This window comes from Mucilaginibacter sp. 320_HR, from assembly GCF_059691875.1.
On record NZ_JCAWAI010000003.1, the window covers coordinates 576,716 to 807,401 of the forward strand.

At 44.4% G+C, this 230,686-nt stretch carries 212 protein-coding genes and 2 tRNA genes (2 of these 214 cut by a window edge); 99 read left to right on the forward strand and 115 right to left on the reverse strand.

The genetic code is table 11. From position 1 onward, the window contains the following. The 9 genes from tatC to pdxA form a co-directional block, all read right to left on the reverse strand. Nucleotides 1–95: the 5' end (the start) of a twin-arginine translocase subunit TatC gene (gene tatC, locus AC59GT_RS13140; RefSeq protein WP_497238061.1), read on the reverse strand. It extends 772 nt beyond the left edge of the window; only the first 95 of its 867 coding nucleotides appear in the window; its start codon is at nucleotides 93–95; its stop codon lies beyond the left edge, outside the window. Between the two features lie 74 nt (nucleotides 96–169). Then, nucleotides 170–1,504, reverse strand: a complete 1,335-nt coding sequence (gene accC / locus AC59GT_RS13145; protein WP_117383321.1) for an acetyl-CoA carboxylase biotin carboxylase subunit — start codon at nucleotides 1,502–1,504, stop codon at nucleotides 170–172. Nucleotides 1,505–1,588: 84 nt separating this feature from the next. After that, complete coding sequence (gene accB / locus AC59GT_RS13150; RefSeq protein ID WP_497238062.1) at nucleotides 1,589–2,077, reverse strand: acetyl-CoA carboxylase biotin carboxyl carrier protein; 489 nt, start codon at nucleotides 2,075–2,077, stop codon at nucleotides 1,589–1,591. 200 nt (nucleotides 2,078–2,277) lie between these two features. After that, nucleotides 2,278–3,267, reverse strand: a complete 990-nt coding sequence (locus AC59GT_RS13155; protein ID WP_497238063.1) for a beta-ketoacyl-ACP synthase III — start codon at nucleotides 3,265–3,267, stop codon at nucleotides 2,278–2,280. Nucleotides 3,268–3,273: 6 nt separating this feature from the next. Further along, complete coding sequence (gene plsX, locus AC59GT_RS13160; protein WP_117383317.1) at nucleotides 3,274–4,212, reverse strand: phosphate acyltransferase PlsX; 939 nt, start codon at nucleotides 4,210–4,212, stop codon at nucleotides 3,274–3,276. A 14-nt stretch (nucleotides 4,213–4,226) separates the two neighbouring features. Beyond that, nucleotides 4,227–4,418: a 50S ribosomal protein L32 gene (rpmF, locus tag AC59GT_RS13165; RefSeq protein WP_117383315.1), complete on the reverse strand. Its 192-nt coding sequence runs from the start codon at nucleotides 4,416–4,418 to the stop codon at nucleotides 4,227–4,229. 15 nt (nucleotides 4,419–4,433) lie between these two features. Beyond that, nucleotides 4,434–4,955 carry a YceD family protein gene (locus tag AC59GT_RS13170; RefSeq protein WP_497238064.1) on the reverse strand — a complete coding sequence of 174 codons (522 nt, stop codon included), beginning with the start codon at nucleotides 4,953–4,955 and terminating at the stop codon, nucleotides 4,434–4,436. Nucleotides 4,956–5,093: 138 nt separating this feature from the next. Continuing rightward, nucleotides 5,094–6,278, reverse strand: a complete 1,185-nt coding sequence (locus AC59GT_RS13175) for a DUF5009 domain-containing protein (protein WP_117383311.1) — start codon at nucleotides 6,276–6,278, stop codon at nucleotides 5,094–5,096. Between the two features lie 79 nt (nucleotides 6,279–6,357). Next, nucleotides 6,358–7,413, reverse strand: coding sequence for a 4-hydroxythreonine-4-phosphate dehydrogenase PdxA (pdxA, locus tag AC59GT_RS13180; RefSeq protein ID WP_497238065.1), 1,056 nt, complete (start codon nucleotides 7,411–7,413; stop codon nucleotides 6,358–6,360). Between the two features lie 186 nt (nucleotides 7,414–7,599). Here pdxA and rsmA point away from each other — a divergent pair, with 186 nt between their 5' ends. Beyond that, nucleotides 7,600–8,385, forward strand: coding sequence for a 16S rRNA (adenine(1518)-N(6)/adenine(1519)-N(6))-dimethyltransferase RsmA (gene rsmA / locus AC59GT_RS13185; protein ID WP_497238066.1), 786 nt, complete (start codon nucleotides 7,600–7,602; stop codon nucleotides 8,383–8,385). 21 nt (nucleotides 8,386–8,406) lie between these two features. Here the strand turns inward: rsmA and AC59GT_RS13190 are convergent, their stop codons facing one another. After that, a complete protein-coding gene (locus AC59GT_RS13190) occupies nucleotides 8,407–8,970 on the reverse strand; it encodes a hypothetical protein (RefSeq protein WP_497238067.1) in 564 nt (187 codons plus the stop codon). Nucleotides 8,971–9,109: 139 nt separating this feature from the next. On the opposite strand from AC59GT_RS13190, the gene AC59GT_RS13195 reads away from it, so the two are divergent. The 3 genes from AC59GT_RS13195 to AC59GT_RS13205 all read left to right on the forward strand — a co-directional run bounded on the left by AC59GT_RS13195 (nucleotide 9,110) and on the right by AC59GT_RS13205 (nucleotide 11,215). Beyond that, nucleotides 9,110–10,039 (forward strand): 2-hydroxyacid dehydrogenase, encoded by a 930-nt coding sequence (locus tag AC59GT_RS13195; RefSeq protein ID WP_497238068.1) that lies wholly within the window; start codon nucleotides 9,110–9,112, stop codon nucleotides 10,037–10,039. A 226-nt stretch (nucleotides 10,040–10,265) separates the two neighbouring features. After that, the gene (greA, locus tag AC59GT_RS13200; RefSeq protein ID WP_117383301.1) at nucleotides 10,266–10,739 is read left to right on the forward strand and encodes a transcription elongation factor GreA; all 474 of its coding nucleotides are present in this window, start codon (nucleotides 10,266–10,268) and stop codon (nucleotides 10,737–10,739) included. Between the two features lie 65 nt (nucleotides 10,740–10,804). Further along, nucleotides 10,805–11,215 (forward strand): HIT family protein, encoded by a 411-nt coding sequence (locus AC59GT_RS13205; RefSeq protein WP_497238069.1) that lies wholly within the window; start codon nucleotides 10,805–10,807, stop codon nucleotides 11,213–11,215. Between the two features lie 3 nt (nucleotides 11,216–11,218). Here the strand turns inward: AC59GT_RS13205 and AC59GT_RS13210 are convergent, their stop codons facing one another. Next, nucleotides 11,219–12,154 carry a hydrogen peroxide-inducible genes activator gene (locus tag AC59GT_RS13210; RefSeq protein WP_497238070.1) on the reverse strand — a complete coding sequence of 312 codons (936 nt, stop codon included), beginning with the start codon at nucleotides 12,152–12,154 and terminating at the stop codon, nucleotides 11,219–11,221. 90 nt (nucleotides 12,155–12,244) lie between these two features. On the opposite strand from AC59GT_RS13210, the gene AC59GT_RS13215 reads away from it, so the two are divergent. Further along, nucleotides 12,245–13,741: a catalase gene (locus AC59GT_RS13215; RefSeq protein WP_117383295.1), complete on the forward strand. Its 1,497-nt coding sequence runs from the start codon at nucleotides 12,245–12,247 to the stop codon at nucleotides 13,739–13,741. A 238-nt stretch (nucleotides 13,742–13,979) separates the two neighbouring features. Here the strand turns inward: AC59GT_RS13215 and glmS are convergent, their stop codons facing one another. The 3 genes from glmS to AC59GT_RS13230 all read right to left on the reverse strand — a co-directional run bounded on the left by glmS (nucleotide 13,980) and on the right by AC59GT_RS13230 (nucleotide 18,154). After that, entirely contained in the window at nucleotides 13,980–15,815 is a 1,836-nt protein-coding gene (gene glmS, locus AC59GT_RS13220; protein WP_497238071.1) for a glutamine--fructose-6-phosphate transaminase (isomerizing), read from the reverse strand. Nucleotides 15,816–15,925: 110 nt separating this feature from the next. Continuing rightward, nucleotides 15,926–17,263, reverse strand: coding sequence for a DUF4270 domain-containing protein (locus tag AC59GT_RS13225; RefSeq protein ID WP_497238072.1), 1,338 nt, complete (start codon nucleotides 17,261–17,263; stop codon nucleotides 15,926–15,928). Nucleotides 17,264–17,329: 66 nt separating this feature from the next. Further along, a complete protein-coding gene (locus tag AC59GT_RS13230; RefSeq protein WP_117383290.1) occupies nucleotides 17,330–18,154 on the reverse strand; it encodes a glycogen/starch synthase in 825 nt (274 codons plus the stop codon). A gap of 144 nt (nucleotides 18,155–18,298) precedes the next feature. On the opposite strand from AC59GT_RS13230, the gene panC reads away from it, so the two are divergent. The 3 genes from panC (at nucleotide 18,299) to AC59GT_RS13245 (ending at nucleotide 20,629) form a co-directional block, all read left to right on the forward strand. Continuing rightward, nucleotides 18,299–19,129, forward strand: coding sequence for a pantoate--beta-alanine ligase (gene panC, locus AC59GT_RS13235; protein WP_497238073.1), 831 nt, complete (start codon nucleotides 18,299–18,301; stop codon nucleotides 19,127–19,129). Nucleotides 19,130–19,274: 145 nt separating this feature from the next. Then, complete coding sequence (gene panD / locus AC59GT_RS13240) at nucleotides 19,275–19,625, forward strand: aspartate 1-decarboxylase (protein WP_497238074.1); 351 nt, start codon at nucleotides 19,275–19,277, stop codon at nucleotides 19,623–19,625. 29 nt (nucleotides 19,626–19,654) lie between these two features. Next, nucleotides 19,655–20,629 carry a TonB family protein gene (locus tag AC59GT_RS13245; protein ID WP_497238075.1) on the forward strand — a complete coding sequence of 325 codons (975 nt, stop codon included), beginning with the start codon at nucleotides 19,655–19,657 and terminating at the stop codon, nucleotides 20,627–20,629. Here AC59GT_RS13245 and AC59GT_RS13250 read toward each other — a convergent pair. Beyond that, the gene (locus AC59GT_RS13250) at nucleotides 20,626–21,156 is read right to left on the reverse strand and encodes a hypothetical protein (protein ID WP_497238076.1); all 531 of its coding nucleotides are present in this window, start codon (nucleotides 21,154–21,156) and stop codon (nucleotides 20,626–20,628) included. The genes AC59GT_RS13245 and AC59GT_RS13250 overlap by 4 nt on opposite strands. A 242-nt stretch (nucleotides 21,157–21,398) precedes the next feature. On the opposite strand from AC59GT_RS13250, the gene carB reads away from it, so the two are divergent. Together carB and AC59GT_RS13260 are read left to right on the forward strand one after the other, a co-directional pair. Beyond that, nucleotides 21,399–24,218 (forward strand): carbamoyl-phosphate synthase large subunit, encoded by a 2,820-nt coding sequence (gene carB, locus AC59GT_RS13255; protein ID WP_497238292.1) that lies wholly within the window; start codon nucleotides 21,399–21,401, stop codon nucleotides 24,216–24,218. Between the two features lie 95 nt (nucleotides 24,219–24,313). Then, nucleotides 24,314–24,991 carry a hypothetical protein gene (locus AC59GT_RS13260; protein WP_497238077.1) on the forward strand — a complete coding sequence of 226 codons (678 nt, stop codon included), beginning with the start codon at nucleotides 24,314–24,316 and terminating at the stop codon, nucleotides 24,989–24,991. 7 nt (nucleotides 24,992–24,998) lie between these two features. On the opposite strand, the gene AC59GT_RS13265 is transcribed toward AC59GT_RS13260, so the two are convergent. Continuing rightward, nucleotides 24,999–25,472 carry a DUF4920 domain-containing protein gene (locus AC59GT_RS13265; protein ID WP_497238078.1) on the reverse strand — a complete coding sequence of 158 codons (474 nt, stop codon included), beginning with the start codon at nucleotides 25,470–25,472 and terminating at the stop codon, nucleotides 24,999–25,001. Between the two features lie 131 nt (nucleotides 25,473–25,603). Between AC59GT_RS13265 and rnhB the strand changes: the two genes are divergently transcribed. From rnhB to AC59GT_RS13285, 4 genes are all read left to right on the forward strand, one after another. Next, the gene (gene rnhB, locus AC59GT_RS13270) at nucleotides 25,604–26,200 is read left to right on the forward strand and encodes a ribonuclease HII (RefSeq protein ID WP_497238079.1); all 597 of its coding nucleotides are present in this window, start codon (nucleotides 25,604–25,606) and stop codon (nucleotides 26,198–26,200) included. 62 nt (nucleotides 26,201–26,262) lie between these two features. Beyond that, the gene (locus AC59GT_RS13275; RefSeq protein WP_497238080.1) at nucleotides 26,263–27,459 is read left to right on the forward strand and encodes a glycosyltransferase family 4 protein; all 1,197 of its coding nucleotides are present in this window, start codon (nucleotides 26,263–26,265) and stop codon (nucleotides 27,457–27,459) included. A 50-nt stretch (nucleotides 27,460–27,509) separates the two neighbouring features. Beyond that, a complete protein-coding gene (gene gcvT / locus AC59GT_RS13280) occupies nucleotides 27,510–28,589 on the forward strand; it encodes a glycine cleavage system aminomethyltransferase GcvT (protein WP_497238081.1) in 1,080 nt (359 codons plus the stop codon). A gap of 33 nt (nucleotides 28,590–28,622) precedes the next feature. Beyond that, on the forward strand, nucleotides 28,623–29,381 hold the full coding sequence (locus AC59GT_RS13285; RefSeq protein ID WP_497238082.1) for a 2-phosphosulfolactate phosphatase: 759 nt from the start codon (nucleotides 28,623–28,625) through the stop codon (nucleotides 29,379–29,381). Nucleotide 29,382: 1 nt separating this feature from the next. Here AC59GT_RS13285 and AC59GT_RS13290 read toward each other — a convergent pair whose 3' ends face one another. The 9 genes from AC59GT_RS13290 to rsgA all read right to left on the reverse strand — a co-directional run bounded on the left by AC59GT_RS13290 (nucleotide 29,383) and on the right by rsgA (nucleotide 36,627). Beyond that, entirely contained in the window at nucleotides 29,383–30,300 is a 918-nt protein-coding gene (locus tag AC59GT_RS13290) for a DUF4349 domain-containing protein (RefSeq protein ID WP_497238083.1), read from the reverse strand. A gap of 156 nt (nucleotides 30,301–30,456) precedes the next feature. Continuing rightward, entirely contained in the window at nucleotides 30,457–31,380 is a 924-nt protein-coding gene (locus AC59GT_RS13295) for a hypothetical protein (RefSeq protein WP_497238084.1), read from the reverse strand. A 4-nt stretch (nucleotides 31,381–31,384) separates the two neighbouring features. Beyond that, nucleotides 31,385–31,813: a hypothetical protein gene (locus AC59GT_RS13300; RefSeq protein ID WP_497238085.1), complete on the reverse strand. Its 429-nt coding sequence runs from the start codon at nucleotides 31,811–31,813 to the stop codon at nucleotides 31,385–31,387. An 18-nt stretch (nucleotides 31,814–31,831) separates the two neighbouring features. Next, nucleotides 31,832–32,062, reverse strand: coding sequence for a hypothetical protein (locus tag AC59GT_RS13305; protein WP_497238086.1), 231 nt, complete (start codon nucleotides 32,060–32,062; stop codon nucleotides 31,832–31,834). Nucleotides 32,063–32,139: 77 nt separating this feature from the next. Continuing rightward, nucleotides 32,140–32,466 carry a nucleotide pyrophosphohydrolase gene (locus AC59GT_RS13310; protein WP_497238087.1) on the reverse strand — a complete coding sequence of 109 codons (327 nt, stop codon included), beginning with the start codon at nucleotides 32,464–32,466 and terminating at the stop codon, nucleotides 32,140–32,142. Between the two features lie 86 nt (nucleotides 32,467–32,552). Then, nucleotides 32,553–33,011: a D-aminoacyl-tRNA deacylase gene (dtd, locus tag AC59GT_RS13315; protein WP_497238088.1), complete on the reverse strand. Its 459-nt coding sequence runs from the start codon at nucleotides 33,009–33,011 to the stop codon at nucleotides 32,553–32,555. Nucleotides 33,012–33,098: 87 nt separating this feature from the next. Beyond that, nucleotides 33,099–34,019: a nucleotide-diphospho-sugar transferase gene (locus AC59GT_RS13320; RefSeq protein WP_497238089.1), complete on the reverse strand. Its 921-nt coding sequence runs from the start codon at nucleotides 34,017–34,019 to the stop codon at nucleotides 33,099–33,101. A 32-nt stretch (nucleotides 34,020–34,051) separates the two neighbouring features. Then, nucleotides 34,052–35,359: a flippase gene (locus AC59GT_RS13325; RefSeq protein WP_497238090.1), complete on the reverse strand. Its 1,308-nt coding sequence runs from the start codon at nucleotides 35,357–35,359 to the stop codon at nucleotides 34,052–34,054. Between the two features lie 350 nt (nucleotides 35,360–35,709). Next, a complete protein-coding gene (rsgA, locus tag AC59GT_RS13330) occupies nucleotides 35,710–36,627 on the reverse strand; it encodes a ribosome small subunit-dependent GTPase A (protein WP_497238091.1) in 918 nt (305 codons plus the stop codon). A gap of 246 nt (nucleotides 36,628–36,873) precedes the next feature. Between rsgA and thrA the strand changes: the two genes are divergently transcribed. The 5 genes from thrA to AC59GT_RS13355 all read left to right on the forward strand — a co-directional run bounded on the left by thrA (nucleotide 36,874) and on the right by AC59GT_RS13355 (nucleotide 42,781). Further along, complete coding sequence (gene thrA / locus AC59GT_RS13335; protein WP_497238092.1) at nucleotides 36,874–39,324, forward strand: bifunctional aspartate kinase/homoserine dehydrogenase I; 2,451 nt, start codon at nucleotides 36,874–36,876, stop codon at nucleotides 39,322–39,324. A 42-nt stretch (nucleotides 39,325–39,366) separates the two neighbouring features. After that, nucleotides 39,367–40,371: a homoserine kinase gene (locus AC59GT_RS13340; protein ID WP_497238093.1), complete on the forward strand. Its 1,005-nt coding sequence runs from the start codon at nucleotides 39,367–39,369 to the stop codon at nucleotides 40,369–40,371. Between the two features lie 103 nt (nucleotides 40,372–40,474). Then, a complete protein-coding gene (gene thrC / locus AC59GT_RS13345) occupies nucleotides 40,475–41,785 on the forward strand; it encodes a threonine synthase (protein ID WP_497238094.1) in 1,311 nt (436 codons plus the stop codon). A gap of 1 nt (nucleotide 41,786) precedes the next feature. Next, nucleotides 41,787–42,179 carry a hypothetical protein gene (locus AC59GT_RS13350; protein ID WP_497238095.1) on the forward strand — a complete coding sequence of 131 codons (393 nt, stop codon included), beginning with the start codon at nucleotides 41,787–41,789 and terminating at the stop codon, nucleotides 42,177–42,179. Further along, entirely contained in the window at nucleotides 42,176–42,781 is a 606-nt protein-coding gene (locus AC59GT_RS13355) for an HAD family hydrolase (RefSeq protein ID WP_497238096.1), read from the forward strand. The genes AC59GT_RS13350 and AC59GT_RS13355 overlap by 4 nt, the downstream gene beginning before the upstream one ends. A gap of 57 nt (nucleotides 42,782–42,838) precedes the next feature. Here the strand turns inward: AC59GT_RS13355 and AC59GT_RS13360 are convergent, their stop codons facing one another. Beyond that, nucleotides 42,839–45,142: a TonB-dependent receptor gene (locus AC59GT_RS13360; RefSeq protein WP_497238097.1), complete on the reverse strand. Its 2,304-nt coding sequence runs from the start codon at nucleotides 45,140–45,142 to the stop codon at nucleotides 42,839–42,841. Between the two features lie 60 nt (nucleotides 45,143–45,202). Next, a complete protein-coding gene (locus tag AC59GT_RS13365) occupies nucleotides 45,203–45,532 on the reverse strand; it encodes a hypothetical protein (RefSeq protein WP_497238098.1) in 330 nt (109 codons plus the stop codon). A gap of 134 nt (nucleotides 45,533–45,666) precedes the next feature. Here AC59GT_RS13365 and AC59GT_RS13370 point away from each other — a divergent pair, with 134 nt between their 5' ends. Genes AC59GT_RS13370 through AC59GT_RS13380 form a run of 3 tightly spaced genes read left to right on the forward strand, consistent with a single transcriptional unit; the run spans nucleotide 45,667 to nucleotide 47,484 of the window. After that, nucleotides 45,667–46,011: a hypothetical protein gene (locus tag AC59GT_RS13370; protein WP_117383246.1), complete on the forward strand. Its 345-nt coding sequence runs from the start codon at nucleotides 45,667–45,669 to the stop codon at nucleotides 46,009–46,011. A gap of 1 nt (nucleotide 46,012) precedes the next feature. After that, a complete protein-coding gene (locus tag AC59GT_RS13375) occupies nucleotides 46,013–46,720 on the forward strand; it encodes a peptidylprolyl isomerase (RefSeq protein WP_497238099.1) in 708 nt (235 codons plus the stop codon). Next, nucleotides 46,717–47,484 (forward strand): exodeoxyribonuclease III, encoded by a 768-nt coding sequence (locus AC59GT_RS13380; RefSeq protein ID WP_497238100.1) that lies wholly within the window; start codon nucleotides 46,717–46,719, stop codon nucleotides 47,482–47,484. Before AC59GT_RS13375 ends, AC59GT_RS13380 begins: the two co-directional genes overlap by 4 nt. 304 nt (nucleotides 47,485–47,788) lie before the next feature. On the opposite strand, the gene efp is transcribed toward AC59GT_RS13380, so the two are convergent. After that, nucleotides 47,789–48,349 carry an elongation factor P gene (efp, locus tag AC59GT_RS13385; RefSeq protein WP_117383241.1) on the reverse strand — a complete coding sequence of 187 codons (561 nt, stop codon included), beginning with the start codon at nucleotides 48,347–48,349 and terminating at the stop codon, nucleotides 47,789–47,791. 93 nt (nucleotides 48,350–48,442) lie between these two features. On the opposite strand from efp, the gene AC59GT_RS13390 reads away from it, so the two are divergent. Then, nucleotides 48,443–49,285: an NAD-dependent epimerase/dehydratase family protein gene (locus AC59GT_RS13390; protein ID WP_497238101.1), complete on the forward strand. Its 843-nt coding sequence runs from the start codon at nucleotides 48,443–48,445 to the stop codon at nucleotides 49,283–49,285. Nucleotides 49,286–49,294: 9 nt separating this feature from the next. Here the strand turns inward: AC59GT_RS13390 and AC59GT_RS13395 are convergent, their stop codons facing one another. From AC59GT_RS13395 to AC59GT_RS13415, 5 genes are all read right to left on the reverse strand, one after another. Continuing rightward, nucleotides 49,295–49,933 carry an ABC transporter ATP-binding protein gene (locus AC59GT_RS13395; protein ID WP_497238102.1) on the reverse strand — a complete coding sequence of 213 codons (639 nt, stop codon included), beginning with the start codon at nucleotides 49,931–49,933 and terminating at the stop codon, nucleotides 49,295–49,297. 107 nt (nucleotides 49,934–50,040) lie between these two features. Next, nucleotides 50,041–50,826: an acyl-ACP--UDP-N-acetylglucosamine O-acyltransferase gene (gene lpxA / locus AC59GT_RS13400; protein ID WP_117383234.1), complete on the reverse strand. Its 786-nt coding sequence runs from the start codon at nucleotides 50,824–50,826 to the stop codon at nucleotides 50,041–50,043. A gap of 3 nt (nucleotides 50,827–50,829) precedes the next feature. Then, nucleotides 50,830–52,227 (reverse strand): bifunctional UDP-3-O-[3-hydroxymyristoyl] N-acetylglucosamine deacetylase/3-hydroxyacyl-ACP dehydratase, encoded by a 1,398-nt coding sequence (locus AC59GT_RS13405; RefSeq protein ID WP_497238103.1) that lies wholly within the window; start codon nucleotides 52,225–52,227, stop codon nucleotides 50,830–50,832. A gap of 71 nt (nucleotides 52,228–52,298) precedes the next feature. After that, nucleotides 52,299–53,345: a UDP-3-O-(3-hydroxymyristoyl)glucosamine N-acyltransferase gene (gene lpxD, locus AC59GT_RS13410; RefSeq protein ID WP_497238104.1), complete on the reverse strand. Its 1,047-nt coding sequence runs from the start codon at nucleotides 53,343–53,345 to the stop codon at nucleotides 52,299–52,301. 68 nt (nucleotides 53,346–53,413) lie between these two features. Continuing rightward, nucleotides 53,414–54,646, reverse strand: a complete 1,233-nt coding sequence (locus AC59GT_RS13415) for an HD domain-containing protein (RefSeq protein WP_497238105.1) — start codon at nucleotides 54,644–54,646, stop codon at nucleotides 53,414–53,416. 137 nt (nucleotides 54,647–54,783) lie between these two features. Between AC59GT_RS13415 and porX the strand changes: the two genes are divergently transcribed. From porX to AC59GT_RS13430, 3 genes are read left to right on the forward strand one after another with little or no spacing between them, the layout of a single operon-like run. Next, nucleotides 54,784–56,337: a T9SS response regulator signal transducer PorX gene (gene porX / locus AC59GT_RS13420; RefSeq protein ID WP_117383227.1), complete on the forward strand. Its 1,554-nt coding sequence runs from the start codon at nucleotides 54,784–54,786 to the stop codon at nucleotides 56,335–56,337. A gap of 11 nt (nucleotides 56,338–56,348) precedes the next feature. Further along, nucleotides 56,349–56,765 carry a tRNA (adenosine(37)-N6)-threonylcarbamoyltransferase complex ATPase subunit type 1 TsaE gene (tsaE, locus tag AC59GT_RS13425; RefSeq protein ID WP_497238106.1) on the forward strand — a complete coding sequence of 139 codons (417 nt, stop codon included), beginning with the start codon at nucleotides 56,349–56,351 and terminating at the stop codon, nucleotides 56,763–56,765. A 54-nt stretch (nucleotides 56,766–56,819) separates the two neighbouring features. Further along, complete coding sequence (locus tag AC59GT_RS13430; RefSeq protein WP_497238107.1) at nucleotides 56,820–58,046, forward strand: alanine dehydrogenase; 1,227 nt, start codon at nucleotides 56,820–56,822, stop codon at nucleotides 58,044–58,046. Here AC59GT_RS13430 and AC59GT_RS13435 read toward each other — a convergent pair whose 3' ends face one another. Continuing rightward, nucleotides 58,047–58,658: a phosphoglycerate mutase family protein gene (locus AC59GT_RS13435; RefSeq protein ID WP_497238108.1), complete on the reverse strand. Its 612-nt coding sequence runs from the start codon at nucleotides 58,656–58,658 to the stop codon at nucleotides 58,047–58,049. An 85-nt stretch (nucleotides 58,659–58,743) separates the two neighbouring features. On the opposite strand from AC59GT_RS13435, the gene AC59GT_RS13440 reads away from it, so the two are divergent. The 3 genes from AC59GT_RS13440 (at nucleotide 58,744) to AC59GT_RS13450 (ending at nucleotide 63,690) form a co-directional block, all read left to right on the forward strand. Beyond that, nucleotides 58,744–59,688, forward strand: a complete 945-nt coding sequence (locus tag AC59GT_RS13440) for a YihY/virulence factor BrkB family protein (protein WP_497238109.1) — start codon at nucleotides 58,744–58,746, stop codon at nucleotides 59,686–59,688. 98 nt (nucleotides 59,689–59,786) lie between these two features. Continuing rightward, a complete protein-coding gene (locus AC59GT_RS13445; RefSeq protein WP_497238110.1) occupies nucleotides 59,787–61,025 on the forward strand; it encodes an aspartyl protease family protein in 1,239 nt (412 codons plus the stop codon). Between the two features lie 91 nt (nucleotides 61,026–61,116). Beyond that, nucleotides 61,117–63,690 (forward strand): zinc-dependent metalloprotease, encoded by a 2,574-nt coding sequence (locus AC59GT_RS13450; protein ID WP_497238111.1) that lies wholly within the window; start codon nucleotides 61,117–61,119, stop codon nucleotides 63,688–63,690. 85 nt (nucleotides 63,691–63,775) lie between these two features. Here AC59GT_RS13450 and AC59GT_RS13455 read toward each other — a convergent pair whose 3' ends face one another. Further along, on the reverse strand, nucleotides 63,776–64,048 hold the full coding sequence (locus AC59GT_RS13455; RefSeq protein WP_497238112.1) for a hypothetical protein: 273 nt from the start codon (nucleotides 64,046–64,048) through the stop codon (nucleotides 63,776–63,778). Nucleotides 64,049–64,251: 203 nt separating this feature from the next. Here AC59GT_RS13455 and AC59GT_RS13460 point away from each other — a divergent pair, with 203 nt between their 5' ends. Both AC59GT_RS13460 and AC59GT_RS13465 read left to right on the forward strand, forming a co-directional pair. After that, entirely contained in the window at nucleotides 64,252–65,007 is a 756-nt protein-coding gene (locus AC59GT_RS13460; RefSeq protein ID WP_497238113.1) for a collagen-like triple helix repeat-containing protein, read from the forward strand. Nucleotides 65,008–65,219: 212 nt separating this feature from the next. Further along, nucleotides 65,220–68,186, forward strand: coding sequence for an outer membrane beta-barrel protein (locus AC59GT_RS13465; protein WP_497238114.1), 2,967 nt, complete (start codon nucleotides 65,220–65,222; stop codon nucleotides 68,184–68,186). Nucleotides 68,187–68,461: 275 nt separating this feature from the next. Here AC59GT_RS13465 and AC59GT_RS13470 read toward each other — a convergent pair whose 3' ends face one another. From AC59GT_RS13470 to ffh, 7 genes are all read right to left on the reverse strand, one after another. Then, nucleotides 68,462–68,836 (reverse strand): response regulator, encoded by a 375-nt coding sequence (locus AC59GT_RS13470; RefSeq protein WP_497238115.1) that lies wholly within the window; start codon nucleotides 68,834–68,836, stop codon nucleotides 68,462–68,464. A gap of 92 nt (nucleotides 68,837–68,928) precedes the next feature. Continuing rightward, the gene (locus AC59GT_RS13475) at nucleotides 68,929–70,467 is read right to left on the reverse strand and encodes a YifB family Mg chelatase-like AAA ATPase (protein ID WP_117383217.1); all 1,539 of its coding nucleotides are present in this window, start codon (nucleotides 70,465–70,467) and stop codon (nucleotides 68,929–68,931) included. Nucleotides 70,468–70,542: 75 nt separating this feature from the next. Further along, entirely contained in the window at nucleotides 70,543–71,568 is a 1,026-nt protein-coding gene (locus tag AC59GT_RS13480) for an acyltransferase family protein (protein ID WP_497238116.1), read from the reverse strand. A 91-nt stretch (nucleotides 71,569–71,659) separates the two neighbouring features. Continuing rightward, nucleotides 71,660–72,037, reverse strand: coding sequence for a hypothetical protein (locus AC59GT_RS13485; RefSeq protein WP_497238117.1), 378 nt, complete (start codon nucleotides 72,035–72,037; stop codon nucleotides 71,660–71,662). 708 nt (nucleotides 72,038–72,745) lie between these two features. Then, the gene (locus tag AC59GT_RS13490; protein ID WP_497238118.1) at nucleotides 72,746–74,893 is read right to left on the reverse strand and encodes a S9 family peptidase; all 2,148 of its coding nucleotides are present in this window, start codon (nucleotides 74,891–74,893) and stop codon (nucleotides 72,746–72,748) included. A gap of 87 nt (nucleotides 74,894–74,980) precedes the next feature. Beyond that, nucleotides 74,981–75,763, reverse strand: a complete 783-nt coding sequence (locus AC59GT_RS13495; protein ID WP_497238119.1) for an energy transducer TonB — start codon at nucleotides 75,761–75,763, stop codon at nucleotides 74,981–74,983. Nucleotides 75,764–75,842: 79 nt separating this feature from the next. Then, nucleotides 75,843–77,171 carry a signal recognition particle protein gene (gene ffh, locus AC59GT_RS13500; RefSeq protein ID WP_497238120.1) on the reverse strand — a complete coding sequence of 443 codons (1,329 nt, stop codon included), beginning with the start codon at nucleotides 77,169–77,171 and terminating at the stop codon, nucleotides 75,843–75,845. Nucleotides 77,172–77,331: 160 nt separating this feature from the next. Between ffh and AC59GT_RS13505 the strand changes: the two genes are divergently transcribed. Next, complete coding sequence (locus AC59GT_RS13505) at nucleotides 77,332–79,782, forward strand: DUF5916 domain-containing protein (protein ID WP_497238121.1); 2,451 nt, start codon at nucleotides 77,332–77,334, stop codon at nucleotides 79,780–79,782. On the opposite strand, the gene AC59GT_RS13510 is transcribed toward AC59GT_RS13505, so the two are convergent. Continuing rightward, entirely contained in the window at nucleotides 79,783–82,041 is a 2,259-nt protein-coding gene (locus AC59GT_RS13510) for a Tex family protein (RefSeq protein ID WP_497238122.1), read from the reverse strand. A gap of 166 nt (nucleotides 82,042–82,207) precedes the next feature. Here AC59GT_RS13510 and AC59GT_RS13515 point away from each other — a divergent pair, with 166 nt between their 5' ends. After that, entirely contained in the window at nucleotides 82,208–83,044 is an 837-nt protein-coding gene (locus tag AC59GT_RS13515) for a transporter (RefSeq protein WP_497238123.1), read from the forward strand. Nucleotides 83,045–83,054: 10 nt separating this feature from the next. After that, nucleotides 83,055–83,711 carry a metal-dependent transcriptional regulator gene (locus AC59GT_RS13520; protein WP_497238124.1) on the forward strand — a complete coding sequence of 219 codons (657 nt, stop codon included), beginning with the start codon at nucleotides 83,055–83,057 and terminating at the stop codon, nucleotides 83,709–83,711. 2 nt (nucleotides 83,712–83,713) lie between these two features. Here the strand turns inward: AC59GT_RS13520 and AC59GT_RS13525 are convergent, their stop codons facing one another. The 7 genes from AC59GT_RS13525 to AC59GT_RS13555 form a co-directional block, all read right to left on the reverse strand. Then, nucleotides 83,714–83,947, reverse strand: coding sequence for a hypothetical protein (locus AC59GT_RS13525; protein ID WP_497238125.1), 234 nt, complete (start codon nucleotides 83,945–83,947; stop codon nucleotides 83,714–83,716). Between the two features lie 82 nt (nucleotides 83,948–84,029). After that, nucleotides 84,030–84,248 carry a zinc ribbon domain-containing protein YjdM gene (locus AC59GT_RS13530; RefSeq protein ID WP_117383206.1) on the reverse strand — a complete coding sequence of 73 codons (219 nt, stop codon included), beginning with the start codon at nucleotides 84,246–84,248 and terminating at the stop codon, nucleotides 84,030–84,032. 93 nt (nucleotides 84,249–84,341) lie between these two features. Beyond that, complete coding sequence (locus tag AC59GT_RS13535) at nucleotides 84,342–85,325, reverse strand: pyruvate dehydrogenase complex E1 component subunit beta (protein ID WP_497238126.1); 984 nt, start codon at nucleotides 85,323–85,325, stop codon at nucleotides 84,342–84,344. A 101-nt stretch (nucleotides 85,326–85,426) separates the two neighbouring features. Beyond that, on the reverse strand, nucleotides 85,427–86,125 hold the full coding sequence (locus AC59GT_RS13540; protein ID WP_497238127.1) for a peptidoglycan DD-metalloendopeptidase family protein: 699 nt from the start codon (nucleotides 86,123–86,125) through the stop codon (nucleotides 85,427–85,429). A gap of 6 nt (nucleotides 86,126–86,131) precedes the next feature. Further along, nucleotides 86,132–86,512 (reverse strand): 30S ribosome-binding factor RbfA, encoded by a 381-nt coding sequence (gene rbfA / locus AC59GT_RS13545; protein ID WP_497238128.1) that lies wholly within the window; start codon nucleotides 86,510–86,512, stop codon nucleotides 86,132–86,134. Between the two features lie 406 nt (nucleotides 86,513–86,918). Continuing rightward, nucleotides 86,919–88,145, reverse strand: a complete 1,227-nt coding sequence (locus tag AC59GT_RS13550) for an ABC transporter permease (protein ID WP_497238129.1) — start codon at nucleotides 88,143–88,145, stop codon at nucleotides 86,919–86,921. 3 nt (nucleotides 88,146–88,148) lie between these two features. Further along, nucleotides 88,149–88,784: an MBL fold metallo-hydrolase gene (locus AC59GT_RS13555; RefSeq protein WP_497238130.1), complete on the reverse strand. Its 636-nt coding sequence runs from the start codon at nucleotides 88,782–88,784 to the stop codon at nucleotides 88,149–88,151. A 109-nt stretch (nucleotides 88,785–88,893) separates the two neighbouring features. Here AC59GT_RS13555 and AC59GT_RS13560 point away from each other — a divergent pair, with 109 nt between their 5' ends. From AC59GT_RS13560 to AC59GT_RS13570, 3 genes are all read left to right on the forward strand, one after another. Then, nucleotides 88,894–89,949, forward strand: a complete 1,056-nt coding sequence (locus tag AC59GT_RS13560; protein WP_497238131.1) for a ligase-associated DNA damage response exonuclease — start codon at nucleotides 88,894–88,896, stop codon at nucleotides 89,947–89,949. Further along, a complete protein-coding gene (locus AC59GT_RS13565; protein WP_497238132.1) occupies nucleotides 89,946–91,562 on the forward strand; it encodes an ATP-dependent DNA ligase in 1,617 nt (538 codons plus the stop codon). The genes AC59GT_RS13560 and AC59GT_RS13565 overlap by 4 nt, the downstream gene beginning before the upstream one ends. 93 nt (nucleotides 91,563–91,655) lie before the next feature. Then, complete coding sequence (locus AC59GT_RS13570; RefSeq protein ID WP_497238133.1) at nucleotides 91,656–92,453, forward strand: DUF1835 domain-containing protein; 798 nt, start codon at nucleotides 91,656–91,658, stop codon at nucleotides 92,451–92,453. Between the two features lie 9 nt (nucleotides 92,454–92,462). On the opposite strand, the gene AC59GT_RS13575 is transcribed toward AC59GT_RS13570, so the two are convergent. Beyond that, nucleotides 92,463–93,965: a glycoside hydrolase family 10-like protein gene (locus tag AC59GT_RS13575; protein ID WP_497238134.1), complete on the reverse strand. Its 1,503-nt coding sequence runs from the start codon at nucleotides 93,963–93,965 to the stop codon at nucleotides 92,463–92,465. 299 nt (nucleotides 93,966–94,264) lie between these two features. Here AC59GT_RS13575 and AC59GT_RS13580 point away from each other — a divergent pair, with 299 nt between their 5' ends. After that, nucleotides 94,265–95,176, forward strand: coding sequence for a DUF8428 domain-containing protein (locus tag AC59GT_RS13580; protein ID WP_497238135.1), 912 nt, complete (start codon nucleotides 94,265–94,267; stop codon nucleotides 95,174–95,176). Nucleotides 95,177–95,244: 68 nt separating this feature from the next. On the opposite strand, the gene AC59GT_RS13585 is transcribed toward AC59GT_RS13580, so the two are convergent. The 4 genes from AC59GT_RS13585 to AC59GT_RS13600 all read right to left on the reverse strand — a co-directional run bounded on the left by AC59GT_RS13585 (nucleotide 95,245) and on the right by AC59GT_RS13600 (nucleotide 101,068). Beyond that, entirely contained in the window at nucleotides 95,245–98,988 is a 3,744-nt protein-coding gene (locus tag AC59GT_RS13585) for a sensor histidine kinase (RefSeq protein ID WP_497238136.1), read from the reverse strand. A gap of 64 nt (nucleotides 98,989–99,052) precedes the next feature. Next, a complete protein-coding gene (gene fabD / locus AC59GT_RS13590) occupies nucleotides 99,053–99,934 on the reverse strand; it encodes an ACP S-malonyltransferase (RefSeq protein ID WP_497238137.1) in 882 nt (293 codons plus the stop codon). Between the two features lie 69 nt (nucleotides 99,935–100,003). Next, nucleotides 100,004–100,642: a GTP cyclohydrolase I FolE gene (folE, locus tag AC59GT_RS13595; RefSeq protein ID WP_497238138.1), complete on the reverse strand. Its 639-nt coding sequence runs from the start codon at nucleotides 100,640–100,642 to the stop codon at nucleotides 100,004–100,006. Nucleotides 100,643–100,651: 9 nt separating this feature from the next. After that, complete coding sequence (locus AC59GT_RS13600) at nucleotides 100,652–101,068, reverse strand: 6-pyruvoyl trahydropterin synthase family protein (protein ID WP_497238293.1); 417 nt, start codon at nucleotides 101,066–101,068, stop codon at nucleotides 100,652–100,654. Nucleotides 101,069–101,145: 77 nt separating this feature from the next. Here AC59GT_RS13600 and mqnB point away from each other — a divergent pair, with 77 nt between their 5' ends. Both mqnB and AC59GT_RS13610 read left to right on the forward strand, forming a co-directional pair. Beyond that, on the forward strand, nucleotides 101,146–101,856 hold the full coding sequence (mqnB, locus tag AC59GT_RS13605) for a futalosine hydrolase (RefSeq protein ID WP_497238139.1): 711 nt from the start codon (nucleotides 101,146–101,148) through the stop codon (nucleotides 101,854–101,856). A 34-nt stretch (nucleotides 101,857–101,890) separates the two neighbouring features. Continuing rightward, nucleotides 101,891–102,778, forward strand: coding sequence for a menaquinone biosynthesis family protein (locus AC59GT_RS13610; RefSeq protein WP_497238140.1), 888 nt, complete (start codon nucleotides 101,891–101,893; stop codon nucleotides 102,776–102,778). Here AC59GT_RS13610 and AC59GT_RS13615 read toward each other — a convergent pair. Both AC59GT_RS13615 and AC59GT_RS13620 read right to left on the reverse strand, forming a co-directional pair. After that, the gene (locus AC59GT_RS13615; protein ID WP_497238141.1) at nucleotides 102,775–104,010 is read right to left on the reverse strand and encodes a TlpA disulfide reductase family protein; all 1,236 of its coding nucleotides are present in this window, start codon (nucleotides 104,008–104,010) and stop codon (nucleotides 102,775–102,777) included. The two genes, AC59GT_RS13610 and AC59GT_RS13615, sit on opposite strands and share 4 nt — an antisense overlap. 54 nt (nucleotides 104,011–104,064) lie before the next feature. Further along, nucleotides 104,065–105,204, reverse strand: a complete 1,140-nt coding sequence (locus AC59GT_RS13620; protein WP_497238142.1) for an acyl-CoA dehydrogenase — start codon at nucleotides 105,202–105,204, stop codon at nucleotides 104,065–104,067. 568 nt (nucleotides 105,205–105,772) lie between these two features. Here AC59GT_RS13620 and AC59GT_RS13625 point away from each other — a divergent pair. After that, nucleotides 105,773–107,818: a M13 family metallopeptidase gene (locus AC59GT_RS13625; protein ID WP_497238143.1), complete on the forward strand. Its 2,046-nt coding sequence runs from the start codon at nucleotides 105,773–105,775 to the stop codon at nucleotides 107,816–107,818. Nucleotides 107,819–107,890: 72 nt separating this feature from the next. Here the strand turns inward: AC59GT_RS13625 and AC59GT_RS13630 are convergent, their stop codons facing one another. Next, a complete protein-coding gene (locus AC59GT_RS13630; RefSeq protein WP_497238144.1) occupies nucleotides 107,891–110,095 on the reverse strand; it encodes a tetratricopeptide repeat-containing sensor histidine kinase in 2,205 nt (734 codons plus the stop codon). Between the two features lie 292 nt (nucleotides 110,096–110,387). Here AC59GT_RS13630 and AC59GT_RS13635 point away from each other — a divergent pair, with 292 nt between their 5' ends. Continuing rightward, nucleotides 110,388–111,254 (forward strand): OmpA/MotB family protein, encoded by an 867-nt coding sequence (locus tag AC59GT_RS13635; protein ID WP_497238145.1) that lies wholly within the window; start codon nucleotides 110,388–110,390, stop codon nucleotides 111,252–111,254. Between the two features lie 285 nt (nucleotides 111,255–111,539). Here AC59GT_RS13635 and AC59GT_RS13640 read toward each other — a convergent pair whose 3' ends face one another. After that, nucleotides 111,540–112,136, reverse strand: a complete 597-nt coding sequence (locus AC59GT_RS13640; RefSeq protein WP_497238146.1) for a histidine phosphatase family protein — start codon at nucleotides 112,134–112,136, stop codon at nucleotides 111,540–111,542. A 78-nt stretch (nucleotides 112,137–112,214) separates the two neighbouring features. Here AC59GT_RS13640 and AC59GT_RS13645 point away from each other — a divergent pair, with 78 nt between their 5' ends. After that, nucleotides 112,215–113,321 (forward strand): polysaccharide pyruvyl transferase family protein, encoded by a 1,107-nt coding sequence (locus AC59GT_RS13645; RefSeq protein ID WP_497238147.1) that lies wholly within the window; start codon nucleotides 112,215–112,217, stop codon nucleotides 113,319–113,321. Then, nucleotides 113,318–114,709 (forward strand): Coenzyme F420 hydrogenase/dehydrogenase, beta subunit C-terminal domain, encoded by a 1,392-nt coding sequence (locus tag AC59GT_RS13650; protein ID WP_497238148.1) that lies wholly within the window; start codon nucleotides 113,318–113,320, stop codon nucleotides 114,707–114,709. The genes AC59GT_RS13645 and AC59GT_RS13650 overlap by 4 nt, the downstream gene beginning before the upstream one ends. On the opposite strand, the gene AC59GT_RS13655 is transcribed toward AC59GT_RS13650, so the two are convergent. Genes AC59GT_RS13655 through AC59GT_RS13665 form a run of 3 tightly spaced genes read right to left on the reverse strand, consistent with a single transcriptional unit; the run spans nucleotide 114,690 to nucleotide 117,347 of the window. Beyond that, on the reverse strand, nucleotides 114,690–115,658 hold the full coding sequence (locus tag AC59GT_RS13655; protein WP_497238149.1) for a glycosyltransferase family 9 protein: 969 nt from the start codon (nucleotides 115,656–115,658) through the stop codon (nucleotides 114,690–114,692). The two genes, AC59GT_RS13650 and AC59GT_RS13655, sit on opposite strands and share 20 nt — an antisense overlap. Before the next feature lie 12 nt (nucleotides 115,659–115,670). Further along, nucleotides 115,671–116,555, reverse strand: a complete 885-nt coding sequence (locus AC59GT_RS13660) for a glycosyl hydrolase (RefSeq protein WP_497238150.1) — start codon at nucleotides 116,553–116,555, stop codon at nucleotides 115,671–115,673. 9 nt (nucleotides 116,556–116,564) lie between these two features. Continuing rightward, nucleotides 116,565–117,347, reverse strand: coding sequence for a TIGR04290 family methyltransferase (locus tag AC59GT_RS13665; RefSeq protein ID WP_497238151.1), 783 nt, complete (start codon nucleotides 117,345–117,347; stop codon nucleotides 116,565–116,567). A 469-nt stretch (nucleotides 117,348–117,816) separates the two neighbouring features. On the opposite strand from AC59GT_RS13665, the gene AC59GT_RS13670 reads away from it, so the two are divergent. Genes AC59GT_RS13670 through AC59GT_RS13705 form a run of 8 tightly spaced genes read left to right on the forward strand, consistent with a single transcriptional unit; the run spans nucleotide 117,817 to nucleotide 126,608 of the window. After that, the gene (locus tag AC59GT_RS13670; RefSeq protein ID WP_497238152.1) at nucleotides 117,817–118,929 is read left to right on the forward strand and encodes an NAD-dependent epimerase/dehydratase family protein; all 1,113 of its coding nucleotides are present in this window, start codon (nucleotides 117,817–117,819) and stop codon (nucleotides 118,927–118,929) included. Nucleotides 118,930–118,975: 46 nt separating this feature from the next. After that, on the forward strand, nucleotides 118,976–120,073 hold the full coding sequence (locus AC59GT_RS13675) for a GDP-mannose 4,6-dehydratase (protein ID WP_497238153.1): 1,098 nt from the start codon (nucleotides 118,976–118,978) through the stop codon (nucleotides 120,071–120,073). Continuing rightward, on the forward strand, nucleotides 120,073–121,086 hold the full coding sequence (locus tag AC59GT_RS13680) for an MDR/zinc-dependent alcohol dehydrogenase-like family protein (RefSeq protein ID WP_497238154.1): 1,014 nt from the start codon (nucleotides 120,073–120,075) through the stop codon (nucleotides 121,084–121,086). Before AC59GT_RS13675 ends, AC59GT_RS13680 begins: the two co-directional genes overlap by 1 nt. A 5-nt stretch (nucleotides 121,087–121,091) precedes the next feature. Continuing rightward, entirely contained in the window at nucleotides 121,092–122,102 is a 1,011-nt protein-coding gene (locus AC59GT_RS13685) for a Gfo/Idh/MocA family protein (RefSeq protein ID WP_497238155.1), read from the forward strand. Nucleotides 122,103–122,105: 3 nt separating this feature from the next. After that, nucleotides 122,106–123,221 (forward strand): glycosyltransferase family 4 protein, encoded by a 1,116-nt coding sequence (locus AC59GT_RS13690; protein ID WP_497238156.1) that lies wholly within the window; start codon nucleotides 122,106–122,108, stop codon nucleotides 123,219–123,221. A gap of 49 nt (nucleotides 123,222–123,270) precedes the next feature. Further along, a complete protein-coding gene (locus AC59GT_RS13695; protein WP_497238157.1) occupies nucleotides 123,271–124,389 on the forward strand; it encodes a CgeB family protein in 1,119 nt (372 codons plus the stop codon). An 18-nt stretch (nucleotides 124,390–124,407) separates the two neighbouring features. After that, nucleotides 124,408–125,511 carry a CgeB family protein gene (locus AC59GT_RS13700; protein ID WP_497238158.1) on the forward strand — a complete coding sequence of 368 codons (1,104 nt, stop codon included), beginning with the start codon at nucleotides 124,408–124,410 and terminating at the stop codon, nucleotides 125,509–125,511. Then, complete coding sequence (locus AC59GT_RS13705; RefSeq protein WP_497238159.1) at nucleotides 125,508–126,608, forward strand: CgeB family protein; 1,101 nt, start codon at nucleotides 125,508–125,510, stop codon at nucleotides 126,606–126,608. The genes AC59GT_RS13700 and AC59GT_RS13705 overlap by 4 nt, the downstream gene beginning before the upstream one ends. Before the next feature lie 397 nt (nucleotides 126,609–127,005). Here the strand turns inward: AC59GT_RS13705 and AC59GT_RS13710 are convergent, their stop codons facing one another. The 3 genes from AC59GT_RS13710 to AC59GT_RS13720 all read right to left on the reverse strand — a co-directional run bounded on the left by AC59GT_RS13710 (nucleotide 127,006) and on the right by AC59GT_RS13720 (nucleotide 128,831). Beyond that, complete coding sequence (locus tag AC59GT_RS13710) at nucleotides 127,006–127,743, reverse strand: SDR family oxidoreductase (protein ID WP_497238160.1); 738 nt, start codon at nucleotides 127,741–127,743, stop codon at nucleotides 127,006–127,008. A gap of 67 nt (nucleotides 127,744–127,810) precedes the next feature. Then, entirely contained in the window at nucleotides 127,811–128,698 is an 888-nt protein-coding gene (locus AC59GT_RS13715; RefSeq protein WP_497238161.1) for a helix-turn-helix domain-containing protein, read from the reverse strand. 59 nt (nucleotides 128,699–128,757) lie between these two features. Then, nucleotides 128,758–128,831, reverse strand: a tRNA-Pro gene (locus AC59GT_RS13720). Between the two features lie 247 nt (nucleotides 128,832–129,078). On the opposite strand from AC59GT_RS13720, the gene mltG reads away from it, so the two are divergent. The 5 genes from mltG to AC59GT_RS13745 all read left to right on the forward strand — a co-directional run bounded on the left by mltG (nucleotide 129,079) and on the right by AC59GT_RS13745 (nucleotide 135,001). After that, nucleotides 129,079–130,116 carry an endolytic transglycosylase MltG gene (gene mltG / locus AC59GT_RS13725; protein WP_497238162.1) on the forward strand — a complete coding sequence of 346 codons (1,038 nt, stop codon included), beginning with the start codon at nucleotides 129,079–129,081 and terminating at the stop codon, nucleotides 130,114–130,116. 134 nt (nucleotides 130,117–130,250) lie between these two features. Next, nucleotides 130,251–133,586 (forward strand): DUF4175 family protein, encoded by a 3,336-nt coding sequence (locus AC59GT_RS13730; RefSeq protein ID WP_497238163.1) that lies wholly within the window; start codon nucleotides 130,251–130,253, stop codon nucleotides 133,584–133,586. Continuing rightward, the gene (locus AC59GT_RS13735) at nucleotides 133,576–134,010 is read left to right on the forward strand and encodes an ATP-binding protein (RefSeq protein WP_497238164.1); all 435 of its coding nucleotides are present in this window, start codon (nucleotides 133,576–133,578) and stop codon (nucleotides 134,008–134,010) included. Before AC59GT_RS13730 ends, AC59GT_RS13735 begins: the two co-directional genes overlap by 11 nt. After that, nucleotides 134,010–134,441, forward strand: a complete 432-nt coding sequence (ybeY, locus tag AC59GT_RS13740; protein ID WP_497238165.1) for an rRNA maturation RNase YbeY — start codon at nucleotides 134,010–134,012, stop codon at nucleotides 134,439–134,441. Before AC59GT_RS13735 ends, ybeY begins: the two co-directional genes overlap by 1 nt. 44 nt (nucleotides 134,442–134,485) lie before the next feature. Further along, nucleotides 134,486–135,001 carry a glutathione peroxidase gene (locus AC59GT_RS13745; RefSeq protein ID WP_497238166.1) on the forward strand — a complete coding sequence of 172 codons (516 nt, stop codon included), beginning with the start codon at nucleotides 134,486–134,488 and terminating at the stop codon, nucleotides 134,999–135,001. A gap of 75 nt (nucleotides 135,002–135,076) precedes the next feature. On the opposite strand, the gene AC59GT_RS13750 is transcribed toward AC59GT_RS13745, so the two are convergent. The 3 genes from AC59GT_RS13750 to AC59GT_RS13760 are packed head-to-tail and all read right to left on the reverse strand — an operon-like array spanning nucleotide 135,077 to nucleotide 137,410. Then, nucleotides 135,077–135,853, reverse strand: coding sequence for an MlaD family protein (locus tag AC59GT_RS13750; RefSeq protein ID WP_497238167.1), 777 nt, complete (start codon nucleotides 135,851–135,853; stop codon nucleotides 135,077–135,079). Continuing rightward, entirely contained in the window at nucleotides 135,850–136,635 is a 786-nt protein-coding gene (locus AC59GT_RS13755) for an ABC transporter ATP-binding protein (RefSeq protein ID WP_497238168.1), read from the reverse strand. The genes AC59GT_RS13750 and AC59GT_RS13755 overlap by 4 nt, the downstream gene beginning before the upstream one ends. 1 nt (nucleotide 136,636) lies before the next feature. After that, nucleotides 136,637–137,410 (reverse strand): MlaE family ABC transporter permease, encoded by a 774-nt coding sequence (locus AC59GT_RS13760; RefSeq protein WP_497238169.1) that lies wholly within the window; start codon nucleotides 137,408–137,410, stop codon nucleotides 136,637–136,639. Nucleotides 137,411–137,752: 342 nt separating this feature from the next. On the opposite strand from AC59GT_RS13760, the gene AC59GT_RS13765 reads away from it, so the two are divergent. From AC59GT_RS13765 to AC59GT_RS13785, 5 genes are all read left to right on the forward strand, one after another. Further along, nucleotides 137,753–138,412, forward strand: a complete 660-nt coding sequence (locus AC59GT_RS13765) for an NAD(P)H-binding protein (RefSeq protein ID WP_497238170.1) — start codon at nucleotides 137,753–137,755, stop codon at nucleotides 138,410–138,412. After that, entirely contained in the window at nucleotides 138,409–140,274 is a 1,866-nt protein-coding gene (locus AC59GT_RS13770; protein ID WP_497238171.1) for an ABC-F family ATP-binding cassette domain-containing protein, read from the forward strand. Before AC59GT_RS13765 ends, AC59GT_RS13770 begins: the two co-directional genes overlap by 4 nt. Beyond that, a complete protein-coding gene (locus AC59GT_RS13775; protein WP_205771860.1) occupies nucleotides 140,274–140,513 on the forward strand; it encodes a CBU_0592 family membrane protein in 240 nt (79 codons plus the stop codon). Before AC59GT_RS13770 ends, AC59GT_RS13775 begins: the two co-directional genes overlap by 1 nt. A 41-nt stretch (nucleotides 140,514–140,554) precedes the next feature. Next, nucleotides 140,555–142,417 carry a tRNA uridine-5-carboxymethylaminomethyl(34) synthesis enzyme MnmG gene (gene mnmG, locus AC59GT_RS13780; protein ID WP_497238172.1) on the forward strand — a complete coding sequence of 621 codons (1,863 nt, stop codon included), beginning with the start codon at nucleotides 140,555–140,557 and terminating at the stop codon, nucleotides 142,415–142,417. Nucleotides 142,418–142,532: 115 nt separating this feature from the next. Continuing rightward, nucleotides 142,533–144,173 (forward strand): Ig-like domain-containing domain, encoded by a 1,641-nt coding sequence (locus AC59GT_RS13785; protein WP_497238173.1) that lies wholly within the window; start codon nucleotides 142,533–142,535, stop codon nucleotides 144,171–144,173. Here the strand turns inward: AC59GT_RS13785 and AC59GT_RS13790 are convergent. Then, a complete protein-coding gene (locus AC59GT_RS13790) occupies nucleotides 144,163–144,675 on the reverse strand; it encodes a gamma carbonic anhydrase family protein (RefSeq protein ID WP_497238174.1) in 513 nt (170 codons plus the stop codon). The two genes, AC59GT_RS13785 and AC59GT_RS13790, sit on opposite strands and share 11 nt — an antisense overlap. A gap of 76 nt (nucleotides 144,676–144,751) precedes the next feature. On the opposite strand from AC59GT_RS13790, the gene AC59GT_RS13795 reads away from it, so the two are divergent. Next, a tRNA-Gly gene (locus AC59GT_RS13795) sits at nucleotides 144,752–144,824 on the forward strand. Between the two features lie 5 nt (nucleotides 144,825–144,829). On the opposite strand, the gene nadB is transcribed toward AC59GT_RS13795, so the two are convergent. Continuing rightward, on the reverse strand, nucleotides 144,830–146,422 hold the full coding sequence (gene nadB / locus AC59GT_RS13800; RefSeq protein WP_497238175.1) for an L-aspartate oxidase: 1,593 nt from the start codon (nucleotides 146,420–146,422) through the stop codon (nucleotides 144,830–144,832). A 408-nt stretch (nucleotides 146,423–146,830) separates the two neighbouring features. Between nadB and nadA the strand changes: the two genes are divergently transcribed. Then, entirely contained in the window at nucleotides 146,831–147,823 is a 993-nt protein-coding gene (gene nadA / locus AC59GT_RS13805; RefSeq protein ID WP_497238176.1) for a quinolinate synthase NadA, read from the forward strand. A 62-nt stretch (nucleotides 147,824–147,885) separates the two neighbouring features. Here nadA and AC59GT_RS13810 read toward each other — a convergent pair whose 3' ends face one another. Continuing rightward, entirely contained in the window at nucleotides 147,886–149,331 is a 1,446-nt protein-coding gene (locus tag AC59GT_RS13810; RefSeq protein ID WP_497238177.1) for a DNA/RNA non-specific endonuclease, read from the reverse strand. Between the two features lie 147 nt (nucleotides 149,332–149,478). Here AC59GT_RS13810 and thiL point away from each other — a divergent pair, with 147 nt between their 5' ends. Next, nucleotides 149,479–150,531, forward strand: coding sequence for a thiamine-phosphate kinase (gene thiL / locus AC59GT_RS13815; protein ID WP_497238178.1), 1,053 nt, complete (start codon nucleotides 149,479–149,481; stop codon nucleotides 150,529–150,531). A 23-nt stretch (nucleotides 150,532–150,554) separates the two neighbouring features. Here the strand turns inward: thiL and AC59GT_RS13820 are convergent, their stop codons facing one another. Genes AC59GT_RS13820 through AC59GT_RS13830 form a run of 3 tightly spaced genes read right to left on the reverse strand, consistent with a single transcriptional unit; the run spans nucleotide 150,555 to nucleotide 152,492 of the window. Beyond that, entirely contained in the window at nucleotides 150,555–151,922 is a 1,368-nt protein-coding gene (locus AC59GT_RS13820; protein ID WP_497238179.1) for a DNA recombination protein RmuC, read from the reverse strand. 59 nt (nucleotides 151,923–151,981) lie between these two features. Next, a complete protein-coding gene (locus AC59GT_RS13825) occupies nucleotides 151,982–152,212 on the reverse strand; it encodes a hypothetical protein (protein ID WP_497238180.1) in 231 nt (76 codons plus the stop codon). A 10-nt stretch (nucleotides 152,213–152,222) separates the two neighbouring features. Next, complete coding sequence (locus tag AC59GT_RS13830; protein WP_497238181.1) at nucleotides 152,223–152,492, reverse strand: hypothetical protein; 270 nt, start codon at nucleotides 152,490–152,492, stop codon at nucleotides 152,223–152,225. A gap of 76 nt (nucleotides 152,493–152,568) precedes the next feature. Here AC59GT_RS13830 and AC59GT_RS13835 point away from each other — a divergent pair, with 76 nt between their 5' ends. Both AC59GT_RS13835 and AC59GT_RS13840 read left to right on the forward strand, forming a co-directional pair. Then, nucleotides 152,569–152,946 carry a hypothetical protein gene (locus AC59GT_RS13835; RefSeq protein WP_497238182.1) on the forward strand — a complete coding sequence of 126 codons (378 nt, stop codon included), beginning with the start codon at nucleotides 152,569–152,571 and terminating at the stop codon, nucleotides 152,944–152,946. Between the two features lie 14 nt (nucleotides 152,947–152,960). Next, nucleotides 152,961–153,344 (forward strand): hypothetical protein, encoded by a 384-nt coding sequence (locus AC59GT_RS13840; RefSeq protein WP_497238183.1) that lies wholly within the window; start codon nucleotides 152,961–152,963, stop codon nucleotides 153,342–153,344. Here AC59GT_RS13840 and AC59GT_RS13845 read toward each other — a convergent pair whose 3' ends face one another. From AC59GT_RS13845 to AC59GT_RS13855, 3 genes are read right to left on the reverse strand one after another with little or no spacing between them, the layout of a single operon-like run. Continuing rightward, nucleotides 153,345–153,818: a gliding motility lipoprotein GldH gene (locus AC59GT_RS13845; RefSeq protein WP_497238184.1), complete on the reverse strand. Its 474-nt coding sequence runs from the start codon at nucleotides 153,816–153,818 to the stop codon at nucleotides 153,345–153,347. Then, on the reverse strand, nucleotides 153,818–155,254 hold the full coding sequence (gene ricT, locus AC59GT_RS13850) for a regulatory iron-sulfur-containing complex subunit RicT (protein WP_497238185.1): 1,437 nt from the start codon (nucleotides 155,252–155,254) through the stop codon (nucleotides 153,818–153,820). Before ricT ends, AC59GT_RS13845 begins: the two co-directional genes overlap by 1 nt. A 2-nt stretch (nucleotides 155,255–155,256) precedes the next feature. Further along, nucleotides 155,257–156,402, reverse strand: coding sequence for a DNA polymerase III subunit (locus tag AC59GT_RS13855; protein ID WP_497238186.1), 1,146 nt, complete (start codon nucleotides 156,400–156,402; stop codon nucleotides 155,257–155,259). A gap of 152 nt (nucleotides 156,403–156,554) precedes the next feature. Between AC59GT_RS13855 and ruvX the strand changes: the two genes are divergently transcribed. The 7 genes from ruvX to AC59GT_RS13890 all read left to right on the forward strand — a co-directional run bounded on the left by ruvX (nucleotide 156,555) and on the right by AC59GT_RS13890 (nucleotide 161,239). After that, nucleotides 156,555–156,959: a Holliday junction resolvase RuvX gene (ruvX, locus tag AC59GT_RS13860; RefSeq protein WP_497238187.1), complete on the forward strand. Its 405-nt coding sequence runs from the start codon at nucleotides 156,555–156,557 to the stop codon at nucleotides 156,957–156,959. 6 nt (nucleotides 156,960–156,965) lie between these two features. Further along, nucleotides 156,966–157,604, forward strand: coding sequence for an O-methyltransferase (locus AC59GT_RS13865; protein WP_497238188.1), 639 nt, complete (start codon nucleotides 156,966–156,968; stop codon nucleotides 157,602–157,604). A gap of 3 nt (nucleotides 157,605–157,607) precedes the next feature. Beyond that, nucleotides 157,608–158,150 carry a glucosaminidase domain-containing protein gene (locus AC59GT_RS13870; protein ID WP_117383144.1) on the forward strand — a complete coding sequence of 181 codons (543 nt, stop codon included), beginning with the start codon at nucleotides 157,608–157,610 and terminating at the stop codon, nucleotides 158,148–158,150. A 43-nt stretch (nucleotides 158,151–158,193) separates the two neighbouring features. Further along, nucleotides 158,194–159,024: a glucosaminidase domain-containing protein gene (locus AC59GT_RS13875; RefSeq protein WP_497238189.1), complete on the forward strand. Its 831-nt coding sequence runs from the start codon at nucleotides 158,194–158,196 to the stop codon at nucleotides 159,022–159,024. A 61-nt stretch (nucleotides 159,025–159,085) separates the two neighbouring features. Further along, nucleotides 159,086–159,838 carry a peptidase associated/transthyretin-like domain-containing protein gene (locus AC59GT_RS13880; protein ID WP_497238190.1) on the forward strand — a complete coding sequence of 251 codons (753 nt, stop codon included), beginning with the start codon at nucleotides 159,086–159,088 and terminating at the stop codon, nucleotides 159,836–159,838. After that, entirely contained in the window at nucleotides 159,835–160,158 is a 324-nt protein-coding gene (locus AC59GT_RS13885) for a hypothetical protein (protein ID WP_497238191.1), read from the forward strand. Before AC59GT_RS13880 ends, AC59GT_RS13885 begins: the two co-directional genes overlap by 4 nt. 64 nt (nucleotides 160,159–160,222) lie before the next feature. Then, a complete protein-coding gene (locus tag AC59GT_RS13890) occupies nucleotides 160,223–161,239 on the forward strand; it encodes a DUF3078 domain-containing protein (RefSeq protein WP_497238192.1) in 1,017 nt (338 codons plus the stop codon). A 5-nt stretch (nucleotides 161,240–161,244) separates the two neighbouring features. Here AC59GT_RS13890 and AC59GT_RS13895 read toward each other — a convergent pair whose 3' ends face one another. The 6 genes from AC59GT_RS13895 to pnuC all read right to left on the reverse strand — a co-directional run bounded on the left by AC59GT_RS13895 (nucleotide 161,245) and on the right by pnuC (nucleotide 165,828). Further along, nucleotides 161,245–162,030, reverse strand: a complete 786-nt coding sequence (locus AC59GT_RS13895; RefSeq protein WP_497238193.1) for a TerC family protein — start codon at nucleotides 162,028–162,030, stop codon at nucleotides 161,245–161,247. An 80-nt stretch (nucleotides 162,031–162,110) separates the two neighbouring features. Beyond that, complete coding sequence (locus AC59GT_RS13900) at nucleotides 162,111–163,421, reverse strand: hypothetical protein (RefSeq protein ID WP_497238194.1); 1,311 nt, start codon at nucleotides 163,419–163,421, stop codon at nucleotides 162,111–162,113. Further along, nucleotides 163,402–163,977: a hypothetical protein gene (locus AC59GT_RS13905; protein ID WP_497238195.1), complete on the reverse strand. Its 576-nt coding sequence runs from the start codon at nucleotides 163,975–163,977 to the stop codon at nucleotides 163,402–163,404. The genes AC59GT_RS13900 and AC59GT_RS13905 overlap by 20 nt, the downstream gene beginning before the upstream one ends. Then, nucleotides 163,974–164,534, reverse strand: a complete 561-nt coding sequence (locus tag AC59GT_RS13910; protein WP_117383136.1) for an RNA polymerase sigma factor — start codon at nucleotides 164,532–164,534, stop codon at nucleotides 163,974–163,976. The genes AC59GT_RS13905 and AC59GT_RS13910 overlap by 4 nt, the downstream gene beginning before the upstream one ends. A 125-nt stretch (nucleotides 164,535–164,659) precedes the next feature. After that, on the reverse strand, nucleotides 164,660–165,205 hold the full coding sequence (locus AC59GT_RS13915) for an AAA family ATPase (RefSeq protein ID WP_497238196.1): 546 nt from the start codon (nucleotides 165,203–165,205) through the stop codon (nucleotides 164,660–164,662). Then, nucleotides 165,202–165,828, reverse strand: a complete 627-nt coding sequence (pnuC, locus tag AC59GT_RS13920; protein ID WP_497238197.1) for a nicotinamide riboside transporter PnuC — start codon at nucleotides 165,826–165,828, stop codon at nucleotides 165,202–165,204. Before pnuC ends, AC59GT_RS13915 begins: the two co-directional genes overlap by 4 nt. 44 nt (nucleotides 165,829–165,872) lie before the next feature. Here pnuC and AC59GT_RS13925 point away from each other — a divergent pair, with 44 nt between their 5' ends. The 3 genes from AC59GT_RS13925 to ligD all read left to right on the forward strand — a co-directional run bounded on the left by AC59GT_RS13925 (nucleotide 165,873) and on the right by ligD (nucleotide 169,339). After that, nucleotides 165,873–166,319: a VOC family protein gene (locus AC59GT_RS13925; RefSeq protein ID WP_497238198.1), complete on the forward strand. Its 447-nt coding sequence runs from the start codon at nucleotides 165,873–165,875 to the stop codon at nucleotides 166,317–166,319. A 75-nt stretch (nucleotides 166,320–166,394) separates the two neighbouring features. Beyond that, entirely contained in the window at nucleotides 166,395–166,568 is a 174-nt protein-coding gene (locus AC59GT_RS13930) for a DUF3606 domain-containing protein (protein ID WP_497238199.1), read from the forward strand. Between the two features lie 11 nt (nucleotides 166,569–166,579). Then, nucleotides 166,580–169,339: a DNA ligase D gene (gene ligD / locus AC59GT_RS13935; RefSeq protein ID WP_497238200.1), complete on the forward strand. Its 2,760-nt coding sequence runs from the start codon at nucleotides 166,580–166,582 to the stop codon at nucleotides 169,337–169,339. A gap of 19 nt (nucleotides 169,340–169,358) precedes the next feature. Here ligD and AC59GT_RS13940 read toward each other — a convergent pair whose 3' ends face one another. The 4 genes from AC59GT_RS13940 to AC59GT_RS13955 form a co-directional block, all read right to left on the reverse strand. Beyond that, a complete protein-coding gene (locus AC59GT_RS13940) occupies nucleotides 169,359–169,724 on the reverse strand; it encodes a response regulator (protein ID WP_497238201.1) in 366 nt (121 codons plus the stop codon). 339 nt (nucleotides 169,725–170,063) lie between these two features. Further along, entirely contained in the window at nucleotides 170,064–170,429 is a 366-nt protein-coding gene (locus tag AC59GT_RS13945) for a TM2 domain-containing protein (RefSeq protein ID WP_117383130.1), read from the reverse strand. Between the two features lie 138 nt (nucleotides 170,430–170,567). Next, nucleotides 170,568–170,822, reverse strand: a complete 255-nt coding sequence (locus AC59GT_RS13950; protein WP_497238202.1) for a DUF2752 domain-containing protein — start codon at nucleotides 170,820–170,822, stop codon at nucleotides 170,568–170,570. A 46-nt stretch (nucleotides 170,823–170,868) separates the two neighbouring features. Next, nucleotides 170,869–171,282 (reverse strand): DUF4199 domain-containing protein, encoded by a 414-nt coding sequence (locus tag AC59GT_RS13955; protein WP_497238203.1) that lies wholly within the window; start codon nucleotides 171,280–171,282, stop codon nucleotides 170,869–170,871. Between the two features lie 157 nt (nucleotides 171,283–171,439). Between AC59GT_RS13955 and mfd the strand changes: the two genes are divergently transcribed. Beyond that, on the forward strand, nucleotides 171,440–174,790 hold the full coding sequence (gene mfd, locus AC59GT_RS13960) for a transcription-repair coupling factor (protein WP_497238204.1): 3,351 nt from the start codon (nucleotides 171,440–171,442) through the stop codon (nucleotides 174,788–174,790). 46 nt (nucleotides 174,791–174,836) lie between these two features. Then, entirely contained in the window at nucleotides 174,837–176,303 is a 1,467-nt protein-coding gene (locus tag AC59GT_RS13965; protein ID WP_497238205.1) for a TlpA family protein disulfide reductase, read from the forward strand. A gap of 64 nt (nucleotides 176,304–176,367) precedes the next feature. On the opposite strand, the gene AC59GT_RS13970 is transcribed toward AC59GT_RS13965, so the two are convergent. Beyond that, on the reverse strand, nucleotides 176,368–177,135 hold the full coding sequence (locus tag AC59GT_RS13970) for a slipin family protein (protein ID WP_497238206.1): 768 nt from the start codon (nucleotides 177,133–177,135) through the stop codon (nucleotides 176,368–176,370). 217 nt (nucleotides 177,136–177,352) lie between these two features. Next, nucleotides 177,353–177,892: a hypoxanthine phosphoribosyltransferase gene (hpt, locus tag AC59GT_RS13975; protein ID WP_117383125.1), complete on the reverse strand. Its 540-nt coding sequence runs from the start codon at nucleotides 177,890–177,892 to the stop codon at nucleotides 177,353–177,355. A gap of 123 nt (nucleotides 177,893–178,015) precedes the next feature. On the opposite strand from hpt, the gene AC59GT_RS13980 reads away from it, so the two are divergent. Beyond that, a complete protein-coding gene (locus AC59GT_RS13980; protein WP_497238207.1) occupies nucleotides 178,016–179,248 on the forward strand; it encodes a M16 family metallopeptidase in 1,233 nt (410 codons plus the stop codon). An 18-nt stretch (nucleotides 179,249–179,266) separates the two neighbouring features. Then, nucleotides 179,267–179,839: a peptide deformylase gene (gene def / locus AC59GT_RS13985; RefSeq protein ID WP_497238208.1), complete on the forward strand. Its 573-nt coding sequence runs from the start codon at nucleotides 179,267–179,269 to the stop codon at nucleotides 179,837–179,839. A gap of 66 nt (nucleotides 179,840–179,905) precedes the next feature. Here the strand turns inward: def and gltX are convergent, their stop codons facing one another. From gltX to AC59GT_RS14000, 3 genes are all read right to left on the reverse strand, one after another. Next, the gene (gltX, locus tag AC59GT_RS13990) at nucleotides 179,906–181,429 is read right to left on the reverse strand and encodes a glutamate--tRNA ligase (RefSeq protein WP_497238209.1); all 1,524 of its coding nucleotides are present in this window, start codon (nucleotides 181,427–181,429) and stop codon (nucleotides 179,906–179,908) included. Nucleotides 181,430–181,471: 42 nt separating this feature from the next. Continuing rightward, a complete protein-coding gene (locus AC59GT_RS13995; RefSeq protein ID WP_497238210.1) occupies nucleotides 181,472–182,101 on the reverse strand; it encodes an NAD(P)H-dependent oxidoreductase in 630 nt (209 codons plus the stop codon). A gap of 108 nt (nucleotides 182,102–182,209) precedes the next feature. Further along, nucleotides 182,210–184,474 (reverse strand): transglycosylase domain-containing protein, encoded by a 2,265-nt coding sequence (locus AC59GT_RS14000; protein ID WP_497238211.1) that lies wholly within the window; start codon nucleotides 184,472–184,474, stop codon nucleotides 182,210–182,212. Nucleotides 184,475–184,598: 124 nt separating this feature from the next. Here AC59GT_RS14000 and AC59GT_RS14005 point away from each other — a divergent pair, with 124 nt between their 5' ends. From AC59GT_RS14005 to AC59GT_RS14015, 3 genes are all read left to right on the forward strand, one after another. After that, a complete protein-coding gene (locus AC59GT_RS14005) occupies nucleotides 184,599–185,684 on the forward strand; it encodes an Mrp/NBP35 family ATP-binding protein (RefSeq protein ID WP_497238294.1) in 1,086 nt (361 codons plus the stop codon). Between the two features lie 28 nt (nucleotides 185,685–185,712). Next, nucleotides 185,713–185,991 carry a NifU family protein gene (locus tag AC59GT_RS14010; RefSeq protein WP_497238212.1) on the forward strand — a complete coding sequence of 93 codons (279 nt, stop codon included), beginning with the start codon at nucleotides 185,713–185,715 and terminating at the stop codon, nucleotides 185,989–185,991. A 103-nt stretch (nucleotides 185,992–186,094) separates the two neighbouring features. Beyond that, complete coding sequence (locus tag AC59GT_RS14015; protein ID WP_117383118.1) at nucleotides 186,095–186,724, forward strand: hypothetical protein; 630 nt, start codon at nucleotides 186,095–186,097, stop codon at nucleotides 186,722–186,724. A gap of 8 nt (nucleotides 186,725–186,732) precedes the next feature. On the opposite strand, the gene AC59GT_RS14020 is transcribed toward AC59GT_RS14015, so the two are convergent. The 4 genes from AC59GT_RS14020 to AC59GT_RS14035 all read right to left on the reverse strand — a co-directional run bounded on the left by AC59GT_RS14020 (nucleotide 186,733) and on the right by AC59GT_RS14035 (nucleotide 190,813). Then, entirely contained in the window at nucleotides 186,733–187,227 is a 495-nt protein-coding gene (locus tag AC59GT_RS14020; protein ID WP_497238213.1) for a GNAT family N-acetyltransferase, read from the reverse strand. 9 nt (nucleotides 187,228–187,236) lie between these two features. After that, nucleotides 187,237–187,980, reverse strand: coding sequence for an ABC transporter ATP-binding protein (locus AC59GT_RS14025; RefSeq protein WP_497238214.1), 744 nt, complete (start codon nucleotides 187,978–187,980; stop codon nucleotides 187,237–187,239). A 1-nt stretch (nucleotide 187,981) separates the two neighbouring features. Further along, nucleotides 187,982–189,457 carry a DUF5687 family protein gene (locus AC59GT_RS14030; RefSeq protein ID WP_497238215.1) on the reverse strand — a complete coding sequence of 492 codons (1,476 nt, stop codon included), beginning with the start codon at nucleotides 189,455–189,457 and terminating at the stop codon, nucleotides 187,982–187,984. Between the two features lie 75 nt (nucleotides 189,458–189,532). Then, entirely contained in the window at nucleotides 189,533–190,813 is a 1,281-nt protein-coding gene (locus AC59GT_RS14035; protein WP_497238216.1) for a replication-associated recombination protein A, read from the reverse strand. Between the two features lie 65 nt (nucleotides 190,814–190,878). Here AC59GT_RS14035 and AC59GT_RS14040 point away from each other — a divergent pair, with 65 nt between their 5' ends. Continuing rightward, nucleotides 190,879–191,547, forward strand: a complete 669-nt coding sequence (locus tag AC59GT_RS14040; RefSeq protein WP_497238217.1) for a DNA-3-methyladenine glycosylase family protein — start codon at nucleotides 190,879–190,881, stop codon at nucleotides 191,545–191,547. A 22-nt stretch (nucleotides 191,548–191,569) separates the two neighbouring features. Here the strand turns inward: AC59GT_RS14040 and cphA are convergent, their stop codons facing one another. Then, entirely contained in the window at nucleotides 191,570–194,200 is a 2,631-nt protein-coding gene (gene cphA / locus AC59GT_RS14045) for a cyanophycin synthetase (RefSeq protein WP_497238218.1), read from the reverse strand. 165 nt (nucleotides 194,201–194,365) lie between these two features. Here cphA and AC59GT_RS14050 point away from each other — a divergent pair, with 165 nt between their 5' ends. The 9 genes from AC59GT_RS14050 to AC59GT_RS14090 all read left to right on the forward strand — a co-directional run bounded on the left by AC59GT_RS14050 (nucleotide 194,366) and on the right by AC59GT_RS14090 (nucleotide 203,283). Continuing rightward, on the forward strand, nucleotides 194,366–195,283 hold the full coding sequence (locus AC59GT_RS14050; RefSeq protein WP_497238219.1) for a cyanophycinase: 918 nt from the start codon (nucleotides 194,366–194,368) through the stop codon (nucleotides 195,281–195,283). After that, nucleotides 195,280–196,122: an isoaspartyl peptidase/L-asparaginase gene (locus tag AC59GT_RS14055; RefSeq protein ID WP_497238220.1), complete on the forward strand. Its 843-nt coding sequence runs from the start codon at nucleotides 195,280–195,282 to the stop codon at nucleotides 196,120–196,122. The genes AC59GT_RS14050 and AC59GT_RS14055 overlap by 4 nt, the downstream gene beginning before the upstream one ends. Nucleotides 196,123–196,329: 207 nt before the next feature. After that, a complete protein-coding gene (locus tag AC59GT_RS14060; RefSeq protein ID WP_497238221.1) occupies nucleotides 196,330–196,947 on the forward strand; it encodes a tetratricopeptide repeat protein in 618 nt (205 codons plus the stop codon). Nucleotides 196,948–197,046: 99 nt separating this feature from the next. Then, a complete protein-coding gene (locus AC59GT_RS14065; RefSeq protein ID WP_497238222.1) occupies nucleotides 197,047–197,901 on the forward strand; it encodes an STAS domain-containing protein in 855 nt (284 codons plus the stop codon). A 15-nt stretch (nucleotides 197,902–197,916) separates the two neighbouring features. Next, nucleotides 197,917–198,327: an STAS domain-containing protein gene (locus AC59GT_RS14070; protein ID WP_117383107.1), complete on the forward strand. Its 411-nt coding sequence runs from the start codon at nucleotides 197,917–197,919 to the stop codon at nucleotides 198,325–198,327. Next, complete coding sequence (locus AC59GT_RS14075) at nucleotides 198,299–198,721, forward strand: anti-sigma regulatory factor (RefSeq protein WP_117383106.1); 423 nt, start codon at nucleotides 198,299–198,301, stop codon at nucleotides 198,719–198,721. Before AC59GT_RS14070 ends, AC59GT_RS14075 begins: the two co-directional genes overlap by 29 nt. Beyond that, nucleotides 198,714–199,730 carry an ATP-binding SpoIIE family protein phosphatase gene (locus AC59GT_RS14080; RefSeq protein WP_497238223.1) on the forward strand — a complete coding sequence of 339 codons (1,017 nt, stop codon included), beginning with the start codon at nucleotides 198,714–198,716 and terminating at the stop codon, nucleotides 199,728–199,730. Before AC59GT_RS14075 ends, AC59GT_RS14080 begins: the two co-directional genes overlap by 8 nt. A gap of 1 nt (nucleotide 199,731) precedes the next feature. Further along, complete coding sequence (locus AC59GT_RS14085) at nucleotides 199,732–200,922, forward strand: sensor histidine kinase (RefSeq protein WP_497238224.1); 1,191 nt, start codon at nucleotides 199,732–199,734, stop codon at nucleotides 200,920–200,922. Between the two features lie 225 nt (nucleotides 200,923–201,147). Then, on the forward strand, nucleotides 201,148–203,283 hold the full coding sequence (locus tag AC59GT_RS14090) for a carboxy terminal-processing peptidase (protein WP_497238225.1): 2,136 nt from the start codon (nucleotides 201,148–201,150) through the stop codon (nucleotides 203,281–203,283). Between the two features lie 303 nt (nucleotides 203,284–203,586). Here AC59GT_RS14090 and gldD read toward each other — a convergent pair whose 3' ends face one another. From gldD to AC59GT_RS14110, 4 genes are all read right to left on the reverse strand, one after another. Further along, nucleotides 203,587–204,171, reverse strand: coding sequence for a gliding motility lipoprotein GldD (gene gldD / locus AC59GT_RS14095; RefSeq protein WP_497238295.1), 585 nt, complete (start codon nucleotides 204,169–204,171; stop codon nucleotides 203,587–203,589). Continuing rightward, on the reverse strand, nucleotides 204,171–204,962 hold the full coding sequence (locus AC59GT_RS14100) for a shikimate dehydrogenase family protein (RefSeq protein WP_497238226.1): 792 nt from the start codon (nucleotides 204,960–204,962) through the stop codon (nucleotides 204,171–204,173). The genes gldD and AC59GT_RS14100 overlap by 1 nt, the downstream gene beginning before the upstream one ends. A 94-nt stretch (nucleotides 204,963–205,056) precedes the next feature. Beyond that, nucleotides 205,057–207,261: a tetratricopeptide repeat-containing hybrid sensor histidine kinase/response regulator gene (locus AC59GT_RS14105; protein ID WP_497238227.1), complete on the reverse strand. Its 2,205-nt coding sequence runs from the start codon at nucleotides 207,259–207,261 to the stop codon at nucleotides 205,057–205,059. Nucleotides 207,262–207,674: 413 nt separating this feature from the next. After that, nucleotides 207,675–210,527: a hybrid sensor histidine kinase/response regulator transcription factor gene (locus tag AC59GT_RS14110; protein ID WP_497238228.1), complete on the reverse strand. Its 2,853-nt coding sequence runs from the start codon at nucleotides 210,525–210,527 to the stop codon at nucleotides 207,675–207,677. A 151-nt stretch (nucleotides 210,528–210,678) separates the two neighbouring features. Here AC59GT_RS14110 and AC59GT_RS14115 point away from each other — a divergent pair, with 151 nt between their 5' ends. Further along, nucleotides 210,679–211,890 (forward strand): glycosyltransferase, encoded by a 1,212-nt coding sequence (locus AC59GT_RS14115; protein ID WP_497238229.1) that lies wholly within the window; start codon nucleotides 210,679–210,681, stop codon nucleotides 211,888–211,890. Here AC59GT_RS14115 and AC59GT_RS14120 read toward each other — a convergent pair. The 8 genes from AC59GT_RS14120 to AC59GT_RS14155 form a co-directional block, all read right to left on the reverse strand. Next, the gene (locus AC59GT_RS14120; RefSeq protein ID WP_497238230.1) at nucleotides 211,881–212,729 is read right to left on the reverse strand and encodes a transglutaminase-like domain-containing protein; all 849 of its coding nucleotides are present in this window, start codon (nucleotides 212,727–212,729) and stop codon (nucleotides 211,881–211,883) included. The two genes, AC59GT_RS14115 and AC59GT_RS14120, sit on opposite strands and share 10 nt — an antisense overlap. Then, the gene (locus AC59GT_RS14125; RefSeq protein ID WP_117383972.1) at nucleotides 212,719–213,456 is read right to left on the reverse strand and encodes a proteasome-type protease; all 738 of its coding nucleotides are present in this window, start codon (nucleotides 213,454–213,456) and stop codon (nucleotides 212,719–212,721) included. The genes AC59GT_RS14120 and AC59GT_RS14125 overlap by 11 nt, the downstream gene beginning before the upstream one ends. Before the next feature lie 19 nt (nucleotides 213,457–213,475). Further along, complete coding sequence (locus AC59GT_RS14130; RefSeq protein WP_497238231.1) at nucleotides 213,476–214,450, reverse strand: transglutaminase family protein; 975 nt, start codon at nucleotides 214,448–214,450, stop codon at nucleotides 213,476–213,478. 20 nt (nucleotides 214,451–214,470) lie between these two features. Continuing rightward, complete coding sequence (locus AC59GT_RS14135) at nucleotides 214,471–215,406, reverse strand: alpha-E domain-containing protein (RefSeq protein WP_117383097.1); 936 nt, start codon at nucleotides 215,404–215,406, stop codon at nucleotides 214,471–214,473. A gap of 154 nt (nucleotides 215,407–215,560) precedes the next feature. After that, nucleotides 215,561–217,021, reverse strand: a complete 1,461-nt coding sequence (locus AC59GT_RS14140) for a circularly permuted type 2 ATP-grasp protein (RefSeq protein ID WP_497238232.1) — start codon at nucleotides 217,019–217,021, stop codon at nucleotides 215,561–215,563. Between the two features lie 434 nt (nucleotides 217,022–217,455). After that, nucleotides 217,456–219,114, reverse strand: a complete 1,659-nt coding sequence (locus tag AC59GT_RS14145; protein WP_497238233.1) for an FAD-dependent oxidoreductase — start codon at nucleotides 219,112–219,114, stop codon at nucleotides 217,456–217,458. A 15-nt stretch (nucleotides 219,115–219,129) separates the two neighbouring features. Then, nucleotides 219,130–220,530 carry a sensor histidine kinase gene (locus AC59GT_RS14150; RefSeq protein WP_497238234.1) on the reverse strand — a complete coding sequence of 467 codons (1,401 nt, stop codon included), beginning with the start codon at nucleotides 220,528–220,530 and terminating at the stop codon, nucleotides 219,130–219,132. Then, entirely contained in the window at nucleotides 220,527–221,003 is a 477-nt protein-coding gene (locus AC59GT_RS14155; RefSeq protein ID WP_497238235.1) for a group II truncated hemoglobin, read from the reverse strand. The genes AC59GT_RS14150 and AC59GT_RS14155 overlap by 4 nt, the downstream gene beginning before the upstream one ends. A 235-nt stretch (nucleotides 221,004–221,238) precedes the next feature. On the opposite strand from AC59GT_RS14155, the gene AC59GT_RS14160 reads away from it, so the two are divergent. From AC59GT_RS14160 to AC59GT_RS14175, 4 genes are all read left to right on the forward strand, one after another. Beyond that, a complete protein-coding gene (locus AC59GT_RS14160; RefSeq protein ID WP_497238236.1) occupies nucleotides 221,239–221,670 on the forward strand; it encodes a helix-turn-helix domain-containing protein in 432 nt (143 codons plus the stop codon). A gap of 49 nt (nucleotides 221,671–221,719) precedes the next feature. Next, nucleotides 221,720–222,136 (forward strand): VOC family protein, encoded by a 417-nt coding sequence (locus AC59GT_RS14165; RefSeq protein WP_497238237.1) that lies wholly within the window; start codon nucleotides 221,720–221,722, stop codon nucleotides 222,134–222,136. 350 nt (nucleotides 222,137–222,486) lie between these two features. Then, nucleotides 222,487–222,942 carry a VOC family protein gene (locus AC59GT_RS14170; RefSeq protein WP_497238238.1) on the forward strand — a complete coding sequence of 152 codons (456 nt, stop codon included), beginning with the start codon at nucleotides 222,487–222,489 and terminating at the stop codon, nucleotides 222,940–222,942. A 10-nt stretch (nucleotides 222,943–222,952) separates the two neighbouring features. After that, the gene (locus AC59GT_RS14175) at nucleotides 222,953–223,231 is read left to right on the forward strand and encodes an iron chaperone (protein ID WP_497238239.1); all 279 of its coding nucleotides are present in this window, start codon (nucleotides 222,953–222,955) and stop codon (nucleotides 223,229–223,231) included. Nucleotides 223,232–223,572: 341 nt separating this feature from the next. On the opposite strand, the gene AC59GT_RS14180 is transcribed toward AC59GT_RS14175, so the two are convergent. The 6 genes from AC59GT_RS14180 to kdpB all read right to left on the reverse strand — a co-directional run. Beyond that, complete coding sequence (locus tag AC59GT_RS14180; RefSeq protein WP_497238240.1) at nucleotides 223,573–225,534, reverse strand: beta-galactosidase trimerization domain-containing protein; 1,962 nt, start codon at nucleotides 225,532–225,534, stop codon at nucleotides 223,573–223,575. 187 nt (nucleotides 225,535–225,721) lie between these two features. Beyond that, the gene (locus AC59GT_RS14185; protein ID WP_497238241.1) at nucleotides 225,722–227,476 is read right to left on the reverse strand and encodes a HAMP domain-containing sensor histidine kinase; all 1,755 of its coding nucleotides are present in this window, start codon (nucleotides 227,474–227,476) and stop codon (nucleotides 225,722–225,724) included. Further along, complete coding sequence (locus tag AC59GT_RS14190; RefSeq protein ID WP_497238242.1) at nucleotides 227,473–228,606, reverse strand: sensor protein KdpD; 1,134 nt, start codon at nucleotides 228,604–228,606, stop codon at nucleotides 227,473–227,475. The genes AC59GT_RS14185 and AC59GT_RS14190 overlap by 4 nt, the downstream gene beginning before the upstream one ends. Before the next feature lie 5 nt (nucleotides 228,607–228,611). Further along, the gene (locus AC59GT_RS14195) at nucleotides 228,612–229,682 is read right to left on the reverse strand and encodes a porin (protein ID WP_497238243.1); all 1,071 of its coding nucleotides are present in this window, start codon (nucleotides 229,680–229,682) and stop codon (nucleotides 228,612–228,614) included. A 61-nt stretch (nucleotides 229,683–229,743) separates the two neighbouring features. After that, on the reverse strand, nucleotides 229,744–230,310 hold the full coding sequence (locus tag AC59GT_RS14200) for a K(+)-transporting ATPase subunit C (RefSeq protein WP_497238244.1): 567 nt from the start codon (nucleotides 230,308–230,310) through the stop codon (nucleotides 229,744–229,746). A 4-nt stretch (nucleotides 230,311–230,314) separates the two neighbouring features. Further along, nucleotides 230,315–230,686: the 3' end of a potassium-transporting ATPase subunit KdpB gene (kdpB, locus tag AC59GT_RS14205; RefSeq protein ID WP_497238245.1), read on the reverse strand. It continues 1,659 nt past the right edge of the window; 372 of the gene's 2,031 nt are visible here — the last part of the coding sequence; its start codon lies off the right edge, out of view — the gene reads right to left on this strand; the stop codon is at nucleotides 230,315–230,317.

Sequence of the window (230,686 nt, forward strand, 5' to 3'; positions counted from 1 at the left end):
CACCGGAGTTCTTCGAGGTGATCGAAGAATGACATTTCGGCCTCCATGGTTTGGCCCTTTTCCTTAATTGCCTTTATTAATTTGTTATCGCTCATTGGTGTGTAAAAGTATCATTCCTGAACGAAGGAATGATACTTTCATTATAATTTATCCTGAAAAGGTGTGAGTATTAAAAATCGAACGTTTCCATAAACTTGGTAGTGAAGTTACCCGCACGGAAGTTAGGATCTTTTAACAGCTTTAAATGGAATGGAATGGTGGTTTTAATCCCTTCAATCACAAATTCACTTAAGGCACGTTCCATGGTAGATAGCGCTTCTTCGCGTGTTTGTGCAACGCAAATAACCTTTGCTATCATAGAATCATAGTTGGGCGGGATTGTATAGCCGCTGTATACATGCGTGTCTACCCTCACGCCATGTCCACCCGGTGAATGGAAGTTGGTTATTTTACCAGGAGACGGACGGAAGTTGTTGGCAGGGTCTTCCGCATTAATACGGCATTCAATAGCGCACATGCTAGGCTCATAGTTTTTACCTGAGATTGGAATGCCGGCAGCCACCTTGATTTGTTCTTTGATAAGGTCGAAGTTGATCACCTCTTCCGTAACCGGGTGCTCCACCTGTATACGGGTGTTCATTTCCATAAAGTAGAAATTTCTGTTCTTATCAACCAAAAACTCTACTGTTCCGGCACCCTCATATTTAACTGCCTTTGCACCCTTAATTGCTGCATCGCCCATTTTTTTGCGAAGCTTTTCGGTCATGAAAGGAGACGGCGCTTCCTCTACTAACTTTTGATGACGACGCTGTATAGAGCAGTCGCGTTCTGATAAATGGCAGACTTTACCGTATTGGTCACCAACAACCTGTATTTCAATGTGACGTGGATCTTCCACGTACTTTTCCATATATAAGCCATCGTTACCAAAGGCAGCTCCTGATTCGGCACGTGCACTGTCCCAGGCGCTTTCAAAATCAGCATCCTTCCAAACTACACGCATACCGCGGCCACCGCCACCTGCTGTAGCTTTCAATATAACCGGATAACCAATTTTATTGGCAATGGTTATGCCTTGTTTAATGTCGCTAAGTAAGCCTTCGGAACCAGGGATAGTTGGCACACCCGCTTTCTTCATGGTTTCTTTAGCGGAAGCTTTATCGCCCATTGCGTTTATTTGTGCTGCAGTAGCCCCAATAAACTTGATGTTGTATTCGGCGCATATGGCTGAAAACTTAGCATTTTCAGACAAGAAGCCATAGCCCGGATGTATAGCATCTGCGTTGGTAAGCTCCGCCGCAGAGATAATGTTAGGTATGTTCAGATAAGAGTCGCGGCTTGCCGGCGGGCCAATACATACAGCTTCATCTGCAAAACGCACATGCAGGCTTTCCCGATCGGCGGTTGAATATACAGCTACGGTTTTGATGCCCATTTCTTTACAGGTGCGAATAATTCGCAGGGCAATTTCACCACGGTTAGCTATGAGTATCTTTTTAAACATGATCTTGATTTTAAGATTGCAACGATTGCTCCAATTACACAGATCGAATCGGTGAAATCATTTTAATCGTTGAAATCAGCAAAATTACTTAGGTTCTACTAAAAACAAAGGCTGGTCGTATTCTACCGGAGAAGCGTTGTCTACAAGCACTTTAACTATACGGCCCGATACTTCTGACTCAATCTCGTTAAACAATTTCATTGCTTCTATAATGCAAAGTACTGTTCCTGTGCTTATTTCATCGCCAACATTAACAAACAAAGGTTTCTCTGGTGATGCTGAACGATAGAAAGTGCCAATCATTGGCGACTTTACAGTGATGTAGTTAGTGGTATCTGTTACCGCCGCAACATGCTCGGTTGTTGTTGGTGCCGCTGCCGGAACTGCTGCAGGTAACGCGGCCGCCTGTGGCGCTGCAATAGCCGGAGCTGTAGGGATAGTAGCATTAACCACCGTTGGGGCAGGTTCGTTGGTTTTGATCGTGATCTTAAAGTCTTTTTGTTCGATAGAAACTTCGTTTACACCAGATTTGGAAACAAAGCGTATAAGATCCTGAATTTGTTTAATATCCATGTTTACAGATAATTGGTTGCGGATGAAAGTTAAAAAGCTAAGGTATATGTTAATATGCACATGTGCAAACCAGCAAAAGCCGGGGCTATGTGCAATTGATATAATTACTTAATAAGCAATATTGTTTGTATAATTCTTTACTATCAGCAGTTTACAAAATTAATGATGATCCTGCCATCATTAAAAAGCAAGTAAGTGGCTTAATAGGCCCACTTCAAATAAATAGAACCCCAGGTAAAGCCGCCGCCAAATGCAGCAAGTATAAGGTTGTCGCCTTTTTTAAATTTACTTTCCCATTCCCAAAGGCACAATGGTATAGTACCATTGGTTGTATTGCCGTAGCGTTCTATATTTATAATCACTTTATCAGCGGTTACTCCGGTACGGTTAGCCGTAGCATCTATAATGCGCTTGTTTGCCTGGTGCGGTACAAGCCATGCAATGTCGTCTGCAGTAAGATTATTTCTTTCCATTACTTCGGCAGCAACGTCTGCCATGTTAGTGACCGCAAACTTGAAAACTGCCTGACCTTCCTGATATGCGTAATGCTCTTTTGCATCAACAGTTGCATGCGATGCAGGCCTTACAGAGCCGCCGGCTTTCTGGTAAAGCAACTGCGAGCCAGAACCATCACTTTTTAGCACTGAATCCATAACGCCATATCCGTCGGTATTAGGTTCCAGCAAAGCGCAGCCACAACCGTCGCCAAATATGATGCATGTAGCACGATCTTCGTAGTTGATGATAGAGGACATTTTATCGCCGCCAACAACCAATACTTTCTGATGCTTACCGCTTTCTATAAACTGCGCACCAGTAGCCAAACCAAAAATAAATCCTGAACAGGCCGCTTGCAAGTCATAACCCCAGGCATTTTTAGCGCCTATTTTATGTGCAAGTATGTTAGCCGTTGCCGGGAAAGGTAAATCTGGCGTGGTTGTGCAAAATATTATAAGGTCTATTTCTTCGGCAGATATACCGCGTTTTTTAAGAAGGCCTTCTACTGCGGGTACCGCCATGTCAGAAGTACCCAGGCCTTCGCCTTTCAGTAACCTTCTTTCTTTTATGCCGGTTCGGCTGGTGATCCACTCATCGTTGGTATCAACCATAGTTTCCAGTTCCTGGTTCGTGAGCACGTACTCGGGCACGTAACCATTTACTGCAGTAATAGCGGCATGAATTTTACTCATATATTCTTACTGAAAAGCCTGTTTGATTTTTTCGATGAGTTTGGTCTCAATCATGTTCTTGGACAGCAGTACCATGTTCTTGATAGCTTCGGGATTTGATATACCATGGCCTACCACAACCGGCGCATTTATGCCCAATATAGGGCTTCCACCGTATTGCTCATAGTTAAACCGAGCAAAAAACTCGTCCTTAAACTGTTTTTTTAATGTAATAACGTAAAAAGTTTCGGCAAGCTTAAGTATCACATTACCAGTAAACCCGTCGCAAACAACTACATCATTGCTATCACTAAACAGATCCCTGCCCTCTACGTTGCCTACAAAATTAAAAAGCTTAGTGTCGCGCATTAAAGGGTAGGTAGCCAGGCTTAGTAAGTTGCCTTTTTCTTCTTCCTCCCCAATGTTCATGAGCGCAACCTTAGGGTTAGGTATATTGTAAATAGACTCTGCAAGGAGGCTGCCCAATACGCCAAATTGTAAAAGCACATCGGGCTTGCAATCGGCATTGGCACCTACATCCAACAAAATACCCAAACCGCCTTTCAGTTTGGGTACAATTGCTGTCATCGCAGGGCGTATTACACCCGGTATAGTTTTAACGCTGAACATTGACCCCACCAGCATAGCACCGGTGTTACCGGCAGAAGAGAATGCCTGCAGGCTTCCCTCCTTCAGCATACGAAAACCAACAGCAATGCTGGAATCCGGCTTTTGCATGATAGCTTTAGTAGGGTGTTCGCCCATGCCAATAACTTCGGTTGTATGTACAAACTCAAAGTTGTCGGCGCTATAATTATTTTCCTTCAGAAGAGTAAGCGCGACTTCCTTATCACCTATCAGCACTAGCGTTTGGTCGGCTGCAAGCGTTTTATGCGCTTCAATTGCTCCCAAAACAGCTGCTTTGGGGGCGTAGTCGCCGCCCATTATGTCTAAGCCGATCTTCATTTCAGAAAACTAACTTAAACTGCTACTGCTTTCTCGATAAGAATTTTTCCGTTGAAGTAAACGTTACCATCAACAGTATAAGCACGGTGAGGCAAGTGTACAGCACCGGTAGTTTGGCAGGTAGTTAAAGAAGGTGCGTCAGCTTTGTAATGCGTTCTGCGTTTATCTCTTCTTGATTTGGAGAATTTCCTTTTTGGATGTGGCATGATCCTGTATTTTAGTTATTTAAATTTTTTGAGCGCTTCCCATCTCGGGTCGGCCTGCTCTGTTTGTTCGTCATTTGCCGACAGCTTTGCAAGCTTATCAAGCATATCTTTATCACAATATGGTGTGTTGCCTTCATCGCCGCAAGTATTAATAAACGGCACCGCAACGGTTACATATTCATATATCAACCCGGCAACATTAATCTCATGATCATTTTTGCCGAGCGTAATTATTTCATCATCTTCAGCAACTTCTTCATCAGAAAACCGGGCTATCTGCTGCTCCTGAACTTTCAGCGGCTGCGGAAAGTCAGAAAGGCACTTGTCGCAAGTAACACCTATAGTTCCCTCAATGTCAAAATCCAGCATAATCATGGTTTCCTGCTTTTCCAGTTCAACCACGCACTTCAGATCAGCTTTTTTTACCAGCGAATATTCAAACTCCTGGAAAAAATCATCCTTGACGTCATATTCAAAAACATGCTTACCCAGCTTAAGGCCGGTAAAAGGAATTGCATATGTCTTTAGCGATTTCAATGAGCAATAATTAGCCCGCAAATGTAGGAAAAATACTTAAAACGGGAAAGTGTTTTTTTTAAATGAAAAATGGGTTATTAACACTGCTCCGGTAGATTAGCTAATAGTGTCAGGCTAACGCTAAGGAAGATGTCTCAGTTAAATTTTAAGCTTAACGTTTACCCTCTCGAGCAAGCCTGCCAATTGCACTACCACAAAGGCAAACAACAGCGACCGGATTAGGCCGCCAGTGCCCTGATCCATATACTGCGGATAATTAAAATCCGTCATCTGGTAGAGTGGATAAAACAGAAATGGAAGCAAGTAACAGGTGAAAGTACTTGTTCCGGCTGGTTCAATTATTTTAAAAAGATTATACTTCTTGCCAACATCAACTATTAAAACAAATACAGCATATATCACCAGGCTTATACCTGTACATATTAATGTCCATGACGGCGTATCCCTAAGCTTGGAAATACCTCCGCTAAAATACCTTACTATAAACCCAAGGTTGAATAAAATCACGGAGATAAGAAACATTCCAACCCAAAGTAATTTAAGTTCTCCGGTTTTGTTAAGCCTGATGTACAGCACTGACACGAAAATACCAGCCATGGTAAAAGCCTGCATTGCGCCGTTGCCAGATAGCCATACATACTTTTGCACCGGTGCTAAAAAGTTAAGCAACCCAAAGTGCACATCAATATTAAAAAACATAAAGAAAAGCCATGCCGCTGCCTGCACCCACAACACTCCGTTAGAATAGTAATAAATAAAAGCGCACACACCATATGCCCAGCCGATGAGCCCTAAAATACCCCACCATGTAAGGTGCAACCAGGGGTGCCCGGGATCATTACTTTTGTATACAGCACAAACTGCTATCAGCAAAGCAATACCCAAACCCTGGCTTATATAGCGCTTGATAAGCGATGTGCTTTTGCTGTAGTCTATAAAAATGAAGAAGAAGCTGAAGGTTGCCAGGCTGTCCCAAACCGGCCTGGGAAGCACCGCATTTGCTTCGTCATAGGTCTCCATGTTGGCGTGAAAGAACCCTATAAATACCAGTGCAAACGTCCGGGTTAGTATACGAAGGGGTATTTTAGCATCATCTTTCCGTATACGGTTTTCAAAAGCGTAAGGTATTGATAAACCTACGATAAACAGAAAAGCAGGAAAAATGGTATCGGCTAAACCCAATGCATCATCGTTAATTCCTGCATGTTTTAACCATTCGGGTGTACCAGGTATCCCGTCAAGGTCATTCACAAAAATCATCAGGAACATGGTGACCGCACGAAATGCATCGATCGACCTGATACGGTCAACTAACTTCGTCATCAAACAGGCAAATGAATTTTAGAGATAAATGTTTTAAGTAAACGTTAATTTTACCAAAACAGTATCATTTTAGTGCCGTTTAATCGCGATCACGGCTTAGTTTGCTGAATTGAAGCGGATTCTGATTAAGCTCAACCGTTTCACGGCGGTGCTTAATCACGTGTATTGCTGCAAATAAAGCTTCTCGGAAGGACACCTCTGATGCCTGGTTTTTGCCGGCGATGTCATATGCTGTACCATGGTCGGGCGAGGTCCGTACGAAACTTAACCCGGCAGTATAGTTTACGCCCGTTTCGAAGGCTATCTGTTTAAAAGGTATCAAACCCTGATCGTGGTACATGGCCAACACAGCATCAAACTGCATGTAAGTTCCGTTAGCAAAAAAACCGTCTGCTGAGTAAGGGCCAAACGCCAGGATGTCGTGAGTCCGCGCTTCTTCAATTGCCGGAATGATAATATCCTTTTCTTCATTACCGATCAAACCATTATCGCCGGCATGGGGATTAAGGCCAAGCACAGCAATTTTAGGTTTACGCACCCAAAAATCGTTTTTCAAGCTGGCGTTCATGAGTTTTAACTTAGCTACAATTTTTTCGGCCGTAATACTTTGGGCAACTTTAGCAACGGGTATATGGCCGGTAACCACACCCACACGCAGGGTATCGCTAACTAAAAACATCAATGATTCAGGCGCATTATCCCGCTGTTGCAAATATTCGGTATGGCCCGGAAAGTTAAATTCTGCGCTTTGGATATTATCTTTGTTAATGGGGGCAGTTACCAATCCATCTATGTGGCCTGCCAGCAGATCGTCTGTGGCTTTTTGCAGGGATAGTAAAGCGTACTTGCCGCCGTCTGCAGTTACCAATCCGGGCTCAATACGTACATCTTCTTCCCAACAATTAATCATATTAGCACGCCTGAACTGGGCCTGCGCTGCCTCATTAATTACATTAAAGTTTAGTTCGTTTACGTGCGTTATCCTGCGGTGAAATGATGCAACTTTGGTGTGGCCGTATACAATTGGCGCACAATAATCATAAATCTTGTTGTCAGCAAGTGTTTTTATGATAATCTCCAGCCCAATGCCGTTTACATCGCCTATACTGATCCCAATTTTAGGTCTATCGCTCATTTTAATATAATTGAGCCGGTATTTACCTCATGACAACATTGTATCTGAAGTGAACGCCGGAGGTTGTAATTGCTTTGGTATTTGAACTTTATGTTCTTACCTGAAATAGCAAATAAAAAGATTTTAAGTTTATAATTCCTTAATAAAGCACAAATATGCCTTAATTTGCCCAAATATTCTACAGGAATGACACTAGTAAGGGCAAAGAAACATTTAGGGCAGCACTTCCTGACCGACAAGAACATTGCCCAAAAAACCGTAGACAGCTTACGCCCGGAAGGCAGGTACACCCAGGTACTTGAAGTTGGCCCGGGCATGGGCATCCTCTCTGACTTCCTACTGCAAAAACCGGAGCTGGAGGTGTTTTTGATTGATATAGATACAGAGTCTTACGAATTCCTTCAAAAAAAATACCCTCAGCTTGGCAACAGGCTAATCAATGCAGATTTCCTGGAGCTAAATTTTAAAAGCCTCTTTCAGGATAAGATGGCGGTTGCAGGCAATTTTCCCTATAACATATCGTCACAAATTCTTTTCAAAATATTGGATAACCGGCAGCAAGTTGTAGAGGTTGTAGGTATGTTTCAAAAGGAAGTGGCCGAACGCTGCGCAGCTAAACCGGGCAGCAAAGAATATGGCATTCTTAGTGTATTTCTGCAGGCGTATTACAAGGTAGAATATCTTTTCACCGTTAAAGCCGGAGTTTTCAACCCGCCGCCTAAAGTACTGTCGGCAGTTATCCGGCTCACAAGAAACCAAACGGAAGTATTAGGTTGCGACGAAAAGCTATTTTGGCAAGTGGTCAAGGCCGGATTTAATCAACGGCGTAAGACATTGCGCAACGCGCTGTCATCTCTTATTAACAAGGAGAAAATGACAGACAACGCTGCACTCGACCTCAGGGCTGAGCGCCTTAGCGTTGCTGATTTTGTTAAGCTCACTAACGAGGTAGAGGCGGCCCGGCAAGATTAACCTTGCTAGTCTCTAAGCTGTCTAATTAACCCCTATTACTTCCGTATCAACCACATTGTGCATCTTCTTAACGGAGTCTGCCATACGCTTTACAAATATATAGTTGGTTGCGCCTCCAATAACAGCACCCACAACAGGCACCAGTCTTTCCGCTGTGCGCACCCCAAAAGCCAGCAGCAGCTTTTCGGCTACCTTTTCCATCATCGTTTTAGTGACGGATACACCGGCCTCTATCTTTAAAGATGTAGCTATAAGGGACATGAAGTCTTCAAAAGTAAACCGGCTATGTCCTCTGCTATAATACATGACAGCCATAGTTACCCGGAATTGCTGGGTGATCAGGTTCACAAAGTCTACAGGCATCCCTACGATCATGGTTATAAAACCACCGGTTCCCGAGAGGGCACCCGAGCCGGCTGCTAAATATGCGCACTGGTTGATAAACTTATCCAATCCCATGGTGTCCACACCTTTTTTAATATTTAGCTGGTCTATATGGTCAAATATCTGCTTAAAGCCATCATGAGAAAGTTTTTCTGCATACTTCTTGATATCGAAACGTGTTTTTTTAAAGGGAAGATTCATCTTACTATAGCCATTAAGCAGCCTTTATAAACACGCTATTTACGTGCCAGTTTTAAAATGAGGAATAAATGACAGGGTACGGCTCAGCTCAATATGATTGGTTTACTGAAATATTTACTTTTGCGCAAACGCTTAAGCATTGAAAAAGAGCATCCTTATAGTAGACGATATCCATCCCGTATTCATAGAACAAGCACAAGCTTTGGGATACACCTGCGACTACCAGCCCACCATAAAAGCAGATCAAGCTTATGGTATACTTAACAATTATGAGGGCATGGTGATCCGTTCAAAGTTCCAGGTAGATAAAAGAGTGATGGACCTTGCGCCTAACCTGCGCTTTATCTGCCGCGCAGGAGCGGGCATGGACAATATCGATGAGGAATATGCAACAGCCAATAACATTACCTTAATAAATGCACCGGAAGGAAACTCCGACGCAGTAGGCGAACATGCCATAGGCTTGTTGCTGTCGCTGATGAACAACATAAACACCTCAGATGCCGAAGTACGCGCCGGAGCATGGCGCCGTGAATCTAACCGCGGTCATGAACTTAAAGGTAAAACCGTAGGTATAATTGGCTATGGCCATATGGGGCAAAGTTTTGCTAAAAAACTATCTGGCTTCGGTGTAAGCATTATAGCCTATGATAAATACAAAACCGGCTTTAGCGACGGCTATGCGCGCGAAGTAAGCATGGAAGAAATTGTTAAACATAGTGATGTGTTAAGCCTCCATGTGCCCCTTACTGCCGAAACCAACGGCCTGGTAAACGATGAGTATTTCTTTCATTTTAAAAAGCCTATATTTTTGATTAATACTTCGCGCGGAAAGGTGGTAAAAACCACAGCTGTGCTAAACGCTATTAAAGCGGGTAAGGTACTTGGCGCCGGCTTAGATGTTTTAGAGGTGGAAAAGTTTCCGGCTCTTGGAGAGCAGCCCTGGTTTGACGAACTAAAGCAACAAGGTAAAGTGATATTAACACCGCATGTGGCAGGATGGACATTTGACAGTTACCGCAAGATCAGCGAAGTAATGGCACGCAAACTGAAAGACATGCAAGTTTGATGTTGTTGTTGAGACTTACTGTTGTAATTGAAAGACAACCCTAAACAAAAATTTGGAGAATAAAATTTAATTCTCTTATCTTCGTTTAACACAAGACAAGACTATGCAGGCCCCGCCGACGTAGTCTTGTTTGTTTTTTAAGGCCATTCGCCCTTCTGTTTGCTGTAAATAGTAGGGCGGTTTTTTTTGCGCCTCAACAAAGGTTTATTTATTTAATAAGGGTTTTATGGCAGAGGTATCATACTTTACCAAAGAAGGTTTAGAGAAACTAAAAGAAGAATTACAACAATTAAAAACTACCGGCCGTGCCAATATAGCTAAGGCAATTGCTGAAGCACGCGACAAGGGAGATTTGTCAGAAAATGCCGAATATGATGCTGCGAAAGAAGCGCAAGGGCTGCACGAAACAAAAATAGCTTTGATGCAGGAAACCCTCGCCAATGCACGTCTGCTGGATGAATCTAAGCTTGACACATCAAAGGTACTGGCATTGTCGAAAGTAAAAATCAAGAACGTTAAGAACGGCGCTACCATGAGCTACCAGCTGGTGTCTGAAAGTGAGGCCGATCTGAAAGCGGGCAAAATCTCCGTGGCGTCTCCTATTGCAAAAGGCTTGTTGGGCAAAAAGGTTGGAGAGCGTACAGAAATCACTGTTCCTGCCGGTAAAATTGAATTTGAAATACTGGAAATAAGCAGATAACAATACATCAGTGAGCTGGCAGGTACAGATGTTATCAACCGGCTCACTGAATTATACGATAACTCATGACCATCTTTTCTAAAATAGTTGCAGGCGAGATACCGGCCTATAAAGTTGCAGAGACGGATGACTTTCTCGCATTTTTGGATATCAGACCGCTGGCAGAAGGCCACGTGCTGGTTATTCCAAAACAAGAAGTTGATTACATCTTCGACCTGGATGATGTGATCTATAATGAGTTGCAGATCTTTGCTAAAATTGTGGCTTCCGGGCTTAAAAAAGCTGTCCCATGCAAAAAGGTTGGCGTAGCCGTCATTGGCTTGGAAGTACCTCATGCACACATACACCTTATCCCGATGAACCGGGTAGATGATATGAACTTTTCACGACCAAAGCTTTCCTTCCCCCCGGAGCAGCTACAAGCCACTGCCGATAAGATAAGGATAGCGATACAATCTGCCACGCAGGAAGATTAATCACTAAATATCTATAATCTCCTTTTTCTTTTTGGTGCGAAGGCGCTTGGGCACAAAGTTGAGTATCTCATTTTTTAATGCCTCTATCATACGCCGTTTTAAAAAGTTTCGGTGCATTACAATGCTCACTTCACGGGCAGGTTCCGGACTTTTGAAGTAACGAACCTTGTCCCATTGCTTCTCATTCATGTCTGCAAGGGCCAGTTCCGGTAAAATGGTTGCCCCATTGTTCATGTCCACCATGCGCTTTAATGTTTCCACGCTGCCTGTGTTATATTCAAAATGCTGATAACCTTTAGTAGCTTTTCGGCGCTGGCAGATGTTTAATACCTGCTCGCGCATGCAATGTCCCTCGTTGAGCACCCACATTTCTTCCATGTCAATATCGTCAGGCACAATATGTTTTTTCTTAGATAGCTTGCTGTTTTTAGATACGTAAGCAACAAAATTTTCATAGAACACCGGCACTTCGGTAAGCGAACCCTCATGCAACGGGGTAGACAATATACCACAGTCCAGCGTTCCTAATTTAAGCTGCTGAATAATCTGCTCGGTTGTTTGTTCCCATACAATCAGTTTTACAGCAGGATACTTCTCTATAAAGCTCTGAATTATTTTAGGCAATATGTAAGGGGCTACAGTAGGTATAATGCCAACCTTTAATTCACCGGATAGTTCCTTCTGCCGGTCACTAATAATCTCTTTGATCTTTTCACTTTCCGCTAATAACACACGTGCCTGTGCTATTATTTCCGCACCAATTTCTGTAGGTACTACCGGCTGCTTACTGCGATCGAACAACTTAACCCCAAGTGTTTCCTCAAGCTTTTGCACCTGCATACTTAAGGTTGGCTGGGTAACAAAGCACTTTTCTGCTGCTCCAACAAAGCTCCTGTAAGTGTCTACTGCTATTATATACTCCAGTTGTGTTATCGTCATTATGTATAGATTATTGCTATGCAAAGATAATAAATATTGATTTTTTCTATTGAATTATATTGTTGATGTTTGATGTACAAACCAATATTTATGGATACCAATAAGAAAAAACTCACTAGCGCATCAGGAATTCCTTATGCTGAGAACGAAAACTCCATGACCGTTGGGCCACGCGGGCCCATCTTGTTGCAGGATTTTATCCTCCACGAAAAAATGGCGCACTTTAACCGAGAACGCATACCAGAGCGTGTTGTACATGCCAAAGGTTCGGGCGCTTACGGTACGTTTACTGTCACGCATGATATTTCTAAATACACCAGGGCTAAGGTTTTCAACACAATTGGTAAACAAACCAAAGTATTCCTGAGGTTTAGCACAGTAGGAGGCGAAAAGGGTTCAGCTGACACCGAACGTGACCCCCGTGGTTTTGCTGTGAAGTTTTACACAGAGGATGGCAACTGGGATCTTGTTGGAAATAATACGCCGGTTTTCTTTGTAAAAGATCCCAAGAAGTTTGGTGACTTCATTCATACCCAAAAACGCGACCCTTACACCAATTGCAAAAGCGCAACAATGATGTGGGATTTCTGGTCCTTAAACCCGGAGAGCCTGCACCAGGTAACTATACTGATGAGCGACCGCGGTACGCCGTATGGATACCGCCACATGGATGGATTTGGCAGCCACACTTTTTCGTTCATTAATGACAAAAACGAACGCTTTTGGGTGAAGTTTCATTTTAAAACCCAACAGGGTATAAAAAACTTTACCGATGAAGATGCGGGCGCTATGCGCGGCAAAAACCCTGATTTTGCGCAGCACGACCTGCTTACACATATAGACAATGGCGACTTTCCAAAATGGAACCTCAAAGTGCAGGTAATGCCTGAAGAGGATGCACGTACATATCACATTAACCCGTTTGATCTTACTAAAGTATGGCCACATGGCGACTACCCTCTTATTGATGTAGGTGTATTAGAGTTGAACGAAAATCCAGACAATTACTTTGCACATGTAGAGCAGGCGGCTTTTGCGCCGGCACACGTGGTAGATGGCGTTGGTTTCTCCCCTGACAAGATGTTGCAAGGGCGCATTTTGTCTTATCCTGACGCTCATCGTTATCGTTTAGGTGGTAATTACGAGCAGATACCTGTAAACCGCTGCCCTTATCTAGTAAGCAATTACCAAAGAGATGGCCTAATGGCTGTAAATGGTAACGGTGGCTCCGCACCAAATTACTTCCCAAATAGCTTTGACGAAATAGAGGCTGATCAAACCTATAAAGAGCCGGCATGGGACCTGCGCAACCAGGTAGCAGATTGGTATGACCGCAATGCAGAGGGTGAAAATGATCATTACACACAGCCAGGCAACCTCTACCGCCTTATGGATGAGAAAGCCAAGCAAGACCTGATAACCAATGTAGTAAACTCCATGAGCGGCATAGAAGGGCCCAAAAAAGACCTGATTACTAACCGCCAACTTTGCCATTGGTTTAGGGCAGACATTAACCTGGGTATGGCCATTGCCAAAGGCCTGCAATTAGACTTGCAGGAAACCATGAAACATATGCCTACGGTTTAAGCGGCAACTAAACGTTAACAAAGAGGCCGGAGCAATGCTCCGGCCTCTTTGTTATAAAAGAAATTAGTCTTTCTTTTTAGATGAAGTTTTAACACAATTTGGAACCGTTTTATCGTTCTTCTCTTTTGTTCCCTCTTTTTTGTAGCCTGACCAACATGGGTCTTTTTTAGTTTTAGTAGCCATAACAGTTTAGTTTATCTATCCTGTAGATAAACAACTATCGTTCCGTTTTGGCTAACTATTCTACCGTTACCGATTTTGCAAGATTACGAGGCTGGTCAACATTACAGCCACGCATTACTGCTATATGATAAGCAAGCAACTGCAACGGAATTGTGGCAAGTAAAGGCACAAACGTTTCGCTGGTTTGCGGTATTTCAATCACGTATTCTGCCATTTCCCTTACGTCTGTGTCGCCTTCGGACACAATAGCTATTACGTGGCCGCCACGTGCTTTTACTTCCTGTATGTTGCTTACTACTTTTTCGTAAGAAGAATTCTTTGTAGCGATAAAGATCACGGGCATATCGGCATCAATCAACGCTATAGGGCCGTGTTTCATTTCAGCTGCGGGATAACCTTCCGCATGTATGTAGGATATCTCCTTGAGCTTTAAAGCGCCCTCTAGTGCAACGGGAAAGGAACTACCCCTGCCCAAAAATAAACAGTTTGGAGAATCTTTAAACCTTTCGGCAATAGCTATCACCTGATCGTTAGCTTTTAGTGCGCGCTCCACCAGGTCAGGGATCTCATTTAATTCTGTAAGATACTCTACGGACTTGTTGCGTGTAATGGTGCCGCGTTGCTGTGCAATGTAAAAAGCCATCAGCGTTAATACCGACACCTGCGCGGTAAAAGCCTTGGTAGACGCTACACCAATTTCTGGTCCTGCATGAGTGTATACCCCGGCATGTGTAAGCCTTGGTATAGATGCCCCCACTACATTACAAATACCAAATATAGTCGCGCCCCTTTGTTTAGCAAGTTCAATTGCAGCCATGGTATCAGCAGTTTCGCCTGATTGCGATATTGCGATAACCAGGTCCTTAGATGTGATGATCGGGTTACGGTACCTGAACTCAGAAGCATACTCAACTTCCACCGGAACGCGGGCGAACTCTTCTATCAGGTATTCACCAACAAGTCCGGCATGCCACGATGTACCGCAGGCCACAATTATAATGCGGTCTACATTCCTCAACTTATCGGCATACTCTTTTATTCCGCCAAGCTGCACTTCTCCCCTGCCCGGGTATATACGCCCACGCAGGCAATCACGTATAGATCGCGGCTGCTCATATATCTCCTTCATCATGAAATGATCGTAGCCGCCTTTCTCCAGCATTTCCAGCTTTAAAGATAACTCTTGTATATAAGGGGTTTGTACCGAATTGTCAATGTTCTTGATCAGCAGGTCATCGCGCTTTATATAAGCTATTTCGTTATCATTTAAATAGATGACGTTTTTGGTATACTCAACTATAGGTGTTGCATCAGATGCTATAAAGTATTCTCCTTTGCCAACTCCTATTACCATTGGGCTACCCTTGCGTGCAGCAATTAGCTCATCCGGCTTGTCAGCACTCATTATAACAATAGCGTAAGCGCCAACCACCCGGTTCAATGCCAGCCGCACAGCTTCATTTAGGTCAAGGCCTGTGCTTTTTTGTATATCTTCTACCAGGTGTATCAACACCTCGGTATCTGTATCGCTTTTAAAAACATGTCCCTTAGCCAACAGGGCTTCTTTAATAACCCCGTAATTTTCTATAATACCATTGTGTATAATAGTCAGCTTACGATCACCGGATGAGTGCGGGTGTGAGTTGCGGTCGCTTGGCGGGCCGTGTGTGGCCCAACGGGTGTGGCCCATTCCTGCGGTAGCAGTAAAGGTAATTCCTTTAACGAAATCTTCCAGGTCACTTACCTTCCCTGCCTTTTTATAAACTTTCAGCCCCTTTTCTGCAAGAGCAATACCCGCACTGTCATAACCCCTGTACTCTAACCTGTGCAGGCCTTTTATAATAATAGGATAAGCATCACGAAAGCCTATGTAACCAACAATTCCGCACATTTTTTTAAGTTTAGATGTGAATAGTCAATATAATTACCCCCGTAATAACGCAACAAAGTCAATGTTATTTAGTACATAACATTGACTTTGCTAATTATGTTGCAAAAAGCTTATTTGTTTATCTTAGTGTAGATAATATTAAGCTTGATGCGATAAGGAGATTTTTTTCCAGAGGTGACAGTACGCTCGGCGTAAGTTGCCGTAGGCGATATGTCGATAGTTGTTGCTGTGACCGGGTTTACAGGAGCTATAAACGTACCGTAATCTACTGTTTTACCCCGTATAAGATCTTGTACAAACGCAGTCACTAAAAAGTGATATTCGTTGTTCTTCTTATTGTAAAAACCGTCAAAATACGATGGGCCGTTAACGCCGCGCGGGTCACTTGTAGCTGCATCCTGAAGACGAACGCGTTGTTTTGCTAAATCGTATTTATACATGGTGAGCCTTGGTGCCGGCGCATAAGGCACTCCAGAACCGGGCAATGCACTAACTACTAACTCAGCCCGGTTAATCACAACGTCTGAACCCAGGGAAGCGAATGTTTTTTGAATTTCGGGAAAGGCAACTTTAGCGCGAAGCCCCGCTAATCCCTGCAAGTACACCAATCCATCAGTTGATGTACTATTAAGTGCTGCCTGTACTTTTGCGCTGTAAGTATGCTTTATTGAGGCCATATGCGTACCGGCTTGTACTGGTAAGGTAACAACAGATGTATCTGTTGTAGTTCCGCTTACAGCTCTATAATAAATGTTAATCTTCGCCGAATCTAATGTAAACATAAGATTGCCTCCAGGTCCTGTAGTGCCTGTTTTATCCAGCGTAAGATATAAACCTTTAACAGCACCCTGAAAACCAAGGTTGCTTGCCCTGTATGCCGGAGGAGCTTCGGTAAAAAGATAGCTATCAATAAAACTTGATGCAATAGGTATGCGCACTTGCGGCACAACTTTTATCAGCGTATCCTTAGCTCCTTTTACTATGTTAAATATTTTCAGCGTATCGTGTGAACGTGCGATAAACGATTTTGTACCTAATAAAGATGAATTATAATCCCACTGCTTATTGTTATAGTAGGTAGTGGAAACATACTTTTCATTCAGCTGATGAACGTTGATCTTAAACTTAGATGCCAGGGAATCACCGTAAAAGCCATTGGCCGCATATGGGAGTACCAAAATAGCTGAGTCAATTGTAAGTGCACCTGTTGGAAGTGTATATGCAGAACCACCGGGCAAACTTAGCTGAGCAGCAATGTTTGATTCTGTAAGACCAAACTCCGGATCTTTAAAATAAGACAGTGGAGTTCTAAAAAGACCATTAGTAACAACAGAATCTTCGGGAACTGTATTAAGGGTGATATTTGTATCAGCAAATAAGGTACCGTTAAGCTGGTTGTTCTCATCAACCCCTAAGCCGATACCATCCTGGTTTTTACAGCTATTCAAAATAAAAAGACTTATTAACAGGGTTAATAAGCCTAATTTAGAAAATTTCATATATAACATTAAAGCTTATGCAACGTGCACCAATTCGTCATTGGTTATTTCGTCGTAAAAATTGTAATAATTTTCGTAATCTGATGTGGAAACGAATTCCATTACCGATTTATTGCTGTTTTTAACATTATTTAACACATCTGCATCAATGTTCTCGCTGGCCAAAACAATACCATCGCTGTACTGGATAGCACCTGCATACATAGCGGAGTTAGTTGCCGGTTTGTATAGCTCAGTGTTAGCCTCTGTCATATCACCCATAACTGCTTTCTGTGCAAACTCAGGGTTCATAGCATCTTTAAAGTCGTTCTCGTAGATAGAGTAAACAACCTTGGAGTGTTTAAAAGTAGGATCGTCTTTGTAAGTTGTTTTAAGGTATGCAGGCACCAGCGCGCTCATCCATCCATGGCAGTGTACCACGTCAGGCGCCCAGCCTAACTTTTTAACGGTCTCAAGCGCACCCTTGCAGAAGAAGATCATGCGTTCGTCGTTATCTGCATAAAATTTACCGTCCTTATCGGTAAACACATGCTTGCGCTGAAAGTACTCTTCGTTATCTAAAAAGTAAACCTGCATGCGTGCAGCAGGTATAGAAGCCACTTTAATGATAAGGGGGTTGTCATTATCGTTGATGATAATGTTCATACCCGATAAGCGGATAACTTCATGCAAACGATTCCTTCTCTCGTTGATATTACCGAAACGCGGCATCAGAATACGGATCTCGAATCCTTTATCCTGCATGGCTTGTGGAAGCTGGCGTGTTATTTCGGCAATTTTTGTGAGTTCGAGGAAAGGGGACATTTCATGAGTTATGAACAAAAGCTTAGATTTACCCATCACTGAATCAGAATTAATTTAAAGAAGTCAAAAAATTTGAGTTTGCAAATATAAGCATTATTATAACAAGTAACAATCTATATTGCAAGGCCATTTGGTAATTTTTGTTCAATTACCCACCTTTGCCCTCTTGTATTTATTACGTTGAAAATATTTTCCACCAAGCAAGATGTACAGCAGTATATAGCCGCTTTAGGCAATGTACAGTCAGGTTTTGTACCTACGATGGGGGCTCTTCACAAGGGCCATATCTCCCTCATTAACCGGGCTAAGGCTGACAATGATGTTGTCATCTGCAGCATATTCGTTAACCCTACGCAGTTTAATGACCCAAGTGACCTGGAAAAGTACCCGCGGCCAATTGAAGCAGATATCCTTAAACTAGAAGCAGCAAATTGCGATATTCTTTTTAATCCGCCCGTCAGGGAGATGTATGAAAATAATGAGCATTGGCATTTAAATATTGGTCAACTTGAGTTTTTACTCGAGGGCGAGTTTAGGCCGGGGCATTACCAGGGGGTTACCCAGGTAGTGTATAAACTACTTGATATTATTAAGCCAACCAGGCTTTACATGGGCCAGAAAGATTATCAGCAGTTTATGGTGGTATTGCGCATGGTGGAGTTATTGAACATGCCTGTTGAGATGGTGATGTGCCCGATAGAGCGCGAGCCGGATGGGCTGGCGATGAGTTCCCGCAACATCCACTTAACGGCAAATGATCGTAAGCACTCCCTGGTACTTTCAAAAGCATTAAACTGGGTTAAGCAGAACTTTGATATATTATCAATAGCACAATTGGAAGAAGATGCAATGAACATGCTGCAAGCCGAACCGGATGTAGAACCAGACTACTTTGAGATTGCAGACGGCAAGACGTTGTTACCTGCAGACGATCACTCCCAAACGATTGTTGCACTTACGGCAGCGAAGGTAGGCAAGACCCGTCTTATAGATAACGTCCTGATCAAATAACATCTTTGACGTTTTGGCATAAAGCTGTCTTAATGACTGGTGAATAAGCTCTCAGAAATACTTGTATCTTTGCACCGTCATTATTAGCCGATTGTACCACATCCATTATTTTGTTGGTAGGATTATTGACAGATGACGAACAATTATGATCATCGAGATATTAAAATCGAAACTTCACCGCGTTAAAGTTACCCAGGCAGAGCTTAACTATGTAGGCAGCATCACCATTGATGAGGACCTGATAGAGGCAGCCAACATTATCCCTAACGAAAAGGTGCAAATTGTTAATAACAACAACGGGGCACGTTTTGAAACTTACGTTATAAAAGGCGAACGCGGCAGCGGCACAGTTTGCCTTAATGGAGCAACAGCCCGCTTGGCACAGGTGGGCGATATAGTTATTATTATGTCCTACGCTTACATGGAAGCAGAAGAAGCCCGCACCTATGAACCTATTTTGATCTTCCCCGATAACAATAACAAATTGATTAAGTAATTTAGGTGCATTAATGCACCTTTTACCTTATGAGATCTATTTTTACCCTCCTGCTTTTTTGCTTATCGCTACCTGCATTGGCTCAAAAGGAAGAACCCAAAAACATTTATTTTCTTACCAATAAGGGGCGGTACGTAGAGGTTTTAGACAGTGCCGACTACATCCGCATAGTGAAAACGCCCGACTCGGGTTCTGTCCTTTACAACGTTACCGAATTTTACAAAAGCGGAAAACCAAAACTCATAGGTAAGTCTTCAAAGATTGACCCGCTACGGTATGATGGGCAAACAGTAGGCTTCTATGAAAGTGGGCGACGCCAAAGCACCTTCAATTACAAACAAGGCCAGCTATCTGGCGACGCTTTTGAATATTATCCAAATGGCAGGCTATATCGCGAAATAAACTATCCGGAAACGAATATTAGGGATACATCTTTCAAGGTCAGCTACAAAATTTTGGCTAATTTGGACTCAACCGGTAAAGTTTTGGTTGATGAGGGGAATGGTTATTACAGGGGATTTGACGAGAAATTCAAGTACATAAACGAGGAGGGCCAGGTAAAGGCAGGATTGCGTGACAGCACTTGGAAGGGCCGCGATATAAACCTTAAACTAACTTTTGAGGAGCATTATCATAACGGGAAAATAATTGAAGGCAGTGCTACGGACAGTACCGGCGCACGATTCGCCTATTATGGCGTAAGACAAACCATGCCCAAGTTCCCTAAAGGAGACGCTGGTTTTGGCAGATATTTAGGTTTAAACATAATCTATCCTAATTATGAACGAGCAAACAACATCCAGGGCACAGTGATATTAGCTTTTGTAGTGGAAAAAGACGGAACGTTAAGCGACATTAAAGTAAATAAACCGGTAAGCAAAGGACTGGATGAAGAAGCAATACGCGTTCTTAAAAGATCGCCCAGATGGACGCCGGGAACCATGTACGGAAAACCTATTCGTGTTTCATATACTGTACCCCTAACCTTCTCTCTTCAAAACTAATGTTTATCAGCAGGGTCGGCGGCAATACCCAACACTATTCTCAAGCTGGCATCAAGGCTAATTTTGTTGCGTAATACATAAGCCATGCGTATGCGCACCTTCTTTTCGCGCATTAACTCATCAAGCATATTGCTGTTGTCAATATCCAGCACAATGCTGCTGCCGCTATTTGGGCCTATATCTGTTCTGGAGGCAACCAGCACCTCATCCGCTCCGCTTGCTTTTGCCATGTAGACTTTTGCAGAAATCAGGTTGCCAATATTAAAGTCTGACGGAACAACAGCCGTGATCTTTGCAGATACAATGCGGACGTTGCTGATCCTGCCGCCGTTATTACCGTCCTTAACAAAGTTCTGATCAAAGCTGGAGCCTTCGCTTACCGCGTTGAGGTTAGTCCCCGTGGCAGAACTCGCCGGAACAACCAAAGTAGCAGTATATGGAAAACTTGATTTAATTATGGACTGCACAGTACCGCAGCGAATAAAAAGCAGCATCAAAATAACTGAAGAGAGTATAATTTTTTTCATAACATGGTTAATAGTTTATGGGCATAGCGCTTAAACGATAGTTGCTTTATACTGCAATATCGGTAGCAAAGGGGCTTGTTCTGTTAAATTAAAAAATTAAAATTTCAAATACCTCTAAATTACTATCTTTGCACCCCGACGCTGAAGTCGGAAATATCTTCTTTCAGCACATAGGTTTTGTTAAATGGCGAAAGCCGGTTTTTAACTTTTTTGACTTTAAACTTTTTGACTTAAAAAGTCCTATGCCCAAAGATACCTCCATCAAATCCGTTCTGATCATTGGCTCCGGCCCTATTATTATTGGCCAAGCCTGCGAATTTGATTACGCCGGCTCACAAGCAGCCCTATCCTTAAAAGACGAAGGCATTTCTGTATCCATCATTAATAGCAATCCTGCTACCATTATGACGGACAAAGTTATTGCCGATCATGTTTACCTCCTTCCGCTTACCTGCGAAAGCTTAGAGCAGATACTTCAGGAACAACAAATTGATGCCGTACTGCCTACCATGGGCGGACAAACCGCATTAAACTTGTGTATAGAAGCATCTGAACGCGGTATTTGGGAGAAATATGGTGTTAAAGTGGTAGGTGTTGATGTTGCCGCTATCGAGAAAACCGAAAACCGCGAAGCTTTCCGCCAGCTGATGGTAGATATAGGCGTTGGTGTTGCCAAATCAAAAATCGCTAACTCTTTCCTGGAAGGAAAAGAAGCTGCTCAGGAAATTGGCTTTCCGCTGGTTATCCGCCCAAGCTATACACTTGGTGGTAAAGGCGCCGGTTTTGTGCACAAAAAAGAAGAATTTGATGCTGCTTTAAGCCGCGGCCTGCAGGCTTCCCCTACCCACGAGGTATTGGTAGAACAGGCTGTTTTAGGCTGGAAGGAATACGAGCTGGAGCTGCTTCGTGATAATCGTGATAACGTAATCATCATCTGCTCTATCGAGAACTTTGACCCGATGGGTATCCACACCGGTGATTCGATTACCGTTGCACCTGCCATGACCCTGAGCGACCGCTGCTACCAGCAGATGCGTAACCAGGCCATTAAGATGATGCGTGCCATAGGCAACTTCGCCGGAGGCTGTAACGTACAGTTCTCTGTAAACCCGGCTGACGAAAGCATTATTGCTATCGAGATCAACCCGCGTGTATCGCGTTCATCCGCATTGGCGTCTAAAGCTACCGGGTACCCTATTGCTAAGATTGCTGCAAAGCTGGCCATAGGCTACAACCTTGACGAAATAGAAAACCAGATCACCAAAACCACGTCGGCTTACTTTGAGCCAACACTGGATTACGTGATCGTAAAAGTTCCGCGCTGGAACTTTGATAAATTTAAAGGTGCTAACCGCGAGCTTGGCCTGCAGATGAAGTCTGTTGGCGAGGTAATGGGTATTGGCCGTAGCTTTATTGAGGCTTTGCAGAAAGCCTGCCAGAGCCTTGAGATTGGCCGTGCCGGCCTTGGTGCCGATGGCCGCCAGAGCCGCAACTTGGAAGAGATTATGCACAGCCTGGAGCACCCAAGCTGGGACAGGCTGTTCCACATCTATGACGCCATGAGCCTGGGTGTGCCCATGGAGTCTATCCGAAAGGTTACCAAGATTGACCGCTGGTTCCTGAACCAGATTCAGGATATTGTGAACCTGGAGAATGAACTGCGCCGCTACTCGCTCAACAACGTTCCTGAAGAGTTCTTATACACGCTGAAACAAAAAGGTTTTTCTGACGTGCAGATCGCCTACATACTGGGCAACTCTACCACCGAAGAAGAAGTTTATCAGCGCCGCAAAGCACTTGGTATCCGCAGAGTTTACAAAATGGTTGACACATGCGCGGCTGAGTTCCCTGCTAAAACGCCATATTTCTACTCAACTTACGAAGGAGAGAACGAGTCGGTAGTTTCCGACAAGAAAAAGATCATCGTTCTGGGGTCGGGCCCTAACCGTATAGGCCAGGGTATAGAATTCGATTACAGCTGTGTGCACGGCTTGCTGGCTGCTAAAGAAAGCGGTTTTGAAGCAATCATGATCAACTGTAACCCCGAAACGGTATCTACCGACTTTAACATGGCGGACAAGCTGTACTTTGAGCCGGTTTTCTGGGAGCATGTTCGCGAGATCATCGACCTGGAGCAGCCATACGGTGTAATCGTTCAGCTGGGCGGACAAACCGCGCTGAAGATGGCCGAAAAGCTTCATGAGCATGGCATCCGCATTATAGGTACCGACTTCAACAACATGGATATTGCGGAAGACCGCGGCCGTTTCAGTGACCTGCTGAAAGACCTTGGCATTCCTTATCCCAAATATGGTGTAGCCGAAAGCGCTGAAGAAGCACTGGAAGTTGCGCATGAAGTTGGATACCCTGTATTGGTTCGTCCAAGCTATGTATTGGGCGGACAGGGCATGAGCATTGTGATAAACGACGAGGACCTGGAAAAAGCGGTAGTAAACCTGCTAAAAAACCTTCCGGGTAACCGCGTGCTGATTGACCACTTCCTGGACCGTGCAGCCGAAGCCGAGTCTGACTCCATACACGACGGTGAAGATGTGCACATTATTGGTATGATGGAACACATTGAGCCGGCTGGTATCCACTCCGGCGACTCGTTTGCGGTATTGCCGCCGTTCGATTTAAGCGAGAACGTTATCAGCCAGATAGAGGAATATACCGAAAAAATTGCCCGTGCACTTAATGTAAGAGGCTTGCTAAATATCCAGTTTGCTATTAAGGAGGACAAGGTTTACGTGATAGAAGCAAACCCACGTGCTTCACGTACGGTGCCTTTCATTGCTAAAGCTTACGATGTGCCTTACATCAACATTGCGGCTAAAGTAATGCTTGGCGTTAATAAACTAAAAGACTTTACCATAGAGCGCAAGCTTAAAGGATATGCAATAAAAGAACCTGTGTTTTCGTTTGATAAGTTCCCTGAAGTAAACAAGGAACTTGGCCCTGAAATGAAATCAACAGGCGAGGCCATCCGTTTCATCCCCGATCTGCAGGACCCATATTTCAGGCACCTGTATAAAGAAAAATCGATGTACTTGAGTAAATAATTTTTGAATTCAATTTTTGCGAGTTTAAAATTTATCCGCTTTATTGCGCAATAAATTAGCGCAATAAAGCATGGTTGAACTTAGTTTGAACGTAATTGAAGCTTAATTTAAAAACAACGCCGGCTATTAATCTTAACGATTTTGACCCAGCCGATATACAAGGCGTACTGCACCAGATAGAAGCGTCTTTCGATATCAAATTCGAAGATTCCGAGCTGAAGAACATCAGCACTTTTAATTCGCTTTGCGAGCTGGTAACCTTAAAAGTGAAACAGGCACATACCGGCTGTACTACGCAGCAGGCATTTTACAAACTGCGTAACGCCATTAACGCCAAAAATCCAACGGAAAAATACCTGATTAAACCGCAAACAAAACTTTGCGAGCTTTTCCCGAGAGATAACCGCATCGAGGTAGTTGCCGATATTGAGAACGATTTGGGTTTCCACATGAACCTGCTGCAGCCAAAACCATGGATCACCTGGAGCTTTGCGCTGCTGCTGGTAGCTTCATTAGGATTGTTCTTTATCAGCTCAACAATTGCTTTTATAGGTACAGTGATATCAATTGCCGGACTTAGGCTGGCAGGCCGCTTCGGAAAAGAACTTAAGGTGAAAACCATAGGTGACCTTGCTGAGAAAATTGCCCGCGAGCATCACCTGAAATGCCGCCGGGATGCATCTACCGTAAGCCGGGCCGAGATCTCTCAAAAGGTTAAAGAGCTATTCACAGCGCACTTGCACCTTGAACCGGTGTTTTTAATGAACAAATAAATAGCGGCTATTCATCCACCATTAAACCGGTCACCTCAAAATTAATGCGGTGGCTGGCGCTGGTATTTACCTTGTGCTGTTTTTTGCCGGAAACGGTATCGCCAGCAAAGTGCTGCAGGTCATCTGCAATAAACTGCTTCAGCGCTACACCCTGTATAATCACAATGCGGCCACGCAAGGCTGTTGGTAGTAAGATGTTGTAATCTTTAAAGTGTGCCTGTATTATACGGCCATTACCGCCATCCATCTCAAACCATCCGCCCTTTGGTTTGGTCACTTTAATTATTCTGCCCCTAAGCGCAGCGGTAACGCGTGTTTTCCGTTGCATGTCGCTTTCAATGGTGGTAGCCTTAGTTGGCCCTATACCGGCAGGCTTTATCCCAAACACCATCCCATGCGGCAATGGAGGTGGTTTTTGAGCAAATAGCGTTGCTGCTATTAAAACCTGTACGCCAATCAGTAATACTTTTATTCCACGCATATGCATTAAACACTTGTTGTGTTTCAAGGTTTGACAAGGCTTTAAACTTATAGTTTATTTTTCAACAGGTGTTATGACCTGATTACATAATTACGGATATTTGTATCACCAAAGAGAGATAGTAGAGCGGGATGTTATTAGCCAGGTACCAACACGAATTTATTGAAGCAGGATGTGACGAGGCAGGGCGCGGTTGCCTTGCGGGGCCGGTTTTTGCCGCTGCAGTTATATTGCCGGATGATTTTGATCACCACCTGCTTAACGACTCCAAGCAGCTGAACGAAGAAGTTCGTTACCAGTTAAGGAAAGAAATAGAGCAGAATGCCGTTGCTCATGCCGTAGCATGGTGCGATAATGAGGAGATTGACCGTATCAACATTCTTAACGCATCCTTTCTTGCCATGCATCGCGCTATAGAAAAACTACACCTTACACCGCAGTTCCTGATAATAGACGGTAACCGTTTTAACAAATATGGCACTACGCCGCATGCCTGCATTGTAGAGGGCGACGGTAAGTACTTTAGCATAGCAGCGGCATCTATACTGGCCAAAACTTACCGGGACGACTACATGAAGCAGATTGCTGCCGAGCACCCGGAGTACAACTGGCACAGCAACAAAGGTTACCCTACTATAGATCACCGCAAAACCGTGATGGCTAAAGGGCATACGCCATATCATCGTAAAACTTTCCGCGTTACCGATCCTCAGCTAACTATTTTTTAGTTCTGGCTTTGCCAACTCTAAAGGGATTGATAAATTTGGACTGAACCAATTGCCGACCCAACTTGAGGATCCTCATTTTAACACACCGCATACCGTTTCCGCAAAACGGGGGCTACCCTATTGTGGTTGGCAACACCATAAAGGGCTTGGTGAGCATGGGGCATGAAGTTTCGCTTATTTCTATCAATGTAAAAAAGCATTCTGGCAGGCAGCACGAGCGCGACGACTTGTTAAATAAGATAAGCTACACCGAATACGGTATAGATACCCACATATCGGTACTGGAAGTATTCAGTAACTTGTTTACCCGCAACCCATACAACATCAATAAGTATTACGATGCCGGGTTTGAAAAGCTGGTGCTGCAAAATATAAAAGACAACCATTACGATGTTGTACAGCTGGAAGGCCTTTTTGTAGGGCCTTATGTAGCCGCCATCCGCAAAAACACCGCGGCCAAACTTATTTACCGGGCACACAATATAGAGCACCAGGTATGGCACCGGCTCGCACATCAAAAAAACGACCCTTTTAAAAAATGGTACCTTAACTTGCTAGCCAGGCGTGTTAAAAAGTATGAACTAGAACTGCTTAATCAGTTTGACGGCATAGCTGTATTTACGGGCGAGGACAAAAACGCAATGGAGTCATTCGGTGCTGAAATCCCGCTTTGCGTGGTTCCTATCGGCGTAGACATGGGTAAATACCAGCCCGAGCCGGACAAAACTGAATGCCCCAGCCTTTTCTTTTTAGGGTCGTTGGACTGGCTGCCTAATCGCGAAGGCATAGAATGGTTTATAGAAAACTTTCATAAGGAAATTGTAGAGGGTGACCTGAAGGTGAAATTTTACGTGGCAGGCAACAACATTCCCGAAGATTTTGACGAGTACGATGTACCCGATAAAGTATTTATACAGGGCGAGGTAGATGATGCCCTCGAGTTTGTGAATAGCAAATCTATCATGATTGTGCCCTTGCTATCCGGCGGGGGTATGCGTGTGAAGATTGTTGAGGGAATGGCTATGAAAAAGTGCATAATATCTACCACTATAGGCGCCGAAGGCATCAACTTTGCCCACGGCGAAAACATTATTATAGCCAACAATGCGGGTGAATTTTATGATGCATTGAAACGCTGTATAGCCGACGAGTGGTACTGCCGTGAGATTGGCGAAAACGCCCGAAAGCTGGTGGAGCAGGAGCATGATGTAAACAAAGTTACCCGCGACCTTGTGGCTTTTTACCAGTCGGTTATTTAACGCCTGCAATTGGCACTAATTTGCTACTTTTGCGGCGTTAAAATACATTCATGAAGAATACCGCTCTCTCTAACGTACACATCAGTTTAGGCGCTAAATTGGTGCCATTTGCAGGTTATAATATGCCTGTACAATACGCAGGAATTAACGCCGAACACGACACCGTACGCAAGGCGGTTGGTGTGTTTGACGTAAGCCACATGGGCGAATTTATATTAAAAGGCGATAATGCGCTGGCATTGATACAAAAAGTAACAAGTAACGATGCCTCAAAACTTTACGATGGTAAAGTGCAGTATTCATGCCTGCCTAATGAAGACGGCGGCATTGTAGACGACCTGCTGGTATACCGCATAGATGAGAAAACTTATATGCTGGTGGTAAACGCGTCCAACATTGAAAAGGACTGGAACTGGATAGCTAAATACAATACCGACGGGGTGGATATGAAAGATATATCTGACCGTACATCACTACTTGCTGTACAAGGCCCTAAAGCTGCTGATGCGCTGCAAAGCCTTACAGACATCGACCTTGCATCAATGGAGTATTACACCTTTAAAAGAGGAACTTTTGCAGGTATCAATAACGTTATTGTATCTGCAACAGGTTATACCGGTGCCGGTGGTTTCGAAATCTATTTTGATAACACCAACGCGGAACAAATTTGGGACGCTATATTTAAAGCAGGCGAGCCATTTGGTATAAAGCCGATAGGCTTGGGTGCACGTGATACCCTGCGTTTAGAAATGGGTTTTTGCCTGTATGGTAATGACATTGACGACAAAACGTCTCCACTGGAAGCCGGCCTGGGTTGGGTAACCAAATTCAGCAAAGAGTTCACCAACTCCGAAGCCTTGCAGCAGCAAAAGCAAGCCGGTGTACAACAAAAGCTGGTAGGTTTTGAGATGATAGATCGCGGCATACCACGCCACGACTACCCTATTGTTGATGCAGAGGGCAATACCATTGGCCGCGTAACATCGGGCACGCAATCGCCATCGCTGCAAAAAGCCATTGGCCTTGGTTATGTTAAGAATGAGTTTGCCAAAGAAGGCAGCGAGATCTTCATCAGCATCCGCGATAACAAAGTAAAAGCAAAAGTGGTAAAACCGCCATTTTATAAATAGCCCCCCGCCCCCCTGAAGGGGGAATATAAGTTGATGAATAGTACTGCCAGCCAAGATTTTCAAAAGTTCGCCCTTCAGGGGGTTAGGGGGCTCGACGTATGCCTCACCCCCTCACTCATTCCCTTATACAATGTGGGGGACTACATTGTAGTGGTGATAGATATCTTCCGTGCTACGTCTTCCATCTGCTACGGCATTGAGAATGGTGCAGAGGCGATAATCCCCGTGTCTGAAGTTGAGGAATGTGCGGCCTATCGTGAAAAGGGCACCGGCTACCTGCTGGCTGCAGAACGTGACGGAAAAGTAGTTGAGGGTTTTGATTTCGGCAATTCGCCTTTTTCTTACACGCCGGAGAAAGTTTCCGGTAAAACGGTTGTGCTTACTACCACTAATGGCACTCACGCGCTGCATCTATCACGTAATGCCAAACGTATAGTCATCGGATCGTTCCTTAACCTTACAGCGCTTTGTAACTGGTTAAAAACGCAGCAGGAGAACATCCTGCTGGTTTGCGCGGGCTGGAAGAACAACTTTAACCTGGAAGACACCCTGTTTGCAGGCGCGGTGATAGAACAGCTTAAAGGCGGTAATTACAAGCTGGACGACCCTGCCATTGCTGCTAACGACTTGTTTCAATTAGGCAAGAACGATATACCCGCGTATCTGAACAAAACCTCGCACGGAGAACGCCTTAAAAAGCTGGGCATAGAAAAAGACATTGCTTTTTGCCTGCAGGTAGACCTTACTACCGCCATCCCGTTTTTGGATGGCGATACGTTGGTAAAGCTGTAGGTTACTCTGCTACAACACGCTTGTGGCTTCTCCAGCGTTTTATAAACACCAGCGCAATAGCTGCAACTAGCAGCAACGGCCAGGCGGAAATAAGGCCAAACAAAAGGTTTTCCAGTCCTGCTAATCCGGCTCCGAGTGAGGCAAGTATCCGGTTGCCAAAACCTGGGGCAGTCTCAATCTGTGAAGCCTGCCGGGTGTAAAAAGTAATATTTAGCGAACTGTAGGCTACCTGTTTCTGCATAAAGTTAAGCTGTTGCTGTGTCGATTCAATATCACTGCGAATCTCCGTCAGCTTATCTTCTATCTGCAGCATGTCTGCTATCTTAATTGCTTTCCTCAGCAACTCCTGGTAGCGCGCTTCCAGCACTTTTTTGTTGTCGAGCCTTGCCTTTGTATCTATGTATTCGGTTGATACATCGTGGACGCGTATGTTCTTGCTGTCTATTTTATAGGCGGTATTCGCGGCGCCGTCTAAAAATGCTTCAAAGTTTGCCGCCGGTATCCGGATGTAAAGCTGATATTCCTTACGGTCACCCTCGGTACCCGCACTTTCCTGATCGCGCTCTACATAACCGTTAAAGCGCTTAAGGGAGCTTAGTAACTGCTTGCGGGTGTTCGCTACATCCTTGGTCTCGAAGCTAAGCTCGCCTTCTTTGATAATTTTGCGGGTGATGTCCTCGTTATCGGGCTTAACAACTGGTGGTGCAAATGACTGAGTTTTTACATCTGCATTAGCGACCGGCTCGTCTAATACTATTTGCTCGTTGGCCTCGCCTTTAGATTTTTCATTTACATCGCTTACAGAAATTGGTGGTGGCGGGGCAACCAATTGCACTTCAGTCACCTTCTCCTTTTGGGGAGATGTAGTGCAGGAGGTTAAGGTTAAAACTGCTGCGAGGATTACTTGATAAGTTCTCATAATAGTGTGGTTTAATTATGATGAGAACGACGTAAACAAAATTATATTTTATATAATAAATAAAAACATAATTTTATTCGGTGTTGCGATAAGCATCCCTCTTGGTATCTGCAGGTTTATATCAAAGGATTGCCTAGATCAAATTGTTAAGGGCGGCTACTGCTTCCAATCTAAAAACCTAACGCCGGGATAAGCGGTTAGTATTTTGTCATTATTCGGCACATCGATATCCAGGTATAAAGCGCTAATGTAATGTCCGGTATGTGGGTCGGTATTGTCAAGGCCAACAAGCAGGTATTTTACATCGCTATTATATACAGGTGTACTTAATCTACCGGATCGAAATGTTTTAAACGGGTATTGTTCGAGATTATTAAACATTGCCGCTCCGCCATAGTCATCACCCGAATGCAGTTCCTGAAAAGTAAGTACCAGATCAATTCCGTTGGCACTAAAATTTACGTTTTTCATTGGAGGTAACAGGCTGTCTTCTGCTTTGTAAAATACAGGGTTGCCGCCTGTAGCTTTACGCGTAACCATCATGTATTCGTCAGATGCATCGTAGTGATATTTCTTTAGAATGTAAACCAGGTCGCCGTTTTTCGATATTGCCGCCGACACAAAATCGTAATATCCATTATAGTTCACGATAGAGGGCGTAGTGATAGCCGGTCCCCAAAATTTAATTGTTTCACCGTCTACAACGTACAAGGTCTTATCGTCAAAGCTCCAGTCAAAATTGCGGATATCCGAATAGTTTAATGTCTTAAGGACATTCCCGGTTTGGTCAAGCACAATTATGTTTGTGCCAACCTGGTAAGCAAACCTGGTATGGTCATGGGATATTTTTACAAATTTTTTTGTTCCCCCGGTATTAGTGATCTTCACTGCTGTGCCATCAAAATCAGCAAGGTAATATATCTCGTTATTGTAAATAAATGCAATGCCCTTAATTGCCGGGTGGCGTATTACATTAAGTTTATCTATTACGTCTTTTGATACATAAGGATTTTCACCCTTTTGGCAGCTGGCAAATGATAGGAACAGCAGGGCAACTATTGCGTGGTGTATGTATTTCATATCTCTAAAAATTGTAAACCAGTGTGGCACCTGTTGTAATGGAATAATAAAAGGTACCCACCCTTGAATTGTACTGCGCCCTTCCGATTGGCGAAAATAAGTTATATGCCCCCTGCACTTTTACATGAATGTTATCCGTTAAAGCCAGGTTAAAACCAATTTTCGGTGCTATATAGGCTTCCTTTTCGTCCACGTATTCTTGTTCATGCACAAAAGCGTCAGTAGAAGTGGAACTGAATTTTGTCATATAAAGGCCCAGGTTAAATCCACCGTAAAGTTTCACAGCATCGCTTAGGGATATGTTATACGCGCCGCCCAAATAAAACATGGTAGTTTTAAATTTACTGAAGGTTGCCGTACCGTAATCATTGTCATTCACTAGATAATAAAAGGTGTCGGCCTTGGGTTTGTACTCGCGATAACCTATACCCACCTCTGCTGTAACAGCGTCCTAGTTGATATAAAAACTCAAACCGCCAGAAGGTGTTGGTTTATAGGTAAATTTTAAATTCCCGGCAGGCATATCGTATTCAGCCCGGAGACCGAGGCTGTAAGTCCGGCCATCTTCGTCTGAAAAGCCTTGTGCAACAGCTTTAAAGCAGGAAAATAGCAGAAAAAAAAGAATGATTTTAAAAGCAAAAACGAGAACAGGCCGTTTCGTTCGACTGTGAATTTTATGCATTAGGTTGTGATAAGATCAGGGATAAAAATATAAAAATCTCCGGTAGAAGCGAGTCGGGTTAACAAAAAAAGTTAGCGCTACTGCAGCTTTTCGTTACTCCGGTGCCTGTCTGCATCACGAATACTCTTTTTCTCAAGGTTACTTTCAAGAGCTTGGGTGAGGTCGATACCGGTTTGGTTAGCCAGGCAAATCAGTACAAAGAGTACATCAGCCATTTCATCTGCAAGGTTCACCTCTTTGTCCGACTGCTTGAAGGATTGCTCGCCATATTGACGGGCCATAATGCGCGCCACCTCTCCAACTTCTTCCATCAGCATGGCGGTGTTGGTAAGCTCGTTAAAATACCTGACGCCGGTCGTCTTAATCCAGCCGTCTACCAGGGCTTGCGCTTGCTTAATGGTCATATTTTGTAGTTATTAGCGAATGGTGATCTATGAAATTCTTTATCCGTTTTCCGCATACAAAAAAGTGTGGAAATTGAAGGTTTTGGTCAATGATTTTCCCGGTCTTTAGTGTCCATGATTATTGTTACCGGGCCATCGTTCACCAGGCTGATCTTCATATCCGCACCAAAAATGCCGGTCGCAATCTTCTTGCCTGTCAGACTTTCCAGAGCAGCTATCATCTTCTCATACAGCGGTATAGCTTTATCCGGGCGTGCGGCACGGATGAAAGATGGACGGTTACCCTTTTTGGTTTGTGCAAATAACGTGAACTGAGAGACAAGCAATATGTCACCGTCTATGTCAGCTAAAATTCTGTTCATCAAGTTATTATCATCACCAAACACGCGCATGCCTGTTATCTTTTGAGCAAGCCACTGCAGGTCTTCGTCTGTATCGGCATCCTCTATACCCAGCAATACCAGGAAACCAGGGCCTATTTCACCTGTAATATTGCCATCCACCCTGCATGACGCATCGGAAACCCGTTGTAGTACTGCTCTCATTTTAGCTGCTTAAATAGCTTTTTAGACGGTACACTTTAAAGTACGGCTAATCTTCCCTGTTTTTGGAACTACGAAATTTAGGTACTCTTATTTTATCAATTTTTTAACTTTATTTTTAAGTACAGATTTCATATTGGTGATTTTCTGGCGAATTAATGGAGGTACTTCTCTATCTAAACTGTAATTGTCTGCAACATTATTAGGTAACATAATAGGTGGATGTTTTAGAGGAAGTTCAAGCTTTGTAAAAGGCAAGTTAGCGCACCAACTACTAACGGTTGTATGTGTTGCATTTTGATTAAACCCAATGTTAGAGATCATGTTATTATTAGGCATAATAGCCAAAAAGTTGTTAATTAAGTTGGAAAACATGTACTGATAATCCCATGTATTTATAATCCCTGCTCTTACCAATACTAACTGATCATTAATAAAGTATTGATTTTTTTTGCTTAAATGGTTTAAATAACCGTATTCTAAAGCTGTGTCAAGAAACTTTAATTCAACATCATACTTGTCCCAAACCCTTCTCCAGCTTGCCCACCCCCAAACATGAGTAGATTTTGAGAAGTAATAAGAATACTCACCAACAGCATCTTTTTGAAAATTACTTCCGCATATATGGGCTATTCTGTTGTCGTATCTATAATAATCGAGCATTAAATCGCAAAAAATAAAGAAATCTTCGCTAGGTAAACAGTCGTCTTCTAAGATTATCCCTTCAGGCTCATTTTCAAAAAACCAAGTAATGGCTTTACTAACATTATCACGGCAACCTAAGTTTTGGTCACGGAACAACGTAAATAACTCACAATCCCAATCTATATCTTTTATTAAGTTTCTCGTGTTTTTACAATTAAGCTCATCCTGCGGGTTTGTCGGTCTGGCACCATCGGCAGCAACATAGAGTTTAGATGGTCGGGCTAATTTGATTGCCTCGAATACGGTTTTAGTCTCTTCCGGGCGATTGAAAATAATAAACAAAACCGGCGAACTTACTTTGTACATGTATGAAAATAATTATAATTAATTAACGCTACCTATGCCGTTTTCAAAAAAAACAACATTGATCTGGATTGCATATAGAAGATATGTCGCGTCGATTTGTTTATAAAATAATAGAAGTAAGAAGCATAAAATTGAGACATTAAAGTTGCAATAGCTGCACCATTAATGCCGAAACGAGGAATTAAAAACACGTTTAAAAGAGCATTAATTAGCAAACCTTGTATGGACTTGTATAAATTGTGCTTATTTAGATTTTCGATGACAAGCATATTTCCCGCACTAACACCCCAAAAAACAAACACGGCTGTCCAAATACTGATTTTCAAAGCAAAGGCTGATTCAATGTAGCTGCTGCCATACAAAGTTGATATCAACAGATTTGCTGAAAGTGAAAGAACAATTGCTATTGAAAAACTGATTACAAATAGTATTTTAAATAGATTCATACAGAGTCTCCTGTATTCTTTAACATCAAATTTTAATTTTATTAATTTAGGGAAAAAAGAGTTTACGAAAACACTGGGAATAAAGTACCACAATTCGCTAAATCTTACCGACACAGAATAAAGCCCAACTTTCTTTGTGTCTAACATGTTTCCGATCATTAACTGATCTAAGCGCATGTACATTAATATAATCACTCCAGACAGCATCAGTGGCCAGCATTCAATCAATATTTTTTTAGCATAATTCCTATCAAGCCGCCAACCTAAAACCCTCGGCAAGCCATAGCTAAAGATTAATCCACAAGCGCCTATAAATATCTCAAAAAGGGAAATAATTACAAACTCCATTAAGCCGCCTTTATTAACTAAAATAAAAACTTTCAACAATGAGGTAAAAAGGAATGCACCGTTTTTTATAATTACAGTCGTTTTCGATTTTAACTTTGACTGAAATTTTAAGTCTATTACATCAAAACATTGGAAAGAAAGGCCTAAGCCAGTAACAAAGGTGATAATTACAAGCGCCGAATTACTCTGAGCAAACAAAACGTAACAAACGCTAATTACAATAGCGATTACAGAACCTGTAAGTCTTAAGAGGAACGCTGTACCCATTAAAATGTCTTCATTTGCCTCATCCTCTACAAGATTTTTTACGAGTACCTGATCTAATCCAAGTGTAGCCAAAGCACTTAAAATACTAACTACAGCAATTGCATAATTCCACGTTCCAAAATTGACTGGGCCCAAATACCTAGCTGTCCAAATACCAACAAAAAGACCAACACCCAATCTGCAAACTTTATCAAAAAAAAGCCAGCCAGTATTCTTTAGAATACGACTAGACATGTATTTATTAAGATTAGCGCGTGTAAGTTTATCTTGAATGTGCATTAGCAGGATGATAGATTGAAAGATTGTTTTATAAACAGATGATTACGAATTAAAACGATAGACTATCATTTGGCTAACAGACGTAAAAAACACGTATTGTAAAAAGACGTGATAATGAAGCAACACCTAATACTATTCTTGCAAGTTAAAATCAGGATTAAAGTCGACGAAGTTAATTAATTCGAATGACATGTTTTAAAAACTTAATCATCATCTCCCCTAACTATGTGGTACGCGCATCGACTTTACTTCTCACTAACAACTATCCATATCTGCTGTTAAGCATCGCTTTCGGCTACACAACAATTTTCTAAGGATTTAGCAAATACTTTCTTTAATTTATCAATTAACTATGCCCTTGTCTCGTTTGCGTGATAAATACTCAGGTAGCTATCGTACCGTGATTGCGCTATTTCGCCCTCTTCAACCGCTTCTAAAACCATGCAACCGGGTTCATTTATATGCCTGCAGTTGTTAAACCGGCACTGATTCATGCGTTCCCGCATCTCAGGAAAGAAATGGCTAAGTTCCTGTTTTTCAATATCTATAACTCCTAACTCGCGTATGCCGGGTGTGTCTATCAGGTAACCGCCCTGTGGCAGTTCAAACATCTCGGCAAAGGTAGTGGTGTGCATCCCTTTGTCGCTCCATTCGGAGATCTGGTGTGTACGCAGCTCAAGATCAGGCAGTAAGCGGTTGATCAAGCTGGACTTACCTACGCCCGAATGCCCGGAAATTAGCGTTACTTTATCTTTCAATATGGCCTGTACTTCATCAATGTTGGTACCTGCCAGTGCGGACACCTCATAGCATGGGTAGCCGATATCCTCGTAAATGCTTTCGTAATCAGCCAATATCTCCAGTCCCTCTTCACTAAAAAGATCTAACTTATTGAATACCAATGCCGCACGAATGTCATACGCTTCTGCAGTAACCAAAAATCTGTCAATAAAGCCAAGTGATGTACGTGGAGATGCTAATGTTACCACCAAAATAGCCAAATCCAAATTGGCAGCGATAATCTGCGCCTGTTTAGACAAGTTGACTGAGCGACGTATAATGTAGTTTTTACGCGGATATAGCTTAGTAATCACCCCGGTACCCTGTTCGGGCTCCATGTCAAAGTCAACAAGATCCCCTACCGCAATTGGGTTGGTAGTAGTAATACCTTTAGTACGGAACTTCCCCTTTATACGGCAATCGATCACGTCTGGACCGCTTTTTACCTGGTACCAGCTCCCTGTCGACCTAATTATTAACCCCTGCATAGCTGCGCAATTTAGGAAACATATGTAGGCTATTAAAAAATTAAAACTTTTGTTTTGCTATTTCAAATATAATCTACTTACTTTACAGGCATTATATAAGATGACAGTTAACAACACCATTATTACTACCATTATTACCACCGGGATAAAACACGGAGGAAGATAATCGTATGGTGTAAAACATAGATACAAACCAAATGAAAGCCTTCCTCCGCAAAGAGGAAGGCTTTTTTATTATCACGCAAAATGAAAGTTCTAAAGTTCGGAGGCACCTCGGTTGGTTCGGTAAGCAGCATACAAACTTTGCTCGAAATTTTAAAGGAAGAAAACACCAACGGGAGTAAGCCTGTAGTGGTGCTTAGTGCCATGAGCGGCATTACTAACCTGCTCATTGCTATGGCCGAAGGAGCCGCACAAGGCGAAGAGTTTACCGCTCAATTGGCAGAATTGGAAAAGAGGCACTTTGATGTCGTAAAAGCCTTGCTGGACATCCAGAATCAAAATCCGGCTTATACCCGACTGAAGATTCACTTTAATCAGCTGGAAGAGCTACTGCAAGGTGTACTGACCCTCCGCGAGTTAACTGCTAAAACCCGCGACCAGATCGTAAGCTTTGGTGAGCGATGTTCTACACTGATGATCAGCAAAATAGCCGCACAGCATTTTCCCGAAGCATTATTTGTTGATGCTTCTGATTTGATCAAAACGGATAGCAGCTTTGGACAAGCCAAGGTGAACCTGGAATTAACAGACCTGCTTGTGCAAAGCTTTTATAGGGAAAATAGTGATAAATTGCTGTTCGTCACCGGATTTATAGCTGGCAATGATGCCGGACAGATCACTACACTCGGCCGTGGTGGGAGCGATTATACCGCCGCCATCTTAGGTTCTGCGTTAAATGCCGAAGAGATCCAAATATGGACCGACGTTAACGGCATGATGACTGCTGACCCTAGAATGGTGAAGAAGGCCTTTCCGCTAGAGGAGCTTTCTTATACAGAAGCTATGGAACTCTCTTACTTTGGTGCAAAGGTGATTTATCCGCCTACCATGATCCCTGCATTCCTGAAACGAATCCCGATTATTATTAAAAACACCTTCGAACCTGCTTTTCCCGGTACAGTTATCAGGCATGATTGTAAGTCGTCCAACTTACCTATCAAGGGTATCTCTTCTATAAATAACATCAGCATTCTAAGTCTGGAAGGCAGCGGTATGGTTGGTCGTTCCGGCTTTAGTGGCCGTTTGTTCTCCTTACTTGCCCGCGAGCAGATCAACATCATTCTAATTACCCAGTCCTCATCAGAACACAGCATCACCTTCGCGGTACAACCACAGGATGTTCAAAAGGCAAAACAGCTGATAGAAGCCGAGTTTGAACTGGAGTTGCTGGCTAATAAGTTAGAGCCGCTTGTTGTTGAAGCTAAGCAGGCAATACTGGCCATTGTCGGCGAAAACATGAAACAAACGCCGGGAGTATCCGGCAAGTTATTCCACGCGCTGGGCCGCAACGGTGTAAATGTTCGCGCGATAGCCCAGGGTTCTTCAGAATACAACATATCGGTAATTATTTCTTCTCACGACCTGGCCAAGGCGCTTAATGCAGTTCACGACGCTTTCTTTATTGAACTGACAAAGACCCTGCACGCGTTTTGCCTTGGGACTGGTAACATAGGTAAAACGCTGTTCAATCAGCTTAATGCACATAAAGAGTACCTTGAAAAAAACAACGGCATACAGGTAAAAATTGCCGGAATTAGCAACACCCGCAAAATGTTGTTTAATAGCGATGGCTTATCTTTAGACAGTTGGGAACAAGAATTAGCAGACTCCATGCACGCTGCGGACCTTGCTGGCTTCGTTACTAAAATGAAGGCGATGAACCTGCCTAATTGTGTGTTTATAGACAACACTGCAAGTCCAAAACCAATTGCTTTTTACGAAGACGTATTCAAAGCTAATATCTCGGTAGTCACGTGCAACAAAATTGGCAACTCAGCTTCTTTCCAGCAGTATAAAACTTTCAGAGATACCGCCAGGAAACATGGTGTCGACTTTTTCTACGAAACCAACGTTGGCGCCGGATTACCAATCATCAGAACATTAAAAGACCTGATGAGCAGTGGTGACAGGGTTAAGCGTATCGAAGCTATACTGTCGGGTACAATATCTTTTATCTTTAATCATTTTAAAGGCGACGCAAACTTTCATGACGTAGTGAAGGAAGCGCAGGATAAAGGCTACACCGAACCGGATCCACGAGATGATCTGAGTGGGCGTGATTTTATGCGCAAGATGCTGATACTCGCCCGGGACGCGGGCTATGAAATGGAAGAGGCTGATGTACAGATCGACAATATCTTGCCTCAAACGTGTCTGGAAGCAAAGACGGTTGAAGATTTTTACACAGCATTAAAGAGGGAGGACGCTTTCTTCTCCAATCTGAAAAACCGCGCAGAAGAAGAAAAAAAGGTGCTTCGTTACATTGGTAAATTAGAAGATGGTAAAGCATCAATCACCCTGCAGATGGTTGATGAGAATCACCCATTCTACATGCTATCCGGAAGCGATAACATAATATCCTTTACTACGGACAGATACAAGGATCGCCCGCTTGTAGTAAAAGGTCCGGGTGCTGGCGCAGAGGTAACTGCTGCGGGCGTTTTTGCTGATTTGATAAACGTGGGAGCCAATTAAGAAGCCCTCCGCCCCCTGAAGGGGGAGTAAAAATAGAATCATATGGAAAATAATATAGAAGAAGCTAAGCAGTCAATTATTTCAAAAGCTCCCCCTTCAGGGAGCGGGGGGGGCTCTGCCTCTATTGCTGTTTTTGCTCCGGCAACCGTTGCCAACGTGGTTTGCGGGTTTGACGTATTGGGCTTTGCCGTAAACGACCCCGGCGACGAAGTGGTAATGCGTATGACAAACACGCCGGGTATTACCATCAGCAAGATCACCGGGGATAACGGCCGGCTACCTCTTAATCCCGTGAAAAACACGGTGAGCGTAAGCGTACAGCATTATCTTAATAGCATCGACCGTACAGATGTTGGTGTAGATATAGAGCTGCATAAGAAAATGCCTATTGGAAGCGGACTTGGCTCAAGTTCTGCCAGTACCGTTGCGGGCCTGTTTGCAATTAAAACTTTGATGGGCGATGATACAGATCCGTCCACCCTGTTACCATTTGCTATGAAGGGCGAAGAGATGGCTTGCGGTCACGGCCATGCAGATAATGTTGCCCCTGCTTTGATGGGCGGTTTTGTATTGATACGCAGCTATGAGCCGCTGGATGTGGTGCGGCTACCCCATCCGCCTGATCTATGGTGCGCTATCGTGTTTCCTGATGTAGATGTACCCACCCGCGAAGCTCGCCAGATCATCCGCAACAAAATCAACATGAAGGATGCGGTAACACAGTGGGGAAACATTGCAGGTTTGGTAAGTGGCCTGTTTATGCAGGACATAGACCTGATAGGCCGCAGCATGCAGGATGTATTGGTGGAACCAGTGCGTAGTATGCTCATCCCGGATTTTTACCAGATGCGCGAAATGGCAATGGAATTGGGTGCTGTAAGCTTTGGAATATCGGGCTCAGGACCATCTGTATTTGCGTTTACTAAAGATGAGCAAACAGCAAGGCAGGTAACCGCTAAATTGCAGCAACACCTTACTAAAATTGGCATAGGGTCTTATACTTACGTGTCTACCATAAATGATAAAGGCCCGAGGGTGATTGGGTAATAAAGAGTACGTCATCGCGAGGAACGAAGCAATCTCCTCAAAATGCACGTTATATTTAGGATTGCTTCGTTCCTCGCAATAACGCGTGGTATACCCTACTAAAATGAAATTTTATAGCACTAATAACCCGGAACTACGGGTCGGTTTTAAAGAGGCGGTATTTAACAGCATGCCTCAGGACAAAGGGCTTTATATGCCGGTAGAAATCCCACGTTTGCCGGATGGTTTTTTTACTAATCTTGACAGGTATACCCTGCCTGAAATCGCTTTTCATGCTGCACAAAACCTGTTGGGGGAAGACATCCCTGGTGACGATCTTAAAACCATTGTTCAGGATGCTATTAACTTTTACGCGCCGGCCGTAAAGCTGGAAGACAATGTTTTTGTACTGGAGTTATTTCATGGGCCTTCACTCGCATTTAAAGACTTCGGCGCCCGCTTCATGAGCCGTATCATGAGCTACTTTCTACAGGACGGAGAGAAGCAATTAGACGTGCTGGTAGCCACCTCTGGCGATACAGGTGGTGCCGTTGCTTTAGGATTTCTAGGCGTGCCCAATACCCGCGTAACTATTCTTTACCCTAAGGGCAAAGTAAGCCACATACAAGAACTACAGCTTACCACCAACGGACAAAACATTCGCGCGCTGGAGATAGATGGCACATTTGATGATTGCCAGGCATTGGTAAAACAGGCCTTTACTGATGCGGAACTTAATGAACGGTTCCGACTGACATCGGCCAACTCCATCAACATTGCAAGGCTGATCCCTCAAACATTCTATTACTTCAGCGCATATGCACAGTTGCTAAAACGTGGCATGAGTAGAGTGGTGTTTGCTGTTCCCAGTGGTAATTTTGGCAACATTGGCGCGGGCTTACTCGCCTGGAAAATGGGATTACCTGTAGAACACTTTGTTGCAGCTACCAACGCCAACGACACCGTACCTGCATTTCTAAGAACTGGCGTTTACGAACCGAAACCTTCTGTTGCAACGCTTTCTAACGCTATGGATGTAGGCAACCCAAGCAATTGGGTGCGCATCCAGGACCTTTTTAAAGGATCACCATCAACATTAAATGAACTTATAAAAGGTTACACTTATACCGATGAAGATACCACCGCTGCCATCAACGACATTTTTAAACAGTACAATTATGTCGCTTGTCCGCACACTGCTATTGCCTGGAAGGCCTTAAAAGAATACCAGCAAGAACACATTGATGCAGATATTGCCGGCATATTCCTGTCTACAGCGCACCCATGTAAATTCCCGGATGTTTTTGATGGTAATGTTGCGAAAGCACTTACAATACCGGCCGAAGTTGAAGCGTTAGAAACCAGGAAAAAGCAAGCTGTAAATTTAGGCACCGACTTTGCCGGATTTAAAGGATATTTGCTGCAAAATAGCTAACATGTTTCGCTCACGAATACTGCGTTTTATTATATACCTTTTTGCTACCGCTTTAATATTAAGCGGTTGTAAAAGGCACGAGCCATTTACCCCTAAAGGCTGGGATGATGGCGACGGGCTTAGCTTTCCTAAGCGGTACCTAATGGTAGATAGCTTGCTTGCCAGCAAAAAGCTTATTGGGTTAAAGTACAAACAAGTGGTTTGGCTGCTAAAAGCTCCTCAACGCAACAGCTTTACAGACCGGAGCTTCTCTTACGAGATAACCCGGAAAATGAACGGTCTAGATACCCTGCATACCAAAGACCTCGTTATCTATCTTAACAAAGACTCCATTGTAACAAGCGCGAAAGTAGTGGAGAAGGATTACAACTGGAAGCCCAAAAAGAAAAAATGATCAATACCATAATTTTCGATCTTGGTGCGGTTCTGATCGACTGGAACCCACATTACATGTACCGCACCATATTCCAAGACGAGTATGAGATGAAAGATTTTCTTGCAAACGTTTGCACGTCTGACTGGAATGAGGAGCAGGACGCCGGCCGTTCACTGGCAGAAGGCACAGAGCTTTTAGTGCAGCAGTTTCCGGAGCATGAAGCAAACATCCGTGCATTTTACGGCAGATGGACCGAGATGCTTGGCGACGCTTTTGAAGGCACGGTACAAATATTTAAGGAACTTAAAGAGAGCAGTAAATATAAAATTTACGCGCTGACGAACTGGTCGGCAGAAACGTTCCCTAGGGCACAGGAAAGATTTGATTTTCTGAACTGGTTTGATGGTATAGTAGTATCCGGTACCGAAAAAATGCGCAAACCCGCACCGGAATTTTACCAGGTCTTGCTCGATCGCTACAACGTTAACCCAACCGAAAGCTTGTTCATAGACGATAATTACCGCAATATTTTAGCTGCCGAAAAGATGGGTATCAACTGCATCCATTTTACTTCACCGGAGCAACTCAGGCAAGAACTCGCAGCTCAAAACCTGTTATAAAGCAATGCCCCGCCAACATTCAGAAGGCGGGGCGCTTGCATATTTAATTGTTGATTTTTACTTGTTTGTTCCGAATGGCAGGTAAAAGCCAAACGTAATGTTTCTACCCGGGTTATAGACGCCAAAAGTAGGATCTTCCTGGCTATAACGGCCTGGCCTTAAACGGCTAAGCGCGTCATAATACTTTTTGTTGGTTAAGTTGTTGCCTGATATATAAAGCTTCAGTGGCTGCGATCCCAGCTTGAATGTAGCGCCAATACCTGCATTAAGCAAGGTATAACCATCTGCCGGTGTCTCAAAAGTAGCGTCTACACGTGTTTGCTTAAAAAAGTTGTCTATACCGGCGTAAAAATAGAAATCGTTCAATCCTTTTACCTTTGGTTCAAATCGTAGGGTATTGTGTAAAACACCTGCAGGAATCAGTGGCAGCGGCCTGTCAAATGATCTGTTTTGCGCCCTGGTGTAGCTGAAAGTATTTTCGAAGTGAACAAATGATACCGGGTGAAGGGTAAGATTACCTTCAAAGCCGTAAAGATTGGCGTTAACCTGTCCATAACGGTAAACGTCTAAAGTCCTCAAATCTCCACTTCCTTCATCAGTAATTGTAATTTGCTCATTGTTGGTGTTGGATGCGTAGATGTAATTATGAATGTAGTTTTCATAAATACCAAAGCTTCCTGTTATAATTCCTGAGCCATATTCCAGGGTTGCATCCGCCTGATAGCTACGTTCAGGCGACAAGTTGCCATATCCTATTTCATAGCGTTGTGTACCTTCGTGAACGCCATTAGAACCTAGTTCCGCAGGGTTTGGCGCGCGGAACGCTGTTCCTAAATTGGATTTAAAGCTCAGGTCATCATTAAAGATGTGTGTATAACCTACAGCGCCGCTCAGGTTAGAAAACTTGTTATCAAAGCCGGTGAAAACCTCATTACCGTCTACCACCTGTGCTTTGCCTTTGTTTGCCACATAGTCAAAGCGTACTCCTGCACTAAAGGTGTTCTTCTCCCAGGTCTTTTTAACAAACCCAAACGCACCCGCGCTGTATTCATCATAAGCGGGCACCAGTAATTCCTCGCCTTTGTTAACGCTATGCCCAATGCTGCTGCTTAAACCAAAAACTGGTCTCCAGCCATTAAATTCGTGCAACGAGTATTTAGCATCCAACGAATAAGTATTCAAATCAAAAAACAGGGAAGGTATTGTGCTATCCTCTAATTCTCTTCGCTGGTTTTTTTGATAACCTAAGTCTAGTTTAAGCGAATTGCTCCCAAATATAAAGTTGTTGTTCCAGGCAAGTTTGTAATGGCGAATATCCTGTCTCGGATATTCCAGTGTGCGGCTTGTCTTATCCCGGTAAAGTTCGTCACCTGGTTCGGCATCAAAAAAACCGATGTTATTCTTATAATAAGAGAAGTTAAGGTGAGAGTAGCCCCAGGCTTTGTTCACGCCCAGCATACCACTAAAGTTTGTTTGATTAAAGCCGCTATTTTGATAGTAGCCAAACGGAGTTTTAAAATCATGGGCATTCTGGTAGCTACCCCTGCCACGCCACACGAAGCCATTCTCGTTACCACTAAGCATTACGGACGTGTTGATTAAGCCGCTGTTGGTAGAGTAGCTGCTTAAAACATCCCCTTTTATATTTCCTTCCGGCGGAGATGATGGCTCAATTACATTAATTACCCCTCCCAAAGCGTCTGATCCATACTGAAGGGATGCTGCACCGCGCAGCACCTCTACCCGGTCTGCCTGATTCTGATCTATCTCAATGCCATGTTCGTCGCCAAACTGCTGCCCTTGTTGTTTAACGCCATCACTCAGCGTAACTACACGGTTATAGCTTAAACCCCTGATAACCGGCTTGGAGATGCCAGGGCCTGTAGTGATCTGGCTGACGCCCGGTGCTACCTTGCTTAATGCATCTATCAGGTTGGTGGAGCTGCCCTGCAGTTGTTCTTTGCTTACTACACTTGCGGACGTACTATTGTATTTGCTGCCTGCAGTTACAGGCGTGCCAGTAATAACCACCTCATGGGTTTCAATAATACTTGGCTGGAGTGCAAAAGTCAGAGACGTTGTGGACGAAAAGTCCACGGTTTGCGTGATTGTTTTATAGCTGATGTATTGAACTTGTACAACGTAACGGCCATTTGCCGGCACTGAGCGAAGGGTAAACTCGCCATTGGTGTTGGTGGCCACAGACACGTGTAGCTCCGGTACGTTTACAGTGGCACCGATAAGGGGCTCGTTGGTTTTAGCGTCTACAACTTTACCTTTAACTATGTTGACGTCGGCAAAAGCCACTATACGGAGGAGTAAAAACGAAAATATAAAGCAACTAATAAGTTTTAGTTTCATAACAAATTAATAAGAGTTCGTGAAAATGACTGCAGTGAGCAGACTTAGTTTAAACAGATGTTATGAAAAAACAGGAGGCGCCCGCCCGGAGGCAAGGATGAGCGATATGCTGGTGAAGTTATATAACGGAGAAACAAACAAGCGCTGCTGCAATGTTAATGTAACCTGGTAATTTATACTGCGGTTCACATCCATAGCTATATGATGCATGCTATCGCATACCTGGCATTTTTCCTGAACACTTTCATGCCAGGCATGCTTGATCTTGGTACACGAGGCGTGCACGTTTTTTACCAGGTTATGCTGATGCGCGTAAACCATATACTGGCCGGTAACAAAGCTTAGCAGCAATGCCCAGGCAAAAACTATATGGTAAACGTTTCTTTTCACAGATGATGTTGTTTATCAACTTTGCGCAAAGTTAATTAATAAACTTTCAAGCTAACTCACTAAACGTAACAATGTTGTTAATACGCTTTCAATAATAAAGTTCCCTATCGCGGCACATCTGTATATTTGCAAATATGAAACCTGCAGAAATTAATGCAAAGTTTGCGCAATTACAGGATAAAATAGCCGCAGACTTTGACAACGAAAAACCTGATATAAAGGTGCTTTTGTTTTTGATAGGCGTGCAGGAGCTTGGCCAGGGACCCCGTAAGTTTAAAAAACGGGAAAAGGAAGAACTGATGCATATAGCCAACTGTAAACTGTTTAGCCAAATGGGGTTCTACGAACTTGAAGGCCAGGACCAGGATGGCTGGCCACATTGGAAATTAGTAAAGCAGGTTCCAAACTATACCCTGCTGGAACAGGAAATGCTGCTGAAATCACTTATTATAACCTACTTCGAGGAAAACGGATATTGATATGAAAAAACTTCTTACCCTGCTTTTACTACTTACCGTCGGTGCCGCTTTAGCAAAGCCGCCAAAGAACCAATACGTACGTATCCGCACTGGCTATGGCGACTGCATTATACGTTTATATAACGAGACACCTCTGCATCGGGATAACTTTATTAAGCTTACTAAACAGGGCTTTTATAACGGCACATTGTTCCATAGGGTTATACAGAACTTTATGATACAGGGCGGCGACCCCGAATCTCGCGATACATCTAAGGCAAAGCCCGGCGCGGAGCTTGGCAATGGCGACGTTAAGTACACCATACCTGCAGAATTTCGCGACAGTCTTTTTCATAAACGAGGCGTGCTGGCTGCAGCGCGCGATGATAACCCTAAGAAGGCTTCAAGCGGGTGCCAGTTCTACATTGTGGAGGGTAGACGCTTTACTACGGGTAAATTAGACACCCTGGAGAACACCCGCCTTAAAGGCCGTAAGATACCTGCATCGCAGCGGGATATTTACACCACCGTTGGCGGCGCACCGCACCTTGACCAAAATTACACCGTGTATGGCGAAGTTATCAGTGGTATAGATATGGTAGACCGCATTGCCGCAGTGAAGAAAGATGAGCGCGACAGGCCAACTACAGATGTGCCCATGACAGTAGAACTGCTCAGCAAAAAAGAATGCAAACAGCTGGATAAAATCCTTTGGCCTAAAGTTAAATGAAGATAATAACCTATAACGTTAACGGCATCCGCTCGGCTATAAACAAGAATTGGCTGGCCTGGCTGCAAGCTACAGATGCCGACGTGGTTTGCCTGCAGGAAATAAAAGCCACACCCGATGTACTTACAGACCTGGGCCTTGTAGACGCGTTAGGATACCAGCACTACTGGTTCCCGGCAGAGAAGAAGGGCTATAGCGGCACTGCAATTTTTACCAAGATACTACCCAACCATGTAGAATATGGCTGCGGCATTCCCGACTTTGACCGCGAGGGGCGTTGCATACGGGTGGACTTTGATGAGGTATCCGTAATGAGCGTTTACTTCCCTTCTGGATCCAGCGGCGATGAGCGGCAGGTATTTAAGTACCGTTTCCTGGATGAGTTTGGCAAGTACCTCACTTTGTTTAAGGTAGATCATCCTAACCTGGTTATTTGTGGCGATTACAACATCTGCCATAAACCTATTGATATCCATAATCCAAAGTCTAACGCCAACTCATCGGGGTTTTTACCTGAGGAGCGCGAGTGGATGGAGAACTTCCTGGAATCGGGCTTTGTAGATAGTTTCCGCCATGTTAATAAGGAGCCGCATAACTATACCTGGTGGAGCTTCAGGGCCAACGCGAGGGCCAAGAACCTGGGCTGGCGGATTGATTATGCCATGGTGAGCAAAGAGCTTGAAGATAACATTAAACGCGCGGTGATACTGCCCGAAGCCAAACACTCGGACCATTGCCCGGTGATGGTTGAGCTTGAGTTTTAAGATCCCCGAAAAATGGCAAACTGTTCAAAAGTGTTCAGCTTTTTTTGTGCCGGTGCATATTGAACACCCAACTGAACACCTGGCAAACCAATCAGAAAAGGCAACTGATCGCATTAAAAACAAGGTTTTTGCCTGAAAAACCATGCAGGCACCTTTAAAAACCACACCGATTCACAACGCTAATATCAAAAATATTTGCAGGTAATAGGTGAAATTACAGGTACAAACGCCCCTATTCAATTACCCCTAAAACAAGACCGGCCATCCTTGCGGACGGCCGATATACATGTCTTTTATTTACTAATTATTTAGCTCTTTCCACGTAAGCTCCGGTTGCGGTATCAACCTTAACTTTATCACCAATATTGATGAACAACGGTACGTTAATTTCGGCTCCGGTCTCAACGGTAGCTTTCTTTAAGGCTCCGCTTGATGTATCCCCTTTAACGGCCGGCTCAGTATAAGTGATCTCCAGCTCGGCAGATCCCGGTACCGAACCCATAATTGGCTCTTCGCTCTCGAACGCAACAATAACATTCATCCCTTCTTTCAGAAAACGTACCGCGTTGCCAAACAAAGCTTTAGGCACGCTATGCTGATCATAGGTGGTGTTATCCATTATCACCAGCGCGTCGCCTTCGTCATAAAGGTATTGGTAGTCGTTGGTTTCTACCCTTCTTATATCTACCTCTTCGTCTGTACGGAAACGATATTCAACTAATTTACCTGAACGCACGTTACGCATACGGGCCTGGTAAAACGCACGAAGGTTACCCGGTGTACGGTGTATAAATTCCTCTACCTGTACCAGTTCTCCGTTAAAGCGAAGAATGTTGCCATTCTTTATATCTGATGCTTTTGCCATATAACTATTTATAATTGAGGCGCAAAATTATGTATTAGTATCGAGATTTGGGAATGATTGTAGCCGAATAGTATTTTAGCACAAAATCTTTTCATGAAAGTACTGGTCACCGGGTCTGCAGGTAAATTAGGAAGGGCTGTAATGCAAAAGCTTGCGGCTACAAACATTGAGGCTATAGGCGCTGATATTATACCCGGCCCAACTACCAATCTCTTGCTTGATATCACCCATAAAGACCAAGTGGTCGCGGCATGCGCTGGTGTTGACGCTATCGTACATACCGCAGCAATACACGGCAGGCATTACGATCTTAATTATCCAAGAGAAGCTTTCATAGACACTAACATTTACGGCACGTTGAACTTGCTGAACGCGAGTGTAAAATGCGGAGTTAAACAGTTTTTATATATAAGCACTACTTCTATTTACGGGAGCGCTATGGAAAACCCCGATCAGGCCGTTTGGGTGGATGAAGAGCTGCCGGTACAACCGAGGGATATATATGATATTACCAAGCAGGCGGCAGAACAATTATGTAAAGACTTTTTCTACAAAGAAGGGCTGCAAACTTCCGTTTACCGGGTGGGGCGCTTTTTACCGGAACCAGCCAACCTGGAAGCTAATCACCGGCTCTATCGTGGATTAGACGAGCGTGACGGCGCCGAAGCCCTGTACCTGGCCTTACAGCAGCAGTTTAACAATTTCGAAATCTTTAATATTGCCAGCAGCAGTCCCTTTTCAAAAACCGACCTGGTGGCCCTTAAGAATAGTCCTATAGAAGCTATCCTAAAGCTTTACCCTAAAGCAGAAAACATTTATGCTGGAAAAGGATGGTCGTTCCCGGGGAGTATCGACCGGGTTTACGTCACCGGCAAGGCCAGAAAACTATTAGGTTATACACCAAAGTATACGTTTGATTATTTGCTGGAGAATTAGCCGGATTAACTAGGCCTGCTTCTTGGGTGATTCTTTGTAATCAGCAATACTCAACTGGTGCTTACAAAAACGATATTCGTGCTCCTGGTTAGAACAGATAATAGTTAAGCGGCCCACACTATATTGTTGGATTAAACTTAGATACCAGTCTATCCCTTGCGTGTCGAGGTTTGAAGTTGGTTCGTCCAGCATCAGCATTGGGGTATCTGCACAAAAAGCTAGTACAAGCTTAAGGCGCTGTTTCATCCCGGACGAAAAGTACCGTATTGCCTTATTGCGGCTTCCTGCTAACCCGAGAATATCCAATACAGCGGCTTTGTCTAGCCCCGATCTTAAGGCTTTAAATTTGAAATGGAAATCGATCACCTCGTTCAAGGTAAACTCTTCTATAAGTTCCAGGTATGGAGCGGCAAGGCTCAGGTAATTGAATATCTTTTCCGGTTCAATTTCCTCTCCATTGCGGTTATAGGTAAGTTTGCCGGTAGAGGGCGCCAGGCTGCCATTGAGCACCTGCAGCAGGGTAGATTTGCCCGACCCGTTAGAACCCAATATAGCATAGCTGCTGTTATCTCCAAAGGAATAGTCTATTCCCCTGAAAATCCATTCACGGTTAAAACGCCGGCCTATGTTCTGGAGGGTGATCTGCATTGTTGGAATCAGGATTTACAGAATTTAAGAATTACAAAATTGAAAACGAATTGGAATCTAATTAGCATTCTGCTCATTCTAAAATCCTGTAAATTCTGATTCTGATACTATACCGCTCCAAATCCTTTCATAATACCACGCTGCGAGTTCTGCACAAAATTGATGATCTCGTCGCGTTCTACTGTCGGGTTAAACTCGGCTTCAATAATGTCCAGCGCTTTGGTTACGTTGTATTTTTTGAGGAAGATGATACGATATATCTCCTGGATCTCATTTATGGTCTGGGCTGAAAAGCCCCTGCGGCGCAAGCCTACGGAGTTGATACCGATGTAAGACAGAGGCTCGCGACCCGCTTTTGTGTAAGGCGGGACATCTTTACGAACCAACGAACCACCGGAGATCATGCTGTGCGCGCCAATCTCTACAAACTGGTGCACTGCCGACGTTCCACCAATAAAGGCATAGTCATATACATTGATGTGACCGGCAAGCTGTACCCCGTTAGCAATGATCACGTTATCGCCCACAACGCAGTCATGCGCCACGTGCACATAGGCCATTAGCAAGCAATTGCTGCCAATAGTAGTAGTGTTCTTGTCTAATGCAGTACCGCGGTTTAAGGTAACGCATTCGCGAATCACCGTATTGTCGCCTATTGTAACCGTGCTTGGCTCGCCTTTATATTTAAGATCCTGCGGCGGGGCCGAAACAACCGCTCCCGGAAATATGCGGCAATTTTTGCCGATACGCGCACCATCCATAATCACCGAATTAGAACCCACCCAGGTGCCTTCGCCAATCTCGACATCTTTATGTATGGTAACAAATGGCTCAATCACCACATTATCTGCAATGCGGGCCTGGGGGTGTATGTACGCTAACGGCTGGATCATATTTTACTTGTATTTTACTATTTGCGCCATCAGCTCAGCCTCTACAACAATCTTCTCGCCTACCATGCCAATGCCTTTCATTTGCGCTATACCCCTGCGGATAGGCGCCACAAGGTCGCAACGGAATATTAACGTATCGCCCGGCAAAACCTTATCCTTAAAGCGTGCATTCTCTATTTTAAGGAACAAAGTAAGCCAGTTTTCCGGATCAGGCACGGTGTTAAGCACCAGTATACCGCCGGTTTGCGCCATAGCCTCTATCTGTAAAACGCCCGGCATTACCGGGGCACCCGGGAAGTGGCCTACAAAGAAAGGCTCGTTCATGGTTACTGCTTTTAAGCCAACCACGTGCGTTTTGGTAAGTTCTAAAATTTTGTCGACCAGCAGCATTGGCGGGCGGTGCGGCAGTATGTTCATAATCTGCACGGTATCATATACCGGCGTCATGTTAGGATCATACACCTTTACGTGCTTGCGGCTGCGCTCTTTTTTTATCAGTGTTTTTATCTTCTTGGCAAATGCAACGTTAGCGGCATGGCCCGGGCGCGCTGCCATAATATGGCCTTTAAGCGGCACACCTACCAGGGCAAGGTCGCCAATCATGTCCAGCAGCTTGTGGCGTGCGGGTTCGTTCTGGTGGCGCAGTTCAATATTGTTTAGTATGCCCTGCGGGGCCACGCTGATGTCTTTACGGTTAAACAGCTTTGCCAGGTGCGCAAGCTCTTCCTCATCTACATTTTTGTCTACTACAACAATAGCATTGTTCAGGTCGCCGCCTTTAATAAGGTCATGCTTCAGCAGCGCTTCCAGCTCATGTAAAAAGCAAAATGTACGGCTGGATGCTATTTCTTTCTTAAACTCGGCAATGGTTGATATGGTAGCGTGCTGGCTGCCCAATACCTGCGAGTTATAATCTACCATACAGGTAAAGCGGTAATCGCCGTCAAGCGGCATAGCCACCATCTCTACCTTACGGTCGGGTTCTGAGTAGTGAATGTTGTAAGGGATATGATAGTATTCACGATCGGCATCCTGGTCCTGAAAACCGGTTTGCTCAATGGCGTCAATAAACTGGATAGAACTGCCGTCCATTATCGGCGTTTCAGGTCCGTCCAGGTCAATGAGTACGTTGTCTATTTCTAAACCTACCAGCGCGGCCAGCACGTGTTCAACAGTGCTTACGCTTGCCCCGTTCTGGGTAAGCGTTGTTCCGCGTGAAGTGTCGGTAACGTTATCGCAATCGGCATCAATTATTGGCTGCCCGGGCAGGTCTACCCTGCGGAATTTATACCCGTGCTTTTCAGGAGCCGGGTTAAAGGTCATGGTAACTGCTTCACCAGTGTGTAAACCCGTGCCCGCTACAGAAACAGGCGCCTTAATGGTTCTTTGCTTTACGTTCATTTGTTATATAATGTTCTTTTGACTTTTTAGCCGACCTTGATCCGCCTGTTACCAGCAGATGTTGGCTTAACCTATTGTTCGTCTTTTTTTGTTAGTTCATTTATTAGCTTTTCCAGCTCCCTTACCCTTTTTTCCAGGTCGGGCAGTCGCCTTGTATTAACATTTGCCCTAAGGTAATCCTGATAAGGCTGGTAAGGCGATCCGCCCCATTTTTTATTGGCCTCTTTTATAGAACTATTTATGCCCGTTTGTGCATTAATTTGGCTGCCATCAGCAATGGTTAAGTGCCCGGCAACGCCTGCCTGACCGCCCATCATTACCCTTTCGCCTATTTTGGCACTGCCAGATATACCTGCCTGCCCTGCTATTACCGTGTTCGCACCAATTTCTACATTATGGGCTACCTGCACTAGGTTGTCTATCTTGGCCCCGGCATGTATTATAGTAGAGCCCATGGTTGCACGATCTATAGTGGTGTTTGACCCCACCTCTACATCGTTGCCAATAATGACATTCCCGATTTGTGGTATTTTGCTGTAGCTGCCGTCAGCATTTGGCGCAAAGCCAAAGCCATCGCTGCCAATAACGGCGCCAGAGTGGATAATAACGTTGTCGCCAATAACACAATCGTGGTATACGGTTACACCCGGAAACAGGGTGACATTATTACCGAGGGTAACATTGCCGGCAATGTAGCAGTTGGGGTATATTTTGCTATTGTTGCCTACGGTAACGCCATCGCTTATATAAGCAAAAGCGCCTACGTAAACCTCCTGTCCAAGCTTTGCCCCGGTATGTATAAAGCACGGCTGCTCTATCCCGCTTTTATGAAGCCTTACGGTATTATATTTTTCGAGCAGTATGGTAAAAGCGCTGTATGCATTCTCTACCCGTATTAGGGTAGTGTTTACCGCTTGCGTTAACTTAAGATCGTTATTTACAATTACTATAGATGCTGCTGTAGTATACAGGTGGGGCTCGTATTTGGCATTAGACAAAAACGATAAAGAGCCCTGGCTGCCCTCCTCTATTTTGGAAAGCTTATCTACACTCGCCAGCGGATCACCCTCAACAGTTCCGTTAAGCAGTAAGGCTATGTCCCTGGCGGTAAATTGCATTGTGCAAAGTTAAATTTATTTTATGTTTTTGTATAACAATCGTTACCGGCACGTTAGCCGGGCATTACTTAATCATCAAGCAAAGCCTTGCTATAGCACAAAATATGCTTCTTAACAGTTTTGGTAAGTGCTTCCAGGTTGGAGTTATCGCTTGCAAGGGCAATATCCGTCATCCTGCCATTTTTCATTAGTATATGGATCTTGCCATCGCCCTTGTTGTAAGCGTTATTTCGTATCACGTCGGTAAACACAAAATAAGACGCCTCATGCTCGCTAATGTTATACATCTCTACAGCTTTTTTCCTTAAAGCGCTTACAAACTCCTCATCGGGCACTTCGGCAGCAATATCAACATGGTACAATTTGCGGTTAATAAAGCTGTTGCAAAGGGTTGACAGCACAAAGTCATCGCAGTCGGCCCAAACCTTTACCGCCGCCATTACATCTGTATCGTCAAGTTTTGCAAAAGTATCCAGGTGCTCCGGATGCGAGGCAAACTCCTCGTTAGATATTTCTTTCTCCAGAAAGTGCTTCAACGCCGGGGTAATTGCAAACTTAGCCCCGTTCAGCGCCAGCTCACGGCTGCGGTAAAATATTTTACAAAGCAACTGCTCTGCAGCTATAACGGTTTTATGCAGGTAAACCTGCCAGTACATCAGCCTGCGCGCGATCAGGAATTTTTCGATAGAATAGATCCCCTTCTCCTCTACCGCAACCTTGTCCTCCTTTACGTTCAGCATTTTGATGATCCGGTCAGAACTGATCACCCCTTCAGATACACCAGTGAAAAAGCTGTCACGGTTAAGGTAATCCATCCGGTCCATATCTAATTGACTGGATACTAACTGATGCAGGAACTTTTTAGGGTAAGTATCTTTGAATATCTCAATAGCCAGTGATAACTGTCCGCCAAATTCCTCATTCAGCTTATTCATCAGCAAGATGGAGATATCCTCGTGATTGATGCCTTGTATAATAGTTTGCTCAAGCGCATGGGAGAATGGCCCATGCCCAATGTCATGCAAAAGGATAGCAATTATAAGCCCTTCCTTTTCTTCGGGAGTAATCTCCAGGCCTTTATAGCAAAGAGTTTCTATGGCGGTACCCATCAGGTGCATGGCGCCAATAGCATGGTGGAAGCGGGTGTGCAGCGCGCCGGGATACACCAGGTGCGTCATTCCCAACTGCTTAATGTACCTTAGCCGCTGGAAGTACCGGTGCTCTATCAGATCGAACACCAGTTCTGAAGGGATGCTGATGAACCCGTAAACCGGGTCGTTTATTATTTTCTTTTTATTCAAAGCTTTATGTAAGAACGCAAAAGTGTCGATTTATGGTAAAACATACATCATTACGTTGTTAATATATGTTAAAGCTTCCATAATTTTACAACAAAAACCCACACTATAGGTTATAGCGTGGTAAAAGTAAATATACCATGCAGGATACAACTATTTTATGGGCCGATGACGAAATTGATCTGCTGAAACCACACATATTGTTCTTAAACGAAAAAGGTTACAAGGTAAAAACGGTAACCAATGGCAACGACGCTGTTGACGAGTTCAAGAAAGATTTTTACGATCTGGTATTTCTTGACGAAAATATGCCGGGCTTAACCGGGCTGGAAACGCTCCAGCAAATTAAGAACATCAAGAGCGATATTCCTATTGTACTTATAACCAAGAACGAGGAAGAATACCTGATGGAGGACGCTATTGGTTCCAAGATAGACGACTACCTGATTAAACCTGTTCACCCCAAGCAGATACTGCTTACCATAAAAAAGCTGACCGAGAACAAGCGCCTGGTTACCGAAAAAACAACCATGGCCTATCAGCAGGATTTCCGTACGTTGGGCATGACGCTGAACGATAACCTGAGCTTTCAGGAATGGGTTGATGTATATAAAAAACTGATCTACTGGGAGCTGGAGCTGGAAACCCTTGAGGACGCCGGCATGCACGAGATACTTACCCTTCAAAAAGCAGAGGCAAACGTGCAGTTCTGCAAGTTTGTAGAGAAGAACTACCTCGACTGGGTGAAAAACCCGGAATCAGCGCCGACTTCATCTCCGCAGCTGTTTAAGAAAAAGGTGTTCCCGAAACTGGATGGAAACGGACCAGTATTTTTTATATTAATAGATAACCTTCGGTATGATCAGTTCAAGATCATTAACCCAATCATATCCGAGTACTTCCGCCTTGAAGAGGAAGACACTTACTTCAGTATCTTACCAACTGCCACACAATACGCGCGTAATGCTATTTTCTCCGGCCTGATGCCGCTGGATATGGAGAAACGCTTCCCTAACATGTGGCAAAACGATGAAGACGAAGGCGGCAAAAACCTGTATGAAGCTGAATTCCTTGCAGATCACATCAAACGGGTATTACGTAAAGACATTAAGCACTCTTACCACAAGATCCTGAACATCGACGAAGGTCGTTCGCTAAATGAGTCGGTAAACAACCTGATGAATAACGACCTGAACGTTGTTGTTTATAACTTTGTAGACATGCTGAGCCATGCGCGTACAGATATGCAAATGATACGCGAACTGGCCAGTGACGATGCGGCATACCGTTCGTTAACGCTATCATGGTTTGAGCATTCGCCGTTATTTGAGCTATTGAAGTTCCTGGCTCAGAAACAGGTAAGGGTAGTTATCACCACCGATCATGGTACTATCAAGGTAAAGAACCCAAGCAAGATCATCGGCGACCGTAACACCAACACCAACCTGAGGTACAAACAAGGTAAAAACCTTAATTATAACGCTAAAGAGGTGTTCCACATACGCAACCCGCATGATGCGATGCTGCCAAAGCTGCACGTAAGCTCCAGCTTTGTGTTTGCCAAGAGCGACAGTTACTTTGTATACCCCAACAACTACAACCATTTTGTGAATTTCTATAATGAGACTTTCCAGCATGGAGGTATATCGCTTGAGGAAATGATCATCCCGGTAGTAACTTACGGGCCTAAATAAGCAGGAACATTATGGACATTCAGATACATTCTGTTGAAGAACTGACCAATGCCGCACCTCAAATACTGGAGTATGCCGGCACAAACCGCATATTTCTTTTTTATGGTGACATGGGTGCAGGTAAAACCACACTCATTAAGGCATTATGCGCACGTTTAGGCGTTATTGACGAAGTTACCAGCCCTACTTTTTCTATTGTCAACGAATATAAAGCCGGCAGCAACACCCTTTATCATTTTGATTTTTACCGTATAAAAGATCATGACGAAGCGCTTGATTTGGGTTACGAGGAGTACTTTTTCTCAGATAACTATTGCTTTATAGAATGGCCCGAGAAAATAGCTGCGCTTATACCGGATCAGTATACAGGTGTGCGTATTGCTGTTCATGATAATGCACTAAGGGTGATCACCGTTGAAAATATATAGCCAGGATTTAAGCTGTTTTTCTTATCTTCATATTCCGAATATTAATAAGTTCACATGAGTTCAGGAAAGTATAGCGGGTTTTCTGATGTTGCCCGGCAGGCGCTAATGCAGCCGCAGGAGTCGATGCTTGAAGTTAAGAGCAAGAAAAACAAACTTTATATTGGTATACCTAAAGAGGTCTCGTTCCAGGAGAACCGTATCGCTCTCACGCCCCTATCAGTAGCCTTATTGGTAAACAACGGCCACGACGTATTGCTGGAGAGCAATGCAGGGCAGGCGGCTAACTTCTCTGACACAAACTACAGTGAACAGGGGGCCCAGATTGTTTACGACACCAGGCGCGTTTACGAGGCCGATATCATAATTAAAATTGCACCGCCAACTATGGACGAGATTGCAATGATGAAACCCGGGCAACTCCTGATATCTGCTTTACAGGTATCAACATTAAAGGCAGAATGCCTGCATGCGCTGCTGGCAAAAAAGATCACGGCATTATGCTTTGAGAACCTGGAAGATGAAGGCGGATCGCTAACTGTTGTCAGAGCCATGAGTGAGATTGTGGGCGCTACTTCAGTACTTATTGCGGCCGAATACCTCAGCAATATATTTGAAGGAAAAGGCTTGATGCTGGGCGGAATAACAGGCGTACCACCAACCGAGATCGTGATTTTAGGCGCTGGTACCGTAGGTGAATATGCCGCACGTACAGCCATATCACTTGGTGCAGAAGTAAAGGTTTTCGATCCTTCTATTTATAAGCTACGCCGCCTGCAAAACAACATTGGCGCACGGGTATTTACATCGGTGGTTCAGCCAATTGTACTTGAAAAAGCCATTACTACCTGCGATGTTGCCATTGGCGCCATGCGCGCGGAAGATGGCCGTAGCCCTTGCATCGTTTCCGAGTCAACAGTTAGCCGCATGAAACCCAACTCTGTTATTATTGATGTAAGTATAGATCAGGGCGGTTGTTTTGAAACCTCGGAGGTCACAAATCATACTCATCCTGTGTTCCGCAAGTATGATGTTATTCACTACTGCGTTCCAAATATCGCTTCCAGGGTAGCGCGTACCGCAACTTATGCGCTTACCAACATCTTTGCTCCTATTTTGCTAGATATTGGCGAGCACGGCGGATTAAAAAATGTGATATGGAAAAAAACAGGTATCCGCAACGCGGTATACATTTACCAGGGGCACCTTACCAACAAGCACATGGGCGAGCGCTTCGGCATCCCTTGTAAGGATCTCGACCTGCTGGTAGTGTCCAATCACTAGTTAATAGTGCGTGGTAGGTGTGGTAAATTGCTGTGGCGGGCGATTGTCTTCCTTGTATTTCTGAGGCAAATCTGAAGAGTGGTGTAATACACCATAATAGCTTACTTCTAATTCGCGCTTTCCGGAGTATGTTACCGTGATCTTGAACACCATATCATAATCATCTTCGTCTAGCGTTTCAAACGGCATTTCTGCTCCAAATGCACCAAGCAACTGCATAACTGTGTTTGAGTGCCCTACCACCAGCACGTTGTTACCCGCAAAGTTCTTCAGGATGGTGGTAGCGAAAGTTTTCAGGCTGTCTCCATAAACACGGGGTAATATTTTAGCCTGCTCGGCAAAGGGGTGGGCTGTCTCTGCGGTACGCTTGTACTTGGTTACGTAAATTGCTTTAATCTTTTCACGCTTTAACAGTTTGGCCAGTGCTTCTGCGCGTTTTCGCCCTTCAGGCGACAGGCCGGGGTCATTGGGGTTTTGCACTGTTGCAGCATCCTTTTCTGCATGCCTCACTACCCAAATAGTAGTTTTTTGCGCAAAGGCACCAAAATTGCTTAGTAAAAAACAAACAAAGAATACATTAAACACTTTAGAAAGTACGGTGGCTTTTTTCATACAGTTATAAGATAAAGGTATCTACAAAATATTTTATATGAGGTTTTTCAGTAAAGATTATTTAAAACAGCTTTGGAAGGTTCTAATGGCAACTTTCAGTGGTTTCTCCAATGATAACGGCCTAAAGTTAAGTGCCTCCCTGGCCTATTATACGGTATTTTCTATTGCGCCGTTACTTATATTAGTGATATCAGTAGCCAGCCTCTTTTTCGGGCAGGATGCTGCGACGCACAGGCTTTATCCACAAATAGAACATTATGTAGGTAAAGAAGCCGCCAGCCAAATTCAGGAAATGCTGGCTAAACTTGCGCTTTCAGGCAAAACAGGCGTTGCAGTCACCATTGGTGTAGGCACGCTGCTTATTGGTGCCAGTAGTATTTTTCTAGAGATACAAGATTCACTAAATACCATCTGGAGGGTAAAGGCCAAACCGAAAAAGGGTTGGGTTAAAATGTTGCAAAATAGATTTTTATCTTTTTCGCTCATTATTAGTCTCGGCTTTCTGCTAATGGCTTCTTTGTTAGTAAGCATTATTATGGATGCACTAAGCAAGCGCATAGAAAACTTTTTACCAATGGTTACTGGTATTCTACTTAAAGGCGTTAATCTCGGTATAACGCTACTTGTCATATCTGTACTTTTTGGGATCATTTTTAAATTTCTGCCGGATGTGAAGATCAGATGGAAAGACGTTCGGTCGGGCGCTATTTTTACGGCCATTCTTTTCATGATCGGTCAATTTGTTATCGGTCTGTACATTCAATATACCGCCCAGGGCTCCACCTATGGTGCAGCGGGTTCGCTTATTGTAATACTCGTATGGATCTATTATACAGCGGCTATTCTTTACATCGGGGCAGAGTTTACACAGGTCTATGCCGAAGCCATAGGCAGCCATATTGAGCCGGCTGAATACGCGGTACACATACAACAAACTGAAGTTGAGCGCGACGTGAAGCAATTGCCTCCGCAAAATCCCGAGTTAAAAGGAAATTTGAAGTGTGATGACGACGCAGAAAAAAAGTCTTAGCACTTTTAGCCACTCCTGATTTCTTTCTTCTTATTATCCTCCAATGCATTTACACGTTAATTAAATAAGGTGTACATTTAGCTACCAATTATCTTTCATTGTTAGCTGTTTTATACATATTTAAAAAACGGGCTTTCTGGCTTACCTCATTTTTATGCTGTTATAGCCTGCTGGCTTGTGCGCAATACTTTGATGTAGACAGCGGCAGGAAAAACGTGAAAATTCCGTTCAGGCTGGTACGCAACATGGTGGTTGTTAAAATGAATATAAACAACCGCGGCCCTTTTAACTTTGTATTAGATACAGGCGTAGGTTTAATGATCATGACAGATCCGGGCATGATTGACTCTATTGATGTTGCTCAAAAACGAAATATTAAAATTACCGGATTAGGTGATGGAGGAGATTACGAAGCTTATGTAACCTCTTCAATAAATGTTAAAATGCCCGGCTTGCATAGCAAAGATGTCTCGGCTGCTATACTCAAAGCCGACTACTTTAATCTTTCATCGTATGCCGGCATGCAGGTTCATGGCCTTATTGGCTGGGATTTTTTTAATAACCTGGCAGTAAAGGTTGACTTTGGCGATAGTACCTTAACAGTTTGCCGGCCTAAAGACTTAAAAGGGGTTAAAAAAAGTCAACGTATACCAATTACTATAGAAGATAAAAAACCTTATATGCTCACAACGGTAACCTTTGTAAATGGTAACCAAAAAGCAAATAAGGTAGTTGTTGATCTTGGTGCTGGCCATCCCTTATCATTGGAGAACCTTACCAACACTACAGAACTGCCTAAAAATCGCATTCGTGCAAATTTGGGACTTGCGCTCAACGGACCGATCAGTGGTTTTATAAGCCGGGTGTCGCGGGTAAGCTTGGGCAAATACCACCTTGACAATGTTATCACTGCCTTCCCCGATCAGAACGATAAGACAAGGGTTTATACGATTAAACGAGATGGTAATCTTGGCTTGGGGATATTAAAAAAGTTTTTGGTAGTGTTTGATTACACTAATAATGCTATGTACCTCAAACCAAATAGTCACTATAAAGACCCTTTTGAACATGATATGGCAGGAATAGAATACTACTGGGCGGGGAAGGATTTAAAACACCTTTTAGTGAGCCGGGTAGAACCTGATTCGCCTGGTAGTGAGACCGGTCTTGAACAAGGGGACGAAATCATGTCTGTTAACTTTAAGCCCGTAACGCAGATGAGCATTGAAGAGATTGACAACCTATTCAAATCAAAAAACGAACGAAGTTTACTGCTCGAAGTTTTTCATGACCAGCGGTATGACCGCGTTGTACTTACGCTAAAACGAAGGATATAGCAGTTTGTAACAAACCCACTATTATTTAGCTGATGTTAAGTAATAATCATATTTTAGTCACGCTATTTTACTAATTAATTTATTTTAAACAATGACTATAACTCTACGGGCAGGTACCCGCCTGGGCGCTGCCGTTATTGCATTTGCTGCTCTGGCAAGTGCTTGTGCAACAAAAAAACAAGCTGCACCCTCCCTTACCCTTAAAACTACCACTACTCCCGCCGGCACTACCGCTACTGCTACAGCAGGACCAGGTAAAAAAGAAGGCATTAAGAAGTTTGCTGATCTGGTTGGAAAAACCAAAGCAGATGAAGGGCTTTTCCCAACCTATAAAGTTGATGGCAAATACTATTTTGAAATACCCGACAGCCTTTTAAGCCGCGAAATGCTGGTGGTTACAAGGTTTGTTAAAACCCCTGCCGGTTTAAAGTCTTTTGGACAGCAGTACGGTGGCGAAGAGGTAAACAACCAGGTATGGAAATGGGAGCGCCACGACAAGCAGATCTTTGTTAGGGTGCCCAGCTATTCGGTTCGTGCGGATAGCACAAGCGACATGTATCAATCGGTAAAAAACTCTAACCTTGATGCAGTATTAGCCTCTTTTGACATTAAAGCTTACAACAAAGACACCACCGGTGTACTTGTTGATGTTACCGACATGTACAACGGTGACCTTGCTGCCATAAGCCTGCCGGACAATATCAAAAAGCTTTATAAAGTAAGCGCAATTGATGCCGGCCGTTCTTATATAGACACCATCAAGAGCTTCCCGATAAACGTTGAGGTAAGGACATTGAAAACCTTCCGTGCATCAGAATCACCTACGGACAACACCAATGGTGCTTTAACGTTTGAGCTGAACTCGTCTATGCTGCTGCTGCCAAAAACACCTATGAAGGCACGCCTGATGGACCCTCGTGTTGGATACTTTGGGCAATCGCAAACAGACTACGGCACAGGCGCACAGCGGTCTGAGGTAACCTCTTACATTCACCGTTGGAGGCTTGAGCCTAAAGACGAAGCTGCTTATGCACGCGGTGAGCTGGTAGAACCCAAAAAACAGATTGTTTATTACATAGATCCGGCTACGCCTAAAAAGTGGGTGCCTTACCTAATTGCCGGCATTAACGACTGGAACAAGGCTTTTGAGGCAGCAGGATTTAAAAACGCTATTGTTGGAAAAGTAGCACCGACTGCTAAAGAAGATCCGGAGTTTAGCCCCGAAGATGCCCGCTATAGTGTAGTGCGCTATTTCGCATCAGATGTTCAGAATGCCTACGGCCCACATATCTCCGATCCTCGTACCGGAGAGATTTTAGAGAGCCATGTTGGATGGTACCATAACGTAATGAGCTTATTACGAAACTGGTACTTTATACAAACAGCTGCCATTAACCCAAATGTACGTATGGCGCAGTTTACCGACCAGCAAATGGGCGAACTGATCCGCTTTGTATCATCACATGAAATTGGCCACACTTTAGGCCTTCCACATAACTTTGGTTCAAGCTATGCCTACAAAGTAGATTCGCTGCGCTCTAAAGCATTCACCGACAAGCATGGCACAGCACCATCAATTATGGACTACGCCCGCTTTAACTACATTGCACAACCTGGTGATGGCGTAACCCACTTATACCCACAAATTGGCGAGTACGATTTATGGGCTGTAAAATGGGGCTACAGCTATATCCCGGGCGGCAAAACACCTAAGCAAGAAAAAGAACTGCTTGACGCCTGGACTAAAGAGCGCGCCGGTAATCCTTTATACTACTTTGGTCGCCAGGGTACATCTATAGATCCCCGCTTGCAGAACGAAGACCTTGGTGACAATGCCATGAAGGCAAGCACCTACGGTATAGCCAATTTGAAACGCATACTTCCTAACATAGAGAAGTGGACCTTCCAAAAAGGCGAAGACTTTGAGGATGTGCAGACCTTATACAACGAAGTTATTGGTCAGTACAACCGCTACATTGGGCATGTTACCATGAACATAGGCGGCATGAACGAGAACTTTAAAACATACGATCAAAAAGGACCCGTTTATGGCTTTGTAAATAAGTCGCTTCAGCATGATGCTGTAGAATTTTTAAACCAGCAGGTATTTAAAACACCAACTTGGCTTATCAATACTCCGGAACTCAGCAAGTTTGATAATGGCGTTGTAATTGGCCGGATCAAATCAGTACAGGTTAACACGCTTAACAACGTGCTCAACCCATCGCGCATGGCCCGCATGTTTGATAATGAAGCTAAAAGCGGTGCAAACGCTTACACTGTAACAAACCTTTTAACTGACCTTCGCCCGGGTATATTCCCTGCTGCAAAGCCAGATCAGTTCCAGCGCAACCTGCAACGCGGCTATGTTGATGCGTTAAAGCGCTTCTTAACCGACGATGCAAGCCAAAGCTTCCCTGGCGCAAGCAGCACCCAGCTATCTGCCATGGGGTTAACGCCAATTAACATTGCATTATCAGACTTAAGACCGATGGTGCGCGCCGAACTAGCAAAAATTAGTGCTTCACTGCCAAAGGGTGGCGATGCGCTTGTTAAGGCCCATTACGACGATTTGAGGTTACGAATCAAAGAAACACTTAATCCTACCAGGCCAGTTGTAAACATTGCACCTGGTACGGCTGGCAGGCTTAGTGAGACCGATTAAACTGAAGTAAATTACTAATCCAGTTTTCCATTAAACAAAAAAGCCCGGCAACTGTCCGGGCTTTTTTGCTACTAATTTTGTCGAACTACTTTAGTTGGCTGATATTTTCAAAAAATGCGGACTGGATGTCCAATAGCGATTTTACACTTATTTTTTCTCCGTAAGTGTCAAAGCATAAAAACTTAGTTTTTGCAGGTTCATCTGCTTTAGATCGCTCCAGAAAGTTAAACGTCTCAAAAAAGTAGTGATTAGTAATGGTCTTGTCTTCGGCATTGGCTTGTGATGCGTTTAGCCGAAAGCCAATAGCATCCATCCACGTGTGCACACGGGCATGCAAAGACTTTCCAATATTATCCATAGGTTAAGATGTTTGCAAACTTTAACGAAACTTTTTACATAAAGGTTCCGCTTTGCAGAATAGAGTTTATCACAACCATAAAAATGTTACAAATAGCTAATACTGAAATAAAATACTCCGTTGTAGAAATTTAATTTCATATAAAAAACGTAATGAAACTTATTAGAAATACTGCCGTACAAAGACACCTAACGAAACCACTTATGAGACTAACCTATACTATTGCTATTATTGCTGTTGCATGCCTCTCCCTCGGAGCTTGCAAAAAAACTATAACTCCTGGCCCTAAAGGAGACACCGGAGAAGCCGGCGCTACCGGAGCAACGGGTAATACCGGCCCGGCCGGTCCGCAAGGACCACAAGGACCGACAGGCGCTACCGGAGCAACGGGCGCTACCGGCCTCGCAGGGGCAACTGGCGCCACCGGCGCACAAGGACCTGCCGGAGCCACTGGAGCTACAGGTGCAACAGGTCCACAAGGCCCCGCAGGACCTACAGGCGCCACAGGTGCGACCGGAGCTACCGGCCCACAAGGTCCTGCCGGACCAACCGGTGCTACAGGTGCAACCGGAGCACCGGGAGCTGACGGCAACGCAAATGTGGAAAGCTATCTACTGACAAATCAAACGGTGCTTTTAACTGGATTCACCACTTTCAACCTGCCAGCCATTACAAAGGATGTTGTAGATAACGGAGTTGTATTAGTGTATTTTAGATTAACCGGCAAAAACACAGGTTATTTCGCCCTCCCATATTCGGAGGCAGGGCAGACGCTCTCTTTGTCTTCTTACGGAATCGGTTACGTAAACATTAAATCTAACTTTACATCCAGTGGCTTAGACTTTAGAATTGTTATTATAAAGGGAACGTCTATCACCGGATTTTCTCTAAACAATCCCGGACTTGATCTTAAAAACTATAATCAACTGGCTTCCGCTCTACGACTATCCACCAATTGATACAGCTACCTTGTATTAAATTATATACACCATAATATTCCAAAGCCCCTTCACGAAGGGGCTTTTTTACTGCCGTGTAACAATACTATTGAGAGATATATATAATATGTAACAATCGTATGATTTATAACTGATTGACCGTGATAAAGCTAACATTTGCATAAAATATGCTTAACCCGAGTTAATATTTAACAGAAGCACTTACTCACATCATGAAATATTTATACGTATTACTTGCATTTTTCTCATTATCAATGTTAAAGGCCAACGCTCAGAGTGGTCGTGAACTACGCGGAACTATAATCGATTCTACTAAACTGTCGTTACCTGGTAGCAATATTAAGATAACGTCCGAGCAAAACGACAATCTTACAACCACGGCGGACGTTAATGGCAAATTTGTATTCCCTGCAGTTAAGGGATCAAAAATCACGCTTACAATTACCTCGATAGGATACCAGGGCATCATTAAACATTACACACTTGATAACGATACTAAACCTGTGGTTTTAGATCCTATCGTTCTTAAGTCTGAAACCAGGCAATTAGGTGTGGTGACTATCGTGGGGGTAAATCCGGTTGTGCTTAAAGAAGATACTGTTCAGTATAGTGTATCAGCATATAAAGTGCGTGAAAACGCGCCAATAGAGGATGCACTGAAGAAGATGCCCGGTATTGATGTAGCCAGAGACGGAACCGTGACCGCGCAGGGCAAACAGGTTACCAAGGTAAGGGTAAACGGTAAAGACTTTATGGGTGGCGACGTTTTAAGTGCAACCCGCAATTTGCCTGCTGACGTTATTGAAAGCGTGCAGATTGTAGATGACTATGGCGATCAAGCCAACCTAACCGGTGTTAAAACCGGCGAACCTGCCAAGGTGCTAAACTTTACCATTCGCAAGGATAAAAACTATGGTTACTACGGCCAGGCCACTGCCGGCGATGGATCAGATTTGTTACCGAAGGATCCCGGTGTAAGCAATGATAACAGGTACCTGGGTTTACTTAACTTTTTCAGATTTAAAGGTGACCAGCAGATCTCCGTTTTAGGAAGCATTAACAACACTAACGTTAACACCTTTAGCTTTGGCTCACCTACAGGTGGCGGCGGTGGTGGTTTTGGCGGAGGCGGAGGTGGCGGCGGCCGTGGCAATGCTTTACGCGGCGGCGCTAATAGCTCTACTACGAACGCGCCAGGAATAACCAACGCACATTCTATCGGCCTTAACTTTAGAGATCAGTGGGGAAAAAACTTGTCTGTATACGGTAGCTATAGCTTTAGTGATAACACTACATTCATCAACTCTACCACGTTGCAAACTAACAATTTCCAAACGCCAAGTACCAGTAATCAATTAAGCCAGGAAACTAATAATCCTGTTAATCACAGATTCAACTTCAATTTAGAATGGAAGCCTGACACCATAAATTATTTAAAGCTAACACCAAACTTCACGTATTCGGGCAGCGATGTTAGCAGTTTTGACCAGGTAGTATCTACAAGAGGAAATAACACCAACCTGGCTTATACATCAAACTCTATAAGCAACAGTTCGGCACCCAACTATGGCTTAAATGGATTGTACAACCACCGGTTTAACCATCGCGGTAGAAATCTAAGCATTAACTTCAACGTATCCAGCAACAAAAACAACCAGTACGATAACCCAATATACGACTATACAGAAGGTGTACCTACCGCTCCTATTAATCAGGTGATTTATACAGACAGCAGAACCAATTCTTACGGAATTAATCTTTCATACCTGGAGCCTTTAAGCAAGCACTCTTTCCTTGAATTTAATTATGCTTATAACCATAACTATAATACCAGCGACAAAGAGACGGACACGCTCTACACCTCTAACCCTGACCGCTACCACAGGTATGATCTCTTAAGCAACAGCTATAATTATACCTTCACAACTAACCGTTTTGGGTTGAACTACCGCTTGGTACAAACAAAATATAACCTGACTCTTGGTGTTGGTGCGCAACCGGCTACATTATCAGGAGAGTCGTCAAGAACTTCGCTTGCAACACGCGTAACAACCTTCAACGTTATACCTGCAGCGCGCTTCGTATATAACTTTTCAAGAAGTCAGTCATTCACTGTAAACTATAACGGAAGCAGCAACCAGCCATCTTTTAATCAAATACAGCCGGTTACCGATTTCTCAAATGCGCTATATCCTGTGGAAGGTAACGCCAACTTAAAGCCTGAATTCACCAACAACGTACAAATAAGATACAACAAGTTCAGCTTTCAAACCGGCAACATATTTTTCACCAACTTGTCTTTAACGCAGACAGATAACAAGATAGTTGCCAATACAGTGGTTTATCCTGAGCACTTTACAGAAGCTGTACTTGCTACTGCAGATGAAGGCCTGCGTAAGCTGCAGAACACTAACTTAACTCAATACCTCAATGCCAGCGGTTACTACCAGGCAAATGCAGGCGTTGTATATTCAAAACCATGGAAAGACCGCAAGTACACCTTAATACTAAACGGTAACGTACTATACACTAACAACATCGGCTTCTCTCAAACCGTGGACAGCAACAACGTTGCATCACAGATTGATAAGAACATAGCACGTACATTCACTTTTAGCCCGGGCGTTCGTTTTAGAGTTAATATTACTGATGTAATTGATGCAGAAGCAAATACCAGTTACTCTATAAATAAAACCACCAACTCACAGAATACTGCGCTATACAGCTCAAATACCAACATCCGTACACTGAACCTTGGCTTAAACGGTAAGAATTACTTCTGGAAGGATTGGACCCTTAGCTACGACTATACCAAGCAGCTTAACTATGGTTACTCCAGCAGTATTGGTGTAAAGAACCCTAACATCTTTAACGCTTACGTGGAGCGCCGTTTTCTTAAGGATCACAGAGGCACTTTACGCCTGGCTGCATACGATTTATTTAACGAAAACACCGGCTTCTCAACCACAACTAACGGCAGCATTGTAACCCAAACCAACGTTAATAAGCTTGGCCGATACTTCCTGCTTAGCTTTACCCTTAGGTTACAGAAGTTCTCAGGCAAAGCACCATCAGGTGGCGGAGAAAGAAGCTTCAGAGGTGGTCCTGGTGGCGGCGGACCTGGCACTGGTGGCCCCGGTGGCGGTGGCCCGGGCGGACCTGGCGGCGGCCCGATGTAAGCAGCAACCAACCCCCAAGTGTTCAAAAGTGTTCACGTTTTTTTGTGCCAACAGCTTTTGAACACTTGTTTAACATCGGTTAGTCAAACGTCAGAAATCGCGCTTTAAAGTACACTAAAGGCGTAAAATACATGCTTCAGGCTTTAAAAACCACATCAAATCGCACGTATAAAAACAGCTATTTTAAAATAAATTTGGAAGTAATACTTTCAGCAGAAAACAAAAAGAGCGGCTCACCAATTAGGTGAGCCGCTCTTTTTGTAGGATATAAATGTCTAATTTTTTACAAGCACGGTATTGATAACGCGCTCCAATTCTTCCAGGTCAAAAGGTTTTGCCAGGTATGTCTCTGCACCGGCATGATCAGCAAGAAGCTGTATGTCGCTGTTTGCAGAAAAGTACACCACCGGAATGCTTTTCAAGCTTTCGTCCTTCTTAAGGGTTTGTGTAGCAATAATGCCGCCAGCGTCTGGTATCCAGTTATCCATCAGGATAACATCGGGCAAAATGCCGGAAACTTTTTCAACTATATTATTGCAGTCTGTATAGGTGTGCACCTCCCAGCCTTGCTCTTCTAATATATAGCTGCATATAGACAAGATATCCTCGTCGTCGTCAAAAATAATGATTTTTCTAGATGGTTCGCTCATAGGGAAGTGGACCGTGAAACTATAAATAACTTTTAAAAAAAGCAAATATTTTAATTACAAGCGAAAGGCCGGTGAATGGGTTTCCTTTTACTTTACCCGGCCCAGCCTTCTCGGTCTAAACTTCTGAAGTGAATAGCCTCTGCCAAGTGCTCCAGCAGTATTTCGTCGCTTCCAGCAAGATCAGCAATCGTGCGCGATACTTTTAAAATACGGTCGTAAGCCCTTGCGGACAGCCCAAGCTTTTCCATTGCTTTCTTGAGCAAGGTTTGTCCAGCAGCGCTTATTTTACAAACATCGCGTACCATCTGCGGGCTCATCTGCGCATTTGCATGCAAGTCGTTGTTATTACCAAAGCGCTCAATCTGTTTGTCGCGTGCACGGATAACACGCTCACGGATCAGGTCACTTGCCTCTGCTTTCCGGTCGGACGACAATTCGCTAAAGTCAACCGGGGTAACTTCAACATGCAGGTCTATACGGTCCAGCAACGGACCAGATATTTTGCTCAGGTACTTTTGAACTGTTCCCGGCGGACAAATGCATTCTTTCTCAGGATGATTATAGTACCCGCACGGGCACGGGTTCATGCTGGCCACCAGCATAAATGTTGCGGGGTAATCCACCGTGAACCTTGCACGGGAGATTGTCACTCGCCGTTCTTCCAACGGCTGTCGCATTACTTCTAACGCTGTACGCTTAAACTCCGGCAACTCATCTAAAAACAATACTCCATTATGGGCCAGCGATATCTCGCCGGGCTGCGGATTGCTGCCACCACCTACCAGTGCTACGTCTGATATGGTGTGGTGCGGCGACCTGAAAGGCCTGCGTGTTACCAGCGAATCTGCTGCGGATAGTTTACCTGCTACGGAGTGTATTTTAGTTGTTTCTAAGGATTCATGCAAAGTAAGCGGAGGCAATATTGAAGGCAGTCGTTTGGCCAGCATAGTTTTACCTGCGCCCGGCGGACCTATCAGTATAACGTTATGGCCACCTGCCGCTGCAATCTCTAACGCGCGCTTGATGTTTTCCTGCCCTTTTACATCGCTAAAGTCGTTCTCGTAATTGCTTAGTGTATCAAAAAACTCCTCCCGGGTATTTACTTCCTCCTTTTGCAGCGTACCGGTTCCGTTAAAAAAATCAGCCACTTGCTTAATGTTATCTACGCCGTAAACATCCAGGTCGTTCACTATTGCCGCTTCGCGTGCATTTTGGCTGGGCAGTATAAATCCTTTGTATTTCTCTTTACGGGCCTGGATAGCTATTGGCAGCGCACCTTTGATGGGCTGCAGGCTGCCATCTAAAGAGAGCTCGCCCATAATCAGGTACTTATCCAGGTTCTCTGCTTCTATCTGACCAGAGGCGGCCAGTACACCTATAGCAATAGTAAGGTCATAGGCTGATCCTTCTTTTCGGATATCCGCCGGGGCCATATTCACTACTACCTGCTGGCGCGGCATACGGTAGTCGGTACTTTTTAATGCAGACTCAATTCTGAAATAGCTTTCTTTGATAGCTACATCCGGCAGACCCACTACAAAGAATTTAGTACCCGGCAAAATATTCACTTCCACTGTTATGGTTATAGCCTGTATACCATAAACCGCACTTCCAAAGGTTTTAACTAACACACAATAAGGTTTTACAGCGAAAGATATAGAAAATTTTGGAGCGAAGGGGAATGAAGTAAATCCAATCTATACTTTTTACTGCACCTGGTGAATCGTACGCTGTTTGCGCCTGATCGACGGCTTTTCTATCAACACCCACGACAAGGTTGCCAATATAATTGTGATAGCGATAACGATGAACAGATTGATGCGACCAATCATGCCCAGCTGTACTGCAACCGTAAGTACCAGTCCATGGTACATATAAACACCGTATGAAATATCGTTCTTACGCAGCAACTTATCCGAAAGGGTGGGCAATGTATAAGCCATAGACAGCAGCACAAACGCCATAAAAATGTATTGTATAATGTTAAAATATGCCGGCAGCATCCGGTCAAAAAAGTAAAGACTGAAAATTACATAAGGTACTATCCAGTAAATTGCCTTCCCGTAGATGAAGTTATGTTGATAGATCCTGAGCCGCTGGAAGATAACGCCTGCCAGGAACAGATAAAAGTATGGCACAAAGGTGTAACGCATCAGCTTGCTTATCTGTTCGCTTAAAGGAACAAGCTGGTAAGCCAGGTTAAGCGCCAGAAATACCAGGAACAAGGCAATAAACCATTGATTGATCCACTTTTTCGGTGCCAGTACAAAGCAAAGTGGCAGCATGATATAAAACTGCAGCTCTATCGGGATGGTCCATAAACTGCCGTTATAAGCACCAAAGCCGTAGCCCGCCAGGAAACCTGGCGTAAAAATAAACCCGGCCATTTGCGCCGGCAGCCATGCAAGTGTTTGTTTGTTAAGAAAGCTGGCCCCGGTAAACGAGAGAACAATAACAGTAACCAGCAGGCACCCCCACAAACCGGGGTAAATACGGAGCGCGCGGTTGCGCACATAGTTCTTTAAACTATTGTTACGCTCGTAAGAAGCGGAAATTAAATAGCCACTGATAACAAAGAATACCGGAACGCCGGGGAACAGGTAAATGATTTTTAACGCAGTATGGCTAAGGGGAAGTTTTAGATGCTGGTAATAATGATCAAAGATCACTTCGGTTGCGGCCAGCAACCGAAGCAGATCAAAATTATTAATCTTAAATGCCCGTTGTTCCATTTATCAGCGAAAGATAACAATGCTGTTTGATATCTAACGGCAAGGCAACAACTTATTGGAGATTGCTTAGTTCATAAGCAGCAGCGCTTGCTTACAAAAAGCAAAGGCTGCAAGCTATGCAAACGTTAACAAGCAGAGCGGTAGAATAGATATTAACCTTTCTGTGGTCCATACTTGCCAATTGCATATTCAATTTACTGAAGCGTTTGTTATTGAGCAATATGAAATGATTTGCCAGCAGGAACATAATAGCGCCTGCAACAATGGCAACACAAGCACCCATACCCAATGTTAACCAATTTGCCTTAACCAATAACTTGGTAAGCAGCATGGCATTGGTAAGCACCACTACCAGCAGGAAGCTAACGTTGAACATAGAACGGAATTCCGGCAGGCTTTTGCCCTGGCCAAATGTTTTAAAGTTCCACCTGTAAAACGATACATAAATGGATTGATAAGCTCTTTGCATAACGTGTCTGTTTTAGGTTAACAAATGTGTTTATTTTGACTATCGTGCTGTTACTTAGTTTAACGCACTCCGCCTTTATTTGTTGTGCAAATTAGAATTATATTTTGAAAAGTTAAGATAGTCACAATAAAATTTGTTCTACCTTATGTTTTACATCTATTTACCGATGCCCGTGTAATGTTCATAAGACTGGCTTCCCGTGCTTCGCCTATATAATTCTGTTTCCAATTTAGTATAATCAACAATCTCGGGCTGTATAAAAAGCCGGCCGGCTCCATACATCCACCTACTAAATTTACTTACAGTTTTATCATTTATAACTATAGTACCATCTGGCTTTTTAGTTATAACGGCATTTGTCCAACTTATCCGCCTAAAAGGCCAAGCCTCAGCCCTGCGTTCGATACCATTTGTTGAAAGAACAATCTCCATTGTACTGTAGGACTTCTTAGCCTTATTTGCTCCGATATATATAGGGATTAACACTATAGGAATCATAATACAATAAGTAAGGAAAGACGGCATAAGAGATCTGTTCCCATCTTGCAAATATTGTATTGCTGTAATAATAAGTAGCGACGGTATGATGATAATCAATCCGCGCAGGATCGTTTTATTCCTTAGTTTATTTAGTTGCGTTTGATCAATCTTGTAGATTTGGGCTTCCATATTTAAAGATATAAAAAAGCGGCCTAAGCCGCTTTCAAATTACTTTGCCGCAAGTTCTGCGGGCACCGGCTTTTCTAACAGGTACTTGTAAATAAACGCGTTGTTCTCCATCGTTTGATGAGCCGCTTTCTCCGGATCGCGGAAACCATGACGCTGGCCGGAGTACAGCATGAACTCGAAATGCTTGCCTTCATCCTGTAGTTTGCTGGTAAGTTGTATGCTGTTTTGCATGTGTACGTTATCATCCATTGTACCATGCACAATGCGCAGCACGCCTTTCAGGTTTTTGGTGTAAGTAAGTACCGAGCTGCGTTTGTAACCTTCGGGATTGTTTTGCGGGGTACCCATAAAGCGTTCGGTATAATGGGTATCATACAGGCTCCAGTCCATTACACCAAAGTTTGCTATGCCGTGGGTAAATACATCCGCACCATAGGTAAGCGCGTATGCGGTAACATAACCGCCATAGCTGCCGCCAGTGATCATAACTTTTGCCGGGTCTACACTGTACTTTTCTTCAAGATATTTCACCATCGCCGAATAGTCTGCCATTTCCCATTTACCCAAATCTTTGTAAATGTAGTTCTGGCCTACTTTACCAAAGTGACCTGAAGCACGGTGGTCCATCGCTACCTGTACTACACCTTCTTTTGCCCACCACTGGCTCATGCCGCTGAAGCGCCAGGTATCCATAACTGTACCTGCGTTAGGCCCGCCATAAATGCTGATCACAACCGGATATTTCTTTGCCGGATCAAAGTTTAACGGCAGCATTACGGTCATCGGCAGATCAAAGCCATCAGAGGTTTTTATGCGCACCAGCTGCGTAGTTGCCAGTTGATACTGATCATACTCAGCACCTTTGCTGTCTGCTACATCTTTAACCAGTTTGCCTTTATTGTCGTAGATAGCCGTTTTCGCCGGGGTAGCTACGTTTGAGTAGGTGTCGGTAAAGTATAAGCCGTTAGGCGACAATGATATGGTGTGGTTATACTCACCTGCTGTAAGGCGGGTAAGTCCTTTGCCGTTAAATCCAATCTTGTAGAAATCTACACGGGCGCTGTTCTCTTTACGTGCGGTGAAGTAAACCAGCTTGTTCTTCTCGTCTACGTACTGCATCCCGGTTACGGTAAAGTTGCCATTGGTAATCTGCGATTTCAGCTTACCATCCATACCGTACCAGTAGATGTGCTCCCAGCCGCTTTTATCTGTTGTTACTATAAAGCCCTGGTTGTTCTGCAGGAACTTAATGTCCTTGAACCATTCTACCCAGGTTTTTTGCTTCTCGTCGTACAGTTCTTTTTTGCCACCTGTGGACGGGTTTACCGCGTATATTTTAATGTTGTTCTGATCGCGGTTCATCCATTGCATCCACAACGACGTGCCATCCGGCGACCAGTATGGTGTGCCCAGGTATGTGTCATCGTTCTCGTTGAAGTCGGCCCAGGTTACCTTATTGCCTGGCAGGTTATAAAATGCAAGTTTAACTTTCGGGTTCGGATCTCCCGGTTCCGGATAACGGGTCAGCTCGGTAAAGCCATGCTGCCCGGCCGAGTTGTACAGCGGGAACATGGGAACTTTTGTATCATCAAAGTGCATCCACGCCAAAGTCTTGCTATCCGGTGACCACCAGAACGCTTTGTACCGTGATGCGCGGCCCAATATCTCCTCGTAGTAAACCCAAGATGCATAGCCGTTGTAAATAACATCGGTACCGTCTGTTGTAATTTGAGATACTTTGCCGCTTGCAACATCCAGTATGTACAGGTTGCCGGCGAATGTATAAGCTACCTTGCTGTTATCGGGAGAAAGTGTCGGGTTTTGCTCTTCGTCGGCAGTTTTGGTGAGGCGGGTTTCGGTACCATCTGCTTTTTTCAGGTAGATGTCTTTATCTCGCATGCTAACGCTCATGTCCTTCTCTGGTGGAGTATACGGTGTTTCGGTACCGCTTACTACGTCAACCGAAACCTGTCCACCACCTCCTCCGCCGCGGCGACCCAGGCTTTTTAAATAGTGAGTATCATCTGCCCAGCCGGTGATTATTGGTAATGGGGTAACTACTTTATTAGGCTCGTTCTTGAGCATTTGCCCGGTGGTGAGCTGCTTTTTTTGTGCCTGGGCAGTAGACAAAGCCGAAACGGCCAGTGCAACCAAAAGCAACCGGCGTGCAGGTATAGAAAAGATCATGATCAGTAAAAAGTTTAAGCGTTAAAGTTTAGAAAAAATAAGGAAAAGACCGCTTGTGTAAGGGGTTTTTTACAAGGAAGGATTAACTTATCTCATGACGCTAAATGCTGATATAACTATTTCTCCGGGTTTATGAGCCCTCGGTTCGGTGGCATTTAATTCAAAAGCAATCGGAATATCTATTTGTGATGCAACTTTTTTTCCACCTGCCATGGCCGGCACCCAGCTTCCAGGTAACATCTGCGCAACCCTTAACACTTCATTATCCAGCCCATAACCAAGTTTATCTTTAATAAAGCAGTTGGCCATGTTCCCTTCTTCGTCAAGTGTAAGCGTCAGGGTCAGTTCGCCCTGTTTGTTTAGGGTACGTGCAGTTGCAGGATACCGGATGTTACGGGCCAGAAGATAGGCAATTGTGTAATTGCCGCCTAAGTATATTGGAATTCGCTCTAATACCGCTCCTGGAGGCATGCCCAATAGAGTGATATTAAACATGCTATCCATCTTTGCAGGAATGTAAAGCGACAGATCATTTTTTACAGGATCGTATTTTAAGCGTTCGAAGCCTCGGTTGTACCCGGTCCATATATCACACTTATTACCATTTCGATAGTGTTCCTCGGCAACAAGTTTTTGTTGAGCAAAAAATTGCCACAAACTATCTTTAAGATCATCTTTATAAAAGCCCCTTACAGTAACCGAAGGCCCATTTTCAGCGTAAATTTCGTAAGAACCTGTTTTGACTTTCTTGTCAGACTTTAAAACGAAGTATTTTACCGTACCCTGCGGAGTTTCCTTTGTAACGCGCTTAGTTTGTGCAAATACAATTGGTGATATAAAAAGCAGTATGATAGATGTAACTGATTTCATTTGCATAAAGATAGGGCTGTAATTTACAATAAGAGCCGCAACATTACTGCTGAGGCTCTTATCAAAATTTTAAGTTAACTTACATCTTAGGCATCCGGCGCATCATGTTGGCCATAGCTGCAGGGTTGCTCATTTGCTTCATCACTTTGCGCATATCCTCAAACTGCTTCATTAAGCGGTTTACCTCGGCAAGGTCCGTACCTGAGCCCTTTGCTATACGGGCACGGCGGCTTGGATTGATCAGGTCTGGATTTTCTTTCTCTTTAGGTGTCATGCTCTGGATGATTGCTTCAATAGATTTAAAAGCGTCATCACCTACTTCAACATCCTTCATCATTTTGCCAACACCCGGTATCATGCCAATGAGATCCTTCATGTTCCCCATCTTTTTGATCTGCTGTATCTGGCTGTAGAAGTCGTTAAAGTCGAACTTGTTCTTGCGGATCTTCTTCTGCAACTCGGCAGCTTCTTTTTCGTCGAACTGCTGTTGCGCACGCTCTACCAGGGAAACAACGTCGCCCATGCCCAGGATACGGGATGCCATACGATCCGGGTGGAAAACGTCGAGCGCTTCCATCTTCTCGCCTGTACCTATGAATTTAATCGGCTTATTTACTACCGACTTGATAGATAGCGCCGCACCACCGCGGGTATCACCATCCAGCTTGGTTAGTACCACACCGGTAAAATCCAGGCGATCGTTAAACACCTTTGCGGTATTCACCGCATCCTGTCCGGTCATGGAGTCAACCACAAATAATATCTCGTGCGGGTTTACAGCGGCTTTAACGCGCTCTATCTCCTGCATCATGGCCTCGTCTATAGCCAAACGACCGGCGGTATCTATAATTACCACGTTGTTACCGTTCTGCTTTGCCTGGGCAATACCTTCGCGGGCTATAGCAACTGGATCGGTAGACTCACGGTTAGAGTAAACCGGTATACCTACCTGCTGGCCCAACACTTCTAACTGGTCAATAGCAGCCGGGCGGTAAATATCATCAGCAACCAGTAAAGGTTTTTTGTTCTTTTGAGTTTTAAGAAAATTGGCCAGCTTACCGGTGAAGGTTGTTTTACCCGCACCATTAAGGCCTGCTATGAGTATAATAGTTGGCGATGCCTTCAGTTCCAGGTCGGCAGTGGTGCCACCCATCAACTCGGTAAGCTCATCGTTCATGAGCTTGGTAAGCAACTGGCCCGGAGAAATAGAGGTTAATACATTCTGGCCAATCGCTTTTTGCCTTACATCATCTGTAAAGGTTTTAGCTGTTTTATAGTTAACGTCGGCATCAAGGAGAGCTTTACGTATCTCCTTCATGGTCTCGGCCACGTTTATCTCGGTAATGGATCCTTGTCCTTTTAATACTTTGAACGCCCTGTCGAGCTTATCCGAAAGATTTTCAAACATTATTATAGCAATTTTTGAGGATACAAAGGTATGATTTTGAAGCCAATCGGCTCAATAACATTCTACATTAAGAAATTTTAACACGCTTTAACTAATATTTAACAACTACTGCTGTAACGTTTTACTTGCTTTGTGCATCTTATCACCTATTACCTGATCGATGAAGTTCATTTTTATCCTACTGCTTACTGTAGCAACACTTACCGCCTTTTCGCAAAAACCGAAAAAGACACTTGTTGCTACTAAGACCGAGACACCACCTAAATTAGACGGCGTACTTGACGATAAGGTATGGGACAATGTGCCTGTTGCTACAGACTTTGTAGAACTGCAACCCAATGCAGGCGTGCACGAAAAAGCAGAAGAACGTACGGAAGTAAAGATCATATACGATAATAACGCCATTTACGTAGGCGCCCGCATGTATGAAACATCTGGTGACAAGGTAGCAAAGGAAATCGCCACCCGCGACCAGGTAGGAAATGCGGATTTTATTGGTGTTATATTCGATACTTATAAGGACGGGATCAACGGCACGGGCTTCTTTGTAACATCTGCCAATAGCCAGTTTGATGCAAAATATACACCGCCCAATTCAGAAGGTAATACTGAGGACCCAAACTGGAATGCTGTTTGGACCAGCAAGGTTCATGTTGATGAACACGGGTGGACAGCTGAGATGCGCATCCCCTATTCGGCACTGCGCTTTGCAAAAAAGGACGTACAAACCTGGGGCATGAACCTTATCCGTAAGCGTCAGCGCATACAGCAGCAGCTCTTCTGGAACGAGGTAGACCCAAAAATGAACGGCTTTATTAACCAGGAAGGTATTCTTACAGGTTTAGAAAAGCTACAGCCACCCGTAAGGTTAGCATTTTATCCCTACTTTTCTACTTACGTTAACCATTACCCGTACAACACCGCCGGGGTAAAAAATACAACTGCATCAGTAAACGGCGGGATGGATGTTAAGTACGGCATTAACGACGCATTTACGCTTGACCTTACCCTGATACCCGACTTTGGCCAGGTACAGTCAGATAATAAGGTGCTTAACCTTACACCTTTCGAGGTGAAGTATAATGAGAACCGGCCATTCTTTACCGAGGGCACAGAACTGTTTAATAAGGGAAATCTTTTTTATTCGCGACGTGTTGGCGGCGGGCCCATCCATTCCAACAGGGCTTACCAGGGACTGGCTGATGGTGAAGAAGTGATCAGTAATCCGACAGAAACTAAACTCCTCAACGCGTTCAAATTTTCGGGCCGTACATCAAAAGGGCTGGGCATAGGTGTATTTAACGCAATAACCAACAGCGCTTTTGCGGTTGTAGAAGATAAGGAGGGCAATAAGCGGCAGGTAGAAACAAGCCCAGTAGCCAACTACAACATTATTGTGCTTGATCAGAACTTGAAAAACAATTCGGCAATAACCTTCATCAACACCAACGTTACCCGCTTTAACAAAGACTACAGTGCAGATGTAGGCGGATTTGTTTACACCCTTAACAATAAAAAGAACACCTACAAGCTAAACGGCTATGCCTTCATGAGCAATATTTATGGGCCGGGCACACCAACCAGCACCGGTTACAGCTATGAGGTATTCGGCGGAAAATCATCGGGCAACTTCACATGGAGTTTAGGGCAGGATCTGGTGAGCAAAAACTATGATCAGAACGATCTTGGTAATATGCAAAACAGCAACTTTTTAGACCATAACCTTGATTTAGCATACACTAATTACAAGCCAAAGCACCTGTTTACACAATGGGGTGTGTGGACAAATACTTATTACTCACGCACTGTTACGCCATCCATCTTCCAATACTTTAATCAAAACTTCGGCGGATTCGGAACCTTTAAAAACTTGTGGCAAGCAAACATCAATGGACACTACCGGGTAGAAGGGAATGATTTTTACGAAGCGCATCAGGATGGACAGGTATTTAAACGCCCCGAAAACTTTGCACTTAACTGGAACCTCTCTACCAACCGGGCCAAAATGTTTTCAGGCGGTTTCTGGTACTCGGACCAATGGGTCAACAATGGCTATAAGGGCCACGGTAATGACCTGGAACTTTTCTTTAACCTGCGCCTGAGCAACAAGTTTTCTTTGGGCGAGGATGTCACCATCAGCCCTCGTATTAACTATACCGGATTTGCCACTTTGGACAATGATGGCCAGGCAGTTTTTGCATTGCGCAATGTGCATACTGTAGAAAATATCTTCAATCTTAAATATACATTCAGCGGTATTATGGGGCTTAATCTGCGGCTAAGGCACTACTGGAGTAAGGTAGATTATAAAGATTTTTTTAGCGCAGATAAAGCCGGCTATTTAACCGGGCTTACTTCTAACAATTTCGACCACAATATTAACCAAAACCTGAACCTCTGGAATATTGATATGATTTATGTGTGGCAGTTCACTCCAGGCAGCGAGTTAAGCATATCGTGGAAAAACTCGACCGTAACAAGCGCCAGCAGGGTAGACCAGGGTTACTTTGAGAACTTTCGGGATACCTACAACGTTCCTAAAAACAACAACTTTTCGCTTAAAATTCTTTACTACATAGACTTTCAAAGCCTGCGGAAACACAAGGGCTAATTACTTGAACTTATTGCGTAACGCAGCCAGCTTACTAGCCATATCTGTTTCAGGCTCTTGCCTGGTTGGCTTACTTTGCGGTTTAAACGGTTGTTTATTGTCTCTTGGCCTGCTAGCAGGGGCTTCGCGTTTTTCGTTCTCCTTCATAGATAACGAGATCCGCTTCCGGTTAACATCTATCTCAGTAACAGTTACCTTTACGCGCTGGTGCACTTTCAATACCTCGTTAGGGTCTTTTATGTACCGGTTGGTGATCTGGCTCAGGTGCACCAATCCATCCTGATGTACGCCAATATCTACAAAGGCTCCAAAATTGGTAATGTTGGTGACGATGCCGGGCAGCTTCATCCCTACCTTAAGATCACTTATGGCATTTACGCCTTCCGTAAAGCTGAAGGCTTCAAACTGCTCGCGCGGATCGCGTCCGGGCTTGGCAAGTTCCGCCATGATGTCGTTTAATGTGGGTAAGCCAACCGTATCCGAAACGTAGCGCTGCAGTGGTATACTTTTACGCAGCTGCGAATCGCGAATCAAGTCCTGCACGGTACATTTATTATCCCTGGCCATTTGTTCTACAAGGGCGTAACGCTCCGGGTGTACAGCGCTTGCATCAAGCGGGTTTTCGGCACCACGTATGCGCAGGAAGCCTGCCGCCTGTTCATAGGCTTTGTCGCCCAGGCGGGCTACTTTTTTTAGCTGATCGCGGCGTTTAAAGGCGCCGTTTGTATTACGGTATTCTACAATGTTTTGCGCCAGCGTTGGCCCTAAGCCCGACACATAGGCCAAAATTTGCTTTGAAGCAGTATTCAGCTCTACGCCTACAGCGTTTACACAACTGATTACGGTATCATCAAGCGAGGTTTGTAGTCTGTTCTGATCAACATCGTGCTGGTACTGCCCTACCCCTATTGATTTTGGGTCTATCTTCACCAGTTCTGCCAACGGGTCCATCAAACGCCGGCCGATAGAAACGGCGCCGCGCACCGTAATATCCTTATCCGGAAACTCCTCCCGGGCAACCTCAGAAGCCGAGTAGATAGATGCGCCGCTTTCATTCACCATTACGATTACCGCGTTGGGTAAGTTCAGGTTTCTTACAAACAACTCTGTTTCGCGCCCGGCGGTCCCATTGCCAATAGCAATGGCTTCTATATTGTACTGCTCAAATAAATGCCGAACTGTTTTTTCCGCCTCTTTAGCCTGCCCTGCACCCGTATGCGGGTAAATAGCTGTGTTCTCCAGCAGCTTGCCTTGCTCGTCTAAGCACACCAGCTTGCATCCTGTGCGGAAACCCGGGTCGATAGCCATAATGCGCTTTTGCCCAAGCGGCGCACCCAGCAATAACTGCCTTGCATTTTCGGCAAACACCCTTATCGCTTCTTCATCTGCAGCTTTCTTGGTTTGCAGGCGTATCTCCGTTTCCATGGATGGTTTAAGCAGGCGTTTATAGCCGTCGGCAATTGCCAGCTTCACCTGTTCCGATGCGGCGTTGTTTGCCGTTACAAACTCACGCTCCAGCAGGTCTATGGCGTCTTCTTCATTTGGCTTTATATCCAGCCACAGTATCTCTTCTTTCTCTCCCCTGCGCATGGCCAGCACCCGGTGAGACGGGGCAGACTTTACAGGCTCGGTCCATTCAAAATAGTCTTTGTACTTTATGCCAGCTGCTTCCTTACCTGGTGCCACCCTCGACTCGAACACACCTTTTTCAGTAAAAAGCTGGCGCATTTTGGCGCGTGTTTCGGCATGTTCACTAATGTATTCTGCAATAATGTCTCGTGCCCCGGCAAGCGCTTCTTCTACAGTATTAACGCCTTTATCAGCGTCAATATATTTACCGGCTTCCTGTTCTGTGTTAAGGTTCTTCTGCTCCAGTAAGCTATCGGCAAGTGGCTGCAAGCCTTTCTCCCTTGCAGTTGTTGCACGGGTTTTCCGTTTAGGGCGGTATGGCAGGTAAATATCCTCTAGCTGCACCATGTTCTCTGCTGCATTTACCTGCTGCTCTAGTTCGGGCGTTAGTTTTCCCATGTCTGTTAACGACTTCAGGATAGCTTCCCTGCGTTTATCAAGATCGCGTAGTTGCTGTACACGGTCGCGAATAGCAGCTACTTGAACCTCGTCCAGGCTGCCCGTGAGTTCTTTACGGTAACGCGAGATAAAGGGCACAGTAGCGCCTTCGTCTAATAAGCTGATGGTTGCGCTTACCTGCTTGCTGCCGATGGCCAGTTCCTGCGCTATTTTTATACTATATGCTTCCACAAATCTGAAAATGAATATTACCCACTGCAGCTTAAACGCTACAATCGGCGGTCGAAGTTGAGGGAATTTGATGAAATATCAAAAGAAAACATCAACAGTTCAATAAAATTAGTCATGCCTAATTTTATTTATTTTATTATTCTAATTTATAGTTAGCTTTGGCGGAATGAGATACTTTTATTTAGCAGTAGCCTTACTAATGTGCTTAGGCTTTAATGATGCATTTGGACAGGGCGATACGATCAAACGCTACAACCTGACCCACCCTGTGCCTGCTGATAAAATGAAAGAAATGGAAACGGACCGGCCCGACGTAACAGAAAGTGCCTATACCGTTGAAGCAGGGCACTTCCAGGTAGAAAGTGACCTTTACAGGCATGTGCGAAACACAAGCGATGGCATCCGTAGTATTCAAAACAGCTACCATGTAGCAAACTACAAGCTTGGTTTATCTGCTAAAACCGACATACAACTCGTAGTGCCAATCTTTGTCAGCAATACGGAACGAGATGTACAAACGGGTAAGCTGCTGAACAAAAGCAGCGGATTTGATGATATTACCCTGCGGTTTAAGTATAACCTATGGGGAAGCAACGGCGGCAAAACCGCACTGGCTGTACTGCCATTTATATCGTTCCCTACCTCATCTTTCGAAAACAATGGCGTACAAGGAGGTATAACATTCCCGTTTGCGGCAGAGGTTACTGATGAAGTTAAATTTGGCTCACAGGTTAGTGCAAGCTTTGTAAAGGAAGAGGATAACAAGTATTATAACGAGCTGCTGTACTCTTTCACTTTCGGGAGATCGTTGTTTAAGCAAGTAGACGGCTTTGTAGAGGCTTACACTACCTACAGCACATACACCAAAAATGCCGACTTTTTCGCAAACGGCGGGTTTGTTTTCTCGGTAAACAGCAATCTTAACATTGATGCCGGCTTAAATTACGGCTTAAACAAAGGCGCTGATAAGGTGTACTTTATTGGATTTTCATTCAGGCACTAATTACTCGATCATGATCACGCTTTCAGAAGAAAATTATCTTAAATGTATTTATCGTCTAGGGTTGGATAAAGGCCAGAAGATAACTCCTACGGCTATAGCAGAGTCGCTGGGTAACAATCCTGCATCGGTAGTGGATATGATCCGTAAGCTTACAGATAAGCAGCTGATCTCTTACGATAAAAAGAAGGGGGTTGAGCTTACTGCGCAAGGACAGAAGGATGCAACACTGATCGTCCGCCGTCACCGGCTTTGGGAAGTTTTTCTGCTGGAAAAGTTGGGCTACCATTGGGACGAGATCCACGACATTGCCGAGGAGCTGGAACACATAAAAGACGCCTCGCTTGCCGACAGGTTGGATAAGTTCCTTGGATTCCCGGAGTACGACCCGCACGGAGACCCTATACCCAAAGCCAATGGTAAAATGGCCAAGCGCTACTCTGTAACCCTTGCAGACGTGAAGACTGGTACAGCATGCCGCGTTGCAGCCGTTAAAGATACCACCAGCGCTTTCCTGCAATACCTGCAGAAATTAAGCATAAGCATTGGCACCAAAATACAGCTTGTAGAGAAAATAGCTTATGATAGCTCGCTTGTCATCAGCATTAATGATGGAGAGCCTGCAACGGTATCAAAAAAATTTGGCGAGAATATACTGATAAACCAGTAGTATTAGTCTATAGTGTGGTGATCGGTCTCTTCTTCAGATTCCTTGCTGCCATACTTGTACTTCATAATAACCAGTATAGTAGCCGCGCTGAACATAATGGTTGGGATAACTGCAATAACCAACCGCCAGGTTTGGTGCGAGGCAATGGCCTTATTAATGGTATTAACACCCACCGCCACCATGCCGATAAAAATTAGCAGCGGGAAAAACAACTTGCGGTTTTCTTGCGTGGGCATTTTTAAAGATACAAGTTTTTAATTCAAAACCAAATACGTTAATTGAGGGACAACCACCATCATTGATGTCCAACACCCGTTGTTACCGCTTCTTTAGAAACTCCGTCCGCAGTACTATCTTCATTCCGTCTACTTTACAATCAACCTCTTCGTCATTGTCGGTGAGTTTTATATTTTTCACCAACGTGCCTTGTTTAAGAGTGGTGCCACCGCCTTTTACCTTTAGGCTTTTGATCAATGTTACACTATCGCCATCGCTTAAACGATTACCATTACTATCCTTTACAATCAACTCGTCCATAGTACTTATATAAGTGCAAAAATACGTACATAAATTAACAAGAAAGCCCCCCATTTGGGAGGCTTTCTTGTTGTTATTTCAAGACATTAACAATTACTTGTTAACGTACATTACTTCTTTTACTGCTTTAATTACACGCTCTGGGTTTGGAAGATATTCCTGAATCAGGGTTGGTGCGTAAGGAAGGGGAACGTCTCCGCCCATAATGCGCAGGATAGGTGCATCAAGGTAATCAAATGCATCTTTCTGAACTTTGAAGGCAACTTCAGTAGCTATTGAACCTAGCGGCCAGCTTTCTTCTACGATCACCAGGCGGTTAGTTTTCTTCACTGATTCTATAATGGTCGGGTAGTCGATAGGACGAACAGAACGCAGGTCAATCACTTCAGCGTGGATGCCTTCTTTTTCAAGCTCTGCTGCTGCTGCATTAACCACTTTCATGATCTTACCGAAACCAACAAGGGTAACATCATTACCTTCTTTAGTAACCTTTGCTTTACCTATTTCAATGTAATAAGTCTCTTCTGGTACTTCACCTTTATCGCCGTACATAACTTCCGACTCCATGAAGATAACCGGATCCGGATCGATAATGGCTGATTTTAATAAGCCTTTAGCATCGTACGGGTTAGATGGAACAACCACTTTCAGACCCGGGCAGTTTGCGTACCAGTTCTCGAAGCACTGGCTGTGCTGAGAGCTCAACATACCTGCGTTACCTGTTGGGCCGCGGAAAACGATTGGTACAGAGAACTGGCCACCGCTCATAGACATCATTTTGGCTGCGCCGTTGATGATCTGGTCGATAGCTACCAGCGAGAAGTTAAAGGTCATGAACTCGATGATTGGGCGCAGGCCGTTCATAGCCGAACCAATACCAATACCGGCAAAACCCAACTCAGAGATAGGGGTATCTATTACGCGCTTAGCGCCAAATTCGTCGAGCATACCCTGGCTTACTTTGTAAGCGCCGTTATATTCGGCAACCTCTTCGCCCATCAGGTATATATTTTCGTCCTTGCGCATTTCTTCCGTCATGGCTTCACGCAGGGCTTCTCTGAATTGTATCTCTCTCATTATGTAATAAAATGATGTTTTTTAGCGTGGCAAATATAAGCACTAACTTGTAAAAAGCAATTGAGCCTAACTATAATAAAGTGGTTACACAACAGGGCAAGTTATGCTATGTTGTGTAACCTCAACAACAAGCCCGGATCGGGAATGTTCTGCTCGTAAACTTCCTTTTGCGAGTACTTTCCCACGCCCGGGTAATCTCCCCGCATGCCGCCCACATCAAGCATCAGCTGAAAATGTAGGTGCGGCGGCCATTGTCCGTTCTCGTCGTCGGCACCTAAGGTGGCAATCTGTTCATCTGCCTTAACCGCCTTACCTTCGTAAAGCACTTCCAGGCTTTTCCTGCTCAGGTGGCCATACAAGCTATAAAACGTAAGCCCATTTACGCTATGCTGTAAGATAATGGTAGGGCCGTAATCGCCAAAGTTGTTATTGTCTGCAAAGGAGTGTACAAGGCCATCTATTGGTGTGTAAACCGGTGTGCCGGCATCGCCCCAAATATCTACCCCTAAATGTAACCGGCGCGGCTCATCAGCTGTGTTAAAATGTGCGCTTCGGCTGTAAATAGTGCGGTGCTCCATGTACCCGCCAATAGCGTAGCGCGCTTCGGCAGCGGCAAGCTTCTGATCTATCCAACGCCCGAAAGCTTTTGTATCTGCCAGTAACTCCGCCGTTAGCTCGCTGTTTGCAGCCGTAAGGTCCAGCGGCAACAGTTTATCTGTAGCACTATTAAAATCTACAACGCGGCCAATGCTACCCTGGTAGTTTTCCAGCGCGGCAGCTAACTTATCAGTAGCGCTCATTACGGTTTAGCTTTCGCTGGTGGTGTCCGGCTGGCGGTCTTCTTTACTGATCTTATCAAAAATTTTATCCATGCGCTCCACGTAGTCGCTGGTGTCATCAATAAAAAATTCGAGTTGCGGTATTATACGCACCTGGTCTTTTATGCGTGCACCAAGTTTGTAACGGATCTCTGACGCATGCGACTTTACCGTTTGCAGCGACTGCTGGTTGTCGGCACCATTGAAGAAACTGAGGAACACACGTGCTATGGCCAGATCGGGCGTCACACGCACTTTGGTTATAGTAACAAGGGTATTTGGCAGAAAATGCATCCCTTCGCGCTGAAAGATGGCAGCGAGGTCCTGCTGTATCACCCCGGCAAATTTTTGCTGACGTTTTGATTCCATGATAATTATAACGCTGTTTAGGTAAATGAGTTTGTTTTATTTAACCCCACCATGGCGATGGTTAAAGCTAGCGTTTTTTTTGTTTTAAGGTTGATCTGTGGAAAGTTTAGAACGTGCGCAGGCTTCGACAAGCTCAGACTGACATGCTAATGAACTTGTCATGGTGAGCCCGTTGAACCATTTGTAAGGCGTACAGGTCTTCGACAAGCTCAGACTGACATGCTGATGAACTTGTCATGGCGAGCTTGTCGAACCATTAGCGAGGCGTACAGGTCTTCGACAAGCTTAGACTAACATGATAATGAACTTGTCATTGTGAGCCTGTCGAACCATTAACGAGGCGTACAGGTCTTCGACAAGCTCAGACTGACATTGAAGAATCGAAGACAAATGGCTTCGGTCTTGTTTACAGGTCCTGCTTTATCTCGTCCAGGCCTTTTACACTTAAGCGGGCGCTTATGCCCGAAGCAATAACGGCTATAAAGAGTACCGTAACAAACACCAGCAGAAAATCGCCCGGGTTAAAGGCAACCGGGTAAGCGTCCAGTACGGATAGCTCAGCACCCATTTTTATGAGTTTAAACTGCTGCTGTACAACACATACCAAAGTACCCACGGCCACGCCAATTACCAGCCCCACCATAGATATCATCATACCCTCAAAAAAGAATATTCCTTGTATCAGTGTTTTGCTTGCCCCCAGGCTGGTAAGTATGGCAATGTCTTTACGCTTATCCATCACCAGCATGGTAAGAGAACCAATGATGTTGAAAATGGCAATGATGAGTACGAAAGTAAGGATCATGAAAATGGACCAGCGCTCGTAATTAATGGTTTTATAAAGTTCGGTGTTTTGCTGCTTGCGGTTCTTAACTACGTAGTTGTTCCCAATCTTATCTGTAATCTCCTCCTGCACATCATCTATATTTGTGCCGGGTTTCAGGTTTATCTCTACAGCCGAAACCTTCACCGGCTCGTCCAGCAGGTCGCGGGTAAATTCAATAGGCACAATCACCATGTCATCAAACTCCGCCTGGATAGAAAATACACCGGATGGGGTTATTGGCCGGAAGGCAAAATCGTTCATGGGGTTTGCCGCATTGCTGCTGGTACGCCTGGGCGAGTAAATCTGCAGCGGGGTAAACTGGTCTTTTATACTTACACCAAGGCTTTGCTCTATGGTTGTGCCTATAACGGCGTAGTAGTACCGGTCGTCCTTAAGCGTAAATGACCCTGCCCGTAAAACGCTGTCTAAGTCCTTCTTCTTCAAAAAGTCGTCACTCACGCCCTTAATGGTTCCAATAAAAGGTTTGTCGCCGTATCTCAGCAGCACCTTTTCCTGCAATACCGGGGTGTAAGAAAATATTCGCCCATCTTTTTTCAGCGCAGCAAAGTATGTTGTATTGGGGTCAAAGGTTTTGCCCAACCTCGGTTCTATCCTTATTTCAGGCGTAAAGTCGCTGTACAGAGAAAGAATAACCTCTTCAAAGCCGTTGAACACCGATAGTATGATTATAAGCGCTGCGCTGCCCACCAATACCCCCAGCATGGATATGCCCGAAATAATGTTGATGGCATGCGTCTGCTTCTTGCTGAACAGGTATCGCTTGGCTATGTAAATGGATGTATTCAAACTTTACAGGTAAGGGTTGTGCTGTTTTTCGTAACCAATTGTTGTTTCGGGACCATGGCCCGGGTATACGGTACAATCATCTGGGAGAACAAAAAGTTTCGCCTTTATATTTTCTATCAGCTGATTGTGGTTGCCGCCGGGAAGGTCAGTACGGCCTATGCTGTTGCGAAACAGTACGTCGCCGCCTATCAAAATATTGTCTCCCTTGTCGTAAAAACAAAGGTGCGCGGGCGAATGTCCGGGCGCAAAAATCAGCTCCAGTGATGTTTGGCCAAACGCAATAGTACCACTTTCGGGCAAATACTCGTCAGGTAATGGAGAGGCATCGTACCTGAACCCCATTGCCGGGGCATACACCACTACTGATGCAAGCGTTTCGCTTTCCCCTATGTTAAACCTCGGCTTTAGCCCGTATTGGTCAAACACAAATTTGTTGCCCAGCACGTGGTCTATATGGCAGTGCGTGTTTAACAGCAACACCGGTTTAAGGCTGTTTTCTGTTATAAAGTTTACTACTGCATTTTGCTCTGCCGAAGTATACATCCCCGGGTCAATAATGGCGCATTCGCCGCTATCATCATACAATAAATAGGTGTTCTCCTGGTACGGGTTGTTGACAAAGGATTTTAGCTTAGCCATGCCGCAAAGCTAGTTTATTATAGCATAAAAGCAGAAGCATAAAGGCACATAATACCAGCGAAGCGGTACATCAAACTTATTGTGCTGCTGCTGGTTTAATTAGTTACATATGGCCAAACCACTGCTAGAGTTTACCGACCGCAGTATTTACTGCGAACACGGCGATTTTTATATAGACCCATGGAAACCTGTGGACGATGCGGTAATTACGCATGCCCATGCAGACCACGCCTATGTAGGGCATAAGCGCTACCTTGCGCATGAGCTGTCGCGCGAGGTGCTTTACTATCGCCTTGGCGACATCAATTTGCAAACGGTAGCCTATGGCGAAACCGTAATGAAGAACGGTGTAGAAGTTTGCCTGTTCCCCGCAGGGCACGTTATTGGTTCGGCACAAATAAGGGTAAGTTATAAGGGACAGGTTTGGGTGGTATCCGGCGATTATAAAACTGAGGACGACGGGATATCTACCCCGTTTGAACCGGTTAAATGCCACCATTTCATATCCGAATGTACCTTCGGTATGCCGGTTTACACCTGGAAACCACAGTCGCAGTTATTTACTGATGTGAACAGCTGGTGGCAAAGCAATGTGGAAAACGGACTTGGTACCATAATAGTTGGCTACTCGCTGGGTAAAGCGCAGCGCATCCTGCAAAACCTCGACCTCAGCATTGGTAAGGTTTATACCCATGGGGTTATCGAAAACACTAATGAAGCGCTTCGGCGCAATGGCGTGATCCTGAACCCTACGCACCGGATTACTTTCGACTCACCTAAAGAGGAAGTCCGCAAAGGCATTATCCTTGCGCCGCCTTCTGCTGTTGGCACACCGTGGATGCGGAAGTTTCAGCCCTATAGCTTTGGGTATTGCAGCGGCTGGATGGCTATAAGGGGTGCGAAACGCCGGCGAGCCGCTGATCGTGGTTTTATCATGTCTGACCATGCCGATTGGAATGGCCTGGTAAGCGCCATAGACGCTACAGGCTGCGAGTGCGTTTACCTCACTCATGGCTACACGGCATCGTTCACTCGGTACCTTAACGAAATTGGGTTTAACGCCCGGGAGGTACATACCCTGTACGGCGGCGAGGAAGAAGACGCAACCATCACCGAAAACGAAGAAAAAAAAGAAACGGAAGAAGTTAAGGAGGCAGACGCATGAAAGCATTTGCGCAGCTATTCCTCTCTTTAGACGAGACGAATAAGACCAACGAGAAAGTAAAGGTGCTGAAGGATTATTTCACCAGCGTGCCTGATACAGACAAGATGCATATGCTGGCCTTGTTTACCGGCAGAAAGCCCAAGCGGCAGATCAATTCTACGCTAATACGCAACTGGGCAATGGAAGCGTCAAATATCCCCGCGTGGCTTTTTGAAGAAAGCTACCATGTAGTGGGCGACCTTGCCGAGACTATGACTTTGCTAATGCCCGAAAGCCACGAGAGCAGCAGTAAAACACTAACGGAGTGGATAGCAGAGATAAACGCCCTTGCTGTTAAAACTGAGGATGAAAAGAAGCAATGGCTGTTAAATTCATGGGCGATGCTGGATAACCAGGAGCGCTTTGTGTTTAATAAGCTGCTTACCGGGAGTTTCCGTGTGGGAGTTTCGCAAAACCTGGTGGTAAAAGCCCTGGCAGATGTTACCGGTATAGAAGCACCGGCGCTTACTCATCGTATAATGGGTAGCTGGATGCCGGAAGACTACACCTTTGAACAGCTGGTGCAGGAACAACATGCAGGTGATGACATATCCCGGCCGTATCCCTTCTTCCTGGCATATCCTATACAGGAGACCTCTGATAAAGGTAAAACGGCCGATGAGATTGAACATTCGCTTGGCGCGGCGCAAGATTGGCAGGCCGAGTGGAAATGGGACGGTATACGCGCCCAAATGATAAAGCGCGACGGGCAGATATTTATCTGGAGCCGCGGCGAGGACCTGGCAACAGAAAAGTTCCCGGAACTACATCCCTTTTTAAATGCACTACCGGACGGCACCGTGCTGGACGGCGAGATCCTGAGCTTTCAAAACGATCAGCCAATGTCATTTAGCGTTTTGCAAACACGTATTGGCCGCAAAAACCTCAGCAAGAAAATTTTGGCCGACAGCCCGGTAGCTACTATAGTTTACGACTGCCTGGAGTACAATGGCGAAGACATTAGATACAAAAGTCAGTCTGAACGCCGCAGCATATTAGAGCAGCTGCAGGCCGATACACCTTTTCCGGATGTATTCCGTATATCGGCCTTAATAGCATTTAACAGTTGGGCCGAGCTGGAAAAGACAAGGGAGCAATCGCGCGCTATGATCGCAGAAGGCATCATGCTAAAACGTAAAGGCGCGACATACCAGGTGGGCCGCCGCCGCGGTGACTGGTGGAAATGGAAGATAGACCCGCTGTCTGTAGATGCGGTAATGATCTACGCGCAAAAAGGCCATGGCCGGCGCGCTGACCTATATACCGACTATACCTTCGCCGTATGGGACGGCGACAAACTAGTACCCTTCGCGAAAGCCTATAGCGGCCTAACAGATCAGGAGATAAACAAGGTTGATTATTTTGTAAAACGCAACACCCTGGAAAAGTTCGGACCGGTAAGGACCGTTAAACCCGAACTGGTCTTTGAGATAGGGTTTGAGGGAATAAATAAATCTACCCGGCATAAGTCGGGCATTGCTTTGCGGTTCCCCCGCATCCTTCGCTGGAGGCATGATAAACCCAAGGAAGAAGCCGACACAATTGAGAGCCTGAGAGCCCTTCTGAACGAGTAGTTGCTAATAGTAACGCCTGTTTTATTTTGTTATCTTTCTGGTCACACATTATTTTAAAAAAGTGTGGTTTTTGAAGGTTTTTGACCACCACATATGAATGCACCTACCCTCCACATCCTCAACGGCGACGCAACTTTAACCGGGTTTAACCAGGCCGGCATTGATGGTGATGTTATGATCTGGCGAGAGGCTTTATCTGAAGGGCCCGTTATATTAAACGTGGATTCGGCAGATTTCTGGCAGTTACGGTCTGATTGGGTGTGCAGTACCTTTAACGAAACACCTGAAAACTATCATGACGGCATGATTGTGCCACTTGAGATGCTTAGTGAGCCGTACGAAGAGATAAACCTCTGGTTTGAGTTTGACCTCCACTGCCAGGTGAACCTTCTGGCAGTGATGATGCTCTTGCGACAGCAAACAAACCTCTCGCAACCAGCTGTTTACCTCATCAGCCCGAATGAGTTCCCGGGTGTAAAAAACTTTAATGGCATGGGTGAACTTGATGGCGAACAGCTTGATTATCTATATGATAACATCAGGCTGCAGCTGAGTGAATATGATTTTACCCTTGCCGCCGAAGCATGGGAATTGTATGTTAAAAGCGATAAAGCTTTGCTAGAGCAGTGGCTGATAGAAACTCCCTTTTGGGGCAATATGCACAACCTAAAGGCGGCAATGCAGGCACATGTACAAAGGCTGCATGTTGATTCCGACGGCCTTAATCTCGTCCACCACAAGCTTTTAGCTACTTATAATGCCGGCCATAACCAAAAGGGGGATATATACGCCCAATTTTGGCAAACGGAAAAGATATACGGCATGGGAGACGCACAGCTTGATATCTATTTAAAGCAGTTAGTTGATAAAGGGCTGATAACTCTGCTATAGATCAGTAACTTACAATACCGGAACGGTAACTGCTATGGTCGGCGTTCGTTCGCTTTCGTTCTTCAGTCTGTCTATAGCGGTAACTACATAGAAATAGGTCTTCCCTGGCTGCACGTTGGTGTCCAGGTAAATAGGCTCGGTGTCATACTGTATATGCAATATGTTCTCCGGATCGCTAAGGTCAATGCCGCCGTTTTCTGTAAAACGGTAGATCACATAACCATAAACAGGCTCATTGTCGCGGGCTTGCAGTGGCGCGTCCCATTTAATTAAAATGCTTTTCTTTTCAGCTTTACCTACTATATTTTGTGGTTGGTTAGGCGGTATGGAATCCAGCCAGAGCATTGGTGGCGGCAAAGCCGGATATACATAGAAGTCCTTTTTTAACGTATCTGAAAGGTGATTTGCATTAGCAATCAACGTTTGCGACCTGAAGAAAATGCTTCCCTGCGCACGTGGATTTCCCCTGATCATCCGCATTTGATTAGGTATCTCAGACGGGTTTTTGAATGCGGGACTGCGCGGCTCATAAAAACGATAAGGCGCTTGCCCCACATATAAATGTCTATTGTACGTGTTGTTGCTCCACCAGTTAAGCAAGGTGTCAAATGCCGCTGCACGGTTGCCTATCTGCCAATAAATCTGTGGGCTAAGGTAATCTATCCAACCTTCTTTCATCCACTTGCGGGTGTCAGCAAAGTTCTCGTAATAAGACGAGCCGCCATGTGTGCCGGACCCTTCGGGATTCTGGTACTTATTAGCCCATATGCCAAACGGACTTATCCCGAACTTAATGCGAGGCTTATATTTATGAATACTGTCTGCCAGCATATGCACCAGCTTGTCAACATTATCGCGACGCCAATCGCGTATGTCATCAAAATCACCGCCATACTGCACATAGGCTTCCGAATCATTTATTTTCTGGCCTTGTACCGGGTAAGGGTAAAAGTAGTCGTCCATGTGTATGCCGTCCACGTCGTAGTTTTTTACTACATCGAGTATCACCTGTACTATATATTCGCGCACCTCAGGTATACCGGGATTGAAAAGCTTTATACCCTCGTATATAAAAAACCACTCAGGTTTGGTACGCGTGATGTGGTCGGGAGCAAGGCTGAGAAACTTATTGTCGAAAGTGGCCCTGTACGGATTGAACCAGGCATGGAGTTCCATTCCCCGCTTGTGCGATTCTGTAATAGCAAACTCCAGCGGATCGTAATCTGGCGCTACGCCCTGCTTACCAGTAAGATACTTTGACCAAGGCTCCCTACCCTTTGCGTAAAAAGCGTCAGCAGCAGGCCTTACCTGAAACATAATGGCATTTATACCCGTTTGTTGATGCGAGTTGAGTTGATTAACTAGATCTCGTTTTTGGCTTTCAGCAGCTGCCCGGGCGTTTTGAGGCCAGTCCAAATTAACAACAGTAGCTATCCAAACACCCCTAAACTCACGTTTAGGTGCAATAAGGACGCTGTCAGTAGCTGCTGGTTGCTGTGCCTGGGATGGCATTATAAAAAAGAAAGAAACAATTAAGAGTAACAGTATTTTATGCCGTTGCATTAAGCTGATTTTTTAATTAAGGGTGCAAAGATATAAACTAGGCACCACGCCATTTTATTATTAGGTATAATAATTCAGGCCGTTTTGTGTTTTACTTTTATCAACTTTAACTTGGCAAACGCTGCAATTTATATGGTTAAACGGATTTTTATATATTAGTGGTCGATTTGTGACGCAATTATTAACCCTCAAATACATTTACTAAGAACCATTATTAGCTGGTTAGCTTATTAATTTAAAGAGCAATTATGATGGAAAACCAACCGGGACAATCGCAGAAAAAGAACTCTAATGTTATTTATTTCTTAATAGCAGTAGTTGTTGCTTTATTAGGCACAGATGTGTACCTGTACATGCAAAAGAATAAATCTGACACGAAAATAGTTTATCAGAACGACGAAAAAACCAGGTTACAAACAGAGCTGGACAGCCTGGAAGCACAGATAGAACAGGTTAACGTTGGCCGCACTAAAATGAGTGCCGAGATGCAGGCCAAGAACGACTCCCTTAGAGCTACTATTAAAGTTCTCCGTAAAAAGTTGGCTAAAGGCCAGCTTACCGCCGCGGAACTTGGCAAAGCACAGGAAGACATTAAACAACTAAGGTACTTCGTAACCAAATACACTGCAGATATAGAGGAACTTAAAAAGCAAAACACCAACCTAACTGTTGAGCGTGATACTTTAAAGACCAACCTTGCCAGTGTTAGTACCAAAGCCGCCACTTTGGAAAAACAAAATCAGGAGCTGGATACCAAGGTAAAAGAAGCATCGGCGCTTAAGGTTGGCGTGGCAAGCGTTGTGGCTTACAAGGTAAAGAACAGCGGCAAAGAGGTTGAAGAGAAAAAAGCCAAAAACACCCAAAAGATAAAGATCAACTTTACTGTTGCGAGCAACACTGTTGCGGAAAAAGGCCTGCATGATGTTTATGCACGCATTATAGACCCAACAGGTAACCTGATAACACTTGCAGACTCCGGTACGTTTAACGCAGACAACCAGGACCTGCAGTACACCTACAAAACAGCTATCGATTTTAAAGACGACGGTAGCGAATATACTATTGACTGGGCGTACTCTCCTTTTCAAAAAGGAACCTATACTGTGATATTATATGCAGACGGTTACACAATGGGCAAAACATCTTTTTTTCTGAAGTAGAATTTAAATAAGCATAAAAAAAGCGGCACCTTACTGGTGCCGCTTTTTTTATGGCTCATGTTTTCTAATTAATCATTGTTATCCAGTGCCGGGAAATTGAGGTAAAAGGTAGTTCCCACACCAATATTGGTTTCAAACCATATCTTACCGCTAGCATTCTCAATAGAGTTTTTTACAAAGGCCAGGCCTAATCCTGTTCCGGAGCTTTTGGTAGTAAAGTTGGGTTCAAAAATCTTATCCCGCATGTTCTCCGGGATGCCGTTCCCATTATCTTTAATGGTAAGGAGCACGTTTTTACTGGTCACCAGGTAGTTTATTTGTATCAGGCAGGTACGCTCCGGTGGTGTTGCCTCTATTGCATTCTTAAGCAGGTTATTAAAGCATCGCAGTACCTGATCCCGGTCTGCACTTATTATAAACGGATCTTTAGGCATTAGCAGTGAAATCTTCACGTTGTCCATATGCTTAAATATGGTAACTGCCTGTGCCAGCATCTCGAAGATGTTGATAGTTTCTATTCGGGTATCCGGCATCTTAGCAAATGCCGAAAACTCAGATGCAATTGAAGAAAGGCTTTCTATTTGCTCCACAAATGATTTACTGAAACGCTCAAATTTTTGGTCAAATTTAGGGTCCTTGTCTTTCCAGGACTTATCCAGCAATTGTAATCCCAACTTAAGTGGCGTGAGTGGGTTTTTAATTTCATGGGCAACCTGCTTTGCCATCTCGCGCCATGCAGTCTCCCTCTCGCTCTGGGCCAGTTTACGGGCACTGCTCTCCAGGGCAGATATCATGTTGTTGTACTCTTTTACAAGTGCACCTATTTCGTCGTCGCGCTCCCACTTAATAGGCTCGTTCTTTTTACCGTAGATAGTACGGCTAAGGTTGTATTGTATAAAGTTAAGAGGCGCGGTTATCTGCCGTGCAATTATAACGGCGAACAAACCTATTGCTATAAACACCAGCGCGTAAACGTTTATCATGATGTTCAGCAACGACCCAACCTGTTCATTATAATCAGCCTCGTTGGCAAAATAGGGCAATTGCAGGTAAGCAACGGTTTCGTGCTTTGCGTTCCTGAGCGGAGCGTAAGCCGATTTGTAAAACAGGCCGGATATCCGTTCATCATTAACCAATTCAGATTTTTGCTGATCTTTAAGCGTCAGGTAAACTTTACCGTTCATCCTGGGAGATAGCAAGCCGGATTGATATATTTTCGGCTGCGTGGTCATCAGAACCCTTCCACTAAGGTCAAAAAGCGTTAGGTCTGCAGAATAGTTATCTGCAAGTTTATCAAAATCAACGCTTCGTTCTTCAGACAGATTATTGATGTAGCTCTCAATTGGAGCTGCTTCTAACGCTGCCGATATCAGCGTGATTTTGTTACGAATGCTTTTGTCCTGCTGTCCCTGGTATTGCTTGCTGATAGAAACAAATGTGATGATACCAACCAGGATTAGTGTTATTACAACCGCAAATATCATGGAGAACTGTATGCGGGTTTTGTACAAAACTTTATCAAAGTTTATCTTGAAGTTCCAGTTTATCCTGTCATTGTTAATATTCAGGATTTTTACTCTAAGCCATAACAGCCGCGCCAGTAATACCAATGATGAAAACGCTAGTATAACCACAAAAAAGAAGGTAAGCGCTGTTATTGTAGAAGCTACTATGTTCCGCTGCTTACTTACAACAATAAGGTTCCTGTCGCTTGGCTTATAAATGAGGTGGCTATAGCGGGTAAATTTGTTAAAAAAGCTAACCATGTTGCCACTGCTTTCCTGTATGGTATACTTTTTAAGCTCGCCTTTAAATTCATTATTCACTACACTGTACACGTAATTACCATCTTGGCCTATCAGTTTGTTATCGGTATAAAATGCGTAGGAGTAGTCCTTAAACTCATCTTCCGGGCGGTCGTTTCTGTCAATTAACAATTCCGGGAAAGCGCCGCCTACCATTAACGGGCGTGCTTTTAGTTCAATAACAATGGTCCCCAGCGTGGTAGTGCCATCCATTATAGGTAAAATGGCAAAGTAGCTTTGGAATCCAAAAGATTCGTTTTCACGGTAGAAGTAAGTGGACACCTTAAAGGCGCTATACTGCACCATATCTTTAAAAATGCTTAGCTCATACGTTTTATCTCCTGAAATAGGGTTATCCTGCAGATCAAACGCGTGTACTTTAAACTCATATTTGGCGAGATACCTGTCAAAATAAAGCTTTTGCAAGCGGGTAGCCAGGTACTCGTTTATATGATCGCGGGATTTGTAATAGTTGATAACTGCCGGTTCTTGAATTATTTTTGTTTCAATTTCTTTAAACAGCGTATCAGCTGTAACATCATCCGGAACTTCCAGCCGCTGGATGAGCAACTTGCGGTTGTTCTCTTCTTTAACTTCTTCGAAATGGTTGAGCTTTATTGCCGAAATAACAGCGCAAACCAAAACGATCATGATAAATGATGCCGCTGTAAACCTTTGTTCGTGATGAAGAAAATAGTATCCCCGCAACAACACCAATATGCTCCACAAAAGATAGAAGAAGCTAAACTCATCATAAATTACCGCTGCTGCAGTGACCGCTATAATGCCAATCACAAAAATAACGGCCTGCGTATAAACAGGTATTGATAGCCTGAAGGATATAGTTAGAAGTACTTCCGTTAGCAACACAAAAGTGAGGAAGCTAAAGCAAAGCATCAGCACACCAACCAAACTGTATCGTGAGAGGTTGAGGACATTGTTTACATCAAAACTTATTTTAGAATCGATTACCAGGCCATTAAACAGTTGGAGCAGGCTTGATGACGTTAGGAGCAATGCAGCAAAGCAGGATAAGTAAATGAGGTAACTTGCCAGCTTGCCCGGAGCTACCCTAAGTATTCTGGCCCTTTGCGAATACATATAAGCTACAAACCAGCAAATGCAAAGAATATTTATGCAAAAATCGCCAAGTGAAGGATAAGCGTAACTAGAGCCATAAATCTGAGGATTAAAAATTTTTAACGGTTGTGTAAAGCTTGGCCAACCGTAATGCAAATTAACAAACCTAAACGCTACAATGAACAACGCCAAAGCTAACAGCGAAAGGTATACCCAGCCACGGTGCGAAAGGTAAGTAACCATTACATGAACCAGAACGCACAGGCTAAGTATAGTTAATATCCAAACTGTAAGTTCGAAATAAAAAAATCGGTTATTTACTTCTCCCTTTATCAACTTTACCGAGAAGAGATATTTGCCATTAACGTTATGAACCGCGTATATACCTTTATCTGTAAAGTCCGCTATTTCTATATTTGTATCCTCAGTAAGTTTAGGATTAAAGATGTTTTGTAAGTACTTGTTTTGAAAAGCATAGGCATACTTAACCGGAATAAAGAAAACGGCAGAAAATGAGCCTTCTGTCTTTTTTATAGCTTCATAATAGCCATTAGTGGTTTTTATAAAAGAACTACCCTCGGTTAATGTGCTAGCATTATCCGGCGCTATTTTGGGGCCGCTCCAAAAATTTACACGCCCATTCTGCATAGTAAGCAGCCAAATACCCTTATCAACTGTATATTCCTGAATGTAGTCCAGGGCCACTTTGTGATTTACCGCATAACGCTTAACCTCCTGGTACTTAGCCGGCGTGTTTATTATCTCGGCTACGTCGGCCTCATGCTTATGCAAGTTTTTTTCTAAAAGTTGCGCTGTTTGAGAAAGATTAGTTGCAGGAGAGTACGTACGTTCAACAAATATTGCTGTAACGAGCAGGCTGATAAACAGCAGCAACAGTAATCCACGTATTTTCCCGGCTGTAGTCAAAACGGTATAAGCTATATAATGTTAATGTTAACAACAAAGCCATCATATTGTGATGGCTTTACAATTATGCTAATACAGCAGCTGCCGTAGGTACTTCTTTATTAACTTTTTTTACCAGCCCCTGTAGTACCTTCCCTGGGCCAACTTCGGTAAATAGCGTTGCACCATCCCTTAACATTTGCTCAACAGTTTGTGTCCAGCGTACCGGGCCAGTCAGCTGCGCAATAAGGTTCTTCTTAATCTCGTCTACGCTTGTATGCGGCTTGGCATCTATGTTTTGGTAGATCGGGCAAACCGGTTCATTAATTTCGGTATTTACAATGGCTGCCTCAAGCTCAACTCGAGCCGCCTCCATCAGTGGTGAGTGGAACGCGCCGCCCACGTTAAGTTTCATAGCGCGCTTTGCGCCTGCGGCCAGCATCTTTTCGCATGCGGCATCTACACCGGCTACACTGCCAGATATAACCAATTGCCCGGGGCAATTATAATTTGCAGGAACAACAACATCGCTCACCTGGTGGCAAATGTCTTCTACTGTAAAGTCATCCAACGCCAATACTGCAGCCATTGTGCCCGGCTGTATATCGCACGCTTTCTGCATTGCATTTGCGCGCGCTGCAACCAACCTTAATCCGTCCTCAAACGATAGCGCACCCGCGGCAACCAACGCAGAGAATTCGCCCAACGAGTGACCTGCCACCATTTCCGGGTCGAAGTCACTCATCACCTTGGCTAATACCACCGAGTGTAAAAAGATAGCTGGCTGAGTTACGTTGGTTTGCTTCAGATCATCCTCTGTACCGTTAAACATTACATCTGTGATGCGAAACCCAAGTACCTCATTTGCTTTTTCAAATAACTCTTTTGCTTGCTCACTTTGCTCGCACAGGTCTTTACCCATGCCCGGAAACTGGGCACCCTGCCCAGGAAAAATGTATGCTTTCATAATGATATTATCCTCTTAAGGATGTACTTAAAGTTTATAATTGGCTACGTGGTGCCGTAATGTTAATCTCTAGCTAAGTCTCGACGATATCAGGTCTAAAAACTCAGTTCTGGTCTTGTCCTTTAGAAATTCTCCGGTAAACGCTGATGTTGTAGTTGCAGAATTTTGCTTTTGTACGCCCCTCATACTCATGCATAGATGCCGGCATTCTATCACTACACCTACTCCAAGGGGTTGCAGGGTTTCTTGTATACAATCGCGTATCTCATTGGTAAGGCGTTCCTGCACCTGCAGCCTGCGCGCAAAAACGTCAACAACGCGTGGTATTTTGCTTAAGCCCACAACATGGCCGTTGGGTATATAAGCAACATGCGCTTTGCCAAAAAAGGGCAGCATATGGTGCTCACACATTGAGTATACTTCAATGTCTTTAACAATAACCATTTGGCTGTATTCTTCCTTGAATAAGGCCGACTCCAGAATTTTTTTTGCGTCCAGGTCGTATCCCTGTGTCAGGAAGAGCATGGCTTTAGCCATACGCTCGGGCGTCTTAAGCAACCCTTCGCGATCAGGCTGCTCTCCTATCAATTCTAAAACTCTGTGGTAATTGGCAGATAGGTCCTTAATAAGTTCGGGGTTGTATCTATCTATTTTTTGGTAGCCGTTAATACCGGCATCCCTATCCGGAATGTTGTCTTCGTCTATCATGATTAAGGTTTACCCGCCAAAGTATTCGGCAGAATTGTTCTCTGTTTCAAACAGCTTTACCGAATGTAAGAAAACACCAGGATAAGCCTCTATCGGCCCTTTTAGCTGATTGAATATTTCTATAGTGAGCAGTTCTGTAGATGCCATTTTACCGGCCATAAACTCCACATCCATATTGATGTTTTTATGGTCAAGCTTTTCTATTACATACTCATTTATAATCTGTTTCAATTCTTTCAGGTCTATAAGATAACCTGTCGCATGCGTTATCTCCCCCTTTACTGTAACAAACAGATTATAGTTGTGGCCGTGCCAGTTGGGGTTGGCACACTTACCAAAAACTTCGAAATTTTTCTCTGCGCTCCACTCTTCACGATACATGCGGTGTGCCGCATTAAAATGTTCCTTGCGCGTAATATGTATCATCATAGCAATTAATGGTGCAAATATACAAAACAAAAACAGGCAAGATGTTTTATATTAGCTGTCAAAAACAACGCAGTATGCGCATATTGTTTGTAGCTGCCACGGGTATGGAGGTAGGTGGCTTTATACTTGATTTTGGCTTTAGAGTGTCCGACTCGGAAAAGAAGAATATATTTACCATTCCAGGCAGCGATGAGTCGATGCAAAACACCCTGTTAATAACCGGCGTGGGGATGGTTGCTACCGCTTTTGCTTTAGGTAAAGAACTGGCCACTAACCAATATGACCTTGCCGTTAATTTGGGTATTGGCGGCAGCTTTGACCGCAGTATTGCATTAGGCGAAGTGGTGGAGATAACCGATGATACATTAGCGGAATTAGGTGCCGAAGACGACGACGCTTTTTTACCCATCAGCATTATGGGTTTAGGAGAAAGCACCTTTAGGGCTGGCGAATCGATATCAGATTTGTTTAAAGGTGCAAAGTCAGGACACTTCTCACATACAATTAAAAAGGTGAATTCTATCACAGTTAATACTGTTCACGGTGAGAAAGCCTCTATAGATAAAGTATACGAGCGTTTACATCCGCAATTGGAAAGCATGGAAGGCGCTGCTTTCTTTTACGCTTGCCAGCATGCAGGTGTACCGGCAATACAAATCAGGGCTGTGTCAAATTACGTTGAAAAGCGCAACCGAGACAATTGGCAGATAGGGCTTGCTGTTAAAAATCTGGATAACTTTGCAGTGTCGTTCCTCAAAGACCTCAAAGCCTTCAACAAACTTTAGTCTTCAACAGGTCAGCGGCGATTATACTACTTTTATGAAATTAACTATCGGCTTTTCGCCCTGCCCCAATGATACCTTTATTTTTGATGCGTTAATTCATCACAAGATAGATACTGAAGGGCTGGAGTTTGAGGTGTTTTATGATGATGTGGAGACGCTTAACCAAAAAGCCTTCCGCGGAGAACTGGATGTAACGAAGCTAAGCTACCACGCGTTTGCTTATGCGGCTGATAAGTACATCCTGCTGGATAGTGGCAGCGCCCTTGGCTTTGGTGTAGGGCCAATGCTAATTTTTAAGCCGCCATTTGAGGGTACAGTTAATGTAAATGGCGAACTTGACCAATCCGGAGATGTATCGCGCCTGGCAGATGTTGTTGCAAGTTCGAAAATCGGAATTCCCGGCAAGTACACCACCGCAAATTTCTTGCTGAGCCTTGCATTTCCTGACGCTACCAATAAAACAGAGATCGTATTTTCTGAGATTGAAGACGCTGTTATTAACGGCACTATTGATTTCGGCCTTATTATACACGAGAACCGCTTTACTTACCAGGACCGTGGGCTTGCTAAACTGATAGACCTTGGTGATTACTGGGAGAAACGTACCGGATGCGCGATTCCGCTTGGCGGAATAGTAGCCAATCGCAACCTGCCTACCGATGTTCAGCATAAAATGAACCGTGTACTTAAGCGGTCTGTAGAGTTTGCCTTTGCCAATCCGAAATCCGGCCTTGAGTACATTCGCTCGCATGCGCAGGAAATGAGCGAAGAGGTGATGTACAAACACATCGACCTCTATGTTAATGAATACTCGCTGGACCTGGGTACTGAAGGAAAAAAGGCCGTGAAGCTCTTGTTCGACACCGCACTGGAAAAGGAGATTATTCCTGCCATAGGTGCTGATCTGTTTCTTAATCCTTAAAGGGCCTTCTCGGCCAGCAGATCATCAGTCAGCTTCTCAAATTCAGAAATAAATTCTGTGTAATGTTCTCCTGTACCGGGGCCGCTAAAGCCTGTGTGTATTTTCCGTACGTCTCCGCTTTTATCAATAATAATGGTCGTTGGGAAACCTACCACTTTCGTAAGCATAGGTAAACTCTTTGCTGTTTCTACCTTATTATTTGTATATCCTGTTATAAGCAGCGGATATTTGATGTCGAAACGGTTCTTGAGCTGCGCCAATGTTCGTTGGGATTTAGCAAAATCGGTAGTACGCTCATAGGCAAGGCCAATAACTTCTACACCGCGGTAATGGTATTTCCTATAATAGTTAACCATGTAAGCGGTCTCATCCATACAATTAGGGCACCACGAACCAAGTATCTGCACAATAACTACCTTATTCTTAAAACGGGCATCATCTAATGACACGGGCTTCCCTTCTATATCTTTAAAGTTGAACGCGAGCTTTTTGTAACCCGGCTTTAAGGCTGCAAGCGAATAAGCATCCGGCAGTTTAGCGTTCTCGTTACGTACTGCAGTCCAGGTATCCTTACCGCTGATCCCGGCATAGAATATTCCATTGCTCAGCGTCTTATCATCACTTAAGTTAGCTGTGAACAGGAAAGCGTGCCCGCCGTCAAAGCAGCTGAGGTATAGTTTGTCGCTGGTTACTACTCCCTCCAGGTAGCGGTAATCGCCTGTGGTGGTCAGGAAAGTGCCAGTAACTTTTGTGCCAGTTTGTTTAAATTCTCCGACGGTGGTGTCCCGGCTGTCGCCTTCACCAAATATGGCAGACCAGCGCCCGGAAATATTGTATTTGGTTTTCTCTGTGTCTTTAAAAAAGCGGTAAGGGGTATTGGGCGTGGCTGCAAACTCCATGGCTACATCCTTTTCACCAAGGTGCCTTATATATTGGCCTTTTAACCCGGCAGCATCCTGCCTGAGCCTGAACTCCGAATCGAACAAAGGCATTTTAATAAATACCGAATCACCTCTACCGGTTACCTCCGGCACTTTAAAGTGTTCGGTGCTATTAATTATGGCCAACTGCTGTTTGCCTGTTCCGCTTACCTCGAAATTAAATGGTATTTCGTTGCCTGATGTGGTCTTTAATGCTCCGCGCCATAACCCCTTAGCTAGTTTGGTTTGCGCTGTTGCTATTTGCGAAAGCCCGGCTATAAGCACCGAGCCTATCAGTAATTTCTTAATCATGAAAAATAGTCTACTAAATCTATATACTTTCAAAAGTATATAAAAGCAGGCAAACTATTTTAAAACTTCGCGGGATATTACAATTCTTTGAATTTCTGACGTGCCCTCGTATATCTGCGTGATCTTCGCATCGCGCATGAGGCGTTCTACATGGTATTCTTTTACATAGCCATATCCGCCATGGATCTGGACAGCTTCTACGGTGGTCTTCATGGCCGTCTCCGAAGCAAACAGTTTAGCCATCGACGCGGCCTGCGCGTAAGGCAGTTTGTTGTCTTTCAGCCATGCAGCACGATAGCATAACAAACGTGCAGCTTCTATCTCTGTAGCCATATCAGCCAGTTTAAATTGTATGGCTTGCAGGTCGGCTATTGTTTTACCAAATGCCTGGCGCTCCTTTGCGTACTGTACCGATAGTTCATAAGCTCCCGCTGCAATGCCCAAAGCTTGTGACGCTATCCCTATACGCCCGCCTTCCAGCGTAGCCATAGCAAACTTAAACCCATAACCGTCCTCACCTATCCTGTTCTCCTTAGGTACTTTTACATCAGTAAACATCAGCGAGTGCGTGTCTGATCCGCGTATCCCCAGCTTGTTTTCTTTTGCGCCGACGGTAAAGCCGGGCATACCTTTCTCTACTATCAGCGCGTTAATGCCGCGGTGCTTTTTAGAGGCGTCAGTTTGCGCCATTACTATATATGTAGATGCAGAATTTCCGTTGGTGATCCAGTTTTTTGTACCATTAAGAAGGTAGTAATCACCCATGTCAATCGCTGTGGTGCGCTGCGATGTAGCATCAGACCCAGCTTCGGGTTCGCTGAGGCAAAACGCGCCTATAACCTGTCCCTGCGCTAAAGGCACCAGGTATTTTTGCTTTTGTTCCTCAGTTCCGAATTTCTCCAAGCCGTAACATACAAGTGAATTGTTTACCGATACCACAACCGATGCAGAAGCGTCTACCTTTGATAGCTCTTCCATTACCAGCACGTAAGATATTGCATCCATTCCGCTGCCGCCGTACTCCGGCGACACCATCATGCCCATAAAGCCAAGCTCACCCAGCGCCTTAATCTGCTCGGCAGGAAATTTCTGATGTTCATCGCGTTCAATTACGCCCGGCTTTAGCTCGTTCTGCGCAAAATCGCGCGCCGCCTGGCGTATCATTAACTGTTCTTCGGTAAGTTCAAAATGCATATGGCTAAAGTAAAGTATTATGCACGCATAGCAAAATTTACGGCACAAAAAAAGAGAGCTTTTTGTGAAGCTCCCTTTTCCCCTAATTAATTTAAACTATTGATTAAACCCAAAAAAAAGAACAATTCATCTCAACTTGGGCTACTGAGAATTCAATTTAGCCTGAACATCGGAAAACGTTTTTACATAGGTAGATGTATCAATATTTTCAAGGATGTATGCAGGGCTGTGTAGTTTTAAACAAAACTTGCGCCAATATTTTGTTATCTTTTAACCATTAGTAAAGCATCAAGCAATCCGGCCAAAGTCACATAAGTAATCAAAACCACAGTTTTTATTTTGATTACCAGAATTTTACGAAAGAATACGCTGTTTATGCGATGATTGATGCAATACGGCTTTCTATTGTCTTACAACTTTTGTGTTTGCCTTCGCAGAAAAATAATCTTTAATGAATCACATAATTTATTTTTATGCTGAAATTAAATTAACTATGTACCGATAATTGATGCCTCAATTCTGTTTTACCATACAACTCCTGTATTTTTAAACATACACCGTCTTAAAAATGAACAAAAAAGTAAACATAAAAGCCCTGGTAGTAGTTGGCGCCTCAGCCCTGCTACTTGGGTCGTGTAAGCAAACCGCCGATAAAGACTATGCAGCTAATGATCCGTTAGCAAAGAACATGGACAGTACCGCTAAACCCGGGGACGACTTTTTCCAGTATGCTAATGGTACCTGGCTTAAAAACAATCCAATACCGGGGGCTTATTCTTCATGGGGTATTGGCAACCTGGTGCAAGACGACCTGCGCAACAAACTCAGGAAGATAAACGAGGATGCTTTAACGGCCAATGCCGCTAAAGGAAGCAACACGCAAAAGATAGGCGACTTTTACTTTAGCGGAATGGACACTGTGGGTATAGAGAAGCAAGGGCTTACACCGCTTAAACAGGAACTTGCCCGTATAGATGCCATTAAAGATGTACAACAGCTTGTTGCGGCATTTGCCAGTTTGTCTAACATTGGCGTTACTACCCCTATTGCAGCTTATGCGGGGCAGGACGACCGTAACAGCGAGAAGATAGTAATGCAGCTTTACCAAAGCGGAATTGGCCTGCCCAATAGAGATTACTATTTTAATACCGACGAGCACACGGCAGCTGTACGTAACGATTACCAGCAGAAACACTTACCAGCCCTTTTTAAATTTCTTGGTGTTGCAGATGCCGCAGCACCAACAAAAACATACGAGCTGGAAAAGTTTTTGGCCCAAAACAGCCGTAAGCTGGAAGACCTGCGCGACCCATACCGCAACTACAACAAAATGCCGGTTGCTGATTTAGCTAAACTGGCACCCCTGGTAAATTGGAAGGAAACCTTTGAGGCCATGTATTATAAGAATGTGGACACGGTAATTGTTGGGCAGCCGGAGTACTACAAAGCTGTAAATACGGCCCTCACCAAATTTAGCATTGACGACTGGAAAAGCTACCTGCGCAAAAACCTGCTGGACGAGTACGGCCCTTATCTTAATAAAGAAATTGTAGATGAAGATTTCCGTTTTAACGGAACGGTTATTTCCGGGCGTAAGACGCAGCTGCCACGCTGGAAGAAAGTTATTGACCGCGAGAACAGCATTATGGGTGAAGTACTGGGGCAAATATTTGTAAAAGAGTACTTCCCTGAGGAAACCAAAAAGCGGTATACCGACATGGTAGAGGCTGTGCGCGCATCGTTTAAGGAGCATATAGAGAAACTGGATTGGATGAGCGCGGAAACTAAAAAGCGGGCATTTGACAAATTAGCTAAAGTGTACCCTAAAGTGGGTTTCCCGGATAAATGGAGAGATTACAGCGACCTGGAGATTGACCGATCATCTTATGCCGCAAACGTAATGCGCGGCAATGTATTTACCCGTAAGATAAACGCGGCTAAGCTTGGCAAACCGGTTAACCGCACCGAATGGGGCATGACACCGCAAACCTATAATGCCTACTACAATCCGTCCAATAACGAGATTGTGCTTCCTGCTGCCATATTTATGGTCCCCGGCGTGCGTGATCAGGATATTGATGATGCTGTAGTTTACGGCTATGGTGCAGCATCAACCATTGGCCACGAGATAACCCACGGCTTTGACGACCAGGGCCGCCAATACGATGAAAAGGGAAATCTGAAAGCCTGGTGGACGCCGCAGGATTCGGCAAAGTTTGCGCAACGTGCAGAAATGCTGGTACAACAGTTTAACGGCTACAAGGTTAACGACCTGCATGTGAACGGAAAGGCTACCCTGGGCGAAAACATTGCCGACCTTGGCGGAATTGTTATTGGCCTGGATGCTTTTAAAAAGACACATCAATATAAAGAAGGTAAAAAGATAAACGGCCTTACGCCAGTACAGCGCTACTTTATGGGCTATGCGCTTGGCTGGCTGGGGCACGACCGTAAAGAGGCCTTATCTAACCAGTTACTGGTAGATGTACACTCTCCCGGTTTCCTGCGGGTAAACGGGCCATTTACCGATGTGCCTGAGTTTTATGAGGCATTTCACATTAAAAAAGGTGACAAAATGTGGCTGGACCCTGATAAACGAGTGAAGATCTGGTAACCTATTTAGCAGTAAAGAAAGAGCCGCATGTATACACGTGCGGCTCTTTTATTTATTCCCACGACAGTTTCCTCAGTCGCGCCCTAATGGCAGGCTGAAGCTGAATGTGGTACCTACCCCTGGTTCGCTAATTACCCATATCTTGCCGTTACATCTTTCTATCAGATCTTTACAAAACAGTAAACCTAACCCGGTACCCAGTTCTTTGTTGGTGCCTAACTGGCTATCTACCCGCTCTTTAAACAGTTTGCTTAGCTGTATCGCGTCCATTCCTGAGCCGGAATCTTTAATGCTTATTACTACTTTGTTAGCCTCGCGCACTGCACACACCTCAATGGTGTCGCCTTTAGCGGTAAATTTAATAGCATTGGTAACCAGGTTGCGAATAACTATCCGGATAGAGTTTGGATCTGTTAGCGCGCTGAGGCCGGCAGGGACCTGATCTGTAAGCGATACTCCCTTTTTAGCAGCCGAATTAACGTAACTATCTATATCATATCTTAAAACGTCTTTAACTCTAAATGTAGAGACACTATTTGCAAAGCTCGAAAGCTGGCTGTTTATCCAAAACAGCAGTGTATCTAAAAAGTCAGAAGTATAATCAAGGTTTTTAATTACTTCAGGTATCATGTCCAACATCTCCTGGTGAGTGATCGTGTTGTCCTGCAACAGGTCAAAAACCCCGCGCAGGGTACTTAAGGGCGCCCTAAGGTCATGCGCGAGAATAGATATTAAGCGATCCTTTAAAGAGTTCAGGTCGTTCAGCTTATGTGTTTGCTCATCAAGGCTCGCCTTTTGTAGTATTACTTCGCTGTTTTTTACTTCCAGTAATGCGTTTATTTTTTGCTGTGCTTTTTTCTGCCTGTAATAACTAAACAGGATGATGATCATAGCCACTATCACAACAAAAGATAAAATAATAAGGGAACGCTGCCTGGCTATTTCCTGCTGAAATAACAGGTTGCGGTCGCGTTCTTCCTCTTTTAGCTGCCGCTCTTTAGTAGAAAAATCAAGCGCATAATTATATGAGGTAAGTTTTTGTATACTCTCATTGTCTTTTAGCTTAGTTTTAATAGAAAGGTACTCGTTAAGGTACCTGTAAGCTTCATTAAATTTGTTAAGTCCCGCAAGTGTCTCGCTTAGTTGTTGCGATGCTTTGGCGCGTACCGATATATTTTTGAGCTGCCCCGCCAATTTATAGCCCTGCATGGCATTATCGTATGCCTTGCTATAATTATGCTGCATATTATACACCGTAGACATGCCTATAAGCGCGTAAGCCTGGTTATATACATATTTGTATTTTTGGGAGATCTGCACGGCAGTGTCCAGGTAAAGCAGCCCTTTTGCGCTGTTGTTGGTATAAGCAAAACAAAGTCCCAGGTCGGTGTATAACGAGCATAAACCATCTATATCTCCCTGCCGTTTGGCTACCGCGAGAGATTGAGTAAGATTGTTAACGGCTTTTTTATACTGCTTTTGCGCAAGCAGCACCTCGCCAATATTTTCATTTACGGTACCAACTGCCTGGTAACTTTTTGTACCCTCAAAAAGCCGCAATGCTTTTTCGAAATACTCAAGCGCTGTTGGGTAAACCTCCATACTTTGCAGCACCACGCCAATATTGTTATACAACTCTGCCGAGGGTATACGGTATTGTTTTTTTACGGCGATATAAAGCCCTTTGTAGTAAAAATCGAGCGCTTTAGAAAGTTCGCCCTGGCTGTAGTATATCACACCAATATTCTTGTAGTTATTGGTTAGCGCAGGTTCATCGTCTATACGCTTGTTAATAACCAATGCCAGGTTCAGGTACTTAAGCGCATCGTTGTAATTAGCCAGCAGGTTATACATCCTCCCTAATGAAACATAGGCTGCGCTTAGCCCTTTATCGTTCTTAAGCTGCTTAAATATTGCTATCGCCTCCTCTAAATCGCGCTTAGCAGGGTCTGACCGTCCCTTAAAATATTTTACATGGCCGGTTTGCAGCAGGCCATTAGCAATGCCTTCAGGATAGTTGATCTTCCTGGCCAATGCCACACCCTTTTGGGCGAAGTAAAACGCGCTATCTGGGTTCGACTGAAAGTAGTTGGATGCCAGCCGGATCAGGCGGTTTACCTTCACAGTATCGCCAAACAAGCTATCTCCGGCAGGGGTATTCAAAAGCGCTTTAATGCTATCTACACCCCGGCTGCGTGGTGACGCGAATACCGACAGAACTAACAGGCAATTCGCCAGGGTGAGCAATATTATATTGCGTATGTACTTAAGGGGCATTATAGGGGCTGGATCGGTTTAAAACATTAGGAGTCAACTTATACGGTAACAAAGGCCCGCATTGTTGCCCTGTGGTATTATTTTATGCAGATTACGCTTTTTTAGTTGTTTGCGGATGTCATTTTAAAAAATACAGTTGCGATATGCTATTAATTAAATTATAAGTGCCAGCCGTTTAACCAACAGCTAAATAACTGTCATACAGCGACTTTTTCGGCTTAACAAAACTTTTTTGCATGGAGCAGGTTATTACTAACTGTTAAATATTTAATAAACCCAATCCTATAACGTTATGAAACTTCAACTAACAATTCCGGCGCTTTTTATTGCGGCTGTAATGGTATCAAGTTGCGTAAGCTCCAAAAAGTACAAGGACCTACAGGCCAGTTATGACAAACTGGACAGCAATACACGCGAAATGCGCGGTAAATACTTATTAACAGAACGCAACTTTGCCGTAGCTAACGGGCGAATAACCAGCCTTGAAGAACAACTAAACTCTGAAAGGGCAAACGCCAAACAATTACAGGATGCTTTAAGCAAGTGTTTGAACTCCAGCAGCCAGGGCAACGTAAATATATCTAAACTGGTTGATGAAATTAACGCGTCAAATAAATATATACAGCAACTGGTTAATGCCAAGAACAAGAGCGACTCGCTTAACATGGTGCTTACCAATAACCTTACCCGTTCACTCAGTCAGCAGGAGATGAAGGATGTTGACGTGAAGGTGCTAAAAGGTGTGGTTTATATTTCCCTTGCAGACAACATGCTGTACAAATCCGGCAGCTTTGAGGTGAACGACCAGGCAGGCCAAACCCTTAGCAAGATTGCTAAAATCATAAAAGACTACAGCACCTACGATGTACTAATAGAGGGTAACACGGATAATGTGCCGATCTCACAAAAGAACATTCGTAACAACTGGGACCTGAGCGCATTGAGAGCATCATCCGTAGTGCAGGTTTTGCAGAACAACTACCAGGTTGACCCGAAACGTTTAACGGCAGGCGGCCGTGGCGAGTATAACCCGATTGCTGATAACAGCACCCCAAGCGGCAAAGCACAAAACAGGCGTACTCAAATTATCATCACCCCTAAGCTGGACCAGTTTATGGACCTGATAAATAAGGCACCTGAGAAAGACGCACAGAAGTAACCGTTGCCCATCAATAAAAAAGGGCTGTCTTATTGATTTAAGGCAGCCCTTCTTTATTATAAACTTAGGCTTTTTTACACCTGTATTTTCACCTATATCCTGCAAATAAAAGTGAAAATGGCCGTGTAAATTGGTGTGGTTTTTAAAGGTGCGCGCTTACATTTTAATTCAAAAACCGCCAAATTGATGCTAATAGACGCCTTTTTTGCTGGTTTGCAAAGAGTGTTCAAAAATGCAATTTATGCCCCCGGCACAAAAAAAGCTGAACACTTTTGAACACTTCGGCTAAAGGTGGGAGGTATCATTCAACAACGTGACACGAGCCGTTTCCGGATACAACTCCAGTACAGATACCGATGCCGGACATATCTCAATGCGCTGCATCATGTCTATAGGCATACCCAGGTAAAAAGCCAAAGCAGCTTTTATAATATCTGAGTGACTTACTACTATTACGGTTTCATTAACATGCTTGTTGCGTAACCTCTCTAAGGCAGATACTATGCGGGTCTGCGCTTCCATCATCAACTCCCCACCCGGAATGCGGGTGCTGCTCCGGACGGTATTAAAGAGCTTAAATTGCTCATCCCCTTCAAGTTCTGCAATGGTTTTGTTTGTCCAGTCGCCAAAATCAAGCTCTTGTAAATCTTCAAGGATGTTACAGGTAAGGTTTAACGCTTGGGCAATTGTCCTTGCTGTTTCCTCTACCCGCTGTATGGGGCTGCTATAAATAGCGGACGCGCCAGCAACTGATAACTTCTCCGCTAAAGACTCAGCTTGTACCTCTCCATGCATACTTAAGGGCACCCCCGGCGAGCGCCCAAGCAGGTGAGTTCCGGTAAGATCTGTTACTGCATGGCGTACAAGTAAAATTTTGGTCATGTAAAGCTAAACTTAATAGATAAGTATTTGTTTTAACTCCACCAACCGCGTACTTATCGAACATTTAAATTAATTACCTTGAACAACAAACCCGCTAATTCTCTTAAAATAGGTGTGCTCACATTTCACCGGTGTATCAATTACGGCAGCTACTGGCAATCCCGCTGCCTTGCAGAAGGCCTGCAGCAGCGCGGCCATGATGTTGAAATTCTTGATCATCAATCCAGCCGCGTAAACTTTTCTGAATGGAAATGCGGCTTGCAGCCCGTTTTACCAACGCCGGTACCTGCTAGCGACAGGCCTCTTTATCGTGAAAAGATGGAGAAGTTCTTTAAGTTGTTTGATAAAATGCCACTATCAAAACCTTTCCCGCTGGATGATCCATCTAAAATGGAAGAATATGATGTTGTTGTGGTTGGCAGTGATGAGGTTTGGAACCTGTCGCATCCATGGTATAGCTATTGCCCGTTGTTTTACGGCGATGGGTTAAGAGCAAAGCACCTGATATCCTACGCGGCAAGTTTTGGCAATTATTCTTCTTCGTGGGGATTAGACCCCGACTGGGCAAAGAAGCTTTATAATTTTGACAACATTTCTGTTCGGGACGATAACTCAGCTACAATTGTTAAAAATGCGCTTGGTGTAGAGCCTGCTTTTGTGCTGGATCCGTGCCTGCAGTTCCCTATAAAAGCCGATAAGCGGGATTTAAGCAACATCAAACAACCATTTGCAGCTGTATACGGCCATAACTTTTCGGACTTTTTTATACAAGAGATAAAAGCCTGGGCTGAACGTACCGGCACGCCGTTAATCAGCATAGGATATCGTAACGACTGGGCGGACGAACAATGGCTCACTGCCGATCCGCATGATTTCGCGAACTTCATTGCCTTATCACAGTGCGTAATCACCAACTTTTTCCATGGTTGCGTTTTCGCACTTAATAATGCAAAGCCGTTTGTGTGTGAATTATCTACCTACCGTAGCAATAAAGTACAAGGACTGATGAAAACTGTTGGCGGCGAAAAGCACCTTATAGCTGATGGCACCCCTGCAGATGTATACAGCGCACGCCTGTCGGAACCTTTAGACGAGCAGATATTCGAGAATATACGTGAGTTGCAGAAGCAGTCGAATGACTTTCTTGATGAAGCTTTAACACTTAAAACGGCGGAGCTTTCATGAGTGGTCTGGTGAGTCCGAGAGACATCGTAAAATCCGGATTGTGCATCGGCTGCGGGAGTTGCGTAGCGCAAGCATTAACCGATGGTATAAATGCTAGAATGAAGTTTGATTCTCACGGGGAGCTAAAGCCAGAAGGTCCGCAAGAGTGGTTTGAGCGAGCTACAGAGCAATTCACCGCCACCTGCCCGTTTTCACCAATGGCCAAAAATGAAGATGACTTATCCGCGGTTCTTTTCCCTGCTGCACCTAAACACAGCAGCGCAATAGGCCGCACTCAAAGCAACTTTGTAGGCCATGTTGCCGAACAGGATTTCCGCATAAACGGAAGTTCTGGCGGTATGGTAACATGGGTTGCCACAGAACTAATGCGACGTGGGTTAATAGATGGGGTAGCGCATGTTATTGCTACCGAAAACCCGAACGAAGAAGGTCGCTTTTTTAAATATCGTATCTCCCGCACCGAAGAGGAAATCCGACAGGGGGCAAAGTCCCGCTATTATCCGGTTGAGTTGTCGACCGTTGTGGATACAATCAAGAATACACCAGGCCGCTATGCTGTGGTTGCTGTACCCTGTATGATTAAGGCCATTCAGCTTCTCCGCCAGGAAGATAATATTCTACATGATCGTATACGTTTCACCCTTGGGTTATTTTGCGGGCATATGAAAAGCGCACGCTTTGCCGAAAGCTTTGCTTTGCAATTGAACGTACCAATAGAAAGGGTTGAGCAGGTAGAGTACCGGTATAAATATCCGGATCGCCCGGCCAACTGGTACAATGCGATGCTAAAGCTTGACGACGGCCGTATGTTAAACCAAGACTGGTGGCATTTGAAAGATGGCGACTGGGGTGCGGGATTCTTCATGAACTCTGCGTGCAATTTTTGCGATGATGTGGTAGCCGAAACTGCCGATATCTCTTTTGGCGATGCCTGGGTAGAGCCATACTCTTCTGATGGAAAAGGCACAAACGTGGTGGTTGTTCGCTCGCCATTAATTGAGCAAATTGTTTCGGAAGCAATACAAACACAGCAATTACAGCTACAGAAAGTCGATAACGAATTTATAGAGAACACCCAAGCGGCGGGGTTAAGGCAGCGTCGCGAAGGACTTGCATACCGGCTTACCTGGGCAGCAAAAGGAATTCAGCCTGTAAAACGGGTGAAAGCAGATGCTGAAAGGCCGGCACCTGATCGCAAAAGGATTTATCGCGTTCGCTTCAACATCTCTAAATGGAGCCACAAATTCTTTTGGTTAAGTAAAAAGATGGGCGTACCCGCGATTTATTTAGGATGGGCACGTTTAGTGGCTGCCTTTTATCATGGTGTAGCGTATCATCAGGGCAAAAAAGGTGAAATGATGACCCGCTTTAAGCAACTGGGCGAATAGCGGACGCATGCACAAGCTTGCTCAACTCAAATGAAACCCGTTCTACAACGGAACTCCAGTTGCCTTGTTCTTGCTGCCTGAATAAGCGCATTGACGGATACCAGGGGCTGTAATCACCATTGCTCATCCATCGCCAGTCCGGATCAGCGTGCAGCAATGTCCACACGGGTACATTTAACGCGCCGGCCAAATGTGCCGGCATGGAATCGACTGTTATCAACAGATCGAGACCTGAAATAACCCGGGCATAATCATAAAGATTAAAGCTTCCGGGGTGAACTCCTGATGATTTATCCCATCCGGCGTTAACCGCATCATCTTGTAGAATGTAAAAGTTTACATCATGCCTGTCCAGCAGCGGCTTAACGGCAGAGAAAGGCAGGCAACGGCCCGGGTTCCAGTTTCCGGCTCTCCAAACAATGCCTACTGACAGATGGCTGTTATTCGCTAAATTTGTCGGCGACACTTGTAAATATGGGACCTCTGATGGAAGCGTTTCTATAGTCGACCGGAATATGTAAGGCAACTCCATTATCTCAATATCTACATCATAATCAGCACTTGGTGCACCATCATGTAAAGGTATTAACCGATCTATGCCGTTAACACTCTTAAGCAAATCTAACAGCGCCGGTTGCGCCCATACTATAACTTCTTTGGCAATTTGCCTTAACTTAGGTACATACCTTATAAACTGTATCGTATCTCCCAAGCCATGATAGCACCGTACCAGTACGCGCTTTCCGTTCAGCGGGGTACCATCCCAAATATTTTGAAAGTGCCTTGGTAAGCTGTTGTCCCGGTTTACTCCTTCAGCTATAGCTTTGTCGCTAAACTGCCAAGCCCTTTCAAAGTCGCCTCTTAGCATGCACTTCATCCACGTATCAGGAACATCGTCGTAATGTTCCTGATCTGCCACAAGGTTATTTAGGTGTTGGTTATTTGCCATAGCTAGTCACGTTTATGCATATCGCTTCATCATCTCTACGCAAAAGTCTGCGTACTCTTGTATGTTCTGCGGAGCGCTGGTATGATGCGGTCTTATCCCTTTAGATTCCGGGGTAAAGCAAAAAGTCACTGTAAGGTCGAACTCCTCAAGGGCTTTCATCATCTTATCGAACCAGCGGGTAGCATCCGGCCGAAGGTAATCTGCCCAGCTTAACCCGGTACGAAGTCGCTTAACGCCTAGTTTGCGAAGCCACTCCACAGCGGGTTCAAGCCTGTGATCCTCAAAGTGGAACCATTGGCAAATGCCAAACTCTGGTGTATAATCAGAAAAGTGCTTTGCCGCTAACTTAGGCGTACCGTCTTCATGCAGTATGCCCATGTAAAAATGCCTGTAATAAGACGATCCTTCTGCTTCACGATGCCGTGTAGTTGCTTCCCACGATTTTGGCAGATCGTAAAGGCTGTACCAGTGTACGCGATCAACCCTTCCGCTAAGCAACTCTGCGGTGCGTCTAAAACCAAAATCCTGTACTTCTTCAGCTCCAAATGTTGATATACCAACTTCTGTAACCCACACCGGCAGATCTGTAACCGCTTCAATTTCGGCTATTTTATCCGGCCACTCGTTTATACTCCAGTGATTCCAATCCAACGGAAAGCCATGTACTGCTACAGCGTCTAAATCGTCAAGAGTGCCTCGTTCTTTTAACCGTTGTAGAAATGCAGTATCAATCGGCGACATGCCGCCAAGCACCCGCGTAATTCCAGGGTTTTCGGTTTTAACGGCATTAGCTGCCAACTTAACCATGTCAGAAAAAATGTGCCACTCCGGATCGACCTCGAAATCCCAGTGTGATTTATTATTTGGTTCGTTCCAGAATTTTACTGCTTCAATCATATATAGTATCTATAATTTATTTTTAGGGTAAACCGCCCGCGGCTGATTATCAATTAAATTGCCTCTTTTGCATATATACACCTCCAGTTCCGGGTGTTGAACAATCTCGAAACCAGCACTCCTGAGCATAGCCTCCATACCGGAGCGATTAGGTATCCACCAGTTGGTTGGATCCTGAGAATAGCGATGTTCTATAAAGTACATCTGGGGGAAATCCCTGCTTTCAAATATTTGCGTATTCCAGAAGTCATAATCAGCTTCAACCGGCTGAACCTGATCGCTGCCGCGCTGCATGGACTGGAATATTAGCATATCGCCAACCACGTTATCATACAAAAGATCTAGCGCAAGCAGTGGATGCCTGAGGTGATAAAGCACCCCCATGAATATGACTACGTCAAACTTTTCTCCCAGTGAACCCACATCGTAAACAGACATGTTCCTGAACTCGATATCCGCATCCAGTACCTTAGCGGCGTAACGCGCCTGTGCCAGGTAGTGCTCGTCGGAATCTAAACCAAGTACGCGGCTGGCGCCCCTGCGTTTCATCTCTATAGAATAAAATCCGGCGTTACACCCGATATCCAAAACTGATTTACCGGTAAGATCTTGCGGAATAGCATCTGCGAAATTCTTGAATTTTACATTAGGATAGTCCCCAAGGAAATGATCCGGTGCGGTTTTTACCCCTTTAAGATCAATGTTATGAAACCATTTGCCGAGCTTCTTAACATCTTCCTGTATTGTTTCAGTCGTTAGTTCCGACGTTGAAGAGGTTGTAAGGTCATTCATGTAACGGTACGGATAAGTAATTATTAAGTTGATTCTGCAATACGGTGCTTTTTCTATAGAATACAAGCAAAGTAGCTTTGGATAGACAAATTTTCTCCGGGATTGTTTTTTTATCTTATTTTTTATTGATAAATCTTATTAATTAAAAACATTCTTGCTTTATTGCGGTTAGTAAAGTGTTTTATCTGATATTGGAAACTTTATTAATTAATAACAAATAAACCTCTGTTGCAGATTCTGGCCTTAACTTACATAACAGAAGGGTTCTTTAGGCAAGTGAACCGATCGTTTAATGCAGGTTTGTAGCTATTGTTGAACCCTTGATTGTTAAGTCAGCAATATTGGTTAAAGGCGTAACCTGTTGGTGTTCGTCAGATGCTTTTTTGAGGTAAGAAGATGTTGATCTTCTTTGAGCCGTTTGCAGCAGGCTTTGTACCTGATTTTTTTTTTACGCTTATACACACCTTCTATGAAGAACATATTAATTACCGGCGGGGCCGGCTTTATCGGCTCACACCTTTGCGACGAACTGATCAATCACGGCTATTTTGTTCGTGTCTTGGATAGCCTTATATCACAAGTGCACGGCGCAAATGCGGAGCGTCCGGAATACCTTAACCCACAAGTTGAATTGTATGTTGCAGATGTAAGAGATAAACAAGCCGTTTTGGACGCACTGGAAGGGATTGACGCTGTTTACCATTTTGCAGCGCGTGTAGGTGTTGGCCAGAGCATGTACGAGGTAAATGAATACACCGACGTAAATAACCGTGGCACTGCCGTTTTACTAGAGGCACTTATTCAAAAGCCTGTGAAACGCCTGATTGTTGCTTCAAGCATGAGCATCTACGGCGAGGGTTTATATACTACTCAGTCAGGCAACGTCATAGAAGATGCAGCCCGACCGATAAGCCAGTTAAAGAACAGTTCATGGGAACTTACCTCTAACGGTGAGACGTTAACTCCAATAGCTACTCCGGAAACAAAAAAGCCTAACCTGGCATCAGTTTACGCTTTGTCCAAATATGACCAGGAAGTAATGAGCCTTATTTTTGGTAAAGCTTATAACATTCCTACAGTTGCCTTGCGGTTTTTCAATGTTTATGGAACCCGGCAGGCATTATCAAATCCATACACCGGTGTACTGGCAATATTTGCTTCAAGGTTCTTGAATAACAAAGCGCCTATCATCTTTGAAGACGGCGAACAAAAAAGGGATTTCGTGAGCGTTAAAGATCTTGTTGTTGCCTGCCGTTTGGCGCTTGAAGTAGAAGAAGCGGCTTACGAAGTATTTAACATTGGCAGTGGCAACAGCTACACCGTAAGAGAAATAGCACAAAAGCTTAGCAATACCATGGGCTTGCAACACATTCAGCCGGTTGCTACGGGCGAATACCGCGTGGGAGATATAAGGCATTGTTTCGGCGATATCAGTAAAGCGAAGCAGGTATTAGGATTTGAACCACAGGTTAAGCTTGAAGACGGACTTGACGAGCTAGCTGCATGGCTGGAGGGACAAGTTGCTGTTGACAGTGTTGAAGAAGCGAAAGCAGAGCTTTCAGCACGCGGACTTACCGTGTAAACAGCAAACTATAATTGTAAGATACTAAACTTCAAATAATATCACATTGAAAGAACCAAAGCTTAAAGTACTGAACGATGCCAATCAGCATACTACTTTAATCACCGGAGGTGCTGGTTTCATTGGCACTAACCTGGCTGATGCGCTTTTATCAGAAGGCAAATCGGTTATTATATACGATAACCTGTCCAGAAATGGGGTTGAGAAAAACCTGCAATGGCTGCGGGACAAGTATAGCTCTAACCTCAAAATTGAAATTGCAGATGTAAGGAATGAGAATGCGCTGAAAGAGGCTGTAAATGCTGCTGACGCTGTTTATCATTTTGCCGCGCAGGTAGCGGTGACAACCAGCTGCATTGACCCCATCCTGGATTTTGAGGTAAATGCGCGTGGCACATTAAACTTATTAGAAGCTATCAGGCTTTCTGAGAAGCAGCCTCCTTTGGTATTTACTTCCACCAACAAAGTATATGGCGATCTGGATGATCTGAAGGTTGTTTTAAAAGGCAACCGGTACGAACCTGAAAATTCAGCTGTTGCTGCTGATGGTGTATCTGAAAACCGTCCGGTGGAATTTCACAGTCCATATGGCTGTTCTAAAGGAGCTGCAGATGCCTACATACTAGATTATGCCCGCACCTTTGGTTTAAAAGCAGTAATCTTCAGGATGAGCTGTATATATGGTCCTCACCAGTTCGGCACAGAAGATCAGGGATGGGTTGCCCACTTCCTAATTAGTGCGCTGGAAGGCAAACCGCTCACTATATATGGAGACGGCAAACAGGTAAGGGACATTTTGTATGTAGCCGATCTGATTAAGGCTATGAAAGTAGCACAGGAGAACATGGGCGAGCTGTCCGGCAAGGCGTTTAACATTGGCGGCGGTGTCGATAATACCATTAGCTTGCTTGAACTTACCGATATGATAGAAGAATTGCACGGCGATACGGTTGATGTGGACTTTGGAGATTGGCGCCCGGGCGACCAGCGCTATTATGTTTCTGATATAAGGAAGTTTAAAGAAGAAGGCAGATGGACACCTGCAGTAACAGCTTACCAGGGAATAGAAAATTTATATAACTGGCTTTCTGAAACCAGGAGCACATACAAAGCACAAAAAGTATACTCGGGGCAAACACGTTAATGGAAACAGCAACGCAAACAGAACAAACAACAGATACAACGGCGCCGTTAATGACGGCCTTGGAGATTACTAGTCCGAAACAAATTACTGTTAAGCATATACCCCTACCAGAACCAGCCGATGATGAGGTAAGGATTAAAATAGAAGGATGCGGATTATGTGCGTCAAACCTTCCGGTGTGGGAAGGCCGCGAGTGGTTTACCTACCCCATACAGGCAGGAAACCCGGGTCATGAAGGCTGGGGTGTAGTTGATGCAGTAGGTAAGAATGTTACCGATTATAAACCGGGCGAGCGCGTTGCCGCAATAACCTTTAATGCCTTTGCCGAATACGATGTTACAAAGGCAAGCAATCTGATTCGTTTACCAGCAGAGTTAAATGATGTGCCTTTCCCGGCCGAGCCGCTAGGCTGTGCCATGAACATATTTGACCGGAGTGATATCCGCGCCGGGCAAACCGTTGCAATAATCGGCGTAGGATTTTTGGGTGCACTACTGGTACAGCTGGCTCACAGCGCCGGTGCAGAAGTTATCGCCTTAGCCAGAAAAGACTCGGCGCTGAATTTAGCCAAAGAATTGGGGGCTGATGAAGTAATTAAGCTTGATGATCATTGGCAGATCATAGAAAAAGTAAAAGAACTTACCAACGGGAACTTTTGCGAACGGGTGATTGAAGCCACCGGCAAACAATGGCCACTTGATCTTGCTGCTGAGTTAACCGCTATACGCGGGAAGTTGATTATTGCAGGCTATCACCAGGATGGCATGCGCCAGGTGAATATGCAGCTGTGGAACTGGCGCGGAATTGATGTAGTAAATGCCCATGAGCGCGATCCGGAGGAATACTTAAAAGGAATGCGCAACGCTGTGCAAGCCGTTAAAGATGGCGTTATTACCCCTCAACGGTTGCTCACGCATGTTTTCAGTGCAACCGATCTTCAAAAAGCGTTTGAAACACATCATCAAAATCCCGAAGGCTTTGTAAAAGCACTCATCACATTTAATAACCAGTAATAGTTATGGATACTGTATTAACAGGTAACAAACCGCGGGTAGGCTTTGTAGGTGTAGGCTGGATAGGCAAGAACCGCCTTGAAGCTGTCGCTAAAGAAAATACAGCTGAAATAGCTGCCATATCTGACCCAAACCCGGCCTTTGTGGAAGGCGCACTCAGTGTTATGCCTAACGCTGATGTGATCGGCAGTCTTAATGAAATGGTATCTGCTGATCTTGAGGGCATTGTAATAGCTACTCCAAGCGCTCTGCATGCTGCTCAATCTATAGAAGCGCTCAATAAAGGCAAAGCGGTGTTCTGCCAAAAACCACTTGGCCGCACAGCACAAGAAGTTAACGATGTGGTACAAACTGCGCAAAAGCAGGATGTACTGCTTGGTGTAGACTTTTCATATCGCTTCACCAATGGCATTAAAGCATTAAAAGAAGTGCTCGACTCTGGTGAGCTCGGGACCATTTATGGCGCAAACCTTGTATTTCATAACGCTTACGGCCCTGATAAGCCCTGGTATTTTAACCCAAAGTTAGCTGGTGGTGGCTGCGTAATGGATTTGGGTATCCACCTGGTTGATCTGCTTGTTTGGCTTCTGGACAACCCCGAAGTGAACGAGGTAAGCAGTCAGCTATTCTCAAAGGGTAAATTACTTCAGGATATCAATGAGCAGGTGGAAGATTACGCTGTAGCCCAGCTCTTAATAAACAGCAGTATTGCAGTGCAAATGGCTTGTTCATGGAATTTACCAGCTGGTGTAGATGCTGTTATAGAAGTGAGCTTTTATGGCACAAACGGAGGCGTTGCTTTTAAAAATATAAACGGCTCATTTTACGATTTTACCACTGAACGCTTTTACGGCACATCAAGGCAAACTATTAGCACACCAGGTGATTCATGGGGCGGCAAAGCGGCCGTAAACTGGGTAGAAGAATTAAGCCGAAATGGTAACAAGTTTAATTCCAACGCTTTTCAGTACGTAAAGTCTGCGGAGATACTAGACAGAATTTACAAGAGGGGTTGATTAATGCTTACAAAGGAAAAGCCCATAAGACGAGTACTAATGACCGCCGACGTAGTTGGCGGTGTTTGGACTTATGCGCTTGACCTTTGCTCGGCTTTAGATAAATCAGGAATTACTGTTTGTCTTGCCTTAATGGGTGCCCATGCATCTAAAAAGCAACTGGAAGAAGCTGCCAAACTCCCCAACCTTGTTATCCATCAAAGCAATTATAAACTTGAGTGGATGCATGAGCCCTGGGCGGATGTGGAACTAGCGGCCGGGTGGTTGTTGAAGCTTGAATCTACATTTAAGCCCGATATTATTCACCTTAATGGCTATGTGCATGCCTCAATTGCTTGGTCGGCACCTGTGGTTGTAGTTGCTCACTCCTGCGTTTTGTCATGGTGGCAGGCCGTTAAGCACGAACCAGCCCCCGATGAATGGACTGCTTATAAAAATGCGGTGCAACAGGGGCTGCGTGCTGCCAATGCTGTGGTTGCCATCTCTCAATCCTATTCAAACGAAATTCAAAGGATATACGGACCACTCAATAATCTTAGGGTTATTTACAACGGCCGCGATTCACACTTGCTTCGAAGTGCCGAAAAGAAAATGAAGGCATTTGCCATGGGAAGGATTTGGGATGAAGCTAAAAATCTGCCTATGCTGGCCAATATAGCTAACCGTCACAATATTTCAATTGTTATTGCGGGGAATAACAATCATCCAGACACAGGTAAAAGCATCAGTATACCTAATGTCATACTAGCAGGGGTATTAAGCCCTGCTGAAGTTAGTGAGCACCTTGCAGAAAGCTACATCTACATTATGCCAGCCAAATACGAACCGTTCGGGCTTTCGGTGCTTGAGGCTGCTCTATCCGGCTGCTTGCTTTTACTCGCTGATATACCTACGTTTAGAGAGTTGTGGAGTGATGCGGCACTATTCTTCAATCCTGATGATCCCTCAGAATTAGATCAACTGCTTGACTATGCTATTTTACATCCCGTTGAGTGCGGACAAATGATAGAAAGATCATCGAAACGTGCAAAAAAGCTATCACTTGAAAATATGGCTAATAGCTATGTCTCGCTGTATAAGTCGCTTATTCGCGAGGAGCAGTTTGCTATATCCAGTTAACATTTTTTAGATCCGGTGGTAGCCTTGTCACCTATATAGAAGAACCAACATGAAAATATCTCTTTTTTACCACTCCCTCCTTTCAGACTGGAATCATGGAAATGCACACTTTCTGCGCGGGGTTGTTGCCGAACTGTTGAGCCGCGGACACGATGTGAAAGTGTACGAGCCTGAAAATAACTGGAGCTTAGCTAACTTGATTGCGGGACATGGCGATTCATTCCTTCAAGAGTTCCGGGTTTCGTACCCTCAACTAAAGTCTTCCTTCTATGATATTAATACAATTGACCTTCATGATGTTCTTAAAGATCGGGACCTGGTTATTGTACATGAATGGAATGAGCATAGCCTGGTGAAGAAAATAGGAGAATACCGTAATACTTTAGGTGGTTTTCAACTGATCTTTCACGACACCCATCATCGTGCAGTTACCGAAAGGGAAAGTATGATGAAGTACGATCTGCAGTATTATGATGGCGTTTTAGCGTTTGGAAATGTGATTCGCGACATCTATCTGAAGGAGGGCTGGACAAAGAACGCCTGGACTTGGCACGAAGCAGCTGACACCCGCATTTTCCACCCCATGCCACCTGCTGAAAAAGAAGGAGACCTGGTGTGGATAGGTAACTGGGGCGACGATGAGCGCACACGTGAACTGCACACCTTTTTGATAGAACCGGTTAAGGAGCTTGGATTAAAAGCTAAGATTTACGGTGTGCGCTATCCCGATCATGCACTAAAGGCACTTGAAGATGCAGGAATTGAATATGGTAACTGGCTCCCAAACTATAAAGCGCCAGAAGTTTTTGCTAAGTATAAGGTAACTGTTCATGTACCACGCCGGCCGTATGTAGAATCGTTGCCAGGCATACCTACTATACGCCCGTTTGAAGCAATGGCGTGTGGAATACCGCTGGTTTCTTCTCAGTGGGATGACGCAGAGAACCTGTTCACGCCGGGCAAAGACTTCCTGGTGGCAGATAGCAAAGAAAGCATGAAACAGCATCTCTCGACTATTATAAATGACCGATCTGCTGCGGAAGCTCTCGCCAAAAACGGGCTGAAAACAATTTTAAGCAGGCACACCTGCGCGCACCGTGTTGATGAGCTTGAACAGATAATACAATCACTCAGATCTACCTTCTCTGCAACTACATCAGCAGAGTAACAGCATACAACTACACCTATGGAAAAGAAATTGAAAATAGCCTTTTTTGGTTCCAGCCTTGTATCCGCCTATTGGAACGGGGCAGCAACCTATTACAGAGGCATAATTAAAGAAATAAGCAGACTGGGGCACAACGTTACTTTTTACGAGCCAGACGCATACGAGCGTCAACAGCACCGGGACATTCCTGATCCTGAATGGGCCACTGTTGTAGTTTACGAGAATAATGAGGAAAGTGCTTTTTGGGCGTTATCTCAAGCGGAGTCCGCAGATGTAGTGATCAAAGCAAGCGGAGTGGGCGTATTTGACGAGTTGCTGGAAGAGCAGGTGCTTAAAAGAAGAAAAGAAAACCAGCTTGTAATATTCTGGGATGTGGATGCCCCGGCTACTTTAGAGCGCATGGATCAAAACCCCGATGACGCATTTTGGCCGCTGGTTCCGCAATACGATATGATCTTAACCTACGGCGGCGGAGATCCGGTGGTTAACGCCTATACAGCTAAGGGCGCTAAACTTTGTGTACCAATATACAATGCCCTTGACCCTGAAACGCACTTCCAGGTAGCCTCGGATGAACGGTTTAGTTGCGACTTGGCCTTTTTAGGCAATCGCTTGCCGGACAGAGAGGCCCGGATAGAAGAGTTTTTCTTAAGGGCTGCGGAAATATCTCCAGAGCAAAGTTTTAAGATCGGCGGAAGCGGGTGGGGAGATAAGCACATGCCGGCTAACGTAGAGTACATCGGCCATGTTTATACCAATGACCACAATGCTTTTAACTGTACGCCCAAAGCAGTACTGAACATTAGCCGCGACAGCATGGCTAAAATGGGCTTTTCACCAGCTACAAGGGTATTTGAGGCTGCTGGTGCAGGTGCCTGCATCATCACCGACTATTGGCTGGGCATCGATTTCTTTTTTGAGCCCGGTAAAGAAATCTTAGTAGCAAAAAGCGGTGATGAGGTTGCAGACATATTGAATAATCTTCCCAAAGAGCAGGCAAATGCTATTGGGCAAGCTGCCAAAAAGCGTGTACTGGCGCTACACACCTATGCCAACAGGGCAAAAGAGGTGCAGAAGCTATTTACTGCATATTTTCAGGAGATAAATGCCGGGCAGATATGAGCAGCAGTTCTTTAAACATAACCATTCTGGGGCTGTCTATAACATCGTCTTGGGGAAATGGGCATGCCACCACGTTTAGGGCGTTAGTAAAGGAACTGAATGCTGCCGGACACAATGTAACCTTTCTGGAGCGGGACGTGCCTTGGTACGCGTCTAATCGCGATCTGGCAAACCCGGACTTCTGTAAAGTCATTCTTTATAAAGATATTACCGAACTTAAAGAACAACAAGCAGATGTTGTACAATCTGCTGATCTAGTCATCGTGGGTTCATACGTTCCTGAAGGTGTAGAAGTCGGTAAATGGGCTTGTAACGTAGCTAATGGCATTACAGCCTTCTATGATATTGATACCCCGGTAACTCTGGCCAAACTCGACAGAAATGATTACGAGTACTTAAGTCCTGAAGTAATCCCGATGTATGACCTTTACCTGTCGTTCACCGGAGGACCAACCCTTACCTTGCTGGAACAAAAATACGGTTCTCCGTGCGCCAGGGCACTTTATTGCTCTGTTGATCCATCTTTATATTACCCCAAGAACGTCGATATTCAATATGACCTTGGCTACCTTGGTACCTATAGCGACGACCGCCAACCACCCCTTGAACGCCTTCTTTTTGATGCTGCAAAAGGCTGGCCTAATGGCCGCTTTGTAGTGGCAGGACCGCAGTACCCGCAGTCAGTAAACTGGCCGGAAAACGTAGGTTACGTCAATCACCTGCCTCCGGCGGAACACCGCGATTTCTATAACGCTCAGCGCTTTACGCTTAACATTACCAGGGCAGATATGATCAAGGCCGGCTACTCCCCCAGTGTTAGGCTATTTGAGGCTGCCGCCTGTGGTGTACCTATTATAAGTGACTATTGGGATGGACTGGACAGCATTTTTGAACTTGGGACAGAGATACTTGTCTCCTACTCTGGAGAAGAAACACTGGCCTTTTTGAGGGACACCCCGGAAGACGAACGCCGCGCTGTTGGCGAGCGGGCCAGGCAAAAGATCCTATCTAAACACACCGCCCGCCACCGGGCAGAAGAACTCGTGGGGTACTATTTTGAGGTGAAAAAAAATGCTGAAATCCGGCATACTGACTAGTGCCCTTTAAATCGCCTTTCTAAAAAGAAAACCTGCATTTCCAGCGTAAAAACAACATGTTTTACCAGGAAAATGCAGGTTTTATGAACCAAAATCTTCAAAAACCACACTTTTTTAAGAGTGTGTGAATAATTATCTAGCTACACCTTCAACAATGGGATAAATAGTATTTGCTTAGCCGGTTATAAGATAAGCGGCAGTAAAATTAAGGTGCATGTTCCGGATTTCGATCGCGATCTCCAGCTCACCATTAATAACGCCTGTGGCGTGTTGCTACAATATAGCTTATTTTTTTCACAATTCCAAATCCGCGTTGGCGCTATGGGCGAGAGTTCTCGTTTCTTATCAAAAAAGAAGGCCGCCCATTGGGGCAGCCTCCGGTATAAAAAATACTTTCTTACCAGGGGCTAATGCCTGTTTCCGGAGCGTTATCATCGCTATAAAACTGGCCGGTTGGCCCGTCCTGTGGCAACGTGGCTGCTTTTACAACACGCGCGGCGGCGTCAGGCACGGTACCGGGGCCGCTGTGGTGGTTAAAGTCGGTAGCGGTGTAGCCCGGGTCAACAGCGTTTACTTTAAAAGCGGTGTCGCGCAGTTCATGAGCAAGCACAATGGTAAAGGCATTAAGTGCCGCTTTAGATGCTACATAAGCCGTTGGCTTTACCATAAAGTACTTCCACGTTGGGGTGGTTTGCATGGTAAGTGAGCCAAGGCCTGATGTTACGTTTACTATCCGGGGCTCCGCCGCTGGTTTCATCAGGTCCAAAAACGCCTGGGTTACGGCTATGGCGCCAAAAAAATTGGTTTCAAATACATCTTTATATATGCTGATGTCTGTCTCTAACGATGGCTGTGGCAATCCGCCGCTTATGCCTGCATTGTTTATCAGTACATCCAGCACCTGGGTTTTCTGTCCAAGCGCCACGCGTGCCGCTTTTATAGACTCTTGGTTGTCTACATCTATCTCGATAGGTTCTACCTGATCCAGGCCATCGGCTTTCAAACTGTCGACTGCGTCTGCACCTTTCTGAAGGTCGCGGCTGCCTAAGTACACGTAGTAGCCTTGTTGTAGTAATTGCTTAGCGGCTTCAAAGCCTATGCTTTTGTTTGCTCCTGTTATTAATGCTGTTTTCATGATGTTTTTGTTTAACAGTACAAATGTACTGCACGGGTGTTACCTGCATGTAACACATTCAACGGCATTAATGGTACATTTTGCGGATACTGGAGCGATACTCGGCCGGGGTAACGCCGGTCTCCCGTTTAAAGAACCGGCTGAAGTAAGAAGCGTCTGCAAAACCCAGATCAAAGGAGATCTCTTTTAACGAATTACCGGTGTGGAAAAGCAGTCTTCGCGCCTCCATTACCAGGCGGTCGTGAATGTGCTTAATAGCGGGTTTGCCACTTTGCATTTTAACAACTTCGCTTAAGTGCCCGGCAGAAATATTAAGCATAGATGCATAGTCGCTCACCTCGTGCGACTGCCTGAAATTTTCGTCAATTTTTGCCTGGTACCGCTTCAGCAGCAGTTTATCTTCTGTCGCATCCTCTTTAAACTGTTCGGCATACAGCCGGCTCAGGTAAGTAAGTAATACGGTTACATGGGCAGCCAGCATCCGTTGCTGCCACTCGCCCGGGTGCCGGTATTCTGTATTAATTTTAGCCAGCATCTCTTCCACAAAATCTACATCAGCACTGTTCAACAGCAGCTCGTGGCCGTTGCGAGGGTTTTGAATAAGCGGGAGCTTACTTAGCGCGGCATTCTCCTGCATAGACAGGAACGCGTCGGTAAACGCAATTCCGGTGCTCCACAGGTGTTTAAATTCCTCTTTTACAATAACATTGTTTGGACCCGAAAAGTAGAAGCCGTTTTCCCGTAGCGTATACGGAACCATGTCTATCCATTGGCGGGTTTCTGCCTTCCTGATAAACACAAACAAGTAATGGTCTTTACGGTGAGGTATAAGCAGCTCTGACTGATTGGGCAATGTGCCGTTGAAATTGTATACCCTGAAGTGTTTATGGGCGGCTATATTGTCCGGCTCTAGATAATAAACAGGAAGTTGTTGCTCTCGGCTAAGTACATACATCAGTTAAAGATACGGCTTTACAGAACAAAGGCTGCTCTTGCGTGCAGCCTTTATTTTAGTCGGGATGGCAGGATTTGAACCTACGACCTCCAGCACCCCATGCTGGCGCGATACCGGGCTACGCTACATCCCGAAATGATTAGCAGTACACGAATGTGCTGCAAATATATAAAGTTGCTTTTTAAGTCAAAATTTTCGATTTTATATCAATAGAAAGGCAACATCGGTTAACAGGTACTGGTTATAAGATTGAATCAGCTCTTGAGTTTACCCAAGAATTTAAAGATTAGCTATGTAGATGACGTCTCCTAAATAGACAGTTAATCTTTATATTGCCGACTAAATTAATTTGATATCTATATAACCGGGAACTTAGTAAAATGAAGGGTTTAAAGTTTCTTATTGTTGCAGTTATCCTTGCCGTAATTGCCTTTTCGTATTGGGTGTATAGCTCTTTGCACACTCCTTATGCACATGATAAGGTCAACCAGTACATACAAATACAACATGGCTCATCTCCGGGCCAAATACTCGCTAAGCTTGCTGCAGAAGGGATCATTTCTTCGCAGACTCCGTTGAAAATATACATGAAAGTTACCGGTACCGGCAATGAGATGCAGGCCGGTGAATACCAGTTCGATTCCCCTATTACGCCGCTTGAGGTATTGGAAAAATTGAGAAAAGGAAAACTGAGGACGGTTAAGCTGATCATCCCGGAGGGCTTCACCCGCTTTGATATCGCAAAAAGGATTGTCGGTGAATTCCCTCAAAATAAACCCGCTGGTGAGGATTCTGTGTTGGAGCTGATGAATGATAATTCCCTCATTAAAGACATCGCCCCGGAAGCTAAAAGTCTTGAAGGCTATATGTACCCGAATACTTATGATTTTCCGCGCGCCGTTAACACCGAAGCTATTTTAAAGAAAATGGTTGAGGAGTTTAGAAACGTTTGGAAGCCGGAATACGCAGGCAGGGCTGCCAAATTGAAGCTTACACCTCACCAGGTTATTACCATTGCTTCTCTTATTGAAACAGAATCACGTTTGGATGAGGAGCGGCCCGATGTTGCCTCCGTAATTTATAACCGGCTCAAAAAAGGCATGCCGCTTGGGATAGATCAAACCGCTGTTTACATTGCCAAGATGGAACACCGTTGGGATGGGGTTATAAATAGAAGCGACCTGGAGTCGGCATCGCCCTATAACACCCGGAAAGTTGTTGGCCTTCCTCCTGGCCCCATTTCTTCCGTTTCCGAAAGCTCCATTAAAGCCGCGCTTTACCCTGCCACCACAAACTATATCTACTACGTTTTAAACGTAGAAAAGAACGACAAGTCGCATAACTTTTACTCAACAGCCGCAGATTTTGAACGCGGAAAAGCCGCGTACCAGGCGTGGTTGGCAAAAGAACGTAAATAGAAGATTTACAGCTTAAATACGTTTACAGGGATACCTTTTGGTTAAGCAGATGTAATTCGCACAAATAAACTGCGTTACATATTATTTAATCCGTTATTTTCGTTTATCCGGTATACCGGTAACTAAGCCTGTTTATGACCCCCGCTGATAATTACGAGCTGCTGATCGATAAGATCAACACTTTTATTCGTAAGTACCACTATAACAATCTGCTCCGCGGGTTGCTATTTTTGGCTGCGGGTTTATTTTCGGCTTATGTTGTTATCACTTTAAGTGAGTATTTTGGTAATTTTAATACCACCTTCCGTACTGTTCTCTTTTACTTTTTCATATTGCTTAATGTTGCATTGCTTGCCTGGCTGGTTGTGCCGCCCCTTCTGGCACGGCTGCAACTTGGAAAAACGCTCTCGCATGACCAGGCCGCCGAAATAATTGGCAAACACTTTAGCGATGTGAACGACCGCCTGCTTAACACCCTTCAGCTAAAAAAGCAAGCACAGAATAATCCGCAGCACCGAGAACTGTTAGAAGCCAGCATTAATCAACGGATAGAGACATTAAAACCGGTAAGCTTCCCATCGGCGGTAAACCTTCGGGAGAATAACAAGTACCTTAAATATGTTATCCCCCCTGCCGCCGTTATCTGCGTTATCGCGTTTGCGGCACCGTCTGTTCTTACAGAAAGCACCAAAAGGCTTATCCACCATAACCAGTATTTTGCACCTGTAGCACCTTTTCAGTTTGTAGTGATAAATAAATCTCTCTCCGCAGTGCAGGGCGAAGATGTAAAGCTGGAACTGAAACTAACCGGCGACAAGCTGCCTGCCGACGTTTATGTAGAAACAGCAAACACCACCTTTAAGCTGGATAAAGAAAATATCACCAGATTCCACTACACGTTCAGCAACTTACAGCAAAGCACAACATTCAGGCTTACAGGCAACGGTTTTACATCTGCACCGTATCAGATAAAAGTGAACCCCAAACCCGTGCTGTTAAATTTTGATGCAAAGCTTACCTACCCTGCCTACCTGCACAAGGCGGCCGAAACTATTGCCAATGCCGGCGATCTTACCCTTCCGGCAGGAACCGTTGTAAACTGGCAGTTCCACACACAAAATGCCTCGGCACTTAAGTTTACCCTTGGTGGCACAGAGCGGCCCGTGCGGGCTTCAGAAGATAATTTGTTTGAATACCGCGACAGGATATTAAAAGCTACAAGTTATACAGTGAGTCCGCTTAACAACAGCGTTAACCATGCCGATTCTGCCGCGTACCGCATCAATGTGGTAGCGGATGAGGCGCCATCCATAGAGGTACAGGAACGGCCGGACAGCATCAGCCTGAAAGCGTTTTACTTTAACGGTAAGGTGCAGGACGACCATGGGTTTTCATCATTAACCTTCCATTATAAAATTGGCGCAAAAGGCAGCGAACGCTCTTTAACTAAATCCGTTAAGGCCGATCTATCCGGCAGCCAGGGCAGCTTCTTCTATTTCTGGAACTTGAAAGAAGCGGGTATCTCTGCCGGGGATAATGTAACTTACTACTTTGAGGTGGCAGATAACGATGGCGTGAGCGGCCCTAAAACTACCCGTTCACCAGAGCGTACCCTAACGGTACCCGATGCAGCAGCACTGGCCGAACAGTTGAATGCAGGCACACAGGCAGTTCAGCAAAAAATGCAATCTGCGGCGAAGCTTGCGGGGCAGGTAGAAAAAGATGCGCAAAAGCTTAACCAGGCATTACTCGACAAGAACAACCTTTCATTCGACGAGAAGAAACAAATAGAGGAACTACTGCAAAAACGCAAGGACCTTGACGGGTTGATTAAAGATGTTCAGAAAGAGAATAAAAAGAACTTGTACAACCGGCAGGAAAATCAGCAGCAGAACGAAAGCCTTACCGAAAAACAGAAACAAATAGAAGCCTTGCTGAACAGCATGCTGGATGAGAAAACTAAGCAGATGCTAGACAAGTTACAGCAAATGCTTGAACAGGAACAAAAGGATCAAACGCGTGACGAGCTTTCAAAAATGCAGACAGAGAACCGGTCGATGAAGAAAGAGCTGGACCGCATGCTGGAGCTATATAAAAAGCTGGACTTTGAACAAAAACTTAACCAGAGCATCAACCAGTTGAACAAGCTGGCAGAGGAGCAGCAGCAGCTTAGCCAACAAACTAAGCAGAACAATGATGCCAATAACCAGCAGTTGCAGCAACAACAGCAAAAGCTAAACAGCGACTTTCAGGAGATTAAGAAGCAGATGGACGACCTGCAAAAGCTTAACGAACAAAACGGCAATAAAGAGCAGTTTCAGAACCCTGAGAAAGATAAGCAGGCCATAGACCAGCAGATGGACGAGAGCAGCCAAAGTTTAAAAAAGAACAACAAGCAGCAGGCATCACAGTCGCAGCAATCTGCCGCTAAACAAATGAAAGAGCTGGCTGCAAAAATGGAACAGCAGGAACAGGAAGGCGAAAGCAGCCAAAATGCCGTTGATGCACGCCAGCTGCGCGAGTTGTTAAAATCATTAGTAAATAGTTCCTTTGGGCAGGAAAAGCTGATGCAGCAACTGCGTTCCATCGGGCCGATGGATCCCAGCTATACCCGCCTGGCACAAACACAAAAAGACATTAAGGATAACCTTAAAACTGCCGAAGACAGCTTATATTCGTTAAGCAAACGGATACCGCAGATACAGTCTACTGTTAATAAAGAGATTACAACAATCAACACCAAGATAGACCAGGCGCTGGAAAATCTTGGCGAGCGGCGCACTGCCGAAGCAACACGCAACGAGCAGTTTGCTATGACATCTATGAACAACCTGGCCCTCATGCTCAGCGAAGCTTTGGACCAATTGCAAAAGATGATGAACAAGAATAAAGGTGGCAAGGGCAAAAACGGCAAGCCATCTATGAGCCAGCTAAGCAAAATGCAGCAGCAGCTTAACCAAAACATGCAAAAAGCACGCGACCAAATGCAGCAGCAGGGGCAACAAAAAGGTAAAAGTCCGGGCAGTAATGGCAGTGAAGGGATGAGTGAACAGCTGGCTAAACTTGCGCGACAACAGCAAATGGTACGGCAAGCCATGCAGCAGCTTAACCGCGAACAGAACAAAGACGGAACAAACGGGGCGGGTAATTTGGACAAAATTTCAAAAGAAATGGAACAAACCGAAAACGATCTCGTAAACAGACGGATTACAGAAGAAACGCTTAAACGGCAGCAGCAAATACAAACCCGCTTACTGGAAGCTGAAAAGGCCGAACAGCAGCGGGAACAGGACCAAAAGCGCGAAAGTCGCGCAGCAACGGGTATGCCGCCAGGGTACATTAAGGCTTTGCAGGAGTATGAGCAGGTGAAGGCAAAGCAAACCGAACAGATAAGAACTGTTCCGTCGGCACTGAATTTGTACTACAGGCAAAAAATTAAACTATACTTTGATCAACTTAATGGAAAATAACATGGAACAGGCAGATGTTCGGACAGGCCAATTATATACATTACAACTTCCCTCAAAGTACGAAAGCATAACACAGCTGGAGGCTTTGATAGAAGAGATTGCCGATAAATACCAGGTTAGTGAAGATACATTTGCCAATATGATGACCTGCCTTAACGAAGCAGCCATAAACGCGATAGTACATGGCAATAAACTGGATGAAAGAAAAACGGTTATTGTTAACGCAGATGTTGATGCTAAACGCATCATCTGGACCATCACAGATGAAGGCCCAGGGTTTGACTACAACCACCTCCCCGATCCAACTGCACCTGACCGGCTGGAAGAACTTACTGGCCGCGGCGTATTTATTTTAAAACACCTTGCCGATCAGTGTATTTTCAATGCAAAGGGCAACGAGGTGGAACTTCACTTTAAGATATAATGCCGGCAATTAATTTTTTTGCAGAGGATGTCTCTTATAAGGTAAAAGATAAAATCGCTATCCGTAAATGGATAAAAGAAACCGTTGTTGCCGAAGGATTTAAGCTGGATGAGCTGAATTATATCCTTTGTTCAGACGCTTACCTGTTACAGATTAACCAGCAGTATCTAGATCACGATACCTACACAGACATTATCACATTTGATAATTCGGAAGAAGAGGGTGTTATTACAGGAGATATTTTCATCTCGGTGGAACGCATACAAGAGAACGCTGCAAAGTTTGAAGTTCCGGAAGCGCATGAACTACACCGCGTAATGATACACGGGGCGTTGCACTTGCTGGGTTACAAAGACAAATCTACCACGGACAAGAAAAAAATGACATTAAAAGAAGACCAATATTTGGCGCTAAGAAACTTTAATGTCTAATTTTACGTTCGTAAACTATTCACACACAACAACTTTTTGAAACCATGAAAACACTCGCGCTTATTTTAACGCTGACGTTCCTTACCGCTGCGCCATCATCAGTTTACGATTTTAAACTTAAAAACATTGATGGTAAGCCTTTTTCGCTTGCTAAATACAAGGGCAAAAAGGTTCTTATTGTAAACACGGCATCTAAGTGCGGATTTACCCCACAATATGCTGAATTGCAGAAGCTAGCAGATCAGTACAAAGACAAGTTAGTAGTAGTTGGGTTTCCTGCAAATAACTTTGGCCAGCAGGAGCCGGGTGCAGATACCGAAATTAAGACCTTTTGCGAAAAAAACTATGGTGTAACCTTCCCTTTAAGCACTAAAGTAAGTGTTAAAGGAGATGATATCGATCCATTATTCAAGTATCTTACTACTGAGGCAAATCCAGACTTCACTGGCGAGATAAAATGGAACTTCGAGAAATTCCTAATAGACGAACATGGTAAATTAATTCACCGTTATCGTTCTACTACTAAGCCGCTTGATCCTGCTATAACAAGCGCTCTTTAATATAAATAGAGCTTAAACGAAAAGAGCGATGTGGGATGCCACGTCGCTCTTTTTGTTTGAATAATTTGGAGAGTCTTAATCCTTCTTTTTCGCTGCTTTTTCCTTAGCTTTTTGGATATCCTCTTGCGCTTTCCGTATCGAGTCCTGCTTAGCTTTTTTTGCCTTTTCTTTCTTCTTGAAGAATCCACGCAGCAGGAAGTTATGTTGTGCTGCCTTTAAATCTTCGTTTAAGGTGGCTGTAGTAGCATGTACGCCTTTCATTGTTGTTTTTGCCTGGCGTACTGTACCTTCCAAGTCTCGGGCTATCTTGTCATCGTTCAATAAACGCCCTATACTGCCTTTCCCGTTGTTTACTTTGGCTACAATCTGAGATAGGTTACTGGTAAGTGTCTCCGCGTTGTCTGCAACACGGGTAAGCTTATTTATTATCTTGTCTACATCTACCGGGTTAACAGAGGTAAGTTCATTACCCTCACTTACTTCTTCGGTACTGTTTACGCCGCCAGGGGCAATTACCACAAGTTTATCGCCCATAAGGCCGTCGCTACCAATGCTAAGCTTTGAATCTTTTTTGATAAACTTCTTTACCGAATTGTTCAGGCTCAGATCAACCCTGACAGAGCTATCTGTTACAATGTTAATGGATTCCACCACGCCTACGTTTATACCTGCAAAACGCACGTTATTGCCTACGGTAAGTCCGCTGACGTTCCGAAATACACCATACACCCGAAAGGTGGAGTTAAACAGACTTTTTTGATTACCAATAAAAAACACGGCCAATAGCAATATTATAAAACCAACTAAGGTAAATACGCCAATTTTTATTTTTTGGGAGGATGTTGTTCTCATTTTGTTTCTGTGAAAAAAGATCTTACAAATTCGTCGTCTGAGTGCTGTAGCTCGTCAAAATTACCTTCAGCTATATAGGTACCATCGCGCATAATTACCACGCGGTCTGCGGTTATCTTTGCGCATTCCATATCATGGGTAATGATGATGGATGATGTTTGATATTTCTTTTGCATGTTAAGGATCAACTCACTTATCTCACGCGAGGTAATTGGGTCTAATCCGGTTGTTGGTTCGTCGTATAACATTATTTCGGGCTTTACTATAAGGGTACGCGCCAGGCCTACCCGTTTGCGCATCCCTCCAGACAAGTCTGATGGCATCTTGTCTACTGCATCCATCAACCCTACGCCTTCAAGCACTTCTTCTACCCTTGTGTCTATTTCCGCTTTGTCAGCCATTTTAAGCACCCGGGTAAGCGGGAATTCGAGATTTTCTCTCACTGTCATTGAGTCGTACAGTGCTCCACTTTGGAAAAGGAAACCAACCCTTGTACGGAGCTTCTTGAGCTCATCTTCATCCATGCCGGCCACATCATCTCCAAACACCTTCACCGTGCCGTTATCGGGCGTTAAAAGCCCTACTATGCATTGTATGGTAACCGACTTACCTTGCCCTGATTTACCAAGCACCACAATGTTCTCACCCTTTTTAAGCTCAAGGGAAATATCCTTTAATACTTCTTTCGAGCCGAAGCTTTTAGATATATGGTCAATGTCCACAACAATCTCCTCTTCGTGACCGATGGCTACATTTTCTCCTTTGTATTTTACCTCTTCCATCTTAATAGAATAAAATACTGGTGATCTGCACGGCGATGGCATCTATAACAAAAATCCAAAGTGAAGCTGTCACAACTGCCGAGTTTGCCGCCAGTCCAACGCTTTCGGTGCCTTTATCAGAGTGAAAACCTTTATAACACCCTACAAAACCTATTGCAAAGCCAAAGAATATGGTTTTAACTAAGGCCGGTAAAAAATCTATAAACTCCAAAGATGCTATGCACTTATTAAAGTATAGCGAGAAGCTAACATCGTCACTAAAGTTTAAGGCCAGAAAACCGCCAAAAAGCCCGATTACATCGCCCATTAAGGCGAGTATTGGTACCATAATGCTGGTTGCCAGTATACGAGTTACCACCAGGTACTGTGTGGGGTTTGCACCAGATACTTCCATCGCATCTATCTGTTCGGTCACCTTCATACTTCCCAGTTCGGCACCTATGCTGGACGCTATTTTACCCGCGCAAATTATTGCTGTAATCACCGGGCCCATTTCTCTTATAAATGCAACAGCAAGTGTTTTTGGCAACATGCTTTCTGCACCCATTTCAACCATAGAGGGCCTAAGTTGAAGAATTAACACCAACCCCATTATAAATGAGGTAAGCCCTACCAGCATAAAAGATCTGTAGCCTATTTCATAACATTGGCGAACGAATTCAGACCATTCGAAACCGCCCATAAATATATTGCGGATAAACCTGGAGAAGAAAACGCCTTGTTCTCCAATGTCTTCCAGCCATTTCCTGTACCCGGGTACTACCTGTTCAGCCATAATGCTTTTGTTACTTGACGCTTATAAACAATTATATTATCGAATGTTTTTCGGAACTGCTATTATACCCTCACCGTTATGTTAACGCATGTAAGAGATAGACGTTTATAATTGGTTGTTGTATAAACGTTTAAGATGAGGGTTTGTTTACATCGCTAAGTTCTTCTGATTTTGGTTTCACCACCTTGTGGATGTTTTATAATAATCTATCTATCAGTTATTTACCTTAAAATACATGATATTCTCAAAAGTTTTGTTGAACCCTTCCTGACAGTTTAAAAACACATCTGCCGATTGTACTATTTTATTTATGCGTATTTTTGCGTTTTCAATTGAACTTCAATGGCATACAAAGCAGTTATAGCAGGAGCAAGCGGATTGGTAGGTGGAGACCTGCTGCAAGTACTGCTGCAACATGATGAGTATGATGAAGTGTTGGCCATTGTACGTAAAGAGCTGCCTATACAGCACAAAAAGCTGGTTCAGTTAGTGATAGACTACAACAAGCTGGCTGAATATGCCGGATCTATAACCGGGCACGCGCTGTTTTGCTGTCTTGGTACCACCAGAGCTAAGACACCGGATTTGAAAGACTATCGCAAAATAGATCATGATTATCCGTTGATATTGGCACAACTTGCGAGGCAAAACGGAGTAGACGAGTATCACCTGGTATCTGCTATTGGTGCAAACAGTTCTTCGATAAACTTCTATAGCAAAATTAAAGGCGAAACGGAGGAAGACATCCAAAAAGTTGGTTTAGATACCCTGCACATTTATCAACCATCCTTATTGGTTGGCGACAGAAAGGAAAACAGCAGAGTTATGGAAGGATTGCTTACCAAAGTGATGTCGATAATTAATCCCCTACTCGTTGGCAGTCTAAAAAAATATAGAAGCATAAAAACCAGCCAGGTAGCGTATGCCATGTTCAGGAAATCATTAGATAACAGTAAAGGTGTATTTATACACACTACAGATAAGATACAGGAGATCAAGTGAGTACATTTATTTCAGCAGAGAATTTAGGACAATCGTTTCATGATGTTTGGTTATTTAAAAACCTTACCATCGGCATTAATCGCGGCCGTCGGGTAGCATTGGTGGGCATCAATGGTGCAGGCAAGTCCACATTGTTAAAAATTTTGTCAGGCGCTATAAAACCTACAGAAGGTAAAGTGGCTCAGGCACGGGATCTTAAGATAGGTTACCTGGAGCAGGATCCGCATTTTAAGAATGCGGTTACTATTAGCGATTATATTTTTCACGCAGACAACATACAGCAGCAGCTTATACGCAGGTACGAAGAACTACTGGAGAATGATCCTGAAAATTCCAAAGCTTTAGATAAAGTAATGGAAGAGATGAGCGAAATAGATGCCTGGGAATATGAATACCAAATTAAAACCATCTTAGGGCGTCTGGACATTCATCATCTTAATCAGCACATCAACACCTTATCAGGTGGACAAAAGAAACGTTTGGCTTTAGCTAAGCTGCTGATTGAGGACCCGGAGCTGTATGTGCTGGATGAGCCGACCAACCACTTAGATATTGATACCATTGAATGGCTGGAGAAGTTACTTACTGAAGGCAACAAAACCATTTTAATGGTAACTCACGACAGGTATTTCCTGGATAATGTTTGTAACGAAATATTAGAGATAGACTGCGGTAAAATAGTCCCTTATGTAGGTAACTACGCTTACTACCTTGAGAAGAAGGCAGAGCGCGAAGCCGCTGACGAGGCCACTTTTCAAAAGAACAGCAACTTGCTTCGTAAAGAGTTGGAATGGATGAGACGACAACCAAAAGCTCGTGGAACCAAATCCAAATCACGAATAGATGCTTTTTACGACCTGGAAGAAAAGACGAAGAATAATGGCGGGAAGCAAACAGTAGAGCTTAGCGTCAAAACAGCAAGGCAGGGAAATAAAATTATGGAACTGCACCATGTTGTAAAAGGCTTTAACGGCAATACGTATATAAACGACTTCGACTATATCTTCAAAAAAGGAGATCGTATTGGGCTTGCGGGTAAAAACGGATCCGGTAAATCTACTCTCCTTAATCTTATTACCGGACTACTCCACCCGGACAAAGGCGAGATAGTAAAAGGAGAAACAACTGTTATTGGTTATTTTAACCAGGCGGGGTTATCTTTTAAAGACGATGAGAGGGTAATTGATGTTGTAAAAAACGTTGCCGAGTTTATTACAATGGCAGACGGTAAAATGATATCAGCTTCTGCCCTGCTTACGTTATTCTTATTTCCGCCTAATAAGCAGTACGGCATGATAGCCAAGCTGAGTGGTGGTGAAAAGAAAAGGCTGCACTTAATGAGCATCCTGATGAAGAATCCAAATTTCCTGATTCTGGATGAGCCAACAAACGACCTGGATATTGACACACTGAATGTGTTGGAAGAGTTCTTAACTAATTATCCCGGCATTTTAATGCTGGTATCGCATGACAGGTACTTACTTGATAAAATGACAGATCAACTGTTCATCATGGAAGGAAACGGACAGGTAAAGATTTACAACGGAAACTATTCGTCATACCGGTTAGAGCTAGAAGAAAATAAACAACAAGCAAAAAAGCCTGCACCTGAACCGGTGAAAGCTGTTGAGGCTGTAAAAAAATCAAAGCTCAGCTATAAAGAGGAGAAAGAACTCCAAACAATAGAACAAGAAATTGCCAGTCTGGAAGCTAAATTGAAAGCTGTAAACGATAAACTAAATACAACGGGACTCAACAATGCAGAGATTATAGATTTATCTAAAGAAGCAGAGAAAATAAGCAATGAACTAGACTTAAAATCGTTTAGGTGGATGGAACTAACAGAATTAAAAGAAGCCTAATGAAAGCGTCGGATATTATTGCATCGGCAGGCGTCATTGTGTTACTTATTGCATTCGTGCTTAACTTGAATAAAAAGCTAAGTGCAAACAGCCGCTGGTACAGTGGGATGAATTTTGTTGGTGCAGGGCTTTGTTGTTATTCATCTTACCTGATAAGCTTCTACCCTTTCATTGTTTTAGAAGCCATTTGGGCAAGTTTTGCAATTTACTCGTTTGTTAAAGTTCCACGTGGAACATAGATAAACTTAATGAGGTATGTTCCACGTGGAACATGAATAGTATGTTTAAAAAATATAATGTAATAGTAGTTGGTGCCGGCCATGCCGGATGTGAGGCGGCTGCGGCTGCAGCTAACCTGGGTTCATCTGTATTGTTGATTACAATGAACATGGGTACAATAGCTCAGATGAGCTGCAACCCGGCAATGGGCGGTGTAGCTAAAGGACAGATAGTACGTGAGATTGATGCTTTGGGTGGTTATTCTGGTATAATCACAGATAAGACGTCTCTTCAGTTTAGAATGCTGAACCGTTCCAAAGGACCGGCAATGTGGAGCCCCAGAGCACAAAGTGATCGTATACGTTTCGCAGAAGAGTGGCGTATTGCACTTGAGAAAACTCCTAATGTAGACTTTTGGCAAGATACAGTAACATCTGTTCTGGTTAAAGGCAATACAGTTGCGGGCGTACGCACATCTATAGGTGTCGAGATTGAAGCCGATGCAGTGGTCCTTACAAACGGCACGTTTTTAAATGGAATAATCCACATAGGTGAAAAGCGTTTTGGTGGAGGAAGAACGGGTGAGAAAGCAGCTACAGGTTTAACCGAGCAGCTAGTTACCTTAGGATTTGAATCTGGCAGAATGAAGACTGGTACCCCGCCACGCGTTGACGGTCGCAGTTTAAACTACAGCCTGATGGAAGAACAATGGGGCGATGAAGAACGCGGCCGTTTTTCTTTCACCGATGTTGAGCTAGCTACAGACCAACGCTGTTGCTGGATAACTTACACCAACGACAAAGTACACGAGACACTAAAAGAAGGTTTTGAAAAATCGCCGATGTTTACTGGCCGCATTAAAGGCTTGGGCCCACGTTATTGCCCTTCTATAGAAGATAAAATAAACCGCTTTGCTGAACGCGATCGTCATCAGATATTTGTAGAACCAGAAGGCTGGAATACCGTAGAAATTTATGTAAATGGTTTTTCTACATCGCTCCCTGAGGATGTCCAATATCGCGCGCTTACACAAATACCAGGCTTTGAAACTGCTAAAATGTTCCGGCCAGGATATGCAATAGAATATGACTACTTCCCTCCTACTCAGCTAGGGCTAACACTTGAAACCAAATTGGTAAGCAACTTATATTTTGCAGGACAAATAAACGGGACTACCGGGTACGAAGAAGCAGCCTCGCAAGGCTTTATAGCAGGTATCAATGCACATCAAAAAATACATGACCAGCATGAATTGATCCTTAAAAGATCAGAATCTTACATAGGTGTATTAATAGACGACCTGGTTACCAAGGGAACAGAAGAGCCTTATCGTATGTTCACTTCACGTGCGGAGCACCGTCTGTTATTACGGCAAGACAATGCCGATATTCGTCTAAGCCCAATGGGTCACGAACTCGGCTTGATATCAGATGAACGGCTTGAAAAGGTAAATAGAAAGATAAAGGACAGCGACGATATAGTTGCGTTTACCAAAGCTAAAACGATTGAGCCATCTGCAGTAAATAGTTTACTGGAACAGGTCGGTACAAGTCCGCTTAATCAAAACACTAAAATCTTTAACTTAATTAGCCGACCACAGTTAGGCTTTGTTGAGATGAGATCGGTAGATAACTCATTACAAGACCTTTTAGCTAAATACGATAAAGAAACAGTTGAGCAGGCTGAAATAAAAATCAAATACGAGAGTTATTTCATCAAGGAACTGGAGATTGTAGATAAGATGAAGAAAATGGAAGATCGATCAATCGATCCTAATTTTAACTATCATCAACTTGTCTCTTTGTCAAAGGAAGCGCGCGAAAAATTGATGAAGATAAAACCGCGCACTTTAGGCCAGGCGTCACGAATTTCAGGTGTATCCCCGTCTGATGTGTCTGTTTTAATGGTACATGTGTCAAGATAATACATAATTCGCTAAAAATCAATACGTTATAAAATATTTGATTTGAGGCATTTTTTCCAACTTTTAATATCAGCGTTCATAAAAACATAAAAGTGCCTTATAAGGCAAAAAAACGATGTTAAAACCAAAACGGTCTTATTTACCTACTTTTCTGTTATACATTTCCCTGGGTTTGATCCTTACAGGCTGCGCTGCTCAGCAAAGGCCGCAGGGTGGACCCCGTGATCTTACCCCTCCTAAGGTTTTAAAAGCTACTCCTGAAAATGAAACCCGAAATTTTAAGAGCAAACAAATTCGGCTGGACTTCGATGAATATTTTAAACTTACAAATCAGTACCAGGAAATAAGCGTAACACCGGCGCAAGAAAAACAACCGGAATATAACATCAATAGCAAAAGCCTGATCATTGATTTCAAGGACACACTTCAAAAAAATACTACTTACGTTATAAATTTCGGGAAGGCTATAGTTGATGTTAACGAAGGTAACGTCCTAAAAAACTTTACCTACGTTTTCTCGACAGGTAACCATATCGATTCGTTGAGTATCTCTGGCGATGTAATCAATACATCTACACAGCAGAAGGAAAAGGATGCTACAGTTTTCTTATTTCCGATAAGTCAAGATTCCCTTTTATTTGGTAAGAAGAAGCCCTCTATATTCGCCACGACGGATACAGCCGGCCATTTCTCATTAAATAATCTCCGGGAAGACACCTATCGTATTTACGCCTTGAAAGAAGTAAGCCCCGATAAAATCTTCAATAACGATAATGATCTGATAGCATTTCTTAAGAACCCTATCATAGTTAATAAGGATACATCAAACATACAACTAAAGCTGTTTAAACAATCGCCAGAGAAATTTCGACTGGCAGAAAGAAAGTTCACACCAGATGGTAAGATGTCCTTTGTATTTAACAAACCGTTAGACAAGCCTGCTTTAAAGATTATTTATCCATCCAACCTTGATGCTCAAAAGATAGTAGAATTCAGCAGGACAAAAGATAGTGCCTTGGTCTACATGCGCGATATGGATTTTGATTCTATTAGGGTAGCATTTACCAATAACGGACAGCCATTAGATACCACCAGCCTTTTAAAAGGCCGGAAAGAAAGCTTTCAAAGAAACTTACTATTTTCTTACAATATTAATCGTGATAACAAGCTAAGACCGAATGCCGACTTGCTTATTACAGCCTCCTTCCCTATTGAAAGTTTTGATCAGTCCCAAATATCCCTTACCCAAGATTCTGCAGCAGTTAACTATTCAATCCAGAAAGACACTGGCAGTATAAGGCGCTATGTTTTAAAATACAGATGGAGACAGAACAGCAAATATCAGCTGATTTTTAACGAAGGTGCATTCACTAATATATACGGAGATAAGAACAAACGAACAAGCAAAGCATTCACAGCTGATAAGCCTGAAAACTATAGTCAGCTTACTATAAAGGTTAACGTACCAGAGGCTGATAAGAACTATGTAGTTGAGTTGCTGGATGCGAATAAAATGCTGCTTAGAAGCGACGTAGTAACAAAAAATACTTCGCTGGTATACACCAATTATATAACAGGCAAATACCTTGTACGGGTTATTTACGATGCAAATAAGAATGGCCGCTGGGATAGTGGTAATGTAAAGCTGCGTGCCTATCCTGAGAACATATGGCTTAGCCCTAAAGAGATAACCTTAAGGCCCAATTGGGAAGCAGAAGAAGTGCTGGATATTCCTAAGGAACAAACTAATCCTTAAACCAACCAGAGTACATAATGTAATTTTGCGGCAGCTTATCTAATAAAGCTTTTTGCTCATCGGTTAGCGGCTTTATTTTTTTTGCCGGGGAACCCGCATATAAATAGCCCGTTTCACAAATGGTTCGTTCAAGCACTACAGATCCTGCCCCTATAATCACGTAAGGCTCTACAACCGCATCATCCATTACTATAGCGCCCATACCAATTAACACATTGTTGTGCAGGGTACAGCCGTGTACAATTGCGTTGTGTCCTATTGATACATTATTCCCGATGTTAGTAGGCGCTTTTAGATAGGTGGCGTGTATGCAAGCCCCATCCTGTATATTGGTGTTATTACCTATTTTAATATAGTGTACATCGCCACGTATTACTGCATTAAACCACACCGAGCAGTTAGCGCCCATTACTACATCACCCACTATAGTAGCGTTTTCAGCAATAAAGCAATCATCCCCCCAAGCAGGGTTTTTATCTTTAACAGGAAGGATTAGTGGCATAGTTGTATTTAATAAATATTGAAAGAGTGAATTAGCGATTAAACGACATTTTATCTATGTTTGATGCATAATACAAGCGGAAATAGCTCAGCTGGTAGAGCATCAGTTTCCCAAACTGAAGGCCGCGGGTTCGAATCCCGTTTTCCGCTCAACCTTAGAATACTGTATCCTCCAGTACCTGAGCATGTTCGGGATAGTCGGTTGTGTAGTGTAAACCCCGGCTCTCTTTACGCATCATAGCCGATTTAACAACTATATAGCTAACCTGTATTAAGTTCCTCAGTTCACAAAGCTTTACAGATAACTTGGTTTGCTTATAAAAATCTTCTGTTTCCTCGTATAACAAACGCAAACGGCGCATTGCTCTTTCCAGCCTGAAATCAGACCGTACTATACCTACATAGTCATTCATTAACTTTTGCATCTCACGAATGTTATGCGTTACCAAAATATCCTCGTTTGACAATTTTACCCCATGCTCGTTCCAATCCGGAATGGCAGGCGGCAAGACGTTAGTCTGAAAATCAACAATTGCATCTTTATATATACGATGAGCAAAAACCAACGCTTCCAGCAACGAATTAGATGCGAGACGATTAGCGCCATGCAAACCGGTAGAAGAGCATTCGCCACAGGCGTACAAATGTTTTATAGAAGACTTACCCACATGATCTACTAATATACCGCCGCACATGTAGTGGCAAGCCGGCGCCACAGGTATCATGTCCTTAGTCATATCCAGGCCTATTTCCAAACATTTAGCATATATGTTGGGGAAATGTTCTAATATATCTGCTTTCTTTTTGTGCCGAATATCCAGATAAACAAAGTCCTCACCAGACTTCTTTATCTCTGCGTCTATAGCGCGTGCAACAATATCCCTCGGAGCCAGAGATTTACGGGGATCATACTCCTGCATAAACTCTTCACCATTGGTACGTTTTAAGATTCCTCCAAAGCCCCTAACAGCCTCTGATATAAGGAAAGACGGATACTCACCGGGATTATATAAAGCTGTAGGATGGAACTGGATAAACTCCATATTACGCACCTTTCCCTTAGCACGGTAAACCATGGCAACGCCGTCACCGGTAGCTATGGTTGGGTTAGTGGTAACCGAATAGATATGACCGGCACCACCAGATGCCATCACCGTAACCTTAGACAGTATCTTTTCTACCTGGTTTGTTTCGGTATTAAAAGCGTATATACCATAACAGGTAATGTTATCTGAAGACTTCTTAACCATTTCACCCAAGTGATGCTGGGTTATCAGATCTACCGCAAAGTAGTGGGTTAATATTTCTATGTTAGGTTCCCTGTGTATCTCTTCCAGCAAGGCTCGCTCAATTTCAAAACCGGTTATATCCTTATAATGTAGTACCCTGAATTCGGAGTGTCCACCTTCTTTAGCAAGGTCGTAAATACCTTCATTGGTCTTATCGAAGTTGGTACCGTAGTCTATAATCTCCCTTATACGCTCAGGTCCTTCTTTAACAACTGCTTCAACAACTTCCTTATCGCAAAGGCCATCACCTGCAATCAGGGTATCATTTATATGTTTTTCAAAAGAATCTTCTTTTTTATCAACAACTACCGCAACGCCACCCTGGGCGTACTTAGTGTTACTTTCGTCTTCATTAGCCTTTGTAACTATCAGAACCTTACCATGCTTTGCTGCCTTAAGAGCAAAACTTAATCCGGCAATGCCCGACCCTATAACCAGGAAATCAACAGTCCTATCCATGTATATCTATGTATGGTGTGTAAAATTAGTACTTATGTGGATAAGCGGTACAAAAGGTGTTAAATTTGTGTAAGTAAAAACTTAGAAATAGTTTAACACGTTAACAACTCGGTTTTGCAGCCATTTTTCTAATACTTATCAGAAATTTGTACGGCGCTTTTCTGTGAATATTAACATTTTATCAGGCAAGTAATTATTAACAAATAAGGTTTTAAATTAATATTTGATTGTTGTACTTGCTTAAAAATGAGCTATGTAAAAAATAAAAATGCGTTGAAAATTGTTAGTAAAAATGGAAAAACAACTTTAAGCGTAACACGTATCACAAATTCTTAACATAACTAACACCTTAATAACAATAGCTTTTTTCTTTATATAAAATTAAGTTATTATTAATTGAACTGTTGAATGGATATCTTCGAAGAAATAAAAATGAAAGGTTTTCATGATGAGTACATCAACCCATCGCTTGACCTTTTTGCTGAAATAGAAAAATTTAAAAAAGAGAAAAATGCAGTTGTGCTTGCGCATTACTACCAGGAAGGAGACATTCAGGATATTGCCGATTATATTGGCGATAGCCTTGGCCTTTCTCAGCAAGCTGCTAAAACTGACGCGGATGTTATCGTTTTCGCCGGTGTACATTTTATGGCCGAAACAGCAAAGATACTCTCGCCAAACAAGAAGGTTTTACTACCGGATCTAAAAGCCGGCTGCTCTCTGGCAGATAGCTGCCCGCCGCATTTGTTCAAAAAGTTTAAAGAGCAATACCCTGATCACCTGGTGATTACCTATGTAAATTGCACTGCCGAATTAAAGGCGCTTAGCGATATTGTTTGTACCAGCAGCAACGCAGTACAGATTGTGGAAAGCCTGCCACCCGAGCAAAAGATCATCTTCGGACCGGATAGGAATTTAGGGGCTTGGGTCGCAAAGAAAACAGGCAGAGATTTGGTGTTGTGGAATGGCGCCTGCATGGTGCACGAGATATTTAGCAGGGAAAAGATAACCAAGCTTAAAGAGCGTTACCCGAATGCTAAAATACTGGCCCACCCAGAATGTGAGCAGGTTATTTTAGAATTGGCCGATTACATAGGATCTACCACAGGAATACTAAAATATGCTACCAACAGCCCTGAAAGCGAGTTTATTGTAGCGACAGAGAGTGGCATTATCCACCAGATGGAGAAGGACAACCCGGGTAAGAAATTTATACCTGCGCCGCCTAACAATACTTGCGCTTGTAACGATTGCCCGCATATGAAGCGCAATACATTGGAAAAATTGTATCTGTGCATGAAAAATGAAATGCCCGAGGTAACTGTCCCCGGGCACATCATTGAAAGAGCCGTAAAACCTATTGAAAGAATGCTGGAAATATCAGCAAGGCTAGGTTTATAGGAAGGTATTCTAAATAGAAGCCTAGTGCAGGTTTTCCACTAAGCTTCTATTTAACACAACGTTTAAAAATTATCTTTCTTCGTTTCTACAACGTCCTGGATGCCTTGCGGGAGTGATGAAAGCAGGTTATAACCAGTAGCTTTTTCAATATCGCGTACTGTTACGCGGTATTGCTTCCAGTCTGTGTTAATAGTATTAACATTCGGCGTATTAACCGCTATAACTCTGGTATTTGCTGCAACTCGGCTTACATCGTTATCGCCTGCTGGCACTATTACAGCTATTTTCCATACATTGCTGGGTACATTAACTTTTACGTCGCCAGAAATAATAGTATTGAACGCGCCATGCAAGCCGCTTCCTCCCGTGCCGTAGCTTCCCATTATGATGTAAACCTCGTTTCCTGCAACTACTTGTTCTCTAAGGTAGCCTTCCAAATTGTTCCATGTTTGCTGATTGTTCTGTGGCGCTTGTGGAATCATGTTAGTCATCAGAAAAGTAGCTGAATTAGCATTAGCTGAACTTGTTCTATCTGCTGACGGGCAATTATGGCCCCTGTCGAAACCGTAAGTGTTGTAGTTGTAACTGCCGCTTTGGACTGCTGACCATCCCGCAGGTAAGCCATTAAAAGCTGCAAAATTATTTAACCTTGATGAAACGTTTGTTATGTTAGTTGCATCAAGGTGCCAGCTTACCCAGTTAGGTTCGGCCTTTGTGCTGTTGTATGATTCTGTATAATATCCCATATCAATAAGGTAGTTATCCATCATCACTATTGCTGGCTGAGCCTGTGATGGATTTCCCATTAATAAGTCGCTATTATCGCCATTAGTAGGTGGGGCATCTACTCCTACGGTTACTCCTCGTGGTGCTGAGTTATTTGTTGAAGCCGTTGTGTCTGGCCCTTGCGTGTCGGGCACACCAACCACTATACCCGCATCTCCTGTTCCTTTAAAGGTGATATCATCTATATTGATGCGTGTAGTAGCCGTACCAACTTTTTTAAACTGAAAGCGCACCTTTTTGGTTGTTTCAACTTTAAAAGAATCGCTTACTAAAGTTGTATTTGTTTCATTAAAATCGTTTCCTAATTGAGTGAAGGTTTTACCGCTATCAACAGACATTAATAACTGCCATGCAGATGCTGCATCATTACCATATTTGCCATGTTTAAAGCTTATTTGTGTTACTCCGCTTATATCAAATTTCATTGTCAAATCGCCTGCTCTTAAACGAACAGTTTTTGCGCCGCTTTTAAGGTCAGCTGCTAAATTACCAATCAAAGCATCGTTAAAAGTCCATATGCCGGTAGTCAGTTGTACATCACTTTGTTTGTAGTCGCCTTTGCTCCCGGTTTCAAAACCTTCAACAATAGTATATGGCTTTGGTACAACCGGCACAACAGGAGGAGCAGGATCAATGCCTATTCCACCGCGGTAATCTTTGGCGCAGCCGGTTATAAATAGCACAGCACAGCTAAGATAAATAAGTAACTTTCTGTTTTTCATATAAATATATTTAGAAAAGCAAAAGTAATGCTCTGGTGTTAACTATCTGTTAAATAATTTTATGTACGATGAATATTACAATTGCGGCTGAACATTACACGTTCAATTATTATTGGTAATTTTGCGATTTAGTAATCAAGTGTAATTATGTTTGAAAATCAGGAGCGGACGCATTTAGATCAGTTGGGGGAATTTGGACTGATAGATCATCTTACCAAAAATATCAAGCTTACTCAAAGCACAACCATCAAAGGAGTTGGTGACGATGCTGCTGTACTTAATCCTGAAGGTAAAAGGGTGCTGGTGTCTACTGATATGCTTTTGGAAGGTATTCATTTCGACCTGGCTTACACGCCGTTAAAACATTTGGGTTATAAAGCTATACAGGTAAACCTAAGCGATATCTACGCCATGAACGGCATAGCTACCCAGGTAACTGTTTCTATAGGCATGTCCAGCAAGTTCCCGCTGGAAGCTATAGAAGAGCTGTATGAGGGTATTTACCTGGCGTGTGGTAACTACAACGTAGATTTGATTGGAGGTGATACAACGGCTTCTAAGCAAGGCCTGGTGATTAGCGTAACTGTATTGGGTTATGCTGATGAGCAAGATATTGTATACCGTAATGGAGCTGAAGAAGGCGACCTGATATGCGTTTCTGGCGATCTGGGTGGGGCTTACACTGGCCTGCAACTGCTTGAGCGTGAAAAATTGGTCTATCTGGAAAACCCAAATATACAGCCTGATCTCGAAGGAAAGGACTACATAGTTGAGCGCCAGTTAAAACCGGAAGCGAGAAAAGACATTATAGACCTGCTGAAAGAAATAGAAGTTAAGCCAACTGCAATGATAGATGTTTCTGATGGGTTAGCTTCCGAGATATTGCACATATGCAAACAAAGTAACAAGGGCTGCAACTTATATGAGGAGAAGATTCCAATTGATCCGATGACATATGAAACCGCCCGTGAGTTTAACCTTGACCCTACCGTTTGTGCTTTAAGCGGCGGCGAAGATTATGAACTGTTGTTCACCGTTAAACAAGCGGATTACGATCGTATCAAGTTTAAAATGGATTTCACTATCATAGGTTATATTACCGAGCCCAGTGCTGGATGTAATCTTATCACCAAGTCGGGTAATGTACATGCATTAAAAGCACAAGGCTGGAATGCGTTTACGCCTCCAGTAGGTAGTTAAAGCATGATATACTGATCATCGGATTAAGAAGCTTCGGTATCTATATACTTTTGGTCTATCTGTTTATTTGCTTTCGCACCAAGCTTTTTAATTTTTTCTGCGGTAATGGTCAGGTTTCCCCTACCGTCGGTAAGTTTATTAAGGGCTTTTTCATAGGCGTCCTGGCTTTGTTTAATGTTTTTGCCGATGCCTTCCATATCACCAACAAAGCCAACAAACTTATCATACATTTCGCCACTTAGACGGGCAATTTCCAACACGTTCCGGTTTTGACGTTCCTGTTTCCAAATGCTTGCTATGGTGCGTAATGTAGCAAGTAGCGTGCTTGGGCTTACTATAACTACCCTTTTGTCCCAGGCATCAGCAAATAGGTCGCCGTCTAATTGTACCGCGAAACTAAATGACGATTCAATCGGTACAAAAAGCAAAACAAAGTCAGGGGAGTTAATGCCATTCAGGCTATGGTAACTCTTTGAAGAAAGACCATGAACATGGCCTCTAATAGACTCTATATGCGCTTTTGAATAAAGCTTACGCTCTTCCTCAGTTTCACAGTTTACCAGCCGGTCGTAAGCAATAAGCGATACTTTAGAATCTATTACAAGGTGTTTATCATCAGGCAGGTCTATGATAACATCCGGCTGAAAGCGGCTGCCATCAGTATGATTAAAACTTGTCTGGATACGGTATTCCTGGTCGCGTACCAAGCCGCTGCGTTCCAGCACTTTCTCGAGTATAACCTCACCCCAGTTTCCTTGCTTTTTGTTGTCGCCCTTAAGCGCTTTGGTAAGGTTAGAAGCCTCGGTACTGATCAGTTGGTTAAGCTCCATCAGTTTGCTTATTTCCCCGCGAAGTACATGGCGTTCAGCGGCTTCTGTATTGTAAACTTTCTCTACCTTTTCTTCAAAAGCTTTGATGTTTTCCTTAAGCGGATTAAGGATGGTGTCGATGCTTAGCTTGTTAACATCAGTAAACTCTCTTGATTTCTCTTTTAGCAGTTTCTCGGCAATATTCTCAAATTCACGCTGGAAATGTTGCCTGGTTTGCTCAATTTCCTGTTTTTGTTCTGTAAGTTTTTCCTGCTGTGCTTTAAAGTAGGATCGGGAAGATTCTAATGATTGATTGGCCTGGGCAAGCTGATTTCGCTCGTAAGATAGCTCATCCAGCAAACGGGTCTTTTCGTCCTGGTGGTATTTGATGAGGGTTTCTTTTTCCGCAAGCAGGTTTGCTGAGCGTTCTTCCGCCCGGGCAAGGCTGATTTTAAGTGATCCATTTTCTGCAGAAACCGCATTTATTTTATCAGCATTACTGCGGTTGTTATTTCTCCTGATAAAAAGGATTACAATACACAGTAAAACAACCTCTGCAACTATAAATACAGCTATATCCATTATGATAAAAAAATTAGCATAACGAATGTAAGAAAAAGTATTTACTAAGAAAATTATTATTACTTCCTTTTAATAGTATCTGCAGGTTTAGCCGGATCTATGGCGCTGCTGCTGGTGTCCTGACCTCCGGTTTCTACGGGAGATACAGGGTACTTGCTACTGTCACCAGGCTGGGCGCTGTTTACATGTGTTTGACCTGAGTCAGCGCTGTCTGCTTTATCCTTATCCCCTTTACATGAGAAAACTAAAAAGCATGAAACAAAAGTAAGGCTAAACAGAAGCTTTTTCATACAAGGCAGATTATGGGTTTGTTTTGGTGCTGTCAATAGTTGGGGTGGCTACGCCTTTGCCATTGCTGCTGGTGTCTGTTCCGGATGTGCCACCCTGCTGAGGAGAGCCGGCACCGGATCCTATAGCTGCACTATCTGTAGCGCCGGAGCTGCCTACATTTTTTTGTCCCGAATCGGCTTGTGCCCCACCGGTTTGGCCGGTATTATTGCCTTTACAACCGGCAACAAGTAACATAGCTGCCGAAAGTAATACCAGAATATAAGAGATGATGGTTTTCATTTTGCCGATTAACTATTGATACAGTTAATTACAATCGGCATATTTACATGTTTTGATTAGATAAAAATTTATTGTGATGAAGTACCTGTACCTGATAGCGGTAGTGATTGCATGTGGTTTGTTAAACGCATGCTCAAAAAAAAGCAACCCCGGGCCGGTTGTGCATACAGTAAAATTTACGGCAACAGGCTCAGCGCCTTTCACAGCTGTTGTATCGGCTATAAAAGCGCCCTCATCTGCGTTGGTGGCGCTGGATACAAAAACGGTTACAACCGGTACATATGAGTATACTACAACCTTCAGCTCAGGCGACCAGGTACACTTTGAAGTGCAAACCGATACGGAGAACACCGTGTCTTACTCGATCACGGACAACGGAACAATACTGGCCCAGCAAACTGGGAAAGAACTAAGCACGCACACCAAAACATCGGCAGATGTGGTGATCAATTAAAAAGATTTATAACGATGAAAAATTTTTTGTTTTGTGGCCTGATATTTTGTGCCCTATATACAGGTTGTTCAAAGAGCAGCGATAACAAGATTCCGGATCAGACGAGTAAGACGCATACCATCAGGATAGTAAGCACAGGTAATGGTGCGTACGGAAATTATGTTGAGATATTAAAGCCGGGCGAAACCATGTATACTGTTATAGATAGCCAGGACAATGTAACTGCCGGCTCATATGAATATACAACCAAACAAGATGTTGGTACCACTGTCAGGCTTGAATTAATGCGTAAAACCGCAACGAATTTTACCTTTACATTTTATAATAATGGTGACGTTGTTGGAAATACCCAAAACGCAACAGGTGAAAAGGTTACAACGGACTACCTGATAAAATAATCACTTCGCTTTCTCCACCCGCAAACCCACGTCGCTTACTTCATGAAGCGGGTTATCGCGCATGTTCTGCTCTATTTCAAAGTGATAAGTACCCTTAGCCGGGAACTTGTAAGTGGTTTTTAATGGGAGCTGATAGCTATATAGGTTGCCGCTTCCGCTGCCCAGCCATTCACCATCAGGATTTGCTAAAGTGAACTGGTACCGTGTAGCCGACTTTTTTTTATCAGGAGTAGTTTGAGCAAATACAATATACAGATTGGAATACCGGTATTCACCCGTTACCCGTAAGTTGAGGTACAGATTATAGGGAATCGTTTCATCGTCTATCTTCACATCATATTTAATGCGATTGGCATACGACCAGTTGCGGTTGTTGATCCCCGCGTTAAGATCAACAATCGCATCCGGGTCTGTGCATGCCTGTGTGAATGTTATAGCTGCAAACAAGAAGACTAGTATCCACCTATTCTTCATTATTCGGGACTGGCTTGCTGGTTATTATTTCCGCCATTGTTATTTCCGCCACTACGGTTCGGTCTGTTGCGGTTGTTACGCCTGTTACGGTTCTCACCTTGCGGACGGTTTCCCTCAGGACGGCCACCTTCAGGCCTTGGACCGGCCTGTGCAGCATTCTGTGCAGGAGCTTGCTGCCCCTTCGGGCGGTTTCCTTCCGGACGGCTACCCTCAGGACGCGGACCGGCAGGAGCGCTGGATTGTTGCTTCTGCGGGCGGTTGTTATCTGCCTGCTGATTAGAAGCAGAGCCTGGTTTGCCACCTTTGTTACGGTTTTTGTTTTTGCTCTTATTATTATTGTTGTTGCGGCGTTCGTCCAGGCGAGTAAGGCTATCCTGCCCAACAACGTTTTCGTAATCCAGTACTTTTACCGGTTTGGTCTCAATCTCTACTATTTCGCCAAGGTCTGCCGGCATAGTACCCTCCCGGTTCATTTGTTGAATTTCTTTTACCCGGGTAATAGGTAGTGGTATCCAGTTTTCCTCTTTAGGATAGCTAAACCACATAATCCGTTTAAAAATATCGGTCTTTTGCAGGCGGGCATCGCCTTTTTCGGTCCTTAGTACATTTACATTATCAGGGATGTGCTTTAGGGCATCCATGTATGTGTCCAACTCATAGTTAAGGCAGCATTTAAGCTTACCGCACTGGCCCGCAAGTTTAAGCGTATTTAAAGAAAGGTTTTGATAACGCGCTGCAGAAGTAGATACCGTCTTGAAGTCGGTAAGCCAGGTGCTGCAGCACAGTTCACGTCCGCAGGATCCTATACCTCCTAAGCGGCTTGCTTCCTGGCGCATACCAATCTGGCGCATCTCTATCCGTATACGAAAAGACTCCGCCATTTTCTTGATCAGTTCGCGGAAATCTACGCGGCCTTCGGCCGTATAATAGAAGGTAGCCTTGGTTTTGTCGCCCTGGTAATCAACATCGCTTATTTTCATGCTGAGGTTCAGGTCAAGCGCCAACGTCCTGGATTTATGCATGGTTTCCCACTCCAGGTCTTTCGCCATTTTCCATTTATCTACATCAGCAGGAGTAGCACGGCGGTATATTTTTTTAACAACATCGGCTTCTTTTACATGGCGTTTAACCATCTGCATACGCACCAGCTCGCCGGTTATAGATACGTGGCCAATGTCATAGCCGCCGGTAGTGGTCTCCACGGCAACAAGGTCACCTGCTTCCAGGTAAATGTTGTCGTTATTATGGTAAAATTCCTTTCTTGATCCCTTAAATTTAACTTCAACTATCGGGAAAGGCTTATAATTAGTTGGCATGTCCATATGTGACAGCCAATCGTGAACATCAAGTTTGCTGCAACCGTTAGTAAGGCAAGAGCCGTTACTTTTGCAGCCCGCAGGCGAACATCCGCCTGATGAGCAACTTCCGCATCCCATAATTAATTTGGTATATAATGATTCCCCGAAGGGACGATTTTTAAATTTAGTACTTTAATAATCTGCAAAGATACATCTAAAAATAAGATCTTAGGGTTTGCATTGCGTTCTATATGATAGTGAGCTTTTTCAAGCTCGTTAATTATAGTTTCGGCCTGTGCAATGTTCATTACTTTAGCCATCTTACGTGCGGTTTCAAGTTCCTGTGCCGGCAGGTGCACAATGTTTTCGGCTCCGGCAGATATCAGGCAGCACTCGCGTATAAAGCTGATGCCGTAACGTAAAAAGTTCTTTTGGTTTTCCCTGCCCATTTTGGCAGCCTGATCTACAAAAGAAAGAACATCCAGACCCTTATTGGCAAAACACAACCTTAACCAGTTCACGAACAACTGGTGATAGCCCTTGGTATCGCTTTGCAGCATACTCAGTGCTTCGGTGATATTTCCATTGCTCAGGTAAGCTATTTCTGCGGCTGCTGTTTCGGTTTGATTATGCTGAGAGATCAGAAACTGCTTTACATCATCGTACCCCAATGCCGGAACCTTTATCAGCTGTGTGCGCGACAGGATAGTGTTCAGTATCTGGTCCTGGTTTTGAGCGACTAACAAAAACAAGGTATTAGGCTGAGGCTCCTCTATTACCTTTAACAGGGAGTTTCCTTCCTTGTCCAGGTATTCTGGCAGCCAAAGGATCAGTATCTTGTATGCCGACTCGAACGGCTTAAAGCTGAGTTTTTTGATGATCTGGTGGCACTCGGCTATGTTGATGTTGGCCTGTTTGTTTTCGGCGTCCAGGTAGCCACGCCAGGTGTCGAGGCTTAGATATGGGTTGGCAGTTATAGCTTCCCGCCATTGCTCAATAAAGGTTAAGGCAGTGTCATCCTTGTGTTTGGCGAAAAAAGGATACGAAAAGTGCAGATCGGGATGCATCAGCTTCTGGTACTTACGGCAGGACGAACACACACCGCAGGAGTCATGAGGCTGCTTATCTTCACACGACAGGTACTGTGCAAATGCAATAGCCAACGCCAGGCTCCCGCTTCCCTCCGGGCCCAAAAACAACTGCGCATGGCTAACCCTGTTCTCCTTTACGGCGGTTATCAAACGTTGCTTTGTGGCGTCCTGACCTATGATATCCTTAAACTGCATTGGTGCAAATTAATGAATTGATTTTAGATGTAACGTTACGGATGTACGATTTACCTTGCGTGGGTTGTTCAAACGTAAATAATCCGCACATTTGCAAGCGGATAAATTGGCGCTATGCCAACCAAAATAGTACATCTAAAATCTAGAGATTGATGAGAGTAATGGCTTTTGATTATGGTACCAAGCGTATAGGCATTGCTGTTACCGACCCGATGCAGATTATTGCCACAGGTTTAGACACCATACATCCCCTCAAGGTTATAGATTATTTGAAGAAGTATATGGAGACGGAGCAGGTAGAGCGCTTTGTGGTTGGCGAACCAAAGCAGATGGACAACACGCCGTCACAATCTGCCCAGCACGTGAGAGGCTTTGTGACTCTTTTAAAAAAGAATTTTCCTGCGGTCCCCATAGAGATGCTTGATGAGCGCTTTACCTCTAAAATGGCATCGGCAGTTATTGCACAAAGTGGCATGGGAAAAAAAGCACGTCAAAGTAAAGAGCTGGTAGACACCATCTCTGCCGTAATATTACTACAATCGTGGATGCAAAAATAAACACCTATGGAAATTCTTGACCCCGCCCTGCAGGCCTATTTGGACGCACACATAGACGCTGAAGCGCCCGAGTTACAAAAAATAAATCGCGATACCCATCTAAAGGTATTAAAAGCCAACATGCTATCGGGCCATTATCAGGGCCGGATATTAAGCATGTTTAGTAAGATGATGCAACCAAAGCTCATTTTGGAGATAGGAACATTTACAGGATATTCTGCTATTTGCTTATCTGAAGGACTAGTCGAAGGCGGTATTTTGCATACTATTGAAGTGAACGCAGAAATGGAGGACATGCTGAATTCACATTTTAAGTCAACAAATGTGGAAAAAAAAATAAAGCTGCATATTGGCCCTGCAGAGCGTATTATAGCTGATATTCAGCATAATGATTTCGACATCGTGTTTATTGATGCGGATAAACGAAATAATTTGACTTATTTTGAGTTAGTAATTGATAAAGTAAGGCCCGGTGGGTTGATAATAATTGATAATGTTTTGTGGAAAGGAAAGGTGTACGGCAACGAAAATGACGCTGATACCGTAAACATCCGCAAACTAAATGAGCACATAGCTGTTAACACGAAGGTTGAAAAATTAATTCTCCCGGTTCGCGACGGACTGCTAATGATCAGAAAAAAATAAATTATGAAGAAACTCTTTACTGCTACTCTACTGTTAGTATGTGCACTAGTTGCAACAACCACAGCCGTTTCGGCTCAAAGCGCTTCACAATCTTACATTGACAAGTTCAAAGATAATGCCATAAAACTGATGCACGAGACAGGCGTACCTGCAAGCATCATTTTAGGGGTTGCCATGCACGAGTCTGGCAGCGGAAAAAGCTCGATTGCGCAGAACCTGAACAACCAGTTTGGAGTAAAAGGCGGAGGCGGTGCAGTTTATTACAAACACAACAAAAAAGTACGCACATCCTATAAAAAGTACGAGTCGGTAATGGAGTCGTTCCAGGACTTTACCCGCATAATGACCGAACGTAAGCAGTTTAGCCACCTCGCAGACAAGCTTACCCAATACGATTACAAAGGTTGGGCTAAAGGGATACAAAGAAGCGGTTATTGCAGCAGCCGTACCTGGGCCTCACAGGTAATGGGCATTATAAAACGCTACAACCTTAACGAGCTTGACGAAAAGCCGGCAGAAAAAAAGCAGCTGGCCGACAACCAATAATCCACTATCTTCCGGCACATAATCAATCCTACATTAGCAAGTAATGCGGAAACTGTTTATTCTATTTATAGCTTTAGGTGTATTCTCTTCGTGCTCGGCACACAAAAGCACCATTAGCAGTAAAAAGGCACGCAAGAATAACCAAACCATTCGCAAGAGAAACAGCGCAGCTATTGCCAATGCGCATACTTATACTTCGCTTGAATATATAGATCGTTTTAAAGACATTGCCGTACAGGAAATGAACACCTACGGCATACCCGCCAGTATCACGCTGGCGCAGGGGTTATTTGAGTCGGGCGCCGGCAACAGTGATCTGGCCCGGGTGGCTAATAACCACTTTGGTATTAAATGTGGCACCACCTGGAATGGTGAAAGTTATTATAAGGACGACGATGCTGTTAACGATTGCTTTAGAGTATACAGTAACCCCGAAGATTCTTACCGGGACCACTCCGAATTTTTGAAGAAAAAGAACTACGCCCGCTTATTTGAGCTGGACAAGAACGATTATAAAGGATGGGCATATGGCCTTAAAGCCGCAGGGTATGCTACTAACCCCAAGTACCCACAGCTGCTTATCAATATAATTGTAAAGTACAACCTGGACCAGTACGATCGCCCTGAGGGCGAGCTAGCCAAGATTAAGCGTGAAGACCGTGTGCTTGATGAGATAAATGACAGCATAGGCAAACCTGCAAAAGATTCGATAGCGAAAGTATCTCCAGACGATAAAATTTACACCATAAAACAGGGCGATACACTATACAACATATCCAAGCGTTTTGGTATCACTGTTGACGAACTGCGTGCACTAAACAATCTTTCTGACTCTGGCATAAGGATAGGCCAAAAACTGGTAGTAGTTAAGTAGCCTGTTAAAAATTGTTAATTTATGTGCAAAGCGGCGGCAAACGTGTAGCTTTAACGTCCTGATGAAATTATGGTGTGCCTTTTTACTTTGCATTGTAACGCTAACTTCTGTTGCCCAACAAAAGGAAGTTACCGGGATTGTATTTGATAAAGAAAGCAAAGCACGTATAGCTAAAGTAAACGTACGCAATACAACCTCAGGCCAGGCAGTATACAACAACTTTAAGGGAGAATTTAGTATCCGGGTTTCTGTCGGAGATGTGCTCATTTTCAGCAAGACAGACCACCATGCCGATACGCTAACCATTAAAAACTTCCTGCCCTTAGCGGTATACATGAAACCCGTTGCTATTCAGCTGAACGAAGTGAGCATTAGGGACACGCTACTTAGTCCAATGAAAAGGTACCGCGCCTTAAAGAGTGACTACAATCAGGTTTTTGGAACCCTCAACCAACGCGATTTACTTACTGCAAGCCCCGGTGTAGGTGCCGGCATAAGCATAGATGCACTTTACAACCTGTTTAGCCGCCGCGGCAAAAATGCCGAACACCTGCGGGAGGTGATGGAACGTGATTACCTGCAATCGGTTATTGACGCGCGGTTTAATAAAAGCTATGTAGCCGGCATCACCTACTTAAAAGAACCTGAATTAAGTGATTTTATGCTGAAGTACCGGCCAGGATATTACCTGGTTACAACCGCCAGTGAGTACGAGTTTGTTACTTATGTACGCAACAGCTTTAAACGATACCGCAAAAACCCGCGCGCTTTTGAACTTGCGCCACTGCCCTCTATTTTTATGAATGTTAAATGAGGCCGTTAATTATTGTAGTGCCGTTTTTGAATGTAGCAGGGATGGCCTTGTTCCCATTCATCCTTGTGTATAACAAAGTAGCGCTGGAAGATAAAGTGCTGATAAACCACGAGCGGATACATTTACGCCAGCAATTAGAACTGCTGGTGCTGCCGTTTTATGTGTTATACCTATTGAATTACCTGTACAATTACATACGCTTTCGCAATCATCACAAAGCGTACATGGCAATTTCTTTTGAAAGAGAGGCTTACCACTATGAGCGCAATACCGGCTATATCGCAAATCGTAGTTGGTATGCCTGGTTGCATTTCCTATAGCTCATAGCCGATGCTTTTGCATTTTATGTACTGAAATAACAGAATTTTGCGTTTTATTTGCAATATGAGAAGAACAGGGGCTTTTTTGTTTTTTGCATTTTTGTTCTCAGTAGCGCTTTCATTAAGGGCTCAAACAACAGATACCACAAGGCGCGATACAGTAAAGATTGACACCAACCTCATCAACAGGTATCGGATATTACCAAGAAATAATGCAATACCGGTAACAGCAAGGCCGCTTCAGATTCAGCCCGAACTAATACCTGTAACCATGCTGGATTATAAGGTAAGTTACTGGCATCGCTATATCACCTTTGGGCTCAACTTTAACCAGGCAGCATTTAGTAACAATTACGCGGCCGGTGGTGTAAACTCTGTTGCTTTAGGAACAAACTTTATTTACCGGATAGAATATAACAAAGCACCATTTAGTTATTCCACAGAGCTTAACCTGCTTTATGGTAAATCAAAAAGCAAAGGGCTAGGCTCGCGAAAAACAAACGACCGTATATTCCTGGATAATAAGGTGGCTACGCAGTTGTCAAAAAGCTGGTTTTTCTTCGGGTCGCTTAGCTTTGAGTCGCAGTTTGATAAAGGCTTTCAATATGATCCCAATAACGTTAACCCGCCCCTGCTGATATCTAATTTCATGTCGCCGGGATACCTGACGGAATCGATAGGTTTCGAGTATAAGCCAAGTAAGTTTTTTGATCTGCGCCTTGGTACCGGTACTGCACGCCAGACCTTTGTGCTGGATAAGAACATTGTTAAAAACCTGCCAACCAATTACGGTGTAGATAGTGGTAAAACAGTCCGCAATGATATAGCGTTCCAACTGGTTGCCATATTTGATAAGGACATTGCCAAGAACATGCACTTTAATGCACGCTATGACATGTTTGTGCCCTACGGTGAGCCGTTATCCTATACCCGCCACCGTGTTGACGCGGTACTGGCAGCAAAAGTAAACCGCCTTATAAACGTATCTATTAACGGGACGCTGTTGTTTGATAAAAACACCTCTAATAGCGTACAGGGTACAGAAGGCCTGTCTTTAGGTGTGTTGTATAAATTCCCGTAACAATATTATTTTGCAGCAGGTGCTTTCTTTCCTTTTTGCGCAGACCGGGCCGCTCTCTTAGATCTCATTTTAAGGTTAAGCAACTCAACTAGTATTGAGAAAGCCATAGCAAAGTAAATGTAGCCTTTAGGTATGTGCTGTTCCATTGCTTCGGCCAGCAGCGATACGCCTATAAGTAACAGAAATGACAGTGCCAGCATCTTAACGGTTGGATGCTTGTTAACAAAGTTGGCCACGCTGTTTGAAGCCCACATCATGATGCCTACAGCTACTACTACCGCTGCTATCATTACTTCTACGTGCTGTGCCATACCAACGGCAGTAATAACAGAGTCTAGCGAGAAGACAATATCCAGCAGCATTATCTGTAAGATTACGCCCCAAAAAGAATGCACTTTAGCTGTGCTGGAGTCTTCTTCCTCTCCTTCAATCTTATGGTGTATCTCGGCGGTACTTTTATATATCAGGAATAAACCACCTATTAACAAGATCAGGTCCCTTCCGGATATAGCCAGCTTCTCTACCCAATCCGGATCAGTAGCGCCTATAAGGCCGGAGAGGTTGAACAGCGGCTTGGTAAGCGTCATTACCCAGCTAATAGATAACAGCAGCAGTATCCGGGTGATCATGGCCATGCCCATACCCACCCTGCGGCCTTTCGACTGTTGCTCTCTGGGAAGCTTGTCGCTCAGGATTGAAATGAATATTACGTTGTCAATACCCAAGACGATCTCTAAAACAGTAAGTGTAACGAGGGATACCCAGGTTTCCGGGTCGGTAAATATTTCCATAAGGTAAATGTATGCGCCTTAAAAATAGCAAAACCCCTGCCGTTGGGCAAGGGTGCTGCAAAAAAGGGGGAATTTAACGCTTAATTAAAATTTACGCCGGTGTAGCTTGCATTAATAACAATTCTGTTTGAAGAATTACTGTTTCCTGCATAACCCTTGTAACTTTTTGTGGACGACCAGCCACGTTCCTCATCTGAAGGACTTTTCGATGTGATCTTTATGCGGTCATCATAGTTAAAGTCGCCAAATTTTGTAGTTACGTCAAAGTTGAAGTTATCTAGTTGACTAAGGTCAAAATTGATCTTGGTAAAAGATGCATCAACAGTTATATTCTTAACACTCTTGTCTATTGTGCCTATACGGAAACCATCTCCATACTTAACATGTACATCTGCCGAGCCTCTTAACCGCTCTATACCTATAGAAGAGAATTTGATGTCGGCATCAATGTTATTTACCGCACCAGTCCTTAACTTGCCATAAGAAACGCTCACGCGCCCGCTGTTAAAGTTGGTAATGTTAGCGTCGCCAAAGCGCACATCAACCTCGTTTTGGCTGTTGGTGAGTGCAGCAGCGTTTAAAGCGCCGTAACTAACTTTAACAACTGCCTTGCCGCTTAGCTCGGGCAAGTTAACGCCGCCAAACCTGTTATTAATATCTATGCCGTTACCTGATGGCATGTAAACCGTGTAGTTTATCTCAATATTCTGATGATTATTGCGGCCGGTATTTCCTTTGAAAAGGCTGGTTCTAAAAGAGACCACAGACCCCGCTTTGCTGTCGTTAATGCTTGATCCGTTGATCATGTCGTTTACCGCATCTGCATCATCCCCACCAAACTTCATCTGCACATCTACCTTAAATTCGTTACGATTCCAGGTGTTTACCGTGATCTTTCCAAAGCTGTTTGTGATCTGCAATACATCATTACCATCTACAGAATAGGTTTTGCTGTAGTTCTTCACCTTTTCTATGATCTCGCCGCCAGCAACTTTCTTTTTATACTCTTCATTATCGCCGGAACTGATGCTAACATGGTTGCCAAGGTCTTTGAAGCTCTCGCTTATCTCAGGCACCATGCCTTTAAAGCTGCCCGAGAAATCTTTACCGAAGTCTTTAAACGTTTCCTTGAAGGCTTTGCTAAACTTATCGGCATTAAAGGTAATGTGCTGCTTGCTTTTTTCTACGCGCAACTTGCTCATTTGCGCTTGAAGTTTAGCCATCTGCTTTTGCAGGTCGCCCATTTGTTTCTGTAACGCCTTATCGTCAAACTGTTCCGATGATGGTGGCTCGGGTGTTTGCGGTGCTTTGGTCTGTGCAAACGATGTCATGCTTATAGCAAACGTTGCCATAGCTGCCAATAACGCCCGTTTATATATCTTTAGTTCCATTTTGCTGTTGTTTTTTGCTTTGATCTATTTGTTCTATCACGCCCAATTGTTGATTAAGCACCTCGGTTTGTATTTGCAAGTTCCGGATCATTGCACGTAAAACACGTTCCTGGTTAGGGCTGGTAGCCAAATCTGTACTTAGTTTTTTATAATTAGCCTGCATTTTCACCAGTTCGCTGTTAAACTCGTTATACAGCTCCGGATCCATTTTGGCTACTTGCTTTAGTTCGGTCTTTTTTGTTTCTATCAGCGATACAAGGTGCATCTGCTGTTTAGCATAGGCCGGGTTTATTTCGGCCAGGTCTACGCCCTGCTTGCCTGCTTTTTGGCTTTGTATGTATATGCCGAACCCTATACCCATTACTACTACTATCATGGCGGCCACCCTTAGCACAAAGCCAAGCGAAAAGGTTTTGGCCTCGCGCTTTTTTGGCGCTTGCTGTGTATCCCAGGCATCAAGTTCTTTGGAGATGTTGTCCCATATGTCTGCACGCGGCTGCAGGTCATCAAACTCTTCCCTGTGCTCGTCCATAAAATCTTCTAACCTCTTGCTCATCGTGTTATTCCTTTCTGTATCAATATCTCGTTCAACTTTCTTTTAGCTCTCAGGAACTGTGTCCTTGATGTGTTTTCTGATATGCCCATTACCTGTCCAATCTCTTCATGATCATATCCCTCCAACAGGTAAAGCGATAATACTACCCGGTAACCGTCAGGTAACAGCTTAATAGCTTCTTTTACCTGTGCAACTTTGTATTGTATATCTTCATCATCCCAGGGCTCCTCGGCAGGCAGGCTGTCAATATGCCCGTCCTCAATCTCTACCAGGTCCAGCTTGCGCTTACGCAGCAGGTTTATAGCGCGGTGCACCACAATCTGCTTTAACCACAAACCAAAGGTGGTATCCTGCCTAAAATCCTTAAGTCGTTTAAAAGCATCTGTAAAGGCCTCCTGCAAAACGTCTTCCGCTTCGGCAACGTTGCCCACTATTCTAAAGGCAATGTTTAGCATTGCTTTAGAATACAGCCGGTACAACTCATAGCAGGCCTTTTTGCTCCCCTGCTTGCACTCAACCACCAGGTTATAGTGCTTATCAACAAATACAGCTTCCAAATTATATGACAGGTTTCAGTTAAAAGGACGCATGCGTTTGCACAACGTTGCACCGGGCCAACAAAAAAGACCTGTTTATACAACTATTTTTTAACGCCGGGATAATTATATGATAACAAGTGTGTTTAAAGCGGCTTTTTAGATTGATTTATAAAGTGTTCTATCGCGGCAACAGCCCGCTGATAACGCTCAGGTCCGGAGCCTTCAATCAAGACGTAGTTGGCATTAAGCGCCTGCAGTTCTTTATACCATACTCCCATAAAATGTTCGCGCATGTGGGGGAAATCGCGCAAAGGGTCTTCCTCCCAGGGCAGGTCTATGTTTAGCAACAGGTAAAGGTCATAGGGGTGTTTAGGTAACTCATCCAGCACCTCCTGTGGTGTTTGGCCAAAGGTATAATCGCTCCAAACCTTTACGGTAATAAAGGTGGTATCACATATCAGTAACCCGTTGGCGTTCGGCAGCAATTCCTGCTCCAGCGCAAGCTGTCCGTAAAACATATTGATCTCATCCTGCAAGGTAGGCGGTGCAGTAAGCTTTTCACAATATTCCCGAGCATATTCGGGCACCCAAACCGTATTAAAATGATCTGCCAGAAAAGCCGACATGGTAGATTTGCCGGTAGATTCGGGCCCAACAACGGCTATTTTAATTATTTCAGGGGTATTCATGCTTGCTGCTTGTTGTTAAGTGTGGCAGTTTGGCTTTGCAGGTCGCGGCGCCAGTCCAGATATCCTTTAAGTGCGATTGCGACATAAATGGCATACATTACAGCAGTAAGGTGCAGGTCTTTATAAATGTATACACCAACGTATATCACGTCCACAAATATCCATATCAGCCAGTTCTCTAAAACCTTTCGGGCGAGGAATACTTGCGCCACTAAACTACAGGCTGTGCAAAAACTATCCAGGTAAGGGAATGAGGCTGTGGTGTATTTTAGCAATGACCCCAGCAAAACGGTAAAGAAAATAACTGCAGCCACCGAAAGCACGATCTCCCGTTTAGCTATTGTGGCAACCGGAACTTTCTTTTCGTCCGCAGGTCGCATGCTCCAATAGTACCAACCGTATAGGTTTACCACAAAAAAATATACCTGTAAGCCCATATCTGCAAAAAGCCGGGCTTCAAAAAATATAAAGATGTAAATGGTAACGCTGATTGTAGCAATAGGCCAGTTCCAAATATTATTACTGGCGGCCAGATAAACGCAAATAAGACCTGTTATTACTCCCGCTATCTCTAACCACGTTTGGTGATTCCACCAATCCTGCAACAGATGTATTATTTGCATGCCGTAAATATATAAAGCATTTGCATTGAAGCGAAACCGTATTGATGGCAGCAATTTTGTGGCTTAAACTATTATACCAAACCAACAGTACTATGTTAGCAGATGCAAAAACCTTCAGCAGCTTTTCTGTAGATGATATAGAAGCCGCAAAAAAGTTCTACACCGAAGCGCTTGGCCTGAAAGTAGATCAGGACGAACAAATGGGTAACATCCTTACGGTACACCTAAGCGGCAGTCATTTTATCATTTACCCTAAGCCTAACCACACCCCGGCAACGTTTACCGTGTTGAATTTTGTTGTAGACAACATTGACGACGCCGTAAATAGCCTTAAAGAAAAAGGCGTTCGCTTTGAAAACTACGACTCCGAGTACCTGACTACAGATGAGAACAACATATCCCGCGGTGGTGGCAAAGGTCCAAGTATTGCCTGGTTTACAGACCCCGCAGGTAATATCTTGTCTGTAATAGAACATGCACAAGGCAGTTGATTATCTTATTAGGAAAATACGTTTCAAACCATACGGTTGTAATGCTGTTAATTAGTTAACCAATATTATACCACTATGGACAATACAAAAAAAGTTGGATCCCCTGACCGGGACAGGATAAACATACACGAAGACTACGAACTACAGTACTGGTCTAAAAAGTTTGGCGTAACTCACGACGAACTTAAAGAAGCCGTTAAGGCTGCCGGTACATCTGCCGAAAAGGTAGAAGCTTATTTAAAGAAATAACCACAACCACCATGAGCCTGAAAGAATATGTAGCCAAACGGGACTTCACAAAAACAGCTGAGCCAAAAGCCGGCAAGAGTGAAGATAAGAACAAACTGCGCTTTGTAATACAAAAGCACGATGCCTCGCGACTGCATTACGATTTCAGGCTGGAGATGGAGGGGGTGCTTAAAAGCTGGGCGGTGCCAAAAGGCCCGTCTACCGATCCTAAGAACAAGCGGCTGGCTATGATGGTGGAAGACCACCCTTACGACTACCGCTTGTTTGAAGGGATTATCCCCGAGGGTGAATATGGTGGCGGAACTGTTATTGTGTGGGACGAAGGTACCTACGAGCCTATAGAAGAAATTAAGGGCGGTAAAAAAGCGCAAGAAAAGCACCTGCTGCAACAGCTTCATTCGGGCTCGTTAAAAATAAAGTTGCACGGCCAAAAGCTGGAAGGCGAATATGCCTTGGTGAAAACTCACGGTATGGGCGAAAACGGCTGGTTGCTAATTAAGCATAAGGACGAATTTGCTTCTGATAAGGACATCACCAAAAAAGATAAATCGGTACTGTCTGGCAAAACCATCGAAACCATGGAGAAGACCAGTGAAAAGGTTTGGCAGCATGGGCATGAAGAAGACCTAGTAAAGAAACCTGCTAAAAAGGCTTCAAAAAAAAAGGAGGAGGCTCTTGACGATGTTGTTGAGCAGGATGAGCCTGCAGAAAAGCCGGACGTAGAAGCATTACTTAAGAAAGCGCCGAAAAGCAAGATACCGACAGGCATAAAGCCAATGCTGGCCACCCTTGTAGATAAACCGTTTGACGACCCTGATTGGGTGTACGAGATAAAGTGGGATGGCTACCGTACACTCGCCTTTGTAGAAAAAGGAGAAGTTCAGTTACTGTCTCGCAATAACAAGTCCTTTAACGAGAAATATTATCCAATTACCCAGCTGTTGGAAAGTTGGAAGATAAATGCTGTAATTGACGGTGAGATCATCGTGATGAACGATAAAGGCGTATCTAACTTTGGTGCCTTACAAAATTGGCGCAGCGAGGCTGATGGCGAACTGATGCTTTATGTGTTTGACATACTGTGGTACGAGGGTAAAAACCTGATGGAACTGCCGCTTACGCAACGACAGGCTATACTAAAGGAAGTTTTGCCTACAGACGACGACCGTATACGCCTGAGCAATGTTTTCCCGGCAAATGGCAATGGCTTTTTTGAAGCAGCTGAAAAGATTGGCCTGGAAGGAATAATGGCTAAAAGGGGAAGCAGCACGTACATATCTGACAACCGCTCTAAAGAGTGGCTTAAAATTAAAATAAACAAGCGCCAGGAAGTTGTAATAGGTGGGTTCACCAAAAACGAAGGTACCGCCAAGCAGTTTAGCTCCCTACTGCTGGGTGTTTATGAAGGAGGCCAGTTCCAGTACGTAGGTAAGGTAGGCACAGGTTTTTCTGATAAGCTGCAAAAGGAAATGATGGCGCAGTTTAAGCCGCTCATTACCGAAGAAAGCCCCTTTGGCTACGAACCGGATGTAAATAAGCCATCGCGTTTCAGGCCCAATCCGCCAAAGGCTAAGGCAACTTGGTTAAAGCCCGAACTGGTATGCGAAGTTAGCTTTGCCGAGGTAACCAGCGATGGCGTGTTTCGCCACCCGTCATTTGAAGGCATGCGTACCGATAAAAAAGCAACAGATGTGGTGCGCGAATCAGAAGCACACACGGATGAAGTAGTTGACGAGGCTGAAAGCAAGACTATAGAGAAGCCCAAGGCTGCAGAAGCTAAAGAAGACAAGAAGCCTGCAAAGCACAAGCTGGTACAGGCGCCGAAAGAAAGCGTAAAGCGAACGCTGCTTAACCCGAAAGAAGAGACGCAGGTAAAAAGTATTTGCGGGCACGACCTGAAGTTTACCCACTTGAGTAAAGTATATTGGCCAGAGGATGGTGTTACCAAGCGAGACATGTTTAACTACTACTACCAGGTGGCTGAATATATTTTGCCGTACCTAAAAGACAGGCCACAATCGTTGAATCGCTTCCCTAATGGCATACATGGCTCGAGTTTTTACCAGAAGGATGTGCGTGGCAAATCACCTGATTGGGTGCGTAAGTTTCCTTATACTACAAGTGAGGGAGAAGATAAGGACTACCTGATAGGGCATGATGAAGCTACGCTATTATGGATGGCCTCGTTGGGTTGTATAGAAATGAACCCCTGGTTCAGTCGCGTGCAGTCTCCGGATAACCCCGATTACTGCGTTATAGACCTTGACCCGGATAAGAACACTTTTGACCAGGTTATAGAAGCGGCACTGGAAGTAAAGAAGGTGCTTGATGCTATTGAGGTGCCGGCGTTTTGCAAAACGTCAGGATCTACCGGTATGCACATCTATATACCCTTAGGGGCTAAATACGATTACGATCAATCGCAGATGTTTGCGCGGCTTATCGTTAACATTGTACACGAACAGATTCCTGAATATACATCGCTGGAGCGGATGATTAAAAACCGCAATGGTAAAATGTATCTCGACTTTTTACAGAACCGCCCTGGCGCTACTATTGCTGGTCCGTATTCGTTAAGGCCTAAGCCGGGAGCTACAGTGTCTATGCCACTGCATTGGGACGAGGTAAAGCCCGGTTTAACCATGCGCGACTTCACCATTAAAAACTCTGTTGAAAGGGTTAAAAAAGAGGGAGATCTGTTTAAAGGGGTCATTGCCGAAGGTATTGATCTTGAAAAGACGATTCTAAAAGCAAAAAGTATTTTTCAGTAACAGCTACGCCGCTATACTGTTAAGCGGCAAGTTGGTGCTCTACTTTGTGTAATAGAACAGACAAATCAAACGGCTTTGGCAACACATCGTCCGGGGCTCCGTCCTGCTTCAGAGCGTCTTCGATATCGTCATTGCCAGAGCAAATAATCACTCGAAGGTCTTTAGTAGATTGGTTGCGTTTGATCATGCGGCATATATCGCGCCCGTCAATTCCCGGGAGCATTACATCCATAATCACAAGATCCGGGTGAGTGTCCTTAATTTCTGCAACCACGCTTTCTCCGCTGGTTAAAGAAGAAACTTCGTAACCATTATTAGAAAGTATATAACTCATCAGCTCTACTATCAGCTCGTTATCATCTACTATTAGTATCTTCTTGTTCATGGCTGTGTGTTTCAAAGGTTTATACAAACCCCATGCCGAAGTTAACCTTTGGTTTAAGTTATTTTCGCATGGGTATAAGGGAGAAGATCAAAACGGTAATATTTTCTTTGGTGGGCCAACCGCCCCGGTGTAGCGCCTGCTATCCTTCCCAACGCTTACAATCGTTTTGATCTAATTGTATTTGATTTAGGTTATCGTGACTGTGCTTTAACAGCCTTAAGGTCGTTCTGCAAAATGCTAAGCAATTCTTTATCAAAGTTTGCTATAAGTGTGCTGGTGGTTGTCTGTTCGGTGTTCATCGTGGTAAGTATATAGAGGTTAATAATGTATTATAGTTAATTAAGCAACGGCCATTTTGGTGATTTGGAAGCTTTCGTAAGCCATCTTCTGATTGTACTCGTTTGCAAGCGACTTGTGGTTTATTAAGTCCATAATAGAGCCTACAAAGCACAAACCTATAGTGAAAAGGTAAAGCAAACCCATACCTATCTGGCCGGTTACAAAACGCTGCAGGCCTGGCACCACAAACAAACCAACTAACGAAAATATGAGCATGTCTTGCACACTTTTACGTTTACCGGTATAAACCATATAAAAGTATTGCCTTTGTTTATCGTTAAGGCCGCTTACGGTTTGCTGCACATAGTTCATTTCCTCTGGTGTCATATCCGGAAAGCCCATGTAAGGATTATTGTAAGTTTCCATTGTCTTTGGTTTTAGTGTTTTTGTTTAATGATTATGATGTAAAACTACAGCGCGCAGCAAAAAACGCCAATGCAAACTTGGCGGCGAGAGCCAAACCATCGGTAAACACAGAAAATTTGACGGTGAAATAAGTGCGGTTTACAGGCCTTGCTTTTTCATGTCGGTGAAAACGTGCTTGCGCCCAATAAGGCTGTATATACGGTATAAGATAATAGCAACAGCAGGTATCCCTAACCAATGTGCTTGAAAGGAATTGCGCACATCTCCGTGGAAAAGGTAAGATATAGAATGACCCAGCCCACAGCCCGGGCACCAGCTAAAGCCTAGCAGCTTTAAAGGGCACAGGCTAAAATGCGAATGGCCCGCCGGGTTTGTAAACGCTAGGCAGACCATTGCAGTTATCCAAAAAATAAGTTCGAAATAACGGTAAAAGATTTTACTAATCAACTTTATTGCTCCTGGTTGTCAGCAATAAAGATACAGCAATTGCCTCTATAACGCCAACCAGTAATGCGCCGAAAATACGCCCGCTAAAGCTCTGGAAGCTGGTATCGTTACCGGAGTTGTTCAGGTTGATGAATACGATAGCGGCAAATACAGAAAGGGCACCACCTACCAATAATATTTTAAAGGCTTGTATCAAGGCTTCAAAAAAGCCCATTTTGCCATTTAGCTCGCCATTACGGAAGTTTCTTACACCGAAGAACAGCCCAATGAGCGGAATAATTACGGACACATATTCAATAGGGTTGGCTTTACTGTCATTAAGGTTATAGCCAGTGCTGCGCATTACAAAAAGCCATATAAGGCTTAAAACACCTATGATTAATCCGAATAAAACTGAGTTCTTCATGTTTGTATAAAGTTTGGTGAAAAAGTTTTAAGTACAATTTCAAGCATCTTGCTGAATATCATTAAAAAGTAAACAATAGCTTAAATTGTTTGCTATAATTTCTGATAATTAAACGGCTGACGCCCAAAAGCACACATTTACTTATATTTGCACAGTTTTGAACATCAGGGAAATATTAGACAGGTATAAGGCTGACGAACGGATAAAGGCATTGGCGCAGGCGCTTAATGCCGGCAAAAATCCAAGGGTACAGCTACGTGGGCTGGTCGGGTCGGGAGATGCGGCCATGGCGGCAGCTTTGTACTTTTTGCAGCATAAGCATATTGTTTTTGTATTGCCCGAGCGCGAAGAGGCAGCGTATTTTCAAAGCGACCTGGAGAACATTACAGGAAAGGACGTACTTCTCTTCCCATCATCATACCGTAAACCCTTCGAGTTTACCCAGCCGGATAATAGCAACGTATTGGCCCGCGCCGAGGTGCTAAATGAGCTTAGCCACTCTACAGAGTATGGACAGCTTATAGTTACTTACCCCGAAGCGTTGGCCGAAAAGGTAATTGACCGTGCATCGCTGGAGAAGAACACACTGGAAATAGCGGTTAACTCAAAACTCAACATCGACTTTATTGCCGAGTTTTTGGTAGAGTATGACTTTGAGCGTGTGGATTTTGTATATGAGCCCGGCCAGTTTTCGGTACGCGGGGGTATTGTAGATATATTCTCTTTCTCGCACGAGTTGCCATACCGTATCGAATTTTTTGGCGACTTCATAGAATCTATCCGCACTTTCGAGATAGAAAGCCAGCTATCTGTAGAGCAGGTAAAGAATATTACCATTGTGCCCAATGTGCAATCAAAGTTCTTGACCGAAAACAACATCTCCCTATTGGAGTATGTGGATGCCGGCACACAGGTGTGGATAAAAGATGTACAGTTTACACTGGACATTATCCAAACCGGGCATAAAAAAGCTACCCAGCTGTGGAAAGCTCTTTCATCAGAAGAAAAGAACCAGAACCCGGATTGGATAGATCCCAAGTTCAGCTTTACAGATGAAAAGCTTATAGCCGATCAGTTACATGATTTCCCGCTGGTAGAGTTTGGTAAACAGTTCTTTTACCATGACGCCGCGCAAATATCTTTTGACATGCGTCCGCAGCCATCCTTCAACAAGGACTTCAGCTTGCTGATACACAACTTCAAGAACAACGAAGCCGAAAAGATAGAGAATTTCATCCTAACGGATAGCGCACGCCAGGTAGAACGCCTGTATGCGATATTAGAGGATCTGGATAAGACTGCTAAGTTTACTCCGATAAGTATTTCTATCCGTGAAGGTTTTATAGACAGGGAGCAAAAGCTTGCCTGTTATACCGACCACCAGATATTTGACCGGTACTACAAGTACAAACTTCGTAAAGGTTACCAGCGTTCGCAGGCTATTACGCTTAAAGAATTACGTGAGCTAAAACCCGGCGACTACATTACCCACATTGACCATGGTATTGGTAAATATGCCGGCCTGGAAAAGGTTGATGTAAATGGCAAAACGCAGGAGATGATTCGCCTGATATATGCCGATAATGACCTGCTGTACGTAAACATAAACTCGCTTAACCGCATAAGCAAGTACAGCGGCAAAGAAGGTCACGAGCCACGCATGAACAAGCTGGGTACCGATACCTGGGAACGGCTTAAGAAAACAACAAAAAAAAAAGTTAAGGACATAGCCCGTGACCTGATAAAGCTTTACGCCTTGCGAAAAGCGCAGGATGGTAATGCTTTTTCTCCCGATAGCTATTTGCAAACTGAGTTGGAGGCATCCTTCCTTTATGAGGATACGCCGGACCAGGAAAAAGCAACTGCCGATTTCAAGAAAGATATGGAGTCGCCACACCCCATGGACCGCCTTATCTGCGGGGATGTAGGCTTTGGTAAAACCGAAGTTGCTGTAAGGGCCGCGTTTAAGGCCGTTGCCGATAGCAAGCAGGTGGCCGTGTTGGTGCCTACCACCATATTGGCCGCACAGCATTACAAAACCTTTAGCGACAGGCTTAAGGGCTTTCCGGTTAACATTGATTATGTGAACCGGTTTAAAAGCACAAAGCAGGTTAAAGACACACTTGCCAACCTCAAAGAAGGTAAGGTGGACATTATAATTGGTACACACCGACTGGTAAGCAAGGATGTGAAGTTTAAGGACCTTGGCCTCATGATTATTGATGAGGAGCAGAAGTTTGGCGTATCTACAAAAGAGAAGCTTAAACAAATGCGTGCCAATGTGGATACGCTTACGCTGACTGCAACACCTATCCCCCGCACACTGCATTTTTCGTTGATGGGCGCGCGCGACCTTTCTATTATATCTACACCGCCACCAAACAGGCAACCTGTATCTACAGAGCTGCACGTATTTAACGACAAGCTGATAAAAGAAGCAGTAGAGCATGAAATAGAGCGCGACGGACAGGTGTTCTTCATTCATAACCGTGTGGCCGACCTGCCGCAGCTGGGTGGAATGATACACAAGCTGGTACCCAAGGCACGTGTAGGCATAGCTCACGGGCAGTTAGAAGGCGACGCGCTTGAAGACGTGATGCTGAAGTTTGTGAACCACGAGTATGATGTACTTGTTGCCACAACAATTATTGAAGCCGGATTGGATATACCTAACGCAAACACCATTATCATCAACCACGCTCATATGTTCGGCCTTAGCGACTTGCACCAGATGCGAGGGCGTGTTGGCCGAAGCAACAAAAAGGCATATTGCTACCTGCTAAGTCCGCCGTTATCAACCCTTACCAATGAGGCGCGCAAGCGCTTGAGCGCGATAGAAGAATTTAGCGATTTAGGTAGTGGCTTTAACGTAGCTATGCGTGATCTTGACATTCGCGGCAGCGGAAACCTATTGGGTGCCGAGCAAAGTGGCTTTATTGCAGAGATTGGCTTTGATATGTATCACAAGATATTGGATGAAGCTATTCAAGAACTTAAGGAGGATGAATTTAAAGGCGTGTTCCCCGAAGAAAAGCCGAAGCCTTTTATTTCCTTCACCCAAATAGATACCGACCAGGAACTGCTAATACCAGACGAGTACGTGACCAGCATAGCCGAACGCTACAACCTGTACACCGACCTTAGCAAATTAGAAAACGAAACCGAGTTGGAGGCCTTTAAACAGCAGCTGCATGACCGGTTTGGTCCGGTGCCGGCGCAGGTAAACAACCTGCTAAACTCTATGCGTTTGCAGTGGCTGGGTAAAGCCATCGGCTTTGAAAAGGTGACGCTGAAGAAGAATGTTTTACGCGGATATTTCATCAGCAATCAGCAGTCTGCTTATTTCGAAACAGAGGCTTTCCGCGAGGTGCTTAATTTTGTACAACGTAATCCAAGGCGCACCAACTTGAAGGAAGTGAAGAATACCCTTCGCCTGAGTGTAGATAACGTACAAGGGATAGATGAAGCCATAGAAATTATGGAAGAGCTAACAGTGGTTAATGTTTAAAACCACTTCGTAAAGCTTTAAACAAGCAATTTGCTATATTTAGGGCATGAGGGCCCTACTCCTATCCGCAGCAATACTGCTTTCGCTGCAGGCATTTCCACAATCTGCATTACTTACCGATTCTGTTTACATAAGCGGTAAGGTAAATTACTTTGAAAAGTATAAAGATTCTGCCGGTGCAGTGCTGTTCTACATCAACGACATTGTTTTAGGTGACCAGATTACACATCGTGTTAAGATAAACAACGACGGTACATTTAAAACGGCTTTCCTGAAAACGGGCACGCAGGATATCTACATGGAGTATAATGACAAGCTCTCCACCATTATTGTTAGTCCGGGTGATCATATGCAATTGTTGTTTAATGCCGATGACCCGGAGCATACGCTTGCATTTAAAGGCAGCAACTCACAAACCAATTACGATCTGCTGGCCTACGAGGCTGCGTTTAATAAAGAAAGTATCCGTATTTACGGCGCGGAACCCAATGCCCGCGCATTGAAAAACAACTTTGCCGTGCGTGACAGCACTAGTGCTGACGCATATAAAAGCTATGTAGTTTCGCAGTTTAAGGCGGATAGTACATTTTTAGCTAATTACATAAGCACACACGCGCTTTCACCAACATTTGTAAGGTGGGCCAAGGCAGACCTTAAATATCGGCTTGCATCAAACCTAATGCGCTATCCCTGGCTGCACCCAAGGTATGCGCAGATCAAAGATGATTCCTTTAAAGTGCTGGACAGTTATTATAAGTTTGTTGATCAGTTCCCGGTGAATGATCCGTCGCAAGCGCTTACATCCAATTTCAACGAGTATATAGCCGAATACCGCCTGTACCTTGCCGCTAAGGAGCTTGGCAAGCAATATCCGGCAAGTAGTTCAATCGCTTTATTCGCCGGGAAGACACTTAGCTTTTCTAAAGATGTGCTGCTTTGCAACGCATTCTACAAGCTGATACATGATAAGGAACTGGAAGCCGTAAAGCTAAACCTCGGTGTTCTTGAAAAGAATGTAACTGATACCTATTTCAAAAATAAAGTGTTGGCGGCTTACCGCCAGGCAGCGCACATAGCAGAACCATTGGCTGCAAGCTCTTTTAAAAAAGCAATCAGTGAGGGCGATACCGTGCTAAACAACCTGACTGCCAAATACCGCAATAAGGTAATATACATAGATTTTTGGGGGACCTGGTGCAGTCCATGTCGTGCGGAGATGCCTTACTCCAAAGGGTTAAGAGGAAAGTTTGTGGGTAAGGATGTTGTGTTTTTGTACCTGGGTGTACAATCTAAAGAAGCTGAATGGAAAGCTATGATAAAGACCCTGGACATAAAAGGAGAGAACGTTTTGCTGAGCAATAACCAGTTCAGCGCCTTATCAGAAAAGTTCCAGATCAGCGGCATTCCACGCTATGTGCTTATAAACAAAAACGGACAGATAGTAGATGGAAACGCCAGACACCCGGGAGATAAGACTTTACCGGCCGACATACAAAAGCTTTTAGCATTGTAATTGCTGCGCTTGAAAAACCAGGGCTTGGCTCTAAATCAGCCAAGCCCTGATCAACTACTTAAAATTAATTTTGTGGCGATTGCTTGGCTACCATCTCGGTAAAGCTTTTAGCCGCATTGGTAAAGTCCGACGGTACCAGTACAATGGTAGTCGTGTTGTTGTCGATACCAATTTCCGATAGCATCTGCATCCGGCGTAGTTCCAGTGCAATTGGGCTGCCTTCCATTTGTTTAGCGCCTTGTGTAAGTTTTATAGATGCTTCCAGCTCGGCTTCTGCTTTGATGATACGAGCACGCTTTTCACGTATAGCTTCCGCCTCCCGCGCCATTGCCCGCTGCATCGATTCGGGAATCTCAACATCCTTCATCTCCACCATAACTATCTTAATGCCCCATGGCTCGGTAGCGGCATCCACTATCTTTTGCATGGTTGCGTTTATTTCTTCGCGCTCGCGCAAAACCTCGTCCAGCAGGTGCTGGCCAATAATGTTCCGTAACGCGGTGACAGCAAACTGGTATACCGCCTGGTTGTAGTTGGCCACTTTTATAATAGCGCTTTCGGGACTTATCACTTTAAACCAAAGCACCGCGTTAACTTTAATGGTAACGCTGTCTTTAGTAATAGTTTCCTGTTGTTCCAGGTCTACTGTTCGGGTGCGGATATCTACCGTTATCTGCCGGTCTATAAAGGGCAAAATAAAATAAAGCCCCGGCCCAGCCGTCCTGTGGTAACGCCCTAAACGGAACACAATAGCGCGTTGATACTCCTGTGCTATATGCGCGCTGATGAACACCAGAGCAAGCACAATAGCTGCTGCAATAAGTAAATACATGATATTTTTTGTTTAGTTAATGAACCGCCTGCCTATAGATTCCGGGAGGATTTTTGGACTTCGGGGAAGGTATCACCGGTACGCGATTGCGTGGTAAATGTAAAACAGATTTCATCATCTGCAAAAAAAATCGCACAAGATTTTAAAGCACCTGTAGTGTTATAAGTGTTTAATTTAGAGCAGTTTACGCGCTAATGCCAGCTTTAAGGACGGGTGCCTAGTCTATCTTCTTGTAAATGCCCCTTAAATTTCTGCCCAATTCCTGGTAATCAAGCCCGTAGCCTACAACAAACACGTTAGGTATCTGGAAAGCAACGTACTTAAGCTCTTCGATGCTGTGGATAACGCTATCGGGTTTAAAAAGAAGAGAGCAAACAGTAATAGATGCAGGATTGCGAACTAATAACTTTTCAATCAGATATTTAAGCGTGTTGCCGGTGTCTACAATGTCTTCCACCAGGATAACATCTTTCCCCTCAATGGTAACATGCAGGTCAAAGTCATCGCGGATGGTACGCGTTTGTGATAGTCCGCCAAAGTACGAGGCCAGTTTGGTAAAGGTAACCTCGCAGGGAACGGTAACCTCTTTTACCAGGTCAGACGCGAACATGAAACTGCCGTTTAGGATACCCACGAAGATAGGCGTCTTCCCCTCAAAATCGGTGTTAATGTGCTGCGCAAGCTCCGCAACACGCTGTTGTATCTGCTCGTAAGGTATCAGGGGTTCAAATTCTAGGTCGGCTATTTGCAGTTTCATTGTACTAAAATAATGTAAAAACGTTTATAAAAGCGATAAAATTATCACCATAAACCAAATGCAGAATTATTCGACGGTTTGGCACAAACTTAACCTGTGTTATAAAGTTATCTTTGCACCTCAATGACAGATCATTACATTCATACCCTGCCAAACGGCATCCGTATACTACTTAAACCCTACGCTTCTCCAATTACGCACTGCTGCTTTATTTATAATGCAGGGTCGCGCGATGAACTGCCCGCAAAAGAAGGAATAGCGCACTTTATAGAGCATATGCTTTTTAAAGAGACCACAAAACGCAGCACGGTACAAATACTTAATCACCTGGAGCTGGTAGGCGCCGATCTGAACGCCTATACTACCAAGGAGTATACCTGCATACACGCATCGCTGTTGAAGCAGCACCTGGAGCGGGCGGTTGACCTTTTCCAGGATATCGTGTTTAACTCCACCTTCCCGCAGGAAGAAATGGAGAAAGAGCGCGGGGTGATCCAGGATGAGATCGCATCGTACCTGGACCAGCCGGAAGAAGCCATACAGGACGACTTTGAAGGTTGCCTGTTCCCCAATCACCCGCTTGGTAATAATATTCTGGGTACAGTGGAGTCTGTAGATGCGTTTAACCAGGATGACATTGCTGCCTTTATTAAAGCCAACTACAATACACACCAGATGATCTTCGCCGTTTACGGCGACTATGCGCTAAGTAAGCTGGTTAAGTTATGTGAGCGATATTTTGGAAATATACCCGAAAACAATAGCAGTAAAAACCGGATTGCCCCGCATGCTATCGGCGGGGGCGACTACCGGGTGCAGAAGACCATTTCTCAAACGCATTGTGTGCTGGGCACCCGTGCTTACCCATCTCCACATAAAGATAAATACGGGTTGCTGCTACTTAACAATGTGCTTGGAGGGATGGGCATGAGCAACCGCCTGAACATGGAGATCCGCGAGAAACATGGTATAGCATATACCATCGAGTCCAACTACACGGCACTAACAGATACGGGCATCTTTTCTATCTACTTCGGTACCGATGCTGAAAAGGCGGACAAAGCACTAAGGCTGGTTCATAAAGAACTTAAAAAGCTGCGCGACACAAAGCTTGGTACGTTGCAATTAAAACAAGCTAAAGAGAAGTTTATTGGCCAGATAGCGCTTGCCGAGGAGAACCGGATGAGCCTGATCATATCAATGGCTAAAAGTTTGCTTGACTTTAATAGAATAGATTCCTTAGAGGAAATATTCGCCAAAATAAATGCGGTTTCTGCAGATAATGTACTGGAAATTAGCAACGAGATTTTTGATAATGACGGTATGATAACCTTATTATTTGAGCCTGAAAGATAAATCCCCTATTTTTGTAAAATGAAATATCCTATCATCGCATACGGCGACCCGGTTTTGAGGCGCAAAGCCCCAGCTATTGAGCCGGAGGAATATCCACATATTAAAGAATTGGTTACCAATATGTTCGAGACCATGTATGGTGCAAAAGGCGTTGGGCTGGCTGCGCCGCAGGTTGGCATGAGCATGCGTTTATTTGTAGTAGATGCCACCCCGTTTGACGATGATGAACCTGAATTAAAGGACTTTAAGAAGGTTTTTATCAATGCATCAATCCTGGAGGAAACCGGCGAAGAGTGGCCGTTTAACGAGGGCTGCCTGAGTATACCTGATATTAGGGAGGATGTTATGCGCAAGCCGGTTATCCGTATTTCGTACTATGATGAGAACTGGAAACACCATGAAGAGACCTTCAAAGGTATGGCTGCGCGTATCATTCAGCATGAGTACGATCATATTGAGGGTAAGCTGTTTACCGATAAGCTAAGCCCGTTACGCCGCCGCCTGATTGAAAAGAAACTTACAGATATATCTAAGGGTGCAGTAGATGTGGACTACCGCATGAAGTTCCCTGATGCAAAAAAAGGGCGCTAGTAACCGCCTCTAAAGCAAAACGCCCCGGATATTCCGGGGCGTTTTGCTTTTATGTAATTTATAGTGCTATTCAGTAGCAGTAAATACCTCCAGCGCTTTATCAATTCTCCTCAGGGTTTCGCTTTCCCCAAGCAGGGCGGCAATATCAAACACATGAGGGCCAAACTTACCACCTACCAGCATAATCCGGAACGGTAGCATTACGTCGCCAATCTTGAACCCCTGGGCTTCTGTAAGCGCTTTAAAGCGAGTTTCAAGGTCTGCAGGTTCAAACGATGAGTAGCTTAATGTTTCTTTTAACTCGTTAAAGAATGCCGTTTTTGCATCCGTCCATTTAGGCTTAACGGAGTTGACATCGTAGCTGGCCGGCGCCTGAAAAAAGTATGATGCCTGCTGTCCAAAATCTGCAAGAACCACACATCTATCCTTTATCAGGTCAATTATTTTAACCAGGTACGCTTCATTGTTAATGATAACACCATTTGCCTTTAATACTTCGGCTACCTTTAGTTTCAGCGATTCTGCATCCTGGCGTTTTATCCATTCGGCATTGTACCACTTAGCTTTTTCAAAATCGAATTTAGCGCCGGCTTTGCTAACCCGTTCTATAGAGAACTTTTCTATCAGTTCATCCAGCGTGAATATCTCCTGCTCTGTGCCATCGTTCCAGCCCAGCATAGCCAGGAGGTTTAAAAATGCCTCCGGCAGAAAACCTAACTCGCGAAAGCCGGGTGTAAGTTCACCGGTTTTCGGGTCGGTCCAGCTCATGGCATATACCGGGAAACCCAGGCGGGCCCCGTCGCGCTTGCTGAGTTTGCCATGTCCGTCCGGCTTTAAAATCAATGGCAGGTGTGCCCAATGCGGCATATCAGCCTTCCAGCCGAGGTACTCCCACAGCAACAGGTGTACAGGTGCCGATGGCAGCCACTCCTCGCCTCTGAAAGCGTGAGAAATCTTCATCAGGTAATCGTCTACCACAACGGCTAAGTGGTAGGTGGGCATGCCATCTGCCTTAAGCAATACCTTATCATCAACCAGCGATGTTTCAAAACTAACGTCGCCGCGTATCATATCAGTAAAAGTAACAGTTTCGTTTTCTGGTACCTTAATGCGGATGACATGAGGTGTGCCATTGTGCAACAGCGTCTCCACTTCCTGCAGCGGCAAGCTTATCGAGTTACGCATGCTGCTACGGTGCTGATGGCCATATTGGAAATTAGGGAACTCCTTGCGTTTTGCATCAAGTTCCTCCGGGGTGTCAAAAGCATAGTAGGCATGTCCCTGCGATACCAGGCGCTCAGCGTATTCGCGATAGATAGGTTTGCGTTCACTTTGGCGATATGGTGCAAAGCTGCCGCCAACTGCAGGACTTTCATCCGGAATTAGGCCGCACCATTGCAAACAGTCGGCAATGTACTTTTCTGCGCCTTCAACATAGCGGGTTTGGTCGGTATCTTCAATACGCAACGCAAAATCGCCATCATTTTTTTTGGCAAAAAGGTAGTTAAATAATACGGTGCGAACCCCGCCCAGGTGTAAACCACCGGTAGGGCTTGGCGCAAAGCGGACTCTTACTTTTCTATCTGTCATTTGGGCGCAAAGATAGGCTTAATAGCCGTACGCTAAAAGCGTTTATATATGTATGAACAACTCGTTCTTAGGCTTACGCACTTTTGTAAGCTTACTATAAGCATCATCTTCGGCACGGAAACCAACAGCCGCAATAACAGTTGATGTTAATCCTTGCTCGGCTAACCCAAGTATCTCATCAAACTTAGCAGCGTTAAATCCTTCCATCGGAGTGGAGTCTACGCCCAAATCGGCAGCCGCGGTAATTAATACGCCTAGTGCTATGTAGGCCTGTTTTTGTGCCCATATCAACAGCTGGTCCGCAGATTGGGATTTAATAGCCCCTATTATCATATTCTCAAAACCCGCCAACGTATCACGGTTTACCTTACGTGTTTTTGCAACCAGGTTAATGTGCTCCTTAGCATATTCTTCATCTAAGTTGGTGATTGCTGCAAATACAAATAACTGCGATGCATCTGTAATTTGTGATTGATTATTGCCGGCTTCGCGCAGTTTGGCTCTAATCTCCGGATTTTCTATAACCAGAATTTTGTAATGCTGTAGCCCTATTGAGGATGGACTAAGCTGAACAGCATCCAGCAGTTCTTCCAGCTGTGCGGCAGAAAGCTTTTTGGTAGGATCGTATTTTTTAGTGGCGTAGCGCCATTGTAATTTATCAACTAAAGACATGGTGTTTTATTTAATTCATTCAAAATTAAATGTTAAAACACGTAACCATGTCATTGGTTAGCAATCACGACTGAACCGATGGACATTTATATACTCGCATGACAAACGTTAAGGCATGCGGTCCTTAATCATGTTCTCTTTGTCTTTTTGTTCCTGCTTCAGCCGTCGCTTTTCCTGTCGTATTTCCTTTTTCGACTTGCCGGCAGTATCTACGTTGTCTATCTTCTCTTTATACTCCGCCTTTAGGTTTTCTATATCCTGTTTTAAGCGGGCCTTAATCATCTCGTTGGTCTCTTTGATCTTTTCTTCGGCCTTTGCAGCAGCAGAGGTATCTTTTTTTCCAAATAAACGCTGTATAAAACTAGGGCGCTTTTCTTCTTCCGGTGCAGCCTGTACGCCTACACCAACATTCGCTCCTTCATCATTTTGTGGCTGCGCAAGCAGGCTATCTGCTATTGCCGTATCTGCAGGCGCGATGCCTCTTCTTAAGCCCTCACGAAGCCGAACGTTATAAAAGCCATATGCATTGCTGTCGCGCTCTGTAAGGCCTTTACTAGCCATTAAACGGCCTATCAGGTTAAAATATCCATGAAGTCCCGGGCGGAGCGTACCATCAGGCATAAAGTGGTACAACCCAGCTTTCGGGTTAGGTACAATACTAGCGAGGAAAATACTTTCGCCCAGTGTAAGCTCAGATGGGGACTTGCCGAAGTAGTATTTAGAAGCCTCGCCAATACCGTAAATGTTGCGGCCCCACTCTATTATATTAAAGTAAACCTCCAGCATACGGTTCTTGCTCATCAGGCGCGTATTCTCAATTATCCACACGATCAGTATCTCCTCTATCTTTCGGGACAAAGTTTTATTACGTACCAGGAAAGAGTTCTTGATCAGCTGCATAGAGATGGTACTGCCGCCTCTTGAGAATTTTTTGGTTTTAATATCCGTTACGATGGACTTGCGGATAGATTCTTCCACAAAGCCCCGGTTGCGGTAAAAGGATGGGTCCTCAGCAGTCATAACCGCGTTCCGCAGGTTTGGCGATATATCTTCCAGCCGCGTAAACTCCGGATTTTCGGGTCCAATAGTATGAGGCGACATCGGCTTACCATACTCATATGGCGTATAAACAAAGGTTTTGTTCAGCTTATTAAAGTCGGTTTTGCCGAATTGAACAATACGGAAGTTGTCCTTATCCAGCCGCGAATCAAACACCAGATCATCAATATGAGCGGAGTTCATAAAGAAATTAAGGTTATAACTCAGTCTGCCGGCAACCTTCATGCCTTCCAAAGACTCGAACATGCCGGTAGGGAAGGAATCAAAAATGTCCTGCGCGCTAAGCCAGCCGGTGTGCATCTTCAGTTCGTAGATCTTTACCGGATTTAGGGTGTATTTGATGTACGGATTGGCCGTTATCTTTTTCAGGTGGATAACAGAGGAGCTGTCAAGCGAGACATAGTTAGACCCCACAAATATGTTAGCATCTATAGCTCCATTAGGGATAACAATATCGTTCAGCGACAGCGCCGGGTGATTGATCAACAGGTTTTTTACTCCTAACGAGCTGTAAATCTTTGTTTCTCCATCGCTGTTCTTTACTTTGGTGAGTTTGGTGGTTAGGGTATCAAAGTTTAGTTTGAGCTTAAACTTCTTCTCTATAATCGGCAGTTCTACCTTTTTTCCGTCGGCATACATGCGTACATCTATGTCTTTATCAGACGCGTGCATTTTACCGGCCAAGTGCCAGATAGCTTCATTATCGTTAAGTTTTATAGTAGAGGTAAGCTGCCCATCGTCAATCTTTGCAGCGGTAGCCAGTAACTTTAATTTAGTAGAGTCGTCCTGCATGGTTAACAGCAGGTTGTTTAGCACAAGGTTCTCTGGGATTTTGTAAAGTACTTGATTAATAAGGTTGTCTGACAGTTCGGCCAGGTCAACTTTGTTATGAGTCTGTGTAGAATCTTTCTTCTTGCGGAACAAGAAATCGAAGTTTTTAACCCCGTTAATGTTGGTGAGGTTCAAATGGCCGTCTTGCAACACAACATCGCTTAGCTTAACCGTACCAAATATAAGCGGGAACAACTTTACACTTACATCAAAGCGCTTAACAGACAACAGGCTATCACGCTGATAAGGAACTATAGAAATATTACTGAAGGCAACCGTAGCCAACCCGGTAAAACGGGCCGAGCCAATCTTTACATCTAAATTATAATCCTTTTTTGCTTTAGCTTTAGCTTTGTAAATAGCTTTCTGCAGTAGTACTTCGCGTTTAGAGTAAGCAGCATAACCGCCAATAAGTAATATAACCACTAACACAGTTACTACTACACCAGCGATACGGAGATACTTTGGATTGATACGGCGCATTCGGAAAATTTACGTCAAAACTAACTTAAATATGCAGCGGTGCAACGATTGATCACTGCAAATTGTTTTTTTAACAAACGTTCCCCACCACCTGTTTTTGTATTTTTGCCCGCAAATAAATATGATCATTACTCAACAACAAGTTTTACAGGCGCTTAGCAACGTAGAGGAACCCGATCTGAAAAAGGATCTGGTGACCCTGAACATGATACAGGATATTGCCATAGACGGAAACAAGCTAAGCTTTTCGGTAATACTCACAACACCTGCATGCCCTCTGAAGGCTCTAATAGAAAACGCCTGCCGCAATGCTATAAAGCATTTCATAAGTCCGGATATTGAGGTGAGTGTTAACATGACTTCCCGCGTAACTTCGCAGCGTAATACCGGCGTGCCGGGCGTTAAGAATATTATAGCAGTTGCATCCGGTAAGGGTGGCGTTGGTAAGTCTACAGTATCTGTTAACCTGGCCTTGGCCCTGGCAAAAACAGGTGCTAAAGTAGGGTTGATTGATGCCGATATTTATGGTCCATCCATCCCGATCATGTTTGGATTGGAAGGTGCGCGGCCAATGGCCAGCCAGGTAAACGGCAAAACACGTATTGAGCCCATTGAAAAATATGGGATAAAACTACTTTCGATAGGCTTTTTTACCGATCCCAACCAACCAGTTCCATGGCGCGGGCCAATGGTGTCAACCGCCGTAAAACAGTTGTTTAACGATGCCGATTGGGGCGAACTGGACTACCTGGTGATAGATCTGCCGCCGGGAACAGGAGACATACACATTACCGTTACGCAAAGCTTCCCGATCACGGGAGCGGTAATTGTTACCACGCCGCAAAACGTGGCGCTGGCCGATGCCAAAAAGGGTGTTGGGATGTTTATGATGGAGGCTATTAACGTGCCGATAATGGGCATAGTAGAGAACATGAGCTACTTTACTCCTGCAGAATTACCGGACAATAAATACTACATTTTTGGGCAGGGTGGCGGCCAAAGGCTTGCGCAGACGCTTGAAGTGCCTTTCCTTGGAGAGATACCGTTGATTAAAGGCATAAGCGATAGCGGCGATGCCGGTAAGCCTATTGTATTGGAAGAAGATGGCGCCATGACCATAGCTTTTATGGAGATGGCCCGCAGGGTAGCGCAACAGGTTTCTATTTGCAACGCACAAAGAGCAAATACCGTGAATGTTATAAATAATTAATAACTTTACTTTTAATAAAATATAAAGAATGAGTTTAAATGAACAGGTGGAAGCAGCGTTGGACACCATTCGCCCGTACTTAGAGGCGGATGGCGGTAACGTATCTATTGAAGAAATAACACCTGAAAATGTGGTTAAGCTTAGGCTGCTTGGCTCTTGCGGATCGTGCCCGATGAGCATCATGACGCTTAAAGCCGGGATAGAACAAGCTATAAAGAAAGCAGTACCGGAAATTACTGCCATTGAGGCGATAAACCTAACGGATATAGATGACCCTAATGCAGTACTCCCTGAGAACTTGCGCTAGTGTTAATAATTGTTAAATACTACCCCTTTTTTGTTGAATAGCATATTTTTGCAAGCCCCTATAAAACATTTGATTAAAGGCTTCGTAATATAGGTACGCAGTAATGAGAAAACTAATTGGCATATTGTTCCTACTGATCTCCTTTTCGGCATTTGCCCAAAAAGAGAAGCCACTGGTGCAGTTTACCGGGATCATTTACAATGCAGATAGCTTGAAAACAGTGGTGCCCTATGTAAGCGTAACCAACAAGAGCTACCACAATGCAGTAACCGTAGCCAGTTACAATGGCTATTTCTCCTTTGTAGCCCATGAGCAGGACACCATTAGCTTTACCGCTGTAGGTTATGCGCCCACAACCGTTGTTATCCCGGCAAATGTGAACAAAAGCTATACGGCACAAATTCATCTTAAGCCGCAAATAACTAACCTGCCAACCTTCCACGTTTTCCCCTGGGCAACTACAGATGAGTTCAGGAAAGACTTTGTTACGGCAAAAATTGCCGATGATGACCTGGAAATTGCGCGTAAGAACGTAAGCAGGGCTTCTATAGCAGCTATTTCGAATACGCTGGCCCGTGATGGGCAGGAGATACAATCTGCAAATGCGCAGCAGATGCACACCAACATTGTAAACTCTCACTCCATCACCAACCCATTGCTTAACCCATTAGCATGGGGATCACTGATAAAGCAAATAGCTGACGGAGATAAGAGCAAAAGTTCCGGTAACTAACGGCTAACCTATAAGGCCTTCCGCATTACGTAATCGTTCATCCAGTATTCACCTATCGGGATGTCTTCCTGGTAAGCTATTTTAAAGCCCATCTTTTCATAAAAGCTTTTAGCCTTATTGTACCGGTTCACATTTAGTTCCAGTGTGTTCTTGCCGGCTTCCCTGGTCTTTTCAGCTACGGTATCTATTAGTATTTTACCGTAACCTTTTCCTTGTGTCGAGGGAAGGCAATAAAGCTTGTGCAGTTTATATACGTCAGGGTTTTCTTCCCTTGGAGAGTATGCTGCAAAGGCAACCGGCTCCTCCTCTTCGGTAAGCAAAAGAAATGTTTGTGCCCCGCTATTTACCTGGCTGTAAATCTTGTCGTAAGAATATAGTTCGCCAAGCATATATGCCACTTGTTCTTTACCGAGCAGCGGTTCATAAGTTGGCCACCAGGTTTGTTCTGCTATTTTAATGATGCTCTCTACGTCGTTAACGGTCGCTTCTCTTATCAAATACATAGTTCTGCCTTAGTGATTCTCCTCGTTGTCAATGCCAGTGTTGGCAGCGGTTGTCTGCCCCACACCGAAGTATTCTTCAAGCTCTGACAGGGTGGACGAGCTAGTCGCAATATCTTTTATGATAACACCCTTTTCCATCAGCAAAATACGTTCACATACATCGGTAACGTGGTTAAGGTCATGGCTGGATACAATAGTAGTTACACCAAGGTTCTTGTTTTCCGTTTTCAGGATGTTCTTCAGCCTGAATTGCGTGCTGGGGTCAATGTTGGCAAAGGGCTCATCCAGCATTAACAACTGCGGCCTTTGCAGTAAGCAGGCTCCAACCCCAACTTTGCACTGGTTACCCTTGCTCAGGTCGCGGATGTACTTGCCTTTTTTCAGGATCTCGCCGTTAAAGAATTCCGTTAGAGAGGCTAAGTACTCGTCTACCTGCGGCTTATTCCTTCCGTGCAGCCCCCCAATGAAATACAGGTACTCTTCGGGTGTAAGGTAATCAATCAAAAAGCCCTCATCCAAATAAGATGCCGTGTAGTTTTTCCATTCCTCGGCACCCGATACATTTTTACCATTTGATAGCACCTCTCCGCTTTCCGGGCGTATAAGGTCCAATATCATACGGAACAGCGTTGTTTTGCCCGCGCCGTTGTTGCCTACCAGCCCTATGCTTTCTCCGCTTTTAATTTCCAGATGTGGCACGTTAACTACAGTAACGCCTGCGTAAACCTTTTTTAAGTTTTTAATCTCTATCATCTTATTGCTTTCTAAAGCCTTCGGCTATTTTAAATCGTTTGGTATAAAAATCAGCTTCTAATTTTTTAATCCAGAAGTTGCGGGTGGCGATGAAAACAATACCCGTTAGCGCCAGCGCGGCAAAGCCTATGTTGGGCTGACCTAAAAACTTGAAAGGTAGGTAAACTAAATAGGGTAGTAACATAAGCGGCAGCGACAACAGCAGTTGTGTAGCGCCAACGCCCTCCCAGTTAAAGGAAGCACCTTTAGACAGGTCGATACGTTTATAGTTGCGATTGGCGAAGAATAACACAATGGTAGTGTTAACGCCAAGGTTCCACAGGTACATAGTAAAATGTATCATAACCACCCGCCACCCAAAATATACATAGGGTACAGTTAACAGGAAAGCCACTGTAGAAACAATAGTGAATAACAGGTACTTACCCTTTAGGAAGTCTGTAAAACTGATCTTGCTCACCAGCAAACCATCAAAATGCGATGCCTGCCAGCTAAACATAAACTGGCCATAGTTGATAATGAAGATACCCGTCATGAACATCCCTACAAACACCTTTATACTTTCACCATAAATGGCCTGGGTATAAAATATTAATCCGTAGAACATAAAAAAGAGCCCCATGGTAAGCGCGGATCGGGATCGTTTATTCCGCAGGATTAGTTTTATTTCATTTGCGGCGAGGTCACCTGCGCGGCCATATCGGCTAAGCAAAGGTATTTCGGTGCTGCTTTTGTAAGCTGAAGCCTTGCGGGAGCCCAGCTCTTCCAGGTAAAGATTGCCTTTGAGGTATACAAAGTTTACGTAATACATTACTGCCGCAAGCAAAACAGGTATTAACACCAGGTAAGGCCTGGTAAGGAGGTTGCCAAAAAACAGGTAAGATGCCGCCTTTAATGAATATAAATGCCATACGTAATCGCCGCAGGTTATGAGGGTAAGGATAGCTCCCGCTATCAGGAATACCCAGCCATTTAGGTTAGCCTTACGCTTAATGTACATGGCCAGGTAGTTGTTAAATACCGATAGTGCTATTATCGAAAGGATAAATGCCAGGGCTGCTCCGGCGCCATGCGCAGGCAAAATAACCTTAAGTATAAACGGCGTGAAAATGATGATTGGCCAAAGGTTGAAAAATGACAGCAATGCAGTAAGCGCGAGATAGCCCACTACCGTGTTCCGTTTCACAGGAAGATGCAGATAGGGCTGCACTTTAAGTGTAGGCAGTTCCTGCAGTTGAAGCCGCATGAGCAACTCGAACAGAAAGTACACCAGTATAATACCGCAAAAAACCACTGTGAGGTTTTCTTTAGGGAACATCTTACCGAGGATCATGTCCAGGAAGATGCCGAACACAACTAAATAAAGCAGCAAGATGAGTATAAGGATACCCATTATCACTTTAACAGCAATGGTTTTACCGGTATTTGAAGAACGCCAGAAGGACTTTAGTTCGTGACTGAAAAAGGTAGATATCATATTGAGGATTTCAAATGCTACGGAAGATAACAATTTAAAAGAAGCAGAAGCAAAGAATTTAAAATAGAGAGTCGGCTAGTAGTTATAACGGTCGCCCCAAAGTTTCTTTAAACGATCTTTTGACTCATTCTCCCGTGCATTGTTACCGGGTTCATAAATTTTAGTTCCGCGGATAGCTTCCGGCAAAAAGTCTTGGTTTACAAAGTTTCCTTCAAAGTTGTGGGCGTACTGGTAATTTTTACCATAGCCTATGTTCTTCATTAGTTTTGTTGGCGCATTGCGCAAATGCAGCGGAACAGGTAGATCGCCGGTTTGCTTAAGCAGCGACATGGCTGTCCCTATAGCCGTAGTAGCCGAATTGCTTTTTGGCGATGTTGCCAGGTAAATGACGGTTTGAGAAAGTATTAACTGCGACTCTGGCATGCCGATTATCTGTACGGCGTTAAAGCAGCTTTGAGCAAGCAGTAAAGCGTTCGGGTTGGCGTTGCCTATATCTTCCGATGCGAGTATAAGCATACGGCGGGCTATAAAAATAGGGTCCTCACCGCCTGCTATCATTCGCGCCAGCCAGTATACAGCCCCATTTGGGTCGCTTCCCCGCATTGATTTAATAAAGGCCGATATAATGTCGTAATGCTGCTCGCCTGTCTTGTCGTAAAGGGCCATGTTCTGCTGCACATGGTCCAGTACTATATCATTGGTTAGCGTAATGCTTTTCTTATCAAACGAGTTCACCAGCAGCTCAAATATGTTGAGCAGCTTCCGGGCATCACCGCCGCTTAACCGCAACAGCGCTTCATGCCCTTTAATGTTGATTTTTCTTTGCTTTAAAACCTCATCTTCCGATGCGGCTTTTGTCAGCAGATCCAACAGGTCCTGCTCTTCCAGGTGCTTTAAGATGTATACCTGGCAACGCGACAGCAAAGCGGAGATTACCTCGAATGATGGGTTTTCGGTAGTTGCGCCAATAAGGGTAACTATGCCGCGCTCCACCGCTCCCAGCAGCGAGTCCTGCTGCGATTTGGAGAAGCGGTGTATCTCATCAATAAACAATATGGGCAACACTTCGCCCTGTTCCCTCAATACCGATGCTTTTTCAATTACCTCACGCACATCTTTAACCCCGGAATTGATAGCGCTTAAAGAAAAGAACGGACGATAAAGCGATTGAGAAATGATATAGGCTAACGTGGTTTTGCCTACCCCCGGCGGCCCCCAAAATATCATAGACGGCAGCGAGCCGCTTTCGATGGCTTTACGCAGCACGGCACCTTTACCCACCAGGTGTTTTTGGCCTACATAATCGTCCAGCGATTTTGGTCGCATGCGTTCGGCTAAAGGCGGCAGGTTGTTCATAAAGTAAAATTGGTAAATAGAAACGCGATATCCTAAGAAAATTAGTAATATTGATTAATAGACAGATGCCTCAAAAATTTAATAAAGATAATTATCATAGCATTTGCGACCAGCTTGCATTGGCCGATGATGACTTTGCAGCCGTAATAAACAAGTACGGTTATCCGCCTATGTGGAGCCGAGCAAACACCTTCGAAACGATTGTGCATATTATACTGGAGCAGCAGGTGTCATTGGCATCAGCGCTTTCTGCCCTTAATAAACTGCGCGAGCGGATACAGGAAATAACCCCGGCGCGGGTACTGCTGCTAACGGATGCAGAAATGCGCGAATGTTATTGCAGCAGACAGAAAACAGCTTACATACGCTATTTAGCAGAGGCCGTCATCAGCGGGCAAATTGACCTTAAAGCATTTGAGCAGATGGAAGATGAAGCCATACGTACACAATTGTGCGTGTTAAAAGGTATCGGCAATTGGACTGTTGATGTTTACCTGATGTTTGTATTGCAACATACGGATATACTACCCCTGGGCGACCTTGCTATTGTGAACGCAATTAAACAGCTTAAGGCATTACCAAAGGAAACAACTAAGGAAGAACTATTGCTGATTGCTGAACCGTGGAGGCCATACCGCACAATAGCCAGTATGCTGTTGTGGCACTATTATCTTTCGGTGCCGCGTGGCCGTAAACCGGTTAAAAGTAAAAAAGCTCCAGTAAAGGAGCTTTAATAAGTATATTCATAAATGCCACTTACAGCAACGGGTTGCCATCCCTGTCTTTTTCCTGGAAGTTTTGTACAATCTCAATAGCGTTATCTACCGCGTCGCTTAACGTGGTTATAAAAGCACCCGGCCTGGCCCGATCGATAGCTGCTTGTACAGCATCTTCATTATTACCCCGTATGATCTCGTAAGACATATCGGCTTTTACTTCTTTAATGCCTTCTATCATCAAGTCCAGTATGTTCTCGCGTGTGCGGCCGCGCATATGGTTTTCCTGGCGCAGCAGTATGTGGTCGAACATGGTAGCAGCAAGGCGGCCGAGTTCGCGTATGTCGTCATCCCTGCGGTCGCCGGTACCTGCAATCAATCCAATTTTGTAAGGAGAGTCTACATGGCGCAAAAACTCGCGTATGCCGATGTATCCGTCGGGGTTATGGGCAAAGTCTATCATGAACCTGAAGTCGCGGAAATTGAAGATGTTCATCCTTCCAGGTGTTTGCGCCGCAGATGGGATAAACGTTTCCAGCGCTATCTTGATATCCTCGGTCTTAAAACCCCACAGGAAAGTTGCCAGCGTTGCAGCCATAGCATTATCTATCATGAAAGGTACCGTTCCGCCAAATGTCAGCGGGATAAGGCTGGTGCGCTGCACGCGTATCTTCCAGTCGCCTTTAAGTATGGTAATAAAGCCGTTTTCGCAAACACAGGCTATGCCGCCCTTCTTGCAGTGTGCCTGTATAACGGGGTTGTTTTCATTACGGCTGAAGTAAGCAATGTTACAATCAGCCCTTTTGCCTGCACGTACGCAGTATTCATTATCTGCATTCAGCACGCCCCAGCCATCTTTCTTCACTGAGTTCAGCACAACACTTTTTACCCGGGTAAGGTCGTCCAGGTTGTGTATGTCGGCGAGGCCCAGATGGTCTTCCTGTATGTTGGTTATAACGCCAATATCGCAGCTGCTAAAGCCGAGGCCCGACCGCAGGATGCCGCCACGGGCTGTCTCTAAGACGGCGAAATCTACTGTCGGGTCCTTCAGTATAAACTCGCTGCTCACCGGCCCTGTGGTGTCGCCCTTCATCATCATGGTGTTTTGCACATAAATACCGTCTGACGTGGTGTAGCCCACCCGGTGCCCGTTATTTTTTACAATATGCGCTATAAGGCGTGTGGTTGTGGTTTTACCGTTTGTGCCTGTAATAGCAATAATAGGTATGCGCGACGGCGCACCCGGAGGGTAAAGCATGTCTATAACATGCCCTGCTACGTTGCGGGGCAAACCTTCGCTTGGTGCTATGTGCATCCTGAAGCCAGGTGCCGCGTTCACTTCTAGTATCACGCCCCCATTCTCGGTAAGTGGCTCGGTCAGGTTTTCGGCCATTATGTCTATGCCACAAATATCCAAACCTATAATCTTGGAGATACGTTCACAAATGAAAACATTCTGCGGATGCACGTGATCCGTAACATCAACAGAGGTGCCGCCTGTGCTTAGGTTGGCGGTCGACTTTACAAACACTTTCTCTCCTGCTGCGGGCACGGTCTCCAGGGTATACCCCTTTTTATCTAACAGATCAAGCGTGTCGCGGTCTACATCTATCAGTGTGAGCACATTCTCGTGGCCGTAACCACGACGTGGGTCGGTGTTCTCAATGTCTATCAGCTCCTGTATGGTGTGGATGCCGTCGCCTTTTACGTGGGCGGGGTCGCGCAGCGCTGCTGCAACCATCTTATTGTCAATAACCAGCACGCGGAAGTCGTAACCGGTAATAAAACGTTCTACAATAACGCGACGGGATATGCGGGCCGCGTGTTCGTATGCCGCAATGGCCTCTTCGGTAGTTTTTATATTAATGCTGATGCCGCGGCCATGATTTCCATCTAGCGGCTTAAACACCAGCGGAAAACCAATTTTGCTTATGGCTTCTACTACCTGCTCTACCTTGCTAATGGTCATGCCCTTCGCTACAGGTATGGCCTGCTCCTGCAGCAGGCGCTTGGTCTCGTCTTTGTTGCTGGCAATATCAACGGCTATGCTGCTGGTCTTCTCAGTCATGGTAGCGCGAAAACGTACCTGGTTTTTGCCATAACCCAGTTGCACCAGGCTTTGGTTGTTCAATCTTATCCAGGGGATGTTGCGGGCAATGGCCTCCTCAACAATAGCGCCGGTGCTTGGCCCCAGGCGTGTGTTTTCGCGTATCTCTCGCATTTCCTGTATATCCTTTTCCAGGTCATACTCTTCCCCGTTAATAAGGGCTTCTGCTATGCGTACCGCAGAGCCGGCGGCAAATACGCCCACCTTCTCCTCTAAGTAAGCAAACACCACATTATATACGCCGGGCGTTTTGGTTTCACGTGTGCGCCCAAAGCCGGTGTCCATACCTGCCAGTGTCTGTATTTCCAGTGCAATATGTTCAATAACGTGGCCCATCCAGGTGCCGGCAATTACACGCTCAAAAAAGCCACCCGGAACACCGGGCGAACAGCGGTGCTGGTACAGAGAGGGAAGCAGCGCTTTAAGGCGTTCGTAAAAGCCATCAATTTCGTTTGTAGGCCTGTGCTCCATCTCCTGAAGGTCAAGCCGCATTTGAATTAATTTCTTGCGGGAAATGCTCCAGATGTTAGGGCCGCGCAGTACTTGTATGTTCTCTATTTTCATAGGTGGGTAAAATCGTGTATGTAGTTAGGGGAGTAATACGTCCTAAAGCTAGAAAACTTCTAAAGCAGATAAAATGTTTCGGCGTAAAAACTGCATTATTATCATTTAAATCAGTGGTTTTTACCGTTTTTTATTTTAATTTGTATTGAACGATACTTAAACTATATGAGCCCTAAAGGAAAACTGGTAATAATTGGCGGCGCTGTGGATATGGGCAGTAACGTGAGCGTGCTGGAACATATAATGCAGCCGCAATACATCAAATTTTTCGAAAAAGGCATACTTCGCCGCATCATCAACGAGTCGGCGAAGCAGGAGGCCTCTATAGTGGAGGTGATTACCACTGCTTCACAAATACCCAACTTAGTAGGTAACGAATACATTAAGGCATTTAACCAGCTTAACGTCAGGCATGTAAATGTGCTGCACATTAAAAGCAGGGAAGACGCCTCGAGCCCTGAGTATTTAGACCGCATCAGCCGTGCAGATGTAGTAATGTTCAGCGGCGGCGATCAGCTGCGCCTTACCGCAATATTTGGCGGTACCCAGTTCCTGCAGATATTAAAACGGCGCTATAACGAAGAAAACTTTGTTATAGCCGGAACCTCCGCGGGCGCAGCTGCCGCATCTACCCATATGATCTACCGCGGGCAGAGCAATGAGGCCCTGATAAAAGGCGAAGTACAGATAACTGCAGGCCTTGGCTTTATTGATTCTGTTATTGTGGATACGCACTTTGTGCAGCGCGGCCGTATAGGGCGGTTGTTATATGCTGTAGCGACTAATCCGGGGATACTTGGCATTGGCCTTGGTGAGGATGCCGGTTTGTTAATTACCGAAGGCAGCATGATGGAGGCCATTGGCAGCGGATTGATCATGCTGGTTGATGGCACTAATATGGTAGAGACTAACATTTATGACGTAGAGATAGGTGCGCCGGTGTCGATTGAGAACCTGAAGGTGCATGTAATGTCCATATTTGATAAGTACGACCTGGTGCAGCACCGCCTGCTCATAAAAAAGGCAATTAAAGTGGAGGAAGGCGAGTTTATAACTGCGCCTGATAATAACGACCTGCAATGAAACTCATCATACACGGCGGCTTCTTCAGCGAAAGCCAAACCAACCAGGAGGTAAAAAAAGCCAAGCAGGATGCCTTGCGCGAAATTGTAGAGCTTGGGCACAAATACCTGGAAACACATACAGCGGCACAAACCGTAGTTTACACCGTACACCTGCTGGAAGATTGCGACCTGTTTAATGCCGGTACCGGTTCGCAGATACAAAGCGACGGCAAAATACGCCTGAGTGCTGCACTGATGGATGGCAAAACACAAAAGTTTTCGGGGGTGATAAACATTGAGGATGTACGCAACCCTATTTGCATTGCCGAAAAGCTGATGGGCTACGAAGACCGCGTGCTGAGCGCCAAAGGCGCATGCGATTTTGCACGAGAGAACGGGTTTGACTATTACAACCCCGAAACGCCTCAGCGCAGGAAAGAATATGAGAAAAAACTTAGTGATTCTATCCGCCTGGGCACTGTTGGCGCTGTAGCGCTTGATGTATACGGAGATATAGCCGCTGCCACTTCTACAGGCGGCAAAGGTTTTGAGATGCCCGGCCGGGTGAGTGACTCGGCAACTACCGCGGGCAATTATGCTAATGCTTTTGCAGGGATATCCTGCACCGGTGTGGGCGAAGACATTGTAAGCGGCAGTGTGGCTACAAAAATTGTTACCCGCGTAACCGACGGCATGCCGCTTTTTGCCGCAACCGAAAAGACCCTTGATGAAATGAAACCTTACGATGGTTTTGCCGGCGTAATAGGCATCACCAACACGGGTGATATCTACCATGCCGATACTCACCCCTACATGGTTTGGGCCTTGCATGATGGCGAAGTGGAGGTTTTTGAATAGTTAAAACTATTCACTTCTGTCATAATAGCTCTTTGCAGGTATTTAAACAGCTAGTATACTAACAATGAAACTTTTACGTTTTCAAGGACGTAAAACAAGATCGTTACATTCTGATATGCGATGGATTAAATTTGTCTCTTGACAATGCAATATTTGTGCGTATCTTTACTTACCAGTTAATTTAACTATTCCCGGGCGAAAACATAGATGAGATACATACTTTTACTCCTCTTCTGCGCACTAAACCTTACTGCATCTGCACAATGGTGGCGCGGCGACTTTAAAAAACACCCGCGCTTGCCTCTAATTACAGCTCAACCAAAAAGCTATTCGGCAAAGCGTTTAATTAAGCCAACTACCAACATAAAGCTTCCCGGTTTCAAAATAGCGCGTTCTGCTTACAATCTAAACGTATGCGAGAACTTGGTAATGCGCGAAGCTCAGCACCATATGCGCTTCCGGGAATATGCAATGGCGAGTTACAACTTCAGCGACCTGGCCTTGTTATATGTTCAGGAGAACCGCCTTTCGGAAGCTAAGTGGTATTTCCTGCAAAGTATACTGATCTCCAAAAACCAGAGCGATAACCCGCATACCATCAACAGTCTTATAAGCCTGGCCATGATAAAGGCCGACCTTGGTGACCTGGAGCAGGCGCAGCAGGACCTTACCGAGGCCCGAAAAATAGCTGAACTGGCCAACCGTGCCGACGACATTAAAAGGATCGACAGCAAGATACGTTTTGTACAAAGCAATAAAATTTGGCTCCCGAAAACAGACCTGCGCTATGCTGATAACGCGGAGGTTGTTGTAAAAACCAAATAATACGCTTTTTTGTAACTTTCCTGTTATTTAGCAGCATCTGCATTGGTAAAATGTTGAGAAAATAATTGTACTATTACAGCACAATTTCAACTTAACCTTATGCCTGTGGAAATCTCCAAGCTTTTAAAAAAGAAACAAGCTGTAATACTGGAACGCTGGATGACTAACCAGATGGCCGACAACTCGATGCGGGAGGAACTTATGAGCAATGAGGATCTGCGCCAGGAGTCAGACGAGTTAATATCTGCACTTGTTAAAACCATCAACGATAATAATATCAACAACCCGGATTCTGATGATTTCGATCAGGTTATAGAGATATTGGGCGGAATTTCCATATCCAGGTCCAGGCAAGGTTTTAGCCCTCGCGAGACAGGTTTGTTCATCATCAGTCTTAAAGAAGCCCTATTGCAAGTACTCAGGGAAGAAGTTAAAGACCTCGCGCAATTTATTGACCTTAGCCTGGCTATCTCACGGCTGATGGACGGTTTTTCAATTATGACGTTTGAAACGTTCATAAAAGGCCGTGAAGAAATAATCCTTCGCCAAACAGATGAGATAACTGAAATTTCCACCCCTGTGATACGTGTTTGGGACGGTATATTAGCCTTGCCTATAATAGGTACGCTGGACAGTGCCCGCACGCAGGTGGTGATGGAAAGCCTCCTTACCGAAATTGTGGAATCGAGCAGCAGTGTTGCTATATTAGATATTAGTGGTGTCCCTACAGTTGACTCGCTGGTGGCACAGCATCTTTTAAAAACAGTAAGTGCAACCCGCCTGATGGGTGCCGAATGCATTATAAGCGGCATACGCCCGGAAATTGCGCAAACCATTGTGCACCTGGGTATAGACCTGTCAGACATTGTTACTAAGGCAAGCCTGGCCAGCGCGTTGCAGTATGCTTTCAGGACAATGAGATTAGAAGTACGTAAAAACGCTGCAAAGCTGTAATCAATTTTATCTGCTATGGATAGAATTCCTATTTTAAGAATGGGCCAGTTTTTACTGGTAACTATACAGGTTGATCTGTATGACAGGCTTGCGCTTGACCTTGAGGCCGACCTTGTTAAAGCCGTGAGCAAAACCGGTGCCCGGGGAATCCTTATAGATATATCGGCGGTAAGTATCGTCGATTCTTTTATGGGCCGCATTATTGGCAACATAGGGGTTATGTCTAAGCTGCTGGATGCAGAAACGGTAGTTGTAGGCATGCAGCCGGCTGTTGCTATTACCCTTGTAGAACTTGGCCTGCCGTTAAAAGGGGTCTACACCGCTCTTAATGTCGAGCGAGGCATGGATCTATTGAAATCAAAGATTCAGTTTGAAGATGAAACAATAGACCAGGAAGATGATAACAGCGACGATCTCCCTGAATAAAGACACCGTTATTGTTCAGCGCGAGCAGGATGTTGTGCTTTTTCGAAACCGGGTTAAGGAGTATGCAGTTAAAATTCGCATGGGCCTTGTCAATCAAACAAAACTTATTACCGCCGCCAGCGAACTGGTGCGCAATATGCTGCGCTATGGTAACGGCGGGCAGGTGCTTATAGAGGTGGTTACAAGAGGGCGTGATAATGGTATACGTTTAACCTTTAAAGATCAGGGGCCCGGCATTGCAGATATTAGCATGGCTTTAAAAGACGGCTTTAGTACAGGAAAAAGCCTTGGCCTTGGCCTGCCCGGTGCCAAACGGCTGGTAAATGAATTTGATATTAAAAGCGAATTGGGGAAGGGTACAATAGTTACTATTTTAAAGTGGGCCAATGGTTGATGCCACGCACATTAGCTTTGATGTCTCGGACAGGAGCTATTACGCAATTCTGAAAAAGGCCGTACATGCGCTTGCGCTTAACGCCGCGTTCCCTGAGAAGCGGATTGCCGAACTGGACATTATTGTAGCAGAGATAACCTCTAACCTGCATAAATATGCCGACGGGGGCGAGATACTGCTGGCGCATTTTGCAGAGCAGGGTAAAGAGTTTATAGAGTTGATATGTATTGATAATGGCCCGGGCATAAATGATGTGAACAGAGTAATGGCCGATGGCTATTCTACCACAAATACAATGGGCCATGGGTTGGGTAGCATAAAACGCCTGTCGGACGAATTTGACATATATTCGCAGAAAGGTTGGGGTACCATTCTTTACAGCAGGGTTTATAAAACCGCGCCGCCCGCTAAAAACAGGACTAAGAATACGTTGTTGCTTTCCCCCATTGTAGTGTCTAAGCCGGGTGAAAGCACCAGTGGCGATGGGTTTTCAATTAAAATAACGGAACAATATATAAAGCTGATGCTTGCTGATGGATTGGGGCATGGCCCTGAGGCTAATTTTGCCGTTAACGAAGCCGTTAAGGCTTTTAAGGTATGCCCGCTGCATTCCCCTACAGAGATCATCAGGTACCTGCATGGCTCGGTACGTAAAACACGCGGCATGGTGGCCACTGTTGTAGTGGTTGATATAACCACCCGGAAGCTGAGCATAGCAGGGGTAGGTAATATATCAGCCAAGCTTTCCGGCCCTGCAATGTCAAAAAGCCACCTGGCATATAATGGCATTATTGGCCATAACGTGCCCAATACCATGAACGACCAGGTACTTGACCTGACCGACTACAACCAGCTGGTGCTATGTTCTGACGGGATGCGCTCGCGGTGGGAAGTAAATAAATTACCAGCCATTATCCGCAGCAGCATAACTGTACAGGCTGCCGCTATTTATAAAGATTTTGCACGCAGAACGGACGACATGTCTGTTGTTATTGCCAAATTTAATTGATATGACAGAACTTGTTTCTATCACCCTCGAGAACGAAATGGACCTTATACTCGCGTATAAGAGGTCCATCCGCATGGCTGAGCTACTGGGCCTCAGCATTTCAACACAAACAGCATTCTCTACGGCGGTATCTGAAGTTTGCCGCGAGGTTATAGATAAAGCCGTACACGGGGTTGCGGTGCTGGGTGCTACTACCGACACTGGGCGCTACTACATGGTAGCACAAATATCCGGCGTTGTTGAAGAGGATTTTAACAGGCATAACGAAGGTTTTGAATATGCCCGCAAACTGGTGCCGGTTTTAAATACCAGCATTAGCGGAGATCACTTGCAGGTTGAGCTGCGCCTATCTATACCCAGGCATACCAAGGTTGATGCACACAAGGTGCTACTTGTTAAAGAACAGTTTAAAAAAGAAGGCCCGATAAGCGCCTATGAAGAGGTTAAGCTACAAAATGTAGTACTGCACCAATTAAACCTGCAGCATGAAACCGCCTTAACAGAAGCAAGGTACCTGAACAGCCAGAAGAACGAGTTCCTTTCCGTTGTAAGCCACGAGATCAACTCACCGTTAACTATTCTGCGCTCGTTTGCGCAACTTGCAGTGCGTGCAGATAAGGGGCAAAATGAAACCCTTACTAAATACCTGAAGAAAATAGACACACAAACCCTTAAGCTGAACAACCTGGTGCAGCAGCTATTGGACATAAGTAAGATAGAAAACGGCGAGATAATGTACGACCGTAAACCTACAGATCTGAACGAGTTTATTACAGAGCTTTCAGAATCGCTAACGGTGCTCATATCATCGCACACGCTGGAGATATCCCTGGATAGTACGTGTAACGTATTTATTGATAAGCTCCGTTTTGAACAGGTGTTAAGTAATTTGGTAGGTAATGCTGCTAAATACTCGGTTGCTGGCAGCCCGGTTCGCCTTTACACCAGGAAAGAGCAAGGGGGAGTAACTGTTTGCGTAGAAGATAAAGGTATTGGGATGTCTGACGATACGATAGCTAATGTGTTTAACAAATTTTACAGGAGTGAAGGCGTGATACATAAATACAGCGGATTAGGCATGGGCCTTTATATTACATCGCGTATTATAAATGATCATCAGGGAACGGTGAACGTTACCAGTAAAGAAGGAGAAGGCTCTTGCTTTTCGTTTACGCTTTCTGCACATAATTAATTGCCCGCCCGGGCGTTATATAACTAATTAGCTAAACACATAGGTCTGTGTAACAATTGCGTAAAATGCCCGTCGTATTATAAAACAACACAAACATAATTGTAATATTGTTATTCAATATATATTAGCGGGACGGCTGTGGCTGTCTCTTTTTTTATAAGCAAAATAAAACAGGCACAAGTATTGATGTTTAACCAGGGCCCAGATTTAATTACCGTAAAAGATATGTTTAAGAAATTTTATTTAATGGTGGTGTTAGGCGCCGCGCTTGCCTGTAACGCATCTCCCTCAAAACCGGTACCTGCAAGAAAAGCAGGACCAAACGACCTGGCACCCGATGCGCAGCAAAGCGTAATTATGCAAAAGGTAGCGGGCCTGGTATCTGGCTATAACTACAAAAAAGTAGAGTTAAATGATTCCATTTCGGCGCTGATTTATACAGATTACCTAAAGAAGATAGACCCTAACCACAACTACTATCTCGCATCGGACGTTAAGGAGTTTGAACAGTACAAAACTGTGCTGGACGATGATATTAAAGCCGGCGACCTTAGCCATGTATTTTACATGTTCAACGTTTTCCAGAAACGCTACAACGAGTACGTGAACTTTTCTATAGCACAACTGGGTAAAGAGTTTGATTTTGCTAAAAACGAAACTTTTACTTACGACCGCGAAAAGCTGCCATTTGCCTCTTCGGAGTCGGAGCTGCATAACCTTTGGGCGCAACGTGTAAAATACGACCTGCTTAACTTGAAACTTACCGGGAAAGACCTGGCGGCTAATAAGGTTACCCTTAAAAAGCGCTACACCAACATTTTGTCGCAATCAAATAAAATGAACAGCGGCGACGTTTTCCAGGTGTTTATGGATTCGTTCACCGGCGCTATAGATCCGCATACCAACTACTTTATCCCTTCAGAAGCTGCCCGCTTCAATATTGATATGGCACGCTCATTGGAAGGTATAGGCGCTACCCTTCAGTCCCAAAACGAATACGTAACCATTACCAGCATTGTACCGGGCGGCCCGGCCGATAAGAGCAAGCAACTAGCAGTTGATGACCGCATAGTTGGTGTTGCGCAAGGTAAAGCAGGCGAGTTTCAGGATATTATTGGCTGGAGGATAGAAAACGCGATAGCGCTTATCCGTGGTACAAAAGGTACTACCGTACGTTTACAAATTTTGCCTAAAGGCGTAAACACCACTGCCAAACCAAGGATACTGGAATTGGTAAGGGAAAAGATCATCCTTAAGGATATATCTGCCAAGAAGGAGATCCGTACGTATAACCTTAATGGCAAACAGGTTAAAATAGGTATTATTAATGTACCGGCCTTTTACCTGGACTTTAATGATTATAAAAGCGGAAACCCTAATTATAAGAGTACCACCCGTGATGTTAGGCTGATATTAGATACCCTGAAACGCGAAGGTGTTGACGGGGTAGTGATGGATATGCGCCAGAATGGTGGCGGATCGCTAATGGAAGCTTCTGAGCTTACCGGCTTGTTCATTAAAACCGGCCCGGTAGTACAAGTACGCGACCCGCGTAACCAGGTAGAGGTAGAAAAAGACGACGATCCGGCAATTGCCTGGTCTGGCCCGCTGGCTGTATTGGTAGACCGTTTCAGCGCTTCTGCAACAGAGATATTCTCGGCGGCTATACAAGACTATGGCCGCGGCGTTATACTTGGTACCCAAACTTATGGTAAGGGTTCGGTACAGCGCATTATAGACCTTGATGAGGTGATCAGCCCATCACTTAAAGACCGTTTGGCTAAAATGATGGGTAAATCTACCACGGTAGCTACCGGCAGCCAAAACAAATTTGGACAGCTTAACCTAACCATTGGTAAGTTCTATCGCGTTAGCGGTGGTTCTACGCAGCACAAAGGTGTAATGCCTGATATCACCTTCCCATCGGTTATTCCAATGGATAAATATGGTGAAGACACTGAGCCATCTGCAATGCCTTACGATGTGATCCCGAAAACAGATTACACAAAGGTTGGCGACTTTACATCGGTACTGCCACAGCTAACTAAAATGCACGAACAGCGCATGAGCACCAGCGCAAGCTTTAAATACCTGATGGAAGACATTGCCGAAATGAAAAAGCGCGATGCCGAAACCAGTGTTACACTAAACGAAGCACAGCTTAAACAACAACGCGATACGGATGAGAAAACCGCATTTGAAAAAAGCAACCAGCGCCGTGTAGCATTGGGCTTGCCGCCATTAAAAAAAGGCGAAGCAAAACCGAAGAACGAAGACCTGGACTTTTTGAAGATAGAAGCAGGACAGATACTGACTGATTACATCACCCTTGACAACAAAGTATCGACTGTGATCAAGTAAGATAAATAACTTTAAAAAAGAGCGGCTTTCCCAAAAGGAGAGCCGCTCTTTTTTGTGTTCGCCGGAAGGTAAAATCTACCTGTAATAAATAGTATTACTTGCAAATAAAAGTAAAATTTAGCTGTTTAATTGCTGCGGTTTTTAAAGGTTGCTGAATAAAAATCAGGTAAAAAACCGCCTTAATAGTGCTTTTTTCAAAGGTTTTCAGGAATAATGATCAATTGAAATAAAAGTGTTCAAAATGCCCGAACACAAAAAAACTGAACACTTTTGAACAATTTTGCCTGTAAGTGCAGGTTCAGTTTACTTCCACTTAAAGCTCTTGATCATCACATCTACGTCCTTCTTCAGGAAGGTTAATACCGGCTGTATGGAGTCTAGCCGCGGCTCGGAATTGAAATAAAGGGCGCCACGCAAATAGTGCCTGGTGCTATCCGTAAGAAAGAATTGCGCGGATGAAGCTGCATTACCATCAATGGTATAGTAAATGCCATAAACCTTACGATCAGGGTAGGCAATGCGCGCTTCATCAATAGAGGTTGCTTTTACGGTATGCTTAAAGCTAAGCTTATGGGCATCCTCCACTAACTCATTAAATTCCTGTTTAGATTTTATAGGCTCGTAGCTTAGGTGCAATGTGGCGTTGAAGTCTTTAAACTGGATGTTTTGCCAGCAGGGTTTAGCATCTTTAGCTTTGTCTGCTTCTATCTGCCCGTATTTAGGGTACTGGAACGTGAAAGGGCAGCCTTGCTCGTAAGCTGTATAATCCTTTTTCGGGTAGTATATCCTGAAGAATCCACGCGGCTTTGGTGAGTAATCCGGTTCTCCCCCGCATGCGCTAAGCAATAGTGCAGCAGCAAACGGCAATACATAACTCCTGAGCTTCATTATTCTTTTGAGTTCCATATTTCCCATGCTTTTTCGGCCTGCAGTACCAGCATCTCGTAACCATTCTTGGTGGTCGCATTACGTTCGGCACCCTTAGCCAGGAACATTGTTTGTGCCGGATTATAAACGAGGTCATACAACAAATGGTCTGACCCAATTGCCTCGTAAGGTATTGGGGGGCATTCGTCTACATTAGGGTAAGTGCCCAGTGGCGTAGTGTTGATGATGAGTTTGTATTCGGCAACCATATCGGCTGTAAGATCATCAAATAAAATACGGTCCTCAGCCGGCTTACGCGTAACAGATTTAAACTTGATACCCTTATTTTCCAGTACACACTTTACGGCCCTTGCAGCGCCACCATCGCCAAGTATAAGCGCTTTATCATGATCGCCTGTAAGCAACGGACTTAACGAGCGTTCAAAGCCATGTATGTCTGTGTTGTAGCCTTCCAGGCGCAGGTCGTCTCCAAGTATACCTACCTCTCCTGAAAATGCAACCGATACCGGGCTTTGGCTAATTATGCGTATGCAATTTACAGCACCAGCGGTTTTGGCGTCGTGCTCTATCCAATCAAGGTATTCAAGAACAGCTGTTTTGTAAGGGATAGTTACGTTGAGGCCGCATAATAACGGATTATCTTTTAATAGAGGATTAAGGTCTTTTATGCTTTCTATAGGGTAAAGGTCATAAACCGCGTCCACGATCTTTTCATTTTCGAACTTTTCGGTAAAGTACTTTTTAGAGAAGGAGTGCGACAGCGGATAGCCGATAAGTCCGTATTTTTTCATTTCCTGAACAATAAATGGCGTGCAATATTTTCCTTAGCTGTTTAAAGCTAAACGGTAATATTACCAACAAAGCATGAAGAATTATAATTTATTGTTAAACAGCCCGCGCGTGTAGCAAGGCAGTATAAAGGCGGTCAATTTCTATAGGCTTGCGCAGGAAGCCGCTAAAATAATCTTTGTATTCAGAGTTTCCTTCAGCGGTGATATCTGCGGTAAGGGCAAAGACAGGTGTAGTATTATTGGGGTTCTGTTGCTGGCGAATCTGCTCTGTGGCATTGAAGCCGTTCATTTCGGGCATGTGAATATCCATCAAAATAAAGTCGAACACTTTCCGGCCGGCTTTCTCTACAGCCTCTAAGCCGTTAACAGCATGTTCAGATTCTATTCCCCAGTTGCTAAGCAGCTTGCGTGCCACCATGGCGTTTATCATGTTATCTTCGGCCAGCAGTACGGTTTTTCCTTTTAGCCCTTCGGTGTTCATCGGCTTTAACCTGCCGGGAATTTGAGCCCGTTTTAACGTGATCTCGAAAGAAAGTTCAGATCCCTCGCCTACCTTGCTTTTTACGTTAACGGTGCTGTTGTATAACGCAGTAAGCTTTTTAACAATGGCCAGCCCAAGCCCCGATCCGCCGTGCTTGCGGGTGGTAATAGCTTTAGGCTGAGAAAAACTTTCAAATATTTCATCAAAGTATTCCTCGGGTATGCCTGTGCCCGTATCGGCAACTACGAAATGGATGGTGTCAGCATCGCCTGTTGTTTGCACCCTCTTTACCCGCAGTGTTACCCGGCCTTTGTCGGTATATTTAACAGCATTGCTGATAAGGTTGCTTAAGATCTGCGACAATTTTGTTTCGTCAAGCTCGTAGCATTCTGCCAGGGATGCATCTGCATCCAGCACTAACTCTATCCCTTTTCTTTGGGCAAGCGCGCGATACGTTTTTACAACATGCTCCATCAGCTCGGTAAACAGGCATGCCCGGTTGTCTATCTCTACTTTGCCGGAGTCCAGTTTGGTGAAGTCCAGTATGTCATTTATTACCAGCAGTAAGTTGTTGGATGCTGCCTTTAACGATTCCATCAATTCGCTGTCGTAAGCGGAGCGCTCTGTAATCATGGAGGTGATGGTAGTTACTGCGTTTAGCGGTGTACGTATCTCGTGACTCATTGTAGAAAGGAACTCCTGCTTTATGCGGGCGGCTTCCTCCGCCCTTTTCTGCTTTTCAACAATTGCAGCTTTTTCTTTTTGGAGTTTAGCTTCTTTCTCCATGGACTCCATCTTTACAATCAGCTCATAATTCTCAATAACTTTAAGCGTTTGAGTATTAATTACCGCTTCCTTTTGGTGCAGGTAAAGTTCCAGGTACTCCAGCGACTTAGCGGTGTCGTTCTCCTGTTTGCTTATTTGATACAGCAGGAAGTTGCATTTAAAACGGACTATAGCAATGTTGTACTTGTTACTAAAATCAAGGCCTTTTTGCAGGAATGCCTTTGCTTTGTCTAACCTGTTCATTGCTATATACAGCTCACCCATTTTTTGGTAAGCCATACCCAATCCCAGCTTTTCGCCGGCATTAAGATGTATTTCAATAGCGTTGCTAAAGTCCTGCTCGGCCTCATGCAGCCGACCGTTGAAGGTGTATATTTTGCCGCGTCCGTACAACGCAAAAGCCAGCCCGCGAATGTCGCCTGTTTTTGCTTTGATGGCAATGGAGTCTTGTATAATCCGAAGTGCTTTATCAGCTTTGCCCTGGTTAAGGTAAATGCCCGATAAGGGGTTATACGCGTTAGATACCAGGTTAAGATCCTTCACCTTCCTGGCTGCATCTATAGAAGCTTCGTAGGATTTGATGGCATTTTTTGGATCGCCAAAATATTCATAAATAGTACCCAACGATTTAAGCGTGCGTGCCTGGTTATGGTAGTCGTTAAACTTACGGTAGATGCTAAGGCAGTCGAACAGGCAAATCAGCCCCAAGTGATAATTATCTGTCTTGTAATAAACACCTGCAATGCTGTACTTGGCGTCAGCAACACCTTGCTCATCCTGCAACTCTTCAAACAGTTTTATTGCCTCCTTAGCCATGTTTACCGAACGCTTGTGCGCCCCTTGTATCATGTAAAAAAGAGAAAGAAGATTAAGGCTTTTGCCTGTAAGAGGCTTGTCGCCTATTCTGCGGCTGTGCTGTAGCGCCTGGTTTGCAAGCTTAACACTGTACTTGAGGTTGTGTATCCTGTTGCCATAGGCCTCATCAAGCAACTGGTTGATAGTTTCTACGTCTGAAGCGGGTGAAGGGGGCATAATAGGTTTTATACAAAACTAATATAGCTATTGTAAAATTCAAAAGCTAATTGTTCGTATGCCTGTAAGTTGTAGCCGGATTAAAACTTATAAAAGTTGCGGATGCAGTTTTGGCAATGGTAGTGTTTTAAATTAAGCCAGGGTAAAAGTGTTTTTACAATTACTCCCCTTTTTATACGCATGCAAGACTTCCTTCCGCATCTGGGGCACACTACGTTAAGGTCTTCGGCAGGAGTTGTTTTCATGGTCCGGTTTTGTTCATTATATATCAAGTGCATTGTGTAGGTTTTTAAACAAAATTAGAATAAACCATACGGGTTGTTCTGCCATATTGCTTAACAAAACCGCCATTAACATGAACAAAACTGCCTTTACATATTATAAAACTGACATTATATAGGATAGGCCTGGAGTTAGATCAGTTCTGACGCATCGCGGCCAAAATGCTCCTTATAGAGCTTGCTGAAATAAGCAGGGGTATCAAAACCTGCCGCATACGCTATTTCCGCAACGGTGCGGTAACGGCCGCTCTCTATGGCCTCACGGGCTATCTGAAGGCGAATAGTGCGGATGTATTTGTTGGGAGTAAGGCCGGTGATAGCTTTTATACGCCTGAAAAGCTGGCGCTCGCTTATTGCCATTTCATAGCTTAGCATAGCCAGGTTGAGGTCTGTTTTGCCGATGAATTCTCTTACGATATCCTCAAGAGTAGCCAACCATGCCATGTCCGACGGCGATAGGTCGCGTGCGGGTTCAGAGTCTGCATTGTCGCAAGCTATGGGTAAAACCAAATCAGGCTCTTCTTTCTGCTCGTCGGGCGCTGGTTTGTTGCGGAAAGCGGCATTATTTATAAGGTTAGCGGCACGTGCAAGCAACTCATCCCGCATAAAGGGTTTAGTGAGGTAATCATCTACCCCGGTATGCAAGGCGTGCATTTTGCTTTTGCTATCAGCAAGTGCGGTGAGCATAATTACCGGTATTTTAAAGTATTGCGGATGAGCTTTAAGGTGATTTAGCATGGTAAAGCCATCCATGCCGGGCATCATCACGTCAGAAATGATAAGATCCGGCAAGCGGTTAATGCTATCTAACGTAGACAGCGCGCTAATTCCGTTATCTGCTGTTATGACCTCATAATCCTGCCCGATAATTGAGATGATGTAATCCGCCATTTCCCGGTGGTCTTCTACCAGCAATATGGTGCTGCTTTCCGGAACAGGTAAAAAGGTGTTTTTTGAAGTTATGCTTAATTGCTGGGCGTCTTTTGGCGCTTTGTCTTGCTTTGTTGCGGCAACTATTGGTATCTCCGCTGTAAAAGTACTGCCCAATCCATAGCTGCTTTCTACTTTAACAGTACCGCCCATCAACTCAGCAAACTCTTTCGCAATTGAAAGCCCTATACCGGTACCTCCTTCTGCAGGGGTGTTGCGGTTGCTTTGAAAATACCTGTCAAAAATATAAGGGACATCGTCTGCGTGAATCCCGTCACCATTATCGTGTACGGCAAAGTTAACAGCGCCGTTTGTTGTTGTGGCTTTAACGTTGACAGAATGACCAGCCGGGGTAAATTTTAGGGCATTGCTGATTAAATTGTTAGCTATCTTTTCGAACTTATCCCTGTCAATGGAGATCGTAAGGGTCCTATCAATATCACAGCTAAGCGAGTAGCTCACTTTCTTATATTCGGCTGCCGAGGTAAAGCTTTGGAATATCAGCGTGATAAGTTCATGGATGTTAACAGTTGACGGTTTCAGTGTTATATTGCCCGACTCAATTTTACCCAGGTCCAAAAGTTCGTTTACAATATCCAGCAGTTTCTTACCATTTCGCTGTATGGCAAGCAGGTTGCTTTGTTGCTGTTCAGGAGCTACGTTATGATTCAGTAGCTGCTCAGCCGGGCCCATTATTAGTGTGAGAGGTGTTTTAAGTTCGTGACTGATGTTGGCAAAGAAGCGATTTTTCATCGTATCCAACTGTGCCAGTTGCCGGTGTTCTTCGGCCAGGGCCGCTGCTTCGCGCTTTTTCCTGCCGGCAATCCACGTATATACGATAGTTAAAATGACTAAAACTACAGATCCCAGCAGGATGATAAAGTTGCGCTGCTGTGTAAGCATGGTATTGTTATGTGCGGCTACCAGCAGTTGTGTGTCTGCTTTATACCGTTTATCCAGGTCTGATGCGATGCGTTGCTGATCTTCAGATAGTAAGCTGTCGTTTAAATCTCTCGTCTTCTCGGAGTATTTAAGGGCCAGCTTGTAGTTGCCTACACCTGTATAAGCCTCTGTTAACCGCCTGTAGGTTGATACCAGCATTAACCTGCTACTGTTGGCTTCTGCCTGTGTGGCAAGTGCGCGTTCGCCATACTCAACTGCTTTTTTAAAATCTTTACGGCCAATCTCTATGGTCATCAATTCCCGCAAATCGTGTTTTTGTAGCGATACAAAGTTGTTTGTTTTGGCAAGTTCGTAAGCGGCAAGGGTTATTTTCTCAGCTTCATTAAAACGCTTTTGGTCCTGGTAAAACATGCCCAGGTTACCCATTATGTTTACTTTGGCAAACAAGTTCAGCTTGTCTTCGAAAGGTTTTTTTAATAAGCTTTCCAGATAGTAAATCGCCTTGCGAAGATTTTCTGGTGGGAGATCGCTATTGGGTTTGGGGTTATTTGAATAGGCATTGGCAAGCATGCTTATTGCATTCACATACCGGATGGTGTCTTTTATCGCCAGGGATTCTTTTGCAGCCTGATCGGCATAGGCTATAGCATTAGCAGCATTTTTAACAGGACGGAAAAGATCAGAGATACAAATCTTACAGTCGATAACAAGCGCTTTCCACCCTGCTCGCTCGCTCTCTCTCAACACGGCAAAGGCAATTTTTAGTGCCTCCTTGCTGTTACCCTGACGACTGTACATCCAGGCAATAAGCGTCCTGAGGCGCACATAGGTTACAGAATCACTTTTAGGCGCTACAGCAGCACCTTGTTGCGCATATTTCAGGGCCTCTATTTCTTCGCCGGCCTTATAACATTTGTAAGATACGGCAGAAAGTACCCTCCCTTCCAACACTTTGTCATTTTGCTGCCGCGCCTTTTTAAGTAACGAATCGCCAAGTAGTTTGATGTCTTTAACTTCGGTAAGGTCTTTAAGCCTTGAAAGAGGGTCGGCAGCCGCCGGTTGCTGCTGCGCCTGGCCGTAAAATGCCGCAAATAGCATTACGCAGGTTAAAACTGCTTTACTAAAGGTTAGGCGGCGGGTATAAGGGGACATACTTCCGCTAAAATAATTAATTATAAGATAGGAAGCCGCCCGATATTGTACAATAGTTAAATTAATCAGCCCGCGAATTAATCAGCTTGTAACTTCCCCTTTTCAATTGTCGTTTAATCTCTATATTAGTAGTTTCTACAAATACCCAATCATGCTCCAAAACCGCAATATACTGTGCATATGTAACACCGAATGGCATGGTAACTATATTAAAGCAACTGTTGAGCTGATGAAAGTGCTTAGCACCACCAACAAGGTGCTTTTTGTAGAAAACCCTTATACCTATAAGGACGCGATAGTAGGTGTTAAAGCAAAAGAAAAGCTGGACTATATACAGGCTATGGGGCTTAAAAGCCGCATAACCAATATCGCTACCGAAGGTGGCGGCACGGTTTACCTTTTAACGCCGCCGCTGGTGGTGCCGGTTAGCTTTTTGCCCCCCGGTAAGCTGCACAAGTTTTTCCTGAACTATAACGGGTTGCTTATAAGACGTACCATACGCAAGGCATTAAAACGGCTGAAAATGGAGGAGGATCTGATCAACATAGTATCCTTTAACCCGCCGTTGGGCGTAATGACCGGGCGCAGGTTTAACGAGAAAACGCTGATATACCACTGCTACGATGAGGTTAAGGGAGCAGGATCATGGCTGAGCAAGCATGGCGTTAAGCTGGAGCAGGTTTTCATGAAAATGGTGGATGCGGTTATTGTGACCAGCAAAGGACTTTATGAAAGCAAAAAGGACTGGACAGAACGCTGTTATATTGTAAATAACGCCGTAAAAGCATCGCTGTTTCGCCAGGGGTTTAACCCTGATGTAAATCCGGATAAGAAGGTGGTAGGGTATGTGGGCAGTGTAGACGACCGGTTGGATTACGACATATTGCAACACCTGTTCACCCAAATGCCAGATGCTACTTTTACATTTGTTGGGCGCATAACCAGCGAAAGAGGTGAAGCTATCCTTAGAAAATATCCGAATGTGAAGTTGGAAGGTGCAAAGTCGCCGGAACAGCTGCCCGGCTATTCCAAAGAGTTTTCTGCAGGCATAATCCCATTTATTAAAGATGACTTTACCCGGGGCATTTACCCCATGAAGATAAACGAGTACCTGGCTGCAGGCTTGCCGGTGGTAAGTACCGACTTTAGTGACCTCTCTGACTTTGAGGGCATTATTAAAGTAGCAGATAATAAGGAAGATTTTCTGCGCGATATTTTAGAAGAAATAAATACTGATACAACGGCTAAACGGCAGTCGCGGCTGGACATTGCCGAGGGGAATACCTGGCAAAAGCGTGCTGATGAAATGTCTGAAGTAATAGAGAAAGTAGAAGAGGAACTTGCTAGTAGCTATCAAAAGTAGGTGACACCGTCGCTCACGTGCCGCGTGTAATATATAGGCTCAAACGGTGTTTCACCTGCATATTTGCTTGACACTTTAATGCTTTTAAATTCCACATCGCCAAAAATGCTGGCAATAGCTGCATCTGCCGCATCGCGACCATTGGCTATTTTCACCAGGCCGTTCAGTGGGGTAAGTCTTGTAGCATCAAACAGTACCCAATCGCCGCCCAAATATGCTTCAAAACAAGCATGAAAATCTGGTGGATATAGCTGGTAAGCATAGCCGGTAAAATACCTTGCCGGGATAGTAAGCGCGCGGCACAACGCTATGCCCAAGTGTGCAAAATCGCGGCATACGCCTGCCTGCTGGGTTACGGTATCATAAGCGGAGGTCTCCGAATTGGTGAAGCCGCTTAAGTATTCCACGTTTTTGTGGATCCAGTCTGTAATTGCAAAAACCTGTTCAAAAGGGGTGTTAATGTGACCAAAGGTGTTGCTTGCCAGGCGGTACAACTTGTCTGACTGGCAGTAGCGGCTTGGGTTAAGGTAAGTAAGCACCGAGGGATGGAATTGCGCCACCGGTATTTCGGGCATATTAGAGTGGTTTCTTACCTCATAGTAATTATCTACCATGGCATGGTAACTTACAGCGATTGGCCCCGGCTGCTGTATATCCAGCCTAACGAAGCGGTTTTCGCCATGTATTGGCGGGAGTTCTTCAGAGTTGATGTGCGGATCGAGAACGAGGCTCTCTTCTATTATGTTTTGACGGTCTGTCCGTAATGCATTAATGTTCAATATCAGCGTGCTTGGCGCTTTTACATCATAAGCTAACTCTGCCGATACTTTAAACTTCATTTGTATTTACGGGTAATTTATCAAAAGCTTTGTCCATCCATTCGCCTGGAATATTCATCAGGGCGTTTTTTAGTTCCTCGTCCCACTGGGCAGATATTTCCGCCATCTCTTTTTCGGTAAAGCGCTGCTCTACCAGCTCAAATGTGCCTTTTTTGTAGAGTGCCACATCTATAGGGAAGTCTACATTATTGCTGCTTACGCGCGTACTGTCGAACGACAAGAAACCCGCTTTAAGTGCCAGCCGCATGTCCGAATCTTCATTTACCACACGGTTAAGTATAGCTTTACCATGCCCGGAATTCCCGATAATGACAAACGGTGCGCCCAGCCCCAACTCTACCCAATTGCCCTCAGGGTAAAGCAGGAACAGCTTGTGCTCTTCATCGTCCTTTAGCTGCCCGCCAATTATGGTGTTGAGGTCGAACTTAAAGCCTGCTTTTTCAAGAGTGGGCCTGTCTTCCTCGGCAACCCGGCGTACCTGCTGGCCAAAAGCATTAACGGCCTGGTACAATTTGGTGAACTCCTCTGTCTCCAGCAATTCGTCAAAGTAAACAATAGCCTTGTCCCGCACAGACCGCAGTCCGCTTGTCATGATGAAGAGCGAATGGTTCTTCTTTTGAACAATGGTGATCTTTTTTTTAATTGTAGTATCGGTGCCGGTGGTAATACGGGTATCTGCCAGGGCTACGAGGCCCTGTTTAACCTTGATTCCTAAACAGTAGGTCATTGTGCTATATTTTGTTCCGTTACTGCTGCTGTTGTTGCTGCTGCTGGATAATTTCCATATACCGTTCGTAGCTGTTGCGCGGTGCAACATGGTCGGTTTTTGGAAACGTTGAAACGGTAAATATATCTTTTTCCTGTGGAATGTGTTCCTCTTCGTACCCTACCGATACGGAAACATCCAGTATGTGCCTTGCTGAACCTTTGTAAACACCCTTTACCGGTGAGCAATCACTAAAATTGCGGCCTACTGCCAGGCGCACGTGCATTTCGTTGGCAATGCAGTTGTTTGTAGGGTCCAGGCCCAGCCAGCCATAACCTGGCAAGTAAGCTTCGGCCCAGGCGTGTGTTGCGCCGGTGCCGCGCATGCCGTCGCGGTTGGGGCATATGTAACCGCTAACATATCGTGCAGGAATGCCCACCAGCCGTAGCATTACCATTAGGATATGGGCAAAATCCTGGCACACGCCGGCTTTAATCTTCCATATCTCGTCTAGCGTCGTTTCTACAGTAGTTACCCCCTTGATGTATTCAAAGTTCCTGAATACGTACTCCATAAAAGTTAACGCTGCTCTATAGGGGGTGTCATTGGCATTACGTTCGCTGTTTACTATAGGGGTAAGTTCACTCAGGCCTTCAAAGTACTCCTGTTTAAGAAAGTCTATGTAGGGCACAATATGCCTCAGATTAAATAACTCGTCCCATTGGGTAACGGCGGCAACATCGTCTAGCGGTAATGGGCGGGGATGTGTATTTACGGATACCTGTGAATTGATCACCAGCAGGTTGTGTGGTTCTGTATAAGTGAAGCTGCCTACCTCATTGCCATAATAGTCAATATATGTATCTACAAGCGGGTGGCCGGTGATGCTCAAATCGTGCTTCAAAACCTCCTGGTAGAGATCTGCTATCGGGAACAGGATGATCTTATTGGCACTGTCGCGCACAAAGTTATCGTACGAGTATTTAGTTATGTGCTGTATTTTAAATTCGGGCATTTCAGATCAATTAGGGGTTATCATGAATTGGCGAAATAGTATTCGTTAAGGCAGTTGCCGATCTTGTACAGATCATCCCTGGCAATGGTCAGAAACTGGTGAAGGCCTACCTGGCTGATGCTTTTTGCCGAACTATATTTGATATTGCTCTGCAGCTTGCCTATCTGGAACGAAATATCGCGATAGTCGTTCACATTACTGTTGTTTTTGAGCCTGTCGAAATAGCGCTGGATATTGTTCACAGAATAAATAACCGATCGTGGAAAATCATTGTTCAGGATGATCTGCTCTATTACGTTCTGCGCCTCTAATCCGTCGCGGTAGGTTTTCAGGTAGAGCTCGTGCCCGCCGATGGACAGGAGCAGGTGTTTCCAGTAGGTAATATCGGTAAGCAGGTCGGGGTTGGCATTGGTTGGCCCGTATTTTACATCAAGAATATCTATCGACTGAATTGCCCTTTCCAGGTACTTGCCAATGTTCATGAAGCTGCGTGCCTGGCCCCGTTCCATGGTTATTTCTGCTGTGCCGTAATAAAGCATCACCTGTTTAATAACAATATCCAGCACAGTTATAGGGTCATCCTTTTGGAGCCTGTCATTAAGCTTAGGGTCCTTTATGGTGTGGTAGTACTCATTAAGGCACTGCCAGAGATCCTTAGGGATATGCTCCTGTACGCTACGGGCGTTCTCGCGGGCAAGGGTAATAATGTTCAGGATTGAGTTTTGATTGCCCCTGTCTGTCACCATGTATTTAAGTACGGCGCGGCTATCGTCATTTAGTTTTTCCTGCAGGCTTTCGTCATACCCTGAGAAAATACGCAGCACGGGCTTCCAGCTGAAACCCTGCATGGAGTCCTGCGAAGAGTTGTAATTGATCTTTAGCATCCGCAGGATACCATCGCTACGCTCAATGTACCTGCTTAGCCAGTAAAAGCTTGCGGCTACCCTGCTTAACATAAGCCCCCCAACCCCCTAAAGGGGGAGTTAAAGCGCTCTATAGCCTTAATAGGACAATATAAAGGAGCTATTTTCAACAAATTACACATTACAAATATTTTCAATTTTCTTGATTCCTAATTCTTTTACTCTTGCCTCTTATCTTGTTCCCCCTTCAGGGGGCTAGGGGGTTCAACACCCATGTGTCTTTACTGCCGCCTCCCTGAGAGCTGTTTACCACCAGCGATCCTTCTGTGAGCGCTACGCGTGTGAGGCCGCCGGGTACAATCTCTATCCCATCCGGGCCGCAAAGGGCGTAGGGTCGCAGGTCTATACGCCTGGGCTGCAGTACGCCGCCAATGTAACACGGCGCTGCCGACAGTGATATGGTAGGCTGGGCTATAAAGCTGCGCGGGTCCTTTAATATCTCCTGCTTGTACTTGTCTATTTCTTCCTCGCTTGCGGCGTGCCCCATCAGCATGCCGTAACCGCCGCTCTCGTTGGTTTTTTTCACCACCATTTTGTTAATGTTGGCAAATACGTGCTCGCGCTCGTCTGCATTGCCCAAGCGGTGCGTGGGTACGTTCTTTAATATAGGTTCTTCGTTTAGGTAATACCGGATCATTTCCGGCACGTAAATGTAGGTGGCCTTATCGTCGGCTACGCCGTTGCCTATGGCATTTACAATGGCCACGTTACCTTTCCGGTAAGCGCCCATCAGCCCGGCTACACCCAATACGCTTTGCGGATTAAACACTAGCGGATCTAAAAACTCATCATCCACCCTGCGGTAGATCACATCAACCTGCTGCAGGCCGGTGGTGGTTTTCATGTATACCTTGTGATTGTTCACCACCAGGTCTCGACCTTCTACCAGCTCTACCCCCATCAACCGGGCCAGGGTTGTATGTTCAAAGTAGGCCGAGTTGTATATACCCGGACTAAGCAGCACAATGGTAGGGTTGCTTATTTGCCTTGGCGATAGCGCCATAAGGTTCTTGTACAGGATTGCCGGATACTCGGTAACGCTGCGAACACTGCAGTTGGGCAGCAGATCGGGGAAGAGGCGTTTGGTAATCTCGCGGTTCTCCAGCATGTAGCTCACGCCCGATGGCGTGCGCAGATTGTCTTCCAGTACATAAAAAGTCCCGTCATGATCGCGGATTAGGTCTATCCCGGCAATGTGCACGTAGATATCATAAGGCACATCCAGTTGATACATCTCGCGCAGGAAATGCGGGCAGGAGTAAACAATGTCTATAGGTACTATGCCATCCTTTACAATAAACTGGTTGTGGTAAATGTCCTTAAGGAACAGATTGAGCGCGGTAAGCCGCTGTTTGATGCCCCGTTCTACAAAGGCCCATTCGTCTGAGGTAATAATACGGGGTATGATATCAAACGGAAAAATTTTCTCTATCCCTTCGCCGCTGTTGTAAACCGTAAAAGTAATACCTTGCGACATGAACAGGCGCTTTGCCAGTTCTTCCTTTTTATTAAGATCCTCGGCGGATTCTCGTGCCAGGTATTCAATCACTTTCTGATAATGGTCGCGGACGATGTGGTTTTCGTTATACATCTCGTCCCATACGCCGTTTATCAGGTTGTATTTTTCAAAATGTTGCGAACTGTACATAAAATACCTTGGTTTTTAGAGCATCTGAATAAATGAAATTAAATAGCGAACAGGTAATTGCAACCAATTACATCATCAATTCCACTATTTTTTGGTAAATTATAAAAATAATTGCTCATCTGCTACAAGTTTTGCAGTAAAGTTGAGCAAAGGAGTAAGAATATTGGTGTAAATGCCGCCAGATAAATAAAAAAAAGCAGCTACCCACAGGATAGCTGCCGTTTCGGAATTTTAAATAAGAGAGGTTCGGCTATATAATATGGTTGCAGAAATGCCGCACAGCGTGGCATTTTCAACTTAAGGGCGTGCTAGAGCTTTGTAGCTAATACGTATAAAGTAGACGGATGGTTGCGTTAAAGCATATTTTTAAGCCACGTGCTGCTGCAAAATAAAGAGGTGTGTTAACCCTGTGGCTAGCACACCCGAAAGCTCTCTTATATCTCGTTTAAATACTTGTGCACAAAACTAATGGCCATGGAGCCTTCGCCTACGGCGGAGGCTACTCGGTTCATGGCGCCGGCGCGTACGTCGCCGGCTGCAAATATGCCCGGGATGCTGGTTTCTAAAAGGTATGGGTCGCGGTTGTTGTGCCATATCTTCTCAAAATCAACACAGCTGTTCAGGTCGCGGCCGGTCTCTACAAAACCTTTGTCGTTCTTGATAATATTTTTGCACAGCCAGTCGGTATAAGGGCGAGCACCAATAAAAATGTAAAGCGCGTCCGCATCAACTGTTTGCGTCTCGTTAGTATCCAGGTTTTCTATTACCAATTGCTGCAGCCTGGTTTCTCCCTTGGCCTCCTTTATCTCGCTGCAAGGCATCAGTGTAATATTGTTTACACCGTCAATCTGGTCAATAAGGTAAGAGGACATAGTAGCTGCAAGGCTTTCTTTACGTATCAGGATGAAAACCTGCCTGGCGAATTTAGACAGGTACATAGCTGCCTGCCCTGCAGAGTTGCCGCCGCCAACAATGTATACGTTGGCATCTTTACAGGATGCGGCCTCCGTCATGGCGGCACCGTAGTAAATGCCGGCACCTGTGAATTTCTCTATACCGGGGGTAGTGAGCTGGCGGTAATCTACCCCGGTGGTGATCACGATGCTTTTAGTGGTCACTTCGGTACCGTCTTCCAGTACCAGCATTTTGTACTGGTCTTTGGTCTTGATCTCTTTTACCGATTGCGGCGAAATAATATCTGTACCAAAACGGGTGCTTTGGGTAATTGCCCTGCGGGTAAGGTCGGCGCCGCTTAAGCCGGCCGGGAAACCGAGGTAGTTCTCAATACGGGAACTGGTACCAGCTTGTCCGCCGGGTGCCTTGCGCTCTATCAGCAAGGTTTTTAATCCTTCGGACGAGCCGTAAACCGAGGCAGCAAGGCCTGCGGGCCCTGCGCCAATGATCACCACATCGTACAGCTCGTTCTTAACGGCCGGGTTAAGGCCTATGCGTGCTGCAATGTCTCTCACGGCAGGGGCTTTTAGCAAAGTGCCGTCGTCAAAAATAATAGCCGGGAGGTCCTTCGCTTCTATACTGTTTATCTGTGTTAGCTTTTTTGCTTCTTCGGAATTGGCGTCCAGCCACTGGAACGGCACAAGGTTACCGGAGAGGAACTCCTTGATCTCATGCGACTTTGGAGAGAAGGAGTAGCCAATAACCTTTATACCCTTAAAATCCGGGCGGTAATTACCGCGCCAGTCTTCCAGCATATCGGTAAGTATGGGGTATAACTTCTCCTCTGGCGGGTCCCATGGCTTGGTGAGATAATAATCAAGCCTAACGTCGTTTATGGCTTTTATAGCTGCGTCGGTATCTGCGTACGCGGTAAGCAGCACGCGCTTGGCATTAGGAAAATAGTTCATGGCGCGGCACAAAAACTCTATGCCCTCCATCTCGGGCATACGCTGGTCCGACACGAACATGGCCACTACCTCGCCTTTGTTCTTCAATTCTAAAAGTCCCTCAAGCGCTTCCTTAGCAGATGTGGTGCTTAGTATCCGGTAGTCTTTACGGTACTGGTTACGGAGGTCGCGCGTTATTGCCCGCAGTACCTGCGGGTCGTCGTCAATTGCAAATATGAAAGGTTGATCCATGTGTGTTTTTAATTTTTACTCGCCCGATATAGGGAAACAAACAATAAACTCTGTGCTGCCCGGCACAGAGCGCAGCTTTACTGAGCCATTATGCTGGCGTACTATGCGCGTTACTACGTCAAGCCCAAGGCCGGTACCTTTGCCCATGTCTTTTGTGGTAAAAAAGGGGTCGAAAACCTGCGACTGTATCTCCGGCGGAACGCCAGGTCCATTATCTTTTAATGTTACCTGCACAAACTGCCTGTCCTGTTGAGTGGTAATCTCCAGGGTGCCACCACCATTGGCCTCCATGGCATCAGCAGCATTATCAATAATATTGGTCCATACCTGGTTAAGCTCGCCGGCCATTGCTTTTACCTGCGGTATGTTAAGGTCAAAGTGCTCTACCACGGTTACTTTTGCTTTTTTAAGCTTATAATCCAGCATGGTAAGCGTATTGCGCAAGCCGCTGTGTATGTCCAAAGGCTGCTTATCAGTAGCCCTGTCCATATGGGTAAAGTTCTTGACGGCCGTTACCAGTTGCGATACCCGTTGAGATGATTCCTTTATATCGCTAATCATCTTTGTAGCTACCAGGTAATTGTTCACCCACTCCAGTACCACGGGTAATTGCGGCGATGGGGTACAGGCGTTCATGTGGTCCAGGTCCTCGGGCTTAAAGTCAAAATCCACCATGTTCTCTGCAAAGTCGCAGTCGGTTATCTCGTGGTCATCCAGCCAGTCGTTCAGGTCATCCTCATGTGCCGCCCGGGTCATCATGCTGAGTACGGGGCGGTCTTTCTGGTGCGCGCGGGTATGCAGCAGCTGGTTTATGCCATCTACTTTCTCCGGCGGAATGTTAAGCTGAACGATAGATTTAAACAGCTCCGGCAGGCGTTCTATCTGGTCCTCCAGCGCGGCCGCCCCTCTTGTGATAGCCGCGGCAGGGTTATTAAGTTCGTGTGCTAAACCGGCAGACAGCTTGCCAAGCGCAAACATCTTTTCGTTTTGCTGCTGCTGCGAGGTAAAATCGCGCACGCGGGTAGTCATGATGTGCACCAGCGCTTCGGTAAGTTCATAGTGCTTTCTTGCCGCTTCTTTGATCTTTTCACTAGGGATCATCAATACGCGGGCCTTTTTTACGCACTCGCCAAAGCCGGGTGTTTTGCCAATACGGGAGAATGGCAGGTAACCAGATATTGCTTGTTCGTTAAGAATGGCCAGTTCGCGCAGTTTGCCGTTTTGCAAAACGCATATGCGGATGCGCCCGGCAAGTATAATGCTGGTTTTGTCTATCAATTCTTCGGCTTCAAATATGCGCTCACCTTCTTCCAGCAGGCGCACTTCACCATTGTCTATTAAAAATTGCAGCTGGTCATCGGGTACTCCATCCAGCAGCGGCAGCGCTTTCAGTTCTTCCAGTGTTACGTCGTTCATGCTTCGGGTAGGTAAGGGCCGGCGGGTACTCCCCATCCCCATTTGGGCATAGGTGCATCCTGCTGCAGCGGATTGTCGGTTAAGTTAGAATTGATAATGGCTATGCGGCTGCCCCACTCCAGGTACGCCACCAATGCCGAGCGAAACTCCGGGTCATCAGCCAGTTTCAGCTCGTCGGCACTTTGCAACAGCAGGTGTATCCAGCGCTGGCGCTGCTCTTCGGTAAGCAGCTTGCCAATGTGGTGCGCTACCATTTTGGCGTGGCTGCCCTCGTCATGTTTGGTGTACAATTCCGGCCCGCCAAAAACCTCGCCTATAAAATGGGCAACGTGTTTGGTATGCTCGGCAGACATGTTGCGGAACACCGGGAGCAGCAGTTCATCGGCAAGCACCTTCTCGTAAAAGAGCTTGGTAAGATCTTCCAGAACCTGGTTGCCGCCCGCCCAGTCGTACAAGGTGGGAGTGTTTTTCATAGCAGGATAAAATTACTACAAATACGGGCGATTACCTAACCGGTCAGCAGTTTTGAAAATTTGTTAATGTTATTAGGAGACGAGCAGTTTTATAAGCCAGCGACAGGCGTTATAATAAAGGTTTGGCTTTACCAAGATCTGGCTGATTACCTATTTAAACGCTTGCAGATTGAAGTATAAGTTAGCATATTTATTACAGAGAACTTACCGGATGCAGATTCAGCTATTTTAACAAATGATTTCTTCACCAACAATTTATCTATACCGCAGGGTTTTAAAGGCTAAACTGTTTATTGAAGAAAACTATGGTATGCCTTTAAACCTGGATCAAATATCTGATGAGGCTTCATTTTCGAAATACCACTTTCTGCGTCTATTTAAAAAGGCTTATGGCAAAACGCCGCACCAATTCCTGACCTGGTACCGGCTTGAAAGAGCCAAAGATTTTTTACAAACGGGAATGAACGTATCCAACGTTTGTTTTGCCGTGGGCTTTGAAAGCATAAGTACGTTTACCAGCCTGTTTAAACATTATGCAGCCCAAACACCCGCCGTTTACCAGCAAAAACAGGCTGAAAGAAAAAAGCAGATGCATGACACACCATTAAATTTTGTACCTAATTGCTTTGCGGAAAAGAACGGTTGGAAAAATAGCAATTCTCAATAACTGCGGTTGTAATTCACGGCGCATCTTTGATTATACAAACTAAATAAAGATGATCACTAAACTTAACCATGTCAGCATATTTGTGCTGGACCAGGACAGCGCCTTCAACTTTTACGTAAACAAGCTTGGCTTCAGGGTACATACTGATGCCGCAATGGGGCCGGGCATGCGCTGGCTGACAGTTTGCCCGCCGGAGCAGCCAGATTTGGAAATTAGTTTAATGGCTATTAGTGAAGGGATGATGTTTAACAGCGAGTCGGCTAAACAAATGAGGTCTTTGGTGAGCAGTGGTACGTTTGGCTTTGGTGTTTTTGAGTGTAAGGACCTTTTGGCAACATATGAAGAACTTAAAGCCAAGGGTGTGGAATTTACAAAAGCGCCCACTAAAGAATTTTACGGGTTTGAAGCACTATTTAAAGATGACTCAGGTAATTGGTTCTCGTTGGGAGAGGCAAAGCAATCATGAGCCTAAATATAGTAACTAAAATATAGGCGGCAAGCATAGCTGCTGGACGGTAATTCGAAAACCATAATTTTCAGCGTTTGAAAATCCTTCCAAAAACACGTTTTTAAAAATTTTCGCTTTTGGGGCAGCTATGTTGCCCATGCTCGATTTTCTTCACCTAAAAAAGTGTGGTTTTTGCAGATTTTGGATCATGATTTTGACACCACTTTTTAAAAAGTTAAAAATCGGGACAATTAAAATCGGTTGGACGGATGTCTCGTTTGACCCTTTGAATGGTCGCAATAACACCTTGTTAATTGGTTTAATTGAAGGTAGATTTGATGTATTATAAACCCGATAATAAACCCATTATGCAAAAGATAAGCACCTTTTTATGGTTCAATGGCAACGGCCAGGAAGCACTTGACTTGTATGTTTCAATTTTTAAAAATGCTGAGGTAAAGCAAGTTAGCAAACATGGAGGGCAGCTTTTCAGCGCTACAATAGAGCTTGAAGGCACCGAGTTCATGATCCTGAACTGGCAGGGAGAGTACCAGTTTACGCCGGCAATATCGCTGTTTGTAAAGTGTAAGGATCAGGAAGAAGTTGATGAGATATGGAATAAAATGCTTGATAATGAGGCACAACCAATGCAATGCGGCTGGATAACCGACAAGTTCGGGGTATCGTGGCAGATCATCCCGGATGCGCTTGGCCGCCTCATGAATGACCCCGACCCGGCTAAGGCACAGCGGGTTATGCAAGCTATGATGAAGATGGTAAAGATAGATGTAGTTGGTTTAGAAGAAGCCTATAACAACGGATAAGTAACCTGCCATGCTTAAACCAAAGGACGTTAAAGACTATTTCTTGAGCTATCCTGAAGCTACGCAACAGGCTATGAATCAGGTTAAAGCGGTAATTTACAAGGTAGCGCCAGCGGCTGAAGAGAGCATTAGCTACGGCATCCCGACATATAAATACAGGGGTTTGCTGGCCCACTTCGGCGGCTATGACAAGCACATAGGCTTTTACCCGGGATCAAAAGCCATAGAGGTGTTCAAGGACGAGATATCCGGATACAAGAATGCAAAGGTTCGGTGCAGTTCCCTTTAGACCAGCCTTTGCCGCTGGATCTGATAGAGCGAATGGTAAGGTTCCGACTGGAAGAGAACACGGCCAACATTAAAGCTAAAAAGGAGTAAAAAGCTTGTTTTAATTGTTTCGCTGCGAGGTGTTTCGCTTATAGGCTGCAGCATCAGACAAGTCGCTTAAGCTCTTAATTAATAACCGCTTACACGTTACATCTAAATAATTGCTACTGTTTCGGGGTGTTTCGGTCTGAAATGTAAGTTGCTGTTTGTCAATAATTTATTGTAGAGATTGTTTCGGGTGTTTCACTTTTCCTAGGCGAAACACCCGAAACAGTTTTGGTCTACTATCCTACTGTTGACAGGCTATTCCCACCGGATAACCATGCTTTCGCCGGCATCTATACTGATGTGTGTACCACCGATCTTGCCGCCTTTATTAGCATAAAGCACGTTCGCCTGCCGGGATAGGTTCTTGATCACCAGGTTGAATTCTCTCCGTTCTGCGGAGTTGTTAATGATTACAGTTACACTATCCTGTTGGTAGCTAAGGTGTTTCATCAGCATGCCGGGCTGCGGCTCCTCAAACATCACCGGTACAGATGGCAGCGAATGCAACTGCAAAACATCTTCCAAAAACCGGGTAAGCGAACGGTAATCTTCTGATATCCTGCTTGCTAAACCAATAAGTGACGGTATCCACCAGGCTGTTCCTTTGCCGAGCTGGTTCTTCACGGCTGTTGGTTTTTCTCTATCTGAAGCTATTGATGTGCCTGTAGTAGCTTTTAGCTCCCCTGTCCACATGTATGTTGGTAAGGTAATGCCATTTACTATAACCTCTCCTTGCTTGTCTATTGCTTTGTATTCCAGCACATCAGCTCCCAGTAATGTTCTTAGCGGGAAGCCGAGTCGCATGGTGCCTACGGCATTCTCATCATAGTAACCGGTCAAGCCATCGGCTAATAAGGTGCCTCCTTTTTCCACAAAGCTTTGCAATAGAGGCCAATATTTAGACGGGATTGAGATCTGGTGTGCAAGTATGATACTTTTGTTTGAGTAGTCATCCAGGTCAAAGTCAAACTCGCTGATCTCCTTAAAGTTGACCTGCAGGCCGGCTTCACTAAGCGCTTCAAAATAAGCCAGCGCCGATTTCAATACCCCGCCTTCGTCCCGACCTTCATAGCTTTTTCCGCCCATTTGGAGCGTCTTTTCTATCCAGAGCGACTCACGTGTATAGATAACATTTATACCGGATTCGATCTCCCTGGCATTGTTAAAGAACTGGCTATCCTGGTTAACTACATCTATAACGGTTTTAGCTGCTTCGAGCCTGTCTGATGGTTGGTTATGGTAGTTGAGCATAGCCCACTCGCCGGCTTCTATACCTGAAGAGCGTGGGTTTAAACACCAGAAGATAGCCCCTTTGCTTTCGGTAGCTACAGCCAGCCAAAGCCATTGCGCTATCTCTTCTGCTGTGGGGCACATCGCCAAAAAGCCGCTGTAGGTGTTATTTCCCCCTTGCAGCTCCGTCATGAACCAAGGGATCTCTCCCGCACCTGATCGGATTATCTCACAATTAGCCGCAACTGCCAGCGCATATTGCTGCCGGGTAAAATATTCGAAATGCCAGCTGGCATGTGCAGAGCCGCCCAAACTGGTGAGAAAAGCCCGCCATGCCGGAAATTCGTATTCGGCAACATTCTTAAAGATGGCATGGTTATTCACATGTATAACACTGCCCGGGTGATACTTGTGTATCTCGTCCGTTAGCCATTGTAAGAACCAGGTGTTGTAGTACAGGTGAAAGCGTTCATCTGCAAAGTTAAAACGGTCGTAACTACCGCTGTTATAATCTATAGCAACTTGCTCCTGTTTCCATTCGGCATATTTATCTGTTGCAAATTGCTCTTTTGGAAAATGGCCTACACCTGGTTCATTAACCGGTACCCAGCCATAGCAAGAAGAGAAGTCTTTGAAATGAGTAACAACATTCTCTATATAGCGTGTGATGCTCTGAAGATGATCCGCATCCTTAGGGAACTTTAAACCGCCAAGATCTGTAAAGGATGTAGATGGGAACAGATTACCATAAACCTTTATTCCGTACTTTTCGGCAGCAGTGTAAGCAGCGTCAAACAGTGTATAATTCCATTTTCCGTCGGGCCGATGCATGTAGCTTTCAAACAACCTGATGCGGGTGACAGTCATGCCTGCTTCTTTTAGGCGTTTAAACCACAGGTCTATTTCCTCAAAGGTCTGGCCGGGCTCAATAAATATCTCTGCCCCGAACATTATGGGAGTTGCTTGTTGCTTTGATGTATTTTGCATGGTAGTTACCGGCTTTAGAGACGTATAATTAACTTACATGTAGAAGAATGGTTTTATGTATGGGGTTAACAACATTTGGTAGCCGCCGGAAGTAATCAAAAATAGAACGTTAATCCCAAGAATCGCGAATGGATGTGGTATTCAGCCAAGAACGTTGAATAGCTAACCGGCGAGTACGTCGGCATCCTCAAATAGATTGATCCTTAGGTAGACTAAATCCAAAAGTACTGCCTTCTCCTATAGCGCTTTTAACCCAAATATGGCCGTTTTGCGCCTCAATAAAGTCTTTAGAAATGGCCAGGCCTAAACCTGACCCCGATTTATTCTGACCATCCGTAGGCACCTGAAAGTACCGGTCGAACAAGCGTTTTTGATATTGTTCATCAATGCCCTTGCCGGTGTCTTTTACAGAAAATTCTACCTCGTTGCCCTTGTTGAGGACGCTGATAATCACTTTAGATTTTTCGGCGCTATACCTTAACGCATTAGATAAAAAGTTGACCAATACCCAGGCGGTTTTCTCCACGTCGGTAGTGACCTGGGGTAAGTCGGTGTCTTGTGCAACCTCCAGTGTTACGCCTTTTTGTTCCGCCTGGAACTTTACAGCGGCAACCGCATATTCAACAATCTCCATTGGTTTTACGGGCACAAAGTTAAGCTGAATGTTACCCGTCTCTACTTGGGAAAGCTCCAGCAGCTCGCTCGTGATCTTCAGCAGGCGGTTATTGTCTTCGTTAATGTGATTTATCAGTTGTTGTTGTTCAGAATTTACCTGGCCTACCCTGGAGTCATTAAGCAGCTTAAGGCTCATCTTGATGGATGATATCGGCGTTTTTAATTCATGCGATATCGTTGCTATAAAGTTCGTTTTGGCCTCATCCCGCTCTTTAAACTCCGTGATATTTCGGAGGATATATACCTTGCCCGCAGGCCTGCTCGCTATGCGTAAGCCTTCTTTTGACTGATCAATATTAGGCACGATAATATCGCTGCTTTGCAGGCGAAAGAACATCTCGCGCCCGTCTATAACAATTTTAAAGGATCCTATAGCAGAGTCATCCTTGAGTACAGAACGCAGCAGATCGTTACTATTTATTATTGCTGAAGCGTTCTTGCCAACAATTTTTTCGTCGTTGATGTTTAATGTTTTACGTGCAGCATCGTTTATAAAAAGCACATCCTGCTTTTCATTTAAACCGAAAATGGCATCCTGCATTTGCTCTATAATTGCTTCAATCCGGCGTTTTTCTGACAGGATCGTAGCCAGGTTGCTGTTCTCCCAGTCATTTAACCGCCCGGCCATCTGGTTAAAAGCTTGGGCAACTTCGGCAAATTCGTCCTGGTGTTCAAAATTCAATCGCTTTTTATAATTTCCTTCCCCAATCTCCCGGATACCTTCCAGCAGTTGGCGTAATGGGTTGGCTATGAATCCGGGGAAGTTGATGCTGAAACTAAACAGCACCAGAAAGGTAAATGAGCCAATTAAACTGAGCAGAAAAGTAGCCCGGCTAATAGCATGACGAGCATTAGCGTCCTTGCGTACAATGGCATTCATGTTTAGCAACTCTATCGAAGATAGTTCATCTCTTACCTGGCGGGCACTATTTAGATTCCCAGTAGTTGCAGGAGCTTCAGCAAGTTTACTGAAGGCGGCGCGAAGCCGTTTTGTTATGGTAGCTTCCCCCGGTTCTGTTACATTTGCTTCCTGCCTGGATAAGTAGCGGTTGAATTCAGCCTTCGCTTTTTCGCTCAAGGGAAGTTCATTTTTATCCAGCACATTGCGCATCTCTCTTGCAAAGCTTAACGATTCGTAATTATCCTTTAGGATCACTTTAGAATTCTCCGAAATATCGCGGATGTAAAAGAGTGCTGTTGCACCAAAAAACAGCACTACAATAAATAAAAAGCCGAAGCCCAGCCGGAGTTTAGTTTTAACTTTCATGATAGAATTACCAGGTCGGTTTCTGTTGCTGCAATTTTGTTGAGCAACTGGTTAAAGATAGCTGTTCTGAGTATCACTTGGAACAGATTGAGGTGCGGCTTACCAATGCAAATGGTGGTTACCTCCCGCTCTTCGGCTACCCGCATGATGGTTTGGGTGATATCGTCACTTTTAAGCTTTATAACTTCTGCACCTAATTCCGTCGCAAGTTTAAAGTTGTTGATCAGGAAGCGTTGCTTGTCTAGCTTTATCTTGTCCAAACTTTCGCTGCTGCTCTGCACGTAAAGTACTATCCATGGCGAGCGGTAATAAGACGCCAGTCGGGCGGTTTTGCGTATAACGGTTTTCGCAGTATCAGCGTTTGACGATATGCAGGCGAGGAATTTTTCAGGTCGTAACTTAATCTGCTTTGGAAGCTCTACATCTATTTTCCGCTCCAGGTGATGTGCTACTTCTTTCAATGCAATTTCGCGCAGTTGTAGTATTTTTTCGCTCCGGAAAAAGTTTTGAAGAGCGGTTTGCACTTTCGCCTTATCATAAATTTTACCTGCTTTAAGCCGGTCTATTAACTCATCTGCGGTAAGGTCGATATTCACAATCTCATCCGCTGTTTCAAGCACTTTATCAGGCACCCGTTCGGTAATGGAAATCCCTGTTATTTCTTCAATATCCTGGTTAAGGCTTTCAAGATGCTGAATATTTACAGCGCTTATAACGCTGATGCCAGCCTCCAATATGTCAAAAACATCCTGCCAGCGCTTATCATTTTTGCTCCCTTCGATGTTCGTGTGGGCCAGTTCATCCACAATCACAACTTCAGGGTGTCGGTTCAGTATCGCCTGCAGATCCATTTCTGCTAACTCTTTTCCTTTGTAATAAGTTGTACGCCGAGGTATTATGGGTAAACCTGCAAGTAATTCATGCGTTTCAGCACGATTGTGTGTTTCTATGTAAGCAATTTGTATGTCAATGTTATTTTTAACGAGTGCATGAGCTTCCTGCAGCATGCGGTAAGTTTTACCTACACCGGCACTCATGCCAATGTAAATCTTAAACTTACCGCGACGGCTTTTTTTTACCAGTTCAATAAAGTCCTTTACGGAGGTATCCTTATGCTGCTCTTCTTTCATACTGGTTAAAATGATACTGCAAAACTTGCCGTAATCAGGGGATTGGTGCTAATTGGGTTGCCAAAACGTGTAAACACATCATCTTTGCTGTCATAAACTTTTCCTTCTAAACGAATTATTGCATTGGTAACCGGTGCATAGTCCAGGTTTAATGAATAGCCGGTTGTTTTGAATCCGTTAGGTGTTCCTGTTGCTATAAATACACCATTTTTATCCTGGTAATATTCTACCCTGCCAGCCAGGGCCCATTTGGTGGCTAACTGGTAGCGCATTATCGCTACCGGCGAAATTACGTGATAATGTTCGCTGCTGTTTTTGGCTTGTTGCTGTGAACCGTAATCGAAGCCCAGTGTCAAGCCTAATGACCTAGTTATCTGAAATATTCCGTAAAAGTTATTGTAGAAACGTTTTACCCCAGTTGAGTCGGCGCCCTCAACACCCAGATAATTGCTGTAATTTAAAGTAATGTTGCTTGTTGGTTTATAACTCATTTGTAAGCCACCCGCCGGTTTACTGTTAGCATCCTGGCGCTGAATACGTTGCCAGCCATTTAGGTATAAACCCGATAAAGTTAACTTTCCATCAGTGGTAATGTAAGTTAGTTTTGCACCAGTTTCGTAGTAAGGTGTATTATCAGATGCGATGTTACGGGTTAGTACCCAACAGTCTTTTGATATCGCGCTCTCAAAACCTATATGCGATGAAAAAACACCTGCATCAAGCCATAGGTTGGACAACTTCACGCCCGCATTAGCTTCAAAAATATTCTTTAAAACGCCGGTTTCAGCAGAAAGGTTGGCATTGCTGTAAGTACCTGCCATCAGCGCGACGTTTGCTCTAATTAAACCGTTATCATAATTCGCTTTAATAAAACCGAGATTAAGATTCACCTCATTATGGCGGTTGTGCGAGTAAACAAAGCCAGGGCGGGCATTTCTTACCGGGCGGTTAAAGTCAAAGCCGTAATAAATTTCCGCATAACCACTGATGGTTAAATTACTTGTTTTGACACTGTCTTGTGCCTTTATTGTTATAGCAGCTAACAAGATTGCTGCACTGAATAGAATTTTTTTCATGTTCTTATTAATTCCCTACAGCGTTTGCTGTAGGGGTGATATATAGGTAGAATAAGGGCCCTTATTTTTTAAGCGCATCAAGCGCAACGTTCAATTTTAATACGTTTACTTTCGCGGGACCAAACATTCCCAGCAAGGGAGTTTCAGTATGTTGAGATACCAGGTCTGTTACTTTTTGAACTGATAGCCCGCGGTTGTTAGCTACCCTTTCAATTTGAATCCGTGCTGCTTCGGGCGAAATATCAGGATCAAGGCCACTGCCCGAAGCAGTAACCATTTCGGCTGGGATATCGCTCCTTTTCAAATAAGGATGATACTTGAGTAAGGTGTCAATGCGATTATTCACATCTTTCAGGTAATCAGGATTAGTAGGGCCTTTATTAGAGCCGGCAGAACCTGCGGCGTTGTAGCCAACTGCCGATGGCCTTCCCCAAAAGTATCCCGGGTTAGTAAAGTTTTGGCCTACATTGGCATAACCCACAACTTTACCGTTGACGGTGATGGTTTCACCATCGCCTTTTCCTTTGGACATTTTGCCGGCAAATGTTATAAGTACAGGGTATACTACGCATAGCAGTACTATTAGTACGAGGGTAAGGCGTATTGATGTTAACATGCTTGTTTTCATTATACTAGAAGATTAAGGAGATAACCAGGTCTATAAGTTTTATGCCGATAAACGGCGCTACAACACCACCCAGACCATAAATAAGCAGGTTGCGGCGTAACAAAGCGCTGGCGCCAATAGGTTTGTATTCTACACCTTTAAGCGCAAGCGGTATAAGTATCGGGATGATAATTGCATTAAATATCACCGCTGATAGTATCGCGCTTTCCGGACTATGCAGGTGCATAATGTTTATGCTTTGCAAGGCAGGTATGGACGCAATAAACAATGCTGGCACGATAGCAAAGTATTTAGCTACATCATTTGCTATGGAAAACGTTGTTAAAGTTCCGCGGGTGATAAGCAATTGTTTGCCAATTTCTACCACCTCAATAAG

Coding starts and splice junctions, on each gene's coding strand:
- accC (WP_117383321.1), bottom strand. CDS start 1,504: ATGTTTAAAAAGATACTCATAGCTAACCGTGGTGAAATTGCCCTGCGA.
- accB (WP_497238062.1), bottom strand. CDS start 2,077: ATGGATATTAAACAAATTCAGGATCTTATACGCTTTGTTTCCAAATCT.
- AC59GT_RS13155 (WP_497238063.1), bottom strand. CDS start 3,267: ATGAGTAAAATTCATGCCGCTATTACTGCAGTAAATGGTTACGTGCCC.
- plsX (WP_117383317.1), bottom strand. CDS start 4,212: ATGAAGATCGGCTTAGACATAATGGGCGGCGACTACGCCCCCAAAGCA.
- rpmF (WP_117383315.1), bottom strand. CDS start 4,418: ATGCCACATCCAAAAAGGAAATTCTCCAAATCAAGAAGAGATAAACGC.
- AC59GT_RS13175 (WP_117383311.1), bottom strand. CDS start 6,278: ATGACGAAGTTAGTTGACCGTATCAGGTCGATCGATGCATTTCGTGCG.
- pdxA (WP_497238065.1), bottom strand. CDS start 7,413: ATGAGCGATAGACCTAAAATTGGGATCAGTATAGGCGATGTAAACGGC.
- rsmA (WP_497238066.1), top strand. CDS start 7,600: ATGACACTAGTAAGGGCAAAGAAACATTTAGGGCAGCACTTCCTGACC.
- AC59GT_RS13190 (WP_497238067.1), bottom strand. CDS start 8,970: ATGAATCTTCCCTTTAAAAAAACACGTTTCGATATCAAGAAGTATGCA.
- greA (WP_117383301.1), top strand. CDS start 10,266: ATGGCAGAGGTATCATACTTTACCAAAGAAGGTTTAGAGAAACTAAAA.
- AC59GT_RS13205 (WP_497238069.1), top strand. CDS start 10,805: ATGACCATCTTTTCTAAAATAGTTGCAGGCGAGATACCGGCCTATAAA.
- AC59GT_RS13210 (WP_497238070.1), bottom strand. CDS start 12,154: ATGACGATAACACAACTGGAGTATATAATAGCAGTAGACACTTACAGG.
- AC59GT_RS13215 (WP_117383295.1), top strand. CDS start 12,245: ATGGATACCAATAAGAAAAAACTCACTAGCGCATCAGGAATTCCTTAT.
- glmS (WP_497238071.1), bottom strand. CDS start 15,815: ATGTGCGGAATTGTTGGTTACATAGGCTTTCGTGATGCTTATCCTATT.
- AC59GT_RS13230 (WP_117383290.1), bottom strand. CDS start 18,154: ATGGGTAAATCTAAGCTTTTGTTCATAACTCATGAAATGTCCCCTTTC.
- panD (WP_497238074.1), top strand. CDS start 19,275: ATGATCATCGAGATATTAAAATCGAAACTTCACCGCGTTAAAGTTACC.
- AC59GT_RS13245 (WP_497238075.1), top strand. CDS start 19,655: ATGAGATCTATTTTTACCCTCCTGCTTTTTTGCTTATCGCTACCTGCA.
- AC59GT_RS13250 (WP_497238076.1), bottom strand. CDS start 21,156: ATGAAAAAAATTATACTCTCTTCAGTTATTTTGATGCTGCTTTTTATT.
- carB (WP_497238292.1), top strand. CDS start 21,399: ATGCCCAAAGATACCTCCATCAAATCCGTTCTGATCATTGGCTCCGGC.
- AC59GT_RS13265 (WP_497238078.1), bottom strand. CDS start 25,472: ATGCGTGGAATAAAAGTATTACTGATTGGCGTACAGGTTTTAATAGCA.
- rnhB (WP_497238079.1), top strand. CDS start 25,604: ATGTTATTAGCCAGGTACCAACACGAATTTATTGAAGCAGGATGTGAC.
- gcvT (WP_497238081.1), top strand. CDS start 27,510: ATGAAGAATACCGCTCTCTCTAACGTACACATCAGTTTAGGCGCTAAA.
- AC59GT_RS13285 (WP_497238082.1), top strand. CDS start 28,623: ATGAATAGTACTGCCAGCCAAGATTTTCAAAAGTTCGCCCTTCAGGGG.
- AC59GT_RS13290 (WP_497238083.1), bottom strand. CDS start 30,300: ATGAGAACTTATCAAGTAATCCTCGCAGCAGTTTTAACCTTAACCTCC.
- AC59GT_RS13295 (WP_497238084.1), bottom strand. CDS start 31,380: ATGAAATACATACACCACGCAATAGTTGCCCTGCTGTTCCTATCATTT.
- AC59GT_RS13305 (WP_497238086.1), bottom strand. CDS start 32,062: ATGCATAAAATTCACAGTCGAACGAAACGGCCTGTTCTCGTTTTTGCT.
- AC59GT_RS13310 (WP_497238087.1), bottom strand. CDS start 32,466: ATGACCATTAAGCAAGCGCAAGCCCTGGTAGACGGCTGGATTAAGACG.
- dtd (WP_497238088.1), bottom strand. CDS start 33,011: ATGAGAGCAGTACTACAACGGGTTTCCGATGCGTCATGCAGGGTGGAT.
- AC59GT_RS13320 (WP_497238089.1), bottom strand. CDS start 34,019: ATGTACAAAGTAAGTTCGCCGGTTTTGTTTATTATTTTCAATCGCCCG.
- AC59GT_RS13325 (WP_497238090.1), bottom strand. CDS start 35,359: ATGCACATTCAAGATAAACTTACACGCGCTAATCTTAATAAATACATG.
- rsgA (WP_497238091.1), bottom strand. CDS start 36,627: ATGCAGGGGTTAATAATTAGGTCGACAGGGAGCTGGTACCAGGTAAAA.
- thrA (WP_497238092.1), top strand. CDS start 36,874: ATGAAAGTTCTAAAGTTCGGAGGCACCTCGGTTGGTTCGGTAAGCAGC.
- AC59GT_RS13340 (WP_497238093.1), top strand. CDS start 39,367: ATGGAAAATAATATAGAAGAAGCTAAGCAGTCAATTATTTCAAAAGCT.
- thrC (WP_497238094.1), top strand. CDS start 40,475: ATGAAATTTTATAGCACTAATAACCCGGAACTACGGGTCGGTTTTAAA.
- AC59GT_RS13350 (WP_497238095.1), top strand. CDS start 41,787: ATGTTTCGCTCACGAATACTGCGTTTTATTATATACCTTTTTGCTACC.
- AC59GT_RS13355 (WP_497238096.1), top strand. CDS start 42,176: ATGATCAATACCATAATTTTCGATCTTGGTGCGGTTCTGATCGACTGG.
- AC59GT_RS13360 (WP_497238097.1), bottom strand. CDS start 45,142: ATGAAACTAAAACTTATTAGTTGCTTTATATTTTCGTTTTTACTCCTC.
- AC59GT_RS13370 (WP_117383246.1), top strand. CDS start 45,667: ATGAAACCTGCAGAAATTAATGCAAAGTTTGCGCAATTACAGGATAAA.
- AC59GT_RS13375 (WP_497238099.1), top strand. CDS start 46,013: ATGAAAAAACTTCTTACCCTGCTTTTACTACTTACCGTCGGTGCCGCT.
- AC59GT_RS13380 (WP_497238100.1), top strand. CDS start 46,717: ATGAAGATAATAACCTATAACGTTAACGGCATCCGCTCGGCTATAAAC.
- efp (WP_117383241.1), bottom strand. CDS start 48,349: ATGGCAAAAGCATCAGATATAAAGAATGGCAACATTCTTCGCTTTAAC.
- AC59GT_RS13390 (WP_497238101.1), top strand. CDS start 48,443: ATGAAAGTACTGGTCACCGGGTCTGCAGGTAAATTAGGAAGGGCTGTA.
- AC59GT_RS13395 (WP_497238102.1), bottom strand. CDS start 49,933: ATGCAGATCACCCTCCAGAACATAGGCCGGCGTTTTAACCGTGAATGG.
- lpxA (WP_117383234.1), bottom strand. CDS start 50,826: ATGATCCAGCCGTTAGCGTACATACACCCCCAGGCCCGCATTGCAGAT.
- AC59GT_RS13405 (WP_497238103.1), bottom strand. CDS start 52,227: ATGAACGTAAAGCAAAGAACCATTAAGGCGCCTGTTTCTGTAGCGGGC.
- lpxD (WP_497238104.1), bottom strand. CDS start 53,345: ATGCAATTTACCGCCAGGGACATAGCCTTACTGCTTAACGGAACTGTT.
- porX (WP_117383227.1), top strand. CDS start 54,784: ATGCAGGATACAACTATTTTATGGGCCGATGACGAAATTGATCTGCTG.
- tsaE (WP_497238106.1), top strand. CDS start 56,349: ATGGACATTCAGATACATTCTGTTGAAGAACTGACCAATGCCGCACCT.
- AC59GT_RS13430 (WP_497238107.1), top strand. CDS start 56,820: ATGAGTTCAGGAAAGTATAGCGGGTTTTCTGATGTTGCCCGGCAGGCG.
- AC59GT_RS13435 (WP_497238108.1), bottom strand. CDS start 58,658: ATGAAAAAAGCCACCGTACTTTCTAAAGTGTTTAATGTATTCTTTGTT.
- AC59GT_RS13440 (WP_497238109.1), top strand. CDS start 58,744: ATGGCAACTTTCAGTGGTTTCTCCAATGATAACGGCCTAAAGTTAAGT.
- AC59GT_RS13450 (WP_497238111.1), top strand. CDS start 61,117: ATGACTATAACTCTACGGGCAGGTACCCGCCTGGGCGCTGCCGTTATT.
- AC59GT_RS13455 (WP_497238112.1), bottom strand. CDS start 64,048: ATGGATAATATTGGAAAGTCTTTGCATGCCCGTGTGCACACGTGGATG.
- AC59GT_RS13460 (WP_497238113.1), top strand. CDS start 64,252: ATGAGACTAACCTATACTATTGCTATTATTGCTGTTGCATGCCTCTCC.
- AC59GT_RS13465 (WP_497238114.1), top strand. CDS start 65,220: ATGAAATATTTATACGTATTACTTGCATTTTTCTCATTATCAATGTTA.
- AC59GT_RS13470 (WP_497238115.1), bottom strand. CDS start 68,836: ATGAGCGAACCATCTAGAAAAATCATTATTTTTGACGACGACGAGGAT.
- AC59GT_RS13480 (WP_497238116.1), bottom strand. CDS start 71,568: ATGGAACAACGGGCATTTAAGATTAATAATTTTGATCTGCTTCGGTTG.
- AC59GT_RS13485 (WP_497238117.1), bottom strand. CDS start 72,037: ATGCAAAGAGCTTATCAATCCATTTATGTATCGTTTTACAGGTGGAAC.
- AC59GT_RS13490 (WP_497238118.1), bottom strand. CDS start 74,893: ATGATCTTTTCTATACCTGCACGCCGGTTGCTTTTGGTTGCACTGGCC.
- AC59GT_RS13495 (WP_497238119.1), bottom strand. CDS start 75,763: ATGAAATCAGTTACATCTATCATACTGCTTTTTATATCACCAATTGTA.
- ffh (WP_497238120.1), bottom strand. CDS start 77,171: ATGTTTGAAAATCTTTCGGATAAGCTCGACAGGGCGTTCAAAGTATTA.
- AC59GT_RS13505 (WP_497238121.1), top strand. CDS start 77,332: ATGAAGTTCATTTTTATCCTACTGCTTACTGTAGCAACACTTACCGCC.
- AC59GT_RS13515 (WP_497238123.1), top strand. CDS start 82,208: ATGAGATACTTTTATTTAGCAGTAGCCTTACTAATGTGCTTAGGCTTT.
- AC59GT_RS13520 (WP_497238124.1), top strand. CDS start 83,055: ATGATCACGCTTTCAGAAGAAAATTATCTTAAATGTATTTATCGTCTA.
- AC59GT_RS13525 (WP_497238125.1), bottom strand. CDS start 83,947: ATGCCCACGCAAGAAAACCGCAAGTTGTTTTTCCCGCTGCTAATTTTT.
- AC59GT_RS13530 (WP_117383206.1), bottom strand. CDS start 84,248: ATGGACGAGTTGATTGTAAAGGATAGTAATGGTAATCGTTTAAGCGAT.
- AC59GT_RS13535 (WP_497238126.1), bottom strand. CDS start 85,325: ATGAGAGAGATACAATTCAGAGAAGCCCTGCGTGAAGCCATGACGGAA.
- AC59GT_RS13540 (WP_497238127.1), bottom strand. CDS start 86,125: ATGAGCGCTACTGATAAGTTAGCTGCCGCGCTGGAAAACTACCAGGGT.
- rbfA (WP_497238128.1), bottom strand. CDS start 86,512: ATGGAATCAAAACGTCAGCAAAAATTTGCCGGGGTGATACAGCAGGAC.
- AC59GT_RS13555 (WP_497238130.1), bottom strand. CDS start 88,784: ATGGCTAAGCTAAAATCCTTTGTCAACAACCCGTACCAGGAGAACACC.
- AC59GT_RS13560 (WP_497238131.1), top strand. CDS start 88,894: ATGGCCAAACCACTGCTAGAGTTTACCGACCGCAGTATTTACTGCGAA.
- AC59GT_RS13565 (WP_497238132.1), top strand. CDS start 89,946: ATGAAAGCATTTGCGCAGCTATTCCTCTCTTTAGACGAGACGAATAAG.
- AC59GT_RS13570 (WP_497238133.1), top strand. CDS start 91,656: ATGAATGCACCTACCCTCCACATCCTCAACGGCGACGCAACTTTAACC.
- AC59GT_RS13575 (WP_497238134.1), bottom strand. CDS start 93,965: ATGCCATCCCAGGCACAGCAACCAGCAGCTACTGACAGCGTCCTTATT.
- AC59GT_RS13580 (WP_497238135.1), top strand. CDS start 94,265: ATGATGGAAAACCAACCGGGACAATCGCAGAAAAAGAACTCTAATGTT.
- fabD (WP_497238137.1), bottom strand. CDS start 99,934: ATGAAAGCATACATTTTTCCTGGGCAGGGTGCCCAGTTTCCGGGCATG.
- folE (WP_497238138.1), bottom strand. CDS start 100,642: ATGATAGACGAAGACAACATTCCGGATAGGGATGCCGGTATTAACGGC.
- AC59GT_RS13600 (WP_497238293.1), bottom strand. CDS start 101,068: ATGATACATATTACGCGCAAGGAACATTTTAATGCGGCACACCGCATG.
- mqnB (WP_497238139.1), top strand. CDS start 101,146: ATGCGCATATTGTTTGTAGCTGCCACGGGTATGGAGGTAGGTGGCTTT.
- AC59GT_RS13610 (WP_497238140.1), top strand. CDS start 101,891: ATGAAATTAACTATCGGCTTTTCGCCCTGCCCCAATGATACCTTTATT.
- AC59GT_RS13615 (WP_497238141.1), bottom strand. CDS start 104,010: ATGATTAAGAAATTACTGATAGGCTCGGTGCTTATAGCCGGGCTTTCG.
- AC59GT_RS13620 (WP_497238142.1), bottom strand. CDS start 105,204: ATGCATTTTGAACTTACCGAAGAACAGTTAATGATACGCCAGGCGGCG.
- AC59GT_RS13625 (WP_497238143.1), top strand. CDS start 105,773: ATGAACAAAAAAGTAAACATAAAAGCCCTGGTAGTAGTTGGCGCCTCA.
- AC59GT_RS13630 (WP_497238144.1), bottom strand. CDS start 110,095: ATGCCCCTTAAGTACATACGCAATATAATATTGCTCACCCTGGCGAAT.
- AC59GT_RS13635 (WP_497238145.1), top strand. CDS start 110,388: ATGAAACTTCAACTAACAATTCCGGCGCTTTTTATTGCGGCTGTAATG.
- AC59GT_RS13640 (WP_497238146.1), bottom strand. CDS start 112,136: ATGACCAAAATTTTACTTGTACGCCATGCAGTAACAGATCTTACCGGA.
- AC59GT_RS13650 (WP_497238148.1), top strand. CDS start 113,318: ATGAGTGGTCTGGTGAGTCCGAGAGACATCGTAAAATCCGGATTGTGC.
- AC59GT_RS13655 (WP_497238149.1), bottom strand. CDS start 115,658: ATGGCAAATAACCAACACCTAAATAACCTTGTGGCAGATCAGGAACAT.
- AC59GT_RS13660 (WP_497238150.1), bottom strand. CDS start 116,555: ATGATTGAAGCAGTAAAATTCTGGAACGAACCAAATAATAAATCACAC.
- AC59GT_RS13665 (WP_497238151.1), bottom strand. CDS start 117,347: ATGAATGACCTTACAACCTCTTCAACGTCGGAACTAACGACTGAAACA.
- AC59GT_RS13670 (WP_497238152.1), top strand. CDS start 117,817: ATGAAGAACATATTAATTACCGGCGGGGCCGGCTTTATCGGCTCACAC.
- AC59GT_RS13680 (WP_497238154.1), top strand. CDS start 120,073: ATGGAAACAGCAACGCAAACAGAACAAACAACAGATACAACGGCGCCG.
- AC59GT_RS13685 (WP_497238155.1), top strand. CDS start 121,092: ATGGATACTGTATTAACAGGTAACAAACCGCGGGTAGGCTTTGTAGGT.
- AC59GT_RS13690 (WP_497238156.1), top strand. CDS start 122,106: ATGCTTACAAAGGAAAAGCCCATAAGACGAGTACTAATGACCGCCGAC.
- AC59GT_RS13695 (WP_497238157.1), top strand. CDS start 123,271: ATGAAAATATCTCTTTTTTACCACTCCCTCCTTTCAGACTGGAATCAT.
- AC59GT_RS13700 (WP_497238158.1), top strand. CDS start 124,408: ATGGAAAAGAAATTGAAAATAGCCTTTTTTGGTTCCAGCCTTGTATCC.
- AC59GT_RS13705 (WP_497238159.1), top strand. CDS start 125,508: ATGAGCAGCAGTTCTTTAAACATAACCATTCTGGGGCTGTCTATAACA.
- AC59GT_RS13710 (WP_497238160.1), bottom strand. CDS start 127,743: ATGAAAACAGCATTAATAACAGGAGCAAACAAAAGCATAGGCTTTGAA.
- AC59GT_RS13715 (WP_497238161.1), bottom strand. CDS start 128,698: ATGTATGTACTTAGCCGAGAGCAACAACTTCCTGTTTATTATCTAGAG.
- mltG (WP_497238162.1), top strand. CDS start 129,079: ATGAAGGGTTTAAAGTTTCTTATTGTTGCAGTTATCCTTGCCGTAATT.
- AC59GT_RS13730 (WP_497238163.1), top strand. CDS start 130,251: ATGACCCCCGCTGATAATTACGAGCTGCTGATCGATAAGATCAACACT.
- AC59GT_RS13735 (WP_497238164.1), top strand. CDS start 133,576: ATGGAAAATAACATGGAACAGGCAGATGTTCGGACAGGCCAATTATAT.
- ybeY (WP_497238165.1), top strand. CDS start 134,010: ATGCCGGCAATTAATTTTTTTGCAGAGGATGTCTCTTATAAGGTAAAA.
- AC59GT_RS13745 (WP_497238166.1), top strand. CDS start 134,486: ATGAAAACACTCGCGCTTATTTTAACGCTGACGTTCCTTACCGCTGCG.
- AC59GT_RS13750 (WP_497238167.1), bottom strand. CDS start 135,853: ATGAGAACAACATCCTCCCAAAAAATAAAAATTGGCGTATTTACCTTA.
- AC59GT_RS13755 (WP_497238168.1), bottom strand. CDS start 136,635: ATGGAAGAGGTAAAATACAAAGGAGAAAATGTAGCCATCGGTCACGAA.
- AC59GT_RS13760 (WP_497238169.1), bottom strand. CDS start 137,410: ATGGCTGAACAGGTAGTACCCGGGTACAGGAAATGGCTGGAAGACATT.
- AC59GT_RS13765 (WP_497238170.1), top strand. CDS start 137,753: ATGGCATACAAAGCAGTTATAGCAGGAGCAAGCGGATTGGTAGGTGGA.
- AC59GT_RS13775 (WP_205771860.1), top strand. CDS start 140,274: ATGAAAGCGTCGGATATTATTGCATCGGCAGGCGTCATTGTGTTACTT.
- mnmG (WP_497238172.1), top strand. CDS start 140,555: ATGTTTAAAAAATATAATGTAATAGTAGTTGGTGCCGGCCATGCCGGA.
- AC59GT_RS13785 (WP_497238173.1), top strand. CDS start 142,533: ATGTTAAAACCAAAACGGTCTTATTTACCTACTTTTCTGTTATACATT.
- AC59GT_RS13790 (WP_497238174.1), bottom strand. CDS start 144,675: ATGCCACTAATCCTTCCTGTTAAAGATAAAAACCCTGCTTGGGGGGAT.
- nadB (WP_497238175.1), bottom strand. CDS start 146,422: ATGGATAGGACTGTTGATTTCCTGGTTATAGGGTCGGGCATTGCCGGA.
- nadA (WP_497238176.1), top strand. CDS start 146,831: ATGGATATCTTCGAAGAAATAAAAATGAAAGGTTTTCATGATGAGTAC.
- AC59GT_RS13810 (WP_497238177.1), bottom strand. CDS start 149,331: ATGAAAAACAGAAAGTTACTTATTTATCTTAGCTGTGCTGTGCTATTT.
- thiL (WP_497238178.1), top strand. CDS start 149,479: ATGTTTGAAAATCAGGAGCGGACGCATTTAGATCAGTTGGGGGAATTT.
- AC59GT_RS13820 (WP_497238179.1), bottom strand. CDS start 151,922: ATGGATATAGCTGTATTTATAGTTGCAGAGGTTGTTTTACTGTGTATT.
- AC59GT_RS13825 (WP_497238180.1), bottom strand. CDS start 152,212: ATGAAAAAGCTTCTGTTTAGCCTTACTTTTGTTTCATGCTTTTTAGTT.
- AC59GT_RS13830 (WP_497238181.1), bottom strand. CDS start 152,492: ATGAAAACCATCATCTCTTATATTCTGGTATTACTTTCGGCAGCTATG.
- AC59GT_RS13835 (WP_497238182.1), top strand. CDS start 152,569: ATGAAGTACCTGTACCTGATAGCGGTAGTGATTGCATGTGGTTTGTTA.
- AC59GT_RS13840 (WP_497238183.1), top strand. CDS start 152,961: ATGAAAAATTTTTTGTTTTGTGGCCTGATATTTTGTGCCCTATATACA.
- AC59GT_RS13845 (WP_497238184.1), bottom strand. CDS start 153,818: ATGAAGAATAGGTGGATACTAGTCTTCTTGTTTGCAGCTATAACATTC.
- ricT (WP_497238185.1), bottom strand. CDS start 155,254: ATGGGATGCGGAAGTTGCTCATCAGGCGGATGTTCGCCTGCGGGCTGC.
- AC59GT_RS13855 (WP_497238186.1), bottom strand. CDS start 156,402: ATGCAGTTTAAGGATATCATAGGTCAGGACGCCACAAAGCAACGTTTG.
- ruvX (WP_497238187.1), top strand. CDS start 156,555: ATGAGAGTAATGGCTTTTGATTATGGTACCAAGCGTATAGGCATTGCT.
- AC59GT_RS13865 (WP_497238188.1), top strand. CDS start 156,966: ATGGAAATTCTTGACCCCGCCCTGCAGGCCTATTTGGACGCACACATA.
- AC59GT_RS13870 (WP_117383144.1), top strand. CDS start 157,608: ATGAAGAAACTCTTTACTGCTACTCTACTGTTAGTATGTGCACTAGTT.
- AC59GT_RS13875 (WP_497238189.1), top strand. CDS start 158,194: ATGCGGAAACTGTTTATTCTATTTATAGCTTTAGGTGTATTCTCTTCG.
- AC59GT_RS13880 (WP_497238190.1), top strand. CDS start 159,086: ATGAAATTATGGTGTGCCTTTTTACTTTGCATTGTAACGCTAACTTCT.
- AC59GT_RS13885 (WP_497238191.1), top strand. CDS start 159,835: ATGAGGCCGTTAATTATTGTAGTGCCGTTTTTGAATGTAGCAGGGATG.
- AC59GT_RS13890 (WP_497238192.1), top strand. CDS start 160,223: ATGAGAAGAACAGGGGCTTTTTTGTTTTTTGCATTTTTGTTCTCAGTA.
- AC59GT_RS13895 (WP_497238193.1), bottom strand. CDS start 162,030: ATGGAAATATTTACCGACCCGGAAACCTGGGTATCCCTCGTTACACTT.
- AC59GT_RS13900 (WP_497238194.1), bottom strand. CDS start 163,421: ATGGAACTAAAGATATATAAACGGGCGTTATTGGCAGCTATGGCAACG.
- AC59GT_RS13905 (WP_497238195.1), bottom strand. CDS start 163,977: ATGAGCAAGAGGTTAGAAGATTTTATGGACGAGCACAGGGAAGAGTTT.
- AC59GT_RS13915 (WP_497238196.1), bottom strand. CDS start 165,205: ATGAATACCCCTGAAATAATTAAAATAGCCGTTGTTGGGCCCGAATCT.
- pnuC (WP_497238197.1), bottom strand. CDS start 165,828: ATGCAAATAATACATCTGTTGCAGGATTGGTGGAATCACCAAACGTGG.
- AC59GT_RS13925 (WP_497238198.1), top strand. CDS start 165,873: ATGGCAGCAATTTTGTGGCTTAAACTATTATACCAAACCAACAGTACT.
- AC59GT_RS13930 (WP_497238199.1), top strand. CDS start 166,395: ATGGACAATACAAAAAAAGTTGGATCCCCTGACCGGGACAGGATAAAC.
- ligD (WP_497238200.1), top strand. CDS start 166,580: ATGAGCCTGAAAGAATATGTAGCCAAACGGGACTTCACAAAAACAGCT.
- AC59GT_RS13940 (WP_497238201.1), bottom strand. CDS start 169,724: ATGAACAAGAAGATACTAATAGTAGATGATAACGAGCTGATAGTAGAG.
- AC59GT_RS13945 (WP_117383130.1), bottom strand. CDS start 170,429: ATGGAAACTTACAATAATCCTTACATGGGCTTTCCGGATATGACACCA.
- AC59GT_RS13950 (WP_497238202.1), bottom strand. CDS start 170,822: ATGGTCTGCCTAGCGTTTACAAACCCGGCGGGCCATTCGCATTTTAGC.
- AC59GT_RS13955 (WP_497238203.1), bottom strand. CDS start 171,282: ATGAAGAACTCAGTTTTATTCGGATTAATCATAGGTGTTTTAAGCCTT.
- AC59GT_RS13965 (WP_497238205.1), top strand. CDS start 174,837: ATGAGGGCCCTACTCCTATCCGCAGCAATACTGCTTTCGCTGCAGGCA.
- AC59GT_RS13970 (WP_497238206.1), bottom strand. CDS start 177,135: ATGTATTTACTTATTGCAGCAGCTATTGTGCTTGCTCTGGTGTTCATC.
- hpt (WP_117383125.1), bottom strand. CDS start 177,892: ATGAAACTGCAAATAGCCGACCTAGAATTTGAACCCCTGATACCTTAC.
- AC59GT_RS13980 (WP_497238207.1), top strand. CDS start 178,016: ATGACAGATCATTACATTCATACCCTGCCAAACGGCATCCGTATACTA.
- def (WP_497238208.1), top strand. CDS start 179,267: ATGAAATATCCTATCATCGCATACGGCGACCCGGTTTTGAGGCGCAAA.
- gltX (WP_497238209.1), bottom strand. CDS start 181,429: ATGACAGATAGAAAAGTAAGAGTCCGCTTTGCGCCAAGCCCTACCGGT.
- AC59GT_RS13995 (WP_497238210.1), bottom strand. CDS start 182,101: ATGTCTTTAGTTGATAAATTACAATGGCGCTACGCCACTAAAAAATAC.
- AC59GT_RS14000 (WP_497238211.1), bottom strand. CDS start 184,474: ATGCGCCGTATCAATCCAAAGTATCTCCGTATCGCTGGTGTAGTAGTA.
- AC59GT_RS14010 (WP_497238212.1), top strand. CDS start 185,713: ATGAGTTTAAATGAACAGGTGGAAGCAGCGTTGGACACCATTCGCCCG.
- AC59GT_RS14015 (WP_117383118.1), top strand. CDS start 186,095: ATGAGAAAACTAATTGGCATATTGTTCCTACTGATCTCCTTTTCGGCA.
- AC59GT_RS14020 (WP_497238213.1), bottom strand. CDS start 187,227: ATGTATTTGATAAGAGAAGCGACCGTTAACGACGTAGAGAGCATCATT.
- AC59GT_RS14025 (WP_497238214.1), bottom strand. CDS start 187,980: ATGATAGAGATTAAAAACTTAAAAAAGGTTTACGCAGGCGTTACTGTA.
- AC59GT_RS14030 (WP_497238215.1), bottom strand. CDS start 189,457: ATGATATCTACCTTTTTCAGTCACGAACTAAAGTCCTTCTGGCGTTCT.
- AC59GT_RS14035 (WP_497238216.1), bottom strand. CDS start 190,813: ATGAACAACCTGCCGCCTTTAGCCGAACGCATGCGACCAAAATCGCTG.
- AC59GT_RS14040 (WP_497238217.1), top strand. CDS start 190,879: ATGCCTCAAAAATTTAATAAAGATAATTATCATAGCATTTGCGACCAG.
- cphA (WP_497238218.1), bottom strand. CDS start 194,200: ATGAAAATAGAGAACATACAAGTACTGCGCGGCCCTAACATCTGGAGC.
- AC59GT_RS14050 (WP_497238219.1), top strand. CDS start 194,366: ATGAGCCCTAAAGGAAAACTGGTAATAATTGGCGGCGCTGTGGATATG.
- AC59GT_RS14055 (WP_497238220.1), top strand. CDS start 195,280: ATGAAACTCATCATACACGGCGGCTTCTTCAGCGAAAGCCAAACCAAC.
- AC59GT_RS14060 (WP_497238221.1), top strand. CDS start 196,330: ATGAGATACATACTTTTACTCCTCTTCTGCGCACTAAACCTTACTGCA.
- AC59GT_RS14065 (WP_497238222.1), top strand. CDS start 197,047: ATGCCTGTGGAAATCTCCAAGCTTTTAAAAAAGAAACAAGCTGTAATA.
- AC59GT_RS14070 (WP_117383107.1), top strand. CDS start 197,917: ATGGATAGAATTCCTATTTTAAGAATGGGCCAGTTTTTACTGGTAACT.
- AC59GT_RS14075 (WP_117383106.1), top strand. CDS start 198,299: ATGATAACAGCGACGATCTCCCTGAATAAAGACACCGTTATTGTTCAG.
- AC59GT_RS14080 (WP_497238223.1), top strand. CDS start 198,714: ATGGTTGATGCCACGCACATTAGCTTTGATGTCTCGGACAGGAGCTAT.
- AC59GT_RS14085 (WP_497238224.1), top strand. CDS start 199,732: ATGACAGAACTTGTTTCTATCACCCTCGAGAACGAAATGGACCTTATA.
- AC59GT_RS14090 (WP_497238225.1), top strand. CDS start 201,148: ATGTTTAAGAAATTTTATTTAATGGTGGTGTTAGGCGCCGCGCTTGCC.
- gldD (WP_497238295.1), bottom strand. CDS start 204,171: ATGAAGCTCAGGAGTTATGTATTGCCGTTTGCTGCTGCACTATTGCTT.
- AC59GT_RS14100 (WP_497238226.1), bottom strand. CDS start 204,962: ATGAAAAAATACGGACTTATCGGCTATCCGCTGTCGCACTCCTTCTCT.
- AC59GT_RS14105 (WP_497238227.1), bottom strand. CDS start 207,261: ATGCCCCCTTCACCCGCTTCAGACGTAGAAACTATCAACCAGTTGCTT.
- AC59GT_RS14110 (WP_497238228.1), bottom strand. CDS start 210,527: ATGTCCCCTTATACCCGCCGCCTAACCTTTAGTAAAGCAGTTTTAACC.
- AC59GT_RS14115 (WP_497238229.1), top strand. CDS start 210,679: ATGCTCCAAAACCGCAATATACTGTGCATATGTAACACCGAATGGCAT.
- AC59GT_RS14120 (WP_497238230.1), bottom strand. CDS start 212,729: ATGAAGTTTAAAGTATCGGCAGAGTTAGCTTATGATGTAAAAGCGCCA.
- AC59GT_RS14125 (WP_117383972.1), bottom strand. CDS start 213,456: ATGACCTACTGTTTAGGAATCAAGGTTAAACAGGGCCTCGTAGCCCTG.
- AC59GT_RS14130 (WP_497238231.1), bottom strand. CDS start 214,450: ATGCCCGAATTTAAAATACAGCACATAACTAAATACTCGTACGATAAC.
- AC59GT_RS14135 (WP_117383097.1), bottom strand. CDS start 215,406: ATGTTAAGCAGGGTAGCCGCAAGCTTTTACTGGCTAAGCAGGTACATT.
- AC59GT_RS14140 (WP_497238232.1), bottom strand. CDS start 217,021: ATGTACAGTTCGCAACATTTTGAAAAATACAACCTGATAAACGGCGTA.
- AC59GT_RS14145 (WP_497238233.1), bottom strand. CDS start 219,114: ATGGATCAACCTTTCATATTTGCAATTGACGACGACCCGCAGGTACTG.
- AC59GT_RS14150 (WP_497238234.1), bottom strand. CDS start 220,530: ATGAACGACGTAACACTGGAAGAACTGAAAGCGCTGCCGCTGCTGGAT.
- AC59GT_RS14155 (WP_497238235.1), bottom strand. CDS start 221,003: ATGAAAAACACTCCCACCTTGTACGACTGGGCGGGCGGCAACCAGGTT.
- AC59GT_RS14160 (WP_497238236.1), top strand. CDS start 221,239: ATGATTTCTTCACCAACAATTTATCTATACCGCAGGGTTTTAAAGGCT.
- AC59GT_RS14165 (WP_497238237.1), top strand. CDS start 221,720: ATGATCACTAAACTTAACCATGTCAGCATATTTGTGCTGGACCAGGAC.
- AC59GT_RS14170 (WP_497238238.1), top strand. CDS start 222,487: ATGCAAAAGATAAGCACCTTTTTATGGTTCAATGGCAACGGCCAGGAA.
- AC59GT_RS14175 (WP_497238239.1), top strand. CDS start 222,953: ATGCTTAAACCAAAGGACGTTAAAGACTATTTCTTGAGCTATCCTGAA.
- AC59GT_RS14180 (WP_497238240.1), bottom strand. CDS start 225,534: ATGCAAAATACATCAAAGCAACAAGCAACTCCCATAATGTTCGGGGCA.
- AC59GT_RS14185 (WP_497238241.1), bottom strand. CDS start 227,476: ATGAAAGTTAAAACTAAACTCCGGCTGGGCTTCGGCTTTTTATTTATT.
- AC59GT_RS14190 (WP_497238242.1), bottom strand. CDS start 228,606: ATGAAAGAAGAGCAGCATAAGGATACCTCCGTAAAGGACTTTATTGAA.
- AC59GT_RS14195 (WP_497238243.1), bottom strand. CDS start 229,682: ATGAAAAAAATTCTATTCAGTGCAGCAATCTTGTTAGCTGCTATAACA.
- AC59GT_RS14200 (WP_497238244.1), bottom strand. CDS start 230,310: ATGAAAACAAGCATGTTAACATCAATACGCCTTACCCTCGTACTAATA.